This is a genomic window from Bosea sp. (in: a-proteobacteria), from assembly GCA_023910605.1.
Classification (GTDB): Bacteria; Pseudomonadota; Alphaproteobacteria; order Rhizobiales; family Beijerinckiaceae; genus Allobosea.
The window spans coordinates 1,355,626-1,584,418 of sequence record JAAVVV010000001.1 but is presented as its reverse complement, the minus strand read 5'-3'; the positions used below and the strand labels follow the sequence as shown (position 1 = coordinate 1,584,418).

Annotated in this window: 197 protein-coding genes, 2 tRNA genes, 3 pseudogenes and 1 riboswitch (2 of these 203 running past the window's edge); of the genes and pseudogenes, 100 read left to right on the top strand and 102 right to left on the bottom strand. The window is 67.3% G+C overall.

The features are described from left to right. The 3 genes in view from HEQ16_07695 to HEQ16_07685 are tightly spaced (at most 27 nt apart) and all read left to right on the top strand, a layout consistent with a single transcriptional unit that may run on beyond the window. On the top strand, positions 1–697 hold the 3' portion of the coding sequence (locus HEQ16_07695; protein ID MCO4053924.1) for an insulinase family protein. Its footprint begins 650 nt before the window's first position; 697 of the gene's 1,347 nt are visible here — the last part of the coding sequence; its start codon lies off the left edge, out of view; its stop codon occupies positions 695–697. A 27-nt stretch (positions 698–724) separates the two neighbouring features. Continuing rightward, positions 725–1,312, top strand: coding sequence for a GNAT family N-acetyltransferase (locus tag HEQ16_07690; protein MCO4053923.1), 588 nt, complete (start codon positions 725–727; stop codon positions 1,310–1,312). Next, complete coding sequence (locus HEQ16_07685; GenBank protein MCO4053922.1) at positions 1,281–4,340, top strand: EAL domain-containing protein; 3,060 nt, start codon at positions 1,281–1,283, stop codon at positions 4,338–4,340. The genes HEQ16_07690 and HEQ16_07685 overlap by 32 nt, the downstream gene beginning before the upstream one ends. 3 nt (positions 4,341–4,343) lie before the next feature. On the opposite strand, the gene HEQ16_07680 is transcribed toward HEQ16_07685, so the two are convergent. Next, complete coding sequence (locus HEQ16_07680) at positions 4,344–4,955, bottom strand: YqgE/AlgH family protein (GenBank protein MCO4053921.1); 612 nt, start codon at positions 4,953–4,955, stop codon at positions 4,344–4,346. A 193-nt stretch (positions 4,956–5,148) separates the two neighbouring features. On the opposite strand from HEQ16_07680, the gene HEQ16_07675 reads away from it, so the two are divergent. The 6 genes from HEQ16_07675 to HEQ16_07650 all read left to right on the top strand — a co-directional run bounded on the left by HEQ16_07675 (position 5,149) and on the right by HEQ16_07650 (position 11,328). Then, positions 5,149–6,000 (top strand): hypothetical protein, encoded by an 852-nt coding sequence (locus HEQ16_07675; GenBank protein MCO4053920.1) that lies wholly within the window; start codon positions 5,149–5,151, stop codon positions 5,998–6,000. A 144-nt stretch (positions 6,001–6,144) separates the two neighbouring features. Then, positions 6,145–6,639: a peroxiredoxin gene (locus HEQ16_07670; protein ID MCO4053919.1), complete on the top strand. Its 495-nt coding sequence runs from the start codon at positions 6,145–6,147 to the stop codon at positions 6,637–6,639. 35 nt (positions 6,640–6,674) lie between these two features. Continuing rightward, a complete protein-coding gene (locus HEQ16_07665) occupies positions 6,675–7,118 on the top strand; it encodes a GNAT family N-acetyltransferase (GenBank protein ID MCO4053918.1) in 444 nt (147 codons plus the stop codon). A gap of 105 nt (positions 7,119–7,223) precedes the next feature. Then, complete coding sequence (locus tag HEQ16_07660) at positions 7,224–8,474, top strand: hypothetical protein (protein ID MCO4053917.1); 1,251 nt, start codon at positions 7,224–7,226, stop codon at positions 8,472–8,474. Then, on the top strand, positions 8,471–9,796 hold the full coding sequence (locus tag HEQ16_07655) for an O-antigen ligase family protein (protein ID MCO4053916.1): 1,326 nt from the start codon (positions 8,471–8,473) through the stop codon (positions 9,794–9,796). The genes HEQ16_07660 and HEQ16_07655 overlap by 4 nt, the downstream gene beginning before the upstream one ends. A 98-nt stretch (positions 9,797–9,894) precedes the next feature. Further along, positions 9,895–11,328 (top strand): GGDEF domain-containing protein, encoded by a 1,434-nt coding sequence (locus tag HEQ16_07650; GenBank protein ID MCO4053915.1) that lies wholly within the window; start codon positions 9,895–9,897, stop codon positions 11,326–11,328. A 21-nt stretch (positions 11,329–11,349) separates the two neighbouring features. Here HEQ16_07650 and rnhA read toward each other — a convergent pair whose 3' ends face one another. The 3 genes from rnhA to ispH are packed head-to-tail and all read right to left on the bottom strand — an operon-like array spanning position 11,350 to position 13,769. Beyond that, positions 11,350–11,811 (bottom strand): ribonuclease HI, encoded by a 462-nt coding sequence (gene rnhA, locus HEQ16_07645; protein ID MCO4053914.1) that lies wholly within the window; start codon positions 11,809–11,811, stop codon positions 11,350–11,352. After that, positions 11,808–12,773, bottom strand: a complete 966-nt coding sequence (locus tag HEQ16_07640) for a homoserine kinase (protein ID MCO4053913.1) — start codon at positions 12,771–12,773, stop codon at positions 11,808–11,810. Before HEQ16_07640 ends, rnhA begins: the two co-directional genes overlap by 4 nt. 3 nt (positions 12,774–12,776) lie before the next feature. Then, positions 12,777–13,769 carry a 4-hydroxy-3-methylbut-2-enyl diphosphate reductase gene (gene ispH / locus HEQ16_07635; protein MCO4053912.1) on the bottom strand — a complete coding sequence of 331 codons (993 nt, stop codon included), beginning with the start codon at positions 13,767–13,769 and terminating at the stop codon, positions 12,777–12,779. 94 nt (positions 13,770–13,863) lie between these two features. Here ispH and HEQ16_07630 point away from each other — a divergent pair, with 94 nt between their 5' ends. The 5 genes from HEQ16_07630 (at position 13,864) to HEQ16_07610 (ending at position 17,471) form a co-directional block, all read left to right on the top strand. Continuing rightward, positions 13,864–14,484: an HAD family phosphatase gene (locus HEQ16_07630; GenBank protein ID MCO4053911.1), complete on the top strand. Its 621-nt coding sequence runs from the start codon at positions 13,864–13,866 to the stop codon at positions 14,482–14,484. 125 nt (positions 14,485–14,609) lie between these two features. Further along, a complete protein-coding gene (locus HEQ16_07625) occupies positions 14,610–14,990 on the top strand; it encodes a hypothetical protein (protein MCO4053910.1) in 381 nt (126 codons plus the stop codon). Next, complete coding sequence (locus HEQ16_07620; protein MCO4053909.1) at positions 14,972–15,154, top strand: hypothetical protein; 183 nt, start codon at positions 14,972–14,974, stop codon at positions 15,152–15,154. Before HEQ16_07625 ends, HEQ16_07620 begins: the two co-directional genes overlap by 19 nt. 17 nt (positions 15,155–15,171) lie before the next feature. After that, complete coding sequence (locus HEQ16_07615; protein ID MCO4053908.1) at positions 15,172–16,551, top strand: MATE family efflux transporter; 1,380 nt, start codon at positions 15,172–15,174, stop codon at positions 16,549–16,551. A gap of 128 nt (positions 16,552–16,679) precedes the next feature. Beyond that, positions 16,680–17,471 carry a DUF937 domain-containing protein gene (locus HEQ16_07610; protein MCO4053907.1) on the top strand — a complete coding sequence of 264 codons (792 nt, stop codon included), beginning with the start codon at positions 16,680–16,682 and terminating at the stop codon, positions 17,469–17,471. An 18-nt stretch (positions 17,472–17,489) separates the two neighbouring features. On the opposite strand, the gene HEQ16_07605 is transcribed toward HEQ16_07610, so the two are convergent. Next, a complete protein-coding gene (locus tag HEQ16_07605; protein ID MCO4053906.1) occupies positions 17,490–17,855 on the bottom strand; it encodes a DUF1127 domain-containing protein in 366 nt (121 codons plus the stop codon). A 130-nt stretch (positions 17,856–17,985) separates the two neighbouring features. On the opposite strand from HEQ16_07605, the gene HEQ16_07600 reads away from it, so the two are divergent. Then, on the top strand, positions 17,986–18,873 hold the full coding sequence (locus HEQ16_07600; protein MCO4053905.1) for a LysR family transcriptional regulator: 888 nt from the start codon (positions 17,986–17,988) through the stop codon (positions 18,871–18,873). Between the two features lie 239 nt (positions 18,874–19,112). On the opposite strand, the gene HEQ16_07595 is transcribed toward HEQ16_07600, so the two are convergent. Continuing rightward, on the bottom strand, positions 19,113–20,486 hold the full coding sequence (locus HEQ16_07595) for a glutamate--cysteine ligase (GenBank protein ID MCO4053904.1): 1,374 nt from the start codon (positions 20,484–20,486) through the stop codon (positions 19,113–19,115). 588 nt (positions 20,487–21,074) lie between these two features. Beyond that, positions 21,075–21,860, bottom strand: coding sequence for a 16S rRNA (uracil(1498)-N(3))-methyltransferase (locus tag HEQ16_07590; GenBank protein MCO4053903.1), 786 nt, complete (start codon positions 21,858–21,860; stop codon positions 21,075–21,077). 157 nt (positions 21,861–22,017) lie between these two features. On the opposite strand from HEQ16_07590, the gene HEQ16_07585 reads away from it, so the two are divergent. After that, entirely contained in the window at positions 22,018–22,605 is a 588-nt protein-coding gene (locus HEQ16_07585) for a hypothetical protein (protein ID MCO4053902.1), read from the top strand. Then, positions 22,578–23,555, top strand: a complete 978-nt coding sequence (locus HEQ16_07580; GenBank protein ID MCO4053901.1) for a 4-hydroxybenzoate octaprenyltransferase — start codon at positions 22,578–22,580, stop codon at positions 23,553–23,555. Before HEQ16_07585 ends, HEQ16_07580 begins: the two co-directional genes overlap by 28 nt. A gap of 12 nt (positions 23,556–23,567) precedes the next feature. On the opposite strand, the gene HEQ16_07575 is transcribed toward HEQ16_07580, so the two are convergent. Beyond that, on the bottom strand, positions 23,568–24,116 hold the full coding sequence (locus tag HEQ16_07575) for a hypothetical protein (GenBank protein ID MCO4053900.1): 549 nt from the start codon (positions 24,114–24,116) through the stop codon (positions 23,568–23,570). Between the two features lie 199 nt (positions 24,117–24,315). On the opposite strand from HEQ16_07575, the gene HEQ16_07570 reads away from it, so the two are divergent. From HEQ16_07570 to HEQ16_07550, 5 genes are all read left to right on the top strand, one after another. After that, positions 24,316–25,143, top strand: coding sequence for a 3'(2'),5'-bisphosphate nucleotidase CysQ (locus tag HEQ16_07570; GenBank protein ID MCO4053899.1), 828 nt, complete (start codon positions 24,316–24,318; stop codon positions 25,141–25,143). Positions 25,144–25,258: 115 nt separating this feature from the next. Further along, positions 25,259–25,495: a DUF4170 domain-containing protein gene (locus HEQ16_07565; GenBank protein MCO4053898.1), complete on the top strand. Its 237-nt coding sequence runs from the start codon at positions 25,259–25,261 to the stop codon at positions 25,493–25,495. Further along, a complete protein-coding gene (locus HEQ16_07560) occupies positions 25,431–26,276 on the top strand; it encodes a lysophospholipid acyltransferase family protein (GenBank protein ID MCO4053897.1) in 846 nt (281 codons plus the stop codon). Before HEQ16_07565 ends, HEQ16_07560 begins: the two co-directional genes overlap by 65 nt. Positions 26,277–26,286: 10 nt before the next feature. After that, positions 26,287–27,579: a 3-deoxy-D-manno-octulosonic acid transferase gene (locus HEQ16_07555; GenBank protein MCO4053896.1), complete on the top strand. Its 1,293-nt coding sequence runs from the start codon at positions 26,287–26,289 to the stop codon at positions 27,577–27,579. Further along, a complete protein-coding gene (locus HEQ16_07550) occupies positions 27,579–28,604 on the top strand; it encodes a tetraacyldisaccharide 4'-kinase (GenBank protein ID MCO4053895.1) in 1,026 nt (341 codons plus the stop codon). Before HEQ16_07555 ends, HEQ16_07550 begins: the two co-directional genes overlap by 1 nt. 10 nt (positions 28,605–28,614) lie before the next feature. Here HEQ16_07550 and HEQ16_07545 read toward each other — a convergent pair whose 3' ends face one another. Continuing rightward, complete coding sequence (locus HEQ16_07545; GenBank protein MCO4053894.1) at positions 28,615–28,839, bottom strand: DUF2093 domain-containing protein; 225 nt, start codon at positions 28,837–28,839, stop codon at positions 28,615–28,617. A gap of 318 nt (positions 28,840–29,157) precedes the next feature. Here HEQ16_07545 and HEQ16_07540 point away from each other — a divergent pair, with 318 nt between their 5' ends. Continuing rightward, positions 29,158–29,979: a dienelactone hydrolase family protein gene (locus HEQ16_07540; protein MCO4053893.1), complete on the top strand. Its 822-nt coding sequence runs from the start codon at positions 29,158–29,160 to the stop codon at positions 29,977–29,979. Between the two features lie 24 nt (positions 29,980–30,003). Here HEQ16_07540 and HEQ16_07535 read toward each other — a convergent pair whose 3' ends face one another. Then, positions 30,004–30,435 (bottom strand): nucleoside deaminase, encoded by a 432-nt coding sequence (locus HEQ16_07535; GenBank protein ID MCO4053892.1) that lies wholly within the window; start codon positions 30,433–30,435, stop codon positions 30,004–30,006. 426 nt (positions 30,436–30,861) lie between these two features. Between HEQ16_07535 and HEQ16_07530 the strand changes: the two genes are divergently transcribed. From HEQ16_07530 to HEQ16_07520, 3 genes are read left to right on the top strand one after another with little or no spacing between them, the layout of a single operon-like run. Continuing rightward, on the top strand, positions 30,862–33,093 hold the full coding sequence (locus tag HEQ16_07530) for a pseudouridine synthase (GenBank protein ID MCO4053891.1): 2,232 nt from the start codon (positions 30,862–30,864) through the stop codon (positions 33,091–33,093). Positions 33,094–33,104: 11 nt separating this feature from the next. Continuing rightward, complete coding sequence (gene rsmD / locus HEQ16_07525) at positions 33,105–33,665, top strand: 16S rRNA (guanine(966)-N(2))-methyltransferase RsmD (GenBank protein ID MCO4053890.1); 561 nt, start codon at positions 33,105–33,107, stop codon at positions 33,663–33,665. Between the two features lie 11 nt (positions 33,666–33,676). Further along, positions 33,677–33,928, top strand: a complete 252-nt coding sequence (locus HEQ16_07520; protein MCO4053889.1) for a hypothetical protein — start codon at positions 33,677–33,679, stop codon at positions 33,926–33,928. A 12-nt stretch (positions 33,929–33,940) separates the two neighbouring features. Here HEQ16_07520 and mutL read toward each other — a convergent pair whose 3' ends face one another. The 8 genes from mutL to HEQ16_07480 form a co-directional block, all read right to left on the bottom strand. Beyond that, positions 33,941–35,785: a DNA mismatch repair endonuclease MutL gene (mutL, locus tag HEQ16_07515; protein MCO4053888.1), complete on the bottom strand. Its 1,845-nt coding sequence runs from the start codon at positions 35,783–35,785 to the stop codon at positions 33,941–33,943. 8 nt (positions 35,786–35,793) lie between these two features. Next, the gene (locus tag HEQ16_07510) at positions 35,794–37,062 is read right to left on the bottom strand and encodes an insulinase family protein (GenBank protein MCO4053887.1); all 1,269 of its coding nucleotides are present in this window, start codon (positions 37,060–37,062) and stop codon (positions 35,794–35,796) included. 55 nt (positions 37,063–37,117) lie between these two features. Continuing rightward, the gene (locus HEQ16_07505; protein ID MCO4053886.1) at positions 37,118–38,293 is read right to left on the bottom strand and encodes an insulinase family protein; all 1,176 of its coding nucleotides are present in this window, start codon (positions 38,291–38,293) and stop codon (positions 37,118–37,120) included. Between the two features lie 389 nt (positions 38,294–38,682). After that, complete coding sequence (locus tag HEQ16_07500) at positions 38,683–39,276, bottom strand: hypothetical protein (GenBank protein ID MCO4053885.1); 594 nt, start codon at positions 39,274–39,276, stop codon at positions 38,683–38,685. A gap of 122 nt (positions 39,277–39,398) precedes the next feature. Beyond that, entirely contained in the window at positions 39,399–39,887 is a 489-nt protein-coding gene (locus HEQ16_07495; protein MCO4053884.1) for a signal peptidase II, read from the bottom strand. Beyond that, positions 39,887–42,940, bottom strand: a complete 3,054-nt coding sequence (locus HEQ16_07490; GenBank protein ID MCO4053883.1) for an isoleucine--tRNA ligase — start codon at positions 42,938–42,940, stop codon at positions 39,887–39,889. Before HEQ16_07490 ends, HEQ16_07495 begins: the two co-directional genes overlap by 1 nt. Positions 42,941–43,270: 330 nt before the next feature. Beyond that, complete coding sequence (locus HEQ16_07485) at positions 43,271–44,989, bottom strand: methyl-accepting chemotaxis protein (protein MCO4053882.1); 1,719 nt, start codon at positions 44,987–44,989, stop codon at positions 43,271–43,273. 98 nt (positions 44,990–45,087) lie between these two features. Next, positions 45,088–46,077 carry a bifunctional riboflavin kinase/FAD synthetase gene (locus HEQ16_07480; GenBank protein ID MCO4053881.1) on the bottom strand — a complete coding sequence of 330 codons (990 nt, stop codon included), beginning with the start codon at positions 46,075–46,077 and terminating at the stop codon, positions 45,088–45,090. Positions 46,078–46,294: 217 nt separating this feature from the next. Here HEQ16_07480 and HEQ16_07475 point away from each other — a divergent pair, with 217 nt between their 5' ends. After that, complete coding sequence (locus HEQ16_07475; protein ID MCO4053880.1) at positions 46,295–46,678, top strand: response regulator; 384 nt, start codon at positions 46,295–46,297, stop codon at positions 46,676–46,678. Positions 46,679–46,690: 12 nt separating this feature from the next. Here the strand turns inward: HEQ16_07475 and HEQ16_07470 are convergent, their stop codons facing one another. Beyond that, positions 46,691–47,584: a TIGR01459 family HAD-type hydrolase gene (locus tag HEQ16_07470; protein MCO4053879.1), complete on the bottom strand. Its 894-nt coding sequence runs from the start codon at positions 47,582–47,584 to the stop codon at positions 46,691–46,693. Between the two features lie 98 nt (positions 47,585–47,682). Next, complete coding sequence (locus tag HEQ16_07465; protein MCO4053878.1) at positions 47,683–49,305, bottom strand: EAL domain-containing protein; 1,623 nt, start codon at positions 49,303–49,305, stop codon at positions 47,683–47,685. A gap of 287 nt (positions 49,306–49,592) precedes the next feature. Here HEQ16_07465 and HEQ16_07460 point away from each other — a divergent pair, with 287 nt between their 5' ends. The 4 genes from HEQ16_07460 to HEQ16_07445 all read left to right on the top strand — a co-directional run bounded on the left by HEQ16_07460 (position 49,593) and on the right by HEQ16_07445 (position 53,103). Next, a complete protein-coding gene (locus HEQ16_07460; GenBank protein MCO4053877.1) occupies positions 49,593–50,933 on the top strand; it encodes an aspartate aminotransferase family protein in 1,341 nt (446 codons plus the stop codon). A gap of 103 nt (positions 50,934–51,036) precedes the next feature. Next, positions 51,037–51,840: a 4-hydroxy-tetrahydrodipicolinate reductase gene (locus tag HEQ16_07455; GenBank protein MCO4053876.1), complete on the top strand. Its 804-nt coding sequence runs from the start codon at positions 51,037–51,039 to the stop codon at positions 51,838–51,840. Positions 51,841–51,859: 19 nt separating this feature from the next. Next, positions 51,860–52,483, top strand: a complete 624-nt coding sequence (locus HEQ16_07450; GenBank protein MCO4053875.1) for a 2,3-bisphosphoglycerate-dependent phosphoglycerate mutase — start codon at positions 51,860–51,862, stop codon at positions 52,481–52,483. Continuing rightward, positions 52,480–53,103, top strand: a complete 624-nt coding sequence (locus HEQ16_07445) for an alpha-ketoglutarate-dependent dioxygenase AlkB (protein MCO4053874.1) — start codon at positions 52,480–52,482, stop codon at positions 53,101–53,103. Before HEQ16_07450 ends, HEQ16_07445 begins: the two co-directional genes overlap by 4 nt. Positions 53,104–53,184: 81 nt before the next feature. On the opposite strand, the gene polA is transcribed toward HEQ16_07445, so the two are convergent. From polA to HEQ16_07425, 4 genes are all read right to left on the bottom strand, one after another. After that, positions 53,185–56,196: a DNA polymerase I gene (gene polA / locus HEQ16_07440; protein MCO4053873.1), complete on the bottom strand. Its 3,012-nt coding sequence runs from the start codon at positions 56,194–56,196 to the stop codon at positions 53,185–53,187. 64 nt (positions 56,197–56,260) lie between these two features. Beyond that, the gene (locus HEQ16_07435; GenBank protein ID MCO4053872.1) at positions 56,261–57,919 is read right to left on the bottom strand and encodes a urocanate hydratase; all 1,659 of its coding nucleotides are present in this window, start codon (positions 57,917–57,919) and stop codon (positions 56,261–56,263) included. Positions 57,920–57,953: 34 nt separating this feature from the next. Continuing rightward, a complete protein-coding gene (gene hutH / locus HEQ16_07430; protein MCO4053871.1) occupies positions 57,954–59,489 on the bottom strand; it encodes a histidine ammonia-lyase in 1,536 nt (511 codons plus the stop codon). After that, entirely contained in the window at positions 59,486–60,718 is a 1,233-nt protein-coding gene (locus HEQ16_07425; GenBank protein MCO4053870.1) for an imidazolonepropionase, read from the bottom strand. The genes hutH and HEQ16_07425 overlap by 4 nt, the downstream gene beginning before the upstream one ends. Before the next feature lie 116 nt (positions 60,719–60,834). Here HEQ16_07425 and HEQ16_07420 point away from each other — a divergent pair, with 116 nt between their 5' ends. Further along, the gene (locus tag HEQ16_07420) at positions 60,835–62,193 is read left to right on the top strand and encodes a formimidoylglutamate deiminase (protein ID MCO4053869.1); all 1,359 of its coding nucleotides are present in this window, start codon (positions 60,835–60,837) and stop codon (positions 62,191–62,193) included. Between the two features lie 6 nt (positions 62,194–62,199). On the opposite strand, the gene HEQ16_07415 is transcribed toward HEQ16_07420, so the two are convergent. Both HEQ16_07415 and HEQ16_07410 read right to left on the bottom strand, forming a co-directional pair. Further along, a complete protein-coding gene (locus HEQ16_07415; protein ID MCO4053868.1) occupies positions 62,200–62,868 on the bottom strand; it encodes a nitroreductase family protein in 669 nt (222 codons plus the stop codon). Between the two features lie 68 nt (positions 62,869–62,936). After that, complete coding sequence (locus HEQ16_07410) at positions 62,937–64,172, bottom strand: cytochrome P450 (protein MCO4053867.1); 1,236 nt, start codon at positions 64,170–64,172, stop codon at positions 62,937–62,939. Positions 64,173–64,309: 137 nt separating this feature from the next. Between HEQ16_07410 and HEQ16_07405 the strand changes: the two genes are divergently transcribed. Continuing rightward, positions 64,310–64,897 carry a HutD family protein gene (locus HEQ16_07405; protein MCO4053866.1) on the top strand — a complete coding sequence of 196 codons (588 nt, stop codon included), beginning with the start codon at positions 64,310–64,312 and terminating at the stop codon, positions 64,895–64,897. Between the two features lie 2 nt (positions 64,898–64,899). On the opposite strand, the gene HEQ16_07400 is transcribed toward HEQ16_07405, so the two are convergent. Next, a complete protein-coding gene (locus tag HEQ16_07400) occupies positions 64,900–66,897 on the bottom strand; it encodes a TonB-dependent receptor (GenBank protein ID MCO4053865.1) in 1,998 nt (665 codons plus the stop codon). Between the two features lie 32 nt (positions 66,898–66,929). Continuing rightward, a riboswitch (cobalamin riboswitch) is annotated at positions 66,930–67,147 on the bottom strand. Between the two features lie 143 nt (positions 67,148–67,290). On the opposite strand from HEQ16_07400, the gene HEQ16_07395 reads away from it, so the two are divergent. From HEQ16_07395 to HEQ16_07385, 3 genes are read left to right on the top strand one after another with little or no spacing between them, the layout of a single operon-like run. Continuing rightward, positions 67,291–68,853 carry a YdiU family protein gene (locus tag HEQ16_07395; protein MCO4053864.1) on the top strand — a complete coding sequence of 521 codons (1,563 nt, stop codon included), beginning with the start codon at positions 67,291–67,293 and terminating at the stop codon, positions 68,851–68,853. After that, positions 68,841–69,242 carry a hypothetical protein gene (locus HEQ16_07390; protein ID MCO4053863.1) on the top strand — a complete coding sequence of 134 codons (402 nt, stop codon included), beginning with the start codon at positions 68,841–68,843 and terminating at the stop codon, positions 69,240–69,242. Before HEQ16_07395 ends, HEQ16_07390 begins: the two co-directional genes overlap by 13 nt. Continuing rightward, positions 69,239–70,165 carry a sugar kinase gene (locus HEQ16_07385; GenBank protein MCO4053862.1) on the top strand — a complete coding sequence of 309 codons (927 nt, stop codon included), beginning with the start codon at positions 69,239–69,241 and terminating at the stop codon, positions 70,163–70,165. Before HEQ16_07390 ends, HEQ16_07385 begins: the two co-directional genes overlap by 4 nt. Positions 70,166–70,172: 7 nt before the next feature. Here HEQ16_07385 and HEQ16_07380 read toward each other — a convergent pair whose 3' ends face one another. The 4 genes from HEQ16_07380 to HEQ16_07365 all read right to left on the bottom strand — a co-directional run bounded on the left by HEQ16_07380 (position 70,173) and on the right by HEQ16_07365 (position 74,403). Further along, on the bottom strand, positions 70,173–70,901 hold the full coding sequence (locus HEQ16_07380; GenBank protein ID MCO4053861.1) for a TlyA family RNA methyltransferase: 729 nt from the start codon (positions 70,899–70,901) through the stop codon (positions 70,173–70,175). An 8-nt stretch (positions 70,902–70,909) separates the two neighbouring features. Beyond that, the gene (dxs, locus tag HEQ16_07375; protein MCO4053860.1) at positions 70,910–72,829 is read right to left on the bottom strand and encodes a 1-deoxy-D-xylulose-5-phosphate synthase; all 1,920 of its coding nucleotides are present in this window, start codon (positions 72,827–72,829) and stop codon (positions 70,910–70,912) included. 188 nt (positions 72,830–73,017) lie between these two features. Further along, complete coding sequence (locus HEQ16_07370) at positions 73,018–73,284, bottom strand: general stress protein (protein MCO4053859.1); 267 nt, start codon at positions 73,282–73,284, stop codon at positions 73,018–73,020. A 189-nt stretch (positions 73,285–73,473) separates the two neighbouring features. After that, entirely contained in the window at positions 73,474–74,403 is a 930-nt protein-coding gene (locus HEQ16_07365) for a histone deacetylase family protein (protein ID MCO4053858.1), read from the bottom strand. Positions 74,404–74,521: 118 nt separating this feature from the next. On the opposite strand from HEQ16_07365, the gene HEQ16_07360 reads away from it, so the two are divergent. After that, positions 74,522–75,127 (top strand): L,D-transpeptidase, encoded by a 606-nt coding sequence (locus HEQ16_07360; protein ID MCO4053857.1) that lies wholly within the window; start codon positions 74,522–74,524, stop codon positions 75,125–75,127. A 24-nt stretch (positions 75,128–75,151) separates the two neighbouring features. Here HEQ16_07360 and HEQ16_07355 read toward each other — a convergent pair whose 3' ends face one another. From HEQ16_07355 to dnaK, 9 genes are all read right to left on the bottom strand, one after another. Next, positions 75,152–76,078 carry a metallophosphoesterase gene (locus HEQ16_07355; protein ID MCO4053856.1) on the bottom strand — a complete coding sequence of 309 codons (927 nt, stop codon included), beginning with the start codon at positions 76,076–76,078 and terminating at the stop codon, positions 75,152–75,154. Positions 76,079–76,108: 30 nt separating this feature from the next. Then, the gene (locus HEQ16_07350; protein MCO4053855.1) at positions 76,109–76,312 is read right to left on the bottom strand and encodes a hypothetical protein; all 204 of its coding nucleotides are present in this window, start codon (positions 76,310–76,312) and stop codon (positions 76,109–76,111) included. Positions 76,313–76,491: 179 nt separating this feature from the next. Then, positions 76,492–76,803 carry a DUF1330 domain-containing protein gene (locus HEQ16_07345; protein MCO4053854.1) on the bottom strand — a complete coding sequence of 104 codons (312 nt, stop codon included), beginning with the start codon at positions 76,801–76,803 and terminating at the stop codon, positions 76,492–76,494. Between the two features lie 11 nt (positions 76,804–76,814). Then, entirely contained in the window at positions 76,815–77,102 is a 288-nt protein-coding gene (locus tag HEQ16_07340; protein ID MCO4053853.1) for a DUF1330 domain-containing protein, read from the bottom strand. Positions 77,103–77,135: 33 nt separating this feature from the next. Continuing rightward, positions 77,136–77,840 (bottom strand): orotidine-5'-phosphate decarboxylase, encoded by a 705-nt coding sequence (gene pyrF / locus HEQ16_07335; protein ID MCO4053852.1) that lies wholly within the window; start codon positions 77,838–77,840, stop codon positions 77,136–77,138. 105 nt (positions 77,841–77,945) lie between these two features. Beyond that, entirely contained in the window at positions 77,946–78,506 is a 561-nt protein-coding gene (locus tag HEQ16_07330; protein MCO4053851.1) for an NAD(P)H-dependent oxidoreductase, read from the bottom strand. 188 nt (positions 78,507–78,694) lie between these two features. Further along, a complete protein-coding gene (locus tag HEQ16_07325; GenBank protein ID MCO4053850.1) occupies positions 78,695–79,189 on the bottom strand; it encodes a methyltransferase domain-containing protein in 495 nt (164 codons plus the stop codon). A gap of 238 nt (positions 79,190–79,427) precedes the next feature. Continuing rightward, positions 79,428–80,570 (bottom strand): molecular chaperone DnaJ, encoded by a 1,143-nt coding sequence (gene dnaJ / locus HEQ16_07320; protein MCO4053849.1) that lies wholly within the window; start codon positions 80,568–80,570, stop codon positions 79,428–79,430. 93 nt (positions 80,571–80,663) lie between these two features. Beyond that, entirely contained in the window at positions 80,664–82,586 is a 1,923-nt protein-coding gene (dnaK, locus tag HEQ16_07315) for a molecular chaperone DnaK (GenBank protein MCO4053848.1), read from the bottom strand. A gap of 360 nt (positions 82,587–82,946) precedes the next feature. On the opposite strand from dnaK, the gene HEQ16_07310 reads away from it, so the two are divergent. Together HEQ16_07310 and HEQ16_07305 are read left to right on the top strand one after the other, a co-directional pair. Continuing rightward, complete coding sequence (locus tag HEQ16_07310) at positions 82,947–84,089, top strand: ISAs1 family transposase (GenBank protein ID MCO4053847.1); 1,143 nt, start codon at positions 82,947–82,949, stop codon at positions 84,087–84,089. 156 nt (positions 84,090–84,245) lie between these two features. Beyond that, the gene (locus tag HEQ16_07305; protein ID MCO4053846.1) at positions 84,246–85,139 is read left to right on the top strand and encodes a hypothetical protein; all 894 of its coding nucleotides are present in this window, start codon (positions 84,246–84,248) and stop codon (positions 85,137–85,139) included. 28 nt (positions 85,140–85,167) lie between these two features. Here HEQ16_07305 and HEQ16_07300 read toward each other — a convergent pair whose 3' ends face one another. Further along, on the bottom strand, positions 85,168–86,109 hold the full coding sequence (locus HEQ16_07300; protein ID MCO4053845.1) for a methylated-DNA--[protein]-cysteine S-methyltransferase: 942 nt from the start codon (positions 86,107–86,109) through the stop codon (positions 85,168–85,170). Positions 86,110–86,190: 81 nt separating this feature from the next. Beyond that, positions 86,191–86,586: a DUF2244 domain-containing protein gene (locus HEQ16_07295; GenBank protein ID MCO4053844.1), complete on the bottom strand. Its 396-nt coding sequence runs from the start codon at positions 86,584–86,586 to the stop codon at positions 86,191–86,193. Here HEQ16_07295 and nth point away from each other — a divergent pair. Next, complete coding sequence (gene nth / locus HEQ16_07290; protein MCO4053843.1) at positions 86,570–87,451, top strand: endonuclease III; 882 nt, start codon at positions 86,570–86,572, stop codon at positions 87,449–87,451. The two genes, HEQ16_07295 and nth, sit on opposite strands and share 17 nt — an antisense overlap. Positions 87,452–87,455: 4 nt before the next feature. Here the strand turns inward: nth and HEQ16_07285 are convergent, their stop codons facing one another. Next, positions 87,456–88,262, bottom strand: a complete 807-nt coding sequence (locus HEQ16_07285) for an undecaprenyl-diphosphate phosphatase (GenBank protein MCO4053842.1) — start codon at positions 88,260–88,262, stop codon at positions 87,456–87,458. Between the two features lie 248 nt (positions 88,263–88,510). Between HEQ16_07285 and HEQ16_07280 the strand changes: the two genes are divergently transcribed. Genes HEQ16_07280 through HEQ16_07270 form a run of 3 tightly spaced genes read left to right on the top strand, consistent with a single transcriptional unit; the run spans position 88,511 to position 91,217 of the window. Continuing rightward, entirely contained in the window at positions 88,511–89,203 is a 693-nt protein-coding gene (locus HEQ16_07280; GenBank protein ID MCO4053841.1) for a glutathione S-transferase family protein, read from the top strand. Next, positions 89,101–90,348 carry a tRNA epoxyqueuosine(34) reductase QueG gene (queG, locus tag HEQ16_07275; GenBank protein MCO4053840.1) on the top strand — a complete coding sequence of 416 codons (1,248 nt, stop codon included), beginning with the start codon at positions 89,101–89,103 and terminating at the stop codon, positions 90,346–90,348. The genes HEQ16_07280 and queG overlap by 103 nt, the downstream gene beginning before the upstream one ends. Then, positions 90,345–91,217: an SDR family oxidoreductase gene (locus HEQ16_07270; GenBank protein ID MCO4053839.1), complete on the top strand. Its 873-nt coding sequence runs from the start codon at positions 90,345–90,347 to the stop codon at positions 91,215–91,217. Before queG ends, HEQ16_07270 begins: the two co-directional genes overlap by 4 nt. A gap of 21 nt (positions 91,218–91,238) precedes the next feature. Here HEQ16_07270 and HEQ16_07265 read toward each other — a convergent pair whose 3' ends face one another. From HEQ16_07265 to HEQ16_07255, 3 genes are read right to left on the bottom strand one after another with little or no spacing between them, the layout of a single operon-like run. Continuing rightward, complete coding sequence (locus HEQ16_07265; protein MCO4053838.1) at positions 91,239–91,799, bottom strand: HD family hydrolase; 561 nt, start codon at positions 91,797–91,799, stop codon at positions 91,239–91,241. Between the two features lie 29 nt (positions 91,800–91,828). Continuing rightward, positions 91,829–92,455 (bottom strand): DNA-3-methyladenine glycosylase I, encoded by a 627-nt coding sequence (locus tag HEQ16_07260; protein MCO4053837.1) that lies wholly within the window; start codon positions 92,453–92,455, stop codon positions 91,829–91,831. Continuing rightward, the gene (locus HEQ16_07255) at positions 92,452–93,360 is read right to left on the bottom strand and encodes a folate-binding protein YgfZ (protein MCO4053836.1); all 909 of its coding nucleotides are present in this window, start codon (positions 93,358–93,360) and stop codon (positions 92,452–92,454) included. The genes HEQ16_07260 and HEQ16_07255 overlap by 4 nt, the downstream gene beginning before the upstream one ends. Before the next feature lie 90 nt (positions 93,361–93,450). Here HEQ16_07255 and HEQ16_07250 point away from each other — a divergent pair, with 90 nt between their 5' ends. Further along, entirely contained in the window at positions 93,451–94,470 is a 1,020-nt protein-coding gene (locus HEQ16_07250; GenBank protein ID MCO4053835.1) for an alpha/beta fold hydrolase, read from the top strand. Here the strand turns inward: HEQ16_07250 and murA are convergent, their stop codons facing one another. Further along, entirely contained in the window at positions 94,471–95,760 is a 1,290-nt protein-coding gene (gene murA / locus HEQ16_07245; protein ID MCO4053834.1) for a UDP-N-acetylglucosamine 1-carboxyvinyltransferase, read from the bottom strand. It lies immediately after the preceding gene. Between the two features lie 53 nt (positions 95,761–95,813). Further along, positions 95,814–95,978: a hypothetical protein gene (locus tag HEQ16_07240; GenBank protein ID MCO4053833.1), complete on the bottom strand. Its 165-nt coding sequence runs from the start codon at positions 95,976–95,978 to the stop codon at positions 95,814–95,816. A 335-nt stretch (positions 95,979–96,313) separates the two neighbouring features. Here HEQ16_07240 and HEQ16_07235 point away from each other — a divergent pair, with 335 nt between their 5' ends. From HEQ16_07235 to HEQ16_07225, 3 genes are all read left to right on the top strand, one after another. Continuing rightward, positions 96,314–97,435 (top strand): ATP phosphoribosyltransferase regulatory subunit, encoded by a 1,122-nt coding sequence (locus HEQ16_07235; GenBank protein ID MCO4053832.1) that lies wholly within the window; start codon positions 96,314–96,316, stop codon positions 97,433–97,435. Between the two features lie 5 nt (positions 97,436–97,440). After that, the gene (locus tag HEQ16_07230; GenBank protein ID MCO4053831.1) at positions 97,441–98,466 is read left to right on the top strand and encodes an ATP phosphoribosyltransferase; all 1,026 of its coding nucleotides are present in this window, start codon (positions 97,441–97,443) and stop codon (positions 98,464–98,466) included. Between the two features lie 419 nt (positions 98,467–98,885). Next, on the top strand, positions 98,886–99,365 hold the full coding sequence (locus tag HEQ16_07225) for an META domain-containing protein (protein MCO4053830.1): 480 nt from the start codon (positions 98,886–98,888) through the stop codon (positions 99,363–99,365). Between the two features lie 43 nt (positions 99,366–99,408). Here HEQ16_07225 and HEQ16_07220 read toward each other — a convergent pair whose 3' ends face one another. The 4 genes from HEQ16_07220 to HEQ16_07205 form a co-directional block, all read right to left on the bottom strand. Next, the gene (locus HEQ16_07220; protein MCO4053829.1) at positions 99,409–101,199 is read right to left on the bottom strand and encodes an ABC transporter ATP-binding protein/permease; all 1,791 of its coding nucleotides are present in this window, start codon (positions 101,197–101,199) and stop codon (positions 99,409–99,411) included. Between the two features lie 409 nt (positions 101,200–101,608). Beyond that, complete coding sequence (locus HEQ16_07215) at positions 101,609–102,466, bottom strand: tryptophan 2,3-dioxygenase (protein ID MCO4053828.1); 858 nt, start codon at positions 102,464–102,466, stop codon at positions 101,609–101,611. Positions 102,467–102,630: 164 nt separating this feature from the next. After that, positions 102,631–103,233 (bottom strand): translation initiation factor IF-3, encoded by a 603-nt coding sequence (locus tag HEQ16_07210; protein ID MCO4053827.1) that lies wholly within the window; start codon positions 103,231–103,233, stop codon positions 102,631–102,633. A gap of 37 nt (positions 103,234–103,270) precedes the next feature. Further along, the gene (locus HEQ16_07205; protein MCO4053826.1) at positions 103,271–104,545 is read right to left on the bottom strand and encodes a glycosyltransferase family 4 protein; all 1,275 of its coding nucleotides are present in this window, start codon (positions 104,543–104,545) and stop codon (positions 103,271–103,273) included. 129 nt (positions 104,546–104,674) lie between these two features. On the opposite strand from HEQ16_07205, the gene HEQ16_07200 reads away from it, so the two are divergent. Further along, the gene (locus HEQ16_07200; GenBank protein ID MCO4053825.1) at positions 104,675–105,460 is read left to right on the top strand and encodes an alpha/beta hydrolase; all 786 of its coding nucleotides are present in this window, start codon (positions 104,675–104,677) and stop codon (positions 105,458–105,460) included. A 54-nt stretch (positions 105,461–105,514) separates the two neighbouring features. Here HEQ16_07200 and HEQ16_07195 read toward each other — a convergent pair whose 3' ends face one another. The 5 genes from HEQ16_07195 to HEQ16_07175 form a co-directional block, all read right to left on the bottom strand. Continuing rightward, on the bottom strand, positions 105,515–105,805 hold the full coding sequence (locus tag HEQ16_07195) for a DUF1150 domain-containing protein (protein MCO4053824.1): 291 nt from the start codon (positions 105,803–105,805) through the stop codon (positions 105,515–105,517). A 113-nt stretch (positions 105,806–105,918) separates the two neighbouring features. After that, positions 105,919–106,347: an Hsp20 family protein gene (locus HEQ16_07190; GenBank protein ID MCO4053823.1), complete on the bottom strand. Its 429-nt coding sequence runs from the start codon at positions 106,345–106,347 to the stop codon at positions 105,919–105,921. A 191-nt stretch (positions 106,348–106,538) separates the two neighbouring features. Continuing rightward, positions 106,539–106,615 (bottom strand) — tRNA-His (locus HEQ16_07185). Positions 106,616–106,739: 124 nt separating this feature from the next. Continuing rightward, complete coding sequence (locus HEQ16_07180) at positions 106,740–107,744, bottom strand: hypothetical protein (protein ID MCO4053822.1); 1,005 nt, start codon at positions 107,742–107,744, stop codon at positions 106,740–106,742. Between the two features lie 78 nt (positions 107,745–107,822). Beyond that, positions 107,823–108,197, bottom strand: a complete 375-nt coding sequence (locus HEQ16_07175) for a phasin (GenBank protein MCO4053821.1) — start codon at positions 108,195–108,197, stop codon at positions 107,823–107,825. A gap of 284 nt (positions 108,198–108,481) precedes the next feature. Between HEQ16_07175 and HEQ16_07170 the strand changes: the two genes are divergently transcribed. Further along, positions 108,482–111,520, top strand: a complete 3,039-nt coding sequence (locus HEQ16_07170; protein ID MCO4053820.1) for a PAS domain S-box protein — start codon at positions 108,482–108,484, stop codon at positions 111,518–111,520. A gap of 253 nt (positions 111,521–111,773) precedes the next feature. Here the strand turns inward: HEQ16_07170 and HEQ16_07165 are convergent, their stop codons facing one another. Then, complete coding sequence (locus HEQ16_07165) at positions 111,774–113,492, bottom strand: hypothetical protein (GenBank protein MCO4053819.1); 1,719 nt, start codon at positions 113,490–113,492, stop codon at positions 111,774–111,776. Positions 113,493–113,724: 232 nt separating this feature from the next. Here HEQ16_07165 and HEQ16_07160 point away from each other — a divergent pair, with 232 nt between their 5' ends. Together HEQ16_07160 and HEQ16_07155 are read left to right on the top strand one after the other, a co-directional pair. Beyond that, entirely contained in the window at positions 113,725–114,882 is a 1,158-nt protein-coding gene (locus tag HEQ16_07160; protein ID MCO4053818.1) for an acyl-CoA dehydrogenase, read from the top strand. Positions 114,883–115,100: 218 nt separating this feature from the next. After that, positions 115,101–115,760, top strand: a complete 660-nt coding sequence (locus HEQ16_07155) for a glutathione S-transferase family protein (GenBank protein MCO4053817.1) — start codon at positions 115,101–115,103, stop codon at positions 115,758–115,760. On the opposite strand, the gene HEQ16_07150 is transcribed toward HEQ16_07155, so the two are convergent. Further along, the gene (locus tag HEQ16_07150; GenBank protein MCO4053816.1) at positions 115,720–116,385 is read right to left on the bottom strand and encodes a hypothetical protein; all 666 of its coding nucleotides are present in this window, start codon (positions 116,383–116,385) and stop codon (positions 115,720–115,722) included. The two genes, HEQ16_07155 and HEQ16_07150, sit on opposite strands and share 41 nt — an antisense overlap. Positions 116,386–116,402: 17 nt before the next feature. Here HEQ16_07150 and HEQ16_07145 point away from each other — a divergent pair, with 17 nt between their 5' ends. Continuing rightward, positions 116,403–117,053 (top strand): 4-phosphopantetheinyl transferase family protein, encoded by a 651-nt coding sequence (locus HEQ16_07145; GenBank protein ID MCO4053815.1) that lies wholly within the window; start codon positions 116,403–116,405, stop codon positions 117,051–117,053. A gap of 33 nt (positions 117,054–117,086) precedes the next feature. Here the strand turns inward: HEQ16_07145 and HEQ16_07140 are convergent, their stop codons facing one another. Beyond that, positions 117,087–117,824, bottom strand: coding sequence for a TerC family protein (locus HEQ16_07140; protein ID MCO4053814.1), 738 nt, complete (start codon positions 117,822–117,824; stop codon positions 117,087–117,089). Positions 117,825–118,255: 431 nt separating this feature from the next. After that, a pseudogene (locus HEQ16_07135) lies at positions 118,256–118,381 on the bottom strand (pyridoxal kinase). 373 nt (positions 118,382–118,754) lie between these two features. On the opposite strand from HEQ16_07135, the gene HEQ16_07130 reads away from it, so the two are divergent. The 4 genes from HEQ16_07130 to HEQ16_07115 all read left to right on the top strand — a co-directional run bounded on the left by HEQ16_07130 (position 118,755) and on the right by HEQ16_07115 (position 122,542). After that, the gene (locus tag HEQ16_07130; protein MCO4053813.1) at positions 118,755–119,252 is read left to right on the top strand and encodes a tripartite tricarboxylate transporter TctB family protein; all 498 of its coding nucleotides are present in this window, start codon (positions 118,755–118,757) and stop codon (positions 119,250–119,252) included. Between the two features lie 3 nt (positions 119,253–119,255). After that, a complete protein-coding gene (locus HEQ16_07125) occupies positions 119,256–120,803 on the top strand; it encodes a tripartite tricarboxylate transporter permease (protein ID MCO4053812.1) in 1,548 nt (515 codons plus the stop codon). 174 nt (positions 120,804–120,977) lie between these two features. Beyond that, positions 120,978–121,967 (top strand): tripartite tricarboxylate transporter substrate binding protein BugD, encoded by a 990-nt coding sequence (locus HEQ16_07120; protein MCO4053811.1) that lies wholly within the window; start codon positions 120,978–120,980, stop codon positions 121,965–121,967. A gap of 59 nt (positions 121,968–122,026) precedes the next feature. Then, positions 122,027–122,542 (top strand): hypothetical protein, encoded by a 516-nt coding sequence (locus tag HEQ16_07115; protein MCO4053810.1) that lies wholly within the window; start codon positions 122,027–122,029, stop codon positions 122,540–122,542. Positions 122,543–122,545: 3 nt separating this feature from the next. On the opposite strand, the gene upp is transcribed toward HEQ16_07115, so the two are convergent. The 3 genes from upp to HEQ16_07100 all read right to left on the bottom strand — a co-directional run bounded on the left by upp (position 122,546) and on the right by HEQ16_07100 (position 125,760). Continuing rightward, on the bottom strand, positions 122,546–123,187 hold the full coding sequence (gene upp / locus HEQ16_07110) for a uracil phosphoribosyltransferase (GenBank protein MCO4053809.1): 642 nt from the start codon (positions 123,185–123,187) through the stop codon (positions 122,546–122,548). A 71-nt stretch (positions 123,188–123,258) separates the two neighbouring features. After that, on the bottom strand, positions 123,259–124,497 hold the full coding sequence (locus HEQ16_07105) for a URC4/urg3 family protein (protein ID MCO4053808.1): 1,239 nt from the start codon (positions 124,495–124,497) through the stop codon (positions 123,259–123,261). A 3-nt stretch (positions 124,498–124,500) separates the two neighbouring features. After that, positions 124,501–125,760 carry a GTP cyclohydrolase II gene (locus HEQ16_07100; GenBank protein MCO4053807.1) on the bottom strand — a complete coding sequence of 420 codons (1,260 nt, stop codon included), beginning with the start codon at positions 125,758–125,760 and terminating at the stop codon, positions 124,501–124,503. A 230-nt stretch (positions 125,761–125,990) separates the two neighbouring features. Here HEQ16_07100 and HEQ16_07095 point away from each other — a divergent pair, with 230 nt between their 5' ends. From HEQ16_07095 to nudC, 3 genes are all read left to right on the top strand, one after another. Further along, positions 125,991–127,133 (top strand): ISAs1 family transposase, encoded by a 1,143-nt coding sequence (locus HEQ16_07095; GenBank protein ID MCO4053806.1) that lies wholly within the window; start codon positions 125,991–125,993, stop codon positions 127,131–127,133. Positions 127,134–127,202: 69 nt separating this feature from the next. Further along, complete coding sequence (locus HEQ16_07090) at positions 127,203–127,619, top strand: HIT domain-containing protein (GenBank protein ID MCO4053805.1); 417 nt, start codon at positions 127,203–127,205, stop codon at positions 127,617–127,619. Positions 127,620–127,665: 46 nt separating this feature from the next. Next, complete coding sequence (gene nudC / locus HEQ16_07085; protein ID MCO4053804.1) at positions 127,666–128,598, top strand: NAD(+) diphosphatase; 933 nt, start codon at positions 127,666–127,668, stop codon at positions 128,596–128,598. 162 nt (positions 128,599–128,760) lie between these two features. Here nudC and HEQ16_07080 read toward each other — a convergent pair whose 3' ends face one another. Next, positions 128,761–129,609 carry a prephenate dehydratase gene (locus tag HEQ16_07080; GenBank protein ID MCO4053803.1) on the bottom strand — a complete coding sequence of 283 codons (849 nt, stop codon included), beginning with the start codon at positions 129,607–129,609 and terminating at the stop codon, positions 128,761–128,763. A 12-nt stretch (positions 129,610–129,621) separates the two neighbouring features. Next, positions 129,622–130,356, bottom strand: coding sequence for a 3-deoxy-manno-octulosonate cytidylyltransferase (locus tag HEQ16_07075; GenBank protein ID MCO4053802.1), 735 nt, complete (start codon positions 130,354–130,356; stop codon positions 129,622–129,624). Between the two features lie 165 nt (positions 130,357–130,521). On the opposite strand from HEQ16_07075, the gene HEQ16_07070 reads away from it, so the two are divergent. From HEQ16_07070 to HEQ16_07035, 8 genes are all read left to right on the top strand, one after another. After that, complete coding sequence (locus HEQ16_07070; GenBank protein ID MCO4053801.1) at positions 130,522–131,049, top strand: cytochrome c family protein; 528 nt, start codon at positions 130,522–130,524, stop codon at positions 131,047–131,049. Between the two features lie 169 nt (positions 131,050–131,218). After that, on the top strand, positions 131,219–133,084 hold the full coding sequence (locus tag HEQ16_07065) for an ABC transporter substrate-binding protein (GenBank protein ID MCO4053800.1): 1,866 nt from the start codon (positions 131,219–131,221) through the stop codon (positions 133,082–133,084). Continuing rightward, on the top strand, positions 133,084–134,193 hold the full coding sequence (locus HEQ16_07060; protein ID MCO4053799.1) for a microcin C ABC transporter permease YejB: 1,110 nt from the start codon (positions 133,084–133,086) through the stop codon (positions 134,191–134,193). The genes HEQ16_07065 and HEQ16_07060 overlap by 1 nt, the downstream gene beginning before the upstream one ends. 1 nt (position 134,194) lies before the next feature. After that, the gene (locus HEQ16_07055) at positions 134,195–135,346 is read left to right on the top strand and encodes an ABC transporter permease (GenBank protein MCO4053798.1); all 1,152 of its coding nucleotides are present in this window, start codon (positions 134,195–134,197) and stop codon (positions 135,344–135,346) included. A gap of 10 nt (positions 135,347–135,356) precedes the next feature. Further along, positions 135,357–136,988 carry an ABC transporter ATP-binding protein gene (locus tag HEQ16_07050; protein ID MCO4053797.1) on the top strand — a complete coding sequence of 544 codons (1,632 nt, stop codon included), beginning with the start codon at positions 135,357–135,359 and terminating at the stop codon, positions 136,986–136,988. A 2-nt stretch (positions 136,989–136,990) separates the two neighbouring features. Beyond that, positions 136,991–138,211 carry a phosphopentomutase gene (locus HEQ16_07045; GenBank protein ID MCO4053796.1) on the top strand — a complete coding sequence of 407 codons (1,221 nt, stop codon included), beginning with the start codon at positions 136,991–136,993 and terminating at the stop codon, positions 138,209–138,211. Positions 138,212–138,340: 129 nt separating this feature from the next. Continuing rightward, a tRNA-Thr gene (locus HEQ16_07040) sits at positions 138,341–138,415 on the top strand. Positions 138,416–138,552: 137 nt separating this feature from the next. Next, positions 138,553–139,710, top strand: a complete 1,158-nt coding sequence (locus tag HEQ16_07035; GenBank protein MCO4053795.1) for an IS630 family transposase — start codon at positions 138,553–138,555, stop codon at positions 139,708–139,710. Between the two features lie 381 nt (positions 139,711–140,091). Here HEQ16_07035 and HEQ16_07030 read toward each other — a convergent pair whose 3' ends face one another. After that, complete coding sequence (locus tag HEQ16_07030; protein ID MCO4053794.1) at positions 140,092–141,210, bottom strand: Fic family protein; 1,119 nt, start codon at positions 141,208–141,210, stop codon at positions 140,092–140,094. Positions 141,211–141,275: 65 nt separating this feature from the next. Continuing rightward, positions 141,276–142,295, bottom strand: a complete 1,020-nt coding sequence (locus tag HEQ16_07025) for an IS30 family transposase (GenBank protein ID MCO4053793.1) — start codon at positions 142,293–142,295, stop codon at positions 141,276–141,278. A gap of 289 nt (positions 142,296–142,584) precedes the next feature. Between HEQ16_07025 and HEQ16_07020 the strand changes: the two genes are divergently transcribed. The 11 genes and pseudogenes from HEQ16_07020 (at position 142,585) to HEQ16_06970 (ending at position 153,661) form a co-directional block, all read left to right on the top strand. Next, a complete protein-coding gene (locus HEQ16_07020) occupies positions 142,585–143,796 on the top strand; it encodes a hypothetical protein (protein MCO4053792.1) in 1,212 nt (403 codons plus the stop codon). 2 nt (positions 143,797–143,798) lie between these two features. After that, positions 143,799–145,352 (top strand): GTPase domain-containing protein, encoded by a 1,554-nt coding sequence (locus HEQ16_07015; protein MCO4053791.1) that lies wholly within the window; start codon positions 143,799–143,801, stop codon positions 145,350–145,352. A gap of 102 nt (positions 145,353–145,454) precedes the next feature. After that, positions 145,455–145,664, top strand: a complete 210-nt coding sequence (locus HEQ16_07010; protein MCO4053790.1) for a hypothetical protein — start codon at positions 145,455–145,457, stop codon at positions 145,662–145,664. Positions 145,665–145,887: 223 nt separating this feature from the next. Beyond that, entirely contained in the window at positions 145,888–146,343 is a 456-nt protein-coding gene (locus tag HEQ16_07005) for a ribose ABC transporter (GenBank protein MCO4053789.1), read from the top strand. A gap of 99 nt (positions 146,344–146,442) precedes the next feature. Then, positions 146,443–148,071: a restriction endonuclease gene (locus HEQ16_07000; protein ID MCO4053788.1), complete on the top strand. Its 1,629-nt coding sequence runs from the start codon at positions 146,443–146,445 to the stop codon at positions 148,069–148,071. A 111-nt stretch (positions 148,072–148,182) separates the two neighbouring features. Further along, the gene (locus tag HEQ16_06995) at positions 148,183–148,320 is read left to right on the top strand and encodes a helix-turn-helix domain-containing protein (GenBank protein MCO4053787.1); all 138 of its coding nucleotides are present in this window, start codon (positions 148,183–148,185) and stop codon (positions 148,318–148,320) included. Between the two features lie 45 nt (positions 148,321–148,365). Continuing rightward, a complete protein-coding gene (locus tag HEQ16_06990) occupies positions 148,366–148,695 on the top strand; it encodes a hypothetical protein (GenBank protein ID MCO4053786.1) in 330 nt (109 codons plus the stop codon). A 27-nt stretch (positions 148,696–148,722) separates the two neighbouring features. Further along, on the top strand, positions 148,723–149,838 hold the full coding sequence (locus HEQ16_06985) for an endonuclease (protein MCO4053785.1): 1,116 nt from the start codon (positions 148,723–148,725) through the stop codon (positions 149,836–149,838). Between the two features lie 98 nt (positions 149,839–149,936). Then, positions 149,937–150,854 carry a PhzF family phenazine biosynthesis protein gene (locus HEQ16_06980; protein ID MCO4053784.1) on the top strand — a complete coding sequence of 306 codons (918 nt, stop codon included), beginning with the start codon at positions 149,937–149,939 and terminating at the stop codon, positions 150,852–150,854. A gap of 32 nt (positions 150,855–150,886) precedes the next feature. Next, positions 150,887–151,528: pseudogene (locus HEQ16_06975) on the top strand (NUDIX hydrolase). Positions 151,529–151,606: 78 nt separating this feature from the next. Beyond that, on the top strand, positions 151,607–153,661 hold the full coding sequence (locus HEQ16_06970) for a M3 family metallopeptidase (protein MCO4053783.1): 2,055 nt from the start codon (positions 151,607–151,609) through the stop codon (positions 153,659–153,661). Between the two features lie 27 nt (positions 153,662–153,688). Here the strand turns inward: HEQ16_06970 and HEQ16_06965 are convergent, their stop codons facing one another. The 3 genes from HEQ16_06965 to aceB all read right to left on the bottom strand — a co-directional run bounded on the left by HEQ16_06965 (position 153,689) and on the right by aceB (position 158,737). Beyond that, entirely contained in the window at positions 153,689–154,669 is a 981-nt protein-coding gene (locus HEQ16_06965) for a GNAT family N-acetyltransferase (protein ID MCO4053782.1), read from the bottom strand. A 156-nt stretch (positions 154,670–154,825) separates the two neighbouring features. Then, complete coding sequence (locus HEQ16_06960) at positions 154,826–156,913, bottom strand: response regulator (protein MCO4053781.1); 2,088 nt, start codon at positions 156,911–156,913, stop codon at positions 154,826–154,828. A gap of 207 nt (positions 156,914–157,120) precedes the next feature. Next, complete coding sequence (gene aceB / locus HEQ16_06955) at positions 157,121–158,737, bottom strand: malate synthase A (GenBank protein MCO4053780.1); 1,617 nt, start codon at positions 158,735–158,737, stop codon at positions 157,121–157,123. Positions 158,738–159,161: 424 nt separating this feature from the next. Between aceB and HEQ16_06950 the strand changes: the two genes are divergently transcribed. Next, positions 159,162–160,958, top strand: a complete 1,797-nt coding sequence (locus tag HEQ16_06950) for a DEAD/DEAH box helicase (protein MCO4053779.1) — start codon at positions 159,162–159,164, stop codon at positions 160,956–160,958. Between the two features lie 81 nt (positions 160,959–161,039). Here HEQ16_06950 and HEQ16_06945 read toward each other — a convergent pair whose 3' ends face one another. Then, a complete protein-coding gene (locus tag HEQ16_06945) occupies positions 161,040–162,419 on the bottom strand; it encodes an aspartate aminotransferase family protein (GenBank protein MCO4053778.1) in 1,380 nt (459 codons plus the stop codon). Between the two features lie 209 nt (positions 162,420–162,628). On the opposite strand from HEQ16_06945, the gene HEQ16_06940 reads away from it, so the two are divergent. Further along, the gene (locus HEQ16_06940) at positions 162,629–164,056 is read left to right on the top strand and encodes an amidase (GenBank protein MCO4053777.1); all 1,428 of its coding nucleotides are present in this window, start codon (positions 162,629–162,631) and stop codon (positions 164,054–164,056) included. 54 nt (positions 164,057–164,110) lie between these two features. On the opposite strand, the gene HEQ16_06935 is transcribed toward HEQ16_06940, so the two are convergent. The 5 genes from HEQ16_06935 to pdxH form a co-directional block, all read right to left on the bottom strand. Next, on the bottom strand, positions 164,111–164,380 hold the full coding sequence (locus HEQ16_06935; GenBank protein MCO4053776.1) for a hypothetical protein: 270 nt from the start codon (positions 164,378–164,380) through the stop codon (positions 164,111–164,113). Between the two features lie 118 nt (positions 164,381–164,498). Continuing rightward, a complete protein-coding gene (locus HEQ16_06930; GenBank protein ID MCO4053775.1) occupies positions 164,499–164,876 on the bottom strand; it encodes a TIGR02301 family protein in 378 nt (125 codons plus the stop codon). 53 nt (positions 164,877–164,929) lie between these two features. Next, positions 164,930–165,403 (bottom strand): NUDIX domain-containing protein, encoded by a 474-nt coding sequence (locus HEQ16_06925; protein ID MCO4053774.1) that lies wholly within the window; start codon positions 165,401–165,403, stop codon positions 164,930–164,932. A 40-nt stretch (positions 165,404–165,443) separates the two neighbouring features. Next, complete coding sequence (locus HEQ16_06920) at positions 165,444–166,214, bottom strand: SDR family oxidoreductase (protein MCO4053773.1); 771 nt, start codon at positions 166,212–166,214, stop codon at positions 165,444–165,446. A 95-nt stretch (positions 166,215–166,309) separates the two neighbouring features. Continuing rightward, positions 166,310–166,912: a pyridoxamine 5'-phosphate oxidase gene (gene pdxH, locus HEQ16_06915; protein MCO4053772.1), complete on the bottom strand. Its 603-nt coding sequence runs from the start codon at positions 166,910–166,912 to the stop codon at positions 166,310–166,312. 132 nt (positions 166,913–167,044) lie between these two features. Here pdxH and HEQ16_06910 point away from each other — a divergent pair, with 132 nt between their 5' ends. The 7 genes from HEQ16_06910 (at position 167,045) to ribB (ending at position 177,086) form a co-directional block, all read left to right on the top strand. Next, positions 167,045–167,545 carry a hypothetical protein gene (locus tag HEQ16_06910; protein MCO4053771.1) on the top strand — a complete coding sequence of 167 codons (501 nt, stop codon included), beginning with the start codon at positions 167,045–167,047 and terminating at the stop codon, positions 167,543–167,545. A 122-nt stretch (positions 167,546–167,667) separates the two neighbouring features. Beyond that, positions 167,668–168,597, top strand: coding sequence for a J domain-containing protein (locus tag HEQ16_06905; GenBank protein MCO4053770.1), 930 nt, complete (start codon positions 167,668–167,670; stop codon positions 168,595–168,597). A gap of 145 nt (positions 168,598–168,742) precedes the next feature. Further along, on the top strand, positions 168,743–169,564 hold the full coding sequence (gene fabI / locus HEQ16_06900) for an enoyl-ACP reductase FabI (protein ID MCO4053769.1): 822 nt from the start codon (positions 168,743–168,745) through the stop codon (positions 169,562–169,564). A 34-nt stretch (positions 169,565–169,598) separates the two neighbouring features. After that, a complete protein-coding gene (locus HEQ16_06895; GenBank protein MCO4053768.1) occupies positions 169,599–170,438 on the top strand; it encodes a histidine phosphatase family protein in 840 nt (279 codons plus the stop codon). 38 nt (positions 170,439–170,476) lie between these two features. Then, positions 170,477–174,520: an amino acid adenylation domain-containing protein gene (locus tag HEQ16_06890; GenBank protein ID MCO4053767.1), complete on the top strand. Its 4,044-nt coding sequence runs from the start codon at positions 170,477–170,479 to the stop codon at positions 174,518–174,520. Positions 174,521–174,586: 66 nt separating this feature from the next. After that, positions 174,587–175,708: a chorismate synthase gene (gene aroC, locus HEQ16_06885; GenBank protein ID MCO4053766.1), complete on the top strand. Its 1,122-nt coding sequence runs from the start codon at positions 174,587–174,589 to the stop codon at positions 175,706–175,708. 88 nt (positions 175,709–175,796) lie between these two features. Beyond that, a complete protein-coding gene (gene ribB / locus HEQ16_06880) occupies positions 175,797–177,086 on the top strand; it encodes a 3,4-dihydroxy-2-butanone-4-phosphate synthase (protein ID MCO4053765.1) in 1,290 nt (429 codons plus the stop codon). Between the two features lie 157 nt (positions 177,087–177,243). Here the strand turns inward: ribB and HEQ16_06875 are convergent, their stop codons facing one another. From HEQ16_06875 to rpmI, 4 genes are all read right to left on the bottom strand, one after another. Further along, positions 177,244–179,667 (bottom strand): phenylalanine--tRNA ligase subunit beta, encoded by a 2,424-nt coding sequence (locus HEQ16_06875; GenBank protein MCO4053764.1) that lies wholly within the window; start codon positions 179,665–179,667, stop codon positions 177,244–177,246. Between the two features lie 84 nt (positions 179,668–179,751). Then, on the bottom strand, positions 179,752–180,834 hold the full coding sequence (gene pheS, locus HEQ16_06870; protein ID MCO4053763.1) for a phenylalanine--tRNA ligase subunit alpha: 1,083 nt from the start codon (positions 180,832–180,834) through the stop codon (positions 179,752–179,754). A gap of 131 nt (positions 180,835–180,965) precedes the next feature. Then, a complete protein-coding gene (gene rplT / locus HEQ16_06865) occupies positions 180,966–181,331 on the bottom strand; it encodes a 50S ribosomal protein L20 (GenBank protein ID MCO4053762.1) in 366 nt (121 codons plus the stop codon). Positions 181,332–181,376: 45 nt separating this feature from the next. Then, the gene (rpmI, locus tag HEQ16_06860; protein ID MCO4053761.1) at positions 181,377–181,577 is read right to left on the bottom strand and encodes a 50S ribosomal protein L35; all 201 of its coding nucleotides are present in this window, start codon (positions 181,575–181,577) and stop codon (positions 181,377–181,379) included. Between the two features lie 246 nt (positions 181,578–181,823). Here rpmI and HEQ16_06855 point away from each other — a divergent pair, with 246 nt between their 5' ends. Together HEQ16_06855 and HEQ16_06850 are read left to right on the top strand one after the other, a co-directional pair. Next, positions 181,824–182,966: an ISAs1 family transposase gene (locus HEQ16_06855; protein MCO4053760.1), complete on the top strand. Its 1,143-nt coding sequence runs from the start codon at positions 181,824–181,826 to the stop codon at positions 182,964–182,966. Positions 182,967–183,137: 171 nt separating this feature from the next. Continuing rightward, complete coding sequence (locus tag HEQ16_06850; GenBank protein MCO4053759.1) at positions 183,138–184,481, top strand: dihydroorotase; 1,344 nt, start codon at positions 183,138–183,140, stop codon at positions 184,479–184,481. Here HEQ16_06850 and pobA read toward each other — a convergent pair. After that, positions 184,475–185,650 (bottom strand): 4-hydroxybenzoate 3-monooxygenase, encoded by a 1,176-nt coding sequence (pobA, locus tag HEQ16_06845; GenBank protein MCO4053758.1) that lies wholly within the window; start codon positions 185,648–185,650, stop codon positions 184,475–184,477. The genes HEQ16_06850 and pobA overlap by 7 nt on opposite strands. 1,330 nt (positions 185,651–186,980) lie before the next feature. Next, a pseudogene (locus HEQ16_06840) lies at positions 186,981–187,067 on the bottom strand (cytochrome c family protein). A gap of 215 nt (positions 187,068–187,282) precedes the next feature. On the opposite strand from HEQ16_06840, the gene HEQ16_06835 reads away from it, so the two are divergent. Next, positions 187,283–192,526 carry an alpha-2-macroglobulin family protein gene (locus tag HEQ16_06835; protein MCO4053757.1) on the top strand — a complete coding sequence of 1,748 codons (5,244 nt, stop codon included), beginning with the start codon at positions 187,283–187,285 and terminating at the stop codon, positions 192,524–192,526. Positions 192,527–192,549: 23 nt separating this feature from the next. Beyond that, complete coding sequence (gene pbpC, locus HEQ16_06830) at positions 192,550–194,607, top strand: penicillin-binding protein 1C (protein MCO4053756.1); 2,058 nt, start codon at positions 192,550–192,552, stop codon at positions 194,605–194,607. Positions 194,608–194,669: 62 nt separating this feature from the next. Here pbpC and HEQ16_06825 read toward each other — a convergent pair whose 3' ends face one another. The 3 genes from HEQ16_06825 to HEQ16_06815 form a co-directional block, all read right to left on the bottom strand. Next, entirely contained in the window at positions 194,670–195,446 is a 777-nt protein-coding gene (locus tag HEQ16_06825) for an ABC transporter ATP-binding protein (protein MCO4053755.1), read from the bottom strand. Positions 195,447–195,486: 40 nt separating this feature from the next. Further along, positions 195,487–196,260: an ABC transporter permease gene (locus HEQ16_06820; protein ID MCO4053754.1), complete on the bottom strand. Its 774-nt coding sequence runs from the start codon at positions 196,258–196,260 to the stop codon at positions 195,487–195,489. A gap of 157 nt (positions 196,261–196,417) precedes the next feature. Further along, entirely contained in the window at positions 196,418–197,377 is a 960-nt protein-coding gene (locus tag HEQ16_06815; GenBank protein MCO4053753.1) for an ABC transporter substrate-binding protein, read from the bottom strand. 240 nt (positions 197,378–197,617) lie between these two features. Between HEQ16_06815 and HEQ16_06810 the strand changes: the two genes are divergently transcribed. The 3 genes from HEQ16_06810 to HEQ16_06800 all read left to right on the top strand — a co-directional run bounded on the left by HEQ16_06810 (position 197,618) and on the right by HEQ16_06800 (position 201,281). Next, positions 197,618–199,291: a formate--tetrahydrofolate ligase gene (locus HEQ16_06810; protein ID MCO4053752.1), complete on the top strand. Its 1,674-nt coding sequence runs from the start codon at positions 197,618–197,620 to the stop codon at positions 199,289–199,291. A gap of 117 nt (positions 199,292–199,408) precedes the next feature. Beyond that, complete coding sequence (locus HEQ16_06805; protein ID MCO4053751.1) at positions 199,409–200,068, top strand: DsbA family oxidoreductase; 660 nt, start codon at positions 199,409–199,411, stop codon at positions 200,066–200,068. A gap of 85 nt (positions 200,069–200,153) precedes the next feature. Continuing rightward, the gene (locus tag HEQ16_06800; GenBank protein ID MCO4053750.1) at positions 200,154–201,281 is read left to right on the top strand and encodes a polyamine ABC transporter substrate-binding protein; all 1,128 of its coding nucleotides are present in this window, start codon (positions 200,154–200,156) and stop codon (positions 201,279–201,281) included. 234 nt (positions 201,282–201,515) lie between these two features. Here the strand turns inward: HEQ16_06800 and HEQ16_06795 are convergent, their stop codons facing one another. The 5 genes from HEQ16_06795 to HEQ16_06775 all read right to left on the bottom strand — a co-directional run bounded on the left by HEQ16_06795 (position 201,516) and on the right by HEQ16_06775 (position 207,399). Next, positions 201,516–202,634, bottom strand: coding sequence for a DNA polymerase III subunit beta (locus tag HEQ16_06795; protein MCO4053749.1), 1,119 nt, complete (start codon positions 202,632–202,634; stop codon positions 201,516–201,518). Between the two features lie 173 nt (positions 202,635–202,807). Continuing rightward, positions 202,808–204,271, bottom strand: coding sequence for a chromosomal replication initiator protein DnaA (gene dnaA, locus HEQ16_06790; GenBank protein MCO4053748.1), 1,464 nt, complete (start codon positions 204,269–204,271; stop codon positions 202,808–202,810). A gap of 768 nt (positions 204,272–205,039) precedes the next feature. Continuing rightward, positions 205,040–205,306 carry a 30S ribosomal protein S20 gene (gene rpsT, locus HEQ16_06785; protein MCO4053747.1) on the bottom strand — a complete coding sequence of 89 codons (267 nt, stop codon included), beginning with the start codon at positions 205,304–205,306 and terminating at the stop codon, positions 205,040–205,042. 170 nt (positions 205,307–205,476) lie between these two features. Beyond that, the gene (locus HEQ16_06780; GenBank protein ID MCO4053746.1) at positions 205,477–206,481 is read right to left on the bottom strand and encodes a threo-3-hydroxy-L-aspartate ammonia-lyase; all 1,005 of its coding nucleotides are present in this window, start codon (positions 206,479–206,481) and stop codon (positions 205,477–205,479) included. A gap of 144 nt (positions 206,482–206,625) precedes the next feature. Continuing rightward, positions 206,626–207,399, bottom strand: coding sequence for an enoyl-CoA hydratase (locus HEQ16_06775; protein MCO4053745.1), 774 nt, complete (start codon positions 207,397–207,399; stop codon positions 206,626–206,628). A 170-nt stretch (positions 207,400–207,569) separates the two neighbouring features. On the opposite strand from HEQ16_06775, the gene recF reads away from it, so the two are divergent. From recF to HEQ16_06750, 5 genes are all read left to right on the top strand, one after another. Continuing rightward, positions 207,570–208,694, top strand: a complete 1,125-nt coding sequence (recF, locus tag HEQ16_06770; GenBank protein MCO4053744.1) for a DNA replication/repair protein RecF — start codon at positions 207,570–207,572, stop codon at positions 208,692–208,694. Between the two features lie 60 nt (positions 208,695–208,754). After that, a complete protein-coding gene (locus HEQ16_06765) occupies positions 208,755–209,120 on the top strand; it encodes a cytochrome c (protein ID MCO4053743.1) in 366 nt (121 codons plus the stop codon). A gap of 76 nt (positions 209,121–209,196) precedes the next feature. Further along, complete coding sequence (gene recQ / locus HEQ16_06760) at positions 209,197–211,005, top strand: DNA helicase RecQ (GenBank protein ID MCO4053742.1); 1,809 nt, start codon at positions 209,197–209,199, stop codon at positions 211,003–211,005. Between the two features lie 190 nt (positions 211,006–211,195). Further along, positions 211,196–213,622 (top strand): DNA topoisomerase (ATP-hydrolyzing) subunit B, encoded by a 2,427-nt coding sequence (gene gyrB / locus HEQ16_06755; protein ID MCO4053741.1) that lies wholly within the window; start codon positions 211,196–211,198, stop codon positions 213,620–213,622. A 340-nt stretch (positions 213,623–213,962) separates the two neighbouring features. Continuing rightward, positions 213,963–214,652 carry an FkbM family methyltransferase gene (locus HEQ16_06750; GenBank protein ID MCO4053740.1) on the top strand — a complete coding sequence of 230 codons (690 nt, stop codon included), beginning with the start codon at positions 213,963–213,965 and terminating at the stop codon, positions 214,650–214,652. Between the two features lie 123 nt (positions 214,653–214,775). On the opposite strand, the gene HEQ16_06745 is transcribed toward HEQ16_06750, so the two are convergent. Next, positions 214,776–214,985 (bottom strand): hypothetical protein, encoded by a 210-nt coding sequence (locus tag HEQ16_06745; GenBank protein MCO4053739.1) that lies wholly within the window; start codon positions 214,983–214,985, stop codon positions 214,776–214,778. A 78-nt stretch (positions 214,986–215,063) separates the two neighbouring features. Continuing rightward, entirely contained in the window at positions 215,064–216,071 is a 1,008-nt protein-coding gene (locus HEQ16_06740) for an aldo/keto reductase (GenBank protein ID MCO4053738.1), read from the bottom strand. 337 nt (positions 216,072–216,408) lie between these two features. Here HEQ16_06740 and HEQ16_06735 point away from each other — a divergent pair, with 337 nt between their 5' ends. Continuing rightward, entirely contained in the window at positions 216,409–217,311 is a 903-nt protein-coding gene (locus tag HEQ16_06735) for an amino acid ABC transporter substrate-binding protein (protein MCO4053737.1), read from the top strand. A gap of 530 nt (positions 217,312–217,841) precedes the next feature. Here the strand turns inward: HEQ16_06735 and HEQ16_06730 are convergent. From HEQ16_06730 to HEQ16_06690, 9 genes are all read right to left on the bottom strand, one after another. Beyond that, the gene (locus tag HEQ16_06730) at positions 217,842–219,644 is read right to left on the bottom strand and encodes an NAD(P)/FAD-dependent oxidoreductase (GenBank protein MCO4053736.1); all 1,803 of its coding nucleotides are present in this window, start codon (positions 219,642–219,644) and stop codon (positions 217,842–217,844) included. 72 nt (positions 219,645–219,716) lie between these two features. Further along, positions 219,717–220,826, bottom strand: coding sequence for an S-methyl-5-thioribose-1-phosphate isomerase (gene mtnA / locus HEQ16_06725; GenBank protein MCO4053735.1), 1,110 nt, complete (start codon positions 220,824–220,826; stop codon positions 219,717–219,719). Positions 220,827–220,839: 13 nt separating this feature from the next. Next, complete coding sequence (gene mtnK / locus HEQ16_06720) at positions 220,840–222,123, bottom strand: S-methyl-5-thioribose kinase (GenBank protein MCO4053734.1); 1,284 nt, start codon at positions 222,121–222,123, stop codon at positions 220,840–220,842. Between the two features lie 26 nt (positions 222,124–222,149). Next, complete coding sequence (locus HEQ16_06715; protein MCO4053733.1) at positions 222,150–222,863, bottom strand: class II aldolase; 714 nt, start codon at positions 222,861–222,863, stop codon at positions 222,150–222,152. Continuing rightward, complete coding sequence (locus tag HEQ16_06710; protein MCO4053732.1) at positions 222,860–224,281, bottom strand: carbohydrate kinase; 1,422 nt, start codon at positions 224,279–224,281, stop codon at positions 222,860–222,862. The genes HEQ16_06715 and HEQ16_06710 overlap by 4 nt, the downstream gene beginning before the upstream one ends. 6 nt (positions 224,282–224,287) lie before the next feature. Continuing rightward, the gene (locus HEQ16_06705) at positions 224,288–225,319 is read right to left on the bottom strand and encodes an ABC transporter permease (protein MCO4053731.1); all 1,032 of its coding nucleotides are present in this window, start codon (positions 225,317–225,319) and stop codon (positions 224,288–224,290) included. After that, positions 225,316–226,320: an ABC transporter permease gene (locus tag HEQ16_06700; protein MCO4053730.1), complete on the bottom strand. Its 1,005-nt coding sequence runs from the start codon at positions 226,318–226,320 to the stop codon at positions 225,316–225,318. Before HEQ16_06700 ends, HEQ16_06705 begins: the two co-directional genes overlap by 4 nt. Then, complete coding sequence (locus HEQ16_06695; GenBank protein MCO4053729.1) at positions 226,313–227,797, bottom strand: sugar ABC transporter ATP-binding protein; 1,485 nt, start codon at positions 227,795–227,797, stop codon at positions 226,313–226,315. Before HEQ16_06695 ends, HEQ16_06700 begins: the two co-directional genes overlap by 8 nt. A 140-nt stretch (positions 227,798–227,937) precedes the next feature. After that, on the bottom strand, positions 227,938–228,793 hold the 3' portion of the coding sequence (locus HEQ16_06690) for an autoinducer 2 ABC transporter substrate-binding protein (GenBank protein ID MCO4053728.1). 146 nt of this gene lie beyond the right edge of the window; only the last 856 of its 1,002 coding nucleotides appear in the window; its start codon lies off the right edge, out of view; the stop codon is at positions 227,938–227,940.

The following is a 228,793-nucleotide window of genomic DNA, read 5'->3' as shown; positions in this document are numbered from 1 at the left end:
CGTGGCGCTGGCCAGCGCCGCCTTTGCGCCCCTGCCTGCCGGGCTCCTTGCTCCGGCGGGCGCATCGGCCTCGGACCAGGCCCATCGCGCGCTCTACACGGGCGGGGAGGTGCGGCGCGTGGCGCGCACCGACCAGAGCCATCTCGTGCTCGGATTCAGGGGGCAGCCCTTCACCGGCGGCGAGCATCATGCGCTCCAGGTTTTGGCGACCGTGATGGGCGGCGGCCTTTCGTCGCGGCTGTTTCAGGAGGTGCGCGAGACGCGCGGCCTCGCCTATGCCATCGACGCGTTCCATTGGGCCTTCACCGATGCCGGGGTCTTCGGCATCGGCGCCGGCACGGCGCCCAAGGACATTCCGGAACTGGTGCGGGTGTGCATGCACTGCCTGCGCGATGCGGGCCAGAGCGTGAGCGAGGCCGAGGTGCAGCGCGCGCGGGCGCAGATGAAGGTGGGCCTGCTCGGCGCGCTGGAAACGCCGGGCGGCCGCGTGGAGCAGCTGGCGCGCCAGGTGCTGACCTTCGGGCGCGTCATCCCGCGCGACGAGATCGCGGCGCGCATCGACGCGGTGACGGCGCAGGATGTGCGCGCGGCCGCGCTCGACGTGCTCGCCTCGCCGCCAACGCTTGCCATGGTCGGGCCGAAGATCAAGGCCGCAGACTTGAAACTTGCGGATCTGACGGCTTCTGGCGCACATTGAATCGACCACGAGGACGCTACCCAGCGCATGGCCCTGTTCCGCTTCACCGCCGACACCACACCGAGAGCAGTCCTCAAGGGCGACGGAGTGATGCTGCGCCATCCCATCATGGACGATTTCGAGGAATGGGCGGCGCTGAGGGCGCGCAGCCGGGCCTTCCTCGAGCCGTGGGAGCCGATCTGGAGCGAGGACGACCTGACGCGCCGCGCCTTCCGCCAGCGGGTGAAGCGCGCGGCCGCCGAAGGTGATGCGGACGAGGCCTATGCCTTCCTCATCTTCCGCATGCAGGACCAGGCGCTGGTGGGCGGCCTCACGCTCGGGCTGGTGAGGCGGGGCGTGGCCCAGGCCTGCACCATGGGCTACTGGATCGGCGAGCCCCATGCCGGGCAAGGCTACATGACCCGCGCGGTGAAGGCCGTGACGCGCCATGCCTTCGAGGATCTGCACCTGCGGCGCATCGAGGCCGCCTGCCTGCCGTCAAATGACCGCTCGCGCACCCTGCTCGAACGGGTCGGCTTCCAGCGCGAGGGCTTCGCGCGGCAGTATCTGTGCATCGCCGGCCGATGGGAGGATCACCTGCTCTATGCGCTGCTGGCCTCGGACCCGCGCCGGTGAGAGCGGTGATCGCCGTCGCGGCTTATCCACCGGGCTCGGCGGCCCTGCCTTGCCCTCGCCACTGGCGCTGATTAGCAGTTGTCGCCACCATCATCCAGACAGGACGCCGCGCCGTCCCCCCAAGATAGCAGGTTCCAACCCGCCCGTGCCCCTCTTGAGCCTCCTCAGGACGTGTCTGCTGAGCCTGCTGGCGCTGGTCGCCTTCGTGCAGGGCGCGGCCGCCGTGGAGGCGGTGCGGGTGCCGGTGGACGTGCCGGCGCTGGACCTGACGGAGACGGTGACGCGCAACCGCTCCGATGGCGACGTGATCCAGATCTCGACCGCCCCCGGCGCAGACGGCATCGTGCGCCGCATCGCCGTGCGCGCCCGCGAGGCCGGATCGCGGCCGGACTGGATCGTGTTCGCGCTCAAGAACGACAGCGACGAGCAGATCGACCGGCTTCTGGTCGCGCCTTTCCACCGGCTGATCGGCTCTGGCGTGATCTGGCCCGACCTCGGCTCCTCGCGCATCGAGGCGGTGACCGCGAGCCAGGGCCTCAGGCCCGAGCGGGAGGACAGCACGGAGGCCGATGTCTTCCTCATCACGCTTGATCCGGGGGCCACCATCACCTTCGTGGCCGAGCTCAATTCCAACCGTCTGCCGCAGCTCTACCTCTGGGAACCCGACGCCTATCGCGAAAAGCTGAACGGCCTGACGCTCTACAAGGGCATCATCATCGGCATCGCCGGGCTGGTGGCGCTGTTCCTCACGATCACCTTCGTGGTCAAGGGCGCAGTGATCTTTCCGGCTTCGGCGGCGCTGGCCTGGGCGGTTCTCGCCTATGCAGGGCTCGACTTCGGCTTTTTCCAGCGCATATTCCCGCTGTCGCCCTCGGCGGAGCGCATCTATCGGGCTGGCGCGGAGGCCGTGCTGGCGGCGACCTTGCTGGTCTTCCTCTTCGCCTATCTCAACCTCGCGCGCTGGCATGTGCGCTATGGGCACATCACCGCCGCCTGGCTGATCGGGCTGGCTGGGCTGATCGCGCTCGCGGTGGTCGATCCGCCAGTGGCGTCCGGCGTGGCCCGCATGTCGATCGCGGCGGTCGCGGCGATCGGCTTTGTGCTGGTGCTGCATCTGGCCAGCCATGGCTATGACCGGGCCATCATGCTGATCCCCACCTGGTTCGTGCTGAGCGTCTGGGTGGCTGCGGCCGGCTTCACCGTGGCGGGGCAACTGACGCGCGATCTCGTGCCTGCTGCCCTCATCGGCGGGCTGGTGCTCATTGTCATCCTGATCGGCTTCACCGTGCTGCAGCATGCCATCGCCGGCGGCGGCATGGCGGCCGGGGTCATCACCGATTCCGAGCGCAAGGCGCTGGCGCTGACCGGCTCGGGCGACGTCGTGTTCGACTGGGACGTGGTCTCCGACAAGGTGCATGTCTCCCCGGAGCTGGAAGCCTCGCTCGGGCTCTCGCGCGGGACGCTCGAAGGCCAGGCGGGGCGCTGGCTGGACCACCTGCATCCCGCCGACCGCGATTCCTGGCGGATGACGCTGGCCGGGCTGATCGAGCACCGGCGCGGCAAGATCAATCTCGACATCCGCCTGCGCGCCGCCAATGGCCCCTATCAGTGGCATCAGGTGAAAGCCCGCCCCATCACGGGCTCGGATGGCGAGGTGATCCGCATCGTCGGCACCATCTGCGACGTGACCGACGATCGGATGGCGCAGGAGCGCCTGATGCATGACGCCGTGCATGACAAGCTCACCGGCCTGCCAAACCGGCAGCTCTTCCAGGACCGGCTGGACGCGGCGCTGGCGCTGGCGCGGCAGGATGAGGGCATCCAGCCCACCGTCATCTTCATCGACATGGACCGCTTCAAGGCGGTCAATGAATCGGTGGGCATGTCGGCGGGCGATTCCATCCTGCTGACGGTGGCGCGCCGGCTCGCGCGGATCCTGAGGCCCCAGGATACGCTGGCGCGGGTGGCGAGCGACGAATTCGCGATGATCATCCTCTCCGAGCGCGAGCATGAGCGGCTGAACCAGCTGACTGAACTGATCCGCCGCGCGGTCAATACGCCGATCACCCAGTCCGAGCGGGAGATCTTCCTCACTGCCTCGATCGGCGTCGCCTTCTATGACGGGGCGGTGGCCATCAAGCGCGACGACGTCATGAAGAATGCCGAGCTCGCCATGGTCCACGCCAAGCGCCAGGGCGGGGACCGCATCGAGATCTTCCGGCCGACCATGCGCACCGACCGCAATGACAGGCTGGCTCTGGAGAGCGACCTGCGCCGCGCCATCGAGCGGGGCGAGATGAAGGTGTTTTTCCAGCCCATCGTCCGGCTGGAGGACCGCACCATCGCAGGGTTCGAGGCGCTGCTGCGCTGGGACCACCCCAAGGAAGGACGCATCAACCCGCAGGTGTTCATCCCCGTGGCGGAGGAGACCGGGCTTATCGTGGAGCTGGGCGCCTTCGTGCTGGAGCGCACCGCACGGGAGCTTTCCGCCTGGCAGGCGGCGCTGGATGTGGACCCGCCGATTTTCGCCAGCGTCAACATCTCCAGCCGCCAGCTTCTGCGCCATGACCTTCTGCATGACGTGAAGCAGGCGCTGGGGCGCCACCGCGTGCTGCCTCAGACGCTGAAGCTGGAACTCACCGAAAGCCTGGTGATGGAGAACCCCGAATATGCCGCGCAGATGCTCACACGCATCAGGGCGCTGGGCGCGGGGCTGTCGCTCGATGATTTCGGCACGGGCTATTCGTCCCTCGCCTATCTCGAGCGCTTCCCCTTCGACACGATCAAGATCGACCAGAGCTTCGTGCGCCAGATGGCCCAGGGCAAGCAGCCCGTGATCCTGCGCTCGATCATGGCGCTGGCGGCGGACCTCGGCATGGACGTGGTGGCCGAGGGGGTGGAGAGCGAGTCCGACGCGATCGAACTTTACCAGATCGGGGCCCAGTATGCGCAAGGTTTCGCCTTTGGCGAGGCGATGAGCGGCGAAGAGGCGCGCCGTCTGGTCGGTGCGGTCGAAAAGGCCGCCTGAGCCTCAGCCATGGCCGGCGGCGCTGGAGAGCCGCCCCGGATCAATGCCGAGCTTGGACAAGGCGCGCTGGTACTTGGTGTCGTGGCTGATGTCGAAGAGCAGCCCGGCATCGGCATCGCAGTGCAGCCAGCCATTGGCCTGAATCTCGTGTTCGAGCTGTCCAGCCCCCCAGCCCGCATAACCAAGGGCCAGCACCGCCTGGCGTGGCCCGTCGCCCACCGCGATGGCGCGCAGCACGTCGATGGTGTGGGTCAGGCACACGCCGTCGTCGATGGGCAGGGTCGAGGCATCGGTGAAGTAATCCGACGAGTGCAGGACGAAGCCGCGCCCGGTTTCGACGGGGCCGCCGCGCAGCACCTGAACTTCAGCCTCGGAGGGACGGAGCCGGATCGCCTGCTCGTTCTCGACGATGCCGAGCTGGAGCAGAAGCTCGGACAGCTGCACATCCGGCGCGCGACGATTGATGACAAGGCCCATCGCCCCTTCATCGGAATGGGCGCAGACATAGACAACCGTGCGCTTGAAGCGCTCGTCGCGCATGCCGGGCATGGCGATCAGGCACTGGCCGTCGAGATAGCTGCGGCCAGACGATTTTGAAACGTCCGCGATCCTCATCTGCCCATGCTATCCCAGTTGCGCGGAAAATAAACAGGATCGAAACAGCTGGCGAGCGATTATTCTTTCCGGTCCTGCGGGGCATCACAAAGCTGCGGCTTCGCGCGCCTGACGATCACGGCAGGATCACTGTTTCGAAATGCCTGGTCTGGCGTCTCGCCTTTGCCATCAAATGCAACTAAACAGATCGTCCATGCGTCTGACTTTTTTCTGCCTAGCCTTGGGCTTCATGATGGCCGCGCCTGCGCTGGCGCAGCCGGAGGCCGTGTCCTCGCAATGGTCACGGGCCAGTCACTCCTCGGTCCGGCTCATCGCCGGTGGGCGCAATCCTGATGGCGCCTATCGCGTCGGGGTCGAGATAACCATGGCGAGCGGCTTCAAGACATACTGGCGCCAGCCCGGCGATTCAGGCGTGCCACCGATCTTCGACTGGAGCGGCTCGGAGAACCTCGGATCGGTCTCGGTGCGCTGGCCGGCGCCGAAACGCTTCGTAGATCATGGCCTTACCACCATTGGCTACAAGGGCCACGTGATCTTTCCCGCGCTGATCCGGCCTGCCGAAGCCGGCAAGGCCGTCACCGCGCTGCTGAAGCTCGATTATGCCGTGTGCGACGCCATCTGCATCCCGGTCAAGGCCGAGGTCATGCTCAAGCTGCCGGAAGCGAACGAGACGGCGCTCACCGGCGAACTCAACCGCTTCCGCGCGCAGGCGCCGCGCGCCAAGGAACCGGGCAAGCTCGACGACCTCGTCGGGCTCGTCTCCGCGGTCACCCGCAAGGAGAATGGCCGCCAGATGGTCGAAGTGACGATCGCCACGCCGAACGGCGCCGCCTTGCAGGATGTCTTCCTCGAAGGGCCGGAGGGCTGGCTGTTCGGAACCCCGTCCGTGGTCACCACCGAGGAGACGCAGAGCGTGCTGCGCGTGCCGGTGGACGACAAGCCCAAGAACGTGGTGGGCATGGTGCCGGTCGTGCTGACGATCACAGGGCTGCCGGAGTCGACCGAAGTCAGGTTCGATCTCGACATGTCGCCGACGAAGCCATAGGTATCGGCTCGCGGCGTTCCGCGGCCGCGTCAATCCGAGATGATGCGGGCAGAGGGATGAGGCGGGCGCGGCCGGGCTGGTTCAGCCTCGGGCTCCAGCTTCGCCCCTGCGACACACCTTTTTCACTGCCTCAAGGAGAGTTCCATGACGATCAAGGTTGGCGACCGGCTGCCGCAGAGCACGTTCCGGGTCATGACCGCCGATGGCCCCGCTGCCCGCACGACCGACGAGATCTTCGCGGGCCGCAGCGTCGTCCTGTTCGCGGTGCCGGGCGCCTTCACGCCCACATGCCACCGCAACCATCTGCCCGGTTTCCTCGCCAAGGCCGACGAGATCAAGGCCAGGGGCATCGACGCCATCGCGGTCGTGGCGGTGAACGACGTGTTCGTGATGAACGCCTGGTCCAGGGACACGGGCGCCGGCGACAAGATCGAGTTCCTTTCCGACGGCAACGCCGATTTCGCCAAGGCGACAGGACTTGAGCTAGACGGCTCGGGCTTTGGCCTGGGCACCCGCTTCCAGCGCTTCTCGATGGTGGTGCGCGACGGCGTGGTGGCCTCTCTCAACATCGAGGACGCGCCCGGCAAGGCCGAGATTTCCGGCGCGGAAGCCTTGATGAAGGACCTCGCCGGCGCCTGAGCCGGACAGAGTTTCACGAAACCGGACCTGCCGCGATGCAGACAACGATCACTGTCCTCAAGCCGGCCGACCAGGCCGCCTGGGAACCGCTCTGGCAGGGCTATCTGGCGTTCTACAACGCGGTCGTCGCGGCTGACACGACGGCAAGAAGCTTCGCGCGCCTGACGGGCGGCAACACGGCGATGGGCGGCTTTCTCGCCCGTCGCGACGGGCGCGCGGTCGGCCTCGTGCACTGGATCTGCCATCCCAGCACCTGGACCGTGGGCGATTACTGCTACCTTCAGGATCTTTATGTTGACCCCGATCTGCGCGGCGGCGGCGTGGGCCGCGCGCTGATCGAGGCGGTCTATGTGCGCGCGCGCCAGCGTGACTGCTCGCGCGTGTACTGGCTGACGCACGAGTCCAATGCCGAGGCGATGAAACTTTACGACCGCATAGCAGACCGCAGCGGCTTCGTGCAGTATCGCAAGGTGCTCTGAGGCAGCATAACCCTTCTGATTAACGGTCTTGGGCTTTGTTGCTTGGCCCGCCCCCCCGACCGCTGTATTCTTGTCGCTCATATGGGCATTCCGGTGGGAGGGGCCGTGGCCGATACCACGCATACGGCATCTTCGCTCCACGCACGCTCGGGAGCGCCGGCCCGGCTCGGCTTTGCCGGTCAGGTCTCGGTCCTGCTTTATCTCGCCTTCTGCGGGCTGGTGACGCTGATGGCGCTGACCCGGCCGATCGCGAACTGGGACGCCCTGCCCTATGCGGCCTCGGTCATGGTGCATCAGGGCGAAACCGACCCGGCAGCGCTGCACCGGCGCGCCTATGCGCTGGTCCAGGCCCATGTGTCGCCCACGCAGTTCCATGAGCTGACATCCTCCCTGCCCTACCGCGCCGCACAGGCCGCCAGCGCCGAGAACTTCGTCTCGATGCTGCCCATGTATCAGGTGAAGGGCGGCTACATCGCCACATTGTCCGTGCTGTCGCGGTTTGGCGACATTGTCACGGCCGGGCGCGCGCTCAGTCTTGCGGCCATCCTGGTCATGCTGGGGATGCTGCTTTGGAGCTTCCATGCGCTCGGGGCCCTGCATCTCATCGGCTTCACGGTGCCCATGCTGGCTGCGCTGCGTGTGATCGACCTGGCGACAACGGTTACGCCCGATGCCGTCGTCGCGGCGCTTGGCGTCTCTGCCATGGCGCTGATCGCGGTCGCCGGAAGACTGGCCGTGCCAGCACCGGCGCTGGCCCTGCTGGTGCTGGCGGTGCTCTTCCGCCCAGACATGGCGGTGGTCACGAGCGGCCTGCCGATTGCGCTGGTCTCGGGGGGGGCGCTGGCGGCCTTCCTCGCCGGCCAGCCGATCCACCGGGCGCTGACAGGCGCGGTCCGGACCGTCGGCGCGGGGCCGTGGCTTGCGGCGCTGGGCGGGGCGGTCGCCTACATGCTGGCCAAGGCGGGCATTGCCCATCCCGGCTGGTGGACACATTTCAACTTCTCCTTCGTGGCCCAGCCAGACAACCTGTCAGGCCCGGCCCTCGTCTATGACTGGCGGGTGCACGCCTCGGCGATCGCGCGGTCGAGCCTTCGGATGCTGCGTGAGGAAAACTGGGGCTGGATGATGCTGGCCATGCTGCTGGCCACGCTGATGTGGGCGAAGGCCCGCGCCATCCCGCCGGTGCTGCTGGGGCTGGCGCTTGCCGCCATCGGAAGCGTGGCCGCCCGCACGCTCGCCTTCCCCTTGACGGATGCGCGCATCGCGGTGCTGCCGGTGCTGACGCTCGCCATCGTCGCTGCTGGCATCATCGGCGCCGGCCGCCCCGCCCGGGACGGGCCTGGCGCGCAGGCATGAGCTGGCAGGCGGCAGCACGCTCGCCGCAAGGCGCCTTGCCGGCCCTCGTGGCCGACCGCTTTCGCGAGGCGATCTTCGTGCTCATCCTGCTGGCGGTGTGGGTCACCACGCGCCCCTATGATCCACCGCAGCCGGGTGTGGTCGGCGCAGCGACGTCCGATCTGGTCAACCAGATCACCTTCTCGGCCCTGGCTGTCGCCAGCGTGATCGGGCTGGCGCTGGGCGATCTGCGCCGGATCAGGCCGCTGCTGCAACTGTCCTATGCCGCCATGCTCGGCTGGCTTCTGGTCAGCATCATGCCCGCGCTCGACATTGGCTCGTCCTTCCGGGCGCTGGCCTTCACGCTCATCGCGATGATCCTGGCGGCGTCGCTGCTGGCCCTGCCGCGCGACTACGCCCGTTTCCAGAGGCTGTTCTACGGCACGGTGCTCCTCACGCTGGCCGTGGCCTGGGCGGGGGTGCTGCTGCTGCCCGATATCGCCATCCACACCGATGTGGACACGTTCGAGCCAGAGCATGCCGGCTCCTGGCGCGGCCAATTCTCCCACAAGAACATAGCCGGGGCGATGATGGCGGCGTTCGCCATCATCGGCGTCTATGCGCTGCGCTCGGGGCGTCGTGCGGTGGGCCTTGTGCTGCTGATCGGGGCGGTCACGTTCCTGTATCTCACGCGCTCCAAGACCTCGCTTGGCCTGCTGCCGATCGCGCTGGTCCTCGCCTATCTCGCTGAGCGCATTCCGTTCCTTGTGGTGCGCGCCGGGCTGCTGCTCGGGCCGATCCTGACGCTCAACGTGCTGACGCTCGGCTCGGCGCTCTTCCCCGGCATCGCCGAGCTCAACCGCGCCCTGCTCAAGGACCCGAGCTTCACCGGGCGCTTCGACATCTGGCGCTTCGGCTTCGAGAAGCTGGCGGAGCGGCCATGGACCGGATTCGGCTTTGAATCCTTCTGGCTGACCGACCACACCATGCGCGGGGAATCCAAGCTCGAGCTGGCCTGGGAGGTGCAGAACATCATCCATGGCCATAACGGCTATCTCGACGTGCTGCTGACCCTGGGCATTCCGGGGCTGGTTCTGGTGGTCTACATCTTCCTGCTCAAGCCGGTGTGGGATTATCACAACCACCGGCCGGGCGATGCCAACCGGCGCTTCGCGGGGGCGTGCCTCGCCATCTGGCTGTTCATCTCGCTGGGGATGTGTCTCGAGGTGTTCTATTTCCGGCGCGCGGATCCGATATGGTTCCTGCTGCTGATCGCCGTCTTCGGGCTAAGGATGGCCTCCCGGCTCAGACTTGAGGATCGTGACCAGCCGCGCCGCAGCTAAACGAAACGCAACATGATGTATTTGTTATTTCTATTTAAGTTTTCTTCAACCGGGCCAAGCCTACACCATGAGACCCGTTCTTTACAGTGGTCAGGTCCGTGCCGCACAACATGTTCGCCGAAGTGCACCGTCAGGATTTCCGGTTGCGCGCCCAATCGCGTGACATTCCCGAATTACATGACCTTTACCTTACGGTCGGACGTGGCCGGGCGCCGCACATCGCGGCCTTCGATGTGCCGCTCCTCGAGCGTTATGCCCGCAACCTGATGCGGCTGGAGCCTCTCGCCGACGGCAGCTACCGCTACACCCATTACGGCCAGGACATCGCGGAGATCGCGGCCTTCGACATGACCGGGCACACCACCGCCGATTTCGAGGGGCCGCAGCAGGGCTTCTTCGAGGCGGTGTACCGCGAGTCTGCGCAGACGCAGGCGCCGCTCTTCACCATCCACCGCGCCGTCAAGGCGTCGATGATCCACACCTGGGAGGGCCTGGTGCTGCCGGTGCTCATGGATGACGGCGCGACGGCCTTCATCGTCTACAATCGCCCGCGCGAGTTCGCGCAGGATTTCCTGCAATCCATGCTCAACGTCCTGCCTGACGGCATCGTGGCGCTCAGGGCCATGCGGCAGGCAGACGGCATGCTCACCGATGCGCAGATCATCTCGCTCAATCCGGCCGCCATCGCGCTGATGGACGAGGCCGGCGAGGGCTCCCTGTTGCGCTCGACGCCGCTGCTGTCAGGCGCCGAAGTCTGGACCGCGCTGCAGAACGTGATCCTGTGGCGCGACACCGCCAATGTCGATCTCTCCAGAGAGGTGGGCGGCGAGACCCGGCACATCCGTGCGCAGATCACGCCGCTCTTCGACGGCGCGCTGGTTCACCTTGCCGACATCACCGCCCTCAAGTTCGCCAACCTGGTGCTTGAGCGCGAACACCAGCAACTGCGCTCGGAAATCAGCCGGCAGCAGGATGAGGGCGACGTGCTGCGCGGCCTCGCCCATTCCGATCCGCTGACGGGCGCGCTCAACCGCCGCGGCCTCTTCGCCGCAGCCGACGAATGGAGCCGCAGGGGCTGTGAGCGCACGGTGATCGCGGTCGACATCGACCAGTTCAAGCACATCAACGACCGCCATGGCCACGGCGCGGGCGACGATGTGCTGCGCCAGGTGGCCGCGATCCTGCTCGATGTGACAGGCGATGCCGACGGCTTCCTGGGCCGGCCGGGCGGCGACGAATTCGTCTGCGTGCTGCCATACGGGCTGGACGAAGCCATGCAGTTCGCCGAGCGCGCACGGGTGCGTGTCCAGGTCAGCCCGGTGGCCACATCCGTCGGCCCTGCCATGATAACCTGCAGTTTCGGCGTGGCCGGCTGGGGCGCGGGCCTGAGCATCGACGCGGCGCTGCAGGCCGCCGACGGGGCTCTTTACCGGGCCAAGAAGTCGGGGCGCAACTGCGTGGTCGCGGGCAGCAGCGACGCGCTGGCGCTGATGCAGGGCGCGGGCCTCGCCACCCGCGCGGGCCGCCGCTGAAGCGCGGGCCGTTCGCCCCGCTCAGCCTGCCTCCAGGCCGTTCTTGAGGCCGGCGCGCGCCAGGGCATCGGCGCGCTCATTCATGTCATGGCCGGCATGCCCCTTCACCCAGCGCCAATCCACCGCATGGATGGCCAGCGCCTGATCGAGCCGGCGCCAGAGATCCTCGTTCTTGACGGGCTTCCTGTCGGCGGTGCGCCAGCCATTGCGCTTCCAGTTGTGGATCCAGCCGGTTATGCCGTTCTTCACATACTGGCTGTCGGTGTGCAGCTCCACCCGGCACGGGCGCTTCATGGCCTCCAGCGCGCTGATCGCGGCCATCAGCTCCATGCGGTTGTTGGTGGTGAGCCGCTCCCCGCCCATCAGTTCCTTCTCGACCCCGCCATAGGTCAGGATCGCGCCCCATCCACCGGGGCCAGGATTGCCCGAGCAGGCGCCGTCGGTGAAGACGACGACCTTGCCGGAAGCTGCGCCATCGCTCATCGCGTCAATCCATATTCGGAGGCCGAGCCGATGCGGCGATGAAAGGCGAGGCGCCGGTCGTAGGGCATGGGGTCGTGCGGCTTGACCAGCGCGCCCGCCGGCACATCGAGCAGGTCGACGGTGCGCGTCAGCAGAAAGCGCAGCGCTGCCCCGCGCGCCAGCATCGGCAGCGCCGCGACCTCAGCATCCGTCAGCCGGCGGACTTCCTCATAGCCCGCAAGCAGGGCGCGGCCCTTGGTGAGGTTGAACGAGGCGTCGGGCTCGAAGCACCAGGCGTTGAGGCCGATGGCGAGATCGAAGGCGAGCGCGTCATCGGCCGCGAAGTAGAAGTCGATCACGCCCGAGCAGCGGCCGAGCAGGAAGAACACGTTGTCGGGAAACATGTCGGCATGGATCACGCCGATGGGCAGGCCGCTGGGCCAGTTGGCCTCATGGAAGGCCACCTCCCCGGCGATGCGCTGGCTGAGCCCCGGCGAGATGCGCTCGGCGCGCGCGCCGCTCGCCTCGGCCAGCGGCCGCCAGCCCGACACCGAGAGCGGATTGGGCCGGCGCAGGCCAAAGCCGCGCCCTGCCTCATGCAGCGCCGCCATGGCATGGCCCGCGGCGCGGCAATGCTGGGCGCTGGGCTTGCGCACGGACATGCCGTCCAGATAGCTCACCAGCGCCGCCGGCTTGCCGGCGATGTCGGCCAGCGCCCCGCCATCGCGCATCCGGATCGGGCGCGGGCAATCGAAGCCATGCGCCGCGAGATGGTCCATCAGGCCGATGAAGAAGGGCAGGTCCTCACGCGGGGCCCGCGCCTCATAGACAGTGAGGATGAAGCGGTCCTTCGTCGTTTGCAGGAAGAAATTGGAGTTGGAGACGCCCTCGGCTATGCCCTTGAAGGCGATCGGCTCGCCGATGTCGTAGCGCGCGACGAAGGCTGCCAGATCCTCGTCGGAAACATCCGTGTAGACGGCCATGGATCAATCCGCCGCCACGGGTCGCAGCTCGCGCGGCAGGGGAAAGAACACGCTCTCGTCGGCGGTCGAGACCTGCTCGACATTGACGTCATAGCGCGCGGCGAAAGCGTCGATGATCTCCTCGACCAGAACCTCGGGCGCAGAGGCGCCGGCGGTGATGCCGAGCGAGGCGACCGAGCCGAACACGGCCCAGTCGATGTCCCCGGCGCGCAGCACGAGATGGGCGACGCGCGCGCCGGCGCGTTCGGCCACCTCGCGCAGGCGCTGGGAATTGGATGAGTTGGGCGAGCCCACCACGATCATGCCGTCCACGCGCGGGGCCACGGCCTTCACCGCTTCCTGCCGGTTGGTGGTGGCGTAACAGATATCCTCCCTGTGGGGGGCGACCATGGCCGGGAAACGGGCCTGCAGCGCTGCCACGATCTCGGCCGTGTCATCCACCGAAAGCGTCGTCTGCGTCACGAAGGCGAGCGCGGCCGGATCGGGCGGGGAAAGCCTCGCCACATCCTCGACCGTCTCGACAAGGGTGATCGCGCCGGGCGGCAGCTGGCCCATCGTGCCCACCACTTCCGGGTGGCCGGCATGGCCGACCATGATGATGTGCCGGCCGCGGCGGTGATGGATCTCGGCTTCACGGTGCACCTTGGTGACCAGCGGGCAGGTGGCGTCGATGGCGTGGAGCTGCCGTTCCCTTGCGTCGGCCGGCACGGATTTCGGCACGCCATGCGCCGAGAAGATGACGGGGCGCGAGGTGTCGGCGACTTCCGAGAGTTCCCTGACGAAGACGGCGCCCTTCTTGCGCAGCCCGTCCACGACATATTTGTTGTGCACGATCTCGTGGCGCACATAGACCGGCGCGCCGTGCAGCTTCAGCGCCTGCTCGACGGCGTCGATCGCGCGGACCACGCCGGCGCAGAAGCCGCGCGGCGCGCATAGCAGGATGTCGAGGCGAGGTTTCATGTTGGCTGTCGGCGGTCCCGCCCCCGGCTTCGTCATCTGCGATGTAGGAGGACGCTTCTTTCGGCGCAATCGCGATTGTGTCAAGCACGGCCGCATCGCCTCAAGCCCTCACCTGCCCGGACTGTCCCAGATGCCCTCCCCCATCCGCCTCGTGCTCTTCGACATGGACGACGTGCTCTGCGCCTATGACTGGCCGGGCCGCGTGGCGGAGCTGGCGCGGCTGAGCGGCCGGCCGGCCGACGCCATCGCGGATGCGATCTGGCACTCGGGCTTCGAGGACGAGGCAGACGCCGGCCACATCGATGCTGACGCTTACCTGACGGGTTTCGCGGCGCGGCTGGGGATGCCCTTCACGCGTGCCGACTGGACGGCAAACCGGCGCGCCGCCATGACGCCATGGCCCGACATGCTGTCGCTGGCGGCGCGGATCGGGCAGCAGGCGCGGATCGGCATCCTCACCAATAATGGCCACCTTACCGGGGCGGCGCTCGATGAGCTCTTCCCTGAGCTTCGGCCGATCTTCGGCGACGACATCCTCACCTCCGCCGCGATGGGCGTACAGAAGCCTGACCCGGAGATCTTCCGCCGCGCACTCGGCCGGTTCGGCGTGGATCCGGGCCGAGCCTTGTTCACGGACGACAGGCCGGAGAATGTGGAGGGCGCCATCGCAGCCGGCCTGCATGGCCATGTCCATGCTGGAGCCGCATCGCTCCGCCAGAGGCTCAACGGGCTCGGGCTTTGCCTCGACTGAGCAGCCGTTCTGCGCGGCCATCATAATTCACGACGAGGACTCGCGGTTTGGCGCGGCGGGGGTTATCTCATGCGGGCCCCCGGCATATGGTTGTCGGGGCCCACCCCAGCAAGCAAGCCCCGCCAATGGCCGACGCATCCCATGCCAGCTTCCTGCCGCCCATCGTGACCTTCTGCGCCGGTGCGGTGATCGCGGCGCCGCTGTTCCGACGCTTCGGTCTCTCCGCGGTGCTGGGCTATCTCGCTGCCGGCATCGTCATCGGGCCCTTCGTGCCGGGCATGGTCACCGATGCAGCCGCGATCCGGGGTGTGGCGGAAATCGGCGTGGTCCTGCTGCTGTTCATCGTCGGGTTCGAGTTGCAGCCATCGCGGCTGATCGCGGTCTGTGTCAAGGATCGGCAGGCGGCGCGGCATATCGCCGAGATCGCACCGCCGATGTGCGCAAGCGCGACCTGCAGCGGCTGGAGGTCCAGGCCACGGATGGCATCATGGCGCGGCCCGATCTGATGTGCGGCACGACGCTGGTCTTGACGCCCGAGCCGCTGGCGCAGCCGAAAAAGGCCGGCGCTGCGCTCAACGAGGAGACACGCGCGGCCGTCGGGCATTCAGCGCCGGACCGCAACGACACCAGCGGGCCCGCCGCGCGGGACTCCGCAGGAGCGCCCGTTTGAGAATCGACCGGACCGATATGCTGCCAGGGCAGGCCGCGCAGGCGAGCCCGCCCAAGGCCAGGCCCCAGGCCGTGTTCGTCAGCGGCTCGACCATGCGCCATGTCATCGTCATGACCGCCACCGGATCGGTGGGGCTGATGGCGGTCTTCCTCGTGGATTTTCTGTCGCTGCTCTATGTCTCGTGGCTCGGGCGGCCGGCCGCGACAGCGGGCGTGGGCTTCGCCACGTTGATCCTGTTCCTGTCCACCTCGGTCAATATCGGCTTCCTGATCGCGGTGAGCGCGCTCGCCTCCCGCGAGATCGGCGCCGGCAAGCGGCAGCGGGCGCGGGAGATCGCGGGCTCCACCATCGCGCTGATGGTGGCCACGGCGGTGGTCGTGAGCGCGATGATGCTGGCCGCCATGCCCTGGCTGCTGGAGGGCCTTGGCGCCACGGGCGAGGCGCGGGATGTCGCCGAACGCTTCCTGATCATCGCCATTCCCTCCAATGTGCTGATGGCGCTGGGCATGGGCTTTTCCGGCGCGCTGCGCGCCGTGGGGGATGCCAAAAAGGCAATGTATGTGACGCTCTCGGGCGGGATCGTCATCGCCGGGCTGGACCCGTTGCTGATCTTCTGGGCCGGGCTCGGCACCGATGGCGCGGCCTGGGCGACCGTTGTCTCGCGCGTCGTCTTCGTGGTGGTGGGCTGGTGGGGAGCGGTGCACGTCCATGACATCGTGGCCTGGCCGAGGCGTTCGCATCTGTTCAGCGACATGCGGCTGGGCAGCTTCATCGCCTTGCCCGCCGTGCTGACCAACCTCGCGACGCCGATGGCCAATATCTTCGTGGCCTCCACCATGGCGCAATATGGCGACAAGGCGGTCGCTGCCTTCGCGATCATCGACCGCATCGTGCCGCTGGCCTTCGGGGTGCTGTTCGCGCTCTCCGGGGCGGTGGGCCCCATCCTCGGCCAGAACTGGGGCGCGGGGCGCTTCGACCGGATGCGGCAGGTGATGCGCGACGCCACGCTGTTCTGCGCGCTCTATGTCGTGCCGGTCTGGTTCATCCTGATGCTGGCGCAGAACCAGCTCGTCGCGCTGTTCCAGGTCACCGGCCTCACCGCGGAACTGCTGAGCCTGTTCACCATCGTCTCGGGTCCGATGTGGCTGACGCTGGGCGGCCTGTTCGTGGCCAACGCCGCCTTCAACAATCTCGGCTTCCCGCTCTACTCCACGGCCTTCAACTGGGGGCGGGCCACGTTCGGCACCCTGCCGCTGGTCTGGCTCGGCGCCTGGTGGGGCGGACCTCACGGGGCGCTGATCGGCATGGCCGCAGGCGGCGCCGTGTTCGGCATCGGCGCGCTCATCGTAGCCTTCCGCACCGTGGCGGCGCTCGAGAAGCGATCGAGAGGCGATTGAGACGTGATTGAGACGTGAGATTGAGACCTGATTGAGACTTGGGCCAAACTCCCCTAAGCTCGGGCGCATGTGCGGTGCAACGGCCGATGCCGCCATCAGGGCGGCGCACATCGCGAGGGGACACGTCCATGATGAACCTTTTCGAGATCATGCAGGCGGCCCAGGGTGGCCGGGCTGTCGGCAACCTGTCCAGCCAGTTCGGCATTTCGCCCCAGCAGACGCAGAGCGCGCTGGAAGCCTTGCTTCCGGCTTTCTCCATGGGGCTTCGGAACAAGACCCAGTCGCCGGACATGTTCTCCCAGCTGGCAGGCATGATGACCGGCGCGCAGGCGGGACAGCAGGCCTATGAGGACGCCAATGGGGACGGCATCCCCGACCACCTGCAGCAGGAGGGCAACCAGGTGCTCGGACAGCTCTTCGGATCGAAGGAGATGAGCCGCGCCCTGGCCGATCAGGCCTCCATGGCGAGCGGCGTGTCCTCCGCGGTGCTGAAGGCGATGCTGCCGGTGGTGGCTTCCATGATCATGGGCGGGTTGTTCAAATCCGCCAGCAACCAGGGGCTTGGGGGCATCCTCGGCCAGCTCGCGCAAGGCATGGGCGGCCAGCAGGGCGGCGGCTTTGGCCAGAATCAGGCCTCCAGCAACCCGATCGGCGACCTGATCGGCTCCATGATGGGCGGCGGGCAGGCGCAGCCCCAGAGCGGCGGCGGCATGGGCGACATGCTGGGCGGGCTGATGGGCGCCATGATGGGCGGGACGCAAGGGCAGCCCCAGCCTCAGCCGCAGACCCGGCAGGCCGGGTTCGACCCCGCAGCCATGGGCCTCGAGGCCCTGACGGGCATGTTCAACACAGGGCGGCAGGTGCAGGAGCAGCACCAGACCAACCTTCAGACCATCTTCGACGCCTTCCTCAAGCGCTGAACGCGCAGCGCCTCACCCTCAGCAGCACATACGGGCGGGCATCGCGCCAGCCTTCGCATCGGCGCGGGCGACCTTGGCCCCGACAGGGCCAAAAGCCTTGCCGTCGCCAGCCTGGCCGCGAGGGGCCTGCATGGCGCGGCCATGCCCGCTGCCGGCGATGTCCGCCAGCACGCTGGATGGATCGGACAGCATCGACACGCCGAGCGCGCCATTCACATCGCTGCGGGTAAGGCCGATGTCCTTCAGGGCATGATCGTCGAGATGCGCCAGTTCGCGAACCGCCATGCGGTTGCTGAGGGCGCGGCGCAAAGACGCCAGCCCGACGAGAAGCCGGCGCGCGCCGCGCAGCGGCGCAGCGGACAGGACCGATGACAGGATGAGCATGGCAATCCTCTGAAGGCTTGGGGCGGCAGCCAACCCCCATGGGCGGCGATCCGAACATTAAGGCCGAGTCTTGCATCAGGATAACGAATAGATATGATGTTAAAGTTCACACGTTCTGATGGAACCTGCAATGGCCCACCTGCTTGATTCCGATCAGCTCCGCACCTTCGTAGCCATCGTCGACGCCGGCTCATTCACCCGCGCCGCCGATGTGGTGCACAAGACGCAATCGGCCGTGTCGATGCAGATAAAGCGGCTCGAGGAGCGGATCGGGCGGCCTTTGTTCGAACGCGACGGACGCCATGCGCGGCTCACCGAGGATGGCGAGCGGGTGCTTGACTATGCCCGCCGCATCGTGCGGCTGAACCTCGAATGCGTGACGAGCTTCACCGATGCCGAACTCAAGGGCAGGGTGCATCTGGGCGTGCCGGATGACTACGCCGACCGCTATCTGCCCGAGATTCTGGCGCGTTTCTCGCGCTCCAATCCGCAGGCCGAGGTGACGGTGGTGTGCGAGCCGACGCCCAATCTCGTGGAGAAGTTGCAGGCCGGGGAGCTCGACCTGGCCATCATCACCCATGTCGACCGGCGCGGGCCTGCCGAGATCGTGCGGGTGGAGCAACTGCTCTGGGTCACCTCCGCGCGCCATCAGGTGCATGAGGAGGTGGTGGTGCCGCTGGCGCTCGGGCGGCCGACCTGCAACTGGCGGCAATCCGCCACCGGGGCGCTGGAGCGCAGCGGCCGCCCCTTCCGCGTTCTTTATGCCAGCTGGAACTCGACAGCCGTGGGCGCGGCGGTGATGGCGGGGCTGGCCGTCTCTGTGCTGCCCGAGAGCGCGGTGCGGACGGGGATGCGCATCCTGGGCCAGAGCGACGGCTATCCGCCGCTGCCGACCTGCCGGATCGGATTGCTGAGGGCGGTGGGCGATGTCTCGCCGCTGGTCGACGCGCTGGCCGACCACATCGTGCAGAGCCTCGACAACCTCGCCAGCCTCAAACCGGCCATGGCTGCGGAATAAGCTGCTCCCGTGCCGCCCGGTGCAGCCTGTTGCAGGCCCGGAAGGATGCCGGAAGCGGCGCAGCGCGCTGACGTGCCCGGCATCACGTGGCTGGGGTGGCTGCCTTGTCCATGAACTGAACCTGTCATGGCGCCCTTCTTCAAGGGCTGGCGGAAGGCGCGGCGGACCAGGGCCGGCTCATGTGCCTTGCAAGTCGTGAAGGCTTTGGCTCGATCTTTCCCGGACAAAGTCTTGCGCATTCAAAGAGCCGTCGCCTCGAAGACTGGATCTATGGAACCCTGCCATGGGCCCTTGTAGGCGGCGATGAGGTCATCGGCCACCGTGCGGCCGCGCTCCACGATCCCATCCAGCGGATCGAGATAGCGGGTTTCATCTCCTGCGGCTGGGTCAAGCCGGGCGCGGCGCGCCAGCCCCTGCCGAGACAGGGCCAGCACGTCGCGCGCGATGTCGCGGACGGAGCGGCCGGCGATGCGCGCTTCCAGCGCCTGCGCGGGCACGTCGTCACGCAGCGCCTGGCGCTCTGCGGCGCTCCAGCCCCTGACCAGCTGCCAGGCCTGATCGAGCGCGGCCTCGTCATAGAGCAGACCAACCCAGAAGGCCGGCAGCGCCACAAGCATGGCAGCGGAGCCAGCATCGGCGCCGCGCATCTCGAGATAGCGCTTGAGGCGCACCTCGGGGAAGAGGGTGCCCATGTGGTTGGCCCAATCGGCGATGGTGGCGCGCTCGCCCGGGGCGCGGTCGAGCCGTCCGGCCATCAGATCGCGGAAGGAGCCGCCCGACACGTCGTGATAGACCGGGCCGCGCTTGACGAAATACATCGGCACGTCGAGCGCCCAGTCGACATAGCGCTCATAGCCCATGCCATCCTCGAAGGCGAAGGCGAGCATTCCAGAACGGGCGTTGTCGGTGTCGCGCCAGATCTCGGAGCGCATCGAGCGCAGGCCGTTGAGCCGGCCTTCCGTGAAGGGCGAAGCCGCGAAGAGCGCAGTCGCGACCGGCTGAAGCGCCAGGCTGACGCGCAGCTTCTTCACCATGTCCGCCTCATCGGCAAAGTCGAGATTGACCTGCACGGTCGAGGTTCGGAACATCATGTCCCGGCCGCGCGTGCCGACTTTCGGCATGTATTCGCGCATGATTCGGTAGCGCGCCTTGGGCATCACGGGCGTCTCGGCCAGGGTCCAGCCAGGGCTATGGCCGAGCCCGAGAAAGCCTATGCCCAGGGGGTCGGCCAGCGCCTTCATGTCGGCGAGATGAGCCTCGAGTTCCGCGCGGGTCTGGTGAAGCGTCTCGACCGCCGCGCCGGACAGCTCGAACTGCCCGCCCGGCTCCAGTGAGATCGCGGCGCCGCCGACCGGATCGACAAGCCCGATCGGGTGGTCGCCCTCCATGATCGGCTCCCAGCCCAGACGCCAGGACAGCCCATCGAGCAGGCGACGGATGCCGCCTTTGGGGCCGCCATAGGCGACAGGCGACAGATCGGCCCGGAAGAAAGGGAATTTCTCATGCTCGGTGCCAAGCCGGAAGGCCGAACGCGGCTTCTCGCCGGCAGCGATCCACGCCACCAGCGCATCGCGCGAACCGAGCGGAGTGGGATCGGACTGATCGCGGGCCATGGACATCTCGGGCTGGAGGTCATGCCCGTGCCGAGCGTACCGGCACCGCGGTAGCGGCCCCGATCCGCCCCGATCCCGGGACTCATTGAGGCAGATATGGGGCAATTGGCGACAATGCAATGATCCTGCCCATTGCTCGGCATTAAGATCTTGCACGGATGCAATAGTTGCCCGATGGCTCCGGGCGGATCATCGCGCGCGAAGCCTGAACCCTTCCGTCGAAAGCCACGATCCGCGTGCAGATTGGCTGCTCGCAGGCCGTGCTTTTGCATGAGCGGCGCAGGGAGGCGAGCGCGGCCCGCATCTGGCGTCGGCGCAAGACCGGAGCGCGGAACGGCGCCTGCGCGGCGCACGCGCCCGGTCAGTGCAGCACGGGATGGCGGCCGCCCGCGCGGCCTTCGGGGAGCGGCCTTCGGGGAGCGGCCCGGCGAGCGTTTCGCTGGCCAGAATGGCGCCCTGCACGGGTTAGGCTCCGGTCCGACGCAGAATGCATTCCGGCCGCCACCTAACAATGCCTATCAACAAGGCTCAGTTACGGCGCTGGCGTCGAATGCGCAAAAGGCTGATATCGCCTCGCTTTCGAAGAGTTCAGCCTCGGGGCGGCCCGCGCCAGTCACCCAATGTGGACTGAACGATGGCGAGCGCCGCGACGGCGGCGGTGTCGGCACGCAGGATGCGTGGGCCGAGCGAGATGCGCACGGTGTTCGGCCTGGCCGCGAGCCGGCGGCGTTCATCCGGGTCGAAGCCGCCTTCCGGGCCGATCAGCAGCGCCAGCGGCGCCGGCGGCAGCCCGGCGAGCGCCTCGACCGGATTGGCCAGCGGCGCCTCCTCGTCGCAGAAGATCAGCCGGCGCTCCGGCTCGAGCGCCGCGATGGCGCGATCAAGCTTCTGCTCCGCCGCAATGGTGGGAACGGCGAGGACGCCGCACTGTTCGGCGGCCTCGATGGCGTTGGCGTGCAGCCGCTCCAGATTGATGCGAGAGACCTGGGTGCGGCGCGTCAGCACGGGCGCAAGCAGGCTTGCGCCCATTTCCACCGCCTTCTGCGCCATGTAATCAAGGCGGGCCGATTTCAGCGGCGCGAACAGATAGTGCAGATCGCCCGCAGCCGGCTGCGGCCGGAGCTGACGCGCCGGCTCCAGCGCAAGCTCCTTGCGGCTCACCGCGACAAGGTGGCAGAGCCATTCCCCGTGACGACCGTTGAAGGCCAGAACCGTCCCGCCGCTCGCCAGCCGCAGCACATTGCCCAGATAGTTGGCCTGGGCGCGGTCGAGCGCCACGCCAAGGCCCTGCGCCAGATCGCCGGTCACGAACAGGCGCGGGCCGGCCGCGCCGGCTTCGGCGTCACGGTCGGGTGGTGCGCTGGTGCGGCCCATGGCAGGCTCTCCGGGTTGGGGCGCGCCGGGCCATCCTCACGCGAGGGTGATCGGCCGCGCTCCGGTGATGCCATAGTTGCGGCTGATTCTGAACGGATCGAAAAAGGGATGCCGCGCGCCATCGGCGCAGTTGTCCCGAGGCGCGCGGAGAAGGCGGGTGGAACTGCGCCTTGCGCGCTGCTATAGACAGCGCCAGGCGGAACCGGCGCCGGCGGATGCGACGGCCTGCCTGCCGCAGCGCTCGGTCGGCGCGGTCAGATTTTCGGAGGAGTTGACGATGTTGAAGCGCCTTGTACTGGCCGCTGGCATGTGCAGCGCGATGATGCTGGCGGCTGCGCCGGCCCAGGCCCAATCCGGCGTCTGCGCCAATCTGGGCAAGCTGCTTCAGGAGCGCGAGGGCATCCTCAAGCGCATCAACGGGCTGGGCAAAAAGAACGTCAACCCGGCCAATGCCTGCAACCTGTTCACGACGCTGGTGAACAACGGCAACAGGACCATCGCCTTCGCGACCGAGAACAAGGACTGGTGCCAGATCCCGGACGAGTTCATGACCAATCTCACCTCCGGCCAGAGGCAGGTCCAGGGCGTCCGCGGACAGGCCTGCCGCGCAGCCCAGCAGCAGGCGGCGCTTCAGCAGCGCGCGCGCCAGCAGCAGCAGCAGGTGCAGCAGAACGGCGCCGGCGCATTCGGCGGCCCTGACGGCTTCTCCTCGCAGCCATGGCGGGTGCCCCAGGGCGCCCTGTGAGCGAGGCGTCCAGCGGGGCGAACGCGCCCCTTCCGGACGCGGCGCGCGGCAACTGGGTCGACACCGCCGCTCCGGCGTGGCTGCGGCCCCATCTCAAGCTTGCACGCCTTGATCGGCCGATCGGCTCCTGGCTTCTGCTCCTGCCCTGCTGGTGGGCGGCCGGGCTTGCGGCCATCGCGGGAGGGCCAGCCTGGCCGCAAGCCTGGCACATGCTGCTGTTCGCCATCGGGGCGGTGGCGATGCGCGGCGCAGGCTGCACCTTCAACGACATCATCGATCGCGACCTCGACAGGCATGTGGCGCGCACGCGCAACCGGCCGCTGCCGGCCGGGGACGTCACGGTTTTCCAGGCCGTGGTCCTGCTTGGGCTCCTTTGCTTCACGGGCCTGGCCGTTTTGCTCCAGTTCAACGGCTTCACGATCATGCTTGGCGCATCCTCTTTGCTCGTGGTCGCCATCTATCCCTTCATGAAGCGCGTCACGGGCATGCCGCAGGCCGTGCTGGGGCTCGCCTTCTCCTGGGGGGCGCTGGTTGGCTGGAGCGCTGCGTTCGGCTCGCTGGCCTGGGCGCCGGTGCTGCTCTATGGCGCGGCCGTTTTCTGGACGATCGGCTATGACACGATCTACGCGCTTCAAGACATCGAGGATGACGCGGTGGTGGGGATCCGCTCATCGGCCCGCACGTTTGGCGACCACACGCGGCTCGCCATATGCGCGTGCTACGCGCTTGCATCCGGGCTGACGCTGCTCGCCATACTGGGGGTGGGCGGGGGCTTCATCGCCTTGGTGGGCTGGGCTGCGTTCTCACTGCATCTCGCCATGCAGGTGAAGCCCTTGCCCAGGGTGGCCCCGGCGAAGGCGCTGGCGCTGTTCAAGTCGAACCGCGATGCCGGCCTTCTGCTGGCGGCGGGGCTTTGCCTCGATCCGGCGGTCAGGCTGCTGTTCGGCTGAGGCGCGGACCGTTCAGCGGCCGCCGCCCGACATTTCGACGCCATTGACCGCGACCGGGCCGATGCCGAAGCGCGCCGCCTTGCGCCGCGCCAGAAAGCGCGGACGGCGGTGGCGCAGGAAGGAGTGCTGCCGGCGCATGTGGAACGGCCCCAGCGCCACGGCGCCAAGCTGCGGATAAGGCTCACAGACCGAGCCGTCGGCGGCCATCAGCAGCAGCGGCAACCCGGTCGAGCGGCCGATGGAGCGCCAGACGGCCACAGCCTCGTCCTCGTCGATGACGGCGACCACCAGGTTGCGCCCGCCGCCTGCGGTGAGAAACACCTCGAAAAGCATCGATGCAGGATCATGGCTCTGAAGCCGGAGCCCGACGCCCTGCCAGGCTGCGCCCTCGCGGATGATCCGGACGCCTTCCAGGCGCTTCAGCGGAGCGGACCAGTCGATCAGGGCGGCCGGAGCCGCCGCAACCGGGTCGCGCTCATTCTCGCGGGCCGGGCCGATCTGGATGAGCGGGTCTGGCCGCGTGTGGCGGCCAGACCCGTATGCCGGCGCATTGTTCGCCATTTGAAGCCTCGTTTTCCCTGAAGGCGGGCCGCTTTTTTTGAGGTGCGGCCTCGCTCTTGCAGGCAAACCATGCGCGCAGCAGGTGGCCATGGGCTTAAGGCATTGCGTTAAGGGGGCGTTGCGCCGGGGCTTTCCCCGCACATGCTTGACGGATGCTTATCGGCTTGCCGGAAAGCGCGTTCCAGCCGTAAAGAGGCCGATGACCTGTTCCGTGCTCGAACGCCTGCCCGAACTTGCCGCCATGGCGCACCGATCGGCGGTGGCGGCAGGGGAGATGGCGATGCGCCATTTCAACCCCGGCGCCGCCACTTCGGCCCGTGTCTGGACAAAGCAGGGCGGCTCGCCCGTCACCGAGGCGGACACCAGCGTCGATGCCTTCCTCAAGGTGAGCTGCGCCATGGCGCTGCCCGAGGCGGGCTGGCTTTCGGAAGAGACGGCCGATGATCCGGCGCGCCTGACGCGGAGCCTGGTCTGGGTGGTGGACCCGATCGACGGCACGCGCGCCTTCATGGCCGGCGTGCCGGATTGGTGCGTCTGCGTGGCGCTGCTGCTCGACAACGAGCCCGTCCTTGGCGTCGTCCACGCGCCGGCCATCGGCATGACCTACCAGGCCATCGCCGGACAGGGCGCCACTGGCAATGGCATGAAAATCATCGCCTCCGTTCCCGGAAAAGGCGCCGCGCCCAGGCTTGCGGGCCCCAAGCCCATGCTGGACGCTCTGGCGCCAGGCTATCCGCTGGAGCCGCAGCCCAGGGTTCCATCGCTGGCGCTGCGCATCGCCCGCATCGCTGATGGCTCGCTCCACGGCGGGCTTGTCTCGGCCGACAGCCGTGACTGGGACCTCGCCGCCGCCGATCTCATCTTGCGCGAGGCGGGCGGCCTGCTGACCAGCCTCGATGGCGCGAAGCTGCGCTACAACCGCGAGCGGCCCGTGCACGCCACACTCGTTGCGGCGGGCCAGGCGCTGCATCCGGGCCTGCTCGAGGCCGCCGCCGCCATGCGGGAGGCCAGCTTCGGGCGGCGCTGAGGCGCGCCCGCTTGGCCACCTGAACCTTGGCCTGAAGCATCGCAAATCCCCCTCGCAAGCGCAGGCGGGATAGGCTATCTCGCAGGCGTCCGCCCTTCGACCGCACGGAACGCCCATGACCGAAGCCGCCGCCAGGCAATTGCCCCACCTCGTCTTCGGCGGGGAACTCACCCATCTCGACGGCGTCGAGTTCAAGGACCTGTCAAAGCTCGACATCGTCGGGGTGTTCCCCAACTATGCCAGCGCCCACGCCGCCTGGAAGGCCAAGGCGCAGGCCACCGTGGACAATGCCCATATGCGCTACTTCGTGGTGCACCTGCACCGGCTGCTTGATCCCTCCAGGGCCGGCTGAGGGCTGGGGCCCCGTGGCGCTCGCGATCCTCAAGAAGCCCCTGTTGCAGGAGGCGCTCGGCCGCCTGCTCGCGGGCTATCTCAAGCTCGTGCGCCGCACCAACCGCATCATCATCGAGCCCGAGGGCGTCTATGAGCGATGCGTCAGGCCAGACCTGCCGGTGATCGTGGCCATGTGGCATGGCCAGCATCTGATGGTGCCCTTCGGGCGGCCCGAGTGGATGCCTGCCAGCTCTCTGGTCTCGCGCCATGGCGATGGCGAGTTCAACGCGATCGCGCTGCGCGAACTGGGCATCGGCACCATCCGCGGCTCCGGCGCACATGGCCGCAAGGTGCGCGAGAAGGGCGGGGCCAGCGCCTTCTTCGCGATGGTCAGGGCGATCATGCAGGGGCAGACCATGGTGCTCACAGCCGATGTGCCAAAGGTGGCCCGCGTGGCCGGGACGGGCATCGTCAAGCTGGCGCAGGTCACGGGGCGGCCGATCTATCCGGTGGCCGTGGTCACCAGCCGGCGCTACAGCGCGTCGAACTGGGACGCGACGACGATTGGCCTGCCCTTCGGCCGATGCGGCATCGTGGTGGGAGACGCTATCCATATCGCGCGCGAGGCCGATGCCGGCATGATCGAAGCGGCGCGGCGGGCGGTCGAACTTGGACTGGATGCCGTTCATGAACGGGCCTTCGCCCTTGTCGGCCGCGAAGACCCCGCCGCGCACCTCATCGCGCCCAACCGGCAGCGCGCCGGCGCCACGGCCGGGCGCGCCGCAGCCATGCCATCATGATGGCGCCCGCATGAGAAGCCCCTGGCAACTCAAGGCCTACCGGATGGCGACGCGCCTGGCCCAGCCGGCCGCAGGCCTCATCCTCGGCCACAGGCTCAAGAAGGGCAAGGAAGACCCAGCGCGCCTCGGCGAGCGCAAGGGCGTGCCCGGCCGCAAGCGCCCCGATGGCAGGCTGGTCTGGATCCACGGCGCAAGCGTGGGCGAAACCATCTCCATGACGCCGATCGTCGAGCGGCTGATGGCGCGTGGCTACACGGTGCTTGTCACATCGGGCACGCTGACCTCGGCCCGCGTGATGGCGGAGCGGCTGCCCGCCGCCTCGATCCACCAGTTCATTCCGCTCGATGCACCCGGCTTCATGCGCAGTTTCCTCCGCTACTGGCGGCCCGATGTGGGCCTGATCGCCGAGTCCGAGCTTTGGCCCAACATGCTGATCGAGGCGGGCGAGGCCGGCATTCCGCTGATGCTGCTCAACGGAAGGATGTCCGAGCGCTCTTATGAACGGTGGTCGCGCCAGCCGGCGATGGCGCGGGCCCTGCTCGCGCGTTTCGATGTGGTGATGGCGCAGTCGCGGCTGGACGGCGAGCGCTACTCGCGCCTCGGCGCGCCGCGCATCGCGCTTGGCGGCAACCTCAAGTATGACGTCTCGCCCCCGCCCGCAGACCCGGCCATGCTCGCGCTGCTCGAGGGCGCCACCGGCGGCCGGCCGATCTGGATCGCGGCGAGCACGCATCCGGGCGAGGACCAGTTCATCATCAACGCGCACCGGCGGGTGGCGGAGCGCCTGCCGAAGCTGCTCACCATCCTCGCGCCCCGACATCCGCAGCGCGGCGCTGACATCGAGGCTCTGGCGCGCTCCATGGGCGTCGCCACCGGTCGCCGCTCGCTCGGCGACGTGCCGGACAGCGCGGTGGACCTTTATGTCGCCGACACGGTGGGCGAGCTGGGCCTGTTCTACAGGCTGGCGCCGATTGCCTATCTCGGCGGCTCGCTCGTGCCCCATGGCGGGCAGAACCCTATTGAGCCGGCCAAGCTGGGCGCGGCCATCCTGCATGGGCCGCATGTGCACAACTTCACCGATGTCTATGCCTCGCTCAACGAAAAGGGCGGCGCGGTGAAGACGCCGGACGCCGGCGCCCTTGCCGGGCAGTTGCTGCACTGGCTCAGCCATCCGTCCGAGGCGCGGGGCGCGGGGCGGCAGGCGGGGCAGATCGTGGGCGAGTTCACCGGCGCCGCCGACCGCGTGATGACAGCGCTCGACCCGCTGCTGGCGCGCGCCGCACTCGCCCGGGCGGAGGCCTGATGAAGCCGCCCGGCTTCTGGTGGCGGGCCGATGTCACCGCAGCCGCGCTCGCCCTGTCGGCGATCGGCGCGCTCTATGGCCGGATCACTGCGGCCCGGATGCGGCGGCAGGGCGCGTCCCCGCCCTGCCCTCTGATCTGCATAGGCAACTTCACGACCGGCGGCTCGGGCAAGACCCCGGCCGCGATCCATGTCGCCCAGCGGCTCATGGCGCGGGGGGAGCGGCCTGTCTTCCTCACGCGCGGCTATGGCGCGCGGGTCAATGCCGCAATGCGTGTCGAGCCCGGGCGCCACGGCGCTGGGCAGGCCGGCGACGAGCCGTTGCTGCTCGCGCGCGTGGCGCCCACGATCGTCTCGCCCGACCGCGTGGCGGGCGCCCGTATGGCGGCCGAGGCCGGCGCAAGCGTCATCATCATGGATGACGGGCTGCAGAACCCAGCCCTTTCCAAGTCGCTCTCCATCGCGGTCATCGACGCCGCAACCGGCTTCGGCAACGGGCTCTGCTTTCCGGCCGGGCCGCTGCGCGCGCCTGTGGCGGCCCAGCAGCCGTTCATTGCAGCGGCTCTGATCATCGGCGATGGCGAGGCCGGGACGCGCGCGGCGGCTGCCCTCGGCCGCAACCCCGGCGCGACGCCGCTCCTGCGGGGACGGCTTGAACCGGCGCCGGAGGCCGCTTCACGGCTTGCTGGCCGGCGCGTGATCGCCATGGCGGGGATCGGGCTGCCCGCCAAGTTCATCGCCACGCTCGAGGCTTGCGGCGCCGAGGTGGCGGAGCGGCATCTGGTGGCGGACCATGCGCCCTATGGCGCGGATGAACTCGCGGCGCTGGCGAGCCGCGCCGCGACGCGCGGGCTGATGGTGGCCACAACCGAGAAGGACGAGGCCCGCATCGGCGCCGCCATGCCGCAGGCGCTGCGCGAGCGGCTGATCGTGGTGCCGGTGAGCCTTGCGCTGACGGATGGAGCGGATGTGCTCGAAGCGCTGCTTGACGAGGCGCTGATGGACCCGGCGCGTCTGCGGGATTGAAGCCCGCCGCTCAGCCGGCCTTGCCCTGCTGGCGCACGCGCTGCAGCACCGCCTCGGGCGAGGCGTAAGGCTCGTTGAGGTCCACCGACCAGTAGCGCAGATCCTCGAGCAGTATGCGCACGCCGGTGACGGCGCAGCGCACGAACTGCCCCTGGCGGATCACGACGAATTCCCCGTCGCCGTAATCAAGCACCGCTTCCTGGCCGCCAAGCAGAGGGGGTTCATGCCGGTTCATGCCTGTATCCTTGCGAGCTGCCGCTCCGTTTCAGCCGTCGATTGCTCGGCCCCAAACCCTGCCATCTGGCCGCGCATGGGTTTTTTGACGGGCCAGACGCTCTCCATCACGCCAAAATGGGAAAACACGCTTGCCCTTCTCATGGCAAGGATGAAAATGGGGCATGAGACTGGAAAAGCTCCAGCCCGCAGGTCCCTCGATGACGTCGCCATGCTCCTGACCCTGCTTCGCCGTCCCGAACGGGGCGGAACGATCGCTGATCGGGCTCCTGAAAGCCGCAAGGCCCGTGGCGCGGGCGCTCGCCTCGTGGCGCAGGCAATGGCGGCCCTGTTCGTGATGCTTCCCCTTGGCGCGCTTCCCCTTGCGGCCTCGGCGCAGACGCTGGTGCGCGTGCCCGGCGAGGATGTGGAGCTGACAGCGGTTTTGTATCAGCCGGACGGGCCGGGGCCGCATCCGGGCGTGATCGCGCTGCATGGCTGCGGCGGCCTGTTCAATTCATCCGGCGCGCCCTCCGCGCGCCATGCCGACTGGGGCCAGATGCTGGCCAGGGCCGGCTTCATGGTGCTGATGCCCGACAGCTTCCGTTCGCGCGGGCTGGGCGCGCAATGCGGCATCGTCAGCCGCACGGTGCGCGCCAGCCGCGAGCGCGTGGCCGACGTGCTGGCCGCGAAGGCCTGGCTGCAAGCGCGCAGCGACGTGAAGAGCAGCGCGATCTCGCTGATCGGCTGGTCCAATGGCGGCGCCACCGTGCTCGCCGCCGTCCGGCGCGACCGCAGGCCGGCCGATGGCCGCCCGGACATCGCCCGCGCCGTCGCCTTCTATCCCGGTTGCCGCTCGCAGGTGGAGTCGCCCCAGTTCAGCGCGCGGCTGCCGCTGCTGATCCTGATCGGCGAGGCCGATGACTGGACGCCGGCGGCGCCCTGCCAGGCGCTGGCGAAGGCGGCCGTCGCGCGCGGCGAGGCGGTGGAGATCAAGCTCTACAAGAACGCCTTTCACGATTTCGACCACCCGCAGCGGCGGCTGACCGAGCGCACCGATCTTGCATTCTCAGCCCGGGGCGACGGCAGGGCCACCGCCGGCACCAACCCCGAAGCGCGGGCGGACGCGCTGGTGCGCGTGCCGGCCTTCCTCGCGCGCTAGGCGGCATGCGCCGCACCACCCGGCTCAACCCCGCCGATCCTTGAAGAAATCGCGCAGCAGCGCCGCAGCCTCGGCTTCGGCAAGGCCGCCATAGACCTCCGGCGCGTGGTGGCAGGTCGGCGCCGCATAGAGCCTGACGCCGCTTTCGACCGCGCCGCCCTTGGGGTCAGCCGCGCCGAAATAGAGCCGGCGGATGCGGGCAAACGAGATCGCCCCCGCGCACATCGGGCAGGGCTCGAGCGTGACGTGAAGATCGCAGCCGTTGAGCCGCTCCTCGCCCAGCGCCTCGCAGGCCATGCGGATGGCCAGCATCTCGGCATGGGCCGTGGGGTCGCCCAGCTCGCGCGTGCGGTTGCCGGCCGCGGCGATGACGATGCCCGCCCGCGTGATGACTGCCCCGACGGGCACTTCGCCGCGGCCCGCGGCGGCCTGGGCCTCGGCTAGCGCCTGCTGCATCGGCGAGGGGGTGGCTGGCGCTGGCATGGGCGGTTTCGGGATTTTTCTCGCAGGACGGGGAAAAGCCTGATACCACGCGCGACCTGCACAGATAAGCCGAAGACGCCGCCATGATGGCTGCGGGGCCTCGGCGACAGCGCCTCAACCGCCAGTGATCCAGCCATGAGCGACGACGACAACAGACGTGGACCGCGCGGACCGCGCAAACCCGGCGGCGGCGGCGGGCGCGACAAGGGCGGGCGTGATGGCGGCGGCTTCAAGGGCGGCGGCTTCAAGGCCGGGCCACGTGGCCCGGGCGGCTTCAAGGGCACCGGCGCTCGCGGCGAGTTTCGCAGCGAGTTTCGCGGCGAAGGCCGGGACGCACCGCGCGGCGAAGGCCGGGCCGCACCGCGTGGCGAGAGCTACAGGCCGTCAGGCTTCAGGCCCGTGGGCGCGCAGGATGCCTCGGGCTTCCGCGACGCGCCGGGGGCAGCGGAGCGTCCGCCGCGCGAGCGCCGCGAGGATGGCGAGCGCCAGCCCCGCCGCGCGCGCGAGGACCGGCCCGGGCGCGCCGCGTCAGAGCGTCCGCGCTCATCCTCGCGCCCTGAGCGGCGGCCTTTCCTGCCGCGCGAAGGCCGGCCCGAGCGGCTGGCCTCGCCCGAGAAGGAGGGCGGCGTCGAGCGCATCGCCAAGGTGATCGCACGCGCCGGCGTCGCCTCGCGCCGCGAGGCCGAGGAGATGATCGAACAGGGCCGCGTCACGGTGAATGGCGAGCGCATCGCTTCGCCCGCGCTGGATGTGGCGCCGGATGCGCGCATCACGGTGGACGGGGAGGCGCTGCCGGCGCGCGAGCGCACACGGCTGTGGCTCTATCACAAACCGTCGGGCCTCGTATCGACCAACCATGATCCCGAGGGCCGCACCACGCTGTTCGAGACGCTGCCGGAGGATCTGCCGCGCGTCATCACGGTCGGCCGGCTCGACATCAACACCGAGGGCCTGCTGCTGCTGACCAATGATGGCGGCCTCGCCCGCGTCATCGGGCACCCCGAAACCGGCTGGCTGCGCCGCTACCGCGTGCGCGCCTATGGCGAGATCACGCAGGACAAGCTCGATGCCGTGCGCGGCGGCGTGACCATCGACGGCGAGAACTTCGGGGCTGTCATCGCCACCCGCGACCGGCAGGTGGGCGACAACACCTGGCTCACGGTGGATCTGCGCGAGGGCAAGAACCGCGAGGTCAAGCGCGTGCTCGAGCATCTCGGGCTTGTGGTGAACCGGCTCATCCGCATTTCGTTCGGGCCGTTCCAGCTCGGCGACCTTGCAGAAGGCGAGGTCGAGGAGGTGCGCACCCGCGTGCTCCGCGACCAGCTCGGCGACCAGCTCGCCAGCATTGCAGGCGTGGATTTCGACGCGCCGGTGCGCAACGAGAACCGGCTCGACCGGCCCCATCCGCATGAGGAGCCGCGCCAGGACGCGCGCGGCGGCCGTGGCCGCCCCGCGGCAGCAGGGCGCGAGGAGCGCGGCCCGCGCCAGCGCTTCGACCGCGAACGCACGCCGGAGGGTCGCACGCCCGAAAAGCCCGCCCGTCCCCGCCGCGAAGGCGCCTATCATCGCGCCCGGGAGGAAGGCGGCGACGCGCCGCGCGACATCCTGCTGCGCGCCGAGGAAGGGCGTGGCGCTATCTGGCGCGACGAGGAGACGACCGGCCTCAAACCACGCCGGACCGGCCCGCGTCGCGGCGCTGATCCGCGCGAGGAACGCAGCGAACGCGCCGCGCGCGATGCGGCCGGCGGACGCGAGCGCGTCCGCGCCAGGCCCATCGAGGACCCCAAAGGGCGCCGCATCACGGTCGAGCGCGTCAGCGGGCCCTCCCCCGACCTGCCGCGCAAGCCGCGCTACACCCGCGCCGATTTCGCTGCGCCATCCGGCGAGGAGCGCCCCTTCCGGCGGCCCCGCACCGAGGAGGGCGGCGAGGACCGCAGGCCCGCCCGCGCCCCAAGGGGCGATGTCCAGTCGCGTCCGCCAAGAGCGAATCCCGAGGGGCGTTCGCCAAGAGCGAATCCCGAGGGGCGTCCGCCCCGTGGACCCAGCGACCGGCCAGAGCGCGCCGGTGGCGACAGGCCCTTCAAGCCGCGCTACGACGGCGGCGCACGCGGCGCGGGCGAGGGCTTCAAGCCGCGTGGGCCACGCCAGGATTTCGGCGACAGGCCGCCCCGCAAGAGCTTCGACGACCGCGCTCCACGCAAGAGCTTCGACGACCGCGCTCCGCGCAAGGCGTTTGAAGACCGCGCTCCGCGCAAGGCGTTTGAAGACCGCGCTCCGCGCAAGGCGTTTGAAGACCGCGCTCCGCGCAAGGCGTTTGAAGACCGCGCTCCGCGCAAGGCGTTTGAAGACCGCGCTCCGCGCAAGGCGTTTGAAGACCGCGCTCCGCGCAAGGCGTTTGAAGACCGCGCTCCGCGCTCTGGGGAGGAACGCAGCTTCCGGCCGCGTCCAGACGGCGACAGGCCGCAGCGCGGCTTCCGCGAGGGCGGGCGCAAGGAGGGCGGCGGCTTTGGCGCCAAGCCCTTCGGCAAGGATGGCGCATCGCGCGGCGGGCCGGGTCGCTCCGGTCCCGCGCGCAGCCCCGCTCGCGGCGGTGACGACAAGCCGCGCGGGCCGCGCAAGCCGCGCTCCTGACGGTGTGAGCGGTGCGGATTGTCGGCGGCACCTTGCGCGGACGCAGCCTGGCCGGGCCCAGGCCCGGCACGCTCGGCATTCGTCCGACCTCGGACAGGATGCGCGAGAGCCTGTTCAACATCCTTGCGCACAGGCCGGGCATCGCGTTCGAGGGCGCGCGGGTGCTCGATCTTTTCGCGGGAACCGGCGCCCTCTCCTTCGAGGCGATATCGCGCGGCGCAGCCTTTGCGCTGCTGGTCGATGACGGCACGGAGGCGCGCGGATTGATCCGGGCCAACCAGGAAGCGCTCGGGCTGGGTGGCTCAACGCGCGTCTATCGCCGCGACGCTACGCGCCTGGGAGCCATTTCCGGCATGGAGCCGTTCGATCTCGCATTCTGCGATCCGCCCTACCGCAAGGGCCTTGGCGAACTGGCGCTGGCCTCGGCCCGCGAGGGAGGCTGGTTGCGGCCCGGCGCTCTCGTTCTCTGGGAAGAGGCGGCCGATGCAACGCCCACCCTCCCTGCCGGTTTTTCCATGACGGAAGAGCGCGCCTATGGCGAAAGCTGCGTGCGCTTTCTTTCCCCCGTCTGAAAGCGCGCGCCATGCTTGCAACCATCCTCGATGTCGTCGCCCTCGTCAGCGCGCTCGCTGCGGCGGTGCTGTGGTGGCGCGCCTCGGGCGCGATGGTGCGCCGCATCAGCATCAAGGAACAGCTCGACGCGCAGGACTTCAACCGCATCGTCACGGCGATGAAGCGCTCGCAGATCCTCAACCGGCGCGCGGCCCTGGCGACAGCGCTCTCGGCGCTGGCGATCGCGGCGAAATACGCGCATGACCTGTTTCTCGCCGGCTAGCTGGGGACGGCATCAGCGTCGCCCGAACAGCCGCTCGATGTCGTCGAGCTTCAGCTCCACATAGGTCGGCCGGCCATGGTTGCACTGGCCGGAGCCCGCGGTCGCCTCCATCTCGCGCAGCAGCGCGTCCATCTCCTCGGGGCGCAGGCGGCGGCCGGCGCGGATGGAATGATGGCACGCCATGGTGGCCAGCACATGGTCGCGCCGCTGCTCGATGGCGCCGGTCCCGCCTTCCGCCAGAGCGGCGGCGACATCCTCGACAAGGCGGCGCAGGTTGCCGCCCGCCAGTTCAGCCGGCGCCTCGCGCAGCAGGATTGCGCCGGGCCCAAAGGCCTCGATGACGAGGCCGAGCCCGGCAAGCTCCTCGGCTGAAGCGGTCAGGCGGTCAGCCTCGACCGGGTCAAGCTCCACCACCTCAGGCACCAGCAGCAACTGCCGCGCGATGCCGCGCCCGGCCCGCGCAGCCTTGAGCCGCTCATAGACAAGTCGCTCATGGGCAGCGTGCTGATCGACCAGGATCACGCCATCGCGCGTCTGCGCCACGATGTAGGTCTCGTGCAGCTGCGCCCGCGCCGCGCCCAGCGGCCGGTCGATGCGCCCGGCCATGGCCTCTCCATCGGCCCGCACATCGGCGGAGGGCTGGCCAAGCTGGCCCAGATCAGGCAAGCGCGGCGCTGCGCCATAAGCGCCGCCCTCGCCGAAGCCGGCTGCCGGCTGGCCCGGCTGCGCGGGAACCGGGAGTGGCTGCGGCGGCATGCCGTTCCAGCCGAAGCCGGGAGCCGGCCTGTGGGGCTGGAAGAGGCCGCGCATGGCGGCGAGCGTGCGCGCGCCGCCCGTGGTGGCGGCGCGATGGCCTGCCCTCGCGATGGCTTCACGCAGCGCGCCGATGATGAGGCCACGCACCAGCGCCGGATCACGGAAGCGCACCTCGGTCTTGGCCGGATGGACGTTGACATCCACCAGCCGCGGCTCGCAGGCGATGTCGAGCGCAAGAACCGGCCAGCGGTCGGAAGCCAGCACATCGGCATAGGCGCCGCGCACTGCGCCTGTGAGCAGGCGATCGCGCACCGGTCGGCCGTTGACCGACAGGTGGATGGCCTGCGCACTGGCGCGGTGGAAGGTGGGCAGGCCCGCAGCGCCATGGATGCGGAAGCCCTCGCGGGCGGCATCCACCGCGATGCAATTGTCGGGGAAGTCGCGACCGAGGATGCGCGCGAGGCGAGACAGGCGGCCCGCTTCGCCGGGCTGCTCCGCCGGGCACTGGAAGGGGGTCAGGCCATCGCCCGACAGCGTGAAGCGGACATGCGGATGGCACAGCGCCAGCCGGCGCACCATCTCGGCGACGGCGAGGGCCTCGGAGCGGTCCGATTTGAGGAACTTCAACCGCGCGGGCGTCGCAAAGAACAGGTCGGTGACCTCGATGCGCGTGCCTTGCGCGGCGGCGGCCGGGCGCACCTCGCCCTTGGCGCCCGCCTCCACGGTGATGGCCGAGCCCATCGCCGCGCCCGCCCGCCGCGTCACGATGTCGAGCCGCGCCACCGAGCCGATCGAGGGCAGGGCCTCGCCCCTGAAGCCCAGCGTGGCGATGGCGAAGAGATCGCCGCTGGGGAGCTTGGAGGTGGCGTGGCGCTCGACCGCGAGCACAAGATCATCGGGCGACATGCCCGCGCCGTCATCCACGACGCGGATCAGCCGGCGGCCGCCCGCTTCGATGACGATGTCGATGGAGCGCGCCCCGGCGTCCAGCGCGTTCTCCACCAGTTCCTTGACGGCTGCGGCAGGCCGCTCGATGACCTCGCCGGCGGCGATCTGATCGACGAGGACCGGCTCGAGGCGACGGACGGCCAGGGCGGCCATGGCCGGGATCAACCCAGGCCCACTGGCTGCCCGACTGCGATCACCAGCTGGCGGTCCTCGCCATAGAGGCGCCCGGCGACGCGGCGCGCATCCTCCATCGTCACGGCGCGGAACAGGTCGTTGCGCTTGACGGTATAGTCGATCTCGAGGCCGTTGACCGCGAAGGAGAGGAGCTGACTGGCGATCTTGCTGGAGGTGTCGAAGCGCAGCGGGAAGGAGCCGATCAGGTAATCCTTCGCGGCGGCCAGCTCCTCGGCCGTCGGGCCATGGGCGGCGAGCGAGCGCATCTCGGCGCGCATCACCTCAAGCGACTCGGCCACCCGGTCATTCTTGGTGGCGGTCCCGCCGGCATGGAAGGCGGCGTGGCGCATCGGCACCAGCGCGCTCGACACGCCATAGGCAAGGCCGCGCTTCTCACGAACCTCCATGAACAGGCGCGAGGTGAAGGCCGAGCCGCCAAGGATGTGATTGACGATTTCGGCGGCAATGAAGTCGGGGTCCTCGCGGAACAGGCCGGGCGCGCCATAGCGCAGCGCGGTCTGCGGCACATCCATCGGCACGATCTCGACATGGCCGAGCCGGCCGAGGCTGGTCATGGCCACGGGCGCAAGCTGCGAGGCCGCCGGCAGAGGCCCGAATGCGGCATCGAGGGCGGCCGCCAGCTCGGCGGGGCCGATGTCGCCCACCGCGACGATGCGCAGGGCCTGGCGGTTGAACAGCCGGCCGGTCAACGCGCGCAGGTCCGCGCCCGTGACCGCAGCCACGCTGTCGAGCGAGCCGCGGGCCTGGTTGCCATAGGGGTGGCCGGCGAAGCCAAGCTGCGAGAACATGCGCCGCGCGATCGCGTCAGGGTCCTGCTGCTCGCGGCGCAGCCCGGCGCTGACCTGAGCCTTGACGCGCGCCACCGCGTCATCGTCGAAGCGTGGCTTCTGCAGGGCGAGGCCCAGGAGGCGGAACGCCTCGCCGCGATGCTGCGAAAGGGTCTTGAGGAAACCCCGGAAATCATCGCGGTCGGTGGAGAAGCTGAGTTCGATGGCATGATCGGCGAGCGCGTTCTGGAAGGCCTCGGCGTCCATGTCGCCTGCGCCCTCGTCAAGCAGCCCAGAGACGAGATTCAGCGCGCCGGCCTTGCCTTCGGGATCATGGACGGCGCCGTTGACGAAGGCGAAATCCAGCGCGATCAGAGGCAGGTTGCGGTCCTCGACCAGCCAGGCGGTGACCCCGCAATCGGCAGTCACAGTCGAGATGCGAGGGCCTGTCTTCACATGCGCGTTCATGACGGACTTCCAGAATGATGGCTTTGAGGGTGGCGCTGCCGTGCCCCCGTGGGCATCAGGCGTTCATCAGGCGCCCGGTGACGCCGCGCCTGAGATCGACATGGGCGCGCGCCGCAGCGACGACCTGCCCGGCGGTGACGGCTTCGAGCCGCTCGGGCCAGCGCTCGATATCCTCGATGCTGTCGCCGACCGCGAGGGAGGAGCCGTAGAGCCGCGCAAGGCTCGACTGGCTATCGCGCGCATAGATGGTGTCGGCCACAAGCCGCGTGCGCGAGCGGCGCAATTCGGCCTCCGTCGGGCCGCTGGCGAGGAAACGCTCGACGGCAAGGTTCAGCGCGGCCTCGAGCGCCTCCAGCGTGACGCCAGGGCTGGGCACTGCCGAGAGCGATATGCGGCCTGAATCCAGCATCGAGCCCCAGTAGGAGCCGCTGACATTGGAGGCCACGCCCCCTTCCACGACCAGATCGCGGTAGAGCCGGGAGGTCGCGCCGCCGCCCATGATGTCGAGGGCCAGATCCAGCGCGAAGGCTTCATCGCCGGTTGCCCTGCCATAGCTCGGCGCGGCGAACTGGCGATAAAGGATCGGCTGGCGCACGCGGGCATCGGCCACGGTGACGGTGCGGGCGGCGCGCGCCGGGGGCTCGACGAGGCGTCGGCCCACGGGCGCTGCGCCCGTGGGCGCGATCGGCCCGTAGATGCGCTCCGCGAGGGGCCGCACCTCATCGACGTCGGTGTCGCCCGCCACCACGAGGATGGCGTTGTCGGGCGTGTAGAAGCGCCGGTAATAGGCGAAGGCATCGGCGTGCTGGAGATCGGAAATCTCATGCTCCCAGCCGATGATCGGCAGGCCATAGGGATGGTGCGTGAACAGCGCGGCGGTCATTTCCTCGGAAAGCTGCGCGCCAGGGTCGGCGTCGACGCGCATCCGCCGTTCTTCGAGCACGACATCGCGCTCGGGCGCCACCACATCCTCGTCGAAGGCGAGGCCGGTCATGCGGTCCGCCTCATAGTCCATCACGGCGGCGAGATGCTCGCGGGCCACGCGCTGGAAATAGGCGGTGTAGTCATAGGAGGTGAACGCGTTCTCCTGCCCGCCAAGGGCCGCGAGCGTCTTCGAGAAGACGCCGGCCGGATAGCGCGCCGTGCCCTTGAACATCAGATGCTCAAGGAAGTGCGCGATCCCCGACTTGCCGACCGGATCGTCGGCCGAGCCGTTGCAATACCAGACCATGTGCGTGACGACCGGCGCGCGCCGGTCAGGAATGACCACGACCTGAAGGCCGTTGGCGAGGTGGAAGGCGGTGGCGGTGGCTGGCTTGTCCAAGGACTTTCACATCTGTTGAGCGCGGCGCATGAGCCGCAAGGCAATGGGATCGATTGCAGGAGCGCCAGGTGCAAGGGCGAAGGTGGTCAGGAATGCGTGAGCGCGGCATGGACCCAGGAAAAACCCACGCCCTCCGGCAGGCTCGTCTTGCCTAACCAGAGCTTAACAACTGCATTTCAACCCAAACGGGCATGGCTGGCAAGCCCCTGCAAGGGATCGCCAGACGCAGCCAGGCCAAAAAATGTGCACAAACTGCTGCCCACGGCCGCGCCATCGCGGCCGCCTGTCGAACCGTCTCAGCGTCCGCGCGTGGCGAAATCGCGGGCGCCGCCGTCGCGCTTGTCGGCGATGCTGTCGGCCGGGGCCTCCCGCTCGGCACGCACACGCTGGGTGGCGGCGCGCAGCCCTGTCGGCGGATCGGTGAGCGAGCGGCGCGGCGGCTCGACGCCCAGAGGCATCTCGGCCTGGGCGGCGCGGCGGGTGTCGGCCTCGCGCATCATCTGCATCGGGGTGTAGTGGATCGAGCCTGCCTGCTGGTCATAGGCGTCGAAGCTGGCGCGGTTGCCGCGGGCGCGGATGCGGGTGAGTTCCTCGCCGCTCAGGCGAGCCTGCGTGTCGCCGCGGCGGATCTTTTCCTCGGCGAGCGCGGCCTGCGTCGCGGCGCGCGACTCCCGGCTGCGCGTGCTGTTGGGATCATTGGGCCAGTTTACGCTGTTGCGGCGCGTCTCCGCGTCCTGGGGCGCGGGCAGCGTGGACCGGGGCGGCACCACCAGCGGCGGACGATCACGATACTCGATGGCGGGGCGCTCGGGCGCGGTCAGGCCAATCGCCGAGAACAGCGCGCCGCCGAAGCCATCGGCCTGGGCAATGGCCGGAGCCGAAAAGCCCATCGAAAGAGCCATAGCCACCATGCAAACAGAAGACCCGCCAAGACGCATCGCGATCCATCCTCGTTCAATCGATCCGGACCGGCGGATGCCTCGCAGCCAAACATGGCGCCGTCAAGGCTTGCTCAACCGCCGGGCGCCGCACGATCCAATATCAGCGTGTCATACAGCAAGAGGATCACCCCGACAACAATGGCGGCATCGGCGATGTTGAAGACATACCAGCTCCACGCTCCCCAGTGCAGATGCACGAAATCCGCCACGGCTCCATATGCGATCCGGTCGATGACATTGCCCAGCGCTCCGCCCACGATGAGGCCCAGCGCCAGCGCCTCGCTGCGCCGTGCCGAGCGCCGCAGCCAGAGCGAAAGCCAGATCGAGGCCGCGATCGAAAGCCCAACCAGCGCCCAGCGACCCAGATCGTTCGACTGCTGGAACAGCCCGTAAGAAATGCCCCGGTTCCAGACCATCACGAATTCGAGGAAGGGCGCGAGCACCCAGGGCCCGGTGTCCTCCAGCCGGACCCAGAACAGGATCCAGAGCTTGGAGAGCTGATCGGCGAGGAAGACGCAGGCCGCCACCACCGAACCGAAGCGTGCGGGCGAGGCAGCCATCACGCCGTCGTCACGCCAAGCTCGCGCAGCGCCATGGCGTCGCGCGGGGTGATGTCGGGATAGGAGGGGTCAGCCGTGGCGGGGTCGAAATACCGCCAGGAGCGGGCGCATTTGATGCCGCCCGCCGGCTGGAAACGCACGGCCACGCCCCTGACGTCCTCGACGCGGAAGGCGTCGGCCGGCCCCTCGCCGGCAGTCAGGGTGATGCCGGAGGTGATGGCGATCTCGGCGAGGTCGACCCCCGCCAGCGCGCTCGCCAGCCCGGGATCGGCGATGAACAGCTCCGGAGCGGCCTCCAACGAAGAACCGATCACCTTGGCCGCGCGCTGGAGTTCGAGCGCGCCGGTGATGACGCGCCGCACGCGGCGGATCGCCTCCCAGCGCGAATCGAGCGCCTCGTCGCGCCACGAGGCCGGCACGTCGGGGAAGGTTTCCAGATGCACAGAGCCGCCGGCTTCCTTCACGGCGGGATAGCGCTCGAGCCAGGCTTCCTCGGCGGTGAAGACGAGGATGGGCGCAAGCCAGACCGCGATGCAGCGGAAGATATGATCGACCACGGTGAGCGACGAGCGGCGGACATGGCTGGATGCGGGATCGCAATAAAGAGCGTCCTTGCGCACGTCGAAATAGAAGGCCGAGAGATCGGCCGTCATGAACTGCGCCAGCAGCGCCACCACGCGCTTGTAGTCATAGGCGGCGTAGGCGGCGCGCACCTGGACGTCGAGTTCAGCCAGCCGGTGCAGCATCAGCCGCTCCATTTCGGGCATGGAGGCGGCATCCGTGACGCGGGCCGCCTCGTCGAAATGGGCGAGCGTGCCCAGCATCCAGCGGATGGTGTTGCGCAGCTTGCGGTAGGTTTCCTGCATGGTCTTGAGGATTTCGGGCCCGATGCGCTGATCGTCCGAGTAATCCACCGAGGCGACCCACAGGCGCAGGATGTCGGCGCCTGATTCCGCGATGATCTTCTGCGGCGCGACGACGTTGCCCAGCGATTTCGACATCTTCTGGCCCTTCTCGTCCATGGTGAAGCCATGGGTGAGGACCACATCGAAAGGCGGGCGGCCGCGCGTGCCGCAGCTCTCGATCAGAGATGAGTGGAACCAGCCGCGATGCTGGTCCGAGCCTTCGAGATACATCACCGTGTCGCGCCCGCCATCGACCTTGCGGCGCGTGCCGGCCAGATCAGGAAAATGCGCGGCATCCTCCAGCACATAGGCGTGGGTCGAGCCTGAATCGAACCAGACATCGAGCACGTCATTGACCTTCTCGAAGTCGGCGGCGGCAAAGCCGAACGGTGCGAGGAAGCGGCTGCCGTCGGCGCTGGCGAACCAGGCGTCGCCGCCTTCGGCCTCGAAAGCCTCGCCGATGGCATGGTTCACCCGCTCGTCGCGAAGGATCTCGCCTTCGCCAAGGCCGTGGGCCGGCAGGTCCCGCCTCGCCACGAAGACGGTGATGGGCACGCCCCAGGCGCGCTGGCGCGAGACGACCCAATCAGGCTTGGCCTCGATCATGCCGCGGATGCGGTTCTCGCCCGAGGCCGGCACCCATTGCGTGGCTCGGATGCCGGCGAGCGAGGCGTCGCGGAGGGTCTGGCCTGCCATGAACGGCTTGTCCATGGCGATGAACCATTGCGGCGTGTTGCGGAAGATCACGGGCTTCTTCGAGCGCCAGCTGTGCGGATACTGGTGCTTGAGGCGGCCGCGGGCAAAGAGGTTTCCGGCCTCGATCAGGGCCTTGATGACGGCCTCGTTGGCGTCGCCCTTCTCGCCCTTGCCGGTTATGACGGCGCTGCCCGCAAAGCCGGGGGCGTCCTTCGTGTAGGTGCCATCGGCGTCCACCGTGTAGGGGATGGCCGTGTCGATGCCCTTGGCGCGGAGCATCTGTTGCGTATCCGCCCGCATCCAGATGTCGAAGTCCTCGCGGCCATGGCCGGGGGCGGTGTGGACGAAGCCGGTGCCGGCATCATCGGTCACATGGTCGCCGTCGAGCAGGGGCACGTCGAAATCGTAGCCTTCGCCGGCGAGCGGGTGGGCGCAGGTGATGCCGCCAAGCAGGTCGGCAGGAACGTCCATCAGCCGGGTCGCAACGGCTTTCGCCTTGCCGAACACCTCGTCTGCTAGCTTGTCGGCGACGATGTAGCGCTTGCCGAGCGTGGCGAAGCTGCCATCAAGCAGCCCGGTCAATTCATAAAGACCATAGCCGATCCTGTTATTGAACGAGATCGCGCGATTGCCGGGGATGGTCCAGGGGGTGGTGGTCCAGATGAGGATGGAGGCGCTTTCAAGCGCTTGACGCGCGTTGGATGCATCCAGCACCGATTCCCCAATTCCGAGAATACCAGTTACGCCCACCGCAGAGCCATACTTGCGCACCGGAAACGCCACCCAGACCATGTCGCTCTGGTAGTCGTGGTATTCGATCTCGGCCTCGGCCAGCGCGGTGCGCTCGACGACGCTCCACATCACCGGCTTGGAGCCGCGATAGAGCAGGCCGTTGGTGGCAAACTTCATGATCTCGCGCGCGATCTGCGCTTCGGCGGGGTAGCTCATGGTCAGGTAGGGCTTGTCCCAGTCGCCCTCGACGCCGAGGCGCTTGAACTGCTCGCGCTGCACGCCGACCCAGTGCTCGGCGAAGGCGCGGCACTCCTTGCGGAACTCGATGATCGGCACCTCGTCCTTGTTCTTGCCCCTGGCGCGATACTGCTCCTCGATCTTCCATTCGATGGGCAGGCCGTGGCAGTCCCAGCCGGGCACGTAGTTGCTGTCATGGCCCGCCATCTGCGCGCCGCGCACCACGAGGTCCTTGAGGATCTTGTTGAGCGCATGGCCGATGTGGATGTCGCCATTGGCGTAGGGCGGTCCGTCATGCAGCACGAAGCGGTCGCGGCCCCTGGCGGCCTTGCGCAGGCGGGCATAGAGCCCCGTCTCCTGCCAGCGGGCAAGCAGGCGCGGTTCGAGATTGGGCAGGCCCGCGCGCATGGGGAACCCGGTCTGCGGCAGGTTCAGCGTCTGCGAGTAGTCGCGCGTGGCGGGTGTGTCAGGAACGTCCGTCATGGTCTTTTCGCTTGTCTGCCGCGCTCATGGACCAGAGGCGGCCCGTAACGCCGGGCTGCGCCGGGATCAGCGCTCTCATGGGCCATTGGGGCGGCTGTTGCAAGAATCGGCTGTTGCAAGAATCGGCTGGATGGAAAGGGCTGGATGGAAAGTGCTGCGTGCATGGACTTGCGGGGCCGAGCCGGCGCCGTCGATCATCCCGGCCCGTCGGCGCCGTTCAGGCGCGAGGGGCCGGGCGCATAATTCGCGAAGCGAGGCGAAAGGCGCTTTCCATGGCGCGCCTGTAGCAGCTTCGCGCCGGCCTTGCCAAGGCGAAGCGCCGTCTCGACCTCAGGCCGCCTTGATGGTGGAGATGTGCTGGCCGACAGCCTGGCGCAGCATGTCGGCATTGCGCATCACCGTTTCGGCTGCGCTATCCAGCTCGCCCGCCGCGCTCAAGGCGCTGCGCTTGGAGGCCTGGTCCACGGCGACGATGGCGTTGGTCATCTCGGCGCTGGAGCTTGCGGCGTCCGAGATCGAGCGCGCGATTTCCAGTGTGGCGGCGCCCTGCTGCTCGACCGCGCCGGCTATGGAGATCGTGATTCGGTCGATCATGGCGATGGTCTCGCCGATGCCGCCGATGGCGCCGACGGCCTGGTGGGTGGCGCCCTGCATTTCCGCGACCTGGCGGCGGATCTCGTCCGTGGCGCGCGCGGTCTGGCTGGCGAGTTGCTTGACCTCCTGCGCCACCACGGCGAAGCCGCGCCCCGCCTCGCCGGCGCGGGCGGCCTCGATGGTGGCGTTGAGCGCGAGCAGGTTTGTCTGCTCGGCGATGGAGGTGATGAGCTTCACCACCTCGCCGATGCGGGTGGATGAGGCGGCGAGGATGCCGACAAGTTCGCGCGTTGTGTCCATGGCAGCGACGGCCTCGGCGGTGACCGAGGAGCCCTGGCTGATCTGGTGGGAAATGTCGGCGATCACGGAATTGAGCTGGTCTGCGGCGGCGGCCGCAATCCGCACGCTGTCGGCGGACCCGGCCGAGGCCGCCGAGGCCGCGCCGAGCTGCGAGGCTGTCATGTCGGCGGCCTGCCGGAGCTGCTCGGCATTGGCGCGCAGCAGCGTGGTGGTCTCGAGCACGCTGCACACCGACTGCTCCACGGACTGGTTGAGATGGCGCGCGGCATCCGCGATGTGCTCGGCGCGCTGCATGCGCTCGCTGGTTTGGCGGGCCTCTTCCTCCGTCATCATTTCCTTCTCGACCAGCGAGGCGCGAAGCAGCTCGATGGAGCGGGCCATGTCGCCGAAGACATCCTTGCGGTCGCGATAACCCACCATACTGGAGAGCTTGCCGCGCGCCAGCTCGCGGATCGACCCGGCCAGCGGGCCGAGCGGGTTCAGGCTCCGGCTCATCATGATGAAGCCGACCGCGCCGCCAAGCAAAGCCAGGAAGGCCGAGCCGATCATGATGGCGCTGTCGATGCCGTTGGCCATCGCCTGCAACTCGTACTTGCGGGCGCCGACATTGAGGATGCCGCTCACCGCGCCGTTGGGCGTGACGATGGGCACATACTGATCGAGATAGGCGACGCCATGCAGACTGGTCTCGCCCAGATACAGCAGGCCGGAACGCACCGCCGCGAAGGCCGGAGCCGCCGTGCCGAGATGGCCGCCGACCGCGCGCCCGCCATCGGGCCTGCGCACGGAGGTGCTGATGCGCTCGTAATCGCCGCGCTCGGGGTCCCAGCGGAAGATCGTGGCCTTCCCGCCAAGGATCTGGGCCACGGTGTCGACAAGGCGATGATCGGAGAAGCCCTCGACAGCGGGCATCCGGATGCGGTCCACGCCAAGCGGAGAATGCAGAACCTCGATGCCGGGCTGGGAGGTGCGCATCAGGTGCGCAGCCAGCTTCATAGCGTTGTTCTGGGCCTGGAAGCCGCTGCTCATGATGCTGGAATTGACGATCGACACGGAAAGCGCGCCAAGGCACGCCGCGCTGGCCATGATCAGCAGGATCACGCCGAGCGCCATCCTGACGTGCAGCGACATACCCGAGACAACAGGCCGCTTCATGAACCGACAGTCTCCACAGTGACGCGGAGCATGGGGCGATTACAGTTAACGTTCTGCAAACGAGTCGGCGGCAGGCCGCCCGGCGCGCAGGTCAGGGCTTAGCCGAGCATGCCGCGGGCGACCAGCGAATCGGCATCCATGCGGGCGATCAACGCATCCACCGAATCGAACTTCAGCTCGCCCCTGATCCAGCCGGCGAACTCGACCTCCACGGTGCGTCCATAAAGATCGCCGGCGTAATCGAATACATGGCTCTCGAGCCGCGGCGCGCCATCGTCGAAGGTCGGGCGGCGGCCGAAGCTGGCCACGCCGCCGCGCCAGGCGCCGTCGATCCGCAGGCGCACCGCATAGATGCCGTGCCGCAGCCGATTGTCGGGCGGCAGCGCCATGTTGGCGGTGGGATAGCCAAGGAGCCGGCCGCGCTTGTCGCCGTGCACGACCTCGGCCGCGATGCGCCAGCGGTGGCCGAGCAGCGCATTGGCCCGGGCCACATCGCCCTGCCCGAGCGCATCGCGGATGCGCGAGGAGGAGACGACGCCACCCTCCCCGTCCAGCACCGGCGCGGCCACCGAAACGAAGCGGCCCGCCGCCCGCAGCCGATCCCGCAGCATGTCGGCATCGCCTTCGCGGCTGCGGCCAAAGGCGAAGTCCCCGCCGATGACGACGCCGGCGACATCGATCTGTCCAAGCAGCAGCTCATCGATGAAGGAGGCGGCGCTGCGGGCGGCGAAGGGCTTGTCAAACGGCAGCTCGGCGATGGCCTCGCACCCATTCTCCGCCGCAAGGATGCGCCGCATCAGCGGCGTGGTGAGCCGGAATACGGGCTGATCCGGCCTGAAGACGCTGCGCGGATGCGGCTCGAAGGTGATCAGCCCCACCGCAAGGCGTTCAGCCCCGCCAGATTTCGTCCCACGGCCCTGAGCCGCCGCAAGCCTCGCCGCCTCGACCAGAAGCGCCTTGTGGCCGAGGTGGACGCCGTCGAAGTTGCCGATCGCCACCACCGCGCCGCGCAGGGGCGCGGGCGCTGCGCCCTCCCCGGTCCAGGCCGTGAGCGCACTTGCTGCAAGGGGGGAGAGTTCGCTCGACACGCTGTTGTCTTCCGGTTGGCGCTGAGGGCTGGTGACGCGATCAGGGCGCGGCGTCAAGCGCGGGGCGCGCGGCGGAACCTGCCCGGAGCCGCGCCGCGACAGGCACTTAACCCGATATCAACCGCGGGGGCGTATCTGCACAGGGAAGGCCTGCCTGGTGGGGCGAGTTGGGCCGATGGTCCGAGAACGTAGGGTCATGCACTGCACGGAGTGAGCCATGGCTCTTGACACATCGATGCCGATCCTGATCGTGGACGATTACCAGACCATGGTGCGCATCATCAAGAACCTGCTCAGGCAGCTCGGCTTCGAGAATGTCGACGACGCTGCGGACGGCGGCGCCGCGCTCGACAAGCTCAAGCAGAAGAAGTACGGCCTCGTGATCTCCGACTGGAACATGGAGCCGATGACGGGCTACGAGCTGCTGCGCCAGGTGCGCGCCGATGACGGCCTGCGCAACACGCCCTTCATCATGGTCACGGCTGAATCCAAGACCGAGAACGTCATCGCCGCCAAGAAGGCCGGCGTGAGCAATTACATCGTCAAGCCGTTCAACGCGCACACGCTGAAGTCGAAGATCGATGCGGTCTGCGGCGTCTGAGAAGGGCCGGTCTCACCAGCTCAGGCGCGGCATGACATAGGTCGGCTGGAAAGGCTGGGCCCTGAGCCAGTCGCCATGGTGGTCGCGCCAGTCCTGGCGGCCGACATCACCCCAGTGAATGCCATCGAGCAGCAGGATCGAGCGCACGCCGATGCCATGCGCTCCCGCGACATCGGTGCGGATCGCGTCGCCGATTCCCAAGACGCGCGCCAGATCGACGGGGCCGCCGCGCAGTTCGCCGGCGATGGCAAGCGCCTGCTCATAGACGGGGCGGTGCGGCTTGCCGGCGTAGATGGTCTCCCCGCCCAGCTTCTCGTAAACCTGCGCCATGGCCCCCGCGCAGGGGATCAGCCGATGGCCGCGCTCGACGATGAGATCAGGATTGGCGCAGATCATCGTCAGCCCGCGCGCGGCCATTGCGGCGAGAATGGCGGCATAGTCGTCCGGCGTCTCGCTCTCGTCGTCGGCGAACCCGGTGCAGACGCAGTATTCTGCATCCTCCACGCCGGCGCGCGGGGCATCAAGGCCAGCGAACAGCGTGTGGTCGCGCCCGGGGCCCAGATGCAGCAGCGGCTGGCCGGCGCGGGCTGTGATCATCTGGCGGGTCAGATCGCCGGAGGTTATGATGCGGTCGAAGGAGGACCGGGTCACGCCATAGCCAAGCAGCTGGGGGATGACATCGGGCGAGGGCCGCGGAGAATTCGACACCATGACGACGAGCCCGCCGCCCGCGCGATAGGTCTCCAGCGCCGCGCAGGCCGCAGGGTGCGCGCTCTGGCCATTGTGCACCACGCCCCAGACATCGCACAGCAGCACGTCGATGCCGCCAGCCAGTTCGCGCAAGCCGTCAACCAGCCGGGGCGCTGCGGCAACGCCATGTGCGGTGGCAGCGGACAAGTCAGGCATGGCAGGCTCCAGCGGCAGGATGCGGCTCGCGGTCAGTGGCCGAGCGGGCCGCCGCCGTCAAGCCGGCCAGGCCATGCTGCAACTTGAGCCGCGCGGCCTCAGCCGTTGGCCCGGCGCAGCACGGCACGGAAGGGCACGCGCACCGGCAGATCCGGCTGCGCGCCCGCAGGCGCGCTCTGGACGGTTGCTTTCGCGCCCGAAGGCGCGCTCTGGACAGTTGCTTGCGCGCTCGAAGGCGCGCTCTGGACAGTTGCTTGCGCGCCCCCCCTGCCCTGCATGGTCCGCTCGCCCTGAGCCAGGGTCACGGGCTGGGCCGCGACGCGGGGCGGCGCGGGACGCGCGTTCATGGGCAGGTTGTCGACCAGCGCCTCGGCCGAACCCGTGGCGACCGCCGGCGTCGTGGCCGGCTGGAACGCTTCGGGCTTGACCGCGCGCGGCTGCGAAATGGCGAAGCCCTGCGCGAAGCGGATGTCGAGATCGATGAGGTCGGCCACCATCCGGTCGGTCTCGGCGCGCTCGCCAATGAACTCGACGCCCGCCCGGCGCAGCAGCTGGGCAAGGTCGCCGGCGTCGATGTCGAGGCCCGAGGAGCCCTGCGTCAGGCCGGCGAGGACCGGCGCGCTCGCCTTGACGAAGCGCACGCCGCGATCCGACAGGGCTGCTGGGTCGAGGCGAAGATCTGTGACCTGATCGAGGGCGAAGCGCAGCCCGCCGGCCGCCATGCCGCCGATGATGCCGAGGCGCGTGGGATCGAGCGAGCGCCAGACGCGCTGCGGGATCTCGATCACGACCCGCGCCGACTGCGCGCGGTAGGTGTCCAGCACCCGCGCGATGGAGCCAAGGGCGCGGGACTCCGCCCAGGTGCCCCGGGAGAGGTTGAGCGAGATGAAGTGGTCGAGCCCCTTGCCGTTGAGATGGCCGGCAATGGCGAGGACCTGGGTCAGCACCTGCGCATCGAGATTGGCGCCCTGACCGGCCCGCTCCAGCGCCGCCAGGAATTCGGCCGGCTGCAGAAGGGCGCCATCAGGCATGCGCAGCCGCGCCAGCGCCTCGTAGCCCACCGTGCGGCGCTGCGGTAGCGAGGCGACCGGCTGCAGATGAATCTCGAGCCCGCCGGCCGCGAAGGCCTCCTTCAGCGCGGCGAGGCGGACCTCGTCACGCTTGCGCAGGTCGGCATCGACCTGCGCGGCGGGCTGCGCGACAAGTTGTCCAGCGGCGGGGCTCTCGCGGGTGGCGGCGAGGGAAGCCCCGTCTCGCGGCGATGGCGCCTTCTCCTCCTCCGCCGGCAAGCCGCTGAGCTTCTCCTCATGCTCGGAGACGGCGGTGGCGACATCGCGCAGCACCCCGCCCAGCAGCCCGACCTCGGCCGTGAGTTCGGAGAGGGCGGCGCGGGTGGGCGCGAAATCCGCCTGGCGCAGGGGCTCTGAATCGGTGCGGGCCTGCAGCGAGTCGAGCTTGATGCGGGCCGCCGCCAGACGCACGTTGAGCTCGCCGACATTCCGGGCCAGCGCATCGGCCTGCTCACGGCGACGCGCATCGAGCGCCAGAAGCGCGGACAGCGAGGCAAGCCCCATGGTCGCGACCGAGGCCGCCGCCGCATAGGAAGGAGGAAGCGCGATGGCGAGGCCGACGGCAGCGGCGATGCCGGTCAGCGTGCTCAAAAGCGGCGCGCGCAGGGCTGCCTCGTTGTGGAGCGCGCTGAGCTTTGGCAGGGCGGCCATGCGGGACCTCGTCTTCACTGGAAGGCCGGGCCCTGTGCCCATGCCCCGAATCATCTGCATAAGGATTTACGCGAATGCGCCTGTTGTCGACAGGCCGGCTGATGGCTCCGCTGACCTGGAACAGGCTGAATGGCCTCCCATCCTGCCCGATTGCCCCAAGCGCAACGTTGGGGGGGCTGCATGTGCGGCCCGCGAGTTTACTTGGGCGCGGGTGCTGCTAGGCTGCCATGAGATCGACGCCGGACACATGCGCGCCCGGCCTTTGACGCGCCGACAAGGAGCCCACCATGCCCCCCACGATCCCGAGCGCCGCCGAACAGCCCAATGATCTTGACTCGTTCTGGATGCCGTTCACGGCTAACCGCTCGTTCAAGAAAAACCCGCGGATGATCTCGCGGGCGGAGGGCATGCATTACTACACCGCCGAGGGCAAGCCGATCATGGACGGGACGGCCGGGCTCTGGTGCTGCAATGCCGGCCATGCGCGCAAGCCGATCATCCGCGCCATCCAGGCCCAGGCCGAGGAACTGGACTACGCGCCGTCCTTCCAGTTCGGCCATCCCAAGGTCTTCGCCGCCGCAGCCCGCATCGCGGCGCTGGCGCCGGGCGATCTCGACCATGTCTTCTTCGCCGGATCGGGCTCCGAGGCTGCCGACACGGCGCTGAAGATCGCGATCGCCTACTGGAACGTCACCGGAAAGGGCTCCAAGACGCGGCTGATCGGGCGCGAGCGCGGCTATCACGGGGTCGGCTTCGGCGGCATCTCGGTTGGCGGCATCGTCAACAACCGCAAGTTCTTCGGCTCGCTGCTGGCCGGCGCCGACCACATGCCGCACACCTACAACCGCGAGAAGCAGGCCTTCACCAAGGGCGAGCCCGCATGGGGCGCGCACATCGCCGACGAGCTGGAGCGCATCGTCACCCTGCATGACGCCTCCACCATCGCAGCCGTCATGATCGAGCCCATGGCCGGCTCGACCGGGGTGCTTCCCCCGCCGGTGGGCTACCTGCAGAAGCTGCGCGAGATCTGCACGAAGCACGGCATCCTGCTGATCTTCGACGAGGTCATCACCGGCTTCGGCCGGCTGGGCCATGCCTTCGCCGCCGAGCGCTATGGCGTCATCCCCGACATGATAACCTTCGCAAAGGGCGTGACCTCCGGCACCGTGCCGATGGGCGGCGTTCTGGTGCGCAAGGGCATTTATGATGCCTTCATGAACGGGCCGGACCACGCCATCGAGCTCTTCCACGGCTACACCTATTCGGGCCATCCGCTCGCTGCGGCCGCTGCGCTCGCCGCACTCGACATCTACCGCGAGGAAGGCCTGTTCGAGCGCGCGCGCGATCTCGAGCCCGTCTGGGCCGACGCGCTGATGACGCTGAAGGGCGAGCCGAACGTGGTCGACATCCGCACGCTCGGGCTCGTCGCGGGCATCGACCTCGAGCCCCATGCGGACGGCCCGACCAAGCGCGGCTTCGCGGCGATGGACCACGCCTTCCACAGCGAAGGGCTGATGCTGCGCTACACCGGCGACACGCTGGCCCTGACCCCGCCGCTGATCATCACCGATAGCCAGATCGACGAAGTGGTGGAGAAAGTGCGCAGGACGATCCGGGCGGTGGCTTGATCGGCGCCGCCCGCCCCTCACCCCCTGCCCGCCGCTTGCCCCTGCCGCTCCTGCACACTAGACACAGGCGTCGTCACCGGCAGGAGCTTGCATGACCACATCGATGAGACTTGTCGTCGTCGGCGCCGGCGGGCGAATGGGCCGGACTCTGGTGCGGGCGGTGCAGGAGTCGAAGGGTGTGGTGCTGCATGCCGCGCTGGAGCGCGCCGACTCGCCCCTGCTGGGGCAGGATTCGGGCGTGATGGCGGACATCAAGCCCAATGGCGTACCCATAACCGAGGACGCGCTGGGCGCCATCGCCGAGGCGGACGGCATCCTTGACTTCACCACGCCGAACGTCTCGTGCACCATCGCGGCCTTCGCGGCGCAGGCGCGGATCGCGCACATCATCGGCACCACAGGCTTCGAGGACAGGCATCTGCACCGGCTCGATGCCGCGGCGCGCCATGCCACCATCGTCAAGTCCGGCAACATGAGCCTTGGCGTCAACCTGCTGGCCGGGCTCGTGCGGCGGGCCGCCGCGACGCTGGGCGACGACTGGGACATCGAGGTGCTGGAGATGCACCACCGGCTCAAGGTCGACGCGCCATCAGGCACCGCGCTGCTGCTCGGCCAGGCCGCCGCCGCAGGGCGCAACGTGGCGCTCATGGACAAGAAGGTGGCCGTGCGCGACGGGCTGACCGGGCCGCGCGAGAAGGGCACGATCGGCTTCGCCACCTTGCGGGGCGGCTCGGTGATCGGCGAGCACAACGTGATCCTTGCGGGTGATGGCGAACGCATCGAACTGATGCACAAGGCCGAGGACCGCAGCCTGTTCGGGCGCGGGGCCATCCGCGCCGCGCTGTGGGCGCGCGGGCGCAAGCCCGGGCTCTACGGCATGGACGACGTGCTCGGCCTCAACGACTAATTGTTTTCCGGAGACAGCCATGACCGAACGCCTGCTCGTGCTCTGCCGCCACGGCCAGAGCGAATGGAACCTCAAGAACCTGTTCACCGGCTGGAAGGACCCTGACCTCACCGCGCTCGGCGTGGAGGAGGCCAGGGCCGGCGGGAGGCGGCTCAAGGCGCAGGGGCTGGGCTTCGACCTCGCCTTCACCTCCGAATTGAGCCGCGCGCAGAAGACCTGCGCGCTGATCCTCGATGAACTCGGCCAGCCGGGGCTCCAGACCATCCGCGACATCGCGCTCAACGAGCGTGACTATGGCGACCTCTCCGGCCTCGACAAGGCCGAGACGGCGGCGAAGTATGGCGACGAACAGGTTCACATCTGGCGGCGCAGCTATGACGTGCAGCCCCCGGGCGGCGAGTCGCTCAAGGACACGGTGGCCCGCACACTGCCCTATTTCGTGACCGACATCCTGCCGCGGGTGATGGGCGGGCAGCGCGTCCTGGTCTCGGCCCATGGCAACTCGCTGCGCGCGCTGATCATGGTGCTCGACCGGCTGACGCCGCAGCAGATCGTCCATGTCGAACTCGCGACCGGCGAGCCCATCGTCTATCGGCTCAACGCCGACACATCGGTGGCGTCCAAGGCCATCCTCAAGGGGTGAGCGCCCGCGTCGAGATCGCGCCGGGCGTCGTCCACTACCCCGGCTGGCTCGACAGGCCGGCGCAGGAGGCGCTGGTGGAGGCGTTGCGCGGCGTGGCGCGGCTGGCGCCCTTCTTCACCCCGCGCATGCCGCGCACCGGCAAGCCGTTCTCGGTGAAGATGACCAATTGCGGGGCGCTGGGCTGGGTCTCGGACGAGGCGGGCTACCGCTATCAGCCGCGCCATCCCGAAACTGGCGAACCCTGGCCGCCCATGCCGCAGGTTCTGCTCGATGCCTGGCAGGCGCTGGCCGGCTTCCCGCATCCGCCGGAGGCCTGCCTCGTCAACTATTACGAGAGCGCCGCGAAGATGGGGCTGCACCAGGATCGCGACGAGGAGGAATTCGCCGCACCCGTGCTGTCGGTTTCGCTGGGCGACACGGGCGTTTTCCGCGTGGGGGGAACCACCCGCGGGGGCAGGGCCGCCTCGGTGAAGCTGCAATCGGGCGATCTGCTCAGCTTCGGCGGGCCTGCGCGCCTCGCCTTCCATGGCATCGACCGCATCGTGCCCGGCACCTCGACGCTGCTGCCGCAAGGCGGACGGATCAACCTGACCATGCGCCGCGTGACGAAGGTCGGTTGACGGCAGCGCCTCCACCTCTGCCGGCCTCGCGCCGCCCGGGTTTCAGGATCGGCTGCGCCGCCCCGGAATGACGGGGCCTTCTCAATGTGCCTCGTCCCAGTTGGCAGCGGCGCGCGCATCGACCTGCAGGGGCACCTTCAGGCTCACGGCCGGGAACGGCGCCTCGACCATGACCTTGCGGATCACGGGAATGGCACGCTCCACCTCGCTCTCGGGCGCCTCGAAGACGAGTTCATCATGCACCTGGAGCAGCATGCGCAGGTTGAGCCGCGCTGCCGCGAGCGCAGGCTCCATGCGGATCATGGCGCGGCGGATGATGTCGGAAGCCGAGCCCTGGATCGGCGCGTTGATCGCCTGTCGCTCCACCGCCGCGCGCTGTTGCGGGTTGGGCGAGGCGGCGTCCGGATAATGGCAGACGCGGCCGAAGATGGTGGTGACATAGCCGTTCTTGCGCGCGAACTGCTTGGTCTCGTCCATGTAGGCGCGGATGCCGGGGAAGCGCTCGAAATACTTCTTGATGTAGGCGCCCGCCTCCTCCCGGCCGATGCCAAGCTGGTTGGCGAGGCCGAAGGCCGAGATGCCGTAGATGATGCCGAAGTTGATGGCCTTGGCACGGCGGCGGATCTCGCCGGGCATGTCCTTCACAGGCACGCCGAACATTTCAGAAGCGGTCATGGCATGGATGTCCACCCCATCGGCGAAGGCCTGGGTGAGCTGGGGAATGTCCGCGATGTGGGCCAGCAGCCTCAGCTCGATCTGGCTGTAGTCCGCGGAGATCAGCTTCATGCCGCGCTCGGGCACGAAGGCGGTGCGGATCTGCCGGCCTTCCGCATTGCGCACCGGAATGTTCTGGAGGTTTGGCTCGGAGGAGGAGAGCCGTCCTGTGGTGGTGGCGGCGAGCGAGAAGGAGGTGTGGATTCGCCCCGTCCCGGGGTTGAGGAAGGTCGGCAGCGCATCGGTGTAGGTCGATTTCAGCTTGGTGAGCTGGCGCCAGTCCAGGATGCGCGCGGGCAGCGGGTGGCCCTGCTCGGCAAGCTCCTCCAGCGCGCCGGCGCCGGTGGCCCACTGGCCGGTCGTGGTCTTCTTGCCGCCGGGCAGGCCCATCTTGCCGAAGAGGATGTCGCCCAGCTGCCTGGGGCTGCCGACGTTGAAGCGCTCTTCCGCAAGTTCCTGGATCTCGTCCTCGAGGGCCGTGGCCTTCTGCGCGAAATCGCCCGAAAGCCGCGACAGGATCTGCCGGTCGATGGCGACGCCGTGGCGCTCCATGCGGCCCAGCACCGGGATCAGCGGCCGCTCCAGCGTCTCATAGACCGACTGGCGGCCGCTCGCCGCCAGCCGCGCCCTGAAGACCTGCCAGAGGCGATAGGTCACGTCGGCATCCTCGGCGGCATAGGCGGTGGCCTTGTCGATCGGCACCTTGTCGAAGGTGACCATGGCCTTGCCGGCGCCGGCAACCTCAGCGAAGGTTATCGGCGTGTGGCCGAGGTGGATTTCCGAGAGCCGATCCATGCCATGCGGGTTGAGCCCGGCATCCAGCACATAGGACATCAGCATCGTGTCATCGAAAGGCGCGACCTCGATGCCGCGCCGCGCGAAGATCAGCCAGTCATACTTCATGTTCTGGCCGATCTTGAGCACGCCGGGGTCTTCCAGCAGCGGCTTGAGGATGGCCAGCGCCTCGTCGACCGGGATCTGGTCCGGCGTGAGCCCGCTGCCGAAAAGGTCGGTGCCGCCCCGGTGAATCAGCGGGACGTAGCAGGCGCGATTCGGCGCCACAGCGAGCGAGACGCCAACGAGATCGGCCTTCATGCGGTCGATGTCGGTCGTCTCGGTGTCCACAGCGAAGACGCCGGCCTCGCGCGCGGCGGCGACCCAGGCGCGCAGCCGGTCGGCCGTGCGGACGCATTCATAGGCATCGCGGTCGAAGGGCATCGCCTTGACCTTGGCCGAAACCAGCTCGGCATGGCGCTCGGCAAGGAATCCTGGCAGGCCGGGGCGCTGGGCGGGGGGCTCCTGCGTCGCCTCCGCTGCATGGGCGGCTCGCGCGCCGGTGGCCGCTCCGGCGGGCCCGGCAGCTCCGGCAACGCCTGAGCCCCAGCTCGTGCCCGCTCCGGGGCGCGCATAATCGGCCGCCGCATCGATGGCGGAGGCATCCGCGTCATAGGCTTCCGCGACGCGGCGCGTGACGGCGTTGAACTCCATCGCTTTCAGGAAGGCGATGAGGTTGCGCGGGTCTGGGTCGATGACGCGCAAGTCTCCGATCGGCACCGCGACCGGCACATGGGCATCGAGCTGCACCAGCCGTTTCGAGATGCGCGCCTTGTCGGCATGTTCCACCAACGCCTCGCGCCGCCTGGGCTGGGCGATGCGGCCCTCCGCTGCGGCGGCAAGGATGCCTTCGAGATCGCCATATTCGGCCACAAGCTGGGCGGCGGTCTTGATGCCGATGCCGGGCACGCCCGGCACATTGTCGATGCTGTCGCCGGCGAGCGATTGCACGTCCACCACCTTGTCGGGCAGGACGCCGAACTTCTCCACCACCTCGGGGGCGGTGAATTTCTTGTCCTTCATCGTGTCGAACATCGAGACGTTGTCGTCGATGAGCTGCATCAGGTCCTTGTCTGAGGAGATGATCGTGACGCTCGCGCCAGCCCCGGAAGCGACACGGGCATAGGTGGCGATCAGGTCGTCCGCCTCGAAGCCGTGCATCTCGATGGAGGGCAGGTCGAAGGCGCGGGTGGCGGCGCGGATCAGCTCGAACTGGGGCCGCAGATCCTCCGGCGGCTCGGTGCGGTTGGCCTTGTAGGCGTCATAGATCTGGTTGCGGAAGGTCTCCGACGAGGCATCGAAAATGACCGCTATGTGGGTCGCCTTCTCGCCGTCGATCTTGTCGCGCAGCAGGCGCCAGAGCATGTTGCAGAAGCCCGCCACCGCGCCGACGGGCAGCCCGTCCGACTTGCGCGTCAGCGGCGGCAGCGCATGATAGGCGCGGAAGATGTAGCCCGAGCCATCGACCAGAACGACATGATCGCCGGCGGCGACGGGAGCAAGGCTGGCAGAGGTCTGGACAGGCGCGTTCATGGTCCGGACCATAAGGCGGCCGGCGCGCCCGGTCCACGGGATTTGCCGCTGAAGCCGCGGCGACGAGCGCCGCGACTCACAGGCTCGGCAGGTTCAGCCCCTTCTCGCGGGCGCAATCGCGCGCGATCTCGTAGCCGGCATCGGCGTGGCGCATGACGCCGGTGGCGGGGTCGTTCCAGAGAACCCGTTCGAGCCGGCGCGCGGCCTCCGGCGTTCCATCCGCGAGGATGACCACGCCCGAATGCTGCGAATAGCCCATGCCGACGCCGCCGCCATGGTGCAGCGAGACCCAGGTCGCGCCGGACGCCGTGTTCAGCAGCGCATTGAGCAAGGGCCAGTCCGACACAGCGTCGGAGCCGTCCTTCATGGCTTCGGTCTCGCGGTTGGGCGAGGCGACGGAGCCTGAATCGAGATGGTCGCGGCCGATCACCACCGGGCCGATCTCGCCGCAGGCCACCATCTCGTTGAAGGCGAGGCCGAGGCGGTGCCGGTCGCCAAGGCCGACCCAGCAGATGCGCGCCGGCAGGCCCTGGAAGGCGATGCGCTCCTTCGCCATGTCCAGCCAGTTGTGCAGGTGGGCGTCGTTCGGCATCAGCTCCTTCACCTTGGCGTCGGTGCGGGCGATGTCCTCCGGATCGCCCGAGAGCGCCGCCCAGCGGAAGGGCCCGATGCCGCGGCAGAAGAGCGGGCGGATGTAGGCCGGCACGAAGCCCGGAAAGTCGAAGGCGTCGGCCACGCCCATGTCCTTGGCCATCTGCCGGATGTTGTTGCCGTAATCGAGCGTGGGCACGCCCATGCGGTGGAAATCCAGCATGGCGCGGACATGGATGGCCATGGACTGCTTGGCGGCGAGCGTCGTGCCGGCCGGGTCGCTGAGCTTGCGCTCCTCCCATTGCTCCAGTGTCCAGCCGGTGGGCAGGTAGCCGTTGAGCGGATCATGGGCGGAGGTCTGGTCGGTCACGACATCGGGACGGATGCCGCGCCTGACAAGCTCGGGAAAGATCTCGGCCGCGTTGCCGAGCACTCCGATGGACACGGCCTTGCCCTGCGCGTGGTGGCGCTCGACGATCTCGAGCGCCTCGTCGATGTTCCCCGCCTTCATGTCGAGATAGCGGGTGCGCAGCCGGAACTCGATCGATGAGGGCTTGCACTCCACCGCGATCATCGAGGCGCCGGCCATGGTGGCGGCCAGGGGCTGCGCGCCGCCCATGCCGCCGAGGCCTCCGGTGAGTATCCATCTGCCCTTGAGCGAGCCGCCGAAATGCTGCCGGCCGACTTCTGCGAAGGTCTCGTAGGTGCCCTGCACGATGCCTTGCGTGCCGATGTAGATCCAGGACCCGGCCGTCATCTGGCCATACATCATCAGCCCGAGCTTATCGAGGTGGTGGAAATGCTCCCAGTTGGCGTAGGCAGGCACGAGGTTGGAGTTGGCGATCAGCACGCGGGGGGCATCGGCATGGGTGCGGAAGACGCCGACCGGCTTGCCCGACTGCACCAGCAGCGTCTCGTCGCTTTCGAGGTTCTTCAGCGCCGCCACGATGCGGTCAAAGCTCTCCCAATCGCGAGCGGCCCGGCCTATGCCGCCATAGACCACAAGCTCCTCTGGCTTCTCGGCCACGTCCGGGTCGAGGTTGTTCATCAACATGCGCAAGGGAGCCTCGGTGGCCCAGCTCTTGGCATTGAGGGTCAGGCCGCGCGGGGCGCGGATGACGCGGGAATTGTCGAGGCGGATCATGGAAGGCTTCCCTGTGGCGGTCGCGTGTCGTCGTTCATTCAACGCTCAGCGCGTCGAGCACGTCGGCGTGGGGCGCGCCGAGCGCCCCGACCCTGACCAGCGCGGCGCAGGCTTCCATCTCCTTCGAGATGGCGCGGTCGCTGTCGAGGAAGGGCGAGACGCGGCGGATGGTGGCCAGCGCCTGGCGCAGGCGCGGCGATGTCTGAAGCGGCGCGCGCATCTCCACGCCTTGCGCCGCCATCATGGCCTCGATGCCGATGATGCGGGAGAGGTTGTCGCACATCGGTCCAAGCCGCCGCGCGCCATGAGTGGCCATCGAGACGTGATCCTCCTGGTTGGCGGAGGTCGGAATCGTGTCGATGACGGCGGGCGCGGCCCTCTGGCGGTTTTCGGATGCGAGCGCGGCGGAGGCGACCTCCGCGATCATGAAGCCCGAATTGAGGCCCGGCTCCTGGACAAGGAAGGCCGGCAGCCCCGAGAGTGCCGGGTCAACCAGCATGGCGCAGCGGCGCTGGGCGATGTTGCCAACCTCCGTGGCGGCCAGCGCCAGCATGTCCGCGGCGAAGGCGACGGGCTCGGCGTGGAAGTTGCCGCCCGAGACGATCTCGCCTGTCTCGATCAGCACAAGCGGGTTGTCGGTGACGGCATTGGCCTCGTCCGCCAGCATGTTGGCGGCATCGGTGATGACCTGCAGCGCTGCGCCCATGACCTGGGGCTGGCAGCGGATCGAATACGGGTCCTGCACGCGCGGATCATCGGCAAGATGCGAGCGGCGGATGACGCTGTCCGCCATCAGGGCGCGCAGCGCACCGGCGACAGCGATCTGGCCGCGATGCTGGCGCAGCGCGTGGATGCCGGGATGGAAGGGCGTGTCCGAGCCCATGATCGCATCGGTGGAGAGCGCGCCGGTGACCAGCGCCGCGCCGAAGCAGCGCTCGAGCGCGAACAGTCCGTGCAGCGCCAGCGCGGTGGAGACCTGGGTGCCGTTGAGCAGGGCCAGCCCCTCCTTGGGGCCAAGCTCGACAGGATGAAGCCCCGCCCTCCCGAGCGCGGCAGCCCCGGTCATGATCTCGCCGTCGATCACGGCCTCGCCCTCGCCGATGAGCACGGCGGCGAGATGCGCGAGCGGGGCAAGATCGCCCGAAGCGCCGACCGAACCCTGCGAGGGAATGACAGGCAGCACGCCGCGCCGCAGCATCGCAGCCAGCAACCCGATGGTGGCCGGATGCACGCCGGATGCCCCCTGCGCCAGGCTGGCGAGCTTGAGGCCGATCACGAGGCGCACAACCGCCTCAGGGAGGGGGTCGCCCACGCCGGCGCAGTGGGAGCGCACGATGTTGACCTGAAGCTGACTGAGCCTGTCCACGGGAATGCGCACCGAGGCGAGCTTGCCGAAGCCGGTGTTGACGCCATAGACGGCATCATTGCCCCGCGCGGCCCGCAGCAGCAGCTCATGGCCCTGCCGGATCAGCGGCCAGCACCCGTCGTGCAGATCGAGCGCAGCGCCGCCATGGACGGCGCGCCAGAGGCCGAGGCGGCTTTTGCCGGGATTGAGCGTCAGGCTGGTCAACGACCCCTCCGGATGCGCGCGTGAAGCGGGTTGAAGCCGATGCGATAGGCCAGTTCGGCCGGGCGCTCGATATCCCAGATGGCGAGATCGCACCACTTGCCCGCCTCCAGCGTGCCCACCTCGCCCAGCAGCCCAAGCGCATGGGCGGCGTTGCGCGTGACGCCGAGCAAGGCCTCATCCGGCGTCAGCCGGAACAGCGTGCAGCCCATGTTGAGCGCCAGCAGCAGCGAGGTCATGGGCGATGAGCCCGGATTGCAATCGGTGGCGAGGGCCATCGTCGCGCCCGCGCTGCGCAGGGCCGCGATGGGCGGCAGCCTGGTCTCCCGGATGAAGTAGAACGCACCGGGCAAAAGCACGGCCACGGTGCCGGACCTGGCCAGCGCGGCGGCGCCATCAGCGTCGAGATGCTCGAGATGATCGGCCGACAGAGCGCCGAAGCTTGCGGCCAGGGCCGCGCCGTGGAGATTGGAGAGCTGCTCGGCGTGGAGCTTGACCGGCAGGCCATGGCGACGCGCCGCCGCGAAGATGCGGGCCGTCTGCTCTGGCGAGAACCCGATGCCCTCGCAGAAGGCGTCCACCGCGTCGGCCACCCCCTCCCCAGCCACCGCGTCCAGCATCGGCCCGGCGACCAGATCGACATAGGCATCGGCACGCCCCGCGAACTCCGGCGGCACGGCATGGGCGCCGAGGAAGGTGGTGCGCACGGTGACGGGGTGGGCGGCGCCGAGCCGGCGCGCGGCGCGCAGCTGGCGAAGCTCGGTCCTGATGTCGAGCCCGTAGCCCGACTTGATCTCGATGGTGGTGACGCCTTCAGCCATCAGCGCGGCGAGCCTGCGGCTGGCCGAGGCCACAAGCGCATCGTCGCTCGCGGCGCGGGTCGCCTTCACCGTCGAGATGATGCCGCCGCCGGCGCGCGCGATCTGTTCATAGCTCGCGCCTTCGAGACGCATCTCGAACTCGTGGGCGCGATCGCCGCCGAAGACGAGGTGCGTGTGGCAATCGATCAGCCCCGGCGTGATCCAGCGGCGCTCGCAATCGATGATCTCGGCGCCTGAGCACGCAGGCAGATCGCCGTCAGCACCGGCAAAGACGATTCGGCCCGAGGCATCCGCCGCGACAGCGCCGCGTTCGACGATGCCGAGGCCGGGCAAGGCCGGGTCCATGGTCGCAAGCCGGGCGTTGCGCCAAACCCTGCCGGATTCTGCGGATGTCTTCCCTTGGCTCGCCATGCGCCAACATTATGCTATCGAGTAAGGCGTGCAAGGGCCGCCGGCCGCCATCGCCACATGTCTGCCGCGAAGGCCCCGCCAAAGGGTCGCCCCCCCCCTCTTCACGGAATGTCATCATGCCGACGCTGCACCTGGAGAAAGCCCTGATCGGCGACGACATCGCCAGCGACGTGGCCGTCGCCATCGAAGGCGGCCGGATCGCCAGCGTGACGCCGGGCGTGGCGCGCAAGCGGGCCTGGAGCCGGATAAAGGGCCTCACCCTGCCCGGCCTGCCGAACCTCCACAGCCACGCTTTCCAGCGCGGCATGGCGGGGCTGGGCGAAATGCGCGGGGCGTCGGATGATTCGTTCTGGACCTGGCGGGAGGTGATGTACCGATTCCTCGACCGGCTGAACCCGAACGATGTCGCCGCCATCGCGGCGCAGGCCTATGTGGAGATGCTGGAGACCGGCTTCACCGCCGTGTGCGAGTTCCACTACCTGCATCATGATGTGGACGGCCGGCCCTATGGCGAACTTGGCGCCATGGCCGGCGCGATCGCGCAGGCTGCCAGCGAGACGGGCATCGGCCTCACCCTGCTGCCGGTGCTCTACCGGTTCGGCGGCTTCGGACAGGTCGAGGCCAGCCATGGGCAGCGGCGCTTCCTGTGCACGCCCGACCGCTTCGCCGCACTGGTCGAGGCGTCCCGCGAGATGGTGGCCGGGGTGGAGGATGCCGCGCTCGGAGTCGCGCCGCACTCGCTGCGCGCGGTGGGGGGCGAAGACCTGTCAATGGCGCTGGCGCTGGCCAATGGCGGGCCGGTCCACATTCACATCGCCGAACAGGAGAAGGAGGTGGCCGACTGCCTCGCCTGGTCGGGACAGCGGCCGGTGGAATGGCTCTTCGACCATGCCGAGCCCGGCGCGCGCTGGTGCCTGATCCACGCCACCCACCTGAACCCTGCCGAACGCGACGCCATCGCCCGCTCCGGCGCGGTGGCGGGGCTGTGCCCCATCACCGAGGCGAGCCTTGGCGACGGCATCTTTGACGGCGTCGCCTTCGCCGAAGCCGGCGGGCGCTATGGCGTCGGCAGCGATTCCAACATCCAGATCGGCGCGGCGGCCGAACTCAGGCAGCTCGAATACTCGCAGCGCCTGCGCGATCGCCGGAGGGCGCGGCTTGCGCCGCCGCTCGGCTCGGTGGGAGCGTCCCTGTGCCGGGCGGCTCTGGCTGGCGGCGCGCAGGCCAGCGGACGGGCGCTCGGCGCCATCGCGCCGGGGCTGCGGGGCGACCTGGTGACGCTCGACATCGACCATCCCTCCATGGTGGGGCGCGAAGGCCACGCGCTGCTGGACAGCGCCATCTTCGCCGCGCCGGAATGGCCCGTGGCGGAGGTGCGCGTGGGCGGCCGGCTGATGGTCGAAGGCGGGCGGCATGTCCATGCCCAGTCCATCCGCCAGCGCTATGTCTCGGTCATGCGCCGCGTCCTGGCCTGATGCGCCTCACAGGAAGCTGGCGATCTCGTCCAGCCGCTTGCGGCCGATGGCAGGCACATGGGCGCCCTCGGCCGGATAACCCACGACCAGCAGGATGAGCGCCTTCTCGTTGTCGGGGCGCCCGCAGATCTCGTTGAGGAAGTTCATCGGCGCGGGCGTGTGCGTCAGCGTGGCGAGGCCGGCCTGATGCAGCGAGACGATGAGCAGGCCCGTGGCGATGCCGACCGATTCGGGCACGTAGTAATGCTTGACCTTGCGCCCTTCCGCATCGACCCCCCAGCGCTGGGCGAAGATCACGATGAGCCAGGGCGCTGTCTCGAGGAAGGGCTTGCGGTCATCGGTGCCGAGATGGGCGAGCGCGCCCAGCCATTCCTCGCCCGCCCGCCCGGCATAGAAGGCCCGTTCCTCCTCCTCGGCGCCCTCGCGGATGCGGGCCTTCAGCGCGCGGCTTTCGACGCATGCGAAGCTCCAGGGCTGCTGGTTGGCCCCTGACGGCGCGGTGCCGGCCGTGAGCAGCGCCTCCTCGATCACGGCGCGCGGCACCGGCCTGTCCGAGAAGTCGCGGACGGTCCGCCGGCGCTGCATGACAGCGCGGAAGGCCTGCGCCCGCGCGAGCATCTCCGGCTCGGGCAGCAGCTGGAAATCGAGCGGAATGGTGGCGTGGGGCTGGGACATGGCGTGATCGGGTCTGCGAGGCTTGCGCGCGGTTGGGAGGCCGAGGCTACAACGCGGCGGCGGCGCGGTCACCAGCGCGCGTCGAGCCGCTCCAGCCCGTGGAAGTGGTAGCTGTCGCGGTAGCGCGGAGGCCCATCGAGCACGAGCCCAGGCAGGCGCGAGAACAGGATCGGCAGCGCCACCTCGAGTTCAAGCCGCGCGAGCGGCGCGCCGATGCAGAAATGGATGCCCGAGCCGAAGCTGGCATGCGCATTTGCAGGCCGCATCGGGTCGAAACGGTGGGGGGCGTCGAAGCGGGCCGGGTCGCGGTTCGCAGCGCCGAGCAGCAGGCCGATCTGCTCACCCTGCCGGAGCGTGACACCGAAGGCCTCGCAATCCTCCAGCGCATAGCGGGTGAACATGTGCAGCGGCGCATCGAAGCGCAGCACCTCCTCGACAAGGCCGGCGCCGCCATCGTCTCCCGCCATGGCGCCACGCACATCAATGCCGTGTTCCAGCAGGGCCCGGACGCCGTTGCCGATGGCGTGGACCGTGGCCTCGTGCCCGGCGTTGAGGATGAGGATCGCGGTGGAGATGAGCTCATCCCCGGAGAGCCGGTCATCCGCCTCCCGCGCCGCAATCAGCGTGCTGATGAGATCATCGGTCTGGCTGAGGCGCCGCTCGGCCACCTGATCGCGCAGGAAGGCCACGAAGGCCTGCGTCGCCAGCACGGCCTCGTCCTCGATCGCACGGCTGCGACGGAATTGATACATCGCCACCATGGCGTGGGACCAGCGCAGCAGATCGGGCGCACGGGCGGGCGAGACGCCCAGAAGTTCTGCAATGATGATGACGGGAATCGGCGTGGCGAAGCGTTCGAGCAGATCGGCCGCGCCCTCGCCCGCAAAGCCGTCGATCAGCTCATGGGCGAGCGCGGCGATGCGCGGACGCAGCCGCTGCACGTGCCGGGAGACGAAGGCGCGGTTGACGAGGCCGCGCAGCCGGGTGTGGTCGGGCGGCTCCAGCTCCAGCAGGGAGTGGCGCTCAACGGCGAGGAAAGGCGCCAGATGCGGCGCCGGCTCTGGCCAGCCCAGCGCCTCGCGGCTCGTGACATGGAGGATCTGGCGACCGAAACGCCGGTCCTTGAGGAGCGCGGTGACATGATCATGCCGCGCGAAGCACCAGTGGCCATACTGCTCCCACCAGAAGGCAGGGCTCGCCTGCCGGATGGCGTCGTAGGCGCGATAGGGTTCCTGCACGAAGACATCATCGCGCGGATCGAGGCTGACGCGCGCGGCGTCGATGCGGAGCGAGGGCGGGAGCATGGCGGGAGATCCGTGAACGGAGCCCAGTCTTTCCGCATTGCTCCATGGCCGGCAAGAGGCGGCGCGCAGGCGCGGCAATGCTGCGACACCCCACGGCGCCGCGTGACATCAGGCCATGCGCGGTTCATGCTGGGGGCATGCACGTGACCTTTCCCGACCCGGCCTCCTACCGTCGCAGCCCGTGGAAGAATGGAGGCGGCGTCACCATCGACATCGCCGAGGAACGCCTGCAGGCGGGCGCCGAGGGCTGGACCGGCGTGATCTGGCGGCTTGGACGCACCGCGATCCCCTCCCCGGCGGCCTTCTCGGATTTCGCGGGCTACGACCGGCTGCAGGTGGTCGTCAGCGGATCGGGCCTCGTGCTCGACACGGCGCAGGGCGAGGTCGATCTGCGCCAGCCCTTCAAGCCCGCCCGCTACCCTGGCGAAGCGCCCATTCAGTCACGGCTGGAGAGCGGCCCGGTCGAGGTCGTGAACCTGATCGCAGACCGCAGGCGCGCCTTGATCGACCTCATCGTGGTCGAGGCCGGCGAAACGGCCAGCCTCGATGCCGAGACGATTCTGATCCTTGCGGCGTCAGGCCCGGCAATCGTCACGCTGGAAGGCGCTGACCACAGGCTGGCGCCCGATGCGGCCATCCGCATCGATGCGCCCGCCGGCGCCAGCGCCACCTGCCGGGAGGGCCGCGTTCTGGTGGCCAGCATCAGCAGGCTGGCCGCCGCATAGGCTCACCAGGTGGCGTTGAGCCCCGCATAGATGGCGCGCCCGGTGACGCCGTAATTGGCCACCTCCTGATAGCGCACATCGGTCAGGTTCTCGGCGCGGACATAGAAGCCCAGATTGTCGTTGAGCTGATAGCTCACGCGCATGTCGAGCCTGGCATAGGGCGAAAGCCGGCTGCCCTGGCGCGGCGCGGAGTAGCGTTCCCCGACCACCACCAGCGTCGGCTCGATGCTGAGCTTCGGCAGCGGTGTGAAGGCGAGGCTCAGGCGCGCCTGATGGGCTGGCCGCCGGGCGAGCCTGAGCCCGGTGCGCTCGTCGATGGCGTCGAGCCGGGTGTAGCTGGCGCGCGCGCTCAAGTAGTTTTCGATCAGCACGGCATTGGCGGACAGTTCGAGCCCCTGGGTGCGGGCGCGGGCCACATTGATGTACTGTCCCTGCGGCCCGAACAGCCCCGGCACGCCGCGCGCGAAGTCGAAGTCGATCAGGTTGCGCAGCCGGTTGTGGAACAGCGTGGCCGAGAGGTTGAGGCGACCATCCAGGAACTGCTGGTCGATGCCGATGTCGACGCCGACGGATTCCTCGGGCTTCAGCGCCGGATCGCCATTGCGGGTCGGGCCGAAGATGGAAAAGTTCTGGTAGAGCGAGGGCGCCTTGGCGCCGGTGCCCACCGAGGCGCGCAGCCGCGTGCCGCTTTCCGGAATGCGGTAAGCCGCCGTGGCGCGCCCGGTCACGAAAGTCTTCACGCCCTCGACCTGATCGAGTCGCACGCCGAAAGACAGATCCAGCCTGTCGCCCAGCGCGATCTGATGCAGCGCGAAGGCGTTGTAGGCCGCACGCTGGAAGGAGGCGCGTTCGTTGACCACGAATGCCGAAGCCGGATCGGCCGTGGTGACCGAGCGAAGGCTCTCGCGCTCGAGACCGCCGCCAAAGGTCAGCGAGCCCAGCGCGCCGAGGCGCAGCAGGCCCTGGTATTCGGCGCCGACGCGCTCGCCGAGATAGGCATAGCGATTCTTCTCGCGCGTCAGTCCGAAGCCGAAATCATAGAGCTGCACATCATCGAGCACGCGCCGCGTCTGGCTGCCGAAGACGGTGAGCTGATGGCGCCAGATGGAGCCGGCCGGATCGACCACGCCGCGCAGGAAGCCGCTGGCGATGTCCGCCTTTGCCGTCGATGGCGTGTCGGGGAGATAGCCAAAGCCGGCGAAGGCCGCGTCATAGCCGGACCGGTTGCGGCCGCCATAAAAGCCGGCCTCGATCTCGACGCCGTCAGCGACGCGCCAGGACAGGCGCGCATTGCCGGCCAGCCTCTCGAAGCCGTCCTTGTCGAAGGGGCCGAAAGAAGCCAGCCCCGGTATGCGGTAGCCATAGGCGGAGAAGCCCTGCGAGCGGACGCCGAGCAGCCCGAAGGCATAGGACAGGTCGCGCGTGCCGCCCGAGACGCTGGCGCGGGCGCCGAAGGTGCCATAGCTGCCCGCTTCCATGGTGAGGCTGGCGCGGGGCGCGCCGCGCCCCTTGCGCGTGATGATGTTGATCACGCCGCCGATGGCATCGGAGCCATAAAGCGCCGATTGCGGGCCGCGCAGGATCTCGATGCGCTCGACATCGGCCAGCGCGAGGTTCGAGAAGTCGAACTCCCCGCCGGTGCTGGATGTGTCGTTGATGCGGAAGCCATCCACCAGGACCAGCGTGTGGCGGCTTTCGGCCCCGCGCAGCTGGATGTTGGTGAGCTTGCCCGGCCCGCCATTCTCGACGAGGGCGAGGCCAGGCTGGGCCCTCAGCAGGTCCGACACGGTGGAAAGGGATGATCTGTCGATCTCGTCGGCCCGGATCACCTCGATGGCGGAGCCGGCGCGCTGGATAGCCTGCGGCTGCCGCGCCGCCGTCACCACCACGTCGAGCGGCGTGTCGGGCGGCCTTCCGGACTGGGCGAAGGCTCTATCGGGATTGAGGATGCAGGTCAGGGTTGCCGCGCACAGCGCAGCCTTCAGGAGGGAAGCCGTCATACAGTCTCCGAGCCCCGGCCCACCGCCGGGAACGTGTTGCACAAGCTTCCGGCCGGTCTCCTGGCTCGCGGGTCACTGCATCGTCCTCGCCTTCCCAGCCACGCATTGCACGTGAGGCCAGTGGTGCGATTGAGGCGACGCTCGCCGCTTACAGTTGCGGGGGCAGCTGCGGCTTGGGCCCTTGTGAGGCCGCACCGCATTCCCGTTTCACCTCCCCTTCAAGGGAGGCACCGAAAGCCGCTTCAACAAACACATGGCATGCGGCTTGGCAATCGACCGGGACCATCCGCATCATTGCTTATGGGGACAGCAGGATGGCTGCGATCAGCACGCTTCGGCCGGAAACGCCCGCCTGGCGCTTGCATCCGGGCCGCATGACGCCACATCTGGCGGATGGACAGCGCCCTTCGGACCCATACGCCCCGCCCTGACGCAAGCCCCGCGCCGGACGCAAGCCCCGCGCCGGACGCCAGCCCCGCGCATGGCCCCTTCCATCTGGCGATGGAGGCCGCCTATCAGCGGCTCGGTCCCGCCTTCTACACGACGATGAGGCCCGAGAAGGTGACCTCTCAGCCGGTGGCGATCCATGCCAGCGCCTCGGCGGCCAGCCTCATAGGCCTCGATAGCGCCGCCTTCGCCCACCCCTCCTTCGCCGCGATCTTCAGCGGGCTTGAGCCGCTGGCCGGCTTCGAGCCGCTGGCCATGGTCTATTCGGGGCACCAGTTCGGCCAGTGGGCCGGGCAGCTCGGCGATGGCCGGGCGCTGACCATCGGCCAGGTGCGCAACGCCGAGCGCGCGCTGTGGGACATCCAGCTCAAGGGCGCCGGGCGCACGCCCTATTCGCGTTTCGGCGATGGCCGAGCCGTGCTGCGCTCATCGATCCGCGAGTATCTGTGCAGCGAAGCCATGGCCGCGCTGGGCGTGCCCACCACGCGGGCGCTGGCGCTGGTGGCGACCCGCGCCCGGGTGATGCGCGAGGACATGGAGCCGGGGGCCGTGGTGACGCGGCTGATGCGCAGCAACATCCGCTTCGGGCATTTCGAGCATTTCTTCCACAATGGCCGCGGCGATGATCTGGCCAGGCTGATCGACTTCGTGATCGGGACCTACCATCCCGATCTCGCCAACGCGCAAGAGAGCGTTGCGCCATGGTTCGACCTTGTGGTGACGCGCACCGCGCATCTGATGGCGCATTGGCAGGCGCTCGGCTTCTGCCATGGGGTGATGAACACCGACAACATGTCGATCCTGGGCGATACGATCGATTATGGCCCGTTCGGCTTCCTCGACGCCTTCGATCCCGGCTTCATCTGCAACCATTCGGATCATGGTGGCCGCTACGCCTATGACCAGCAGCCCGGCATCGGGCTGTGGAATCTGCAGGCGCTTGCGGTGACCCTGCAAAAGAAGGTCGGGTGGGAGGCCATCAAGGCGAGTCTTGGCCAGTATGCGCCACGCTTCATGGCGCGCTACGATGCGTTGATGCGCGGAAAGATCGGCCTCGCAGGACATGATGGCGACGCCGGATCGACGCTGGCGACGGATCTGCTTGGCCTGATGAAGCGCTCGGGCGCGGATTACACGCTGAGCTTCCGCCTGCTCTCGCGCACAGACGACAATCCCGGCCGGATGGCATGGACGGCGCTGTTCGATGAGGCGACCCGGCCCGAGGCCTTCGCCTGGCTCGACCGCTGGCATGCGCAGCTCGGCGAGAACGGGGCCGATTTCGCGGCGACGCGGCAGGCGATGGATCAGCTCAACCCGCGCTTCGTGCTGCGTAACTGGGTGGCGGAGACCGCCATCCGCGCCGTGGAGGATGATGGCGACGTGGCCACGCTCGACCGCATCTTCCGCCTCGTGACGCGCCCCTTCGCGGAGCATGGCGAGGCCGACCAGCGTTTCGCCGCGCCTCCGGCCGGGGAGATGCGCGATCTTGAGGTGTCATGCTCGTCCTGAAGCGTGACAGCAAACGGGCACTCGGCCTATACCGGGGCATGATCGCGATTCAACGCTTTCGGCCCGGCTGGACGGGCCTTCGGCTTGCAGCGCTTGCGCTGGGAGCAAGTGTTGCGCTGGGCGGCGGGGAAGCCCGGTCGCGCACGCTGGCCGATTGCGAAGCCATCAAAGACACTCACGCCTACAATCTGTGCCTGGCATCCTTCGGGCCCCGCCGTGGCCAGCGCGCGCTCACCGGACAGCCCCGCGCCGAGGGTCCCGGGGGCCGCGTCCATGGCCGCAAGGCCACCGCGACACGCCCCGTGCAGGGCCTTGCTGTGCAGCACATCAGCGGGGGGCGGGTCCGCGCCAGCGTCGATGTGGGCGCGCCGCGCCGGGCGCCGCGATGAGCCTTGACGCCATCTGCATCGGCGAATGCATGGTGGAACTCTGCCGCGACGGCGCGGGCTACCGGCTCGGCTATGGCGGGGACACGTTCAACACGGCAGCCTACATGGCGCGGGCAGGCGCGAAGCCTGGCTATGCCACCGCGCTGGGCGACGATCCCTACAGCGATGGCATCGCCGCCCTGATAGCGTCCGAGGGCGTGGATGGCGCGAGCATCCCCAGGCTCAAGGGGCGCAATCCGGGTCTTTACATCATCGAGACGGATGGCGCCGGGGAGCGCACCTTCCATTACTGGCGCGACTGCTCTCCAGCTCGCGAGTTGTTCGAACTGCCGGAAGCCGCCCGCATCATCGCCGGGATGCTGCATGCGCGGATCGTCTATTTTTCCGGCATCACGCTTTCGCTCTACAGCGCTGCGGGGCTCGACGGCTTCGAGGCGGCCCTTGTGGGCGCGCGCAAGGCGGGGGCGCGGATCGCCTTCGACGGCAATTTCCGGCCACGCGGCTGGGGCCATGATCTGTCGCGGGCACGGGCCACCTTCGCCCGCTTCCTGCCGCACTGCGACATCGCGCTGCCGACTTTCGACGACGAGCAGATGCTCTGGGGCGACGCGGCGCCCGAGGACGCGCTGGCGCGGCTGAAGGCCCATGGCATCGGCGAGATCGGCATCAAGCTCGGCCCCGGCGGCGTCATGGTGGCGTCAGGCGGCGAAGTGAGGCTCGTGCCCATACCTGCGCCCGTCACGCCTGTCGACACCACCGCGGCCGGCGACAGCTTCAATGGCGGCTATCTGGCGGCCCGTCTTGCCGGCGCTTCGGTGGAGCGCGCCGCGTTGACCGGACACGCCATGGCGGGCGCGGTGATCCAGCATCGCGGCGCCATCGTGCCGGAGGATGCGACGGCCAGGGCGCTCGCCGCGATCTGACCACGCCTCAGCGCACGGCGGCGAGCAGATATTCGAGGTTGCCTTCACCGCCCGTGATGGGGCTTTCGATCACGCCTGTCACGGTCCAGCCTTCAGCCCGCGCCGCCTCAGCGACCCGAGCGACAGCCGCCAGCCGGGCGGTGGCATCCTTCACCACGCCGTTCTTGCCGATGCGAGCCTGGCCAACCTCGAATTGCGGCTTGACGAGGGCCACCAGGCGGGCGCGCGGCGCAAGCAGCGCGGACAGCGCCGGCAGCACCAGCATGAAGGATATGAAGCTGACATCCGCCACCGCCAGCGCGGCAGGGAATGGCATGGCGGCGGGGCCAAAAGCCCGCACATCCACACCCTCGAAGAGGCTGATGCGCGAATCCGCCCGCAGCGAGGGATGAAGCTGGTCACGGCCTGAATCGATGGCGACGACATGGCTTGCCCCGCGCCTGAGCAGCACATCGGTGAAGCCGCCGGTGGACGAGCCGACATCGAGCGCGACCAGACCTGCCGGATCGATGGCGAAGTGATCGAGCGCGGCGGCGAGCTTGATCCCGCCGCGCGAGACATAAGGATGCGCCGCCTCGGCTGTCATGAGCGCATCAGGTTCGATCAGCGCCGAGGGCTTGAGCACGGGCGTGCCATTGGCGCTGACAAGGCCGGCCTCGATGGCGGCGCGGGCCCGGGCGCGGCTCTCGAAGAAGCCCCGCGCCACCAGAAGCACATCGGCGCGGCTGGCGGCCATGTTCGCGCTCAGGCGCGGCGGGGACGGGCCGCGACAGCGCCCGCAAGCGCCGCCTCGACCTCACGCACGATCCCGCCGGCGTCCAGCCCGGCCGCGGCATACATGCGCTCGGGCTTGTCGTGATCCTGATAGATGTCGGGCAGCGTCATCGTCCGCACGATCAGGCCACGGTCCAGCGCGCCGCCCTTCGCCAGGGCATGGAGCACCTGCGCGCCGAAGCCGCCGATCGAGCCTTCCTCGACGGTGAGCAGCGCCTCGTGATGGCGGGCAAGCCGCAGCACCAGGTCGGAATCGAGCGGTCTGGCGAAACGGGCGTCGGCCACGGTGCAGGACACGCCGCGCTGGGCCAGAAGATCAGCAGCCGCAAGACATTCGGCCAGGCGCGTGCCGAAGGAGAGCAGCGCGACACGGCTGCCCTCGCGCACCACCCTGCCCTTGCCAATGAGAAGCGGCGTGCCACGCTCCGGCACCTCGACGCCGACGCCCTCGCCCCGGGGGAAGCGGAACGCGATGGGACCGTCCTCATAGGCCGCGGCCGTGGCCACCATGTGCGACAGCTCGGCCTCGTCGGCGGCGGCCATCACCACCATGCCCGGCAGGCAGCCCAGATAGGCGACATCGAAGGCGCCGGCATGGGTCGCGCCGTCAGCGCCCACCAGCCCCGCCCGATCGAGCGCGAAGCGCACCGGCAGATGCTGGAGCGCGACATCATGCACGACCTGATCATAGGCGCGCTGGAGGAAGGTCGAATAGATCGCGACGAAAGGCTTGAAGCCCTCGGCGGCGAGGCCGGCGGCGAAGGTGACGGCGTGCTGCTCGGCGATGCCGACATCAAAGGTCCGCGCCGGAAACGCGCGCGCGAAGCGGTCGAGCCCCGTGCCGGCAGGCATGGCGGCGGTGATGGCCACCACCTTGTCGTCGGCGCGCGCCTCCGCGATCAGCGACTGGGCGAAGACATTGGTGTAGCTCGGCGCGTTGGGCGACGCCTTTGCCTGCTCGCCCGTGACGGGATCGAAGCGCACCACGCCATGATACTTGTCGGAGGCAGCCTCGGCGGGGGCATAGCCCTTGCCCTTTTGCGTCACGACATGGACCAGGATCGGCCCGGTCCCGGCATCGCGCACATTGCGCAGCACCGGCAGCAGATGGTCGAAATTGTGGCCATCGATGGGGCCGACATAGTAAAAGCCGAGCTCCTCGAACAAGGTGCCCGCCGTGAAGAAGTTGCGCGACCATTCCTCGGTCTTGCGGGCCTTGTCGTAGAAGAACTTCGGCAGCTTGCACGCCAGTTGCTTGGCGGTCTCGCGCAGCTTGCGGTAGGTGCGGCCCGAGGCGAGGCGCGCCAGATAGGCGCTCATTGCGCCCACTGGCGGGGCGATCGACATGTCATTGTCGTTCAGGATGACGATCAGGCGCGAGTGCATCGCGCCGGCATTGTTCATCGCCTCATAGGCCATGCCGGCGGACATCGCGCCGTCGCCGATCACCGCGATGACGTTGTTGGCGCCGCCGGCGAGATCCCGCGCCACGGCCATGCCGAGGCCGGCCGAGATCGATGTGGAGGAATGGGCCGCGCCGAAAGGATCGTATTCGCTTTCCGACCGCCTGGTGAAGCCGGAGAGCCCGCCGCCCTGACGCAGCGTCCGGATGCGATCGCGACGGCCCGTCAGGATCTTGTGGGGATACGCCTGGTGGCCGACATCCCAGATCAGGCGGTCGCGGGGCGTATCGAAGACATGATGCAGCGCCACCGTGAGCTCGATCACGCCGAGGCCGGCGCCGAGATGGCCGCCCGTGACCGAGACGGCATCGATGGTCTCGCGGCGCAGCTCATGAGCCAGTTGCGGCAGTTCGGCATCCGTGAGGGCGCGCAGATCGGCGGGGGTTCGGATACGGTCCAGCAAGGGCGTCGTGATGCGCGCGGTCAAGTTTCGGTTCCTGTGTCGACCTGGCCTATAGTCGAGATCGGAAACGAAGGGAACGGACTAAAGCGGCGCAGGCTCAACGGCACACTCCCACGGGCTGGCGGCCCCACGTACAGGCGAAGGCCCCGTGGCGGCTGCCCCGGGGCGTTCGCATCCTCTCAACGGCAATCGGAGCGGTTGGTTGCAGGCGCTCAGCGCCCGCGGCCACCCTGGGAAGATTCGCCGCCCTTGCGGCCGGCCTCGGCCGCCAGTTCGGGATCCTTCGAGAAGGACCGCTTCTCGTCCGGCACGCGTTCGCCGCCCTTGCGGCCTGCTTCAGCCGCCAGCGCAGGGTCCTTGGAGAAGGACCGCTTTTCGGCAGGCACGCTCTGGCCGCCCTTGGAAGCGATGTCGCGCTGCTTTGCCTGGTCCATCGAGGCGAAACCCCGATTGCTCGTACCCTTGGTGGAGTTCGGCATTTCTTTCTCCTGTCCTGCTCGTCGACAGCAAAGCCATCGTGGAGAAAAAAACGCGTCAAGGCGGCCCCGGTTCCTGTTTACCATTTTTTGTCATGAGCTTGATGGCGCGCATTCCCGGCGCGGCAGATCACGGCGAAGGGCGCCATGATCCGGTCATGCCAAGCTGAGGCCGCCCGTGGCGCTGGTGCGTCAGGCGCGCATCAGTTCGGCCACATGGACCGCGACCGAGGCGGAAAGCCCTTGCAGGTCATAGCCGCCCTCGAGCAGCGAGACGACGCGGCCACCGCAGCGCCGGTCCGCAATATCCATGACATCGCGCGTGGCCTGGGCGAAATCGCCTTCCGTCAGGTTGAGGCTGGCCAGAGGATCACGCCAGTGGGCGTCGAAGCCGGCGGAAATGATGATGAGATCGGGCTGGAAAGCGTTCAGCCGCGGCAGGATCACGCTGTCGAGCACGGCGCGGAAGGCCTCGCCGCCATCGCCGGCCGCCAGCGCCACATTGAGGATGGTGCCATGCTCGCCGGCTTCGGATGGTGCGCCCGTGCCGGGATAGAGCGGCATCTCGTGCGAGGATATGTAGAGCGTGGAGGGATCGGCCCACAGGATGTCCTGCGTGCCATTGCCGTGATGCACATCCCAATCGAACACCGCGACCCGCTCCGCGCCATGGACAATGCGGGCATGACGCGCCGCAATGGCGGCGTTGTTGAAAAAGCAGAAGCCCATCGCCCTGGCATGCTCGGCATGATGTCCCGGCGGGCGCGTGGCGACGAAGGCGTTGGCGGCGCGGCCCTGCATCACCGCATCGACGGCCGCGACCGCGCCGCCGGCGGCGCGAAGAGCCGCCTCGATGGTGCCGGGCGACATCACCGTGTCGGCATCGATGGCAGCGTGGCCTTCCCCAGGGGCTGCGGCGAGCATCGCGGCAAGATGCCGCTCGGAGTGGCAGCGCAGGATGGGCTCATGCCCGGCCATGGGCGCATCCTCGCGCAGCAGGGGCTGGAAGGCCTCGGCCGACAGCGCGAGCGCGATGGCGCGCATCCGGTCCGCCCGTTCGGGATGGCCCAACGGCGTCTCGTGGGCAAGGCAGGCGGCATGGCTCAACAGCAGCGTCGTCACAACAGCGTCTCCCGCGTTGCACAATGGCCACGCTTCATCTCGAAATGGCTTGTTGACCAGATGATTCGTGGCCGCAGTCAAAAGACTTGGTTAACCCTAAATCATGCATTTTTCAGGGATGTCATACCAGATTCGCAAGCCCGCTTCGCTCGCCCTCATCGCCCTTGCGCTCGGCGCGTGCAGTTTTCGTGGCGTGCCGGATCCTTCTTTCAGCGCGCGTGACACGCAGTACATGTCGCTGGTGCCGACAGCGCCCCTCGACCCGCAGTTCGAGCGCTACGAGGTTGACTACCAGACCAGCGAGAAGCCGGGCACCGTCGTTGTCTACACGGCGGACCGCCTGCTCTACTTCGTGTTGCCGGGAGGCAAGGCCATCCGCTACGGCGTGGGCGTCGGCGACGAGGCTTTCGGCTGGAAGGGCAAGACCGACATCGCGCGCAAGGCGGAATGGCCGAGCTGGACGCCTCCGACCGAAATGCTGCTGCGCTGGCCGCATCTGCGCCATCGCGCCGGCGGAATGGCGGGAGGGCCGGAGAATCCGCTCGGCGCGCGGGCGCTCTACCTCTACCAGGACGGCCGCGACACGCTGTATCGCATCCATGGGACGAACGAGCCTGAATCCATCGGCCGTGCCTCCTCCTCGGGCTGCATCAGGATGCGCAACGTCGATGCCATCGACCTGTTCAACCGGGTCAGCATCGGGGCCAGGGTGATCGTGCTCTAGGGCGCTGGCCCGGCCGGGGAAGCCTCACCCCAGTTCGAGCACGACAATCTCGGGCGGCGCGCCGAAGCGGATCGGGATGCCGCTGGTGCCAAGGCCCGCCGAGACCACGAGATCGCGGCCCTCTTCGCGGATATGCCCGTATGCAAAGCGGCCGCCATACGCCGAAGGCACGTGCGGCGACCAGCCGAGCAGGCGCACCTGTCCGCCATGGGTATGGCCCGACAGGGTGAGCGCCGGCCGCAGCGCCTCCGGCAACTCCGGCATTCGGGCGAAGACATCGGGCTCATGGGCCAGCAGGATGACTGGCGCGCCATCGGCCGCCCGCCCCAGCGTGGCCGGAAGGTCATCGAGGCCGCGATACATGAAGCGGCCGGTTGAGCGGTCATGGCCGAGGCGGAAGGCGAGTTGGTCGCCCAGCCCTGCGATCCAGAACGCATGCCCATCCTTGACGAGGCGCCGGGCCGTGTTCTGCATCACGGAAAGGCCGACATCGTGCAAGGCGCGCTGGGCTTCGGGCTCGCCATGGCCGCGCCGCTGCACCTGCGGATCGTCCCAGAATTCGTGATTGCCCAGCACGGCATGCACGCCGAGCGGTGCGCGCAGCCGCGCCAGCTCCTGGCTCCATTGCGCCATGGAGACGCCATGGACGTTGCGCTGAAGGCGCGTGATGTAATCGCCCAGCAGCACAACCGCATCGGGCTCCAGCGCGTGCGTGGTGTCGACAATCTCTGCAATACGGGCCAGCGGCATGTGCACGCCGCCACTATGCAGGTCGGTGAGCGCGACGAGCCGCAGCCGCAGGCCGGGCGTCCAGCCCGGCGGCGTCAGGCGATGACGGGTGATGGCGAAGGCGCCGCCCGGCTCCATGTAGCGCGCATAGGCGGCGCCACTTGCACCGGTCAAAAAAAGGCCGGCGCCGATCTTGAGGATCGAGCGCCGGGTGACAGTCATGGGTCTCGAATCCAGTGTGCTGTCAGGACATCATTCCGCTTCGGGTCCGAAGCGGAGAATGGCAGGAATATCGCGGGCTGCCGGCGTGGCGCGCACCGATTTGTGCTGGTTGGCGCCGGCCAGGACGGCTGCGATGCCGATGGACCTGAACTGGCGCGCATAAAGATCGCGGGCGGTCACATCGTGGAAGTTCGCGCTCTTGCGCGCGTCGCGGCGTTGAACGGCGCTGGACATGGAAGTCTGACATCCTCTGGTCACGCGCCGGATTGACGCGGGCGATTCCCTAACGGCAGAAGCGGCCAACGGCGCGGCATGAAAATGGCTGAATCGTGGCAGAAGCTGCTTTGAGGCAACGTTCCGGGCACCATGGACCGATGTCCTGAAGGCCCGGTTAACGCTGGGGCATTTGCGCTTCAGGCGTCGCCAGGCTGCGGACCGTCATAACCATCGATGACCAGCATGTCGGTGGCGCAGGCCTTGAGCAGGTGGCGCAGCGCCTCCTGATATTCGGGCGATTCATAGCAGGCCCGCGCCGCCCCCCCGCTGGGAAACTCGATCACCACATTATGCTGGCGGCCCTCGCCCCTGGCGAGGAGATAGGGCCCGCCACGCACGAGGAAGCGGCCGCCAAATCTGGCGAAGGCCGCTGCATTCAGCGAGCGGTAGCGCGCATAGGCGTCCTGATCATGCACATCGAGGCGGGCGATCCAGTAACCCTTGGCCATGGGAGCCTCCCTCAGGCGCCTTCGACGCAGACGATGTCGATATGGCCCGCGCCCTCGCGCAGCTTGCGGGCGGCGGCATATTCAGGCGAGAACGCATAGGCCCTGGCAGCTTCCAGGCTCTCGAACTCCAGCACGACATTGCGGGCGCGGCCCTCGCCTTCGGCGATGGTCATCTGCCCGCCGCGCACGAGCGGCCTGCCGCCATATTGCTGGATGACCTTGCCCGCCTCTGCGGAATACAGCGCCCACTGGCTGGCGTTGGTGACGATGGCGCGCGCGATGACATAGCCCTTGGGCATGGGAAGCTCCGGTGGATCGTGGTGGGGACAGTCTTACGAGACGGCGGCGATCTCGTCCATGATGGCGCTGGCGGCGGCGCGCGGATCTGCAGCGCGGATGATGGGCCGGCCGATCACCATGTGATCGACGCCAGCGCGCAGGGCCTCGGTTGGGGTCAGCGTGCGCTTCTGGTCGCCACTATCGGCGCCCGCAGGCCGGATGCCGGGCGTGACAATGACCATCTGCGGCCTGATGGCCTCGCGCACGATCTGCGCCTCGGCGGCGGAGCAGACGATGCCGTCGATTCCCGTGATCGCGGCCTGCTGCGCGCGCACGCGCACCAGATCGCGCACCGCCATGCGATAGCCCGCATCGTGCAGGTCGCCATCATCATAGGAGGTGAGCGCCGTGACTGCGAGCAGGCGCAGCGCCTTGTCCTGACGCCCTTCAACCGCGCCGCGCATGGTCTGCGGATAGGCATGGACTGTGAGGAAGCTGAGGTTGAGCCGCGACAGCGATTCCACCCCTTCCCGCACCGTGTTGCCGATGTCGTGGAGCTTGAGGTCGAGGAAGACCTTCTTGCCCTCGCGCACCAGTTCTTCGGCCAGGCCGAAGCCGCCGGCGAAGGCGAGGCGATAGCCGATCTTGTAGAAGCTCGCCACATCGCCCAGCCTGTCGACGATGTCATGGGCCTCGCGAAGCGTCGGCACGTCGAGCGCGACGATCATCCGGTCGCGCAGATCTTTCACCACGGCCATGGCGGGCTCTCCCGGCTCATCAAGAACCCCGATGCGTGGAGCACGATTCGGGACCGGTCGTCGAAACAATCCGGCGCGGCAGGGCCGCAGTTACGGAGCGAAGGCTCAGGCCCTGGCCGCCTCCTTCACGAGGCGGGCGATGGTGGCCTGGAAGAAGGCGGCGGTGCGCTCATCCTTGAGATTGCCCGCAGCGTCGAAGGCTTCGCCGGCATTGCCGACGGAGGCCATCTCGGGAATGACCAGCGCGCCCATGCCCAGCTCCAGCACGGTGCGCAGCTGAGTCAGGCCGCGATAGCCGCCAAGGCCGCCCGGAGAGGCTGCGCCCAGACCCACCACCTTGCCGGCGAGGCCGGTGCCCGGGGCGCCCGGCCTGGCCACCGTGGCCCAGTCCAGCGCGTTCTTGAGCTCGGCGGCGTAGCCCGCATTGTACTCGGGCGAGGTGATGAAGAGGCCGGCATGGCCATCGATCAGGTCACGCAGCTTGTGGGCGGGTTCGGGCGCATTGCCGAAGCCGGCGGCGGTGACCATGGGCAGCGGGAAATCGGCGAGCGAGATCAGCGTCGCGGCGCCGCCGGAGGCATTGATGCTGCGCGCGGCCAGCTCCGCCAGCTTGTGGTTGAGAGAGCCGGGACGGGAGGAGCCCGAGAAGACGAGAATCTTGGTCATGAGGAACAGATCCGGTCAGAGGAGGAAAGCGGCGGCCCGGACGGGAGCGCCGAGGCCAGATGGCGGCGGGCCCTGCGGAGGTCAGCCGGAACGTCTTTTTCAACATAGAGAACTGCGGGCCGCCATAAAGACCGGCCAGTGCGAAGCGTTGCTTGCACCGCCGCAAGATCGTATGCGGCAGGAGCGGATCAGCTCTTGCGATAGACCCAGACCCGCGCCGGCGGGATGTTGAGCAGTATCCAGTTCGAGGCGCGAGAGGAGTAGCCGGGACCGCGCTCGGGGATGGGCGGGACAACCGCATAGGTGAACTGGATGAAGGGCGCGCGCCGCGCCATCACGGTGAAGGCCTGATGGAGGAAGCTGCGGCGCTGCTCGGGCGGCTTGGTGAAGAGCGGCAGGCTGGACACGACAGCCGCAGCCGGCGCGGACAGCTTGTCGTGCAGCAGATCCGCAAGCTTGTAGGCATCGCCCTGGATCACGGTGGCGAGCGGAAAGCGCTTCTTCAGGAGTTCGACGAAATCGGGGTTGAACTCCACCAGGACAAGGCGCTCCTGTGCGACGCCGCGGGCGATCAGCGCTTCGGTGACGGGGCCCGTGCCGGGGCCGATCTCGACGATGGGGCCGGGCTCGCGCGGATCAACCTCCCTGGCCATCGCCTTGGCGAGGAACTTGCCCGACGGCATCACCGCGCCGGTGAGCAGGGGCCTTTCAAGCCAGGATTTGAGAAACCTCGTCTCGTCATCGGCCACACGCTTCTTGCGGGGCGGGCGACGATCGACGTTATGGCGCGTGGGTTCGAACACGAAAAACAGCCGCAAAAGATGATCGATCAAAGGCTAGGCATACTCGCTCTGGCGCGCGCGTCAAGCTTGCGCACGGGCGGCGGGAGGGCAGGCTGGCCAGATCAGGCAAGGGTCGGGTTCAGCTCTTGGCGCCGGCGCCGCCGAAACCGTCAAAGAATCCCTTCATCCTGTCGAAGAATCCGGCCGTTTCAGGGTGGGTGTCACCTGAGGATTCCTTCTCGAACTCTGTGAGCAGCTCGCGCTGGCGCCTGTTGAGATTCTGCGGCGTCTCGACCTGGACCTGGATGTACAGATCGCCCATGTCGCTCGAACGCAGCACGGGCATGCCCTTGCGCTTGAGCCTGAACTGCATGGCCGTCTGCGTGCCTTCGGAGATCTTGACCACGGCCTTGGCGCCGTCGAGCGTCACCACCTCGACCTCGCCGCCGAGCGCCGCCTTCGTCATGGAAATGGGAACGCGGCAGAACAGATCCGAGCCGTCGCGCTGGAAGATCTGGTGCGGCTTGACCGAAAGGAAGATGTAAAGGTCCCCCGCAGGCCCGCCCTTGGCGCCGCCCTCACCCTCGCCCGCAAGGCGGATGCGCGTGCCGTCCTCGACGCCGGCGGGAACATTGACCGACAAGGTGCGCTCGCGCACCACGCGGCCTGCGCCGCTGCACGCCTTGCACGGATCGTCGATGATGTCCCCGCGCCCGTTGCAGGTCGGGCAGGTGCGTTCGATCGAGAAGAAGCCCTGGCTGGCGCGCACGCGGCCGTAGCCGCCGCAGGTGGGGCATTGCCGCGGCTTGGTGCCCGGCCTGGCGCCGGTGCCGGAGCAGACCTCGCAGCTGATGGCGGTCGGCACGCGGATCGAGGCGGCCTTGCCCTGATAGGCTTCCTCAAGCGTGATCTCGAGATTGTAGCGCATGTCCGCGCCGCGCTCGCGCCCGCCCTGGCCACGCTGGCGTCCGCCGCCCTGGCCGAAGAACTGGTCGAAGATGTCCGACATGAAGTCGCCGAACTCGGCCCCGCCCGGCCCTGCGCCGCCCCCGCCATTCTCGAAGGCGCGGTGGCCATACTGGTTGTAGGCGGCGCGCTTGTTGGGGTCGGAGAGGACCTGATAAGCCTCGTTGAGCTCCTTGAACTTGAGCTCCGCCTCCTTGTTGCCCGGATTCTTGTCCGGATGGTGCTGCATGGCCAGCTTGCGGAAGGCCGACTTCAGGGCGGAATCGTCCGCGTTGCGCTGCACGCCGAGGACTTCGTAGTAATCACGCTTGGACATCTGGATGGGTGGCCCCCTTCAACGTCATGGCCGGGCTTGAACCGGCCATGACGGTGGCGCGGCATGTAGGCGGAAAGGCTGCCGCGCCCGAACTCAAGCGCTCTTCTTGTGTTCGCCCTTGTCGTCGGTCACGTCCTTGAAGTCGGCGTCGATGACGTCTTCCTTGGCCTTGGCATCGCCGTCGCCCGCGCCGGGTTCGGCGTCCGCAGCGGCCTGCGCGGCATACATGGCCTCGCCCAGCTTCATCGAAGCCTGCATCAGGTCGGTGGTGCGGCTCTTGATGACTTCGAGGTCATCGCCCTGGAGAGCGGCCTTCACCGCGTCGAGAGCTGTTTCGATGCCGGTCTTGTCGGCGGCCGAGACCTTGTCCCCATACTCCTTGAGCGACTTCTCGGTGGAATGGACCAGCGCCTCGCCCTGGTTTCTGGCTTCAACCAGCTCGCGGCGGGTCTTGTCGGTGGCGGCGTTCTCCTCCGCCTCCTTGACCATGCGCTGGATGTCGGCGTCCGAAAGGCCGCCCGAGGCCTGGATGCGGATCTGGTGCTCCTTGCCGGTAGCCTTGTCCTTGGCCGTGACCGAGACGATGCCATTGGCGTCGATGTCGAAGGTGACCTCGACCTGCGGCACGCCGCGCGGCGCGGGCGGAATGCCGACCAGATCGAACTGGCCCAGCAGCTTGTTGTCGGCCGCCATCTCGCGCTCGCCCTGGAAGACGCGGATGGTGACCGCATTCTGGTTGTCTTCGGCGGTGGAGAAGACCTGGCTCTTCTTGGTCGGGATCGTGGTGTTGCGGTCGATGAGGCGCGTGAACACGCCGCCAAGCGTCTCGATGCCGAGCGAGAGCGGGGTCACGTCCAGCAGCAGCACGTCCTTGACGTCGCCCTGGAGCACGCCGGCCTGGACGGCCGCGCCGATCGCCACGACCTCGTCGGGGTTCACGCCCTTGTGGGGCTCCTTGCCGAAGAAGTTCTTCACGATCTCCTGGACCTTGGGCATGCGGGTCATGCCGCCGACCAGAACCACCTCGTCGATGTCTGCGGCCGAGAGGCCCGCATCCTTGAGCGCCTTCTTGCAGGGCTCGACGGTGCGCTGGATGAGATCGTCCACAAGGCTCTCGAACTTGGCGCGAGAGAGCTTCATCGTCATGTGCTTGGGCCCGGAGGCGTCGGCGGTGATGTAGGGCAGGTTGATCTCGGTCTGCGCGGTCGAGGACAGCTCGATCTTCGCCTTTTCGGCCGCTTCCTTCAGGCGCTGGAGGGCGAGCTTGTCCTTCTTGAGGTCAATGCCCTGCTCCTTCCTGAACTCGTCCACCAGATACTCGACGAGACGCATGTCGAAGTCCTCGCCGCCGAGGAAGGTGTCGCCATTGGTGGACTTCACCTCGAACACGCCATCGCCGATCTCGAGGATCGAGACGTCGAAGGTGCCGCCGCCAAGGTCATAGACCGCGATCGTGCCGCTCGACTTCTTGTCGAGGCCGTAAGCCAGCGCAGCCGCGGTGGGCTCGTTGATGATGCGCAGCACTTCAAGGCCTGCGATGCGGCCGGCATCCTTGGTGGCCTGGCGCTGGGCATCGTTGAAATAGGCGGGAACCGTGATGACGGCCTGCGTCACAGACTGGCCGAGATAGGCCTCGGCCGTTTCCTTCATCTTGATGAGGGTGAAGGCGGAAATCTGGCTGGGCGAATAGTCCTGCCCGTCAGCGGTGACCCAGGCGTCGCCATTGCCGGCCTTCTTGATCTTGTAGGGGACGAGCTTGAGATCCTTCTGGGTCATCGGATCGTCATAGGTGCGGCCGATGAGGCGCTTGATCGCGAAGAAGGTCCGCTCGGGATTGGTCACGCCCTGGCGCTTGGCGGGCTGGCCGACGAGGCGCTCGCCATCATCGGTGAAGGCCACGATCGAGGGCGTGGTGCGCGCGCCTTCGGCGTTCTCGATGACCTTCGGCGTCGTGCCTTCCATGACGGCCACGCAGGAGTTGGTGGTGCCGAGGTCGATGCCGATAACTTTTGCCATGGGATGATCCCTTTCGAAGCATGATCCCGGCCGGACCCGAAGCATCCGGCCTGATGGTGTTGCAGTTGAGCGGCGGGAAACGGACTTCAAGCTCCGAGGATCCGTCGCGGCGATGGGCCGGTCCGGCTTCGGATCATGTCGTTGCAGCGCCCCTGCGCGCGATGACCGGCATATGGGGGGAAGCCATTCTGAGCGCAAGATAATCGGCGAACAAACCGCGTCGAAAAAATGGTGGATGGGTGTTGAAGGCCCATTGGCGCTCCGCAGACACGGCAACTTTGTCAGGTTAACGGCGGAGCGCACGGGATAGCTTTGGAGTATGGCTTCTGATTCAACGGGCTCGGATCAGGAGCCCGAACGATGGATCAGATTTTCGTCAAGGACCGGTTGCGCCTTCTGCTGGATCACTTCGGACGCGTCGGGGACCCGCGCGAGAGCTGCAAGGTCAAGTATCCGCTTGCGGAAGTGCTTTTTCTGGTGACCTGCGCGTCTGTCGCGGGTTGCGACGACTATGACGAGATCGCCGATTGGGGCGATGCGCATCTGCCTTTCCTGCGCGAGCATGCCGAGTATTTCTTCGGCACTCCCAAGGAGGATTGGCTGCGGGTGGTGCTGAACCGGATCGATCCGGCGCTGTTTGCGGCCTGCTTCACGGCCTGGGCGACGCAGCTGCGACCGGACGCGGCGGACCTGATCGCGCTGGACGGCAAGACAGCGCGCCGCAGCGGCGAGGCTGGCCGCAGTCTGCCCCCCATCCATCTGGTCAGCGCCTGGGCCTCGACCCAGCGCCTCGTGCTGGCGCAGGAGGCCGTGGACGCCAAGGACAACGAATGCGCCGCCATGCTGGCAATCCTGGAGCGGCTGACGCTCAAGGGCGCGCTCGTCACCATCGACGCCATCGCCACCAACCCGTCCATGGCCAAGGCGATCACGGACAAGGAAGGCGACTATCTTCTGGCCCTCAAGCGCAACCAGCCGACCCTGCACGACGAGGTCGCGGCCTATTTCGACGATCCGGCCACGACAGGGCTCGCCACCAGCATCAGCGTCGACAAGGATCATGGACGCATCGAGACCCGTACCACCACGGTCAGCCATGAGATCGGCTGGCTGGAAGGCGGGCGACGCCATCCCGGCGAGCATCGCTTCCACCGTCTCAGAAGCATCGTGCGAGCCACCACACAAGTCGAACGGCAGGGCAAGACCTCCCGGGAGACGCGGTTCTTCATCTCCTCCGCCCTTCTCACACCCGAACGCGCTGCAACCGCCATTCGCAGCCATTGGGGCATCGAAAGCCTCCACTGGGTGCTCGATGTCGTCTTCAAGGAGGATCAATCACGCCTCAGGCGCGGTCATGGAGCGCAGAACATGGCCCTCGTGCGAAGGCTCGCCTTCAACCTCGTCCGCGCAGGAAAGGGAAACCGCTCCATCAAAACAGCCCGAAAAGCCGCTGGATGGAACACAAACACCCTCGCCCAGATCATCCATGCCTCACCGCGTTAACCTGGACTCGTTGCCCTGGCTCCGCAGAGCCAGCGATTGACGCAAGGCTTTCGCCGTGTCTGAAATCGGTCAGAATGCGGATTCGCTGTTCGCGCGGGCGCTTGCTGCGTGCCGGGCCAAGCGGCCTGCCACCCACCGCAAACCCGGGAAGCTGACGTGTCCCAGACAGAGCCGCAAAGCCCTATCCCGCCCTCGCAAGGCGGCCGTGCGCCGCGCAAGGCGGCCGCGATCCTTGCGCTGGCGCTGGCCATGGGCGTCGCGGGGCTCTCCTCGCCGCTCGCGCAGCCGATGCGCCTGCCCGGCTCGGTGGGCTCGTCTCCGGCAGGAACGCCCGTGGCGCCCCCGGCCGCCGGCGGCCCCGGCGAGCGCCCGCCCGCAGGTTTCCCCACGCCGGCGCGGCCGGCCGCCCCCAGCGCCAAATCCGTCGCCGAAGATTCGGTGGTGGGCCAGGTCCTGCTGCATGAGGGCCGTGCCGGGCGTTTCGTGATGGAGCGCGCAGGGCGCGGCTACGGGCTCCGGTTCCAGGCGGAGGGCTTCCAGCCCGGCAACCTGCTGGAGCCCTGCGGGGTGTCCTTCGGCGAGCAGCCGGTGCCGCTGGAGCCGATGGGCCGGCCCGATGGGCTGCCGCGCTTCCGGCTGCAGTCGAGCGCCTGCCCCATCGTCTTCGACGTGCTGGACAATGCGCTGCTGGTGATCGCGCCGCAGGCGCCCTGCGTGATCGAGGCCGCGCAGTGCCGCATCAACCCGCGTGGGCTCTGGGCGCCTGACGCGCGCGGCCTCACGGCGCTGGCGAAGGAGATCGAGCGCGACCGCGGCCGCGCCGAGTCCCAGGTGCACGAAGGCTTCCGGCTACTGGGCGCCCGCGCCAAAGCAGGCGAGCAGCGTGCCATCGCGCGCGAGCAGGCAGGCTTTTCATCCGAGCGCGAGCAGATCTGCCGTGAGTTCGCGCGTGAGTCCAATCACGGGTTCTGCGCTGCCAAGGTCACCGAGGCGCGGGCCGCCTCGCTGCGCGCGCGCATCCTCGCCACCGAGCCGAAGGCCCGGCGCTGAGACGGCCGCCCGCCGCCATCGGCGCGCCTCAGGCGCCCGACAGGCCTGTCTCCCAGCCCAGTATGGCGCGCTTGCGCGTCAGCCCCCAATGATACCCGGTCAGCCCCCCCGTCGAGCCGAGCACGCGGTGGCAGGGCACCACGAAGGAGACGGGATTGCGCCCCACCGCCGCGCCGACGGGACGGGCAGCGCGCGGCGAGCCCAGTTGCCCGGCTATGGCGCCATAGGTCGTGGCCTGTCCCAGCGGGATCGACAGCAGCGCCTCCCAGACCCTGACCTCGAAATCGGAGCCGATCATCACGACGCGCAGGGGCTGGTCCGCCCGCCATTGCGCGGGATCGAAGATGCGCGCGGCCAGCGGCGCCGTGCCCGGCCCATCCTCGACATAGGCCGCGTTGGGCCAGCGCCGCTGCATGTCGGCCAGAGCGCCGGCGCGTCCGCCGGCCGGCTTGCCGGTATCGGCCGCGCGGCCCGCAGCCGCCTTGTCATCGACCCAGCCGAGCCCCGCAAGCCCCCGCTCCGTCGCCACGATGATGGCCTCGCCGAACGGCGAGGGGTGGTAGCCATAGCGCAAGGCAAGCCCCCGGCCCCCGGTCTTCCATTCGCCGGGGCTCATGGCCTCGTGCGTGACGAACAGGTCATGCAGGCGGCCCGGGCCGGAGAGTCCGAGATCAAGCGAGGCATCCAGCAGGCTGGCGTCCTGCCTGAGCAGCCGCTTGGCCTGATCGAGCGTAACGGCCTGAAGGAAGGCCTTGGGCGTGAGCCCGCACCAGCGGCGGAAGATCAGATGCGTCTCTTCAGTGGTCAGCCCCACCTGCGCGGCGATGGCCTCGATGCCGGGCTGGCGGCGCCATTCCTCGGTGATGAGGGCAAGGATGCGCCGCACGACTTCATAATCGGCCTGGGCTGTGGTGAGGGCCGTGGATGGTGCGAGGTCGGCCAAGCGGGAAAGGGACAGCGACACGGTCATGATCGGGCTCCGCCAGGAAACAACGAGCCTTGTGATAGGCGCTGCGCGCGCTCCGCGACACCCGATTTGCGAGACGGACGCTCAGCCGCCCCTGGCCGTGCGCAGCGCGCCCGAGAAAGCGTCGTGAAAGCTTTCCCGCTCGCCGGGGGACAGGGCGCCCGCGATCGGAACCATCTGCCCGCGCGAAACGACGTTAAGCTTCATCAGCCCGTAATCCTCATCATCCTGGCGCTCGATGCGGGTGAAGAGCGTGTCAAAACGCCACTCCGCGCGCTCGCCCCGGGGCGTGACCTTCGCGAGCATGACCTTGAGCGGGGTCACGGCCACCTCCTCGAAGCCGCGGGCGTCGCGGAAATTCACGCGGAAGGCGATGTAAAGCGCGATGATGTCGAGGCCGAAGAACCCTGCCACGGGCCAGGCCCCGGCGATCATGAACGGAATCGACGAGACGATGCTGGCGATGCAGACAAGCGTCATCACCAGCCGGAAGCCCTGCCGGCCAAGCGACCGGTGCGGCGTGATCACGGCGCTGAAGATCGGCGCCTCGGGGCCGTGCTCAACTGCGGAATTCGGGTGGCGCGCCTGCATCGTCACAGCTTATAGACAAGCCATGCCGCCACGCCAGCCTGCCGCTCCTCAAGCCTCCGTGAACACGCCCAGGGCCGTGCCGTCCAAGGCCGCGCGCCGCCGCGCCGGCCCCGGACCACGGCCCGCAGCCGAGGTGCGCATGCTGTTCGAGCGCTTCCGCGCCCGGAACCCCGAACCCAAGGGTGAGCTCGAATCGGTCAACCCCTTCACGTTGCTGGTGGCGGTGGTGCTGTCGGCGCAGGCCACGGATGCAGGCGTGAACAAGGCGACGCGGCCGCTCTTCGCCATCGCCGACACGCCCGAAAAGATGCTGGCGCTCGGCGAGGACACGGTCCGCGACTACGTGAAGTCCATCGGCCTCTTCCGGACCAAGGCGAAGAACGTGATCGCCCTGTGCGAGAAGCTCATCACCGAGCATGGCGGCGTGGTGCCGCAGACGCGCGAGGCGCTTCAGGCCCTGCCCGGCGTCGGGCGCAAGACGGCCAATGTCGTGCTCAACATGGCCTTCGGCCAGATCACCCATGCGGTCGACACCCATGTCTTCCGCGTCGCCAACCGGCTGCGCATCGCGCCGGGCAAGAACCCTGTCATCGTCGAGATGGGGCTGGAGCGCGTGGTGCCGGACGAGTTCGGCCATCATGCGCACCACTGGCTGATCCTGCACGGGCGTTACACCTGCAAGGCGCTCAAGCCGCTGTGCGGCGCCTGCGTGGTGGCGGATCTGTGCGACAGCCCCGACAAGCGCGCCGGCTGAGGCGTCACCCCATCGCGACCAGAAGCGCGAGGCCGACACCGCCCACGATGATCCGCCAGTAGGCGAAGGGCCTGAAGCCGTAATTCGACACCACATCGAGCAGCTTCTTGACCACGATGAGCCCCGCGAAGAAGGCGGCCACGAAGCCAATCGCGACCAGCACAACGTCATCCACGCTCAACTGCCCGCGGTTCTTGTAAAGATCATAGGCGAAGGCGCCGGCCATGGTCGGCATCGCGAGGAAGAAGGAGAACTCCGCCGCCGCGCGCTTGGAGGCGCCGAGCAGCATGGCGCCCACGATCGAGGAGCCCGAGCGCGAGACGCCGGGCACCATGGCGAGGCACTGGATCAGCCCGATCTTGAGATACATCATCGTCGGAAAGCGCATGGCGTCGTCATGGCGCACCTCAAGCTCGAGGTCGTCGACGACGAGCAGGATGAGCCCGCCCGCAATCAGGGTGCAGCAGACCAGGAACGGGTTGAACAGCACGCCCTTGATGAAGCCATGGAGCAGCGCGCCGATCACCGCCGCAGGCAGGAAGGCAAGGAGGACGCCCGCCACGAAGCGGCGGGAATCCTCGCGCGTCGGCAAGGTCACCGCCACCTTCCACAGCCGGCCGGAATACACGGACAGGATGGCGAGTATGGCGCCGAGCTGGATCAGGACGGCGAAGGTCTTGCCGAAATCATCGTCCCCGATGCCGAGGAAATGGTCGATCAGCAGCAGATGGCCCGTGCTCGAGACGGGGATGAACTCGGTGAGGCCCTCGACAATGCCGAGAAGGAGCGCCTTCAGGTAATCCATGTCCAATCCTTGCAACCCGCCCCTTGACCCGATTCTGTGCAATCGATTCGGATTGTAGGCAAGCCTGCGCGCCTTTATAGCCCTGCCTCGGCCCGCCGATGCGTGCGGGCACAACCCGGGATGGTTCACGCCCCGACTTTATGAACACCGTGTTAACCCGGACAGGGTTTCATGCCGCTCCGCACATCGCCGCCGTCAGGCCAGCCTGATGCGCTCCTCCACACGACCAGACCGCCCATTAAGCGCCCGGACCCATGCCTCGTCTGATCCACGCCCCGTTCTGTCCCCATTCGCGGTTCATCCGCCTCGTCATGGCCGAAATGGGCATGGAGGCCGAACTCACCACGGAACAGATATGGGAGCGCCGCACCGAATTCCTCGCGATGAACCCGGCCGGCACGACGCCCGTGCTCATCGAGGAAGGCACGCTCGTCGTGCCCGAGGCGGACATCATCGCCGAATATCTCGACGAGACCCGCGGGCTGGCGCTGGGCGAGCGGCGCCTGCTGCCCGATCCGCCGGCCGAGCGGGTGGAGGTGCGGCGGCTGACCCATTGGTTCAACCACAAGTTCCACGCCGAGGTTTCAGGGCCGCTGACCCTCGAAAAGATCTCCAAGCGCTTCATGCGCAACGAAGAGGGCGGCGGGCCGCCCGACACGGTGTCGATCCGCGCGGCGCGGAGCAATGTGCGCTACCATCTGCACTATATCGGCTGGCTGATGGCGCGCCGGAACTGGCTGGCTGGGGACCAGATGAGCTATGCCGACCTGGCCGCGGCGGCGCACCTGTCCTGCGTCGACTATCTGGGCGACGTGGCATGGGATGAAAGCGAGGGCGCGCGCGGATGGTATGCGAAGATGAAGTCCCGTCCGAGCTTCCGCGCCCTGCTGTCCGACCGCGTGGCAGGCATGGCGCCGGCCGCCACATACGAGAACCTCGACTTCTGACGCCCGCAGCGCTCAAGCAGGCCGTTCTGGCGAGGGCGAAGCGCGAGGGCTTCGCGGTGATGCGCGTGACCCGGCCCGATGCGATCCCGGAGGCTGCCGGGCGGCTGGCCCGCTGGCTCGACGCAGGCCACCACGGCAGCATGGACTGGATGCATGACCGCGCGGACTGGCGGGGCGATCCGGCGAAGCTCTGGCCGGAGGCGCGCTCCGTCATCATGCTCGGCATGTCCTACGCGCCGGATCATGATCCGCTGGCGGCGCTGGAGAGGCGCGATCGCGCGGCGCTGTCGGTCTATGCCGCGCGGCGCGATTATCACGACATCATCAAGGGCAAGCTCAAGACCGTGGCCGGAGCGCTGGCGCCTGCCGATGCAGGCGTCAAGGTGTTCGTGGACACCGCGCCGGTGATGGAGAAGGCGCTGGCCCAGGCGGCCGGCATCGGCTGGCAGGGCAAGCACAGCGTTCTCGTCTCGCGCGAGCACGGCTCGTGGCTGTTCCTGGGCGCGATCTTCACCACTGCGGAGCTGCCGGCTGACGAGGCCGGGGCGGACCATTGCGGCTCCTGCCGCCGCTGCCTCGACATCTGCCCGACCCACGCCTTTCCCGAGCCTTACGTGCTCGATGCCCGGCGCTGCATCGCCTATCTCACCATCGAGCATGCCGGCCCGATCGCCCGCGAGCTGCGCGAGGGCATCGGCAACCGGGTCTTCGGCTGCGATGACTGCCTCGCCGTGTGCCCCTGGAACAAGTTCGCCGCAGCCTCGCGCGAGGCGCGGCTGGCGCTGCGGGCGGATCTGCTCACCCGGCCGCTGCGGGAGCTGGCGGCGCTCGACGACGCCGCCTTCCGCGCGCTGTTCGCGGGCACGCCGATCAAGCGCACCGGGCGAGACCGGTTCGTGCGCAATGTGATGATCGCGCTGGGCAATTCAGGCAGGCTTGACCTGACCGATTGCGCGCGGGACGGCCTTGGCGATGCGTCGCCTCTGGTGCGCGGCATGGCGGTCTGGGCGCTGGCCCGCCTTGCGCCCCATGAGGCGCGCCGCCTCGCCACCGATGCGATGGCGCGGGAGGCCGACAGCGACGTGCGGGCCGAGTGGCAGGCCGCGCTCGAAGGCGGCGCCCCGATGCAGGAGACGATTCGATGAGGCTGATGGTGCTCGGGCTGGGCTATTCGGCCGAGGCGTTCGTGCGGCAGGGCGGGCCGCTGTTCAGCCATGTGGCGGCGACCGTGCGTTCACCGCAGAAGGCCGAGGCGCTGCGGCGGCGCGGCATCGAGGCCCATGCCTTCGATGGCGGCGCCGCCGACAACGCGCTTGTGGCGGCGATCGACAGGGCCGGGGCGCTGCTTGTTTCGATTCCCGCCGAGGATGGGGGCGACCCTGCGCTGGCGGTCCTGAGTGAGGCCATCGCCGCGGCGCGACAGCTTCGCTGGATCGGCTATCTCTCCACGGTCGGGGTCTATGGCGACCATCAGGGCGCCTGGGTCGATGAAGGCTCCGCCCTCAGGGCCGCCAGCCGGCGCGGGCTGAACCGGATCGCGGCAGAGCAAGGCTGGCTCGACCTGGGCGCGGCCGCAGGCAAGCCAACGCAGATCTTCAGGCTGGCAGGCATCTACGGGCCGGGCCGCAACCAGCTTGTCGGGCTGCGCGGCGGCACGGCGCGGCGCATCGTCAAGCCGGGTCAGCTGTTCAGCCGCATCCATGTCGAGGACATCGCCGGCGCCTGCCTTGCAGGGCTCGCACGGCCGGACCGGGGGCGGATCTGGAATGTGGCCGATGACGAGCCGGCTCCGCCGCAGGATGTCGTCGCCCACGCCGCAGCGCTCCTGGGCATCGCCCCGCCTCCCGAGGAGCCGTTCGAGACGGCGGAGCTATCGCCAATGGCGCGCTCCTTCTATCTCGACTCGCGCCGCGTCTCGAATGAGCGGCTCAGGACGGCGCTGGGCTACCGGTTCCGGTTCCCGACCTATCGCGAGGGGCTCAAGGCCCTGTTCGAGGCCGGCGAAGGGCGTTGAGAGGCCCGGCGGCCTCGCGCATCACTCCGTGAGGGCAAGGAAACGGGCGTGGAAGAGCGCCTGCGCGTCGCCTGCGCCCACTGGCTCGACAAGCGCGAGCACCTCCCGCGGCAGCGGCTCGGGGCGGCCGAAGAACCGGAGCGCCTCCTCGCGGGAGAAGCCGGCCAGCAGCGTGGCTTCCAGGAAGGCGGCGATGCGGTCGGCCCGCTTGATCTTGCGGTAGAGCCCGGCCGGGGTTTCAGGCGGCAGGCCGAAGCGGATGTGGATGGCCGCCAGCAGGCGATGCTCGACGCTCTTGTAGCTCTCGCCGACCGCCGCCTTGAAGGGCGAGATGATGTCGCCGATGACATATTCGGGCGCATCATGGAGCAGCGCCATCAGCCGCTCGCGGCCCGCCATCCGAGGTTCGAGATGGGCGTTGATCGCCTCCACCAGCAGCGAATGCTGGGCCACCGAGAAGATGAAGGGTCCGCGCGTCTGCCCGTTCCAGCGCGCCATGCGGGCGAGTCCATGGGCGATGTCCTCGATCTCCACGTCGAGCGGCGAGGGATCAAGGATGTCCAGCCTGCGGCCCGACAACATGCGCTGCCAGGCGCGTGAAAGCTGCGTCTTCACCATTGAAGCTCGCGGCCGAGCGCGGCGCACTCCTCATGACGGAAGCAATCGATGAGGTGATCGTTGACCATGCCCACCGCCTGCATGAAGGCATAAACGATCGTCGGCCCGACAAAGGCGAAGCCGCGCCGCTTGAGATCTTTCGACAGCTTCTCGGCGGCGGCCGTCTGCGTCGGCACCTCATCGTGGAAGCGCCAGGCGCCTTGCACCGCCCGGCCATCCACGAAGCCCCAGAGGTGGCGGCTGAAGGAGCCTCGCTCCATCATGGCGAGCCAGATGCGCGCGGAGCGGATCGCGCCCTCGATCTTGGCGCGGTTGCGGATGATGCCGGCATCCTGCATCAGCGCCTCGATCTTGCCGGGGCCGTAATGCACGATCTTGCCGGGATCGAAGCCGTCGAAGGCGGCGCGGAAGTTCTCGCGCTTGCGCAGGATGGTGATCCAGCTCAACCCAGCCTGGAAGCCGTCGAGGATCAGCTTCTCGAACAGGGCGCGGTCATCCAGTTCGGGCACGCCCCAATCGGTGTCGTGATAGGCCACGTAGAACGGGTCTGTGCCGGGCCAGGGGCAGCGCCTAAGGCCGTCGGGATGCTCGATGACGGAGCGTGGGGCCGCGCCGTTCATGCCGCGCCCTCGCCCGCCCCGGCGTCGCCGAAGCCGGGCTGGCCGGGCAAGGGAAAGCGGATGAAGGGCGCGGGCTCGATCGCGATGTCGAGGCCGCCGGCCAGCACGGGGATGCCGGCCGCCATCGCATCGGCCACCTTGTCGAGGCGCAGCGTGGCGATGCCGCGCACTCCGGCGGTGGAGCCGACCGAGCCGATGATGCGGTCGCCGGCGGTGACGTCGACGCCCCATTCGGAGCGGAAGCCGCCGGTGAAGCGCACCGGCACGATGCGGGTGCGTGCCGTGCCGCGATGCTCCATGCGCGAGACGACCTCCTGGCCGACATAGCAGCCCTTGGTGAAGGAGACCCCGCCCAGCTGGTCGAACAGCGCCTCATGCGGGAAGCTGGCATGGCCGCCCAGGCTGAAGTCCTTGCCGCTATCGGGCATGCCGAGGTTGATGCGGTGGGCGTGGTAGTCATCGGCGGAGGCGTTCGCGAGATCCGCGGCGTCCTCGCGCGCCACGATGGCCCGCTCTCCCATGGCGGCGAAGCGCGGATCGGTGAACACCACGCCGCAATCCGCCGGCAGCGCCCCGCCTTCGGCGGAAGCGATCACGGTCGCCTGCTCGGAGATGTCCTCGATCGCCACCTTGGCGCGGAGCCTGTAGATCGTGAGCCGGCGCGCGAGATCAGGCGCCATCGCCGCGGGCACATCGATCACGAAGCCGCCGCCATCCTCATCGGGCAGTTCGATGATGAGGAAATCGGTGATGATCTTGCCCTGCGGCGTGAGCAGCCCGCCATAGCCGGCACGCTCAGGCGTCACGAGGTCGAGATCATTGGTGAACAGCCCGTCAAGCAGCTTGCGCGCGTCCTCGCCCGAAACCTTGAGCACGCTGCGTTCCGGCAAATGGGCGATGCGCATGGGGGGAGCCTGTCTGAGCTGTCGGAAAAGGATCGATGCGCTAGTTAGGATGGCTGCGCCCGATCCTCAACCCGTTTCACGACACGCGACATGCAAGTCCCAGCCGCACCGTCCTTCGACACCTTCATGATCGCCGACTTCGCGCTTGAATGCGGCGCGGTCTTGCCCGAGGCAAGGCTGGCCTGGCGCCAGCGTGGCCGCATCGGCCATGGCGAGCCTGTTCTGCTGTGCACCGCATTCGCCTCGAACCCGCTTGGCCTTGGCTATCTGGGCGCCGATGACGGGCCGCTGGCGGAGAGCCGGCGCTGGATCATTGATGTCGAGCTGATGGGCAATGGCCGGTCCAGTTCGCCCTCCAACACGCCGGCGCCCCATGCAGGGGCCGATTTTCCGCCGCTGGCGATCCGCGACAATGTCGCCTTGCAGGCGGCGCTTCTCGCGTCGCTCGGCATCGGGCGCGTGCGGGCGGTTATCGGGGCCAGCATGGGCGGCCAGCAGGCCGTGCAGTGGGCGGTCAGCCATCCCGAGCGGGTCGGCTCCGCGATCTGCATCGCCGGCAATGCGCGGACGACGCTTTATGGCCAGATGTTCCTGAACGTCGTGGCCTCGGCGCTGAAGAGCGACCCGGCCTTCGCGGACGGACGCTACGCCAGCCCGCCCATGGAAGGGCTGTCGCGCCTGTCGGAAGCCTGGGCGCCGTTCGCGCTCTCGCCGCGCTACTTCTCCGAAGGGCTCCATCAGGCCCATGCCGACATGGCCGCTGAAGACCTTGAGGGCTTCCTCGCCAAATGGCGCACGCGCTATCACGCCCGCGACGCCAACGATCTGCTGAGCCATCTTGGCATGTGGGCGCGCCATGACATCGCCGGAACGCCAGGCTGCGGCGGCTGTCTCGCCACGGCTGCCAAGCGGGCAATGATGCCGGTGGTCTTCGCGCCGATCGCCACGGACATCTATTTCCATCCGCAGGATGCGGCGGACCATGCGCGGCTGTTTCCCCATGCGGCAGTCAAGGTGGTGGACAGCCTCTCTGGCCACGGCGCCGCCTTCGGCCGCGAGGCGGGCGACCGGGCGGCGCTCAGGGCGATCGTGGAAGAAGCGCTGGCCTGATCAGCCGCTGAGCCGCTCCACCGTTGCGCCGCAACGGGAGAGCTTTGTCTCGAGCGCCTCGAAGCCGCGATCGAGATGATAGACGCGGTTGATCGTCGTCTCGCCTTCGGCCGCCAGCGCGCCGATGACCAGCGAGACCGAGGCGCGCAGGTCAGTCGCCATCACCGGGGCGCCCGTCAGCTTCTCGACGCCGTCCACATAGGCGGTGTCGCCGTCGAGACGCACCCTGGCGCCAAGCCGGGCCAGTTCCTGCACATGCATGAAGCGGTTCTCGAAGATCGTCTCGCGAATGCGCGAGGTGCCCTTCGCCATGCTCATCAGACCCATGAGCTGGGCCTGAAGATCTGTGGGGAATCCAGGGAAGGGCTCGGTCGTGACATCGACCGGCATCAGCGCATGGCCATTGCGGCGGATGCGCACCCCGGCGCGCTCGTTCACCACATCGACGCCGGCCTGCTCCAGCACGGAGAGCGCGGCCTGAAGGTCGCCGGCATGGGCGCCTTCCAGCAGCACGTCGCCGCCGGTCATCGCCACTGCCATGGCATAGGTGCCTGTCTCGATGCGGTCGGGCACCACGGCATGGCGCGCGCCATTGAGGCGGGCCACGCCCTCGACATGCAGCGTCGAGGTGCCGATGCCCTCGATCTTCGCGCCCATCTTGATGAGGCACTGGGCGAGGTCGACCACCTCGGGCTCGCGCGCGGCATTCTCGATGACGGAAGCGCCGCGGGCCAGGACGGCGCCCATCAGCGCGGTGTGGGTGCCGCCCACGGTGACCTTCGGAAACTGGATGCGGCCGCCCTGCAGCCCCTTGGGCGCGGTGACGATGGCGTAACCTGCCTCGATGCGGATGGTCGCGCCGAGCTTCTCCAGCGCCATCAGCAGGAAATCGACCGGCCGCGTGCCGATGGCGCAGCCACCGGGCAGCGAGACGCGGGCCTCGCCCATGCGGGCCACCAGCGGCGCGACCACCCAGAACGAGGCGCGCATCGTGGAGACGAGCTCATAGGGCGCGCAGGTGTCGACGATGGTCCGGGCGCAGAGCGACAGGGTCTGGCCGGTCTCGACGGTCTGGCCGACGCGCTTGCCCGGAACCGTGCGGTCAACGCCGTGATTGGAGAGGATGCGCGAGAGATTCGCGACATCCGACAGGCGCGGCACGTTCTCGAGCGTGAGCGTGTCGTCGGTGAGCAGGCTGGCGATCATCAGAGGCAAGGCGGCGTTCTTGGCCCCAGAGATCGGGATCGAGCCGTTGAGGCGGGCGCCGCCCACGATGCGAATGCGGTCCATCTTGCTCTTTCATCGGATGCGGCACGGCGCGACGGGCGCGGGCCTGATCGAAGTCACTCAACGCGGTCGGCGTCATCCCGTGGCGCGGCAGGACCGTCAGCGGGGGCAGGCCGGTCCGCGGCCCGTCCCCTCGCCTGCGCCTTGCGGCGCCTGAGGTTCTCGCGCAGCGCAGCGGCCAGCCGCTTTGCCTTCGGGTCCTCAGCGGGCTCCTTCGCCATCAGCACTCTTCTTTCGCCCGGCCGGCCGCACCGGGCCGCACCGGGCGCAGCCAGGGCCTGCGAAAACAGGCCGCGACGCCGCTCTGGCAGTCCGGATGCTGCGGAGATACTGCGGAGCGCGCGATTTCTCAAGCTTTCATGCACGCCGCGATCTCGCCGAGCGATACTGCGGGCGGGGCATGGACGCAAACGGTCCGGGCCAACACGCGCGGCGGCCGCGCTGGCGCTTGCGGCCATAACCGTTCACCCTGCGCGGCAAAAACCGTCGCCTCGCACGAGAAGGGCTGTTAGAGAGCCCCTCGGACAGGTGGGACATTCTCGGGGACGCATGCATGATGATCGGCGCGGCTGATCAGGCTCTGGCGGTGGCGCTGCTCGGCACGTTCGGACGCGCGGGCTATCAGCGCGCGGAGCCGGACATCCTGCAGCCGGCCGATATCTTCCTCGATGTCTCGGGCGAGGACATGCGAAAGCGCATGTTCATGACCCAGGACGGCGATGGCCGGGAATGGTGCCTCAGGCCCGAATTCACCATACCCGTGTGCCGCGCGCACCTCGCCTCCGCCGCCACCGGCGAGGCCGGCGCCTATGCGTATCTCGGACCGGTCTTCCGCATGCGCAGCGGCGAGAGCGGCGAGTTCCTGCAGGCAGGAATCGAATCCATCGGCCGGACCGATGCCGAAGCCGCCGACGCCGAAGTGCTGGCCCTGACATGCGAGGCCGCAGCCGCGGCCGGGCTGGCCAGCCCGCAGATCCGCCTCGGCGACGTGGCCGTGCTCAGGGCCGCGCTCGGCGCGCTCAACCTACCCGCCAGCGCCCAGCGCCGGCTGATGCGGGCGGTTGGCGCTGGCGAGGGCGTGGCGGCGGCGGCAACCCTCGAGACGCCGGCCGATTCAGCCTTCGCGCAGCATTCCGGCCTGTTCGCCGCGCTACAGGGCCAGGACCCCAGGGCCGCGCGCGATTTCGTGGAAAACGTGCTGTCCATCGCGGGCATCTCGACTGTCGGCGGGCGGACGGCCGGTGACATCGCCAGCCGCTTCCTGGCCAGAGCCAGCGAGCGCGACCTGAGCGTATCATCCGAGGCGCGGCGGATCATCGAGCGCCTGCTCGGCGTCTCCGGCGATCCAGACAGCTGCGCCGCCGCGCTGCGCGCGCTCGCGGCCGATGCCGGGCTCGGGCTGGCGTCGGAGCTCGACGCGCTCGAGGCCCGCACCGGCTTCATCGCGGCCCGTGGGCTTGACATCGGCGCCATGCGCTTTGACGCCAGCTTCGCGCGCAATCTCGACTACTATACCAGCTTCATCTTCGAGCTGCACGACCCCTCCCCTGGCTCGCCGAAGCCGGTCGCCGGCGGGGGACGCTACGACACCCTGCTCGGCAAGCTCGGCGCGGCGGAGCCGACGCCGGCTGTCGGCGCCTCGATCTGGCTCGGCCGGCTGGTGGGGAGGCCCGCATGAGCGCCATGAATTCCTCCGCCGACAGCGCCGCCGCCGGCCCTTCGCTTGATCCGCCGCTGGTGCTGGCCGTGCCCTCCAAGGGCCGGCTGCAGGAAAACGCCTCGGCCTTCTTCGCCCGCGCAGGCCTCGCCTTCGCCCAGCAGAAGGGCGAGCGGAACTATCGCGGCGTCATCGCCGGGCTCGCGGATGTCGAGGTCGCGTTCCTGTCGGCATCGGAAATCGTGGCGCAGCTGGCCAGCGGCACAGCGCATCTGGGCATCACGGGCGAGGACCTGGTGCGCGAGCAGGTGGCCGACGTGGCGGGGACGATGGAACTGATCACGCCGCTCGGCTTCGGCTCGGCCAATGTGGTGGTGGCCGTGCCGCAGGCCTGGATCGATGTCGCGACCATGGCCGATCTCGATGACATCGCCGAGGACATGCGCCTGCGCCATGGCCGCAAGCTGCGTGTCGCCACGAAATACGTGAACCTCACCCGGCGCTTCTTCGCCGGGCATGGCGTGACCGATTACCGGATCGTCGAGAGTCTCGGCGCCACGGAAGGCGCGCCGGCCGCAGGCACGGCCGAGATCATCGTGGACATCACCACAACCGGGTCCACCCTGGCGGCGAACGCGCTGAAGGTGCTGGATGACGGGGTGATGCTGGCCTCGGAAGCTAACCTCGTCGCCTCGATGAAGGCTTCGTGGGGCGCACGCGCCCGTCGCGCCGCCCGGTCCATCCTGTTGCGCATCGCAGCCGAGGAAGAAGGCCGCCGCATGAGCGAGGTGCGCGCCCGGCCTGGCGAGCTGGAGGAAGCCGCGCTTTGGGATCTGATCGGCCGCCATCAGGCCAGACTGCCATTCGGCGCGCCCAACGGGGCCGGCGCCGGCATCCTGACCGCGCATTGCCCGGCAGACTCGGTCTTCGCACTGGCGGATGCGCTCCAGGAGGCGGGCGCCAGCGACGTGACGGTGCGCTCGCTCGATTACGTCTTCCGGCAGGACAACCCGCTGCTGGAAAGGCTGCTGGGCCGCATCGGCCAGGCATGAACCGCAAGCTCTGGCGCTGGAGCCAGCACGCGCCCAAAAAAGAGGCCACCCCGGGGGAGAGGTGGCCTCACAGAAAACAGCCCATCCGGGGAGGGGTGGGCTGACCTTGGGGAAGGAAGTCCAAAAGGAGCTTCGTGGTGGCATACGTAGTTTGCCCGAGGCCGGATCAGCGAAGCTGGCGAGTTTTTCCGGAACCTGAGCGCGCCTCGCAATCTTGCGCCGGAAAGGCGGGCGAAACCGACTGTCGTGCAATGAGCCTCGCTTGCACCGGTGGCGATGAAGTGGCCGAGGCCGGGCGCTGGGGCGCGCTTGCGAAGTTGACTATGCGGCGCAGCTTTCTATGGTCCGCAACCGGTTTCCTGAGTTTTCGGCCTTGGGCATGGACCGCCGGCCATGCCGCACCTGATCGGGTTGTTTCGATGTCGCGCAGACTGCTTTCTTCCAGACGTATCGCCCTTGTGGGCATGGTCGCCGCAGCTGGCCTTGTCGCGGCGGGCGCGCTGGCCCAGACCCGGCCCGATCCGCGCTATTCGGACACCAACCCCGTGCCGCAGCCGCGCACCGAGAAGCAGTTCCCTCTGGGCGCCTCGTGGTCGGCGATCAGCCTCAACGGGCGCCCGCTCGATGGCGAGCGCCCCACGCTGGTCATCGACGACCAGCTGCGCGCCAAGGGCTTCGCGGGCTGCAACACCTTCTCGGCCGCGGCCTATCCGCTTCGCGACCAGGGCTTCGCCGTGGGGCCGGTGGCCGTGACGCGGCGCGCCTGCCCTGCCCCGGCCATGGCGGCAGAGCGCAGCTTCCTTGTGTCGCTGCGCGGGGCACGCAAATGGGACATCGTCAATGGCCAGCTCGTGCTGCAGGGCGTGGGCGGCGAACTGCGTTTCGAGCGCGCGCTCTGAGGACGGGGCGCGGCGGGCGAGCCCCGCCGCCCGGGCGGTTTCGTCAGCCAGCCTTCCCGGCCGCGAAGTCAGTCGGCGTGAAGAGCCGTTCCGAATCACCCACGGGCTTCATCGCTATGATGCGGTCATGCATGGCCCTCAGCGTCGAGCGGTGCCCGATCGAGACGATGGTCGTGCCCGACAGGTGCTCAAGCAGCACGCCATAGATCGCCGCCTCCAGCGGCTCGTCGAGCGCAGCCGTGGCTTCATCGAGGAACAGCCAGTCCGGCCGCGACAGAAGCGCGCGGGCGATGGCGAGGCGCTGCTGCTCGCCGAGCGAAAGCACCTGCACCCAGAAGGCCTCCTCGTTCAGCCGGCCGGTGAGGTGCGGCAGGCGCGCCACCTCCAGCGCAGCGATGATCGCCTCGTCCGAATAGGCGCCCGCCACGCCCGGATAGCTGACCGCATCGCGCAAGGAGCCGAGCGGCAGATAGGGACGCTGCGGCAGCAGCATCACGGACTTGCCCCCCGGGGCCGCGATCACGCCCTCGCCGAAAGGCCAGATGCCGGCCACGGCCCGGAACAGGGTCGATTTGCCCGAGCCTGACGGCCCGACCAGCAAGGTGCGCTCGCCCTGGCGCATGCTCAGTTCGCCCACCTTCACGATGGGCTGGCCATTGGGCAGGCTCAAGGTGAGCCCCGAGACATGGAGCCGGTCATCCGGCGAAGAAGACAGCGCGATGCGGCTCTCGGCCTTGATCGTCTCCGCCTTGAGCAAGGAGGCATCGAAGCTGGAAAGGCGATCCACCACTGCCTTGAAGTCGGCCAGCACGGAATAGCGGTCGATGAAGAAGGACAGGGCGGCATCCACCCGCGCGAAGGCCTGGCTGGTCTGGGTGAGCACGCCCAGCGTGATTTGCCCGGCAAAGAAGAAGGGCGCGGTGATGACGATGGGCACGATGGAATTGGACGAGCCATAAAGCTGGATGAAGGCGGACAGCCATTTCTGCACCCGCACGATGCCGAAGAAGTTGCGGATCACCTCGCCGAACTGGCGGCCCAGACGCCGCGTCTCGGCCCGTTCGCCAGCCAGCAGCGCGATGGGCTCGCCATATTCGCGCAGCCGCGCCAGGCCAAAGCGGAAATCCGCCTCATAGACCTCCTGCTGGAAGTTGAGCCGGATAAGCCGCTTGCCGATCATGTGCGTGATGAGCGTGCCGATGGCGGCATAGGCCAACGCGATCCAGAACAGCAGGCCCGGCACCTTGGCATCAAGGCCGGGCAAGGTGAGGTTGGCGGACAGGCCCCAGAGAATGACCGAAAAGGACACCAGCCCCGAGATCTGCTGGATCATCGAGATGGTGAGCGAATAGGTCGTCTCGATGTATTTGCGGATGTCTTCGGAAATGCGCTGGTCGGGGTTGTCGACGCGGGCATCGCCGAACTGGAGCCGGTAATGCGTGCCATCCTCCAGCCACCGGCCGAACAGCTTCTCCGTGAGCCAGGAGCGCCAGCGGATCTTGAAGGCCGAGACGATGAGAAATTCGATGAAGTTCGAGGCGATCAGAACGCCCACCAGCGGCAGCCACACCTTCCACAACAGACGCCAGAACTCGCCCGCATTCTTGGCCTGGATGGCGTCGAACCAGTCGCGGTTGAAGAAGGAAAGGCTGACCGACACCCAGACCTGGCCCAGATTGATCAGGATGATGATGGCCAGAAGCGCCATCGCCATCCAGCGCACGGGGAAGGTGAAGGGCCGGCCCGGAATCAGCTCATAGGTGGCGCGCTCGTCGGTGGAGAAATACTTGTCGGTGATCTCGGTGATCTGGCGCATGACCGGCACGCGGCTCATGACGAACGCCAGCAGCGCGAAGGCGGCGGCGGTGAAGGCCGTCAGCGGCGGCGGCACGAAGGGGCGCCAGGAGGCGGGGAACTGGCCCTGCAGGGCCAGCATGGCGATCAGCGCCACATAGCCCATCGCATAGAACGCGATGAAGAAGCGCAGGAACGGCCCTACCCCGCGGCTGAGCACCAGCGCGCCGGTCATGAGCACCCCGGCCACCGCCACATAGAGCGGCACGTCTGCGAACCAGCCGCCCCACAGTGCGCCGGAAAGGCCGGCGGCGGAGGCAAGGCCGGAAAGCGCGATCAGCAGATTCATGAAGGGAGTCCCGGTCTGAGTCGCCATGTCTCATAGCGCAGTTGGCACCTTTTGGATGGGCCATTCGTGACCCGGCGCAGCGGCCGGCGTCAATGGCCGGTCAAATCTCCTCGATCTCAGGCCGCGCGCGGAGCATCGGAAAGAGCGGGGCCAGTTCCGCCTCGTAACGGGCGAGATAATCCTTGAAGGAGGTGCCGCCCGTGCCGACCTCGACGCCGACGCGGGCGAGCTGCACCGCCGCAAGCTGGAGATGCGAGCGGTGGAACACGAGCTGCGCGCGGTCGAACACGGCCATCAGGCGTGTGAGCGGCCCGGCCACGGGATGTTCGTCGAGCCAGGCCGCAGGATCTTGGGCGCCTGCGGTCTTCGCGATCGCGACAAGCTCATCGGCATAATGGCGCAGGGAATGGCTGCGGTGGCGCTCGAACCATTGCTGCACCTCGGCGCCGAAATGCCGGTCGAACTCGCTCTCCGCGACATGGACCTTACCGGTCTCGTCCGCAGTTCCGCCCTGCCAGTAGCGGCGAGCGACTCCGCTCATGATCTCGATGCGGCGGAACTGCCAGGACTGGAAGCCGGAGGTGGGTCCCAGCGCGGTGCGGAACTCGGCGAAGCCGCGCATGCCGGCCAGGATGGGCATGGTGGCGTTGACGGTGCGCCACAGCTGCACCACGCGCTTCAGGAAATAGGCAGGCTCGGAGAGATCGCCGATGCGCCCGCCGGGCACATCGACACCCTGCTTCAGACCCTCAAGCGTGCGCTCAAGGTCCAGAATCATCTGGTGGAAGGCGATCTCGCAGACCTGATGGACGGCGATGAAGAGATCCTCGTCCTTCGAGGCGGTGACGGGCCGCTTGCAGGCCAGCAGCGTCGGCAGGTCGTGGTAGGTCCAGTAATGATTGCTGGACGTGTCCACCGTGGGGTCCATCGGCGGCATCGGGGTCGCGACGTAGGTCATCATGGCGGTCTCATCAAGGCGGGCGCGGGAATGGCCGCGCACATGCAAGCGATTGTCGTGCCGCCCTCGCCTGTTGACCAGCACCAGAAGCCAAAAAACAAGGCATCCGGAAACGAAAAAGCCCGGCCTGGAGCCGGGCTTGCCTCAAGCGTGCGGCGCAGGCCTCACTTCGGGGCCAACACCATCACCACCTGGCGGCCTTCCATGGAAGGCTCCGACTCGACCTTCACGAAGGACGCGGTCTCGGCCTTGACGCGATTGAGCACTTCCATGCCGAGATGCTGGTGCGCCATCTCGCGGCCGCGGAAGCGCAAGGTGATCTTGACCTTGTCGCCTTCCTCGATGAACCCCTTGAGGGAGCGCATCTTGACCTCGTAATCGTGCTTGTCGATGCCGGGGCGAAGCTTGAGCTCCTTGATCTCGATGATCTTCTGGTTCTTGCGCGCTTCGGCGGCCTTCTTCTGCTCGGCGAAGCGAAAGCGGCCGTAATCAAGGATCTTGCAGACGGGCGGCACAGAATTGGGCGCAATCTCGACGAGATCGAGGCCCGCATCCTCCGCCATCTTCAGCGCATCGGCGGACAGCACGACGCCCTTGTTCTCGCCATTCTGATCGATCAGTTGCACCTCGCGGATGCGGATGTCGCGATTGATCCGGGGGCCGTCCTTCTGGGGCACGGGAAGGGCACGAAACGGTCTGCGAATGGGAGTCTCTCCTGCGTGATCGCGCCTTGCGCGCTGGCCGACCACATTTTGCACAATGAACATCGAGTTTCAACGCCTGCGTGGCCCATGAGGGCCAGATTCAGCCGCCAAGCAGGGCGCTGTAGACGTCGAGGGTCTCGCCCACCATGTGTTGCAGCGAAAATCTGGCTTCGACATGGCTGCGGGCGCGCCGCGCCAGTGCATCGCGCGCGCTCGGCCTCAAGGCCAGTGCCTCCTCGAGCGCCCGCGCCAGCGCGGAGGCGTCGCCTGCGGGCACGCGCCAGCCCGTGCGCTCCTGCGCCGTGCATTGCGGCGGAGCCAGGACCGTCTCGGGCACGGCGCCGAGGTCGGACACCACGACCGGAGCGCCCATGGCCTGCGCCTCGACCGCGACGCGGCCGAAGGCCTCGGGCTCGGTCGAGGGAGCCGCCACCACGGCGCTTGCGAGGAAAGCCGCCGGCATGTCGGCGCAGTGCCCGACGCGGCGCACGACGCGCTCCAGCCCGCCCGCCGCGATCAGCCCGTCAAGCTCGGCCACATAATCATTGCGGCCCTGCGCGTCCCCGGCCAGCACGACAACGGCATCGCCGAGGGCGCCGGACTGCTTCATCAGCCGCGCGGCCTCGATCAGCACGCGCTGGCCCTTCCAGCCTGTGAGGCGGCCAGCCAGCAGGATGATCCGCTGGTCCGGCTCCACGCCCCAGGCCCTGCGCAGCGCGCTGATTCGTTCGGGCTCGACCGCGTCTGGCCTGTAGGACGAGAAATCCGTGCCGCGGTGGATGACGCGCGTGCGATGCTTGGCGAAGGGATGCATCGACGCGATCAGGCCGGCGGTGTAATGGGAGTTTGCGATCACCACATCGCCCCGCGCCATCACCGAATTGTAGAGCACCTTGATGGCCGAGCTGCCTGAATAGGAGCCGTGATAGGTGGTCACGAAAGGCAGCTTCATCGCCCGCGTCGCAGCCAGCGCCACCCAGGCGGGGGCGCGGGAGCGCGCATGCACGAGATCGACCTTCTCCGCCGCGCACAGCCGTGACAGGACCCTGATGTTCCGCAGCATCTTGAACGGGTTCTTCTCGGCCGCCGGAAAGGGCAGCCAGACGCCGCCCTTGGCCTGAAGCTCAGCCACGAGCCGGCCGCCCGCTGTGGCGACCAGCGAGCGAGCGCCCAGCGAGGCCAGCGCCTCGGCGATGTCCACGGTGGTGCGCTCGGCCCCGCCGGCCTGCAGCTCGGGCACGATCTGCAGGATGGTGCGCCCGGCAAGGGCATGAGCGCCGCGGGCGCTCACGGCGTCCTGCCCGCCAGCGCGCAGGGTCGGCAGCATCGCAAGGTCTGGAGCATCAGGAGGCCTGGGGATCAATGAGCTGGACATCAAAAGGCTTGGGCATCACCACATAAGGCCGCTGCCGAGACCGGGTCTCCAAAGGCTGGCCGCGACATTGTCGCGGCATCCTGGCACGAATCACGGCATCAGGTCCAAGCACCATGACAGGGAGATGCCATGCTCATGCGCCCGCACCCACAGTTTTTGACACGGCATGACGCGCCGGGCCGCCGCGAGCTCGCCTATCTGGCGCAGCAGGGCGCCGGGCCTGCCGTGATCTGGCTCGGCGGCTTCCGTTCGGACATGCGCGCCACGAAAGCGGAGGCGCTGGCGAACTGGGCCGCGCAGGAGGGCCGCGCGCTGCTGCGCTTCGACTATACCGGTCATGGCGAGAGCGGCGGGTCCTTCGATGAAGCCACGATCGCGGTCTGGCTGGCGGATGTCCTCGCCATGATCGCCCATGCTGGCGGCGAGAAGCCCATCCTCGTGGGCTCGTCCATGGGCGGGTGGCTCGCGTTGCTGGCGGCGCGGGCGCTCAGGGCGAAGGGTCGGTCTCCGGGCGGGCTGGTGCTGATCGCGCCGGCCGTCGACTTCACCGAAGCGCTGATGTGGGCGCAGTTCGGCCCGGCGATCCGCGAGGAGATCATGAGCCAGGGCCGCTGGCTGCGCGCGTCGGCCTATGCGCCCGAGCCCTACCCGATCACGCGGGCGCTGATCGAGGATGGCCGCAACCATCTGATGCTGGGCAAGCCGATCGAGCCGGGCTGTCCCATCGCGATCCTGCAGGGCATGCAGGACCCCGACGTGCCGTGGCAGCATGCCATGACGCTTGTCGAACACCTGCCCGCCGATGACGTGACGTTGACGCTGGTGAAGGATGGCGACCACAGGCTGTCGCGCGACAGCGACATAGCCTTGCTGATCCGGGCCGTGGCGGCGATGACGGGCGCCCCGGAGGCGTGAACGGAAACCGGCGCAGGCCACAGCCCGCGCCAGCAGGTTCGGCTCATCAGGCCTTCAGTGCACTGACACCGTGGTAAGCTCGTTCTCGATGGCGTTCGCCGTCAATTCATCGCGCGAGTCCGCGATCATGATCGGCGTGCCGTCCGCGTCCAGCAGGGCGAAGAGGTCCAGCCCGCCGGGGATGTCGCGCGCCTGGGGCACCAGCTTGCGCACCTCCTCGGAGCGCATGGGCCGGACATAGGCGACCTGCCCCGTGCCAAGCGCGGCGAGGTCGGCGAGGGAGAACAGTTGGTCACGGGGGACCGTCTTGCGCTTGTCAGTCTTGCGCTTGTCAGTGCTTCTCATCGCATCCTCCTGCACAGCGAGGCCATGGGTGAAACTGCGCGGCTGCGCGAAAAGGTCCACGCCGGCACCGCCTGCGGCCTGGCAGGCAAATCCGGCGCCGTATGCCGAAAGGGTCAGTCGCGGGCGAGAATGTCGATCCGGCGCACGATGCGCTCGGGCTCCGGCCGTGCGAGATCGACCGCGAGGAGGCCGTTGGACAGGTCCGCGCCCAGCACCTCCATGCCATCGGCGAGGAGGAAGGTGCGCTGGAACTGGCGAGCGGCGATCCCGCGGTGGAGATAGGCCCGGCTCTTGTCCTCGACCTGGCGGCCCCGGATCAGGAGCTGGTTCTCCTCGAGCGTGATCTCGAGCTGCTCGCGGGTGAAGCCTGCCACCGCGAGCGTGATGCGGAGCCTCTCCGGTTCTGTTTCGGTGCGGCTGACGCGCTCGATATTGTAGGGCGGATAGCCGTCATTGGTCGCCTTGGCGACCCGGTCGAGCGCTCGCTCGATATCGTCGAACCCAAGCATGAACGGGTGCGACAGCGAAGGAAATCGTGTCATCGATCGAAGCCCTGCTAGGCACTTCGTGAAAATCCGCAAGCCCGCCTCATGCGGCGCAAGCGACGGCCCGTTGATCTGGCCGCAACGATGATATGGGGTCGAGATGCGGCGGCGCAAGGGCGGAAAAGCCGCCGGTTGAGCGCCAGGCGCGGCGCCACCGCGCTGTGCCGAGCCAGGCCGGACGGGAAGAATGGTACCGCCACCCCGGCTTGAACGGGGGACCTCTAGATCCACAATCTAGCGCTCTAACCAACTGAGCTATGGCGGCACGTCGGGAGGCTCAATACCCCTGCGCGGCGCGAACGTCTAGGCTTTGCCGGCCGGAAAAGCAAGGCCGGCCCCGGTGAGGAACGCGCCCACCCGAAGCCCCCCTCAAATCCGGGCCGCGACGCTCAGCGCGGCGCGGCAGCCTTGCGCGCAGTGTCCGACACGGCCTTGATCGTGTCGGTGAGGTCATCGCTGCTGCGGCGAAGCGCCCGGGCCTGGATCACCACCAATTCAGACGGATGCGACGAGCGGGCGCAGGCCTCGAACTCGGCCATGCCGGCCTTGAGTTGCCTCACGCCATGATCGAGCAGCCGTGCCTGGACCGTCCCGAGCGTGCGGGCGGCATCAAGCCAGCGCGAGGCGAACTCGGCCATCATGTCCGCGCTGAAAGCGGGAACTGGAAACTCGGTGGCCGCGAGAGCAGGCGGCACGAAGCCGGGCGAAAGGCCGGGCATGGAGAACAGGGAGCCTAACGCCGACAGTGGATTGGCAGGCGCCGCGTCAGCAATCTTGCCAGCCGCCTTGGGCGCAGGCCCGGACTTGGCAGCGGCAGACTTGGCAGCGGCAGGCTTGGCAGGCCCGGACTTGGCAGCGGCAGACTTGGCAGGCCCGGACTTGGCAGCGGCAGACTTGGCAGCGGCAGGCCTGGCAGGCCCGGACTTGGCAGCGGCAGGCTTGGCAGCGGCAGGCCTGGCAACAATTTCCCTGGGGGCAGGCATCTGGACTGCGGCCTTTTCTGCCGGCTTCGCTGGAGCCGAGGCAGGCGTGATGGCCACGACACTGGGCGGGGCCGGTGCGGCGACGGTGCCAGCAGCTGGCCTCTCTTCGAGCTTGCCAGCCTCGGGCATGCCAGCAGCGGGCTTGTAAGCCTGCGGCCTGTCAGCTTGGGGCCTGGGCGATTCAGCCTTCGGGACTTCCGGCCTGGTGGCCTCGACCGTCGCGGCCTCGGGCTTCGGCGCTTCAACCCTGGGCGCTGCAACCGCTTGCGGCTGCGCGCTCTCGGCCTGCGCGGCGAAAGGCTTCTCGACGGGCGTCTCGGCAACTTTTGCGAGCGCGGGCTGGGCCACCGGAGCAGGCGTCGAAAGCGCCTTCACGGGGGCGAGGGAGACGGGCTTTGCGGGCTTGTTCATGGCTTTTGCATCCGGTTGGCGGCTGTTGGGTAACCCGTCCCGGTCGGGACCCGAAGGTCCCGGCCGGGACGGCGTGGATCATTTCGTCTTGGTGGCGTTGCTCGCTGCCTTCTGCACGGCAGCGCCAAGCTCATTCATCTGGCGCTGGAAGGAAGCCATCTGCACCTTCACGAATTCGTTCTGGTGCTGCAGCACCTCAGCCGGATCCTTGGCGCGGACAAGCTTCTGAGCGAGGTCAAAGGCGGCGGCCACGTTCTGCTCGGCATAGGCCATCGCCTTCTGGGCGGACTGCTCGGCATTGGCGCGGGCGGACTCGGTCGAGCCGCTCACCGTTTCGACCGCCTTATGGGCAGCGCCCATGAAGCCGTCAAAAGCCTTGCGTGCCTGGTCAACGCTCTTCTCGGCGAACTCACGCATTTCAGGGGGAACGTCGTAGGGGGGCTTGGCAACCATGGCAGCTTCCTTCCTCGGGTTGGGCATGGGGAACGGGCCGAGGGAAGGCCGCCCTCTCCGATGCCTTTTATTGTGCAGCGCAATATCATGTTGCGACGCACAAATCAAGGCATGGCCCCGACGCCGCAGACGACCGCGCAAACCCGCGAACCAGCAGGCCGGACAGCGGACGCAGCGTCATTAACCGTCACATCATGCAGGCGGGACCAAGGCCATTTGATGAATGGATTCTGACCCCGGCGCCGTTATATTAAGGGTTCATTAAGCAAGTGGACGGCCCCACGTTGAGCATTGCCCCAAACGAATGCTGGAAGGACCTGGTTTCGCGCCTTGAGCGCGACGCCGGCCTTGCGCCGTTCCTCCGGCAGGATGCCGCTGTGATGCTGCTCGACAAGCTGGGCGCAAACCCCGTCAACGGCAACGCCGCCGGGCTCGCGCTGGCGAAGCGCGGCTTTGCGCCGCAGACGGCCGCGCGGCTCGCCAGACTCGCCGGCGGGCTCGCGCCCTTGGGCGGCGTGCGCCTCGAGCGGCTTGAACTGCCCCTTGCGGCTGGTCCAGTGATCCTGACCTGCGCCTGCAGGCGCCTGATGGGCGCGGATGGAGACTTGACGCTGCTCGTCGCCGCGCAGGGCGTGGCGGAGCTTGAGGCGGCTGCGGCGCCAATCGCGAACATGCCCGTCCTGGATAAGCCCGTCCTGGAGACGCCGGTCGTGGATACGCCGGTCCTGGATACGCCGGTCCTGGAGACGCCGGTCCTGGAGTCGTCCGAGACTGCGGCGGCTGCCAACGCCCTCGGGCTGGCGGCCTGGCCTGCCGCGACGCCGGCCGCGACCTTGCCGGCCAAGCTGCGCTTTCTTTGGGAGCTGGCGCCAGATGGCCTGATCCGCTCATTTTCGCCTGAGGCTGTCTCCATATTCGGGCAGGAACTGGCCGATGCCATGACGGGCCGGCACTGGAGCGAGCTGTGCGGCGATGTGGTGCACGACCCTGACGGCGCGGTCGGGCGCGCCTTGTCAGCAGACCGGACCTGGAGCGGCAAGCAGAGCCTGTGGCGCATCCATCGCAGCGACCGGGCTTATCGGGTCACGCTGTCGGGACTGCCGGTGACGGACAGCGCGCGCAGCCTGCTGGGCTGGCGCGGCTTCGGCATCGTCCAGACCGATGCGACCGAGCCTTTCCCGCCGGCGCTGGCCGAGGCGGAGCCCGCCCCGCCGGTGATTGACGCATCCGCCGTCGCACCTGTCGTTGCATCTGCAGCTGTCACGCCGGAAGTTGCCGCTGCGGCGGCGGACGAAAGCGAGTCCGGGGCGCAGCAGCCGGATGAGACCGAGATCGCTGCCGAAATCGCTGCCGAACCGGAGCCGGCCAGCCTCGAACCTGGAGCAGCCGACGCCATTGCGGATGAAGAGCCAGCCAACCAGCCTGATGCGCTGCCGCCGGCTCCACCGGCCGATTCTCAGGTCAGCGCACCCGTCATCGCCCTGCCGCCCCCCAGCAATGTGGTCCGGATCAGGCCGCTCGACGTGCAGATCCCGCGGCTGACGAGTTCCGAGCGCAATGCCTTCCGGGAAATCGCCAAGGCGCTCGGCGCGCGGATCGATGGCGAGGACGAGCCGGCCTCGGCTCTCGCCGCCTCGCCGACGCCATCCGCCCTCCGCGGCGCGGCGGACCAACCGGAGCCGGAGGAGCACGCCGACACGAACAGGCACGACCCTGGACGGCTCGATGCGGCTCGGCTCGAGCTCGCCAAGCTCGAAGTGGCCCGCCTCGAGGCAGCGCGGCTTGACGCGGTGAACCGCGAGGCACGGCGCATCTTCGACGCCGAGCCGCCCGCCCCAGCGCCGGACGATCTCTTCGCAAGCCTGCTCGACAAGCTGCCCATCGGCGTGCTGGTCATGCAGGGGGGGCGGATGATCTATGCCAACCGCACCCTGCTCGACCTGCTCGACCATGACGATTTCGATGCCCTCGCTGCCGTGGGCGAGCAAAGGCTGTTCCGTGGCGGCGCGCCAACCGAGGGCGGCGGCATGCTGGCCCTGCTGCGGCGCGACGGCGAGTTCGAGCCGGTCGACGCGCGGCTCTCGGCCATCTCCTGGCAGGGCGAGGCGGCGACGCTGATGTCGTTCCGCCGCGCGCTCGACAATGTCGACGCGCAGCGGGTTGAGGCGCTGAAGCTCGAATTCGCCCGCGCCCAGGCGGAAAAGCGCGAGCTGACCGCGATCCTCGACACGGCCACCGACGGGGTGGCGACGCTGGACGAGCGCGGGCGAATCCTTTCGCTCAACCGCTCGGCGGAGGCGCTGTTCGGCTATGACCAGCGCGAGGTCACCGGCGAGAACTTCACGCTGCTGCTGGCGCCGGAAAGCCACATCACGGCGCTCGACTATCTTGAGGGGTTGAAGGGCGGCGGCGTCGCGGCGCTGCTCAACGACGGGCGCGAGGTCACCGGCCGCGTGCGGCAGGGCGGGCGCATCCCGCTCTACATGACCATGGGCCGCGTCGCCGACGATCCGGAGCGCAAGTACTCGGTGGTGCTGCGCGACATCACCGCCTGGAAGCGCGCCGAAGCCGACCTTGTGGAGGCTCGCCGCAGCGCCGAGCAGGCCAGCGCGCAGAAATCGGATGTGCTCGCCAAAATCAGCCACGAGATTCGCACGCCGCTCAACGCCATCCTGGGCTTCACCGAGGTGATGAGCGAGGAGCGCTTCGGCCCGATCGGGAACGAGCGCTACAAGGAATATCTCAGCGACATCCACCAGTCGGGCGGCTATCTCATCAGCCTCATCAACGATCTGCTCGACCTCGCCAAGATCGAGGCCGGCAAGATGGACCTCACCTTCACCGGGGTGAACCTCAACGACATCGCCTCGACCGCCGTCGGGCTGCTCCAGCCGGAGGCCAACCGCCAGCGCGTGGTGCTGCGCACGGGCCTGCAGCCCAAGCTGCCTTCGGTGGTGGCCGATGAGCGCAGCCTGCTTCAGATCGTCATCAACATCCTGTCCAATGCGGTGAAGTTCACCGATGCGGGCGGCCAGGTCATCCTGTCGACCGCGCTGGGCGACCGGGGCGAGGTGATCCTGCGCGTGCGCGACACCGGCATCGGCATGACCGAGAAGGAACTCGGCATGGCGATGGAGCCCTTCCGACAGGTCGCCTCCACGCGCCGCGCCAGCTCCGCCGGCACGGGCGGCACCGGCCTGGGCCTGCCGATCACCAAGGCGCTTGTCGAAGCCAACAAGGGCGCGATCCAGATCACCAGCGCCAAGAACGAAGGCACGCTCGTCGAGGTCACCTTCCCGCCGCAGCGCGTTCTGGCAAGCTGAGAGCCGTCGCGCCCTGCAACGGTGGCGACAGTCATGGCGGCATGCTTGCGCGACTCCCCAGCACCGTCACGAAAAGGACGAGGGTCGTCATCCTTCAGCCGGGCGGGAACGACGCTTTACTCAATACAGGCGCCGACCGCGATGATCGACCCATGATTGGCCGGTGCGAGGATGCATGGCGCGCGCTGCTGGAGCCGACCTCCCTGCCCCAGCGCGTTCTGGCGAGCCGAGCGGACCCCCCTCCCGGTGGTTCCTAGGGCATCGCCCGGACGTAACGGCTGATCTGCAGGCGGAGCTTTCCGTCCACCCAGCTGACCTGGCGCCAGCCTCCCTGCGGATCAAGCGTCAGCCCGTTGACCGCCCTGTCGGCATGCGTCCGGACATCATCCCGAGACCAGGAATCCTTGCAGCGCCCATCGAAGCGCCAGACCGCCGCGCCGGGCGCAAGGCTCTGCCAGACGGAGCCGGGCGTCAGCAGGGACGGCGCAGGAGCCTCTCCCAACCGCGCGCCAAGCCTTGCTTCCAGCTCAGGCACCAGAACCAGGCGGTGGAAGCTCTCGTCCCAGCGCAAATCCGAGCCGAGAGCGGCCTCCAGCTGAAGGATCTTGTCGTCGCCCATCACAGCCAGGACAGGGGCGGGAATGACCGCCTGCGTGGCGTGGCGCAGACCCGGATAATCGTAGGACGGGCAGACCAGTATCACGTCGCCGGCCCGCAAATGGGCGGCCAGATGATCAGCCGCGCCCCGGTAATCATCCTTCTCGCGTCTCGGGATCTCGATGATCGTCGAGGCGAGATAGATGCCGAGGATCGCGAGCGGCGCCCGAAGCGCCCATTTGCCCTCAGCCGGCAGCAGGATCGCCAGCAGAAGGATGAAGCCCGGCAGACTGTACAGCACGGTCCGCGCCAGCAGGACAGGAAGGGAGACGAAGCCCACGATCCAGATCACGACTGGCGCCGCCAGATAGGACAACACCAGCAGCAAGGCCAATCTGTGCCGCGGAAACCTGGCCTTCAGCACGGGCAGCGCCCTTACCACCGCAGCGATCAAGCCGAGCCCCCCGGCGGCCGCGACGACGGACTTGATCACCAGACGCTCCTCCGGCCCGCTGATCCAGGGGAGATTCCAGAAGCCCCTGGGCAGATAGATCTCGGCGACGCGGCTCATGAACTGGACAGGCCCGGGCTGCTGCAGCCATTCGACATGTTCGTGGCCATAGCGGTAGCCGGCAAGGATCCACAGAAGGCCCGGAACGGCGCAGATGGCCATGATTCCGTAGGCCAGCGCCACCTCCGTCAGGCGAGCCTTCCGATCGGGGGCGGCGAGCGCCGCGCCGAGAAGCATGATGCTGGTCAGCGCGATCCAGATGGCGGCGGTCGCGTGGGAATACCAGCTCAGCACATTGCCGAGGCAGAACAGCGAAAGCCCCAGCCGCCTCGCCCACGCCCTTCCCGCTTCAGTTTCGGCGGCATCATCGAGCGAGCGCGCGTACAGCACAAGGCCGATGCTGCTCAGAAGCGTCAGCGAGAAGAGCAAGCTGTATTGCCGCGCCTCCTGGCTGAAGGCGATGTGGGAGCCCGACACCGCCAGCAAGGCAGCCGCGAACAGCGCGATCCGTCGATTGAAGCTCAGCCGCGCGAGGACATAGATCAGCGCGACGGACAGCACCCCTGCCCCGACCGAGAGGCTGCGCATCCGGGCGGCCGAATCGAGCGGCGAGAACAGCAGGCCATGCAGCCAGTAATACAGAAAAGGCGTCGGATCGGTTGGGTAGCGCAGCATCTCGCCGACCGACCATTTCGCCAGGACGATCGTCAGCGCCTCGTCGGTCCAGAGCGCGAGATCGCCGAGCCCGACAAACCGGAGGATTGCCGCCAGGACCAGGATGCACGTCAGAGCCGCAGCTTCCGCCAGCGACTTGTTGCCGTAGCGTCCGGGATTGAATCTCGTGAACGAGTTGTACAGGACCATAGGCCGATAGACCCGCTTTCAGGATGTGACTTGGAGCCAGTTGACGTTTTTGTCATGCAAAGGCGTCTAAAGCTGTGATTGGTGCTGAGTTTTTATAATCAATGACCTTTCGTCAAGCTGCGGGAGACATACCCTGGCGCTGCGCCGTGCATGGAACAAAATTGCGATGCGGCGCGATGCGCATTGCCCCATGCCCCTCGGCCGTCCAAAATGCCGCCCAACGAGGCTCGACATGCACTTTGCCCTGACTGACGAAGAAATCATGATCCGCGACGCGGCGCGCAAGCTGGCGGCGGACCGGCTGGCGCCCTTCGCCGAGACGCTGGACCGTGGCGAGGGCCGTGCCGACCTGCTCGCAAACCTCGCGCTGCTGGCGCAGAACGGCTTCATGACGCTGAACGTCAAGGCGGCGCATGGCGGCACGGAAGCGGGCACGGCCGCCTTCGCGCTGGCGATCGAGGAACTCGCCTATGCCTGCGCCTCCACCGCTGTCACCGTCTCTGTGACAAACATGGTGGGCGAGGTCATCCAGGCTTGCGGCACCGAGGCGCAGCGAGCCGAGCATCTGCCGAAGCTGGCGGACGGCACCTATCCGGCCGGGGCCTTCTGCCTGACCGAAAGCGGCGCCGGCTCCGACCCGGCCGGCATGAGGATGCGGGCACGCAAGGATGGCGACAGCTATGTGCTCGACGGCGCCAAGATCTACATCACCAGCGCCGAATATGCCGGCGTCTTCGTGGTCTGGGCGGTGACTGACCCCGACGCGCCGAAGGGCAAGGGCATCTCGGTCTTTCTCGTGCCGGCCGGCACGCCGGGCCTCGCGATCGGCAAGGCGGAGCACAAGATGGGCCAGCACGGCTCGGCGACCAACATCGTGCATTTCGACGGCTGCCGCGTGCCGGCCTCCTGCCTGATGGGGCGGGAGAATGATGGTTTTCGCATCGCGGTGGGCGAATTGGCGGGCGGGCGCATCGGCGTCGCGGCGCTCTCGCTCGGCATCGCGCGCGCGGCCATGGACGCGGCCAAGAGCTACGCCAGGGAGCGCAAGCAGTTCGGCAGCGCCATCGCCGATTTCCAGGGCCTGCAATGGATGATCGCCGACCGCGAGGTCGATCTCGCCGCCTCGCGACTGCTCATCATGGATGCGGCGGCGAAGAAGGACCGCGGCGAGCCCTTCGCCAAGGAAGCCTCCATGGCCAAGCTCTTCGCATCGGAGGCGGCGCACCGCGCCACCGACACCGCCATCCAGATCCATGGCGGCGCGGGCTACTGCCGCGACTATCCGGTCGAGCGCCTTGCGCGGGATGCGCGCATCACACGGATCTATGAAGGGACTTCGGAAGTGCAGCGCCTGGTCATCGCCCGCGAGACCCTGCGGCAAGTGAGTTGAGCAGCGCGGCGTTCGAGGCAAGAGCGCTCCTGCGCGCGCTGAGGGCCGCCACTGGCGGACCCCAGCGTTGGCATTCGTTCTTGGATTGCGTTCTTGGATTGCGTTCGAGGCATTCGTTCATGGCATTCGTTCATGGGTCTCGTGCGCCAGGGCCATGGCCCGCCGGTTGAGGCGGGGCTATAGCTTGGGAGCCCTTTCGCTCACGAGGAACCAGCGCAATGACCTTCACCCTTTACGGCGTCCACCGCTCGCGCGCCTCGCGCAACATCTGGCTGGCCAAGGAGATGGGCCTGGCCTTCGAGCAGGTGCCCGTGATCCAGGCCTATCGCCTGCCCGGCGGCGGAGCAGGCCACCCCGGCCCCCACACCGCGAGCGCGGACTTCCTCGCCATCAATCCCAACGGGCAGATCCCCTGCATCGTCGATGACGGGCTGGTGCTGACCGAATCGCTGGCGATCAACCTCTACCTCGCCAGGAAGCATGGCGGCCCGCTCGCGCCAAAGGACATCGCCGAGGACGGGCTGATGACGATGTGGACGCTCTGGGCCGCGACATCGGCCGAGCCGCACACGATCGAGATTCTCTACAACCGCATGGCGAAGCCGCCTGAGGAGCGCGACGCCGCCAGGGCCGACACCGCAGTGGCCGCGCTGCGCAAGCCCTTCGCCGTGCTGGACAAGGCGCTGTCGGCCACCGGTTTCGTGGTCGGCGGTCGCTTTACCGTGGCCGACATCAATCTCGCCGAGGTGATGCGCTATGCGAGGCCTGCGCCCGAGTTGTTCGCCGCCGCGCCGCATGTCGACGCCTGGCTGACGGCCTGCCATGCGCGGCCGGCCTTCAAGGCGATGATGGCGGAGCGCGATCGCGAGCCGGCGTGACATCGGCCAGAGCCGCGCTGGGGTGCCAGAGCGGCCGATAGCCTGCGGCGAGGGCGGCCAGCGTCACCGGCGGGGTCAGGACCTCCGCCTCGCCATCCGGCAACGGCAGGCTCGCCCGCGCATAACCGGCTTGCGACCACAGCAGCAGCCGGCCGGCCTTCACCGCGAAGGCCTGCCCGCCACGCCCGAGCATGGCCCCGTCGGGCAGGCCGGCGCAGGCGCGCGCATGGCGGCGATGGGCGCGGCCGATGCGCCGTTCCGCGTCGAGGCGACGGTCGAGGTCGGGGCAGGAGGGCATATGGTCGAACGCCCCGCCGATCATGGTCGCGCTGCGAAAAGCCATGGCGTCGGCCCGGCGGCATTCCATGCAGGGCCGGTGCCCCGAAGCCAGCGCTGTCACCTCGTCGCAGAAGAAGAGTTCGGTGTAGCCCGCGCCCCAGACGGCGCGCTGGCGGCCCTTGAACGACAGCACGCAGCAGATCCACTGGCGGCTGCACCAGGGGCGGCCCGGAACCGCCCGCGTGGCGGGATCATGGAAGCGCCCGCCGCGATTGCCCATCAGCAAGCCGCGCGCGGGCGCCGCCTCGAGGCTCATGAAGGGGGTGACCCGGTTCGGCAGCGTCATGGCCTGAAGGCTACAGCATGCCGCCTTGCCCGGCCAGCCACCGCGCGCACATTGACGCGGCGCAGGCCTGCGGCCCATCGTGGCCCATGCTCTGGTTCGAGACGATCCGCCGCGCCGACGCCCTGCCCGCCGCCTGGCTGATCGCGACCGGCGAGAAGCCGCGCACGCGGCTGGAGCGCAGCGCGTTGCGCCATGCCATCAGCCGCGCCGTGATCGCGGCCCAGGCCGGTGTGGCGGTTGACGCCGTGACGCTGGACCACGAGCCAGCCGGACGGCTGCTGGTTCGCGCGCCTTCGGCACAAGGGCTTCACGCCAGCCACGCCACGCGCGACGGGCTCGTGCTCACAGCGCTCGCCATGCAGCCGGTGGGCGCCGACATCGAGGCGGTGGGGGAAGGCTCCATCCCGCTCGCGGCGCTGCATCCGGATGAACAGGCCTGGCTTGGCAGCTTGAGCCTGGACGCGCTCTGGCCGGGCTTCGCCTGCCTGTGGGCCGCCAAGGAGGCCCACGGCAAATGGGCCGGCGCCGGCCTTCCGCAGACGGATCTGAACCCGGTTCTGCCGTCGCAAGAAGGCGGCTGGATGGTGGCGGGCCGGCTTGCGCCTGCCATCACCACGCGCCTCATCGAGAGGGATGGACGGCGCTACGCGCTGGCGATCGCGCTGTGACGCACCCGCCGGGGCGGGTGCGTCAGTTCAGGATCAGGCGGCGCTGGCGCGCCTGCTCTTGATGACATAGCCCGCCGCCGCCACGATGAGCGCGCCGAGGACAGCCGCGCCGTAATGGGGCAGCGGCGTGGGCCCAAGCCCTGTCGGGCTGACATCGAGCGGCACGGGGCCGACCCAGGACGGCATGGCGGTCTTGAGCCAGTTGAGCACGGCGACGTCGCTCAGGATCATTTCGCCCGCGATCCAGCCCAGCAGCGCGGCGCCCATCCAGATCAGGATCGGGAAACGGGTGAGCAGGCCGAGGATCACCTGCGAGCCGTAGATGATGAGCGGGATCGACAGCAGCAGCCCGAAGATGAACAGCTCCGGGTGGCCGCGCGAGGCCGCCGCGATGGCGATGACGTTGTCGAGGCTCATCACGGCGTCGGCGATGGCGATGGTGCGGACGGCGCGCCAGAGATTGTCGGAGCTTTCGATGCTCTCGTGCCCCTCCTCCTCGCCGACGACGAGCTTCACCGCGATCCAGAACAGGAGCAGGCCGCCGATCACCTTCAGGAAGGGCAGCCCCATCAGGTAGGACACGATCAGCGCGAAGATGATGCGCAGCGCGATGGCGGCACCAGCGCCGAGCCAGATGCCAAGCTTGCGCTGCTTCTCGGGCAGAGAGCGGCAGGCCAGCGCGATCACGACCGCATTGTCGCCCGACAGGAGAAGGTCGATCCAGACGATCTGGAGGACCGAGAGCCAGAACTGGCCAGAGGTGATATCCATGACGGAGACGCGCTTTCGTCGATTTTACGCTAGGCAGGTGCGATTAAGGCTTATCCTGCTGAAACGACCTGACCGTCAAGACGGGCTGGCCCTTATTGCAGCGCCGCCTCGCGCTCGTCGAGGCGCTCGAGCATCATGGCGCCCGACCCTATCTGGCCCACCGGGTTGGCGATGCCGAGCCCGGCCGAGCCGGAGCCGCACTTTTGCAGCCAGTAGCCATCCGTGTCCGCGCCGATCAGGCGTTCCGTGAAGGGCGCAGCCCGGATCAGGAAGAACCAGTGCCAGCAGGTGCGGGGTGAGTCACATCGTCATTGCGAGCGCAGCGAAGCAATCCAGCCCTTTGTGCGCCGTAGCCCTTTGTGCGCCGCCGTCTTTTCTGCGCCGCAGCCTGGATTGCTTCGCTGCGCTCGCAATGACGGCGTATCGGTACGCTACACCGTCTCCACCGCAAACTGGCGCGAGGGGCTCACGAACTCGTCCTGAGCCGCAACGGTGACGATCTCGCGCGATCCGGCTTCCAGCGTGCGCCTGAGCAGCCCGTGGATCGAGGCGGCGGCTTCCTGCTCCTGACGGCGAGCCCGACCTATGCGCTCACCGGCGGCACGGCTCTGGGCGCGGCGCTGCTGATGCACTGGCTGCGCGTGCGCGGGCAGACGGGTGAGCCGGCAGGTGCGGGGTGAGTCACATCGTCATTGCGAGCGCAGCGAAGCAATCCAGCCCTTTGTACGCCGCAGCCCTTTGTACGCCGCCGTCTTTTCTGCGCCGCAGTATGGATTGCTTCGCTGCGCTCGCAATGACGGCGTATCGGTACGCATTCTGGCCTTTCCCCCGGAAGACGGACCCTTGCAGCCCTGCGCCATGGACAAAGGTCGTCAAACTTGCTTATTCGACGGAAAACAACAGCACAATCCAGGGACGGGTGAACGACGTATGGGCAAGGTGCGAATCGCTGCTCCGCAGGATTTTGCGGGCGGCCTGTTTCTGATCGTGCTGGGACTTGGGGCCTTCTGGGCCTCTTCCAATCTTTCAATGGGCACGTTGCGCGCCATGGGCCCCGGGATGCTGCCCCGCTCGCTCGGGCTGATCGTGGCGGGCCTTGGGCTCCTGCTGACGCTCGGCTCGCTGCGCACGCAAGGTCCGAGCCTTGATCGCTGGACCGTGCGCGGGCTGTTCTTCGTGCTGCTTGGCGCCTGCCTCTTCGCCCTGACCATCCGTGGCAGCACCCTGCCGGGCGGGTTCACGCTGCCGCCCATCGGGCTCATCGTGGCCGGGCCGCTGGTGGCGATCGTCTCCGCCTTCGCCTCGCCCGAGACGCGCTGGAAGGAGGTGCTGATCTTCGGCGCCGTGATGACGGCGCTGTGCGCCGCCCTGTTCAAATATGCTCTGGGCCTGCCGATTCCGCTCGCCCCCTGGCTCCTCGGGTACTGATCGATGGATGTCATCGCCAATCTCGCGCTCGGCTTCGAAGTTGTCTGGAGAATCATCTGGTGGAGCCCAAGCCTGCTGCCCGGGCTCTCCATCCCGGTGCCGATCAACCTTCTGCTGTGCTTCATCGGCTGCCTCGTCGGCACGCTGATCGGGGTGCTGCCGGGCGTTGGCCCGATCGCGACCATCGCGATGCTGCTGCCGATCACCTTCGGGCTCGACCCGACCGGCGCGCTCATCATGCTGGCCGGCATCTATTACGGGGCGCAATATGGCGGCTCGACCACGGCGATCCTGGTCAACATTCCGGGCGAAGCCACCTCGGTGGTGACCACGCTCGACGGCCATGAGATGGCCAAGCAGGGGCGCGCGGGCGTGGCGCTCGGCATCGCCGCCATCGGCTCGTTCATCGCCGGCACCGTCGCCACCGTGCTGATCGCAGGCCTTGGGGCGCCGCTCACCCGGCTCGCGCTGCTGTTCGGGCCGGCCGAATACTTCTCATTGATGGTGATGGGCCTGTGCTTCGCGGTGGTGCTGGCGCGCGGCTCGATCCTCAAGGCGATCAGCATGATCCTGCTCGGCCTTCTGATGTCGACCATCGGAACCGACCTCGAGACCGGCCAGGAGCGCATGACCTTCGGCTTCGCGCCGCTGGCGGACGGGCTCGATTTCGCGATCCTCGCCATGGGCATCTTCGGCTTTGCAGAGGTCATCAGGAACCTCGATTATCCCGAGACGCGCGACGTGGTGCGCCAGAAGGTGGGCCGCCTGCTGCCGAGCGGGGCCGAAATGCGCCAGTCGGCGATGCCGATCGCGCGCGGCACGGTGCTGGGCTCGATGCTCGGCATCCTGCCGGGCAATGGCGCGGTGCTTGGCCCCTTCGCAAGCTACACGCTGGAAAAGAAGCTGGCCAAGGACCAGTCGCGCTTCGGCCGCGGCGCGATCGAAGGGGTTGCGGGGCCCGAGAGCGCCAACAATGCCGGCGCGCAGACCTCGTTCATCCCGCTGCTGACGCTCGGCATTCCGCCAAACGCCGTGATGGCGCTGATGGTGGGAGCGATGACCATTCACGGCATCATCCCCGGCCCGCAGGTGATGACCAAGAACCCCGACCTGTTCTGGGGCATGATCGCCTCGATGTGGGTGGGCAACCTGATGCTGCTGATCATCAACCTGCCGCTCATCGGGCTGTGGGTTAAGCTGCTCACCGTGCCCTACCGGCTGATGTTCCCGGCGATCCTTCTGTTCTGCTGCATCGGCATCTACTCGATCAACAATTCGCCGGTCGATGTCGCGATGACGGCCTTCTTCGGCATGTTCGGCTATGCGCTGATCAAGTTCGGCTTCGAGCCGGCGCCGCTGCTGCTGGGCTATGTGCTCGGCCGGCTGCTCGAGGAGAAGATGCGTCAGGCGCTGATCATCTCCCGCGGCTCGTTCATGACCTTCATCGAGCGGCCGATATCGGCGGGCTTGCTGATCGTGGCGGTCATCGTGCTGATCGTGGCGCTGTTGCCGTCGATCTCGAAGAAGCGGGACACGGTGTTCACGGAATAGGCCGGGCCGCCGCCCCTGCCCGATCCACCCTGCGACATGGCTTCGCGGCGCCGGGACTTCGATTCGACGCCGAAGCCGTCTACGCTGACGCGCCGTCGACAGGCTCCCGCGCTTGCCGCAGGAGCCTGAAGGCCAACAAAAGATTCCATACCCAGACACACCGGAGGACAATCCATGATCCATCTTACCCGCCGCGCCCTCATCGGCGCCGCCGCGCTTGCGGCCAGCCTCGGCCTGGCCGGCGCCGCTCAGGCGCAGGGCTACCCCAACAAGCCGATCAACATGATCGTGCCATTCGCCGCAGGCGGCCCCACCGACGTGATCGCGCGCATCGTCGCCGAGCACATGTCCAAGACGCTCGGCCAGCAGATCGTGATCGAGAACGTCGCCGGCGCCGGCGGCACCACGGGCATCACCCGCGCCGTGACGGCAGCGGCGGATGGCTACACCATCGCCATGGGGCACCTGGGCACGCTCTCGGCCGCGCCCTCGACCTACGCCAACCTGCGCTATGACCCCGTCAACGGCATCCAGCCCATCGGCCTGGCCGGCGGCACCCCGATCCTGATCGTGGCCCGGCCCGACTTTCCGGCCAAGGACCTCAAGGAGTTCGTGGCCCATCTCAAGGCCAACGCCGACAAGGTAAACGAGGCGCATGCGGGCCTGGGCTCGGTCTCCTGGACAACCTGCTCGATGCTCAAGGGCCAACTCGGCGTGCAGAAGATCAACTCGGTCGCCTATCGCGGCACCGGCCCGGCCCTCAACGACCTCGTGGGCAAGCAGGTCGATTTCATGTGCGACCAGATCGTCAGCGTCGCCACGCAGATCCGCGGCAATGCCATCAAGGCCTATGCCATCGCCTCAGAGCAGCGCTCCCCGGCCCTGCCCGACGTGCCGACCACGAAGGAAGCGGGCCTGCCCGAGTTCCAGATCGAGGCGTGGAACGGCATCCTCGGCCCCAAGGGCATGCCGGCCGACGTCGTGGCCCGCCTCGTCGACGCGCTCGACAAGGCGCTGAACGACGAAGCCACGAAGAAGCGTCTGCTCGATCTGGGCGCCGTCATCCCGAGCGCCGCCGAGCGCACGCCGGCGGGCTTCCAGGCGTTGATCAAGCGCGACATGGACAAGCTTGGCCCGATCCTTGCCGAGGTTCCGAAGGGCTGAGGCCCCGGCGGACGCCGTCCAACTTGAGGCGCCTCCCGGCCGGGAGGCGTTTTCGCATCATGACAAGCTCCATCACCTTGCCGATCACGCCCGTCACGGCCGAGGCCTTCGCGCCGTTCGGGCGGCTGCTGACGCCGTCAGGCCCGCGCAGCTTCGGGCGGGACGATTTCGATGCCTGGGTGCAGCCTTTCCAGGCCCAGGGCCCGGCGCGCCTGCAGATCGTGCGCTACCACCCCAAGCCGTTAAGCGTGCACATCATCGAGCGCCACCGCCATGTCACGGAAGCGCGCCAGCCGATCAATGGCGGACGATGCGTGCTCGTGGTCGCGCCCTCATCGGAGGAGGCGCCAGCGCCCGGGGCCATGACGGCCTTCGATCTCATGGGACACGGGCTGATGCTCCACCCCGGCACATGGCACTCGATCGACGCCTATCCTCTGGGCGAGGCGGCGTGCGAGTTCCTGTTCCTGTCTGAAGAGGCGACCGTGCGCGAACTGTTCGACGGCACTCCGAACCCGGTCCGCACACAGGTGCATGATTTCGGCGCGGCGGGAATCGATCTTCGCTTCGGCTGATGCTCAGCGCGTGCCGAACATGCGGTCGCCTGCATCGCCCAGCCCTGGCACGATGTAGCCGTGATCGTTGAGATGACTGTCGATGGAGGCGGTCCAGATTCTCACCTCAGGATGCGCGTCCCGCATCTTGGTGATGCCTTCGGGGGCGGCGAGCAGGCACACGAAGCGCAGGTCGCGCACGCCGCGCTCCTTCAGGCGGTCCACTGCGGCGATTGCTGAATTGCCGGTCGCCAGCATCGGGTCCATCACCACCACCGTGCGGTCGGCGATGTCGGAGGGCGCCTTGAAATAGTATTCCACCGCCTGCAGCGTCTCGGGGTCGCGGTAGAGCCCGATATGGGCCACGCGCGCGGCGGGCACCATCTCCAGCATGCCATCAAGGAAGCCCACCCCGGCCCGCAGGATCGGCGCGAACACGAGCTTCTTGCCGGCGATGACCGGGGCCTGCATCGTCACGAGCGGCGTCTGGATCTCGGTCATGGCGATGGGGAGGTCGCGCGTGACCTCATAGCACAGCAGCATGCCGATCTCGTTGAGCAGCTGCCGGAAGCTCTTGGTCGAGCGGTCCTTGTCGCGCATCAGGGTCAGCTTGTGCTGCACCAGGGGATGATCGACGACGGTGACGCCGGGGTCATGATGGGCCATGGAGGACAACTCCTTTGCTGTTATGGTGGATGCTGCCGCGCCGTTGCGGATAGCGCCGGCGCGGCTGTCGTCTAGAATACCGTGCCGTCGCTGACGATCGAGAGCGGGGGGCCGCCATCCACGCGCTTTTCGCGGGCGATGCGGCGGCCCGCCGCCCAGGTTCCACCCTCCAGCACCTTGGCGAGGGGCAGCTCTTCCCTGCTCATGCCGAGCTTCGCGCGTATGCGGTCGGCGATGATGGACAGGAGGGCCACGGTCAGCGAACGCCATTCGACGACGAGGGGCGAGCCCACCTCGTGCTTGCGCGCCCAATCAGCCTCGTCCTTCAGCCGCAACACCCCGAAATCCAGCAGGAGGCCGCCATTGCGGTATTCGGGAAGGCCGGTCAGCCCATCGATGCCGCCCACCGTGAAGCCGGCCCATTGCAGAGGCTCGATCAGTGAATAGGTGAGCCACTGCGAGAGCTTGTGAAAGGCGACCGCCTTGCCATGGCCGGCAAGCTCGATCCCGGAGGGATGGAACCAGCAATCGCCGCAGCCAGGCACGGCGCCGGGCCGATCAGGCCAGATGCCGGCGAACTCTTCGAGGACGCTGCTCAACATCATTGACGCAAGCAGGGGTTGGCCGGCTTCAAGCGTGTCGAGGAAGCCGTCAGCCACGACGGATGGGCGCTGCTTCTCCGGCTTGTCGGCGTGTCGATCAGCAAGCTCCTCGCCGAGCCGGCGCAGCAACTCCACCCGCCCCTCCAGCCCCACCAGCGGGTTCGAGGCGCTGACCTGGAAGCCGCTCCGGAGATCGCCGATGCTGATCGTCTGCAGACGCCCGGCGTCGACGCGCATTGGCCTGGCCGGATCGGCGGAGAACAGGCCCTCGCGGAACATCGTGAAGGAAGCGAGCCCCAGCCCCTCGGACTTCGACGCTTCGACGCCCGTGATGGGCTCGACGAAGCGCCAGCCCATGCCTGCGCCTGCATCGAGCAGCACCGACACGATCACGAGATCATAGGCCGCCTTGACCCGCTCGGTCCGGGTGGCCCAGGGCGTGGCCGCGTCGAGCTCGGCCCACAGGTCCCGTCCGCCGGCCCGGAAATGGCGCCAGCGCGCATGGAACGGGATATCGAGCGTGGGATAGTTGAGGCGCGTCGTCTCGATGACGTAGTCGACGACGGCATCGATCCTCGTCTCGTCGAGCGCAATCGCGGAGAGGGCGTCGGCGCGGGCGGCGGCCAGCATCATGTCGGCGCTGATGCTGACCGCGGACACGTTCATCATGCGCTGGGCCATGCCCCGGGCGTTCAACACGGGCGACATGGATCAGAACTTGTCGAGGGCGCGGCCGACAGTGGCCTTGAGCGCATTGTCGCCGGGCGTGCCATCGGGCGCATAGTAGCCGGCGGCCTTCTTCGCCTCCATCTCCACCGAGGCATCAGGCGGGATCATCTCGGGCGGGATCGGCACCCTTTCGCCAATCTCGATGCCCGAGGCGACCATGGCGTCATACTTCATGTTCGACATCGACATGAGCCGGTCGATCCGCGTCACGCCCAGCCAGTGCAGTATATCGGGCATGAGCTGCTGGAAGCGCGCATCCTGCACGCCGGCCACGCATTCGGTGCGCTCGAAATAGGTGGCGGCCGAGTCCCCGCCCTCCTGGCGCTTGCGCGCGTTGTAGACGAGGAACTTGGTGACCTCGCCCAGCGCCCGGCCCTCCTTGCGGTTGTAGACGATGAGGCCGACTCCGCCACGTTGCGCCTCGATCGTGGCCTCCTCGATGCCATGCGTGAGGTAGGGCCGGCAGGTGCAGATGTCGGAACCGAACACGTCGGAGCCGTTGCATTCGTCATGCACGCGGCAGGCGATGCGCTTCTTCGGGTTGGCGAGATCGGCCACCTCGCCGATCACATAAGCCGTCATCGAGCCGATGGGCGGCAGGAACACCTTCATGTCCGGCCGCGTGACGAGCTCGGTGAACATGCCGCCGGTCTGCTCGAAAAGGGTGCGGCGCAGCTCGTTCTCGGTGGAGCCGAAGCGCTCCGCGATTCCCGGCAGCCACCAGACGGAATCGACCGCGATCTTGGTGACGGAGATGTCGCCATTGGCATGGAGGATGCGCCCATCCGGGGCGAGGCGATGGGCCGCCATCGCGGCGATGATCTCGGGCAGGTTGAGCCTTGCCCTGGTGACGGCAATGGTGGGGCGGATGTCGACACCCTCCGCGATCAGCGTCTGGAAGTCGCGCGCGACGCGGTGGCCCCACGGATCGAGAGACACGATCTTGCCCGGCATCGACCATTGGGGATAGGGACCAATCTCGGCGGTCGGATAGGTGTTGGTGAGGTCAGGCCGGGCCGAAGGATTCATGGCGCGGGCCGAAATGGCGAGGGCGCGGTAAAGCGAATAGGCGCCGCCATAGGCCCCGATCACGTTGCGGTCCGACGGGTTGGACGTGGCGCCGATGACGGGACCGCGCGCGATGGCGTCGGACCCTTCCCAGTTCAGCGGAAAGCGCGAGGCGGCGGTGCCCGGTTCGGGATGCGATGTGAGGCGGATATGGGTCGACCGGTTCGCGGTCATGGCTCAACTCCAAACAAAATGGCTCCAGCCGTATGAGCCGGAGCCGTTCCGCCGCGCGAGACGCGCATCGGTTCAGGTCAAGATAAACATCAAAGTGACCTTTCGGCACGAGACTGTCAACGGCCCTGCCCGCGCCGGCACGGCAACTTTGTCAGGTTAACGGCGGAGCGCACGGGATAGCTTTGGAGTATGGCTTCTGATTCAACGGGCTCGGATCAGGAGCCCGAACGATGGATCAGATTTTCGTCAAGGACCGGTTGCGCCTTCTGCTGGATCACTTCGGACGCGTCGGGGACCCGCGCGAGAGCTGCAAGGTCAAGTATCCGCTTGCGGAAGTGCTTTTTCTGGTGACCTGCGCGTCTGTCGCGGGTTGCGACGACTATGACGAGATCGCCGATTGGGGCGATGCGCATCTGCCTTTCCTGCGCGAGCATGCCGAGTATTTCTTCGGCACTCCCAAGGAGGATTGGCTGCGGGTGGTGCTGAACCGGATCGATCCGGCGCTGTTTGCGGCCTGCTTCACGGCCTGGGCGACGCAGCTGCGACCGGACGCGGCGGACCTGATCGCGCTGGACGGCAAGACAGCGCGCCGCAGCGGCGAGGCTGGCCGCAGTCTGCCCCCCATCCATCTGGTCAGCGCCTGGGCCTCGACCCAGCGCCTCGTGCTGGCGCAGGAGGCCGTGGACGCCAAGGACAACGAATGCGCCGCCATGCTGGCAATCCTGGAGCGGCTGACGCTCAAGGGCGCGCTCGTCACCATCGACGCCATCGCCACCAACCCGTCCATGGCCAAGGCGATCACGGACAAGGAAGGCGACTATCTTCTGGCCCTCAAGCGCAACCAGCCGACCCTGCACGACGAGGTCGCGGCCTATTTCGACGATCCGGCCACGACAGGGCTCGCCACCAGCATCAGCGTCGACAAGGATCATGGACGCATCGAGACCCGTACCACCACGGTCAGCCATGAGATCGGCTGGCTGGAAGGCGGGCGACGCCATCCCGGCGAGCATCGCTTCCACCGTCTCAGAAGCATCGTGCGAGCCACCACACAAGTCGAACGGCAGGGCAAGACCTCCCGGGAGACGCGGTTCTTCATCTCCTCCGCCCTTCTCACACCCGAACGCGCTGCAACCGCCATTCGCAGCCATTGGGGCATCGAAAGCCTCCACTGGGTGCTCGATGTCGTCTTCAAGGAGGATCAATCACGCCTCAGGCGCGGTCATGGAGCGCAGAACATGGCCCTCGTGCGAAGGCTCGCCTTCAACCTCGTCCGCGCAGGAAAGGGAAACCGCTCCATCAAAACAGCCCGAAAAGCCGCTGGATGGAACACAAACACCCTCGCCCAGATCATCCATGCCTCACCGCGTTAACCTGGACTCGTTGCCCTGCCCGCGCCGGGGCGGGTCGACGCGGCCCGGCGCGCGGCGTAAACAGGGAGAATGACCCAGTCTGACTTCACGCTCGATCCCCGCCTGCAAGCCGACACCCTTCACGTCGCGGACTGGCCCCTGTGCCGGGTGCTGCTCATCAACGACGCCCGCTTTTCATGGCTGGTGCTGGTGCCGAAACGGGCCGGGGTCAGCGAGATGCTCGACCTCGAGCCCGATGACAGGCGGCAGCTGAGCGCCGAAATCGACCGCGCCGCAGCGGCGCTGCGCCGCACGGTGGCCTGCGACAAGCTCAACATCGCAGCCCTGGGCAACATGGTGTCCCAACTTCATGTCCACGTCATCGCCAGACGCCGCTCGGATGCAGCCTGGCCCAGGCCTGTGTGGGGGCAAGGCCTTCCGGAGGCTTATGGCGACGAAGCCGCCCGCGATCTGATCCGGCGGCTCAACGCCGCCTTCCTTGGCTGAGGGTTTTGGCGTGAACGACATGCTCATCGTGCCCGCACGGGCGGAAATGTCGGCCCGCACGGGCTTTGCGGCCAACCTCTTCGACAGGGCGGCGGAACTGCGTGACGACGAGCCGACGCGGGCGGCCCTGTTGGCGGCGCCGGAAGCCCGGTTCGCGGTGGTGGCTGGCGACAGGCCGGTGCTGCGCCGCGACGGCGCATGCTTCGGCGTGTGGCATGACGCGGCGGCCTTGGCCAGTCTGGGAGAGCCCCGGCATGTCGTGTTCCTCGGAAGGGAACACGGGCAGGGACGTTTCGGCGTCCGCATCGATGCCGATCGCGTCGATGCGCTCAGGGAGCGGGCCGACCTGCTCACGCTGGACCTGCGCTCGCTGGCGATCCAGGGACTGGTCCCACCCGCCGAACTGGGCGCGATCGGCGAGGCGAAGGCGATGACCGACTGGCATGCGCGGCACATGTTCTGCGCCAATTGCGGCGCGACCACTGGCGCAGCCTCAGGGGGCTGGAAGCGCGAATGCGCCGCCTGCGGGGCGCAGCATTTTCCCCGCACCGATCCGGTCACCATCATGCTCGTGGTGCGGACCGACCCCACGCTGGGACCGCAATGCCTTCTGGCGCGGCAGTCACGTTTTCCGCCCGGCATGCATTCGTGCATCGCGGGCTTCGTGGAGCCGGGCGAAACCATCGAGGATGCGGTGCGCCGCGAGACGCTGGAGGAGACGGGGCTGGTTGCCGGGCCGGTGCGTTATCTCGCCTCCCAGCCATGGCCCTTCCCCTCCTCGCTGATGATCGGCTGCATCGCCGAAAGCCTCACGGCCGACATCACGCTCGACCATACCGAACTGGAAAGCGGGCGCTGGTTCGGGCGCGACGAGGTGGTGCTGATGCTGGAGGGCCGTCACCCGGAAGGCTTCACCGCCCCGGTTCGGATCGCGATCGCCAACACGCTGCTCGCCGCCTGGGTGAACGGCGAGGGCTGAGCCAATGCTGCGGCAGGCATCGAGGCCCCGATGAGAAGCCAGCGGCCGGCGGTTTTCATGGCAGCCTATCCTGTCAGACGACGGAAGCCGCATCGTGGCAGCCACCGGAAAGCGCCTGCGCCATGGTCGGGTTCCGGCTGCCGCCTGCGGTGGCGGCCGGGGTCAGCCCTCCTTGAAGCTCTCGCGGAACGGATGGGCAGGATAGACGCCGAGCACCTTCACTTCGCGCGAGAAGTATTCGAGCTCCTCCAGGGCGCGCTTGAGCGACGGATCGTCGGGATGGCCCTCGACATCAAGGTAGAACATCGTCGCGAAGAAATGGCCGTCGAGCATGTAGCTTTCGAGCTTGGTCATGTTGACGCCGTTGGTGGCGAAGCCACCCATGGCCTTGTACAGCGCGGCCGGGATGTTACGCACACGGAAAACGATGGTCGTGACGATATTGGCGGTGCCGGCGCGGGCATATTCCGGATATTTCGAGAGCACGACGAAGCGCGTGGTGTTATACTTCTCGTCCTCCACATCCTCCATCAGGATGTCGAGATTGTAGATCTCCGCAGACAGGCGCGAGGCAAGCGCGGCGCGGGTCGGGTCACCGGCCTCGGAGACCAGCCTCGCCGAGCCAGCCGTGTCGGCGCCGACCACGGCCCTGAGCTTCAGGTTCTTCATGATCTTGCGGTTCTGCCCCAGCGCGACGACATGGCTCTCGGCCGTCTTGATCGTGGCGAGGCTGGCGCCCTTGACGGCCATCAGCTGGAAGCGGATGGGCAGGAAGAACTCGCCGATGATGTGCAGTCCCGAGCGCGGCAGGAGGTGGTGGATGTCGCCCACGCGTCCGGCCAGCGAATTCTCAATGGGGATCATGCCATACCGCGCGGTGCCCTCGCTGACGGCGGCGAGAGCATCCTCGAAGGTGGCGCAGGGCAGCGCCTCGCAACCGGGAAAGACCTTCAGCGCCGCCTCCTGCGAGAAGGCTCCGGGCTCGCCCTGATAGGATACGACGACGGACATGGGGGCGGCTCCTCAGCGGCCGGCCAGAATGGCGCGGGCGCGGTCAAGATCGGCGGGCGTGTCGACGCCGCGCGGCACATGGTCGATGATGCGCACGTCGATGCGCATGCCGTCCTCCAGCGCGCGCAGCTGCTCGAGCTTCTCGCGCAGTTCCAGCGGGGATTGCGGGAGGGACACGAAGCGCTCCAGCGCCTTCCTGCGATAGGCATAGACGCCGACATGATGATGCAGCGGCCCCTCTCCCGTCGGCGCGGTGGCCCGGGTGAAATAGAGCGCGCGCATGCGGCCCGGCGCGACGACGGAGCCGATGAGCTTCACCACGCCGGGCGCGGTCTTCTCTTCCTCCTCGACGATTTCGGCGGCGAGCGTGGCTATCATGACCGCCGGATCGGCCAGCGGCTCGATCGAGATGGCGATGGCGGCGGGGTCGATGGTGGGGAAGTCGCCCTGCAGGTTGACGATGACGTCGTGGCGGCCTTCCGGATCGAGGGTGTCGGCCGCCTCCTTGATGCGGTCGGAGCCAGACTGGTGATCGGACCGCGTCATGACCGCGCGCCCGCCGGCCGCCTCCACCGCGGCGATGATCGCCGGCGAGTCGGTCGCCACCGCCACCGGGCCGATGCCGGCTTCCATCGCGCGCTTCCAGACATGCACGATCATGGGTTGGCCGTGGATGTCGGCCAGAGGCTTGTCGGGCAGGCGCGTCGCCGCGAGGCGCGCGGGGATCAGGATCAGGGGGTCTGACATGGAGGGTGCCGAACTTTCGCTGGCGTCAAAAAGTCTCAAAGAGGAACGTGCTTATATGAGTTGCAAACTCAAGCGCAAAGCGGGTAATCAGCAGCACAGTCGGTCGGGGGGCGCCCTGCCCTGAACATCAGGCCGTTTTGTCGGCTGCGGGAGACGAGACGGACGATGGACTCGTTTGAACTGAACAAGATTGCGGGCGCGGTGCTCGGCGTGGCGCTGCTGGTGATGGGCCTCAACATGCTGGACAGCATCGTGGCCAGCCCCGCCAAGCCCACCATTACAGGCTATGCCCTGCCAGGCGGCGAGGCCGCGACCGCGACTGCCGCCGCAGCGGCGCCGGCTGCGGCCGAGGCTCCGATCGAGGAACGCATGAAGATGGCCGATGCCGGCCGTGGCGAGCGCGCCGTCGCATCCTGCCGCGCCTGCCACACCTTCGACAATGGCGGCGCCAACCGCGTCGGCCCCAACCTGTGGAAGGTGGTGGACGGCCCGAAGGCCCATATCGACGGCTTCGCCTATTCGGCAGCGCTGCGCGACCGCAAGGCCAAGAGCGAGAAATGGGGCGCCGCCGAGCTCGATGGCTTCCTGAAGAACCCCAAGGCCTATCTGCCCGGCACGACCATGGGCTTCGCCGGCGTGGCCCGGCCCGACCAGCGCGCCGACATCATCGCCTATCTTGCATCGCTGAAGTGACGGCACCGCGCCGGCGCGGCGCACAACGCACGATCGTGACAACAAAGCCGGGCCGCAAGCCCGGCCTTTTCGTCTTTCGGCATCGAAACGTCTGGCAAGAGCCGCGTCCGGCGGCCTATTGTGCTGGCGAATCCGAGACGGCTGGCGCGGCGACCCCGGGAGGTGCGGCATGACCCTGAAATGGACACGGCGAGATGCGCTCGCGGGCGCCGCCGCCACGCTCGCAGCCCCCGCGCTGCTCAGACCCGCCTTCGCCGAGGCCGGCTGGTCGGAAGTCCACGGCCTCTCCACCTTTGGCGAACTGGGCCTGCCGGCCGATTTCAGGCACTTCGCCTATGTGAACCCGGCAGCGGCAAAAGGCGGCAATCTCGTCATCCAGCTCAAGTCGGGCGGCGGCAACCAGAGCTTCGACACTTTCAACACGCTCAACTCCTTTGTGGACAAGGGCGACGGCGTTGGCGGAACCGAGCTGATCTTCGACAGCCTGGTGACAAGCCATGCCGACGAGCCGCTGACAGCCTACGGCCTGCTTGCCCGTTCGATCCTGATCTCGCCCGACAAGCTGAAATACCGCTTCAACCTGCGCCCCGAGGCCCGCTTCCACAATGGAACGCCGGTCACGGCCGATGACGTCGCCTTCTCGCTGAACATCATCAAGACCAAGGGCCACTCCTCGTATCGGCTGCTGCTGCGCGAACTGGAAAGCGCGGTCGCCGACGACCGGCACACCGTGACAGTGACGCTGAGCCCGGCCAAGAGCCGCGACCTGCACCTGCTGGTGGGCTCGCTGAACGTCTTCTCGCGCGCCTTCTGGGAAGGGCGCGACTTCGAGGCCGCCATCCTCGAGCCCATCCTTGGGTCGGGGCCCTACCGCATGGGCCGCTTCGAGCAGGGCCGCTACATGGAATATGATCGCGTGCCCGACTACTGGGCCAGGGACCTGCCCGTGAATGTGGGGCTGAACAATTTCGACCGCGTCCGCTACGAGTATTTCCGTGATCGGAATGTGGCGTTCGAGGCCTTCAAGGCCGGGACCATCACCTTCGAGGAAGAATACACAGCCCGGCAGTGGGCCACCGGCTACGACTTCCCCGCGCTGCGGGAAGGCCGGGTCAAGCGCGAGGAGCTGCCGCGAACCGCGCCGATGGCGAGCCAGGGCTGGTACTTCAACACGCGGCGCGAGATGTTCAGGGACAAGCGCATCCGCGAGGCGCTGAACCTGTGCTTCGACTTCGAGTGGACCAACCGCAACATCATGTTCGGCCTGCGCGCCCGCACGGCCTCCTTCTTCGAGAAATCCGACAAGAAGGCCGAGGGCCTGCCCTCTCCGGAGGAACTGGCTCTGCTGGAGCCGTTCCGCGCCACTCTCGACCCCGAGGTCTTCGGCGAGCCGTGGACGCCGCCTGTCTCGGACGGTTCAGGCAATGACCGCGCCCTGCTGCGCCGCGCCAATGACCTGCTGCTCGCGGCGGGCTGCAAGCGCGAGGGCGCGGCGCTGAAGCTGCCGGGCGGCAAGCCTTTCGAGATCGAGTTCCTTGATTCCAATCCCGCGCTTCACCCGCACACACAGCCCTTCATCGCCAACCTCAAGCGGCTGGGCATCGAGGGCCGCCTGCGTACGGTGGACCCCGCGCAATACCAGCGGCGCACCAACGAGTTCGACTTCGACATGGTGAGCCTGGCTCTCGGCGGCTCGCAGATACCCGGCGATACGATGCGGCTCGTGATGAGCTCCGAAGCGGCCCGCACGCCGGGCAGCCGCAACTATGCCGGCATCGCGAACCCGGCCATCGACGCGCTGCTGACGCGAATCGCCAATGCGACCTCCTACAAGGACGTGGTCGTGGCGTGCCGGGCACTTGACCGTGTGTTCCGCGCCGGGCGCTACTGGGTGCCGATGTGGCACGCGCCCACCGTCTGGCTCGCCTACTGGGACATGTATGACCGGCCGGCCGTGCAGCCGAAGTTCGGCGAAGGCGCGCCCGGCACATGGTGGTTCAATCCGGAAAAGGCCCGCCGGGTCGGGCGCGCCTGATGCTGGCCTACATCGCGCGCCGCCTGCTGCTGATGATCCCGACGCTGTTCGGGATCATGCTGATTTCCTTCGTGCTGGTGCAGTTCGCGCCGGGTGGGCCGGTGGAGCGCATGATCGCGCAGCTGCAGGGGCAGGACAGCGGCGTAGCGGGGCGGCTCGGTGGCGGCGGCGGAGACGTGGCAGGCGGCGCGCCGGCGGCTGGCGGGGCCGGCGGCGACGTGACATCCGCCTATCGCGGGGCGCAGGGACTCGACCCGCAGTTCATCAAGGAGCTGGAGAAGCAGTTCGGCTTCGACAAGCCGGCGCATGAGCGCTTCTTCAAGATGCTGGTGGACTACTCCACCTTGAATTTCGGAAAGAGCTACTTCCGCGACGCGCCGGTGCTCGCGCTCATCGCCGAGAAGCTGCCGGTCTCGATCACGCTCGGCCTGTGGATGACGCTGCTCTCGTACCTCATCTCCATTCCGCTCGGCATCCGCAAGGCCGTCTCGGACGGCTCGCGCTTCGATGTCTGGACCTCGGGCATCGTGATCGTCGGCTATGCCATTCCGGGCTTCCTGTTCGCCATCCTGCTCATCGTGCTGTTCGCCGGGGGATCCTTCTGGCAGATCTTCCCGCTGCGCGGCCTCACATCCGATGGCTGGGCCGACATGCCCTGGCCCATGAAGATCGTGGACTATCTCTGGCACATCACCTTGCCGGTCTTCGCGATGGCCATCGGCGCCTTCGCCACCTCGACCCTGCTGACCAAGAACTCCTTCCTCGACGAGATCCGCAAGCAATACGTGCTGACCGCCCGCATGAAGGGGCTGAGCGAAACGCGCGTGCTCTATGGCCATGTCTTCCGCAATGCGATGCTGATCGTCGTGGCCGGCTTTCCGGGCGCCTTCGTGGGCGCGCTGTTCACCGGCTCGCTGCTGATAGAGACTATCTTCAGCCTTGACGGGCTGGGGCTGCTCTCCTTCGAGGCGATCGTGAACCGCGATTATCCGGTCGTGTTCGCGACGCTCTTCATCTTCTCGCTGGTGGGGCTGGTGGTGCAGCTCATATCGGACCTCATGTACACCTGGATCGATCCACGCATCGATTTCGACAGCCGGGAGACCTGAGATGGACACCGCCGTCTCCGCCCCCGATGGCGCGCTCGTGCCGCCACCGCCATCACGCGGGCCGTTTCTGAGCCCGATCAACCAGCGCCGGCTCGCCAATTTCAAGGCCAACAGGCGCGGCTACTGGTCGTTCTGGGCCTTCATGATCCTGTTCGTGCTCTGCCTGTTCGCCGAACTGATCGCCAATGACCGCCCGATCCTCGTGCAATACAAGGGTGAGTGGCTGGCGCCCATCGCGGTCGATTATCCGGAGGAGAAGTTCGGCGGCTTCCTGGCCCGGACGGATTATCGCGACCCCGTGATCCAGAAGGAAATCGCCGCCAACGGCTTCGCCATCTGGCCGCCGATCCGCTTCAGCTATTCCACGCACAATCTCGACCTGCCGGTGCCGGCGCCTGCCCCGCCGACCTGGCTGCTCGGCGACGCGCAATGCGCCGTGCAGGCCGCCAAGGCAGGGGGCAGCACCTGCCGGGACATCGAGTGGAACTGGCTGGGCACGGATGATCAGGGCCGCGACGTGGTGGCCCGCCTCATCTATGGCTTTCGCCTGTCGGTGCTGTTCGGGCTGGCCCTCGCCATCATCTCCTCGGCCATCGGCATCGCGGCCGGCGCCGTGCAGGGCTATTTCGGGGGGTGGACGGACCTGATCTTCCAGCGCTTCATAGAAGTGTGGACCTCGATCCCCTCGCTTTACCTGCTCATCATCATCTCCTCGGTGATCACGCCGAGCTTTTTCGTGCTGCTGGGCATTCTTCTGCTGTTCTCGTGGGTTTCGCTCGTTGGCGTCGTCAGGGCCGAGTTCCTGCGCGCGCGCAACTTCGAATATGTGCGGGCGGCGCGGGCGCTGGGGCTGTCCAACGCCAAGATCATGGTCAAGCACCTGCTGCCCAATGCCATGGTGGCGACGCTGACCTTCATGCCTTTCGTGCTCAACGGCTCGATCACGACGCTCACCTCGCTCGATTTTCTCGGCTTCGGGCTGCCGCCGGGCTCGCCCTCGCTGGGCGAACTGCTGGCGCAGGGCAAGAACAACCTGCAGGCGCCATGGCTGGGCCTGGCCGGCTTCCTCGTCATCTCGGTGATGCTCTCGCTGCTGGTCTTCATCGGCGAGGCGGTGCGCGACGCCTTCGATCCGCGCAAGACCTTCGGGTGAGGCTGTGGCGATGACCCCTCCCCTGCTCCAGATCGAGAACCTTTCGACCGCCTTCACCCAGGGCGGCAGACGCACCCTCGCGGTGGACGATGTCTCGTTGACGCTGCGGGCCGGCGAGACGCTGGCGCTGGTGGGCGAGTCCGGTTCCGGCAAATCCGTGACCGCGCTCTCGATCCTGAAGCTGCTGCAATATCCGCCGGCCTCACATCCTGCCGGGCGCGTGCTGTTCGAGGGGAAGGACCTTCTTTCGGCCTCCGACGAGGAGCTGAGGCTGGTGCGCGGCAACGACATCACCATGGTCTTCCAGGAGCCGATGACCTCGCTGAACCCGCTCCACACCATCGAGCGGCAGATCGGCGAGATCCTGGCCCTGCACAAGGGGCTTGAGGGCGAGCGCGCGCGAGCGCGGACGCTGGAGCTGCTCGAACTCGTCGGCATCCGCAACGCGGCCGACCGGCTCGACGCCTATCCCCATCAGCTTTCGGGCGGGCAGCGCCAGCGCGTGATGATCGCCATGGCTCTCGCCAACGAGCCCAAGCTGCTGATCGCCGACGAGCCGACCACGGCGCTCGACGTCACCGTGCAGGCGCAGATCCTGATTCTGCTCAAGGAGTTGCAGGAACGGCTCGGCATGGCGATGCTGTTCATCACCCATGATCTGGGCATCGTAAGACGCATAGCCGCGCGCGTGTGCGTGATGCTCAAGGGCCGCATCGTGGAGGAAGGGCCGGTGGCGGAGGTGTTCGAGGCGCCGCGCCACGCCTACACCCAGCGCCTGCTGGCCGCCGAGCCCAAGGGCAAGCCGCGCCCCGTGCCCGCCGACGCGAAGACCATCCTGGATGCCGGCCCGCTGAAGATCTGGTTTCCGATCAGGAAAGGCTTCATGCGCCGCACGGTGGGGCATGTGAAGGCGGTGGACGGCGTGTCGATCCGCATCCGGCAGGGCGAGACAGTGGGCGTGGTCGGCGAATCGGGTTCGGGCAAGACGACGCTTGGCCTCGCCATCCTAAGGCTCATCGCGTCCGAAGGGCCGATCATCTTCCTGGGCGAGAACATTGACGGGCTGCAATCCGCAGCGATGCGGCCCAGGCGCCGCTCCATGCAGGTGGTGTTTCAGGACCCTTACGGCTCGCTGTCGCCGCGCCTGTCGGTGGCGGGGATCGTCGAGGAAGGGCTGCTCGTCCAGGACAAGGGGCTTGGCTATGATGAGCGCCGCGCGATCGTGGCGCGCGCCCTCATAGATGTGGGGCTCGATCCGGCTGCGATGGACCGCTATCCGCATGAGTTCTCGGGCGGCCAGCGCCAGCGCATCGCCATCGCCCGCGCCATGGCGCTGGACCCCGGCTTCGTGGTGCTGGACGAGCCCACCTCGGCGCTCGACATGTCGGTTCAGGCGCAGATCGTGGACCTGCTTCGCGAATTGCAGGACAAGCGCGGGCTGGCCTACATGTTCATCAGCCACGACCTCAAGGTGGTGCGGGCCCTGTCGCACCGGGTGCTGGTGATGCAGAACGGCAAGGTGGTCGAGGAGGGCGAGGGCGAGGCGATCTTCAGCGAACCCAGGACGGACTACACCAGGGCGCTCTTCGCAGCCGCATTCAACCTTCAGGCGCACCCGGCCGCCGATACGGTGAAGGAATGACCATGGCCCGCGCCATGATCATCGTGCTCGATTCGCTGGGCTGCGGCGCCTCCGCCGACGCCGCCGACTATGGCGACGCCGGCGCGAACACGCTCGGCCACATCGCGGCCCATTGCGCGCGGGGGCTGGCGGACAGGCCAGGCCTTCGCCAGGGGCCGCTGGCCATCCCGAAGCTTGCGGCGCTCGGGTTGCCGCAGGCGCACCGCGCCTCGACCGGCGAGCCGCTGGCCGGCGTGCCGGCGCCGGCCGCGCCATCGGGGCTGCACGGCTTCGGCGTAGAGGTCAGCCAGGGCAAGGACACGCCCTCCGGCCACTGGGAGATGGCCGGCTGCCCCGTGCCCTTCCAGTGGGGCTATTTCCGGGAGAAGCAGCACTCCTTCCCGCCTGCGCTCATCGCGGCCGTCATCCGCGAGGGCAAGCTTCCCGGCATCCTGGGCAACCGGCATGCGCCGGGCATCGCCATCATCGACGAACTTGGCGCCGAGCACATGCTGACCGGCAAGCCGATATGCTACACCTCGGTGGACAGCGTCTTCCAGATCGCCGCGCATGAGGAGAGCTTCGGGCTGGAACGGCTCTATGGGCTGTGCGCCACGGTGCGCCGCCTCGTCGATCCGTTCAACATCGGCCGGGTGATCGCGCGGCCCTTCACCGGCAGCATCGAGGCCGGCTTCGCGCGCACGGCCAACCGGAAGGACTTCGCGGTCATGCCGCCGGGCGCCACGCTGCTCGACCGCGCCGCCGAAGCTGGCCGCGCCGTCGTGAGCATCGGCAAGATCGGCGACATCTTCGCCCATCGCAACACAGGCCTTGAGCGCAAGGGCGCAAGCAACGACGTGCATGTCTCCATGGCGGTGGAAGCGCTGCAGACGCTGCCCGATGGCGGCTTCAGCTTCGTCAATCTCGTGGACTTCGACAGTGAGCATGGCCACCGCCGCGATGTGGCGGGCTATGCCGCCGCGATCGAGGCCTTCGACCGGCGGTTGCCGGAGCTGCACGCTGTGCTGCGGGCCGGCGATCTCGTCGTCATCACAGCCGATCACGGCAACGACCCCACCTGGCACGGCACGGACCACACGCGCGAGCATGTGCCGATCATCGGCTTTGGCCCCGGGCTGGCCGCGCGCGCGCTGGGCCGCCGCTCGAGCTTCGCCGACATCGGCCAGAGCGTTGCAAGCCATCTGGGGCTGAGCCCCCTGCCCCATGGCAAGAGCTGGTGGTGAGGCGCGGCCCCGCACGCGAGACAGACCCGCGCGAGACGGTGCGATTGCCGGTTGATTTGCGCAAGGCAACCGTCTATCCAGCGGCGGCTGACGGTTCGATGAGCACGCGCCCATCCACGACCTTGCGGCGCTGCGGTAGCTCAGTGGTAGAGCACTCCATTGGTAATGGAGAGGTCGAGAGTTCAATCCTCTCTCGCAGCACCAGCCTTCAGCCGATCACCCTCTTGATAACGTTGAAAATCCTTGCTTTTCCCGAGAAAAGCACATTCTTCCGGCCTTAGGTAGCAAATGCACCAAAGCCGACCGGGCGAAACCCGGCCCGGATCGGCTATCCTGGGGCCATGCCAGACACGATCAAGCGCAGCCGCACTGACACATTCGAGCACACCATTGCGGGGCTGCTCACCAAGCGCGCAGACCTGTTCAACGAAGCCGAGCGCATCAGGGACAGGCTGGCGGCCATCAAGAACGACGTGGACGCGATAGACCGGGTGCTGGGGACGTTGGGCTATACAGGAAACCTAGACGCGGAGATGCCCCGCCAGCGGCGGCAAGCCATCTTCGGCCCCGGCGAGCTGACGCGTGCCATCCTTGACGTCCTGAGGGATGCCAACGAGCCAATGGGAAGCCGCGATGTGGCGCGGCTGCGCGACAAGACGCGCCCCTCGCGCATCAAGCCGCTCGGCCCTCAAGTGGCGGAGCGTGTGGTGGCGCTGACGCTGGCCGATCCCCCCAGCGAGACCACGCACTGGACGGCGCAGGCCATGGCCCAAGCCTCCGGCATCAGCGCCAGCGCGGTGCGCCGCATCTGGAAGGCGCACGGCCTCCAGCCGCACCGGATGCGCCAGTTCAAGCTCTCCAACGACCCGAAGTTCACCGAGAAACTGCGCGACGTGGTCGGCCTCTATGTCAATCCGCCCGCGCACGCCATCGTTCTATCGCTGGATGAGAAATCCCAGATCCAGGCCCTCGACCGCACCCAGCCCGGACTGCCCATGAAAAAGGGGCGGCTGGGCACCATGACCCACGACTACAAGCGGAACGGCACGACCACGCTCTTTGCGGCCCTCAACGTGCTCGACGGAACCGTCATCGGCCAGAACATGCAGCGCCATCGCCATCAGGAGTTCATCCGCTTCCTCAACGCCATTAATGCGCAGGTTCCGGCAGGCAAGGCGGTCCATGTCATTCTCGACAATTATGCCGCCCACAAGCATCCCAAGGTCATGCAATGGCTCATGCGCAATCAGCGCTTCACCTTCCACTTCACGCCAACGTCCTGTTCATGGCTCAATGCGGTCGAGGGTTTCTTCGCCAAGCTCGCAAAACGCATCCTCAAGCGCGGCGTCTTTGTCTCAGTCGTCGATCTTCAGGCCGCCATCAACCGCTTCCTCAAAGAGCACAACGGGGAGCCAAAACCCTTCTCCTGGACCGCAGACCCCGACGCCATAATCGCAGCTGTCAAACGCGGGCACCAAGCGTTAGATTCTGTCCACTAGTGCCTTGAAAAACGGGTCAATAAAATCTCTGCGAACCTGAGTTTCATTATAACCACCTGACTTGTAAGATGATTTTTGTTCCTCAAACCGTGTCACGAGTTTTGCCACTTGTTCAGGTATGGGCATTTGCTCTTGATTCTCTTTAATGAGGGTATGAACCACCCCCGGTTTGCGGGAGGCGGATTGTGTCAAGTTATGCGGCCATGGCTGGTTCGTCCAGCATAGCGTAATAGCGTGCCTCGGCTTCGGCGGGTGCCCTTTGATGTGAGTGCGGTTTGCATCGTGTTTGTTTGCGTCTCACGCATTCACAACAACATGGCTTGCTGCTCACGAAACGGCTTTTCATGAAACGCAAACTGGCTTGATGTGATTTCGTGCAACTCAAAAAGCATCCTTGCCTTCTGCAATGTTCAACAGCTCGCTGAACGCGAAGATCGCAGGACGACGACCGCTGCCAGGGCGCAACTCACGCAACAAGCCGTTTTTGTGCACCTCACGCAGAATGCGTTGTGCAGTCGGTTTTGGAATGCCGCTGTTGCTAACAAAGTCCGTTGTCTTGAAGACAGGTCGACGAAACATCCAGTCCAGCGCTCGCATCGAATGTTGCGAACGTGTGATCTCCGCAATCCAGACTTTGCGCCCGTTATAAAGCGACAGAATTTTCTGGGCTTTGGTCTGGTTCTCTTCTGCCTGTGCAATCATCCCGCGCAGGAAGAACGCACACCATCCTGTCCAGTCACCATCGCGCGACACGGCCAGCAGATGGTCGTAATACTCGTCCCGGTGGCTTTCCAGATAAGCGCTCAGGTAGAAGTTTGGCCGCGCCAGCAGCTTGTGGCTGAACAGGAACAGCGGGATGATTAGCCTTCCCAGACGGCCATTGCCATCAAGGAACGGGTGTATCGCCTCGAATTCAGCATGGACGATGGCAAGCTGAACCAGCCGGTCTAGCGCATCGGAATGGATGTAGGTTTCCCAGTCATTCATCGCCTTTGGCAGCTGATCAGCCGATGTTGGCACAAACCGTGCGTTCTCAATCGTGCAGCCGATTGGTCCGATCCAGTTGGGAATCTTGCGATAGTCGCCCGGAGCCTTATTATGGCCGCGCACCCCTTGCATCAGGACAGCATGAACCTTCTTGATCAGCCTTTGCGAGAGTGGCAGCCCATCCAATAGGTGGATGGCCTCACGCAGCGCCTTCCGGTAATTCAGCACCTCGCGGATATCGGCTTTCTTGGGGGTGCTTTCGTCAAGGAGGTCACCCTCGGCTTCAAACTCCAGCACCTCGCCAAGAGTGGCCTGGGTGCCTTCGATCCGGCTGGAGAGCACGGCTTCCTGATCAGTCAGCGGCGACAGCAGCACATCCGGGTTAGGCACGCCTTGCAAGACGCCGTCATAACGAGCGATTGCTGCATTCGCAGGTCCGATCAAGGGCAACAAGCGTGGCCAATCAAGATCGACCGGAGGAAACTTGCCGAGATGATAGGGAACCGGGCTCATTCAGCAGCTTCCAGGAGTTGCTCGGCATCCGACAAATCGATCTCGCCTGAAATGAGTTGGCGGTCTCAAATCTGAAGTGCATCACCGAGTTTCGATAGCTCAATCATAAAGACTTCCTCGGGTATTTGGAAGCCGAGGACGGCGCGCGGTCTGGTGTTGAGGCTGTGGGCGATCCTGTCGAGATCGCGCTGGCTGTAGATCGACAGGTCGATGCCCTTGGGCAGGTACTGCCGGACGAGGCCATTGAGGTTCTCGCTGGACGGCCTCTGCCAGGGGCTGTGCGGATTGCAGAAGTAGACCGGCATGCCAAGGCGGCTGGTCAGTTCCTTGTGGCGGGCCATCTCCTTGCCCTGATCATAGGCGAGGCTGCGGCGCATCAATTTTGGCACCTTGGCAAAGGCTTTGGTGAACCCGTCCAGTGCCGCCTGCGCCCCGCAATCCTTCATCCTGGCGATCAGGGTGTAGCGGCTCTTGCGCTCGACCAGCGTGCCGATGGCGCTGGCATTGCCGGCACCCTTGACGAAGTCGCCCTCCCAGTCGCCGGGAATGAGCCGATTGAGCGCATCTCCAGGCCGTTCGTGGATCGAAACCATGTCCGGCAGACGCCCCTGCCGGTTTGTCCCCCGCCCGCGTGCGCCGCGCGTCTTGTGGGCCTGGCGCAGACAACCGATCAGATCCTTGCGCAGCTCTCCGCGCGGGATCACGTAGATCGCCCGGTAGATCGTCTCGTGGCTGACAACGGGCAAGAAAGGACCGTTCGCATCAGGATCGCTCATGGCCTTCAGCTTGCCGGAAATCTGCTGCGGTGACCATGCAAGGCGCAAGTGCTTCAGCACATACTCGCGCAGCATCGTCCCCTCGCGCAGCTTGACCAGTCCCCGCCGCCGTCTGGCCCGGCAAGAAGAGGCTGCCGAGGAAGCGTCATATCCTTGCGCCGTGCCAGAACTGCGTTTGATCTCGCGCGATATGGTCGGTCCAGAGCGCCCCAGATGCCCGGCTATCCAGCGACAGCTCCGACCTTCATTCAGATGCCGATGAATGAAATTGCGTTCCTCACCGCTGAGGTGATTGTAAACTTGGCCCATCAATCAACCGTCGGGTTCCACTGCCAGCAGCACCGGTTCCGGTTCACTCCGCGCATCCCGATCATTTAGCCGCGATCCGGCGCCTGCGCCCTTGGCCGTGCCGTGCCGTGACGCAACGCCATTGGCCTGCGCAGCGAGCCACTCCATATGAGGAGTGCGGCGGGTGGCGCCGTCGATGAGAGGGCGGGACTTGGCGAAGAGGTGGATGACCAGCCTTGGCGGCGCGATCAGCCGCGTCCGGGAGCGGCTCGGACGTGGCGGGCTCTCCCTGGCGGGGCTTGAACGCGCCATGCCGTCATGGCCGGACATCTGGCAGGCCGTGGCCGCGCCGCGCGCCGGGGCGGCTCTGGACGACGCCATCGCCCGCAAGGCGCTCGCCACTGCGCCCGTGGTCTGGCTGATCGGCAAGGTGCAGTCCGGCAAGAGCTCGATCGTGCGGCAGCTCACGGGCGCCGACGCCGCCGAGATCGGCTCAGGGTTCAGGGCCTGCACGCGCACGGCCCGCGTCTTCGATTTTCCCGCCGAGGCGCCGGTGATGCGCTTTCTCGATACGCGGGGGCTGGGCGAGGCCGCCTATGATCCCGCCGAGGACATCGCCTTCTGCGAGGGGCAGGCGCACCTGCTGCTGGTGGTGATGCGTGCGCTCGATCCGGCGCAGGGCGCGGTGCTGGAGGCGGTGCGCGCGGCGCGCCGGCGCCAGCCGGGCTGGCCTGTCGTGGTCGCTCAGACATGCCTTCACGAAGCCTATCGCGCCGGCGCAAACCACCCGCAGCCCTATCCCTTTCCTTCCGATCTCGCAGGCTTCACCAATCCGGGCGTGCCGCCCGACCTGGTGCGAGCCCTGCGCCACCAGCGCTCGCTTTTCGAGGCCATGCCCGGCGACGGGCCGATCATGTTCGCCGCCATCGACTTCACGCTCGATGAGGATGGCTTCGCGCCGGTCGATTTTGGCCGAACGGCGTTGATGGAGGCGCTGGCGGCGGCTGCGCCTGCGGCGCTCAGGGCAGCGCTCGACCAGCCGCGCGAGGCGCTGGAGCGGCAGGCGCAGCCGCACATCATGGGCTATGCGGCAGCCGCTGCGGCAGCCGACATCGTGCCGCTGGCGGGCGCCGTCGCCGTGCCGGGCATCCAGGCCAAGATGCTGCACAGCCTGGCCCTCATCCACGGCGCGGCCTGGGACCGCCAGATGCTGGGCGAGTTCGCGGCCTGCCTGGGGGCCGGCACGATCACCCGCATGGCGGCCAGCCTGGGCCTGAGGCAGCTTGCCAAGCTCATCCCGGTCTATGGCCAGACGGCCGGGGCGGCCGCCGCCGCAGCGACCAGCTTCGCCGCGACCGTGGCGCTGGGCAAGGCAGCGGAATACTTCCTCAACCGGCGTAAAATCGGCATCGACGATCCGGACGGCGTGGCGCGCGTCTACGCCCAGTCGCTGGCCGAGGCGTTCAGGATGCGCGCCTCCACAACGGGGCCGGGCACGCCTTCGTCAAAGGCCCAGCCATGAGGATGGCGCGCGGAACGCGGCTGTTGCTGCTCGGCGTCGGGCTCATCGTGCCGGCGCTGACGCTCATGCCGCTGGGTGTCGTCTGGCTCTGGCAGCAGGGCTATGCGCTGCATTGGGCCGCAGGGAGTTGCCTGTTGACGCTCGGGGTCTATCTCCTGCAGCGCTGGCTGCTGCGGGCGCCGGGGCCGCGCGCCGCGCCCGCTCCGGGGACTGCCGAGACGGCAGCCGGGCCGCCGCCCGGCGACGGCACGCCCGATCCGGGCTGGACGCCGGCCGAGCTGGCTGCCTGGGCGCGCGTGACCGAAATCGCGCTGGCCGTGAAGACAGAGGAACTCACCAGCCGTGAGGCCTTCATGGCGCTGGCGCAGCGCACCATCGAAGCGGTGGCGCACGAAATCCACCCCAGGCAGACAGAGCCGCTCTGGCATTTCACCGTGCCCGAGGCGCTGGCGCTGATCGAGCGGGTCAGCGGGCGGCTCAGGACAGGCATCGCGGATTCGGTGCCGCTCGGCGACAGGCTGACCGTGGCGCAGGCGCTCAAGCTCTATCGCTGGCGCTCGGCCATCGGCGTGGCGGAACGCGCCTACGACCTGTGGCGGCTGGTGCGCGTGGTCAATCCCATGGCGGCCGCGACGCAGGAACTGCGCGAGCAGGCCACCAGGCGCCTCTACGAATGGGGCCGCGAGGAGCTTGGCGCGCGGCTGGCCCGCAAGTTCGTGTTCGAGATCGGGCGCGGTGCGATCGACCTTTACGGGGGCAGGCTCCGGCTGTCCTCCGCCGAACTGGCGACGCATGTCTCGGCGCGCAGCAAGCGCGACCAGGCCAGCGCCGCCGAAGCTCTCGCGACCGCCGAGCCCTTGCGCATCCTGATCGCGGGCCAGATCAGCGCCGGCAAGTCGAGCCTCGTCAATGCGCTGATGCGGCAGGTTCGCGCCGCGGTCGACGTGTTGCCGACCACGCCGGGCGTCACCGCCCATGTGCTGACGCGCGAGGGCGAGCCGCCCACGCTGCTGCTCGACACGCGCGGGCTGGCCGGCGAGCCCGACGAGACGCAGCGGCTCGCCGGGGAGGCCGATGGCAGCGACTTCATCCTGTGGGTCACGAACGCGGCGCGCGCCGACCGGGAGGCGGACCGGGCGGCTCTCGCGGCGCTGCGGGCGGAATTCGCGCGCCGGCCGGACCGCCGAATGCCCCCCATGCTGCTGGTGCTGAGCCATGTGGATCGCCTGCGGCCGTTCGCGGAGTGGAAGCCGCCATACGATCTCGATGCCGTCAGCCCTGCGCCGAAGGCGGCCTCGATCCGCGCGGCAATCGAGGCGGCTTCGGCCGATCTTGGCTTTTCCACCGATGCTGTGGTGCCGGCCTGCCTCGACGAAGGCGCGGGCCTCTACAACGTCGAAGCCATCTGGGCAGGCATCATGGCGCGCCTGAGCGAGGCCAAGCGCACGCAACTGGTGCGCTGCATCGGCGAGCACAAGGCTTCGCTGGACTGGGGCAAGGTCTGGTCGCAGACGCTTGGCGCAGGGCGCGTGCTGACCAGCCTCGTGCGCCGCTGACAGGGGCAAGCCGCTCGAAGCGGGGCGCCCTTGCGCCGCTTGCGCTGCATGGCATCGGCAAGGCCAAGGTCCATCAGGCGTGCAAGGACGGCCCCGACAAGCGTGAGCGCGCCGGCGGACGGCACCGATGTGCCGATCAGCGAATGCGGTCCGCGCGACGGGCTGCGGAACATCGACCGTGTCATGGCGACCGAGGACAAGGGGACTGTCAGGATTTTCGTGCGCGGGCGGCGGGTTGAACATCAGGCCGCCATGGCCCTTGTGAAGCGCTCGCCAACAGGCGTTCAACATGAAGCGATGGGTTTTCCTTGATGCCCGGATTCTGCCTGCATGAGGCGAAAACAGGCGAAACGGCCATAATCGGGCCGTCAAAAACAGCCAAATCGGCAGCAGAAGCGCCCTATACTGCGCCGGCTCGGACGGGGACTGTCACAAAGCCCAAATTAGCGTATTTCCGGAGGCGTCCAATTGTGTTCGGCTTGCCGATTTTCGGATAATTGGCAGGGGAATCGAGATCATCAGGGGAGGCTTTGAGGTGCTGAAAAACATAAATCCACTACTGAATGCCGATGTGCTCCATGCACTCCGCGCCATGGGCCATGGCGATGACCTCGTGATCGCGGATGTGAACTTCCCGTCCGACTCGGTGGCGCGTGAAACCAAAATTGGTCGGCTCCTTCGGATCGACAATACAACAGCGGCGGAAGCGATCCGCGCGATCCTGTCCGTCATGCCGCTCGACAGCTTCGTCGACCATCCAGCGGAGCGCATGGAGGTTGTCGGTGCGCCCGGCGAGATTCCAAAGGTTCAGCAGGAAGTGCAGCGCGAGATCGACCGGGCCGAGAAAAAGAGCATGCCCATGGGCGCCATTGAGCGCATGGCCTTTTACGAACGCGCCAAAAAATCCTACTGCGTCATCCAGACCGGCGAGGCGCGTTTCTATGGCTGCTTCATCTTGAAGAAGGGAGTTATCCCACCCAGGCGGGGGTGAGGAGCGGTCCGCGCAGCAGGATAATCGCTGAGCAGCGGTTGCATTTGCGCGTTCCTTTATGAAATCAATGTGCTGATTGGTTGGCTAGGGAGGTAGCTGATGGGTCGGCGAGGCAGCATTCTGATGGCGATCGCACGCGATGTCTCGCGTGCGCAGAGACAGGCCGAGGCAGCACGTGTTAAGGCTGCACACGAACATGATCGATATGTACGGGCACAATTAAGAGACGAAGCGCGACAGGAGCGCGAGGCTCTTCGTTCGCTTAAAGAACAGGCCCGCTTCGAAAAGGAACAATATCTTCAAGATCGTGAACAGCAAGCCTCCGATCTAAAATATGATGTCGAAGACAAAATTGAAAAACTAAATTCTATTTTGACTGACACACTGTCGATTAATGATCAAATAGATTTTTCAACTCTTAGAATTATTAACAATTTTACTGGATTTTCTCCGCCTCGTTCGCTGATCACGCAAGCCCCTCCCCCTACTATAGATGGCTTTCTCCAAAAGGCCCCTCCGAGAACGTTCCTGAGCAAGCTGGTGCCAGGGGCCAAGGATCGGCATGAGCGGGAGATCGCGACCGCGAAAGCTGATTTCAAGAAACAACTTTCAGCTTGGAAGATTCGAGAGACCCAGCGGGTCGCGGCATTGCAGGCCGCCCAAGTTGAATATACACGCAATCAACATGATTTTGAAGCAAAGAAAGCACAACGCAACGCTGAGGTTGACCTGTTTGAAGCAGAATACAAGGCTGGTGAGCCAAATGCGATTATAGCCTATTCGACAATGGTGCTCGAACGGTCGTCATATCCTGAGGGATTTCCACAGATTTTCTCTGTCGCTTACACAAGCGAATCGAAACAGCTAGTCGTCGAGTATCAACTACCTACTAGCGAAGTAGTGCCTGAAAATTGCGATTATCGCTATGTCCGATCGCAGGACACGATTATCGAGAAGCCGCGCAAGGCGTCAGAGATAAAAGAGCTGTACCGGGATATCATCGCAGCAACAGCGTTGCGCACAATTCATGAGCTTTTTGAAGCAAATGTCTCCGGACATGTAGAGTTAATTTGCTTTAACGGCTACATTCATACTGTGGATCCCGCAACCGGCCAGGATATTCAGCCGCATCTGATCTCGGTGAGGACAACACGCGAAAAATTCCAACAGATTGATCTTCGACGGGTCGACAAGGCGGTTTGCCTTAGAAACCTTGGTGCCCAAGTCTCGAAACGGCCGGAAGAAGCGCAACCGGTAAAACCGATCATCGAGTTCAAGATGGCGGATGCGCGTTTCGTCGATCAAACCGATTTGGTGTCAGGCTTCGCATCAGCAAAGAACCTGATGGAACTGACGCCCTTCGAATTTGAACAACTTGTCGCAAATCTTTTTGGGCAGATGGGATTGGAGAGCAAACTGACACGCTCCTCCCGCGATGGTGGCGTTGATTGCGTAGCCTTCGACAGGCGCCCCGTACTAGGCGGGAAGGTCGTTATTCAGGCCAAGCGATACCGGCATACCGTTGGGGTGTCGGCGGTCCGTGATCTATATGGGACCATGATGAACGAGGGGGCCAACAAGGGGATTCTAGTGTCTACCAGCGGGTATGGACCGTGCGCTTTTGATTTTGCCAAAGACAAGCCGATTGAACTCATTGATGGTGGTAACTTGCTCTATCTTTTACAGGAAGTCGGCTTTGAGGCCCGCATTATCTTTCCAGAAGAATGAACGTATCTGAAGCAGTAATGGTTGATTTATTTTGTTCCGTACACTTGAATTAATTGCGCACTGGCCGTCTCACATTTGAAGTGCATCACCTGACGGATTATCAGGTGATTGATGGGCCAAGTTTACAATCACCTCAGCGGTGAGGAACGCAATTCCATTCATCGGCATCTGAATGAAGGTCGGAGCTGTCGCTGGATAGCCGGGCATCTGGGGCGCTCTGAGACACCACCGCTCGGCGGGCCAGCTTGACGCGTGGCCGCTTTGTACCAGAATCAGCACGGAATGGAGCCGATCATGACCCGCCTGATTCTCACCCTTGCCACGGCTGTGGCGCTGAGCGCCTGCACGACCAGCAGCCCACCGCCCGCTCCAGATGCAGCGAGCGCCCCGGCCGGCGTGACGCCCAGCAGCTTCGCGCTGCCCTCCGGCACGGGCTGCGCGGGGGAAGTGGCGCGCTTCCAGGCCGTGATGGACAACGACCTCGCAACCGGCCACACCACGGCCGGCGTGCATGCCCGCGTCTCGGCCGAGATCGCGACGGCGCGCGCCACCTGCGCGGCCGGCAATGAGGGCGCAGCGATCGCACAGGTCAACGGCACCAAGTCGCGCTTCGGCTATCGCTGACAGCCAGCCTCGGCTAGGCTCCCGCTCATGCGGCTGCGGGTTGGCACCTTCAACGTCGAGAACCTCGTCACGCGCCACCGCTTCGGCGCAGGGCCGCGTGGCGAGACGTCGGCGGCGATGTCTCTCTTCCATTTTCCGGTGGCGGACCAGCGCGCCGCGGTGGAGCAGTCGCTCGCCGTGGCGCTGGAGGATGACAAGCGGCAGATGACAGCGCTCGCCATGGCCGAAGGCGCCGCCGACATCTGGTGCCTGCAGGAAATCGACTCGCTCGCCAGCCTGCAAGCCTTCTTCGCCAATTACGTGCACCGGCTTTCGGACCATCGCTATGGCCATTTTGCCGTGCGCGACGGCAATGACCGGCGCGGGATAGAGGTGGCCTTCGCGGCGCGGCGCGATCTCATCGCCCCCTCCCAGATCACGGTGACGAGCCATGCCGAGGCGAGCTTCGCCGAGCTCGACGTGTTCGACCGCGCCTTGGCTGACCTTGACATCAAACCGCATGACAGGGTGTTCTCGCGCGATTGCCTGATGGCAGGGCTCGCCTGGCCGGACCGAAGCCTGGCCCTTTTCCTGTGCCACCTCAAATCCATGAATGACGGCTCCGATGACGGGCGGCGCAACACGCTGCCGATCCGTCGGGCGGAAGCCCTTGCCGTGACGCGCATCGTCAAGCGCCATTTCGGGCCGGCCTGGCGCGAGGCGAACTGGATCGTCGCGGGCGATCTCAACGGCTTTCGCCATGGCATCGGGCCACTGGGCAAGCTTCAGGATGAGGGCCCGAGCGGCATCGAGCCGCTGCTCGACCGGTTCGCGGTGGATCCGCTCGCGGCGCTGCCCGAGCATGAGCGCTGGACGCATTTCCGCCGCTGGTGGAGCGAGAGCGAAGGCGCGCTGCGCGAGCAGCACATGCCGCTCGATTATGTGCTGCTGTCGCCTGCGCTCGCAGCCGAGAACCCCAGCCCGCGCATCGACATCATCCGGCGAGGGCAGCCCTACCGCGTGCCGCTTGACCCGCGCGCCGGGGATCGCTCGATCGGGACGCTGTCCGGAACCGCCGACCGTTATCCGCGCGTGGGCTGGGACCGCCCCAAGGCGTCGGACCATTGCCCGGTGGTGGTGGAACTGACCATTCCCAAGGGCTGAGCTGCGGGCCGCAGCCGGCGGGAAGGCGCGTTTGCGCTGGCCATGGCGGGCCTGATCCTCTACCCGTGGTACGACAGCGCATCAGGGGAGTTGCCGCCATGAGCCGCCGTTTCGTCACACTCGATGTCTTCACCCGCACCGCGCTGGCCGGCAATCCGCTCGCGGTCGTGCTCGACAGCGAGGGCCTCAACGATCACGCCATGCAGACCATCGCGCGTGAGTTCAACCTGTCCGAGACGGTGTTCGTGCGCCCGCCGCAGGACGTGAAGTCGCGCGCGTCCTTGCGCATCTTCACGCCGGCGCGCGAACTGCCCTTCGCCGGCCATCCCACCGTCGGCACTGCGGTGCTGCTGGGCATCCGCGACCATGGCGGCCAGCACGGGCATGTCGCCTTCGATCTCGAGGAGAAGGTGGGGCTCGTGCCCTGCTCCGTGGAGATCGAAAGCGGCGCGCTGGGCAAGGCCGTGTTCTCGCTGCCGCGCCTGCCTTTCGAGGAGGGCGAGGCCGCCCATGACATCGCGCTGGCGCAGGCCATCTCGCTGAAGCCTGGCGACATCGGCTTCGAGAGGCCGGGCTTCGGCAAGCATCGCGCCACGGTTCAGTCCGCCGGTGTCGGCTTCACCTTCGTTCCGGTCAGCGGCCTGGATGCGCTGGCGCGCGCGGTGCCGGACCTGTCGCATTGGGTGGGCATCAGGCCCGATGGCCACCCCAACGCGTTCGTCTACACCGCACTGCCCGAGGGCTCGGCAGCGCGCTACCGCGGCCGCATGTTCGCGCCTTCGATGGGCCTGCACGAGGACCCGGCGACCGGCTCCGCCGTGGCGGCCTTTGCAGGCGTGGTCATGGCGTTCGATGCGCCCGAGGATGGCCAGCACAGCATGATCGTCGAGCAAGGCTTCGAGATGGGCCGGCCGAGCCAGATCGAGCTGCATCTCACGGTCGAGAAGGGCAAGCTCGTCAAAGCGGCGATCGGGGGCTCGGCCGTGCTGGTCAGCGAAGGCCTGTTGCGTCTGTGAGCCACGACGGCAAGGACAAGGAAACCTATACGATCCATGCCCTCGCCGGCATTGACGCGAGGCTTGCGGCCTATGACTGGCCTTTCGCCACCGAGCGCAAGCAGGAGATCGCGACGCATTGGGCAGCGCTGAAGGCGTCCAAGCCTGCCACGTTCAACGGGCAGGTTCTGCTCCAGCGCCGGGGTTTCGTCGATGGCGACATCTTTCGCGCGGACTACTTCCAGACCGATTACGCGAGCTTCATGGCGTGGGTCAGGGGCAGCCAGCCGGATGCGCCCGAGGCCGGAATCCGCAACGGCTTCGCGCTGAGCGCGCTGCGCTCCCGCGACGGCGCCTACTTGATGGGCGTCATGGCCGGACACACGGTGAATGCGGGGCGGATCTGGTTTCCGGGCGGCACGCCTGATCTCAACGATGTCACCGCCGATGGCCGCGTGGACCTGACCGGCTCGCTCCTGCGGGAACTCGAGGAGGAGACGGGTCTGGCACCGGGCGACGTGACGCTCGCCGATGGCTGGCACGCGCTGGTGAGCACGACCCGCGCTGCCTTTCTGCGCGAGGTCTTCATCGATCTGCCGGCAGACGAGGCCCGCGCGCTCATCCGTGACCGGCTGGCAGGCCAGGCCGAGGCCGAACTCAGCGACATTGCCGTCGCACGGCGCGCCTCCGACATCGATCTTGAGCGCATGCCGCCCTTCATGCAGATTTTCCTGAGATACATGCTTCCCGCGGATTGAGAGCCAAACGCCATGATGACGCTGCCTGCCGACAATCCCTTCTTTGCGCCCTGGACCACGCCGTTCGGACTGCCTCCCTTCGCCCAGATCAGGCCCGAACACCTTTCGCCCGCGCTTCATGCCGCGCTTGCAGCCCATGGCGCCGAGATCGACGCCATCGCGGCCGAGACGGCGCCGGTCAGTTTCGCCAACGTGATCGACGCTCTGGAGCGCGCGGGCGATGCGCTCGACCGTGTTTCGGGCGTCTTCTACAATCTGGCGGGCGCGGACACGAACGAGGCGCTACAGGCCATCGAGCGCGAAATGGCGCCGGTGATGGCGCGCCACTGGTCCTCGATCGGCATGAACGCGGCCCTGTTCGCCCGGCTGGATGCGCTGCACGCGCAGGCGCCCGGCCTCGATCTGTCGCCTGAGCAGGCCCGCGTGCTCGATCTCACATACAAGGGCTTCGTGCGCTCGGGCGCGCGCCTCGACGAGGCGGACAAGACCCGGCTGAAGGCCATCAACGAACGGCTTTCCACGCTCGGCACCACCTTCTCGCAGAATGTGCTGAAGGACGAGGCAAGCTATGCGCTGATCCTGGAGCACGAGGCCGACCTCGCTGGCCTGCCCGGTTTTCTCAAAGCCGCCATGGCCAAGGCCGCAACCGACCGCGGCCATCCGGGCAGGCACGCGGTGACGCTGCCACGCTCGATCATCGAGCCCTTCCTGACCTTCTCCTCGCGCCGCGACCTGCGCGAGAAGGCCCGTCGAGCCTGGGATGCGCGCGGCGCCAATGGCGGCGAGTCGGACAACCGCGCGGTCGTGGCCGAAATGGTGCGACTGCGCGCGGAGAAGGCACGGCTTCTTGGATATGAGAATTTCGCGGCGCTGAAGCTCGACAGCAGCATGGCCAGGACGCCCGTCGCGGTGCGCGGTCTGCTCGAACTGGTGTGGGCGCCGGCCCGGCGCCAAGCCGCGAAAGAGGCCGCCGACCTGGCGGCGCTGGCCCGCAGCGAAGGCCAGAGCGAGCCGATCGCGGCCTGGGACTGGCACTACTATGCCGAGAAGGTGCGCAGCGCGCGCTTCGCGCTCGATGAGGCCACGCTCAAGCCGTATCTGCAGCTGGACCGCATAATCGATGCCTCGTTCGATTGCGCGACGCGGCTCTTCGGCCTCGTCTTCACCGCGCGGCCCGACCTTGAGGGCTACCATCCCGACGTGCGGATCTGGGAGGTGAGCGAGACTGGCGGGCGGCACATCGGCCTGTTCGTCGGCGATTACTTCGCGCGGCCATCGAAGCGTTCCGGCGCCTGGATGAGCGCCTATCGCCGGCAGGACAAGCTCGATGGCGAGGTGCGGCCCATCATCGTCAACGTTTGCAACTTCGCCAAGCCGGCCGAAGGCCAGCCGGCGCTGCTCTCTCTCGACGATGCGCGCACCTTGTTCCACGAGTTCGGCCACGCGCTGCACGGGCTGCTCTCGGACGTGACCTACCCGTCGGTGTCGGGCACATCTGTCTCCCGTGATTTCGTCGAGTTGCCCTCGCAGCTCTATGAGCACTGGTTCTCGACGCCCGAGGTGATGGGCCGCTATTGCATCCATGCCGGGACGGGCGAGCCGATGCCGCAAGACCTGATGGACAAGATCAAGGCGGCGCAAACCTTCAACCAGGGCTTCGCGACGGTGGAGTACACCTCCTCCGCGCTCGTGGACCTTGCCTTCCACGAGCTGACGGATCAGGACACCATCGACCCTCTGGCCTTCCAGGCAGCTGAGCTGGCGCGCATCGGCATGCCGGCCGAGATCGGGATGCGCCACAAGACGCCGCATTTCACCCATGTGTTCTCGGGCGACGGCTATTCGGCCGGCTACTACTCGTATCTCTGGAGCGAGGTGATGGATGCGGATGCGTTCGACGCCTTTCGCGAGACGGGCGATGTCTTCGATGCCGGCATGGCCGAGCGGCTCAAGCGTTTCATCTATTCGGCAGGCAACAGCCGCGATCCTGCCGAGCTTTACACAGCCTTTCGCGGCCGCATGCCGACGCCCGACGCACTTCTGGAGAAACGCGGGCTGGCTGCGGCGTAACCGCAACACGGCCGGGGTCTGGCCCCGTCAGGCGGCGTAGCGCTCGCCGTCGGGCCCGTAATAGTGGACATAACGCGGATCGATGGCCGGGACGGGCAGGATCACCAGCACATCGGTGGTGCCAAACTGCGGATCGATCACCGCGCCCTCGCCGAAGCGCGCGCCAAGCCTGAGGTAGCCCTTCAACAGCGGCGGCAGGGCACGGAGCGCGGCCTTGCCATCGATCGCATCTGCGCTGACCGCATCCATCGCAACATAGGCCGCGGGATGGGCGCGCGCGTGCCACTCGCCTTCGGCGCGGGCGTGGTGATGGAGGAAGCCGAGGCTCTCGCGGAAGGCGGCAGGATCGGTGCCCTCAAGCGAGGCGCAGCCGAACATGACGTCGATGCCGTGGCGGCGGACATAGCTCCAGATCCCGTGCCAGAGCAGCTCGACTGTCTTGCGCGTGCGGTAATCGGCGAGGACGCAGGAGCGGCCCAGTTCGAGGAAGCGCTTGCCCGGATGGCGCGCGACAAGCGCCGCCACGTCGAACTCGCCCTGAGAATAGAAGCCTGCGGGCCCGGCCCGCTCCTGCCTTAGAAGCCTGTAGGTGCCCACCACCAGCGGGCGCGGCCTGCGGCCGGGCCTGTGGTCCAGCCGGGCGGTGTCCTCGACGAGCAGGTGATCGCACGGCGCATCGAAGCCATCGATGTCGCGGCGCAGGAACCGGCAGCGCGCGTCCGGAGCGGCGCCCATCTCCTCGTGAAAGACCTGATAGCGCAGGCGCTGGGCGCGGCGCACATCCTGCCGGCTCCGCGCAAGCCGGATGGTGAGCGTGCCGCTTCGGCCCAGCACAGGCCGCGCCATGCCCGCCAGGCCGGGGTGCGGCATGAAAGAAGCCAGGACGCGCGGATCAAGGAATGGCGGCACCGGCCGGAACAAGCGGTTGCCAATAGCCAATCCTTTTGGGGGTGGCGTGTCTGGAGAAGGAGAAAGAGCGCCGTCGAGCATGGGATTCGCAAGGTCCATTGGCAGGAGCCGACCAGAGGCGGGAGCTGATTCCCCCCATGAGCCGGACTGTCATGCACTCTACATAGGCCAGGATCAGCGCCATGACACAGATGCGACACTGCGATGACAGTGGATGGCCGTGGCCTGCACGCCACGCGCCGGCGGCTGCGCCGTTCAGGCCACCACGTTCTGCGCCGGGTCGACGGCGAGCTTGAGCCACAGCGCGAGCTGATCGCGCACAAGGGGCTTGGGCAGGCAATCATCGAAGCCTGCCGCCATCGCCGCCTGGCGATCCTCGGCCGAGACATTTGCGGTGACGGCGATCAGCGGCAGCCGGTGCATGGCCGCCATGGCGCTCTCTTCCTCGCGGATGGTGCGGGCCGCCTTGAGCCCGTCCATGATGGGCATGCGCACGTCGAACACGCCGAGCGCGAAGGGCGGCGCCTCGCCCGCCAGCGACTGCATCATCAGGGACACGGCTTCCTGACCGTTCTGCGCCCAGACGGGGTCTGCACCCAGTTTCTCGAGAGTCTGGCGCGCAAGAAGGGCGTTGATCTCGTTATCCTCCGCCAGCAGCACACGCGGGCGCAGCGGGGCCGGCGATGCCTCGGCCTCCTCGGCGTTGGCCGGGTCGACCGCCGCGCGCACGCGATCGCCCCGCAGCTGGGCGAGCAAGGAGCGCCCGCGCACGGGCTTGACGAGGAAGCCGTCGAAGCCGGCGGCGGCCGGGGCGCCGAAGCTGCGGCGCTCGAAAGGAGAAAGGATGATGATCCGCCGCGCCACGCCAGCAGCCCGCGCGAGAATCGCCAGTTCGCGCGCCCTCTCCGAGCCGATGGCGAGATCGACAAGCATGACGTCGAGATGCTGCTCGAGCAGCATGGCCTGCGCCCGCGCCGGATCGGGCGTGCGCAGGATGGTGGATCCGGCCGAGGCGATGATCCGCGACAGATAGTCCACCTCGAACGGCGCGGCCGACACGATGAGCGCCGTCAGCGGCGGACGATCGGCGGGCGGAGCGGGCCGCTCGCCGCCGCCATCCCTGAGCGCGAGCGTGACGGAGAAAACCGACCCTTCGCCGGGGCGGCTGTCAACCTCGATCGAGCCCGACATGAGCGGCAGCAGCCGCTTGACGATGGCAAGGCCGAGCCCCGAGCCGCCATGGGTTCGCGCCGTCGTCTCATCGGCCTGCTCGAATTCGTCGAAGATCGCCGAGAGCCGATCCGGCGCGATGCCGGGGCCGGTATCCTCGACGACGATGCGGATCATGCCCTCGTCGGCGCCGCTCAGACGCACGCCAACGCCGCCGCTTTCGGTGAACTTCACGGCGTTGCCGACGAGGTTGATGAGAATCTGGCGCACGCGGTCGGGATCGCCTAGCACGCGCGCGGGGATGGAGGGCTCCGCCAGCATGGCCAGGGACAGGCGCTTGTCATGCGCCTTGGGCGCGAGCAGCTCGACCACGCCTTCGGTGAGGGCGATCAGGTCGAAGGGCGTCTCCGATAGCGTGGTGCGCCCGGCTTCGACCTTGGCGAAGTCGAGAATTTCCTCGATCAGCGTCAGCAGGGCGTGGCCGGATGTGCGCAGGGCGCGGACATAGGTGGTCTGCTCCGGATCGAGCCGCGTATCGCTGAGCAGGTCCGCCATGCCGATGATGCCATTGAGCGGCGTCCGGAACTCGTGGCTGACGGTGGCGAGGAAGCGTGACTTGGCCTCGCTTGCGCTCTTGGCATGGGCCAGGGCCTCGTCGAGCTGCTGCTCGGAGGCGACGCGGCTGGTCACGTCGCGGCCAACCCGCTGCACCACGAGCCCGCCCGAAGCCATGAGCACGGTGGTCTCCGCCCAGGAGATCCAGCGCTCGCCATCCTGCGCCGCGAAGCGCTCGTCGACGAGGCGTGTGCCATCGCCGCGCTGCTCCACAAGCGCCGATGACAGCGGGTGGGGAGCCTGCTGGCTTCCGATCAGCGCCTCGACGGTCGAGCCCGCAAGCTGGGCATAGGCATGGTTGGCGTACACGATCTCGCCATCCGGCATCCGGCGCACGATCAGGTCGCCCTGCGCCTCGATCAGCGAGCGGTGGCGCTCCTCGCTCTCAGCCACGGCGAAGAGCCGGTCATTCAGCCGTTCGGAGGCGTCCGCCAGTTCCGCGGCATGCTGTTCGAGGCGCTTGTGGTCGCGCGTCAGCATGAAGGCCGCGATGGTCGCGATGCCGGCGGCGAGCGCGAAGACGACGCACAGCAGCGCGAGCAGAACCGTGCTGGTCAATGGCTTTCTCCTGCCTGGGGATCGACGAACACCGTCACTCTCCGCGCAGAATGCTTTACCTAAGGATAAGGGTCGACCGGATTCGAGCCAATTGGTTATGGCTATGTGAACCAGATCGTGGAAACAGCTTCCATGCCAAAAAGGCCGCCCCGGCGCTGACCGGTGCGGCCCTCATGCCTTGCGGCCGCAAACCAGGCCGGGCCTGCCTCAGCCCTTGATCATCTGGTAGGCGGGCAGGGTCAGGAAGTCGGCGAAATCGGGCGCGAGCGACATGTCCCTGAACAGACGCGATGCCTCGGGGAAGCGACCGCCGGCGAAGGCGGCTTCGCCGATCTCGCCCTTCACGCGGTCCATTTCCTCGGCATAGACCTGCTCGAACCAGGCCGGCGTGACCTTGACGCCGCCCTCCAGGGTGACGCCATACCTCACGAACTGCCAGATCTGAGCACGGGAGATCTCGGCCGTCGCGGCATCCTCCATCATGTTGTAGATGGGCACGGCTCCGCGGCCGCGCAGCCAGGCCTCCATGTACTGCACGCCGACGCGGATGTTCTCGCGGAAGCCGGCCTCGGTGCGCGTGCCTTCATGGGGCTTGAGCAGTTCGTCGCGCGTGACGGCCACGTCCTCGCGCAGCACGTGGAGTTGGTTGGGCGTCGGCATCATGCGGTTGAACACCTCCATCGCCACCGGTACGAGATCGGGGTGCGCGACCCAGGTGCCATCATGGCCATTGCCGGCCTCGCGCTCCTTGTCGGCCTTGACCTTGGCGAAGGCGGCGGCGTTGGCGTCCGGGTTGTTCTTGATCGGGATCTGCGCGGCCATGCCGCCCATGGCGAAGGCGCCGCGCTTGTGGCAGGTCTTGATCAGCAGCAGCGAATAGGCCTGAAGGAAGGCCTTGCTCATCACCACCTGCGAGCGATCCGGCAGGATGTAGTTGGCGTTCTTGGCCAGCTTCTTGATGTAGCTGAAGATGTAATCCCAGCGGCCGCAGTTGAGGCCGGCCATGTGATCCTTCAGCTCATAGATGATCTCGTCCATCTCGAAGGCGGCAGGCAGGGTCTCGATCAGGACCGTGGCCTTGATGCTGCCGAGCTTGAGGCCGAGCGTCGCCTGGGCATGGACCATCACGTCGTTCCAGAGGCGGGCCTCGAGATGGCTCTCCATCTTGGGCAGATAGAAATAGGGCCCGGAGCCCTGGGCGATCTGCTTCTTCGCGTTGTGGAAGAGATACATGCCGAAATCGAAGAGCGAGCCGGAAAGCTCCTCGCCATCGACCGTGACATGGGCCTCCATCAGGTGCCATCCGCGCGGGCGCACCACCAGCACGGCCGGGTTGGGCTTGAGCGCATAGGCCTTGCCGGACACTGGATCGGTGAAGTCGAGCTTGCCGTCCCAGCGATCCTTGAGGTTGATCTGACCTTCGATGCAGTTGGTCCATGTCGGGGAGTTGGCGTCCTCGAAATCGGTCATGAAGACCCTGGCGCCGCAGTTGAGGGCGTTGACCACCATCTTGCGGTCGGTCGGGCCGGTGATCTCGACGCGGCGATCCTGCAGGTCGGCCGGGATCGGGGCGACCTTCCAGGCGCCGTCGCGCACATGTCTGGTTTCTGAGAGGAAATCGGGCGTCTCGCCGGCGTCGAAGCGCTTCTGGCGTTCGGCGCGGAGGGCGAGCAGGCGCTTGCGGGTGGGGTCGAAGCGGCGATGCAGGTCCGCGACGAAGGCAAGAGCCTCGGGCGTCAGGATCTCGTCGAAGCGCGCGGCCATGGCTCCGTTGACGGCGACGCCCTGGGGCAGGCGGGCGGCGAAGGTTTGGGTGGCGGACATCGTCATTCTCCCTTTGCTTGTCGCCAGCGCGCGCTGGCCGCAGAACTGCTTTATCCTGCAGACGTACTTTATCCAGTAGCGGCTCAAAGGTCAGATCACTCTTTCCGAGATGGAAACAATGTTCCGCAGTGATGAAGAAGGCGTGATCCGCAGGGCCGGCGCGCAACGCCTGCGCCCTTCACCGCGAGATCAGCGCATCGGCGCAAAGGCCCCCATCGCCGATAATCCTTGACGCAGCGCAGCAAAGCGCCCATATGCCGTTCACGCCGCGCGGTTGTCGCGTGGCCTTGGCTCGCACTCAGACGCCCGGCGCTTCCCTTGTGAAGACGCTCAAGATGCGAGTTTCCCGGGGCGTGACCGTCTGATCCGCCCCCCGCCAGCAGACAAATCCCTGAACTGGCCGACACCGAAAGCACTCCTCCACATGACAGCGACCTTCGCGGAGTTCGGCCTTGCCGCTCCGCTCAACCGCGCGCTCGAATTCGCCGGTTTCCACACGCCCACGCCCATTCAGGCCCAGGCGATTCCCCACCTCATTCAGGGCCGCGACATGCTCGGCCTCGCCCAGACCGGAACCGGCAAGACAGCCGCCTTCGTGCTGCCGATCCTGCAGGCGCTGCGCTCGGCCGGCTCCAAGCCGGAAGCCCACACCACCCGCGCCCTGATTCTCGCGCCGACACGGGAACTGGCCATCCAGATCCACGAATCGGTGACGATCCTCGCCAAGGGCCAGCATTTCGCCCATGCCTGCGTCTTCGGCGGCGTCAGCATCAATCCGCAGATCGATGCGCTGCGCCGTGGCCTCGACATCCTGATCGCCACGCCCGGCCGCCTTGTCGACCTGATCCAGCAGAAGCAGTGCAAGCTCTCCGCGGTGCAGTATTTCGTGCTCGACGAGGCGGACCGCATGCTCGACATGGGCTTCATACGCGACATCAAGCGCATTCTGGCGCTGCTGCCGGCGAAGCGCCAGTCGATGCTGTTTTCGGCCACGATGCCCGAGACCATCGGCGACATCGCCTCCAAGCTCCTGCGTGATCCGATCACGGTCGAGGTCAGGCCCGAGGCCGTGCCGATGGAGCGCATCGCGCAGCACCTCGTGCACCTGCCCATGCAGGCCAAGAAGGACGCACTGCTCAAGATCCTGTCGGGCCTCGATGTCACGCGGGCCATGGTGTTCGCGCGCACCAAGCATGGCGCGAACCGGCTCACCGACTATCTCGACCAGTATGGCCTCAACGCCGTGGTGATCCATGGCAACAAGAGCCAGGGCGCCCGCCAGAAGGCGCTGGCGCAGTTCAAGGCCGGCGAAGCCAAGATCATGGTCGCCACCGACATCGCCGCCCGCGGCATCGACGTGCAGGATGTCAGCCATGTCATCAATGCCGAGCTTCCGGACGAGCCTGAATCCTACGTCCACCGCATCGGTCGCACCGCGCGCGCCGGCAAGGTCGGCGTGTCGATCACGCTGTGCTCGCCCGATGAGCGCGACAAGCTCAAGGCCGTCGAGAAGCTGATCAAGCGCGCCATCCCCGTGATGGTGATCGAGGGCCTCGACCTCACCAAGGCCGCAGCGGGCGGCCAGCGCATCTCCGACGAGCGCGAGGAGCGCGGCGCACGCCGTGGCCGCAGCGCTGGCGGACGACGCGAGGAACAGCGCGGCATCGGCCGGCGCGGCGAAGAGCGCGGGGGCCCCGCGCCGCGCGCCGATCGCTCTGCCCGCACGGCAGGATCTGCACGCACCGAAGGAACCGCCCGTTCGGCGCGCCCCGACCCGCGCCTTGACGACCGGCCCCGCAGCGCCCCGCGCAGCGATGCCCGCCCTCGGCATGACCGCGCCGAGGGCGTCACCAGCCATGACGCGCCGTGGAGCAACCAGCCGGCCGCCGCGGCCGGGCCGCGCCAGGAGCGCGCGCCACGTCGTGACGACAGGCCGCATGCAAACAGACCGCGCGGCGACCGGCCTTCGGGCGACCGCCCGGCACGCGGCCCTGATGACCGTCGTGACGAGCGGCCCCGCGCTGCCCCGGCGCAGGCCAAGGCGCCTGTGCGGGCGGGCGATGCCGCAGGCTTCCGGGATGCGCCGCGTGCGCCGCGCGGCGAGCGCAGCGATTTCCTGCCACGTTTTCTTGACAATGGCGGCGAAGGCGCGCCCCGCGCCGCAGCGCGGCCCCAGGGGCAGCGTCCCCGTTCGGGCGGCGGCGGCCGTCGCTTCGGCTGAGAGCAGGCCCCTGCGAAGAGACAAAATGAAGGCCCGGCTTCCCGCCGGGCCTTTTTCGTCTGGCCAGCCGTGTCGCGCGGTTCAGCCGAGCATGCCCTCGGACCTGACCCAGGCCAGCGTGCGGCCGAGCGCGCGCTCGTAGCGATCGAACAGGTCGTCGATCTCGTCGCCATTGATGATGAGCGGCGGGCAGAAGGCGACGCGGTCGCCTGCCAGCGGCCGCACGATCAGCCCTTCATCCTGCGCGAAGGCGCAGGACTTGGCCGCCACGGCCTTCTTGGCCTCGAACTGCTCCCTGGTGGCCTTGTCCTTCACGAACTCGATGCCGCCGATCAGGCCAAGGCCGCGCGCGTCGCCGATGAGCGGATGCTCGGCCAGCCGCTCCAGCCGCGCCAGGAAGCGCGGGCTGATGCGCCGAACATGGCCGATGATGTCGTCGCGCTGATAGATCTCCAGCGTCTTGAGCGCGACCGCGCAGCCCACCGGATGGCCCGAATAGGTGTTGCCATGGCCGAAGGTGCCAATCTTGCGGCTCTGGTCGACGAGGATCTCGTTGACATGCTCCGGGATGAAGATGGCGCTGAGCGGAAAATAGGCGGAGGTCAGCGCCTTGGCGCAGGAGAGCGTGTCAGGCTTGTAGCCGACGGCCGTGCAGCCGAACCACTCGCCCGTGCGGCCGAAGCCGGTGATGACCTCATCAGAGATCATCAGCACGTCATGGCGCGCGCACACCGTCTGGATCGCCTCGAAGTAGCCCTTCGGCGGGGTGATCGCGCCGCCCGCGCCCATCACCGGCTCGGCTATGAAGGCGGCCACCGTGTCAGGGCCCTCGCGCAGGATCATCTCCTCGAGCTCCGCAGCCATCCGCGCGGAAAACGCCTCCTCGGTCTCGCCCGGCTCGGCGAAGCGGTAGTGATGCGGGCAGGAGGTGTGCAGGACGCCCTGTATCGGCAGGTCGAAATCGACATGATTGTAGGGCAGACCCGTCAGCGAGGCTGAAGCCACCGTGACGCCGTGATAGCCCTTGAGCCTTGCGATGATCTTCTTCTTCTTCGGGCGGCCCAGCGCATTGTTCATATACCAGACGAGCTTGACCTGGGTGTCGTTGGCGTCCGAGCCCGATGAGCCGTAATAGATCTTGGAGGTCGGCATGGGCGCGATCTCCTTGAGCTTCTCGGCCAGCTCGATCGCCGGATCATGGCTGCGGCCCGAGAACAGGTGGGTGAAGGGCAGCTTCGACATCTGCTCGCGCGCCGCCTCGACCAGCTCGGCGTTGGAATAGCCGAGCGAGGTGCACCACAGCCCCGCCATGCCCTCGATGTAGTCGCGCCCGGCGCTGTCATAGACGCGCACGCCGCTGCCGCGATCCAGCACGAGCGGACCGACCTCCCGATGTGCGGCGAGGTTGGTGTAGGGATGGACGAGGGTCTCGATGTCCCGGACCTGTGCATTGGTGAGCATGATGGATGGCTTCCCTTGATTTTCCCTATTGTGGGCCGCAAGGCGCGCCGGGCACAACCCCGGCGAATGCGGAGCGGGCCGTAATTTCTTGCGTAGCGATCCCGCGTTCTGGCCGGAACATGCGCGGCCCTGCATATGCCCATGAGGACACGGCCCTTTGACGGCGCGGCGGGAAGCCCTAGGTTCGGCACATCGAACAGGGACTGCCCATGCCAGCCAACATGACGCTCATCAACCGCTCCGCCACCGACCTCGTCGAACTGCTGAAGATCGGGGCGATTTCTCCCCATGACCTGCTCGACGCGCTGGAGGCCCGCATCGCGGAGGTGGACGGCGCCGTCAACGCCCTGCCGACGCTGGCCTTCGACAGGGCGCGGGCCGCAGCCACGGCGCTTCTCGCGCAGCCGTGGCAGGACCGGGGCGCGCTGTGCGGCCTGCCCGTCGCCATCAAGGACCTCACCGAGGTCAAGGGCGTGCGCACCACCTATGGCTCGCCCATCTTCGCCGATTTCGTGCCGGAGACGTCCGATCCGCTGGTCGAGCGGCTCGAGGCCGAGGGCGGGCTGATCTACGCCAAGTCGAACACGCCCGAGTTCGGCGCGGGCGCGAACACCTTCAACGAGGTCTTCGGCGCCACGCGCAACCCTTGCGACACGCGGCTGTCGGCGGCGGGGTCTTCGGGCGGTGCGGCCGTCGCGCTCAAGACCGGCATGGCCTGGCTGGCGCATGGCTCGGATCTCGGCGGATCCCTGCGCAATCCCGCCAGCTTCAACGGCATCGTGGGCCTCAGGCCCTCATGGGGGCGCGTGGCCACCGATCCGGGTCAGGAAATCATGGGCCGGCTCTCTGTGGAGGGGCCTATGGCGCGCACTGTCGAGGATGTGGCGCTGTTCCTCGACGTGCTCGCAGGCGAGGATGTGCGCGACCCCATGGCGCTGCCCAAGCCCGAAACATCCTTCCTCACCCAGGCCCGCTCGGGCTGGAGGCCGAAGCGCGTGGCGTGGTCAACCGATCTCGGCATCACGCCGGTGGACCCCGAGGTCGCGGACGTGACGCGCCGCGCGGCGATGCGCTTTGCCGAACTCGGCGCCATCGTGGAGGAGGCGCACCCGGATTTCTCGGAGGCCCATGACGCCTTCCAGGTGCTGCGCGGACGCAGCTTCGCCATCTCCAAGAAGGCGCTGCTCGACAGCCACCGGGACAAGCTCAAGCCGGAGGTGATCTGGAACATCGAGCAGGGGCTGAAGCTCGGCTGCGCGGACATACTGAGGGCAGAGCATGCGCGCGCGGCGATGCACAGGCGGATGCTCGCCTTCTTCCAGACCTTCGACATCATCTGCACCCCGGCCACCATCGTCGGGGCCTATCCGGTCGAGAACCGCTATGTGGCGGAGTGCAACGGTGTGACCTTCGGCAATTATGTCGAGTGGCTGGCGATCGCCTATGCCTTCACGCTGGTCGGCTGCCCAGCCCTGTCGCTGCCGGCTGGCCAGCTCGCCGATGGCCGCCCGATCGGGCTGCAGATCGTGGCGCGCCCGCGCGACGAAGGGCGGCTGCTCGCGGCGTCGCTGGCGCTCGAGCAGATCCTCGGCCTTGGCACGGGCGCCGTGGTGGACCCCGTGGTCCGCCACCGCTGAGGCGAGGTCAGAGCCAGATGAGCGCTGGCGCAGCCCGGCCCGGCCCGGCCGGTGTCAGTGACGGGTGGAGATGGTGTAGGCGCCGGCCTTGATCTTGGCGGGCAGCGTCTCGGCGAAGACGGCGGTCGCATCCTCGCCATAGGTGGCAACGAGATCGCGAAAGGCCGCGAACAGCGCCGCATGGGCCAGGCTGTCGCTGTCGAGCCCCTCATGGCGCCCTGTGGCGAAGGCCTCGTCGACATAGGTAACCGCGATTCGCCGCAGGTCGGCGGCGTCGTCATCGGCGCGCGTGGATTCGGTTTCGTCGTTCGTCGCGTTTGACATGGGCGTTTCACTCGGCAGCGACAGGGTTAAGGCGTTAACGATGCGCGCGCCAGCAAACCCTTTAAGGAAGGTTAACGCCGGTGGTTAAACTGTGGACAAGGCTTTGTCCGCAGCCCCCTCACCCGCCGAAGCGCCCGGCAAGGCCGCGCGAGAGCCGGCGACCATCCGCCGAAAGGCGCTCCGACGCCTCGATCGCGGCAGGGGTGCAACTGCGATAGGTCAGCGCGAAAGCGCGGAACCCGCGGTTGAAGGCCCCGGCGAGTCGGTCGCGCCGGCCCTCGGTGACGCCTTCGGCATCGATCAGTTCGGCCATGCGTGCGCGCCATTCAGCGGCTTCGGAGCCGCCGCAAAGCTGACGCAGAAAGGCCAGAGAGCCCATGATCTCCGCCAACCTGAGCATGTCAGGCTCATAGACGGTGGGCAGCGGCTCTGCCTGCGCCGGCGGGGCTGGCGTCTGCGCCGGCGGTTGGGCTCGCTGCTGGGCCAGCGCGGGCATCGCAAGGGCCAGCGCTGCGGCCAGGGCGACCCGCCATGACAGGGCGCGGCGGATCACCCGCCGCGCTCCCAGATGGCATGGGCCGCGCGCAGCACCTCACCAAGCTGGCGGGTGGTGGCGAGACCGCCGAGGCTGAACGGATCGGCCCACATCACGGCGCCGGCTTCAGGCCCGGTCGCGGGCTCGCCGGAAAGCCAGTTCGCCACGAAGGAGGCGACGACGAAATGGTGGCTGACCGCGCCGTCGCCATCGCGATGAATGATCTCGACATGCCGGTTGAAGCCGATTATGCGGGCGCTGACCCCCACCTCCTCCGCAAGCTCGCGCAAGGCGGCCTCTTCGAGCGTCTCGCCGCTCTCCACCTTGCCGCCCGGCAGCGACCAGACATCGGCCGCAGGCGGGCTGGTGCGCGTGGCCAGGATGACGCGGCCATCCGCCCGGAACGCGGCGACGGATGCGGCGAGCACGGGCCTGGCCGCAGCGCGGGCCGTGTGGGGAAAGCGGATGAGGCGCAGACCCTCGGCCATGTTCTCGCCGCAGCGCTCGCGCGACTGCCGGCCCCCTCGCTCAGACGTGCTGGCCGCCGTTGATGTGCAGTTCCGCGCCCGTGACATAGGACGAGGCGTCGGTGCACAGGAAATAGATCGCCTTCGCCACTTCTTCGGTCTTGCCCAGACGCCTGAGCGGCAGCTTCTCGACGATCTTGTCGGTGCCGGGGGAGAGGATGGAGGTGTCGATCTCGCCCGGGGAGATGGAGTTGACCCGGATGCCGTGCGGCCCGAAATCGGACGCCATCTCGCGGGTCAGCGAGGCGAGCGCCGCCTTGGACGTGGCATAGGCCGCGCCCGCGAAGGGATGGACCTGCGTGCCGGCGATCGAGGTGACGTTGACAATGGCGCCGCCGCCGGCCTTGAGCTCGCTGAACAGGCCCCGCGCCAGCATGATGGGAGCGAAGAAATTGACCTGGAACACGCGGCTCCAGTCATTGAAGGAGGTGCCAGCTGCGCCCAGCCTCGCGCCACCCGGCCCCTTGGGCGAAATGCCGGCATTGTTCACGAGCGCATTGAGCTTGCCGCCCTCGGTCTCGAGCCGGCGCCGGATCTCGCCTATGCCCCGCTCGGTGTCCACCGGATCGGCCAGATCGATCTGGACATGATCGTCGGCGCCCGACGGCCAGGGGCACTTGTCCGAGAAGGCCTGGCGCGAGCACGAGAGGATGCGCCAGCCCGCCATGGCGAACTGCATCACCGTGGCGTGGCCGATCCCGCGCGAAGCGCCGGTCAGCAGCATCACCGGGCGCTTTCCGGCCTCGGTCTTGGGGAAGTCGAATTTCGGCATTGGCATCGCGGGGACCTGTCGCATGAGGCTGCGCCACCTCTGGTTCTGGGAGCTGGTCGGCGACGTGCGTGCACGGCGCCGAACCGGATTGGTATCTAGGGATAGAGCCGGGTCCGCGTCCAGTCCGCTCCAGGCGCGGCGCGGCGGAAGACGACGCGGTCATGCAGGCGGAAGGCGCCGTCCTTCCAGAACTCCAGGCATGTCGGCATGATGCGCAGGCCCGTCCAGTGCGCAGGACGCGGCACCTCGCCCACGGCATATCTCGCGGCATAGAAGGCTGCGGCTTTCTCCAGCGCGAAGCGGCTCTCGAGCGGGCGCGACTGCTGGCTGGCCCAGGCGCCGATGCGGCTGTCGCGCGGGCGCGACTGGAAATAGGCATCGGCCTCGGCGTCCGAAACCTGCTCGACCGGACCGCGCAGCCGGACCTGCCGGCGCAGCGATTTCCAGTGGAAGAGGCCGGCCGCCTTCATGCTCCCGAGGATTTCCTCGCCCTTCTGGCTCTGCGTGTTGGTGTAGAACACGAAGCCGCGCGGATCGAAGCCCTTGAGCAGGACCATGCGCACATTCGGCAGGCCATCGGCATCCGCCGTCGCCAGGGCCATCGCGTTGGGATCGTTGGGCTCGGACGCCTTCGCTTCCTCGAACCACGTCTCGAAAAGGCCGAACGGCTCGTCGGCTTCCGTGAAGTCACGCGTCATTAACGCTTCCGATGTCTAATCAAAACGGTTGGAACACTGTGTGTGTCGAGTGCTGGCGTGTCGGTCGAGAGCAGGCTTTCCGGATATAGACCCTCGCCGCAGGTTTGCACACGGGCGCAACGCCGATCGCGCATGATTTTCGTGGCGATGTCGACGACGCTGGCGGTGATCGCCGGCGGCTGCTCGGTGAGCCTGCCCATCGCCTCGCTGTCCCGCACCGAGCCGGCGCCGGCGCCTGTCGCCGCGGCCACAGCCGCGCCGGCGGCTGATCCCCTGGCCGTCACGGGTTCGGTCCGCGCCTTCGCCGCAGCCAGGCTGGAGCGCGAGCCGAGGCTGTCCTTGTCAGACCATCTCGGCCCCGAGGATCTCAGGCGCGCCAAAGGCGCCATGGCGCTGGCGCTCGACCCGCAGGGCAACGGCTCGCCCGTGAGTTGGGACAATGCCGAGAGCAAGGCCTCGGGCCGCTTCATGCCGGTGGGTGGGCCGTTTCTCCTTGATGACGAGGTGTGCCGCGCCTTCCGGAGCCAGATCAGCACGCAGATGGACAAGGTGGCGCTGCAGGGCACGGCCTGCCGCCCTTCCGGCGGGGCCTGGAGCATCCGGGACATGAAGCGATGGAAACAGCCGGCCTGAGCCGATTCCCGTCGTCACGACGGTTGCATTTTTGCAACATTGGCACCACCTAGGAAGCATGGGCGGCGGCTTGAGTGCCATCGCCGACCCGATCATCCGCTTCCAGGAGCCCGACAGCGCCCATGCGCGATCCTTACGCAGTTCTCGGCGTGGCCAAATCGGCGAGCGAAGCCGACATCAAGAAGGCCTATCGGCGCCTTGCCAAGCAGCATCACCCTGACCGCAACGCCGATGACCCGAAGGCCAAGGAACGCTTTTCGGAGCTGAACAGCGCCTACGAAATCGTCGGCGACGCCACCAAGCGGGCGCAGTTCGATCGCGGCGAGATCGGCGCGGACGGCAAGCCGCGCTTCCAGGGCTTCGACGGCTTCGGCCCCGGCGGCCCGCAGGGTGCGCGCCGCGGCGGCTTCGAGGCCGGCAGCGATCCGTTCGGACGGGGGGGCTTCAACCCGTCTGACCTGTTCGGCGACCTGTTCGCCGACGCCATGCGGCGCGGCGGGAGCGGCGGCATGGGCGGAGCCGGGATGGGAGGCGCGGGCGGAGGCGCGCGCAGCAACCCCAAGGGCGATGATGTCGAGGCTGAACTGAGCGTCACGCTGGCGGACATCGCCAATGGTGCGACGCGGCGGCTGAAGCTGCCCACCGGCCGCGAAGTCGAGGTCGGCATGCCCAAGAACGTCGTCGATGGCAAGGTGATCCGGCTCAAGGGCCTCGGCCGTCCCTCGCCCTTCTCGGGGCAGCCGGGCGACCTGTTGCTGACCGTCCGCATCGCGCCCGATCCGCGCTTCACGCTGGAAGGGCGGGACCTGCGCACGCGGGTGGCCGTGCCGCTTGCGGATGCGGTGCTGGGCGGGCTCGTCAGGGTGCCGACGCTTCAGGGCGAGGTGGAGATGCGTTTGCCGCCGATGACCAGCTCGGGCAAGGCCTTCCGCCTGCGCGGCAAGGGCCTGCCGGGAGATGCAGGCCAGGGCGATCTTTATGCGGTCATGGACATCGCGCTTCCGGCAGAGGATGAGGAGCTTACCGCCCTCATGCGCCGCCGACGCCCCTGAGGCACAGCGGGACAACCCAGCCCTGGCCGCACAATCCACCACCCTGTCCGGTCTTGCCGCCAGTTGTGCCTTGTGGTGCGCCGAGCCCTTGGCTATGAGCGCAGACACGCGGATTGTTTAGACATAAACAAATGGACGGCAGGCCATGAACGTCGGAACAGGTCTTCTCAAGGGCAAACGCGGCCTGATCATGGGCGTGGCCAACAATCGCTCCATCGCCTGGGGCATCGCCAAGGCCTGCGCCGAGCAGGGCGCCGAATTGGCGCTGACCTATCAGGGCGAGGCGCTCAGGAAGCGCGTGGAACCCCTTGCCAGGGAACTCGGCGCGATCGTGGTCGGCCATTGCGACGTCACCGACGAAGCCAGCATGGACGCCGTGTTCGAGCAGCTTGGCGCAAGCTGGGGCAAGTTCGACTTCCTGGTTCACTGCATCGCCTATGCCGACAAGAATGAGCTGACAGGCCGCTATGTCGACACAAAGGCCGAGAACTTCAGCCAGTCGCTGCTGATCTCCTGCTATTCCTTCACAGCCCTCGCACAGCGCGCCGAGAAGCTGATGACCGATGGCGGCTCGATGGTGACGCTGACCTATTACGGCGCCGAAAAATGGATGCCGCACTACAACATCATGGGCGTGGCCAAGGCCGCGCTGGAAGCCTCGGTGCGCTATCTGGCCGCCGATCTCGGTCCCTCAAGGATCCGCGTCAACGCGATCTCGGCAGGGCCGATCAAGACGCTGGCGGCCTCAGGGATCGGCGATTTCCGCTACATCCTGCGCTGGAACGAATACAACGCGCCGCTGCGCCGCACAGTGACGATCGAGGAGGTGGGCGAGACATGCGCCTATCTCGTCTCAGACTGGTCGCGCGGCATGACCGGCGAGATCCTGCATGTCGACTCCGGCTACCACATCGTGGGCATGAAGAACCCGGACGCGCCGGACATGAACCTCGACAAGGCCGACTGAACCGGGCGGCGCAGGCAGGACGGGGCACGCAAGCATGTCAGGAGCGACGGAAACGGGGAGGAGCGGCCCTGCGTCGAGCCTGACGCTGCCGCGGGGCGTGACGCTCTACCTCATACGCCATGGCGAGACTGACTGGAACGCCGAAGGGCGGCTGCAGGGCGGCAAGGACATCCCCCTCAACGATTTCGGGCGCGTGCAGGCCGAGGAGGTCGGCCAAAAGCTTCTCGCCTTGAAGGCCAATGCCGGGGATCTGGCCTATCTGTGCTCGCCGATGGCGCGGGCGCGGGAGACCATGGAGATCGCGCGGCAGGCCATCGGCCTGCATCCGCCCTCCTACCATGTCGATCAACGGCTGCGGGAACTGACCTTCGGCGCCTGGGAAGGGCTGACCTGGCGCGAGGTGCGCAAGCTCGATCCGGCGCGGGCGCAGCAGCGCGAGCAGCACAAATGGGCCTATGCCCCGCCCGGCGGCGAGAGCTACCAGATGCTGCTCGAGCGCGTGGCGCCGGTCTTCAGCGCGCTGGAGCGCGACACGGTGGTGGTCAGCCATGGCGGGGTGATGCGCGCCGTGCTCGCGGGGCTTGGCCTCGAGCCGACGCGCCGGGCCGAAAGCATCGATATCTGGCAGGGCCGCGTTCTCGTGATCAGCGGCGACCGGCAGGCCTGCACTAGGCGGCAGACTGTGAGCGCTGCGCGAGAGGCCGCAGCGTCAATCTTGATCCAGTTTCACTATGCCGCATTCACTGGCGGTTCAGCCCCATTCTTGCTAAGCCAGCCGCAAAGCGCGGCAGTCCATGCCGGGCCAGAGAAAGCATCGGATTCCGGTGTTTGGGTAGGCAGCAGCAGGCGACGCATACAGCAGCGCCAGACGTGAAAACGCGGCGACGCCTCCGTCGTGAGGTACTCATCGGCATGAACGAATTCGTGAAGTATCCGCCAGCCTCCGCCGAAGCCTGCGAAAGCGCGCGGCTGGCGGGCGATGTCCGCACCGACCTGCTGCGCGACGAGGTGCTCGGAGAGGTCTTCGCCGCCAGTGCCGCGCTGAGGTCCAGCCATCCGGCCCTGCGTGATTTCGAGCGCAGCGTGAGCTATGCCGACGTGTGGGACGCGGCCCGCGCCATGGCTCGCGGCCTCGCCGCCAAGGAGGTCGGGCCTGGCTGTGTGGTGGGCCTGTGGATGCCGCGCGGCATCGACCTGCTCATCGCGCAGATCGCCATCACCCTTTCGGGCGCGGCCTGGCTGCCCTTCGATGCGGACGCGCCCGTGGACCGCATCGCCACCTGCCTGAGCGATTGCAGCGCGAGCGGGCTCGTCACCACGCCGTCCCATGCCGACAAGGCTGCCGATACCGGCGTCGCAGTGTGGACGCAAGCGGCCCTGACGGCACTCGACGACGCCGCGCCCTGCGCGCCCCGCGCTCCCGGCCTCACGCCCGATCACCCGGCCTACATGATCTACACCTCGGGCTCGACCGGAAAGCCCAAGGGCATCGTGGTCAGCCACCGCAACATCTGCCATTTCCTGCGCGCGGCGAACGAGGTCTACGGCTTCACGGGCGAGGACGTGGTGTTCCAGGGCGCATCGGTGGCGTTCGACCTCTCCATGGAGGAGATCTGGGTCCCGTATCTCGCCGGCGCCACGCTGTTCGTTGCCAATCCGCAGGTGATGGGCGACATCGAGAACCTGCCCGAAGTGCTGGAGCGCGCGGGCATCACGATTCTCGACACCGTGCCGACGCTGCTCGGGGTGCTGCCGCGCGACGTTCCCGCCCTGCGGATCATCATCCTAGGCGGCGAGGCGCTGCCGCCGGCCATCGTGCAGAAATGGGCGCGGCCCGGCCGACGCCTGTTCAACACCTATGGCCCGACCGAAGCCACAGTGGTGGCGACTGTGGCCGAGTTGGTGGCGGGCCAGGCCGTCACCATCGGCAGGCCCATTCCCAACTACACCTGCTATGTCGTCAGCGAAGTGGGCGTGCTGTGCGCGCCGGGCGAGCAGGGCGAATTGTGGATCGGCGGCCCCGGCATCGCGACCGGCTATCTCGCGCGGCCCGATCTCACCGACGAGAAGTTCGTGCCCAACCCGTTCGGGGCCGGGCCTGACAGCCGGCTCTACCGCTCGGGCGATGCGGTCAGCATCGACGGCAAGGGCGACATCGCCTTCCATGGGCGCATCGACGACCAGGTGAAAATCCGCGGCTTCCGGGTGGAGCTTGGCGAGATCGAGGCCAGGCTCACCGATGAGCCGGGCATCGCGCAGGCGGCCGTGGTGCTGCGCCAGGATGACGGCATCGACAAGCTGGTCGCCTTCGTGGTGGGTGAGCCGGGCCAGGCCATCGACCGCAATGCGCTGCGCACATCGCTGCGCGCCAAGCTGCCGCCCTACATGCTGCCCGGCCACTGGGAGCAGGTGCAGGAACTGCCACGGCTCGCCGCCTCGGGCAAGGTCGACCGCAAGCTGCTCAAGGCCGCGCCGCTCACGGTGACGCCGGCATCCACCGTGCAGGCGCTGCCCGAAACGCCGACAGAGGCTGTGCTGCTCGAAGCCGCCAAGCCCCTGTTCAAGGGCCAGGCCATCGCGTTCGACGTGGATTTCTTCACCGAGATGGGCGGTCATTCACTGATCGCGGCACAGTTCATCTCGGCGGTGCGCCAGTCGCCCAACCACGCCATGATCACGCTGCAGGATGTCTACAGCCTGCGCACCCTGCGCAACATCGGCGCGGCGCTGGACGAGCGCATCGTGGCCTCCGGCGGCGACGGCCCGAAGGATCTGTCCTTCGAGCCGCCGCCCTTCCGCCGCCGCTTCCTGTGCGGGCTGGCGCAGGCCGTGGCCATGCCGTTCATCCTCGGGCTCGTCACCATCCAGTGGCTCGGACTGTTCCTGTCCTCGATGTTCCTGATCAAGGGCGATGCCGGCATCCTCCACGAGATGGCGGTGCTCTGCTCGATCTTCGTCGTGCTCAACCTCGGTGCCAAGGTCACGATCATTGCGCTCAAATGGCTCATCATCGGACGCACCAGGCCGGGCCGCTATCCGCTCTGGGGCGTCTATTACTTCCGGGTCTGGTTCGTGGCGCGCCTGATACAGGCCACCACGCCCAAGTTCCTCCAGATGTCACCCCTGATGCGCGTCTGGATCCGGCTGCTTGGCGGCAAGGTGGGCAAGGAAGCCATCATCGCCGAATTCGAGACCGGCGCCTGGGACCTGATCTCGATCGGGGAGCGGGCCTCGACCGGCTCGAAGATGAAGCTTGCCAATGTCGAGTACTCCGGCAACGAGATGATCATCGCGCCGGTCGAAATCGGCGCCTATGCCCATATCGGCAATGCCTGCGTGATTTCCGGCGGCTCGACCGTGTCTGAAGGCGCCGAACTGCGCGACCTCACTTGCGTGCTGCCCGGCCAGACCGTGCCGGCCTGGGAGGTGTGGGATGGCTCGCCGCCGCGCAAGACCGGCATGGTCGATCGGGCCAGCCTGCCCGTTCATCCGGAAGCCTCGCGGCCGAAGCGCGCCTTGCTCGGCATGGGCTACTTCGCGGTCTACACGCTGATGCTGATGATCGGCCTCGTGCCCATCTTCCCGGCCTTCTACGTGCTCTACAACCTCGACTATCTGATCGGCGGGGAGCTGGATTACTCCATCGAGTGGTCGCATCTGCTGTTCTACACCTGGCCGACAGCCATCATCCTGATCGTGGCCTCCATGGTGATCGTGGTGGCGCTGCGCTGGACGATCTTCCCGACACGGATCAAGCCGGGCAGCCATTCGATCTATTCGCTGTTCTACTTTCGCAAATGGTCGATGGCGCTGGCGACCGAGGTGCTGCTCGAGACGCTGAACTCGCTCTTCGCCACCATCTACATGCGCTACTGGTACCTGATGATGGGCACCCGGATCGGCAAAGGTTCGGAGCTGTCGACCAACCTTGCCGGGCGCTACGACCTTGTCGAGATCGGCAAGGGCAACTTCATAGGAGACGAGGCCATCTTCGGCGACGAGGATGTGCGCTCGGGCTACATGCGCCTCGACACGGTGAAGACCGGGGACCGCGTCTTCTTCGGCAACGCGGCCAATGTCGCGGCCGGCTCGGTGATCGAGGATGGCGCGCTGATCGGCGTGAAGTCGAAGCTGCCGGACAGCCTGCATGTCAGGAAGGACGAGACCTGGTTCGGCTCGCCCGCGATCAAGTTCCCGACCCGGCAGAAGGTGTCGCTCGGAGCGTCCGAAACCTATGAGCCGCCGCGCCGCATGTTCGCGCTGCGCGCCGTGTTCGAAGGCCTGCACACCTCCTTGCCGACGGCGGTGTTCCTGATCGTCGCCTACATGACGGCGGACACGCTCGAAGGCTTCATAAGCGCCGGAGCATACATCACGGCCGGGCTGGTGGTGCTGGCGGCCGGCGTGGTGAACGCTGTCGCCATGATCCTGATGTCGGTCGCCTTCAAGTGGACCTTCATGGGCATCTACAGGCCCGTGATGAAGCCGATGTGGTCCTGGTGGGCGATGCGTACAGAGGCCTGCGCCGTGATCTATGGCGGGCTGGCCGGCAAGGTGGGCCTCGAATACATGCGCGGCACGCCCTTCCTGCCCTTCATGCTGCGTCTTTACGGCACCAAGATCGGCAAGGGTGTGGTGATGGACTGGACCGACGTGACCGAGTTCGACTGCATCAGCATTGGCGATTTCTCGATCATCAACGCCCATTCCTGCCCGCAGACGCATCTTTACGAAGACCGCGTGATGAAGGTCGGCCGCATCGACATCGGCCGCGGCGTCACCATCGGCTCGGCCTGCACGATCCTCTATGACACCAAGATCGGTGATTTCGCGCGGATCGAGCCGCTGACGCTGGTGATGAAGGGCGAGCAGATCCCCGGCCACAGCCTCTGGCAGGGGGCGCCGGCTGTGCCGTACATCGAACACGTCGCGCATGCTCCGAAGGTGGCCGCCTGAGCCCGAACGCACGTCGCCGCCCCGCGATTTGACGGCGGCGCGCGCGGCGTCCTAAACGCTTGCATCATGTCCCACAACAGCTTCGGCCACCTGTTCCGCTTCACCACCTTCGGCGAGAGCCATGGCATCGCCATAGGCTGCGTGGTCGATGGCTGCCCGCCGCTGATCGAACTGACCGAGGCCGACATCCAGCGCGACCTCGACCGGCGGCGGCCAGGCCAGAGCAAGTTCACCACCCAGCGCCAGGAGGCCGACCAGGTGAAGATCCTGTCCGGCGTCTTCACCGATGAGCGGAGCGGGCGGCAGGTCACCACCGGCACCTCGATCGGCCTGCTGATCGAGAACACCGACCAGCGCTCAAGGGATTACGGGGAGATCAAGGACAGCTATCGCCCCGGCCATGCCGATTACACCTATGATGTCAAATACGGCATCCGCGACTATCGTGGCGGCGGCCGCTCGTCGGCGCGCGAAACTGCGATGCGGGTGGCCGCCGGCGCCATCGCCCGCAAGGTCGTGCCGGGCCTCAGCGTGCGCGGCGCGCTGGTGCAGATGGGGCCGCACAAGATCAATCGCGGCAACTGGGACTGGGACGAGATCGACCGCAACCCGTTCTTCTGCCCCGACGCCAGGGCCGCCGCCTTCTTCGAAGGCTATCTCGACGGCATCCGCAAGGCCGGCTCGTCCATCGGCGCGGTGATCGAGATCGTCGCGACGGGCGTGCCGGCAGGCCTTGGCGCGCCGATCTACGGCAAGCTCGACGCCGACCTCGCCAGCGCGATGATGAGCATCAATGCGGTCAAGGGCGTTGAGATCGGCGATGGCTTCGATGCGGCCACGCTTTCAGGCGAGGCGAATGCCGACGAGATGCGTGCGGGCAATGACGGCGCGCCCACCTTCCTGTCAAACCACGCCGGCGGCGTGCTGGGCGGCATCTCCACCGGCCAGCCCGTGATCTGCCGCTTCGCGGTGAAGCCCACCTCCTCGATCCTCGCCGAACGCGCCTCGGTGACGCGCTATGGCGCGGAGACCGATCTGCGGACCAGGGGCCGCCACGACCCCTGCGTCGGCATCCGCGCCGTGCCGGTGGGCGAAGCGATGATGGCCATCGTGCTGGCCGACCATTTCCTGCGCCATCGTGGCCAGATGGGCGCGGCGTTGACGTGGCCTTTCCCGGCGACGATCTGACGGCCGCTTCACGGCCGCACATTCAGTAAAACTGAATGATAGAACGATCTTCATTGCGGCCGAATTGGTCTTCGCGTAATCTGACACCATGAAGCTCGCTGCCTATCTCGAGCGGGAGAAACTCTCCCGCGCCGCTTTCGCCAAGCTCGTCGACATGTCGCCTGCCAGCATCACCGCGCTGTGCAACGACGACGAGGCCTGGCTCTCGCGCGACAGCGCCGAGCGCATCGCCCGCGCCACGGGCGGGGCCGTCAGTCCCAATGATTTCCTACACTTCAGCTTTCCCAGGGAGGCCGCCGTGCCCCATTCCGTTTCCGAGGCGATCGAGGCCTTCGCGCGCGGCGAGATCGTCGTGGTCACCGATGATGACGACCGCGAGAACGAGGGCGATCTCATCATCGCGGCGTCGCTGTGCACGCCCGAGAAGATGGCCTTCATCATCCGCAACACCTGCGGCATCGTCTGCACGCCCATGCCCGCGGATGAGGCGCGGCGGCTCAGGCTCGATCCCATGGTGTCGAGCAATGACTCAGCCCACACCACCGCCTTCACCGTGACGGTGGACTACAAGCACGGCACCACCACCGGCATCTCCGCCGAGGACCGCACCGCCACCGTGCGGGGGCTGGCGAACCCCAATGCCGGCGCGGCGGACTTCGCAAGGCCCGGCCACATCTTTCCGCTGATCGCGCGCGATGGCGGGGTGCTGATGCGTTCGGGCCATACCGAAGCTGCGGTGGACCTTTGCAGGCTTGCGGGCCTGCCCCCGGTCGGGGTCATCTGCGAACTCGTGAACGATGACGGCACGGTGATGAAGGGGCCGCAGATCACGGCGTTTTCGGCGAAGCACGGCTTCAAGCAGATCACCGTGGCGGACCTGATCGCCTGGCGGCAATCGCGCGAGAAGCTGGTGGAGCGCGTCGCGACCTTCCCCGTCAGGACCGAGCATGGGGAACTCACTGGCCATGCCTATGTGACGCCGTTCGACACGGTGCAGCACTTCGCCTTCGTCATGGGCAAGATCGGCGACGGGCGCGAGGTGCCCGCCCGCCTGCACCGGGCCGATGTGGTGGGCGACATCTTCGGCGGCGGCAGGACGATCAGCGCTGCCCTCGCCCGCTTCGCGCGCGAGGGGCGCGGCGTCCTTGTCTATCTCCGCGACGGCTCGGCCGGCGTGCCCGCCATGCGGCCGCAGGATGATCTGCCCGCATCCGAACACAAGCGCACGCAGGCCTGGCGCGAGGTCGGACTTGGCGCCCAGATCCTCAAGGATCTGGGGGTGGCCTCGATCCGCAACCTGGCTTCCAGCAACCGCGCCTTTGTCGGCCTGTCCGGCTTCGGGATCGAAATCGCCGCGACGGAGCCACTGGAGAAGTAGGCGCTGGATGTCAGTCCCTCCAGGTGCATCCCCTTGCCCGCCCTTTCGGGCCGCAGGGGATGATGCAGGGGTGATGACATCCCGCGGATGGCCACAGAAGAGCGCCAGCTCTGACGGGAGCCGCTGCACGCGCCAGCGAGCGCGGCGAAGCCCGCGCTCAGCCTCTCAGGGTCGCCCTGTAGCGCCTGGCCATCTCGGCCACGATGCGCGCGCCCACGGCCTCGATCTCGGCTTCGGTCAGCGTCTTCTCGGTGGGCTGGAGCGTGACGGCGAGCGCCACGGACTTCTTGCCCGGCTCCACCTTGTCGCCCTGGTAGATGTCGAAGACCGACACGTCGGCAATCAGCGCGCGGTCAGCGCCGGCGGCTGTGCGGGCCATATCCCCCGCCGGCGTAGCGGCATCGACCACGAAGGCGAAGTCGCGCGTCAAGGGCTGGAAGTCGGAGAGCCTGAGGCGCGGCTTCATGCGCGTGGGCCGCGCCTTGGGCAGGGGCAGCGCATCGAGGATGAGCTCGAAGCCGACGAGCGGCCCCTTCGCGTCAAGGAGCTTCAACGTCTTGGGGTGAATCTCGCCGAAAGCGCCGATCACGCCCTTGGGCCCGAACTGGAGCGTGGCGGAGCGGCCCGGATGCATCCAGGCCGGCCCGCCGGGCACGAGCTGGAGGCCGCCTGTCGCGATGCCGAGGCTGGCCAGCAGCGCCATGGCATCTTCCTTGGCGTCGAGCACATCGACGATGCGGGCCGCGCCATCCCAGTGGCGACCCACGCCGGCTGCGCGCCCCGTGCCGCTGCGGATGGAGGCGGCGGCGATGCGCTGGTCATCCTCGCCATCGCCGAGGAAGACCTGCCCCACCTCGAACAGCGCCACATCGCCGAAGCCGCGATCGGCATTGCGCTGTGCGGCGCGGATCAGCGCCGGCAGGAGCGAGGGGCGCATGTCCGACAGGTCTGCGGCGATCGGGTTGGCCAGCGCCAGCGCAGGCTGGCCGCCGCCGAAGTGCGCGGCCTGCTCGTGTGCGATGAAGGACCAGGTCACGGCCTCGACGAGGCCGCGCGAGGCCAGCGCGCGCCTGGCCGCGCGGGTGCGCTTTTGCAGCACGGTGAGCTGCGGCCTGGCCTCATCCCCCGCAAGGCGCGGGAACGGCACTGCCTGGACCCGGTCAAGCCCGGCGATGCGGACGATCTCCTCGACGAGATCGGCCTTTCCGTCGATGTCGCCGCGCCAGCTTGGCGGCGACACGCGCACGAGGTCGCCGGCGCCCGAGATGTGAAAGCCCAGATCGGTGAGCGCCAGCTTCATCTCGGGCAAGGGCAAGGTGAGGCCCGTGAGCCGGTGCACCTCCGCCCAGGGGAAGGCGATGAAGCGGCTGGTGTCGGGCGTCTCTCCTGCCAGGGTGACGGTCGAAGGCTCGCCGCCGCACAGGTCGAGAATCATCTGCGTGGCCATTTCGAGCCCTGGAACGCAGAAATCAGGATCGACGCCGCGCTCGAAGCGATAGCGCGCATCGGAATGGATGCCGAGCGAGCGGCCGGTGCGGGCCACGGTCAGCGGGTCCCACAGCGCGCTCTCGACCAGCACGTTGACGGTGGATTCGTCGCAGCCCGAAGCCTGCCCGCCCATCACGCCGGCCAGCGATTCGACGCCGTGGTCATCGGCGATGACGACGTGATCGCCGGTGAAGCTGTAGCTCTTGTTGTCGAGGGCTGCCATGCTCTCGCCGCTCCGCGCGCGGCGCACCACAAGGTCGCCCCTGACCTTGTCGGCGTCGAAGACATGCAGCGGGCGGTTGACCGCGATGGTCATGAAGTTGGTCACGTCCACCAGCGCGTTGATGGGACGCAGGCCGACCGAACGCAGACGCTGCTGAAGCCATTCGGGCGAAGGCCCGTTCCTGACGCCGCGGATGAGCCGGAGCGCGAAGGCGGGCGCCAGATGGCGCTCATGCTCGGCGACATCGAGCCTGACCGCGACCGGACAGGGGAAGGCGCCCTTCACCGGGCGCGGATTGAGAGGGCGCAAGCTGCCGAGGCCGGCCGCCGCGAGATCGCGCGCGATGCCGTGAATGCCCAGCGCGTCGGCGCGGTTGGGCGTGACCGCGATCTCGATCACCGGATCATCGACGCCGGCCCAGGCGGCGTAGGCCGCGCCGACGGGCGCGTCTTCCGGCAGGTCGATGATGCCGTCATGATCGTTGGAAAGCTCCAGTTCGGCCGCCGAACACAGCATGCCGTTCGACTCGACGCCGCGGATGACGCCCTTGCCGAGCGTGATGTCCTTGCCTGGAATGTAGGTCCCCGGGGGCGAGAACACGCTTTTCATGCCGGTGCGGGCATTGGGCGCGCCACACACCACCTGGACCGGCTCGCCCGCGCCAGTGTCCACCATGCATACCCGCAGCCGGTCGGCGTTCGGGTGCTGCCTGGCCTCGATGACGTAGGCGATGGTGAAGGCGGCCAGCGCCTTCGCCTTGTCCTCGACCGCCTCGACCTCAAGGCCGATCCGGTTCAGCACGCCGCAGATCTCGTCCACCGAAGCGCTGGTGTCGAGGTGATCCTTCAGCCAGGAGAGAGAGAATTTCATGATCCGTCCTTGGTCGTCAGACGCCGCGTCCCGATGGGTCCGGTCCAGACCCGGGCAGGCGATTGATCTAGGTGCAGCCGCCGCTCAGCTCGACAGGCCGCCGATGAGCGAGGGGAAATCAAGCGGCCTGAAGCCATAGTGCTGGAGCCAGCGCACATCGGCCTCGAAGAAGGGGCGCAGGTCGGGCATGCCGTATTTCAGCATGGCGATGCGGTCGATGCCCATGCCCCATGCGAAGCCCTGATACGCGTCGGGATCGAGCCCGACATTGCGCAGCACATTGGGGTGGACCATGCCGCAGCCGAGGATCTCGAGCCAGTCATCGCCCTCGCCGAAGCGGATCTCGCCGCCCTTGCGCGAGCACTGGATGTCCACCTCGACCGAGGGCTCGGTGAAGGGGAAGAAGCTGGGCCGGAAGCGCATCTTCACGTCAGGCACCTCGAAGAAGCTCTTGCAGAACTCCTGAAGGATCCATTTGAGATGGCCCATATGCGAGCCGCGGTCGATGACGAGGCCCTCGACCTGGTGGAACATCGGCGTGTGGGTCTGGTCGCTGTCGTTGCGATAGGTGCGGCCGGGGCAGATGACGCGGATCGGCGGCTTGTTCGCCAGCATGGTGCGCACCTGCACCGGCGAGGTGTGGGTGCGCAGGAGCTTGCGCTTGCCATCGCGGTCCGGGCCGAAGAAGAAGGTGTCGTGCATCTCCCGGGCCGGGTGGCCCTCGGGGAAGTTGAGCTTCGTGAAATTGAGGTCGTCGCTCTCCACATCCGGGCCTTCAGCGATGGAAAAGCCCATGTCTCCGAAGATCGCTGTGATCTCGTCGATGACCTGGCTGATCGGGTGGAGGCGGCCGCGCAGTTCCGCCCCCTCGCGCACGGGCAGCGACACGTCGATTCGCTCGGAGGCGAGGCGGGCGTTCAGCGCGGCATCGGCGAGGGCATCCTTGCGGGCGGCGAGCGCTGCGGAGACGGCGTCGCGCAGGCCGTTGATGAGCGGCCCTTTTTCCTTGCGCTCGTCGGGCGTCATCGCGCCAAGGGTCTTGAGCAGCCCCGAGATCGAGCCGGACTTGCCCAGCGCGGCGATGCGGACCTGCTCCAGCGCGGCCTCATCCGCAGCCGCAGCGATGGCGGCGAGGGTGTCGCGTTCCAGGGTGTTGATGTCAGTCATGAGCGCCAAAGCCGAGTGATAGGTGACGGGTCATGGCGGGAAGACGGGGGCGCCGCTCCCGCCCCGGGGCGGACACGCAAACGGCGGGCCTTTGCGGGCCCGCCGTGTGAACCTTGATCCCGAGCAGGGGCTCAGGCGGCGGCGGGCAGGTTCGCCTTGGCCTGTTCGACGATGGCCGCAAAGGCCGCCGGCTCGTTCATGGCGATGTCGGCCATGGCCTTGCGATCGATCTCGATGCCGGCGCTGATGAGCGCGCCCATGAACTTGGAATAGGTCAGGCCATGCTCGCGCACGGCAGCGTTGAGGCGCTGGATCCAGAGGGCGCGGAAGACGCGCTTCTTGTTCTTGCGGTCACGGGTGGCGTACTGCATCGCGCGATCGACGGCCGCCTTGGCGGTGCGGATCGTGTTCTTGCGGCGGCCGTAGAAGCCCTTGGCGGCCTTCAGCGTTTTCTTGTGCTTGGCGTGCGACGTGACGCCACGTTTGACGCGGGACATGGTGAAACTCCTTCAAGGATGGATGGCGACGACGGCGGCTTCGGCTCAGCCGTTGGGCAGACGGTACTTGATGATGTTGTCACCATCGGTCTTGAACAGCACGTTGGTGCCGCGCAGGTTCCGGATCTGCTTGGTCGTGCGCTTGATCATGCCATGGCGCTTGCCGGCCTGGGCATAGACAACCTTGCCGGTGCCCGTGATCTTGAAGCGTTTCTTTGATCCCGAATGGGTCTTCAGCTTGGGCATTTTCAGCTCCTTGTCGCGGTCTTGCGACCGTCTCTTGGTATTGGTCGAGCCAACAAAAGAACCGCCACGGCAGCCCTGAATGAGCCGGGCGGTTCAACGAAGCCGTGCCTATGGCAGAAAGGCGGCAAGGTGGCAAGGTGGCAAGGGGACGAAACACGGCAACTTTGTCAGGTTAACGGCGGAGCGCACGGGATAGCTTTGGAGTATGGCTTCTGATTCAACGGGCTCGGATCAGGAGCCCGAACGATGGATCAGATTTTCGTCAAGGACCGGTTGCGCCTTCTGCTGGATCACTTCGGACGCGTCGGGGACCCGCGCGAGAGCTGCAAGGTCAAGTATCCGCTTGCGGAAGTGCTTTTTCTGGTGACCTGCGCGTCTGTCGCGGGTTGCGACGACTATGACGAGATCGCCGATTGGGGCGATGCGCATCTGCCTTTCCTGCGCGAGCATGCCGAGTATTTCTTCGGCACTCCCAAGGAGGATTGGCTGCGGGTGGTGCTGAACCGGATCGATCCGGCGCTGTTTGCGGCCTGCTTCACGGCCTGGGCGACGCAGCTGCGACCGGACGCGGCGGACCTGATCGCGCTGGACGGCAAGACAGCGCGCCGCAGCGGCGAGGCTGGCCGCAGTCTGCCCCCCATCCATCTGGTCAGCGCCTGGGCCTCGACCCAGCGCCTCGTGCTGGCGCAGGAGGCCGTGGACGCCAAGGACAACGAATGCGCCGCCATGCTGGCAATCCTGGAGCGGCTGACGCTCAAGGGCGCGCTCGTCACCATCGACGCCATCGCCACCAACCCGTCCATGGCCAAGGCGATCACGGACAAGGAAGGCGACTATCTTCTGGCCCTCAAGCGCAACCAGCCGACCCTGCACGACGAGGTCGCGGCCTATTTCGACGATCCGGCCACGACAGGGCTCGCCACCAGCATCAGCGTCGACAAGGATCATGGACGCATCGAGACCCGTACCACCACGGTCAGCCATGAGATCGGCTGGCTGGAAGGCGGGCGACGCCATCCCGGCGAGCATCGCTTCCACCGTCTCAGAAGCATCGTGCGAGCCACCACACAAGTCGAACGGCAGGGCAAGACCTCCCGGGAGACGCGGTTCTTCATCTCCTCCGCCCTTCTCACACCCGAACGCGCTGCAACCGCCATTCGCAGCCATTGGGGCATCGAAAGCCTCCACTGGGTGCTCGATGTCGTCTTCAAGGAGGATCAATCACGCCTCAGGCGCGGTCATGGAGCGCAGAACATGGCCCTCGTGCGAAGGCTCGCCTTCAACCTCGTCCGCGCAGGAAAGGGAAACCGCTCCATCAAAACAGCCCGAAAAGCCGCTGGATGGAACACAAACACCCTCGCCCAGATCATCCATGCCTCACCGCGTTAACCTGGACTCGTTGCCCTGGGGGACGAAACCGCTTCGGCCCTCTCCGCTGGGCGCCGGGCAATGACGCCCGCACGGGGCTTGCAATTCCGCCATGACTTGGCAGTTATGCGCCAAACCCGCCAAACAGGCTAGGGCCAGGTCCAGCGACCGAACATTGTGGGGACCAGCGCCATGACCCAGACCTATGACCTCATCCTGCGTGGCGGCATCGTCGTCAACCATGACGGGCAGGACCTGCGCGACATCGGCGTGACGGAGGGCCGCATCTGCGCCATCGGCGAACTCACCCGCGCCTCGGCCGGCAAGGTCGTGGATTGCCGGGGGCTGCATGTGCTGCCGGGCGTCATCGACACCCAGGTGCATTTCCGCGAGCCGGGGCTCACCCACAAGGAGGATCTCGAAAGCGGCTCGCGCGCGGCCGTGATGGGCGGGGTGACGGGCGTGTTCGAGATGCCGAACACCAATCCGCTCACGGTCACGCCCGAGGCCCTGGCCGAGAAGGTCAAGGCCGCCCACCACCGGATGCACTGCGACTTCGCCTTCTATGTCGGCGGCACTCATGAGAACGCCCGCGACGTGGCCGAGCTGGAACGCCTGCCGGCGGCAGCAGGGATCAAGGTGTTCATGGGCTCGTCCACCGGCGCGCTGCTTGTCGAGGACGACCTCGGCGTGTCCGAGATCCTGCGGCGCACCTCGCGCCGCGCCGCCTTCCACTCCGAGGACGAGATGATGCTGCGCGAGCGCATGCATCTGCGCGTGCCGGGCGATCCGTCGTCGCACCCCGTCTGGCGCTCGCCAGAGGTGGCGCTGCGCTGCACGGAGCGGCTGGTCAGGATCGCCAGGGCCTGCGGGGCGCGCATCCATGTGCTGCACATCTCGACCGCCGACGAGATGCTGTTCCTCAAGGACCACAAGGATGTCGCCTCGGTGGAGGTGACCCCCCACCACCTCACGCTCAGCGCGCCCGATTGCTATGAGCGGCTGGGGGCCTACGCGCAGATGAACCCGCCCGTGCGCGACGAGAGCCACCGCAAGGGCATCTGGGCAGGCGTGGTCAACGGCGTCGCAGACATTCTGGGCTCCGACCACGCGCCGCACACGCGCGAGGAGAAGGAGCACGCATACCCTGCGACCCATTCAGGCATGACCGGCGTGCAGACGCTGGTGCCGACCATGCTGAACCATGTCAATGAGGGCCGCATGAGCCTCGAGCGCTTCGTCGACATGACAAGCCATGGCCCAAACCGCCTGTTCGGCATCGCGCGCAAGGGCCGCATCGCGGTCGGCTATGATGCGGACTTCACCGTGATCGACCTCAAACGCCAGCGCACCATCACGAATGATTGGATCGCGTCGAAATGCGGCTGGACGCCCTATGACGGCGTGACCGTCACCGGCTGGCCGATCGGCACCTTCGTGCGCGGCGCGCAGGTGATGTGGGAGGGCGATCTCGTCACGCCCTCGACCGGCGAGGCGATCCGCTTCCAGGAAACGCTGGCCCGCAAGGCTCAGTAGGGCAGGCCGACATAGTTCTCCGCCAGCGCGGTCTGCGCCGCGCGCGAGGAGAACAGGTAATCAAGCTCCGCGATCTGCATGCGCTGGCCGAACTCTCCCTGATCGGGGAAGCGGTGCATGATCGACGTCATCCACCAGGAGAAGCGCTCGGCCTTCCAGATGCGCGCCAGAGCCGTGGCGGAATAGGCGTCGATGCCGGCGTCGGACCCTTCGATGAAATGTTCGGCGAGCGCGCCGGCCAGATAGTGGACATCTCCCACGGCGAGGTTCAGGCCCTTGGCGCCCGTGGGCGGCACGATGTGCGCCGCGTCGCCCACCAGGAACAGCCGGCCGAAGCGCAGAGGCTCGGCCACGAAGCTGCGCAGTGGCGCGACGGACTTCTCGATCGACGGGCCGGTCACCAGCGCCTCGGCGGCGGCCGGGTCGAGCCGGCGGCGCAGCTCATCCCAGAAGCGCTCATCGGGCCAGCGGGCGATGTCCTCGTCGATGGCGCATTGCACATAGTAGCGGCTGCGCGTGGATGAGCGCATCGAGCACAGCGCAAAGCCGCGCTCGTGATTGGCGTAGATCAATTCATGACCGACCGGAGGCACATCGGCGAGAATGCCGAGCCAGCCGAAGGGATAGACCTTCTCGAAGGTGCGCAGGGAAGCGGCCGGCACGCTGGCGCGGCTCGCGCCATGGTAGCCGTCGCAGCCGGCGATGACGGCGCATGCCAGTTCACGGCGCACGCCATCAGCGATCCAGCTCACGCGCGGGGCGGAGCCGTCGAAATCATGCAGCGCCACAGCTTCCGCCTCGTAGATCGTGGCGAGGCCGGCAGCGACGCGGGCCTCCATCAGGTCCCGCGTCACCTCGGTCTGGCCATAGACCGTGACATGACGTCCGCCGAGCAGGCCGCTGAGGTCGACGCGGCGGCGGCGGCCATCGAAGGCCAGTTCGAAGCCGTGATGGACGAGGCCTTCGCGATGCAGGCGCGTCGCCACGCCCGCTCGCTCCAGCACATCGACCGTGCCCTGCTCCAGCACACCGGCGCGGATGCGCGAGAGCACATAATCGGCGCTCTTGCGCTCGATGATGACGTTGGCGATGCCCGCCCTGTGCAGCAACTGGCCCAGCAGCAGACCCGATGGGCCGGCCCCGATGATTGCGACCTGCGTGCTGTTCATGCTGTCACCTGACGCCGGGACGAAGAGGGCAAGGTCATGTGCGGCGCGCGCAGCGGATCTCGACCAGCGAGGCCGACGCCGCGCTCACCAGCCGGGCGGAAGGGCCGGCCTCGGCGCTGACGGGCAAGGGCGCAGGGGCAAGCGCAGCGCCTGAGCGCAGCGCGCCGAGCGCGATCACCCGATAGCTGGCCTGCGCCGCCACGCCGGCGATGAGCCGCTGCGCTTTCGGCGCGTCGCGGACGATGCCGACCAGCCTGCCCTGCCCGTCCAGAAGCGGCGCGCCGCCTGCGCCGCGCTGCAGCGCGGCTGTCACGAAGCCGCCTTCAGCCTCGCGCGTGGCGGGCGACACCATCACCGCCCGGGCCTGAGCCTCCTCGAAGGAGAGGGCGAAGACCGGCGCGCCGTCATCAAGGCCGAGCCTGAGCGCGGGCTGGTCCACCCACGGTGCGGTGATGATCGCGATCTCGCCGCTGGCCGCGACGGCTCCCGGCTCCATCGCCCTGCCCCCGATCATGGGCTCGGCGCAGGAGGCCAGCGCCGCCGCGCTGGTCAGCACGCGGCCCTGTCCGAGCGAGACGCCCGAGACGGCATGGCGCGGCGCAGGCGCAGCGGCGCGTTGGGCGGGCGTGGCCGGCGCAGCCGCGGGAGCTGCCGCCACGCGCGAAGGGTTGGCTGCGATCTCCGTGCCCGGAAAGGGCTCGAAGCTGTTGGCGATGGCGATCATCATGCGGTCGAAGGCAGCGGCCTGGGTCGCCGGATACCGGAAGGTGTAGCCGCGGATGCTGTCCGGCCCCTGCGCGAGCCGTGTGTAGAACTTGCGGCCGCCCTCCTCGCCCGACACCACGAACCAGTCGGGACGCTGGAGGCGATAGCTCACCTTGCGGCCAGGGCCGTCCTGGCGGAGCTGATCGAACAGATCTGTGAGGGACTGAGCCCTGGGCAGGCGGGTGAGTTGCAGCGAGACCTGCCCATCGGGCCGGCGATAGACCGTTCCGTTCTCGACCACGATCCGCTGGGTGAGCGAGGCCGCCGGCAGGCCGATGCGGATGCCGGTCGCGGCATCCGTCACCGGCTCGAAGCGCTGCGACGCCCGCGCGGCATCCGCCGCCTGCCTGAGCGCGGCGCGCTCGGGCGGCGCGAGGACGCCATCCGCGGACAGCTTCGCCCGGCGCTCGAAGGCCAGCATGGCGTCATAGGTGCGCTTGCCGAACTCGCCGCCGGCCACGCCGTTGAAATCCCCTGTCCAGATCAGGTCGTTCTGGATCGCCCTGCGCTCGGCTTCGGCCAGTTGTTCAAAGGCGGCCTTCGACGCGGCCTGTGCAGGATCGAGCGCAGGCGCGGCCGGAGCGGCATTCGCTGGCGCGGCGGGAGCAGCCGGGGCTGCGGGGCGCTGGGTCTGGGCCGAGGCCGGCACAGCCAGCATCAGGCCCGACAGGATGGCGCACCTCACTCTGGCGGACTTCATGCATTCCCCGACGCGACGCTGTGGATCACGGCCCGCAATGTTGCAGGGTCGAGGGTCGCTGTCGAGCCTTGCAAACTCTGCTGCGATCCCAGACATGCCTTGCAGCCACCCCATGCCCTGATACTCTCTGCATCTGGGTTGCGGGGCCTCCCGGGAGAGTGAGCGTCATGTTTGTCCGCCTTTGCGCCGTGCTGATCTGCGGCTTCAGTCTTCTCGTCATCGCCGCGCCGGCGACGCCCGCGCAGGCGCAGAGGGCGCTGGTGCGGGAGGACCTGCGCAACGAGGCCGTGCGGCTCGAGGCCGATCTGAGGCGCGCGGCTCCCGCCGGCAACCGCACCGCACAGGCCTGGCGGCAGGAGGCGCAAGCGGCGCTGCGCTCAGGCAACAACCAGGGCGCGATCGCCGCTGCCTCCGCCGCGATCCTTGTCGAGCCCGCCGACGGCACGAACTGGCTGGCCTTCGCAGCCACCTCGCTCGACATCGCCGACGTGACGCAGGACCCGAACGAACGCTACACCAACCGCGACCGCGCCACGGCCGCCGCCTATGCAGCCTATGACCGGGCGCGCGGGCGCGCCGACGAGGCGGCGGCGCTGGCCATGCTCGGCCGCGCCTTCGAGGCACGCGAGATGTGGCGGCCCGCCCTCGATACCTACCGGCTGAGCCTCGCCGCCGGCGACAATGCGCGGCTGCGCGCCAGCTATGCCGCCCTGCGCGAGAAGCGTGGCTTCCAGATCCGTGACTACAAGGTGGATTCGGACGCCGTGACGCCCCGCATTTGCTTCAACTTCTCCGATCCGCTGGCCCGCGGCCGCGTCGATTTCGCGCCCTTCGTCGTGGTGCAGGGCGCCCAGCAGCCCGCCATCACGGCCGAGGGCCAGCAGCTGTGCGTCGAAGGGCTGCGCCATGGCGAGCGCTACCGCATCGCGCTGCGGCAGGGCCTTCCCTCCGCGGTCGAGGAGCAGCTCTTGCGCACGGCCGACTATGACATCTACGTGCGCGACCGCTCCCCGCAGGTGCGCTTCACGGGGCGCAACTATGTGCTGCCCCGCAGCGGGCAGGAGGGCATCCCGGTCGTCACGGTCAACACCGACAAGGTCGAGATCGACGTCTACCGGATCGGGGACCGTTCGCTGGCGCCGACCGTCAGGTCCGACGAGTTCCTCAGGCAGCTGAGCGAATTTGCGGCGCGCGACATCGAGCGACAAAGGGGCGTGAAGCTCTGGAGCGGCCAGCTCGCCACAGGCAACGAGCTCAACCGCGATGTCATCACGGCCTTTCCCGTCACGGAGGCAGTGCCGAAGCTGGAGCCCGGCGTGCATGTGATGACGGCCCGCGTGCGGCGCGGAACGCCCGGCGCGCGCGGCGACGAGGAAGGCTTTTCCGGCGACGACCTCGTGACGCAATGGTTCGTCGTCTCGGATATGGGCCTCAGCGCCTTCACGGGCGCGGACGGGGTGCACGTGCTGGCCCGCTCGCTGGCGAAGGCGCTGCCGCTGGACGGGGTCGAGCTTCGGCTGATCGCGCGCAACAACGAGGTGCTGGCCACCGTGCGGACCAATGCGGCCGGCTATGCCCGCTTCGATGGCGGGCTGGCGCGCGGCGTGGACGGCATGGCGCCGGCGCTGGTGGCCGCCGCCGACGGCAAGGGTGATTACGGCTTCCTCGACATCGCGGCCTCCTCCTTCGATCTCGCTGACCGCGGCGTGAAGGGCCGCCCCGCCCCAAGGGGCCTTGATGCCTATCTCGCCACCGAGCGCGGCGTGTATCGCCCGGGCGAAACCGTCAACGTCACCACGCTGCTGCGCGACGCGGCCGGGCGGAGCGTGCCCAACCTGCCGCTGACGCTGGTCTACATGCGGCCCGATGGGGTGGAGCATCGGCGCGCCGTGGTGCAGGATCAGGGTGCGGGCGGGCGCGCCCATTCGCTGGCGCTGTTCTCGGGCGCGGCGCGCGGCACCTGGCGGGTCGAAGCCTACGCCGACGCCCGCGGCCGGCCGATCGGCGAGCTGAAATTCCTTGTCGAGGACTACGTGCCCGATCGGCTCGACGTGACGCTGGCCGCGCGCTCGGCCGCGATCGCCAAGGGTTCGGCCTCCACGATCGATGTCGCCGCTCGCTATCTCTATGGCGCACCCGGAGCTGGGCTTCCCGTCAGCGGGGAAATATCGCTCGCCCCCGCCGCGCGCACGCCGCTCAAGGGCTTCGAGGACTATCTCGTCGGCCTCACGGACGAGGCGTTCCAGCCCGTGACGCGCGAGATCGAGGAGGCGCCGGCCACCGATGCTGACGGCAAGGCCACAGTCGCCGTGGCGCTGCCCGAGACAGAGGCGAGCCGTCCGCTGGAAGCGACGATCAGGCTCAGGGTCGGCGAAGCCGGCGGTCGCGCCGTGGAGCGTGTGGTCAAGCTGCCGGTTGCGCTCGATGCGCCGGTCGTCGCGGTGAAGAAGCTGTTCGACGACGCCTCGCTTTCGGCCGGGGCCATGGCGAACTTCGCCGTGATCGCGGCCGCGCCGGACGGCACGCGCCTGGCCCGCGAGGGCGTCACCTGGACTGTATCGCGCATCGACCGGACCTGGCAGTGGTATCGCGCCGATGGCGTGTGGAGCTACGAGGCCACCCGCACCGCGCGGCGCGTGGCGGATGGCCGGCTGAACATCGGCGCGGCCGAGCCGGCCCGGCTCGGCATCCCGGCCGACTGGGGCACGTACCGTCTCGACGTGGCGATGGGCGGGGCGCAGACCTCGCTGACCTATTCGGTCGGATATGCAGGCGAGTTGACCGCCGATGCGCCGGATGTGCTGGAGGTCGCCCTCGACAAGGCCGACTATGCCGCCGGCGAGGCCATGACGCTCAACATCAGGCCGCGCTTCGCAGGGCGCGCCACGGTCGCGATCATCGGCGACAAGGCGCAGCTCTGGCGCGAGATCGACCTGCCAGCAGGCGGAACGCAGCTCCGGCTCCAGGCCAGCGGCGAATGGGGCCCTGGCGCCTACGCCGTCGTGATGGCGCACCGGCCGCTCGACCAGGCGGCGCGGCGCATGCCGGGGCGGGCGCTGGGCGTGGCGTGGTTTTCCGTCGAGAAGGCCGCGCGCGCCCTGCCCGTAAGTCTCGACCTGCCGGCGCGCATCCGCCCGCGCGCCACGCTCGACATCCCTGTCGCCATAGCCGGGCTCCGGCCGGGCGAAGAGGCCTTCGTCACCGTCTCGGCGGTGGATGCCGGCATCCTCAACCTGACCCGGCACGAGCCTCCAAAGCCGGGGGAACATTTCTTCGGCCAGCGCCAGCTCGCAGGCGAATTGCGCGACCTCTACGGCTATCTCATCGACGGGATGCAGGGCACGCGCGGGGCCATCCGCTCGGGCGGCGATGCGGGGGTGGACACCACCGTCTCCCCGCCGCGCGAGGCGCCGCTGGCCCGCTTTTCGGGCGTGGTGAAGGTGGGCGCGGACGGGCGCGCGCGTGTCGCCTTCGACATTCCGGCCTTTGACGGCGCGGTGCGGGTTGACGCCATGGCCTGGAGCGCGGGCCGCGTCGGCGCCGCCTCGCAGGAGGTCATCATCCGCGACGCGCTGGTGGCGCAGGCGACGCTGCCGCGCTTCCTGAGCCTGGGCGACCGCTCCCGATTCCATGTGCGGATCGACAATGTCGAGGGCCCCGCCGGCGACTATGCCGTCGAGATCGAACCCCAAGGCGGGCTCGTGATGCCGGCCGATGCGCTTGTCCAGCGGCTCTCGCTCCGGGTCGGGCAAGCGGCGCAACTGTCCATCCCCGTCACGGCCGCCGGGGTCGGACCCGCCGGCGTGATGCTGCGCCTGAGCGGGCCAGGCGGCGCCGGCGTCGAGCGCAGCCTGCCCATCGCGATCGCACCAGGCTCGGACGCGCTGCTGCGGCGGGTGGTGCGGCGGCTTGCCCCCGGCGAGAGCCTGACCATCTCGGGCGATCTGGCGCAGGACCTGATTCCTGGCTCGGGCACGGTCTCGACCTCGGTTGCGCTGCATGGCGGCATCGACGTGCCGGCGCTGCTCGGCGCGCTCGACCGCTATCCCTATGGCTGCACCGAACAGATCGTCAGCCGCGCCCTGCCGCTGCTTTACGTCAACCAGCTCGCCAGTCGCGAGCGTCTTGCGCTCGACACAGGGATCGAGGAGCGGGTGCGCGAGGCGGTGGACCGCGTGCTGGCCCGGCAGGATTCGTCCGGTTCCTTCGGCGTGTGGAGCGTCGGCGGGGATGATCTGTGGCTCGATGCCTATGCGCTCGATTTCCTGACGCGGGCGCGGGAGAAGGGCATCCCCGTGCCGCAACGGGCGCTGGAGATCGGGCTTGACCGGCTGCGCAACCAGATCGTCAACCAGCCCGAGTTCACCGCCGACGGCGGGGAGAAGATCACCTATGCGCTCTATGTGCTGGCCCGCAACGGCCGGCCGATGATGAGCGACCTGCGCTACATCCTCGACACGCGGCTGAACGAGGCGCCGACGCCGCTGGCCCGCGCGCAGATCGCCGCAGCGCTGGCGCTGCTGGGCGACCGCGCCCGCGCCGAACGCGGATTCCGCGACGCGATTCAGGCGCTCACCACGCTGCGCGACGCGCCGACCGACTCGCGTGCCGACTACGGCTCCCGCCTGCGCGACGCCGCCGCGATCCTGACGCTGGCGGCGGAAACCAATGCCAGCCAGGCCGATCTGGTCCAGACGGCCGGAATCGTGAACGAGGCGCGCGGAGCGGCGCGCTACACCTCGACACAGGAAAATGCCTGGCTGGTGATGGCGGCGCAGGCCAGCCTGCGTGACGCGGCCGCGATCAGCATGAGCGTCAATGGCGAGGCGCATCAGGGCCCGTTGCATCGCTCGGACCGGGCGGCGGCGCTTGAGGCGCGGCCGATGACCATCGCCAATCGCGGCCAGGGTCCCGTCGATGTGGTGATCACCGTGAGCGGCAATCCGGTCGAGCCGCAGCCGGCGGCTGTGCGCGGCTACCAGATCGAGCGCACCTTCTACCGGATGAACGGGCAGAAGGTGGACGGCGCATCGGTGGCGCAGAACGATCGGCTCGTGGTGGTGCTGACGGTGACCGAGCGCGAGGCGCGGCGCGGCTCGCTGATGCTGGTGGACCATCTTCCCGCCGGGCTCGAGATCGATAATCCGAGCCTCGTGGACTCCGGCAAGGTCGAGTCGCTGGGCTGGCTCCGGCGCGAGATCGAGCCCGTGACCACCGAATATCGCGACGACCGCTTCGTGGCCGTGTTCGACCGGCAGGCCGACCGGCAAGCGATCTATTCGGTCGCCTATCTTGTCCGCGCCGTGTCTCCAGGCCGCTATGTCCATCCGCCAGCCGTGATCGAGGACATGTATCGGCCGGAGAAGCATGGGCGCACCGCCTATGGGCAGATCGAGGTGACGGGCCGGTGAACGCGCGCAGGGCGCTGCGCGCCCTGGCGGGCGCGGGGCTTGCCGCCGCCCTGGTCGGCCTTGGCGGGGTGGCGGGCGCCTGGCGCGCGTTGCCGCCGGCTGATCTGTCTGCGCTCGACGACCGTTCCGTCACCGTGTCGGACCGCAACGGCAGGCTGCTGCGGGCCTTCACCACCGAGGAAGGCCGCTGGCGGCTGCCGCTTTCGCTCTCCGATGTGGACCCGCGCTTCATTGCGCTGCTCAAGACTTATGAGGACAGGCGCTTCGACAGCCATGGCGGAGTCGACCTGCGCGCGGCCTTGAGGGCAGCATGGCAGATGATCCGCAGCCGCCGCGTGATCTCCGGCGGCTCGACGCTGTCCATGCAGGCGGCGCGGCTGATCGAACCCCGCGGGGAGCGGTCCGCCGGGGTCAAGCTGCGGCAGGCGCTGCGCGCCATCGACCTCGAACGGCGCTTCAGCAAGCGCGAGATCCTCGAGATCTACCTGGCGCTGGCGCCCTATGGCGGGAACCTTGAAGGGCTGCGCGCCGCCACCTGGTCCTATTTCGGCAAGGAGCCACGCCGGCTTTCTCTCGCCGAGCGCGCGCTGCTGGTGGCGCTGCCCCAGAGCCCGGAGACGCGCCGGCCGGACCGCCATGCCGACAATCTCAGGCGCGTGCGCGACCGCATCATCGCGCGGGCGGAGGCAGCGGGCCTCGCCTCTGCCGATGAGGCGGCGCAGGCACGGGCCGAGCCTGTGCCGCGGGCGCGTCAGCTCTTCCCCACCCTGGCCGCCCACGCCGCCGAGCGCGCGCTGGGCGATCAGCCGGGCCGCAGCCAGCACAGGCTGAGCATCGACGCGCCCTGGCAGGCCGCGCTGGAGCAGCTTGCCCGCGAGCGCATCGAGCCGCTGGGGGCACGGCTGTCGGGCGCGATTCTGGTCGTCGAACATGCCAGCGGCAAGGTGCGCGCCCATGTGGGCGGGCTCGGCCTCAGCAACCGGGAGCGGGCCGGCGCGCTCGACCTTGCGCAGGGCGTCCGCTCCCCGGGATCGGCGCTGAAGCCCTTCATCTACGCGCTCGCCTTCGAGCAGGGGGTGGCCCACCCCGAGACGCTGCTGGAGGACAGACCGAACCGCTATGGCGCCTATGCCCCCGAGAATTTCGACCTCGGCTTCCAGGGCAATGTCAGCGCCAGGGCGGCCCTGCAGCAATCGCTCAACCTGCCAGCCATCGAATTGCTGGCCGCGATCGGCCCGCAGGCGCTGCTCAGCCGGCTTTCCGGCGCAGGCGGACGTCTGGTGCTGCCAAAGGATGGCTCACCGGGCCTTGCGCTCGGCCTCGGCGGCGTCGGCATCCGGCCCGTGGACCTCGCAAGGCTCTATGCGGGCCTCGCCCGAGGCGGTGAGACGCCCGCGCTGCGCTGGCGCGAGGACGAAGCCCCGTCAGGCAACTCCGAAGCGGATGAGCGCCGCCTCACCGACCCGCTCGCGGCCTGGTATGTTGGCGACATCCTGCGTGGCGCGCCGGCGCCTGCCAACGCCCTGAACGGGCGCATCGCCTACAAGACCGGCACATCCTATGGCTATCGCGACGCCTGGGCGGTCGGGTTCGACCGGACCCACACCATCGCGGTCTGGGTCGGGCGGCCGGACAATGCCTCCGTGCCCGGGCTGGTGGCGCGGCAGGTTGCGGCGCCGATCCTGTTCGACGCCTTTGCCCGGATCGGCCTCGAGCCTGACACACGCCCCGCCCCGCGCGACGCCATCACGGCCCGCAATGCCGCCCTTCCCGCTCCGCTGCGCCATCTCCGCCGCGACATCGCCAAGACGGCCAGCCCCTCGGCGCCCGGAGCGCTGCGCATTGCCTTCCCGCCCGAAGGCGCGGTGGTGGACCTCATATCGGGCGAGGCCGGGCGCGAACTCAGCGTGAAGGCGCTGGGCGGAACCGCGCCACTGACCTGGCTGATCGACGGCGCGCCGGTGGCGCAAGGCGTGGTGCGCCGCGACGCCACCTTGCCGGCAAGCGGCGCGGGCTTCGCGCGCGTGTCGGTCATCGACGCCAGCGGCGCCAGTGACAGCGTGACAGTCAGGTTGCAATAGCACCGACGGATGCGAGTCCAATCGGATGCGACGCCATGGCCGGGTGCGAATGGCGAAGACGGCTAGTGCGTGCCGATCACCTCGACGCGGATCTCCTCGACGAGCCGTTCCTTCAGGCCCACGAAGGCGGCGCTGGTCTTTATGGTGTAGGGGCGCGGATGGGGCAGATCGACCGGTATGTCGGCCTTGATGCGGCCGGGCCGCGCGCTCATCACCACCACGCGCGAGGCCATGAAGATGGCTTCCTCGACATCGTGGGTGACGAAGACAACTGTCTTCCGCTCGCGCTCCCAGATCCCCAGGAGCATCTCCTGCATCAGCGACCGGGTCTGGTTGTCCAGAGCGCCGAAAGGCTCGTCCAGCAGCAGGATCCTGGGATCGTTGGCGAGGGCGCGGGCGATGGCCGTGCGCTGCTGCATCCCGCCCGAGAGCTGCTTTGGATAATGGTTCTCGAAGCCCCTGAGGCCGACGCGCTCCGCCCATTTGCGGGCGATGTCCAGCCGCTCGCGCTCGGGCAACCCGCGCTCGCGCAGGCCGAAGGCGATGTTCTGGACGATGCTGAGCCAGGGGAACAGCGTGTAGCTCTGGAAGACCATGCCCCGGTCGGCGCCCGGCCCGGTCACCGGCTGGCCATCGAGCAGCACGCGGCCCTCGGTCGCCGTCTCAAGGCCCGCGACGATCCTGAGCAGGGTCGATTTTCCGCAGCCCGAGGGGCCGAGGATGGTGATGAAGTCATTGTCCGCGATGGCGAGCGTGGTCGGCGTCAGCGCGCGCGTGGGCTCGGACGCGCCCCGCGCCGGAAACAGCTTGCCCACGGCCTCGATGGAGAGCTTGCTCATGAGGCAGCGCCCGTCATCATGGCGCGAAGCGTCGATGCGTTCACGTCGTCGCCCATGGGAAGAGGCGCTGATTGGCCCATTTGAACAGGAAATCCGAGATCAGCCCGATCAATCCGATGATGATGATGCCGAAGATGATCTGCCCCGTGTTGAGCAGCGCCTGGCTGTCGGTGATCATGTGGCCGATGCCGGAGGACGAGCCGATCAGCTCGGCGACGATCACATAGGTCCAGGCCCAGCCCAGCACCATGCGCAGGATCTCGGCGATCTCGGGCGCGGCGTTCGGCAGGAGCACGCGCGCCACCACCGAGCGGTCCGACGAGCCCAGCGTGTAGGCGGCATCGACGAGATCGCGCCGCACGCCGCCCACCGCGACCGCGATCATCAGCACCAGCTGGAAGAAGGAGCCGATGAAGATGACCAGCAGCTTCTGCGTCTCACCGATGCCGGCCCAGAGGATGAGCAGCGGAATGAAGGCGGAGGCCGGCAGATAGCGCGCGAAGGACACGAAGGGCTCGAAGAAGGCCTCGACCGGCTTGTAGGCCCCCATCATGATGCCGAGCGGCAGGGCCAGCGCCGCAGCCAGCACGAAGCCGCCGACAACGCGCCAGATGGTGATGGCAATGTCGAAGGCGAAGCCGTGGACGGTCATCAGCGACCAGCCCTCCTCGACCATGGCGATGGGCGAGGCGAGGAAGAGCCTGGGCACGAAGCCGCCCAGCGTCGCCACGGCCCAGGCCGCGACGAACATGACGAAGAAGCCGATGCCGTAGGTGACGCGGGCTTGCGAGGTGACGGGCTGGAGCGGCTTCATGTCGCCCTGTGCGCCGTCATTCCGGGGCAGCAGATCGCGAAGCCCGGAGCGGCCTGAACAGCCGCCCATGACATGAAGGGCGCAAGCCGCCAGCGTCGAGGCTGGATTCCGGGCTCATCGCTTCGCGATGCCCCGGAATGACGGCGGGCGCGGCCCATCAGCTGCCAGACCCCATCACGAAGCGGGTGTCGACCAGCGTGGCGAGGTCAGGCCTGGCCTTGATAAGGCCGATTTCCATCAGCAGGTCGGCAGCTTTGGCCGAAAATTCCTGCCAGGGGCCGGCGAAGAACTTGCGGTTGTCCTCGGGACCCTGCCAGCGCAGGAACTTCGCCGAGGCGCCGAACTGCTCGGCGCTCTGCTTCACGTCCGCGCCCATGATGCCGTAAGCCTTGGCCTCGTCGGCCTTGATCATCTCCAGCGCCTCGAAATAGCTCCTGGTGAGCGCGCGCACGGCCGCCTCATTGCCAGCGATGAAGGCCGGCGTGCAGCCGAAGGTATCCATCACCATCGGGTAATCGAGCGTGGTGGCGATGATCTTGCCGCTCTGGGGGGCGTTGCGCACGGCCGAGAGGAAGGGCTCATAGGTCATGGCGGCGTCGTTCTGGCCGGCGATGAAGGCCTGCGCGGCGGCGGCAGGCTCCATGTTGACGATGTTCACGTCCTTGAGGGTCATGCCGTTCTCGCGCAGGAACCAGGCCAGCGTGAAGTAAGGCGCGGTCCCGGGAGCCGAGGCGGCGACCGTCTTGCCCTTCAGGTCCTTGATCGAGGTGATGCTCCCGCGCACGGCCATGCCGTCGGCGCCATAGCTCTTGTCGAGCTGGAAGAGCTGCTTGGTGGCGACGCCCGCCGCGTTCCAGACGATCCAGGTCTCGACCGTGGTGGCGGCGCACTGGATGGCGCCCGAGGCGATGGCGAGGTGGCGCGAGGCCTGCGGGATCTTCTGGATGGTCACGTCCAGACCGTTCTTTGCGAAGATGCCGGCTTCCTTGGCGAGCGTCAGCGGCGCGAAGCCGGTCCAGCCGGAGATGCCGATGGCGACCTTGGTCTGCGCCTCGGCGGCGGAGGCCAAACCCAATCCGACCGCCAGCGCGGCGGCCCAGGCGAGTGTCTTCTTCATGGTGGACCCTTCCCCTATTGCTGGGCGCCGGCGGCGGCGTGGCTTTCGCGGGAGCCGCTCATGCAACCCTCCAGGCCAGCAAGATTAGCGGTGGCGGCAGGGCGGTCAAGGAATGCTTGAGGATGGCGGGCCGGCCGTTCCGCGCCGGCAGGGCGCTGTCCACCGCTAACGTGACTGGCGCGCTTGCACATTCAGCGATCCGGTCTAGCTAGGAAAGAAAAGCACAGGAAACGCTCGGCCATGTCCACCGACATCGAGATCGCACGCGCCGCCAAGCTAAGGCCCATCCAGAGCATCGCCGACCGGCTCGCCATCCCATCCGAAGCGCTGAGCCCTCACGGGCGGCACATCGGCAAGATCGATCTCGACTGGCTCGGAGCGCAGCCCGAGCGACCCGCTTCCAGGCTCGTGCTCGTCACCGCCATCAACCCGACCCCGGCCGGCGAAGGCAAGACCACCACCACGGTAGGGCTCGGCGACGGGCTAAACCGCATCGGCAAATCGACGATGATCTGCCTGCGCGAGCCATCGCTCGGCCCCTGCTTCGGCGTGAAGGGCGGCGCGGCGGGAGGCGGCCATGCCCAGATCGTGCCCATGGAGCAGATCAACCTGCACTTCACGGGCGATTTCCACGCCATCACCTCGGCGCACAACCTGCTCTCGGCACTGATCGACAACCACATCTACTGGGGCAACGCGCTCGGCCTCGACAGCCGGCGTGTGGCCTGGCGGCGCGCGCTCGACATGAACGACCGCTCGCTGAGGGCGATTGCCTCTTCGCTCGGCGGCGTCAAGAACGGCTTTCCGCGCGAGGACGGCTTCGACATCACGGTGGCCTCCGAGGTGATGGCGGTGTTCTGCCTCGCCGAGAACCTCGCCGACCTGGAGGAGCGGCTGGGGCGCATGGTGATCGGGCAGCGCCATGACCGCAGCGCCGTGACAGCGGCGGAACTCAAGGCGCACGGCGCCATGGCGGTGCTGCTCAAGGAAGCGCTGGCGCCCAACCTTGTGCAGACGCTGGAGGGCAACCCCGCCTTCGTCCATGGCGGGCCCTTCGCCAACATCGCCCATGGCTGCAATTCGGTGATCGCCACCAAGGCGGCGCTCAAGCTCGCTGACTATGTGGTGACCGAGGCCGGCTTCGGGGCGGATCTCGGAGCGGAGAAGTTCTTCAACATCAAGTGCCGCAAATCGGGCCTCGCGCCTGCAGCGGCCGTGGTCGTCGCCACGGTGCGGGCGCTGAAGATGCATGGCGGAGCCGCCAGGGATGCGCTCAGCAGGGAGGATCTGGCGGCGCTGGACGGCGGCCTCGTCAATCTCGATCGGCATGTGCGCAACGTGAAGGGCTTCGGCGTTCCGGTGGTTGTGGCGATCAACCGCTTCACCTCCGACACGGCGGCCGAGCACGCGGCCATAAAGGCCTACTGCGCGGAGCGGCTTGGCGTTCAGGCGGTGATCTGCCGGCACTGGGCCGATGGCTCGGCCGGCACGGAGGAACTCGCCCATGCCGTGGTGGCGCTTGCCGAGGGCGGCGCGGCGCGCTTCGCTCCGCTCTATCCCGACGCCATGGGCCTCGCCGACAAGATCCGCACCATCGCGACCCGGATCTATGGCGCGGCCGGGATCGCGCTCGAGGCGAAGGCTGCGGAGAAGCTGGCGGAGCTGGAGGCCGGGGGCCACGGCCACCTGCCGATCTGCGTGGCGAAGACGCAGTATTCCTTCTCGTCCGACCCGTCCCTGCGCGGCGCGCCGTCAGGGCATGTGGTGGCCGTGAGGGATGTCACGCTGTCCGCAGGGGCGGGTTTCGTCGTTGCGCTGTGCGGCGACATCATGCGGATGCCTGGCCTGCCGCGCAGTCCTGCGGCCGAGCGCATCCACATCGATGCGGCGGGCCGGATCGAGGGCCTGTTCTGACGCGCCATGGCAGCACGCAGCCGCGCGAACCTTGCCGCCGGGCCATCGCGAACTCGCCGCAAAGGCGCTTTAGGTCTTGCCGTCATCATCAGGGGAGCCGCGCCAAGCGGGAGCGTCATGCCACCACCGGTCCGCAGCGTCACCATCGCCATCTATTCGGACGTGATCTGTCCATGGTGCTATCTGGGCAAGAAACGGCTTGAGGAAGGGCTCCGGCTGGCGGGCGTCGCGGAGGCGCAGATCGCCTGGCTGCCCTTCGAGCTGAACCCCTCCATGCCTGCGGCCGGCATGGACCGGAATTCCTACCTCGACGCCAAGTTCGGGCCGGGCAAGCGACAGGAGATCGAGGGGCGCCTGTCAGCCGCCGCGCGGGAGGACGGGCTGGCCTTCAACTGGCCCGGCGTCAGGCGCACCCCCAACACGCGCAAGGCCCATATCCTGATCGCGCTCGCGGCTGGGCAGGGAAAAGGCCACATGGCGGCCGGCGCCCTGATGAAAGCCTATTTCGAGCAGGGCCGCGACATCGGACAAATCGAGGTGCTGACCGATATCGCCGTCGGCCTTGGGCTGTCAGGCGCCGAATTGCAGGCCGCGGCGCGCGACGAGGCTCTCAATCGCGAAATCGAGCGACTGGAGCAGCAATCGCAGGAGGTCGGCGTGCAGGGCGTGCCGTTCTTCATCGTCAACAACCGCTATGGCGTGTCCGGCGCCCAGCCAGCCGCAAAGTGGGCCGAGTCGCTGCCGCAGATGATGCCGGAGCCGGCCGAAGCGCTGTGAAGCCCTGCCGCCACGGCGTTGCACGGCAGGGCGCGGCGCACTAAGTGACGAAGGCCCCGCCACGAGCCTTCAGGAGCCGCCGCGCATGCCAGCCTGCCTCGCCGCCCGTTTCCTCGCCAGCCTGACCCTGCTCGCCGCATCCGTGGGCTTCATCGCGCTCGGCCCGGCCGCCACCGCGCAGGCCCAGGACCGCGTGGTCAATGTCTACAACTGGACGGACTACATCGACCCGACCGTGCTCGATGACTTCACCAGGGAGACGGGCATCCGGGTTGTCTACGACATGTATGACAACAACGAGATCGTCGAGACCAAGCTTCTGGCCGGCCGCTCGGGCTATGACGTGGTGGCGCCATCGGGGCCCTTCCTCGCGCGGCTCATCAGGGCCGGCGTGTTCCTCAAGCTCGAAAAGAGCAAGCTCACAAATGCCGGCAACATCTGGCCGGAGATCGCGGCGCGCCTGGCGACGCATGATCCGGGCAACCTGCACGCCGTGAACTACATGTGGGGCACCACCGGGATCGGCATCAATGTCGCCAGGGTCCGCGAGCGGCTGGGGCCCAACGCCCCGCTCAATTCCTGGGACCTGCTGATGAAGCCGGAGTTCTCCAGCAAGCTCAAGGATTGCGGCATCAACGTCCTCGACGCGCCGGAGGACATCTTTCCGGGCGTGATGAAATATCTGGGCCTCAACCCCGACTCCAAGGCGGAGGCCGACCTGCGCAAGGCGGCGGACGCGCTGGTGAAGGTGCGCGGCAATGTCCGCAAGTTCCACTCATCGGAGTACATCAACGCGCTGGCCAATGGCGAGATCTGCCTGGCAGTAGGCTATTCGGGCGATGTGCTACAGGCGCGAAAGCGCGCCGAGGAAGCCAGGAACGGCGTCGAGATCGCCTACATCATCCCGAAGGAAGGGGCGCTGATGTGGTTCGACAGTTTCGCCATTCCAGCGGACGCCAGAAACGTGGCCGAGGCGCACGCCTTCATCGATTTCATGCTGCGGCCTGCGATTGCCGCCCGCAACAGCAATGTGGTCTCCTATGCCAGCGGCAATTTGCCGGCGCGGGAGCTGGTGAAGCCGGAGATCCGCAACAATCCGGGCGTCTATCCCGACGCGGCGACATTCCAGCTGCTCTCCACGAACACCGCCTACGACGACCGCACGCAGAGAACGGTGACCCGGCTATGGACGCGCGTCAAGACCGGGCGCTGATCCGGCCATCACCGCGAGGACGCCCATATAAGCCGGGGCCTGCATGATCCGCAGGCGGTTACCGGAGGATGTCCAGGGGATCGCGATGAGCGGCAGCAGAACCGCCCATGTGCCAGGGATCACGATGAGCGGCGCCTGGGCCGCGCGGGGGTGGATCAGGAAAGCAAGCGCGAAGCCAAGGCCCCACCCCTCCCGGCATCCATCAGCAGCAGGGGCCAGACGATGCTGGCGCGCTCAGACACGCATGGGCATCAGCACATAGAGCGCGTTTGCGCCCTCCCGGTCCATGATCACCGTGGGCGAGCCGGGATCGGCCAGCTTGAACAGGGCGGTGTCGCTGTCGAGCTGGGCGGTGATGTCGAGCAGATAGCGGGCGTTGAAGCCGATCTCGAGGGGCCCGGAGTCATAGTCCACCTCGATCTCCTCGGTGGCTGACCCTGAATCAGGGTTGGTGACGGACAACACCATGCGCGAATCGGCCATGGCGAGCTTCACGGCGCGGCCGCGCTCGGAGGAGATGGTGGCGACCAGATCGACCGCCTTGGCGAAATCGGCCCGATTGACGTGAAGCCGCTTGTCATTGCCGGACGGGATGACGCGCCCGTAATCGGGGAAGGTGCCGTCGATCAGCTTGGAGGTCAGCACGACGTCGCCGATGCTGACGCGGATCTTCGTGGTGGACAGCTCCACCACGACCTCGGCCTCGCCGCCTTCCAGCAGCTTCTGGATCTCGGCAACGGCCTTGCGCGGCACGATCACGCCCGGCATGCCGGCCGCGCCCGAAGGCGCCGGCGTCTCGACGCGGGCGAGCCGGTGGCCATCGGTGGCGACGGCGCGCAGCAGGGCGCGGCCCTCGACCTCCAGCGCGTGGAAATAGATGCCGTTGAGGTAGTAGCGCGTCTCCTCGGTCGAGACCGCGAACTGGGTCTTGTCGATGAGCCGCTTGAGATCGGCGGCGGCCAGCGCGAAACGATGCGGCATCTCGCCGGAGGTGATGTCCGGGAAATCGGCTTCCGGCAGCGTCTGCAGCGTGAAGCGCGAGCGCCCGGAGCGCAGCGTCATCTGGCCTGTCTCGCCAGTGGTCTCCAGCGAGACCTGGGCGCCCTCGGGCAGCTTGCGCACGATGTCGTAGATGACATGGGCCGGAACGGTGATGGCGCCCTCCAGCGCGGCATCGGCCGGAATCGTCTCCACCACCTCGATGTCGAGGTCGGTCGCCTTGAGCCTGAGGCCCATCACGCCCGCGCTCATGAGCACGTTGGACAGGATGGGAATCGTGTTGCGGCGTTCGACCACGCGATGAACGTGGCCAAGGGCCTTGAGGAGTTGCGACCGTTCGACGGTGACCTTCATGTCCAACCTGGGCTTGTTCAGCAAAACGGGGGCGAGCAGGCGGCGTCAGAATGCCGCGCGGCCGATTCACCGACCATGCCCAAGCTGGCGCGTCGGCGCAAGCCTCACAGCCGGCGGCAGGCCAAGGCCGCATGGGTCATGCTGGATTATCAACAGTATAGCGCGGACCAGGCTCAGCCGGTGAGCATGCGCCGCAGCAGCTCGACCTCCTCGGTCAGCGCCCGGTCATCGCTCAGCGCCTTCTCGATCTTGCGGACGGCATGGAGCACCGTGGTGTGATCGCGCCCGCCGAAGCGCCGGCCGATCTCGGGGAGCGAGCGCAAGGTCAGGGATTTGGACAGATACATCGCGATCTGCCGCGGCTTGACCACCGCCGCGGTGCGCCGCTCCGAGAGGATGTCGGCGCGGCTGACATTGTAGCGCGCGGCGACGAGCTTCTGGATGTCCTCGATCCGCACGCGCCTGGGCTCGCGCAGGCGCACCAGATCGCGGATCGCGATCTCGGCCGTCTCGATGGTGAGGGCCGCGCCCGACAAGGTGGAATGCGCCAGCAGGCGGTTGGCGGCGCCGTCGAGATCGCGGCCATTGGTTTCGATGGCGTTCGCGACATAGGCGGCGACGTCGGGCGCGACGTGGAAGCTGGTGTGCAGCGCCGAGAGCGCGCTCAGCCGCGCCGAGAGGATCTTGAGGCGCAGCTCTTCGTCCAGCGAGCCGATCTCGACGACGAGGCCGCCGGCGAGACGCGAGCGCACCCGCTCGTCAAGGCTTTCGAGCTCGCCGGGCAGGCGATCGGCGGCGACGACGACCTGCTTGCCGGCGTCAATCAGCGCGTTGATGGTGTGGCCGAACTCCTGTTGCACAGAACGGCCCTGGATGAACTGGGCATCGTCGATCACGAGCAGATCGATGCCGCGCAGCTGCTCCTTGAAGGTAAGGGCCGTCTGGGCCTTCAGCGCCGACACGAAGCCGTACATGAACTTGTCGGCGGTGAAGTAGGCCACCTTCTTGCCGAGGCGGATGGCTTCCTGCGCCACAGCCTGGACAAGGTGGGTCTTGCCGAGGCCAACGCCGGCATGAAGGTAAAGCGGGTTGTAGGGCGAGGGCTGGCCCACCAGCGCCGCGATCCGCTCCGCCGAGGCGAAGGCGAGGGCGTTGGAGCGGCCGACCACGAAACTGGACAGCGACAGGCGCCGGTCAAGCGGCGAGCCGAGGTGGTCCGCCAGCATGGTGGAGACCGGAGCCAGCGGCGCCGCGCTGCGAGGGGCGGCCGCCGGCGCGGCGGCCGCCGCAACGGAGCGGATCTGCGTCTGGGCGGCGCGGCTCTGGTCGCGGTTTACGGTGCGGACCTCGACGACGAAGCCGCCTTCCGCGCCAAGCTCGGCCGCGACAAGCATCCGGAGGCGCTCGACATAGTGAGTCTCGATCCAGCTCTTCAGGAACCGCGTGGGAACGGACACGACAGCGGCTTCAGCCTCGATGCGCTCGAACTCCATGCGGGCGAACCAGCTCGAGAAGACATCCTCGCCAAGCTCCGCGCGCAGGCGCTGGCGCAGCCGGTCCCAGGCTTCGCCAGCCGAGGGGGACGCAGCACGGGCTGGCGCTGTGTGATCATTGCGGAGGTCGGCGTCGAGATACATAGCAATACCCTTCACGCGCAACCGGGTCCCGGCGACGCGAGTTTCATGTCTTCAGCGATAAAGGTTTGGCCGGCGCTTTCAGCCCCTAACGCCGACGGGGTTTGACGTTCGGCCCATGCAGACGTCACAGCCGATCAGCCATCCCGAAAACGGGATCGATGATCGCGCGATGGCGTCAAGATATAAGGCGTCAGTCCCCCGTCGCCACTCGAATGGTGTTCCAGTCAGTCCGTCTTTTGTTGATCGGCGGCGGGGTGCTCCCGCCTCCGTTAAAGAAACCTTAACGGGTCGTTTCGGACGAGGGCAAGACCCTGTTCGCCGGCTCCACGACGGCTGGCGCGGCGCATGTCGGCTTATCCTGTGCAAATGCCGGTGAGGGCTCGACGAATCCGGGTGTTTACGGGTCCGAAAAAATTTTGGACGGGTGTTCAAGTCAGACAAGGAGCCCCGCAGCAGGCTCGGCAACGGCGCCGTTCAGCGCCTGCCTTCTCTTTCAAGATTCTGTTTTCATTAATCTAATTTTGCGCGATCCGGATTTTTCCGCCGCTTGGCGCAAGCTGATTCCCGGTTCAATGAGTCAAGTCCCTTCGCCACCTAAATTTGACAAAATCGTAACCCGCGCACCCTTCCCAAGGGCATTCAAATGCTACTGCGACAAAGCCGCAACAGCACCGTCGCCGGGGCCGCTGCAAGCATGTGATGACATGAAAAACCCCGGGCCTCACAGCCCGGGGTTTGACGAATGCTTGCCTTGAAATTGCGGCTTCATCAGCTCGCGAGAGACTTCACGCGCTTGGCCAGGCGCGAGACCTTTCGGGACGCCGTGTTCTTGTGGGCGACACCCTTCTGCACGGCGCGCATCATGATCGGCTCGGCGGCCTTCAGCGCGGCGGCGGCGGCGGCCTGATCGCCGGAGGCCAGCGCCTCCTCGACCTTGCGGACATAGGTGCGCATCTGGCTGCGACGGGCCTTGTTCACTTCCGTGCGGCGAATGGTCTGGCGTGCAGCCTTCTTCGCGGATTTCGTATTCGCCATCGGCGTCCTCGCTTGTGTCCAGTTTCCACGCCGATAAGCCGGATGACGCACATCCGCGTGGAAACGGCATCATTCATGAAATGGGGTCTCCGGCCGCCCTGCGGCTTCCGGAAGATGGCTGGCGTATAATCCGAAGCTCAGGCAGCGTCAACGCGAAAGCTTGGCTGGGGTCACGGAGCGCCCTGGCGGACCAGACGCGCGAAGCTGGCAAGATCGACATTGCCGCCCGAGATGATGACGCCGACCCGCAGCCCCGCCACCGGCGCCCTGGCATTCAGCGCCGCAGCGGCCGCGAGGCAGCCTGTGGGCTCGACGACAAGCTTCATGCGCTCGGCGAAGAAGCGCATCGCCTCGACCAGCTCTGCATCGCTGACGGTGACGATATCGGCCACGTCGCGCTGGATGAGCGGGAAGGTGATGGCGCCGAGCGCTGCGGTCTGCGCGCCGTCGGCGATGGTCTTGGGCACGTCGATCCTGATGATGCGCCCGGCCCGCAGCGATTGCTGGGCATCATTGCCTGCCTCGGGCTCGACGCCAACGACCCTGATTCCCGGCGACAGGGCATGGGCGGCCAGCGCGCAGCCGCTCACGAGCCCGCCACCGCCGAGGCACACCAGCAGCAAGTCGAGAGGTCCGGTTTCCTCGATCAATTCGAGCGCGGCGGTGCCCTGCCCTGCGATCACGTCCGGATGGTCGAAGGGCGGAATGAGGCTCAGCCCGCGCGCGCCGGCCACCTCACGGCCGAGAGCTTCGCGATCCTGGGTGTAGCGGTCGAAGAGGATGACCTCGGCGCCATAACCGCGCGTGGCCTCGATCTTGGCGGCGGGAGCGTCGGCGGGCATGAGGATCGTGACAGGCACGCCGAGCAGCTTGCCCGCCAGGGCCATGCCCTGGGCGTGATTGCCGGAGGAAAAGGCGATGACGCCCCGCTGGCGCACGCCGTCGGGCAGGCTGGCGATGGCGTTGTAGGCGCCGCGGAACTTGAAGGCGCCCATGCGCTGCAAATTCTCGCATTTGAAGAAGATCTGCGCGCCGGTGCGCTCATCCGCCGTGCGCGAGGTCATGACCGGGGTGCGCCGGGCCACGCCCGCGAGACGGGCGGCCGCAGCCTTCACATCCGCGAAACCCGGCAGCTCCGGTGCAGCGGCCCCGGCCCTTGCATTGACGCTGTTCATGTCGCCCTCCCCTTCTGGCGCGATCACCCATGCGAAGCCCAGCGATCCAGCCTGTCACCGAAGCCGCGCGCGGTCACATCATTGTTGCTGATGCGCCGGCCGGGCCCCGACGATGGATAGGCCCAGGCCAAGCCGGGCCCCTCATCACTTGTTGCGGAATTGCGCCTTGCGCTTCCCGGCAAAGGCGGCCATGCCTTCCTTCTGATCGGCCGTGGCGAACATCGAGGCGAACAGGCGCCGCTCGAAGCGCAGCCCTTCGGCCAGCGTGGTCTCGAAGGCGCGGTTGACCGTCTCCTTGGTCATGACCAGAGCGACAAGGGATTTCTCGGCGATCACGGACGCGGCTTTCAGCGTCTCCGTCATGAGGTCGGCCAGCGGCACGACCCGCGCCACCAGCCCCGAGCGCTCGGCCTCGGCTGCATCCATGAAGCGGCCGGTAAGGCACAGATCCATGGTCTTGGCCTTGCCGATGGCCCTGGCCATGCGCTGCGTGCCGCCGGCGCCCGGCATGACGCCGAGGTTGATCTCCGGCTGGCCGAAGCGGGCATTATCGGCGGCGATGATGAAATCGCACATCATGGCGAGCTCGCAGCCGCCACCCAGCGCAAAGCCCGCCACCGCGGCGATGATCGGCTTGCGGCGCTGCCCGATGCGGTCCCAGTCCGCGAACTTGTCATCCATGTAGGTGGCCGGGAACCTGCGGCTCTGCATCTCCTTGATGTCGGCGCCGGCCGCGAAGGCCTTCTCCGAACCGGTGATGACGATGCAGCCGATGGCCTTGTCCTTCTCGAAGGCGTCGAGCGCCTTGTTGACCTCGGCGATCAGTTTGCCGTTGAGCGCGTTGAGCGCCTGGGGCCGGTTGAGCGTGATGACGCCGACAGAGCCCTTCGTCTCGACGAGGATGGTTTCGTAAGCCATGGCTGCCTCCCTTGCGCCGTTGCGCGCGATCATCTCCATCCGCTAGCGCAGGCGGCGCTTTGCGTCCACGGGCAAAGCCGCAAACGGCGCTACGCCCGCCCGCCGCGCCCGGCCTGGCCCCGTTTGGCGCTATCGCTGCCCTGCCCCGATGCTCTAGACAGCACTCATCCATGCCAGCGCTCGATCGCCTCACGCTTCTGAACTTCCGCTCCTATGCCGAGCTCGATCTCGTCATCGGCGAGCGGCTGGTCGCGCTCACCGGCGAGAACGGCGCGGGCAAGACCAATGTGCTGGAAGCCATCTCGCTGCTCGCCCCGGGGCGCGGGCTGCGCCGGGCGGAGTTCGCGGCGATGGCGCGCGAGGGCGCGGGCGGGGGCTTCACCGTCTCCGCACGGCTGGATGACGGAACCCAGATCGGCGTCGGGCTGGGCGAGCCGGATGAGGCCGGGCGGCGATCCCGCATCCAGCGCATCAACGGCGCGCCCTCGCCAACGCTCACCGCCGCGGCCGAGCATGTGCGCGTGGTCTGGCTGACGCCCGAGCAGGACGGGCTCTTCCGCGGCGCGGCGGGGGAGCGTCGCCGCTTCCTCGACCGCCTCGTGCTGGCGATCGACGCCGATCATGGCGCCCGGGTGAGCGGGCTGGAGCGCGCCTTGCGCGACCGCAACCGCATCCTCGAGGAGCAGGCCCACGACCATGGCTGGCTCGACGCCCTCGAGCGACAGGCTGCGGAGCTGGGCGTGGCGGTGGCGGCGGCCCGCTCGGAGGCTGTCGGCCGGCTCGACGCACTGGTGGCGGAATCCCGCGACGAGGCCTCGCCCTTCCCCTGGGCGGAACTGGCCATGGAGGGCGAGATCGATGCGCTGGTGGCCTCGCTGCCGGCCCTCGACGCGGAGGATGCCTACCGGAACCTGCTGCGTGAGGGGCGCGCACGCGACAAGGCCGCCGGCCGCACGCTGGTTGGCCCGCAGGCCTCAGACCTCATGGTGCGCCACGGCCCCAAGGGCATTCCCGCCGAACAGGGCTCGACCGGGGAGCAGAAGGCGCTGCTGGTCGGCCTCGTGCTCGCCCATGCGCGGCTGGTGCGGGCCATGAGCGGCATCGCGCCCGTCGTGCTGCTCGACGAGATCGCCGCGCATTTCGACCCGCGCCGCCGCGCGGCGCTCTATTCCGCGCTCGGAGAGCTCGGCGCGCAGGTCTGGATGACGGGAGCCGACCAGGCGCTGTTCAGCGACCTGCCGGCGGATGCCGCGCGGCTTTCGGTGAGCCCGGGCCGCATCGCGCGCGGGGGGTGACGGCCGGCGCTTGATCTGGCGCAATCGCAAAAGCGGCAGATGCGCGACACTGGCACCATGATGTCGACGCTCCTCCCGCTGACCCGGCGCGCCTTCGCCTTGCCTTCATCCGTTCTGGCCGCGAGCCTCATCCTTGCCGCCAGCATGCCGGCGGGCCCCGCCGCCGCCGCGCAGGATATCCGCGCCGGGCGCGCCCTCGCCCGCGAGAACTGCGCCGGATGCCACGCCATCGGACGGAGCGGCCGCAGCCCACGGCCCTTCGCGACGCCGTTCCGGCTGATCCCGCAGCGTTATCCCGTCGAGGCGCTTGAGGAAGCCTTTGGCGAGGGCATCACGGGCAGCCACCGCGGCATGCCCGACTTCCAGTTCTCGCCGCGCCAGGTGGATGACCTGCTGGGCTATATCCGCAGCCTCGCGCGCCGCTGAGGCCGGCTTCGCTGCATTGCCCGTCGGTTGCGCCGCCCGTGCTTGCATCCCGCGCCCGCGCACCTAAACCAGTGCCATGCCCGATTCTCTCCAGGCAGCGCGCAGCACGCTCAAGACCACCTTCGGCTATGACGACTTCCGCTCCGGCCAGCGTGAGGTGATCGAGGCCGTTCTGGCGCGCCGCGACGTGCTGGCGGTGATGCCCACAGGCTCCGGCAAGTCCATGTGCTACCAGCTGCCCGCGCTGGTCGAGGGCGGGCTGACCGTGGTCGTTTCGCCGCTGATCGCGCTGATGCGCGATCAGGTGAAGCAGATGGCCGCCGCCGGCGTGGGCGCCGTCACGCTCAACTCGCAGAACACGGACGACGACAATGCCGCCGCCTGGCGCGCGCTGCGCCATGGCGACACGCATCTGCTCTATGTATCGCCCGAGCGGCTGGCGGTTGATGGCCTTGCCGCGCGGCTGGCGGAGCTGGGCGTGTGCCGCCTCGCCATCGACGAGGCGCATTGCGTGAGCCAGTGGGGCCATGATTTCAGGCCCGAGTACCGCGATCTGCGGCGCCTGCGCCTGGCGCTGGGCTCGCCGCCCGTGCTGGCGCTGACCGCCACGGCCGACGAGAACACAAGGGGCGACATCATCGCCCAGCTCTTCGACGCCGACCCGACGATCTTCGTGCATGGCTTCGACCGGCCGAACATCTCGCTGCGGTTCGAGCCCAAGGACCAGCCGCGCCGGCAGATCGAGGCTTTCCTCGCCACGCGGAAGGGGCAGTCGGGCATCATCTATTGCTCATCGCGCAAGCGCACGGAGGCGCTGGCCGAATGGCTTGGCGGCAAGGGCTGGCGCGCGGTGAGCTACCATGCCGGCATGGAGCAGGAGAGCCGCAACCGCAACCAGGACATCTTCCAGCAGGAGGATGGCGTCATCGTCTGCGCCACGATCGCCTTCGGCATGGGCGTCAACAAGCCCGATGTGCGCTTCGTGATCCACGCCGACATGCCCGGCTCGATCGAGAGCTATTATCAGGAGATCGGACGCGCCGGGCGCGACGGGCTGCCCGCCGCCACGCTGACGCTTCATGGCATGGACGACATCGCCCTGCGCCGCCGCCAGATCGACGAAAAGGACATGGGCGAGGACAGAAAGCGAGTGGAGCACCGCAAGCTCGACGCGCTGACCGCCCTTTGCGAAGCCTCGCAGTGCCGGCGCGGCGCACTGCTGAGCTATTTCGGCGAGACAAGCGTGAACTGCCAGGGCTGCGACCTGTGCGACGCTCCGGCCAAGGCACTGTATGACGGGCTGATCGACGCGCAGAAGGCGCTCTCGGCCATGCTGCGCACCGGCCAGCGCTTCGGTGCGGCGCACATCGCGGATGTGCTGGTGGGCAAGCGCACCGACGCCATCGCCCAGCAGAAGCATGACGAGATCAAGACCTTCGGGGTCGGCAAGGACAAGGCGCCGAAAAGCTGGATGAGCATCATCCGCCAGCTCTTCGCAGCCGGCGCCGTGGCGCATCGCGACGAGTTCGGCGGGCTCGTGGTCACCGAGAAGGGCGAGGCCCTGCTCAAGGGCCAGAACAGCATCAGGCTGAGGGCCGAGACGGCGGGCGAACGGCTGGCGCGCATCAGGAGCCCGTCCGGCCCCTATGGCACCGCGCTCGACGATGCCGACGACGCCGTGTTCCAGCGCCTGCGCAAGCTGCGCGCCGCCATCTCCCGCGAGGAAGGCATCGCCGCCTACATGGTGTTCCCCGACCGCACGCTGATGGACATGGCGCGCGAGAAGCCGGCCGACATCGACGCCATGGCGCGCATCAACGGCGTCGGCTCGCGCAAGCTCAAGGCCTATGGCGACGCGTTTCTGGGGGCGCTGTGGGAGGGATGAGGCGGACGCGGATGATCGGCCTGGGCTGTGCAAATCGCCCCGCTTCGGCGAGGATGGGACACCCTATCCACACTTAATCTCTAACCATCTGATTCCAATCCGGTTTTATCGAGCTTCCGGGGGTGAAATAACGGCCTGCGACGCCTATATTCCAAACTCGAATCAATCGACTTGGATTTGAGTGACGATCATGGCCGAACCCGACCCGAAGCCGGACCCTGCGGATGACTACGGCGCGGATTCCATCAAGGTCCTCAAGGGCCTCGATGCCGTGCGCAAGCGTCCGGGAATGTACATCGGCGACACCGATGACGGATCGGGCCTTCACCACATGGTCTACGAGGTGGTGGACAACGCCATCGACGAGGCGCTGGCGGGCCACGCCAACCTCGTCACCGTCACGCTCAATGCCGATGGCTCCGTCACCGTCGCGGACAATGGCCGCGGCATTCCCACCGACATCCACACCGAGGAGGGCATTTCCGCCGCCGAGGTGATCATGACCCAGCTTCATGCGGGCGGGAAGTTCGACCAGAACTCCTACAAGGTCTCGGGCGGCCTGCACGGCGTGGGTGTCTCGGTGGTGAACGCGCTCTCGGTGTCGCTGAAGCTGCGAATCTGGCGCAGCGGCTTCGAGCATTTCATGGAGTTCGCCCATGGCAACGCCGTCGCGCCGCTTGTGGTGGTCGGCCCCGCCGGCGACAGGCGCGGCACGGAGGTGACGTTCACGCCCTCGCAGCAGACCTTCACCATGGTGGAGTTCGACTACAAGACGCTTGAGCACCGCCTGAGGGAGCTTGCCTTCCTCAATTCGGGCGTTCGCATCGTGCTCACCGATGCGCGGCATACGGAGGTGGTGCGCGAGGAACTGATGTATGAGGGCGGCGTGGAGGCGTTCGTGCGCTATCTCGACCGCGCCAAGTCGCCCATCGGGCCCGGCCCGATCATGCTGAAAGCCGACAAGGACGGCATCGGCGTCGAGATCGCCCTGGAGTGGAACGACAGCTACCACGAGAACGTGCTGTGCTTCACCAACAACATCCCGCAGCGCGACGGCGGCACGCATCTGGCCGGCTTCCGGGCCTCGCTGACGCGCCAGCTCGTGGGCTATGCGGAAAGCTCCGGCATCGCCAGGAAGGAAAAGGTCACGCTCACCGGGGAGGATTGCCGTGAAGGCCTGACGGCGGTCGTCTCGGTGAAGGTGCCCGACCCGAAATTCTCCTCGCAGACCAAGGACAAGCTGGTTTCCTCCGAGGTGCGGCCCGTGGTCGAGAATGTCTGCAACGAGACGCTCGGCGCCTGGCTCGAGGAACACCCGGCCGAAGCCAGGGCCATCATCGGCAAGGTGGTGGAAGCCGCCGCCGCGCGCGAGGCGGCCAAGAAGGCGCGCGAGCTGACCCGGCGCAAGGGCGCGCTGGACATCGCCTCACTGCCTGGAAAGCTGGCGGATTGCCAGGAGCGCGACCCGGCCAAGTCCGAGCTGTTCATCGTCGAGGGGGACTCCGCCGGCGGCTCCGCCAAGCAGGGGCGCAACCGCGAGTTCCAGGCCATCCTGCCCCTGCGCGGCAAGATCCTCAATGTCGAGCGCGCGCGCTTCGACAAGATGCTGTCCTCGGACCAGATCGGCACGCTGATCACGGCGCTCGGCGCCGGGATCGGCCGCGAGGAGTTCAACGCCGACAAGCTGCGCTACCACAAGATCATCATCATGACCGACGCGGACGTGGACGGCAGCCACATCCGCACGCTGCTGCTGACCTTCTTCTTCCGCCAGATGCCGGAGCTGATCGACCGCGGCTATCTCTACATCGCCCAGCCGCCGCTCTACAAGGCGCAGCGCGGCAAAAGCCAGACCTACCTGAAGGACGAGCGCGCCTTCGAGGACTATCTGATCGACGCCGGCATCGACGGCTCGATCTACCGCATGAAATCGGGTGAGGAGCGCGCCGGCTCGGACCTCAAGGCGCTGATCGAGGACGCACGCTCCGTGCGCGCGCTGATCAACTCGATGCATTCGCGCTATGACCGGGCCGTGGTGGAGCAGGCCGCCATCTGCGGCGCGCTGAGGCCGCTCGTCTCCGAAACGGACGAGCAGGCCAGCGCCAGGGCCACCGAGATCGCGCACCGGCTCGACGCCATCTCCGACGAGATCGAGCGCGGCTGGGAGGGCGTCGCCAAGGATGGCGGCTACACCTTCAGCCGGATGCTGCGCGGGGTGAAGACGGTGTCCGTGCTCGACCCGGCGCTGCTGGCCTCGGCGGAGGCACGCAAGATCGACGAGCGCGCCGCCTCGCTGCACGAGGCCTATGCGCAGCCCGGCATGCTCAGCCGCAAGGGCGAGGAGGTGCTGGTCGCCGGCCCGAGCACGCTGTTCAACGCCGTCATCGCCATCGGCAAGAAGGGCGTGCAGATGCAGCGCTACAAGGGCCTTGGCGAGATGAATGCCGAGCAGCTCTGGGAAACCACGCTCGACCGCAACGCCCGCACGCTGCTCCAGGTGAAGATCAAGGAAGTGGACGAGGCCGACGATCTGTTCGTCAAGCTGATGGGCGACGTGGTGGAGCCCCGCAAGGAGTTCATCCAGACCAACGCGCTGAACGCCACCGTGGACGCGTAAGGGCGCAAGTGCAACGATGCAAGGCGAGACCGACGGCCTGATCTCGCTGTTGGTCGTTGGCGTGGGTGCTCTTGCAGCCGGTGAAGCCCTGTTGGCCCGATGCGGGAAGCTGGCTGCTGGCCCTGTGGGGTAGACGGAAGCCATTGAACATTTATGCCTGGCGTCACATACGTGACGATCAGGATTTGCATGGGCTCGCCGTCTGCCACGCGCGGGTTTGCTTGGGCGGAGTTGGCGCAGCGTGGGAAGAGCATCTCCAGGTCGTTTTCAAAGCCGACTGCTTCGCCTGTTTCACAAGGTTGCGTCGCCCGCCGCTCTGATCGAGCGGTCGGTGGTGAGCATGCAGGGCAGCCTCGAAAATCTGGCAGCTGTGGGCTTCGCCCCACGGACCGTGCTGGATGTAGGAGCGCATGAAGGGCATTGGGCGAGCATGGCGTCGAAAGCGTTTCCAGACGCGGCGTTCCATCTGTTCGAGGCACAACCGACGCAGAAGCCCGCGCTGAATGCAGCACTCGCGAAGACAGGCAATGGAGGCTCGGTCAACATCGCCCTCCTCGGACCTGACAACCGTGACAACGTGGTGTTCCATGTCATGGGCACGGGCTCGTCGGTGCTGCCGGAAGTCACCCCCTTCGATCGGACGCAAGTGGCATTGCCAATGCGCAGGATGGACGACGTTGTGGCTGGGCTTGCCCTGACCGGGCCCCTGCTGATCAAGCTCGACACGCAAGGCTTTGAACTCGAAATTCTGAAGGGGGCGACGAAGACCCTCGGCCTGGCTGAAGTGGTGATCCTTGAAGTCTCGCTGCTGACTTACAACGAGGGGGCCCCCCTGTTTCATGAGGTCGTCGGGTTCATGGCCGCAGCAGGCTTCCTTGCCTATGATGTGTGCGGGATGGAGCGACGGCGGACGGACCATGTGCTGTTCCAGTGCGATATGATCTTCGTGCGTCATGACAGCGAGTTGCGTGCAAGGCGCAAATTCTTCGCCCGGGAGCCAGAGCGCGGCCCGAACAACCCGACAAGCTGATCCGCTCCACCCCTGAGCGCGCGGGAACCATCAGCCCAAGCCGACAGCCCTGCGCCGTGGCGGCTGGCCCCGGTTTGAGCCGCTCATTCAGGTGGGCGCTTGCGTCGATGAGCGTCCTGAGCATCACCAGCAGCACGAGCAGCGCAAGGCCCTGCACCGCGCAGAAGCCGAAACAGAGCACCGTGAAGAAGGGCATGCAGACCATCGCCTCGCGCCGCGCAGCCGCACGCCCTTGCGCAGCAGATTGGCCGCGCCAATCATGACATTCGCGAACCGGAACAGGAAGCGGCCGTCGGCCAGCGGCACCAGATTGACGAGGATGAGCGTCGCCACGGACATGGCCACGGGAATGCGCATGCGCCCGGAATCAGCCCTTCAAGGACAGATCGCGACGGCAATGACATCTGCCGGTCAGCCGGCCACGGGCCGCCCCTCCAGCGGATAGGCCGGATCGCTGTAGCCCGGCGTCGAGGGATGGCCAGGCGCGACGAGGCCATCGATGAAGGCCTCGTCCGCCGGGTTCCAGGCATGGGCGAAGGCGCCGAGATAGTCGCTCCACTGCTCCATGGTGCGCGGGCCGGCGATCACCGAACTCACGAACGGGTTGGCGAGCACCCACAGAAACGCGAACTGGCCTGCGCTCATGCCGCGCTTTTCAGCCCTGGCCTTGACCTTCTGGGCGAGGCGCAGCGATTCAGGCCGCCATTCGGTCTGCAGCACGCGCTTGTCGCCGCGGGCCACGCGCGTGCCCTCTGGCGCGTCTTGCCCCGGCAGGTATTTCCCGGTGAGGATGCCGCGCGCCAGCGGCGAATAGGGCACGACGCCGAGGCCATAAAATCCGCAGGCCGGCAGGTGCTCGACTTCCGGCATGCGGTTGAACGCGTTGTAATATGGCTGGCTGACCACGGGCCGGTCCAGCCCCATCCGGTCGCAGAGATTGCAGATCTCCGCCACGCGCCAGGAGCGGTGATTGGAGACGCCGAAATAGCGGATCTTGCCCGCGCGCACCAGATCGCCCAGCGCCCGAACGGTCTCATCCAGCGGGGTGCCGTGATCTTCCTTGTGGATGTAGAGGATGTCGATGTAGTCGGCGCCGAGGCGCTTCAGGCTCGCATCCGCAGCCTGCATCAGCCATTTGCGCGAGAGGCCTTTCTCGTTCGGCCCCTCGCCCATCGCGTTGGCCGCCTTGGTGGCCACAACCCAGCGGTCGCGGTCAGCCTTGATGGCGCGGCCGACAACCTCCTCGGAGCGGCCTTCATTGTAGGCGTCGGCCGTGTCGATGAAATTCACCCCCGCATCGCGCGCCGAGGCGATGATGCGCACCGAAGCCGCCTCGTCCGTCGCGCCGCCGAACATCATGGTGCCGAGCGTGATGGGCGAGACCTGAAGGCCTGAGCGGCCAAGCTTGCGCGTTTGCATGGGGGGTGTCCTTGGGGGTGTCCTTGGGGGGGGGGGCTGGCTTGGGGGTGGGCCTGGCTTGGGGGGGGCCTGGCTTGATCGCAAGGGTGTCTTGCAGCGGCTGGAATTGCAAGCCGGACGCCACCCCTGTCCGACATGCGAAAGCGGTCAGTGGTGAGAAGCTACACCACGCGTGGGGACATCACCTTGAACAGGGTCAGTTTCGCTTCGGCACGCGCGATGCCGATTGTGCAGAAAATGACCCGAACCAATCTTCTGATGCGCGAATACTTGATTTGGATCAATAGAATTGTTGCAGCCAGAGCTATCGTTCATCCCTGAAAAAGGGGACGTGACCATGAAAAACGTTACCGCTCAAAATCCGAAAGATTGCTTTCTGGCAGCATGCATCGTCGCCTCGTTGTCGATAGTCAGCGTGCCAGGAAAAGTCGAGGCACAAGAAATCTATGGAACATTAAAAAAGATAAATGATAGCAATAAGATTACAGTCGGCCACCGCGAGTCCTCCATCCCATTTTCATATTATGATGAGAAGAAGCAGCCGGTCGGCTATGCCATGGATCTATGTAATCGCGTAGTTGATGAAGTCAAAATTGTCCTAAAGAAACCGGGAATTCAAGTCGATTATCTGATGGTCACCGCGCAGACACGAATTCCGATGGTCGTAGATCAATCCATCGACATGGAATGTGGTTCCACCACGAATACGCTCAGCAGACAACAGCAAGTGGATTTTTCTGCTGTTTATTTTACAACGGGCACCCGGATGCTAGCCAGAAAGGCATTAAAGGCTAGGGAGATTGAGGACTTGCAGTCCCGGTCCATTGGCGTAGTTGGCGGGTCAACCAATGAGCGCGCCATCAAGGCGATGATCGATTCTGGCAAACTGCAGAACATCCGGTTGACCGTTCTTAAGGATTATGCAGACGGATTGGCAGCAGTTGAAACAAATAGCGTAGACGCTTTCGCAACTGACGACATCGTATTGTACGGATTGCTTTCTAAATCGCGGGTGAAGGACGAGCTGGAAGTGATAGGCCGTCTGCTTACTTACGACCCCTATGGCATAATGGTGCGTCGTGATGATTCCGCATTCCGCCTGGTCGTCAACAGAGCTCTCGCCAACGCTTTTCGATCTGGCGAGGCTGAAAAGATATACGCCAAGTGGTTTGATCCGATAGGCGTTCCGATCAGCCCATTTATGAAGGCGGCGTTCGCCCTCCAGGCATTGCCTGAATGATCTGGACACCTCCGATCGTTTCCGTCCGCGTGGTGTAGCTCGACGTTTGCCATCGTCCCGGCTGCTCGCCCTCAACAGCGCTGTAGCGGCCGGGCTGATGGCGGCGGCCATTGATCGATCTTCGGGTGATGCTCGGGCTTGCGAGAACCAGGCGAACCTGAGGACGGCCAATGACCGACCGGTTCTCGAAGCCCATGTCTGACGCCATCTCGAAGAACTCAGCGGAATCGGCCCAGAACTCCAACACACGCTTCGATGAAGGCTTCGAAGGACGCGCGGAGATCATCACCGACTGGAGCTGAGGCCTTGCGCCCGATCCAGCCCTGGCGGTTTCGGCCTGGGCGGATCGGTATCGGCGCTCGCATCCGTCAGATGCGTCAGCGCGCCGGGGCGGCTCTGGCGCCCCGGCATACGAACACAATGTTGTTCCTCCGCCAGCATATCCGCTCAACGGCGGACCTCCCGCCGTGCGTCAGTTGCCTTGTCTGCCGCTTGAAAGCACCCGGAACGGCGCCCTGCGGGGCTTTGCGTCAGGACAGGTGGTGGACCGGCCCCATGCCATAGACCGGCGTGGGGATGCCTTCCATCCGCGCCTTCAGTTGCAGCGAAAGAAACAGCGAGTAATGCCGCGATTGGTGCAGGTTACCGCCATGGAACCAGAGATTTGGCTGGTGGGTAGGCTTCCACATGTTCCGAAGCTCGCCCTCCCAGGGGCCGGGGTCCTTGGTCGTGCCGGACCCAAGTCCCCAGCATTTGCCGACCTTGTCCGCGACTTCCTTCGAGATGAGTTGCGCTGCCCAGCCATTCATTGAGCCGTATCCGGTTGCATAGACGATCAGGTCCGCCGGCAGTTCGGCGCCGTCCGCGAAGACAATCGAATGCGGCCTGATCTCTTTCACCGCCGCGCCCGGCCCGCTCTTGAGCTTGATCTTGCCGTCCGCGACCAGATCGGATGCGCCGACATCGATGTAGTAGCCCGAGCCGCGCCGGAGATACTTCATGAACAGGCCGGATCCGTCATCGCCGAAATCAAGCATGAACCCCGCCTTCTTCAGCCGCGCATACAGATCGGCATCGCGCCGTTCCATCTCTTCGTAAACCGGGATCTGGAAGCTGTGCATGATCTTGTAGGGAATCGAGGCAAAGATCAGGTCCGCCATGTTATGGTCGATGCCATTTTCGAGCGCCTTTTCCGAATAGAGTCCGCCCAGAGCAAGATCCATCAGCGTATCGGACCTGGCGATATGCGTCGATGAACGCTGGATCATCGTAACGTCCGCACCATGTTCCCAGAGATCGGCGCAGATATCGTGCGACGAATTGTTCGAACCGATGACAACGCATTTCTTGCCGCTATAGGCATCGCCACCCGGATGCCTTGACGAATGGTGCTGCTCACCCTTGAAGGTCTCGGCGCCAAGAAATTTCGGGATGTTCGGCACGGCGGACATGCCGGTGGCAAGCACGAGTTGCCTGGGCCGCAGCGTCACCTTCTGCCCGTTGCGTGTGACGTTGACCGTCCATTCGCCACTGTCTTCATCGAAGCTGGCGCCCTCGCAGGTGGTGCTGGCCCAGTAGTTCAACTCCATGATCTTTGTATACATTTCCAGCCAGTCGCCGATCTTGTCCTTCGGCGAGAAGACTGGCCAGTCATCCGGGAATGGCAGATAGGGGAGATGGTCGTACCAGACCGGATCATGCAGACAGAGCGACTTGTAGCGCTTGCGCCAGGAATCGCCGGGGCGCTCGTTCTTCTCGATGATGATGGTCGGAACGCCGAGGCGCCGCAGGCGTGCGCCAAGCGCTATGCCCCCCTGTCCGCCGCCGATGATCACGCAGTAGGGCTGCGTGGAATAGCCAAGCTCGGCGGCCTCCTGCTGCTTCTTCTCGAGCCAGTTCTTCCGATCCCTGACGACACCATGCTCGGTGCCGAGCGCCCGCGTCGGCCCTTTCTTCTCCTCGTGACCCTTGAGTTCGGTCATGGTGGTCAGCAGTGTCCAGCATTTGTCGCCCTTGAGGCGGATCTGGCCGCGCCCTCGCGCCGTTGCGGTCTCGAAGGTGAACCACGCGGAGGTGACGCCGCCGTCAACACTGGCCTCGCCCTCGATTCGCCAGTTTGACGGGCGAGTTTCCTCCAGCCTGTGGGAGAGCATGTCCCTGATGCCGGCATGGCCTTCAACCGTGCAGATGTTCCAGCTGAAGGCGACGAGATCGCGCCAATAGCTGTCGGCGTCGAACATGGCGGCAGCGGCGACGATATCCTGGCGGTCAAGCGCAGATTGGAAGCTTGAAAGCCATGCAGTGACGCTTTGCGTCGGGTTCTTCTCGGCCATCCTGAATTCCTCCTTCTTTTTTCCGGGTTTGCTGTTCTTGTGGTTCCTACGCGTCGCGGAAGCGCGTTCCTGTCACCGTTGGGCCTCTCCCCGCTGTCGGCGTGCTCCGAAGAGATCCTGCAACCCTTCCGCGGAAGCCGTGCAGACGCCCCGATCCGTGATCAGCGCGGTCACGAGCGCGGCCGGGGTCACGTCGAAGGCGAAATTCGAGACCGGGGAGCCGGGCGCTATGATCTCGACCGTAGCGATGCCGCCGCCATCAAGACGGCCGGTCATATGCGTGACCTCGCGGCCATCCCGCTCCTCGATGGGAATGTCGCGGATGCCATCCGTGATCGTCCAGTCGATCGTGGTTTCCGGCAGTGCGACATAGAAGGGAACGTCATTCGCCTTCGCCGCCAGCGCCTTCAGGTAGGTGCCGATCTTGTTGCAGACATCGCCGCGCGCGGTCGTCCGGTCGGTTCCGACAATGCAGAGATCCACCATCCCGTGCTGCATCAGATGCCCGCCGGCATTGTCGACGATGATCGTGTGCGGAACGCCGTGATGCCCAAGCTCATAGGCCGTGAGCGACGCGCCCTGGTTGCGTGGCCGCGTTTCGTCCACAAAGACATGCACGGGAATGCCGGCATCATGCGCCATGTAGATCGGGGCGGTCGCGGTGCCCCAATCCACCGTGGCCAGCCACCCGGCATTGCAATGCGTGAGGATATTGACCCTGCGGCCCGTTCTCGCATGGATCTCCGCGATCAGCGGCAGGCCCGCCTCGCCGATGCGACGGGAGATCGCGACATCCGCCTCGGCAATCGCGCCAGCATGTGCCCAGGCGGCGGCGAACCGCGCGACAGGTGGCAGCGGCGCGAGCGCCTGGCGCATCGCGTCTATTGCCCAGCGCAGGTTGACGGCGGTCGGCCGGGTCGCAAGCAGGATATGGCAGGCATGGGCAAGCCCGGCATCCGACGCGTCCTCATGCATGGCGATGGCGACGCCATAGGCCGCCGCAACACCGATCAGTGGCGCGCCGCGAACAACCATGCTGCGGATTGCATGCGCAGCATCCGCCAGTGTTGCAAGGCGCGCGATGTCGAACGCATGCGGCAGCCGCGTCTGGTCGATGACCTCGACCGACCGGCCATCCGCGTGTGGCCAGATTGTGCGATACGGCATCCCGTCGATCTTCATGGCACCATGCGCCTCATGGATCGCCCTCCGCCGCCGCAACGAGCATGCCGGCGAGTTGCGAAATCGTCCGGATGGATTGGCGCTCCAGCATCATGACACGCGCAAGGCGCAGCACCCGCGTTTCGCAGGCTGCGCGACGATCAGGATCCGTGATCGTTTCAAGATCCTCGACATGCGCGAGCCCGAGGACCCGCCGCACCATCTTCGCACCCGCGAACCCGACGCTGTCCGCGAAAATCCGCTCGATCACCGCTTTACGATGCGCATCCAATGCGCTCGCGCTTGCGGGATCGGTGAAGAGGTCGGCGGCAAAGGCATCGCCGGTCGCCGCCTCCTGCCAGAGCGCACGGAATTTGGTGTCAAACCCGGTCCAGACCGCTTCGATCACCCGGACAAGCCAGACGCGATACTCTGCGATCGCCTCCGCCGTGCCGGGATGCTCCCCCTGGGCAAGATAGTTCAGCATCAGGTTGGCGAGCACCGCGCCGATGTCGTAGCCCATCGGCCCGAAAAAGGCGAATTCCGGATCGATGACGCGCGTATCCGCCGGGGTCACCATCACGGATCCCGTATGCAGATCGCCATGCAGCAGCGCTTCCCCGTGCGACAGAAACGCCCATTTCAGCTCCTGAACCGCGATCTTGAGAGGCCCATCGGAACGGAATTCAGCAGCAATGCCATCCAGTTGCGGGCTGGTCCATCGGTTGAGCGGTGCAACGCGGTAAGGATCGGTGAAGACGAGGTCCTCGGTGATCTTGCACAGGGCCGTGTTCTGACAGAACAGCGATTGCAGCAGTTTCTTGTCATGGGCCGGCAGCGCAAGATCTGAGGTGCGGAACAGCATTTCGGCCAGGAAGGTCGAGAGATGGTCCGCCAGTTGTGGATAGATCACCCGTCGGATCAGCCCCTTGCGCAGGATAGCATGCTCCGAAAGATACTCCATGACGATAGCGGCCTGCCCGGCCTCGAAATGGTGGATCGCCGGGACCAGAAACGGGACATGCGCGGCCTGCTGCTTGAGTGCTTCATGCTCGAAATGCGAACGGTCGAGCGGCAAAGGCCAGCTTTCGCCAACAAGGCGCACATAGGGCAGCGCCTGCTTGATGACGACGCCACCCGTGCCGCTTTCCACGATGAACACGAGATTGAGATTGCCGTCCCCCACCTCGCGGATGGACCATGTCGCAGCATCGTCCCCAAGAATCGTCCGGCAGGCCGGAATATCATGGACAAGCATGCGCAACCGTCCATCATCCAGCGGCGCATAGGTCACGCCACCGACGAAACGCCCTCTCACGGGCAGGGCCTCGGCACCTGCGCCCATCAATGCGTTTCTCCGACCGCGGACGCCCTGGGTCGCGGGATATCGCCGACACCGTCAAGGTCGGGGGCCTGCCCGTACCCCATCCGCCGGATCTGCTCATGCACCTGCGCCATCTCGGCCTCGCTGAGGCGCGGCGGTTCGCCGATCGCCAGCGCGTGGACATACATCTTCGCCAGCGTCTCAACCTCGACGGCGAGCCAGAGCGCCTTTTCGAAGGTCTGCGCGGTAACGATCAGCCCGTGATGGCCGAGCAGACACGCATTCCGCCCTTCGAGCGCGCGCAGCGCGTGATCAGAAAGCGCTTGTGTGCCAAAACAGGCATAGGGCGCGCAGCGGATGTCGTTCCCGCCAGCGACGGCGACCATGTAGTGGAAACAGGGAATGGCGCGCTCATGCACAGCAAGAATGGTCGAGTAGGTTGAATGCGTGTGGAGCACGACATTCACATCCGCGCGCGCCCTCAGGATATCGCGGTGGAACCGCCATTCGGAAGATGGGCGATGATTGCCCTCGTATTCCGCTGAGAAGGCCATTGCGACAATGTCATCCGCTTCCATGCGCTCATAGGGAAGCGATGTCGGCGTAATCAGCATGCCGTCGGGGGTCCGATGCGAGAGATTGCCGGATGTTCCCTGGTTGAGACCGTTGCGGTTCATCTCCCGACAGGTATCGACAATCCCCTGTCGCAGGGCGATGTGGTTGAAACTGGTCATGATGCATGCTCCGAATGTGCGGTCCAGGATGAATAGGCGGAATGGAGCGCAGCCCGAACCCCGCCATTTCCATCCAGCGGCAGACATTCCTCGATAACGACGCTGGAGACGGGGGCTGTCCGGGAAAAGCGTTTCCAGAGGAGCGCCGCGCCAAGGGCCGTTCCGTCTCGTGAGGCGCTGGAATAGACTGGCTGATGCGCTCTGAGTGCTGCAAGCGTTCGCGCGAAGGGCAGATTCGTCGCAAAACCGCCATCGATGACGATCTGGCTGCCGCTCCTGAGCAAATCGAGGCAGCGATTGGCAGAAAAGGCGGCATAGAGCACCGCGAGGCCCTGCCATTCGGCCGGCGTTCTTGGCATCGGTCCGGTGATGCGGCCCTGGCGGGACGAGCCGGGAAACAGTCCGTGATCGCCGACAAACGATGGCAAAGCCAGCGTGCCCTGGGTGGCCAGTTGCGGGATCGCCGCCAGAACCTGCCCGTCATCGGCGTCATGATCGCGCCGGATCACGTCATATTCGCGGCCGGTCATCGTCAAGGTTGAGGGCACCGGCGCACCATCGACATCGATGTTCAGCACCATTGCCCGATCCGGGTCGAGCAGGCCCGGATCAAGCCCGCGCTTGAAGCCGATCATCCATGTGCCGGTCGAGAGGATCGAGGCCTCCGCCATGCCGGCGGCCTTGTAGCGGAAGAGATTGCCGTTTGAATCGTGCACGCCAGAGAGAATCTCGGTCGTGGGCGCGAGCCCCGTTCGCCTGGCCACGCGCTCCGACACCGTCCCCAACACCGCTCCGGCGGGCTGCGGCTCCGGCAGCAGCCTGTCCCAGCCCCGCGCGCGCATGATGGAGGACGGCCGGCCCCGCGCTGCATCCCAGATATGCCCCTGCGCGGCGAGCTGGGAAATCTCGCTCGCCTTTCGTCCGCCCAGCCGCATGGCGAAATACTGCGCCGTCGTCAGATAGGCGGTTGCGCGTGCGAATTCGGCCGGAAACGCCTGCTCCTGCCAGAGCAGCTGTTTGGCGAGCCGCATCGCCCCCGCGCCGTTCGAGCAGAACACTTCCGCATAGGGCGGGGCGCACGCCGCATAAGCCGCGTCGATCTCCGGCGGAGAGACGGCTTCGTAATCCATCATAGGGAGGACGGCGACGTCCCCCTCAACCAGCACCGCCCCGCAGCCATGCGCGGTCGCGATCAGCGCGCCAATGGCGTGTCTCTTCGTAACCTCCGCCAGCGCATCAAGGAACCAGCCTTCCAGCACCGCATGGTCATAGGCAAGGTAAGGACTTGCTGTACTTGCAGCATTCGGAACGGTGAGAGTTTCGATTGGCCAGCCGTCCTCGCTGGCAACCAGCAGCTTGAGATTGGTCTTGCCAATATCGAGAACGGCGATCCGTGAAGGTTCGACCGCGCGCGCCATCTCGCCCTACCGTTGAACCTTGCTGCGAAGATGCGGAACGGCTGCGACCGCGATCAGGATGCCGCCCCAGATCGCCAGCGTCAGAAACGGGCTGAAATTGAGCAGGTTGAAGGCCGAGGAAATGACCTGCAGGATGACCAGCGACAGGATCAGTCCGCCGACCTTGCCAAATCCGCCGAACGGATTGACCCCGCCGAGCACCGCCGCAAGGATCGTGACGAGCAGATAGCTCTCGCCGTAGGCGGCGTTGGCGGAGTTGAAGCGCGCCATCATCACGACGGCCGCAGCCCCGGCAAGCAGGCTGGAAAGCACATAAAGCCTGAGAATGATCGCGCGTGTATCGACCCCGGAATAACGAGTAGCCTTCTCGTTCGAGCCGATCATGTACACTTTCGCGCCGAAGGGCGTCGCATTGAGCAGGATCGCTACGGGAACCGCGCAGAGCCCAAAGACGATCATTGCAAAGGGAACGCCGAATACCGTGCCGTTGCCGATGAAGACGATCGGATCCGGAAAGCCGGAAATGACATTTCCCCGCGTCAGCCCGATGGCAATGCCCTTGCAGAGCGTCATCGTTCCAAGCGTCGCCAGGATGGGCGAAACGCCGAGATAGGCAATGACATACCCGTTCACGAGGCCGATCAGCCCCGCGACGGCGAAGCCCGCCAAAATTGCCGCAACTTGCCAGCCGACCCAGGCGACGCCCTCGCTTCCCGGCACAAACCGCGTCAGGACAAAGGCAATCGTCAACCCTGTCAGGTTGGCGGTGGCGATGATCGACAGGTTAAGTCCGCCGGCGAGCAGCGCCAGCATCATGGCCAGCGAGAGAATGCCAAGCTCTGGCATCTGGAATGCCATAGATTGCAAGGTGTTGACCGAGAAGAAGCGCTCGCCGATCGCTAGTCCGAACACCGCGATGAGCGCGAGCAACAGCAGCGCCAGCGTGCCGATTGTCCCTCTTCCAAGCACGCTGCCAAGCACGCTGCCAAATACGCTGCCAAGGCGTTGTCCGAGTGATGCGCCCGATGCCGGCGTCATGCCCGCACCTTTCGCAGGCGCTGCTCACGCTGGGACCATGCCGTCACCGAGACCGAGACCAGAATGACAAGCCCGACAAAGAGCGACGACCAATACGAGGAAACACCGAGCAGGATCAATCCGTTCTGAAGGATCGCGAGCAGCGCGAGGCCGAGGAACGTGCCGAGGACCGTCCCCACCCCACCCATCAGGCTCGCACCGCCGAGCACGACGGCGGCGACGACATCGAGCTCCTTGCCGACCAGGACTGTTGGCGCCACAGATTGAGCCAGCTGCGCGTGCACCAGCGAGGCAACGCCCGCCATCACGCCCATATAGCAGTAGACCAGCATATTGAGCCCAAAAACGTGAAAGCCGAGCCGCTGCGCCGCATCCGGGTTGCCGCCGAGCGCGTAGATCTGCCGGCCGATATTGGTGCGGTTCAGCAAAAGCCATGTCAGGAGGAAGCAGAGGCCAAGCGCCAGGATTTGCAGGTTGACGCCGTAGGTCCTATCCTTCTCCCATTCGAATTCGAACCAGAATATCCCGGTCGAGAACCAGTCTGGCAGCGAATAGAGGTATTTTCCGCCTGTGAAGAAGATCAGCAACCCGTAGAATATGTTTAGCGTCGCCACGGAGACGATGATCGATGGGATACGCAACTGCTGTACGAAAACAGCGTTGATGGCACCAAGTGCGACACCGACGCAGATCGCCATCGTGAAGACGCTGACCCAGTTGCCGCCATAGGCGATGGCAACGCCAAGCGCCACGTATTGCGCAACAGACGCCGTCGCGGTGAACGATATGTCGATGCCCCCCGCGATCAGCACAACCAGCAGCCCAAGGGCCAGAATGCCGACAAAGGCGTAGGAGGTCAAAAGGTCGAACAGGTTCTGCATCGTCAGAAACTGCCGGTTCGCGAGACCAAGCCCGACACACAGCACAAGAGTCACTATCAGCAGCCAGAATTCGTGGCTGCGCCGGAAGCGGAGGAAAGCGGCGGCTGTCATGTCAGGCATTGACCGCACGCCGCAAGGCGTCCTCGGACGTCTGGCTCGCCGGCACATCCGTCGTCACGCGCCCCTGCCGCATCACGAGGACGCGGTGACTATGATACAGCACCTCGGGAATCTCGTCTGAAATCAACAGGATCGCAACGCCCTCGCGCGCCAGTCGCTGGATGATGTCGTAGATGCCATCCTTCGCGCCGATATCGACACCGACGGTCGGGCTGTCGAGGATCAGCACGCGCGGCTTCGTCGCCATCCACTTGGCGAGAACGACCCGTTGCTGGTTGCCGCCCGAGAGCGTCTTGACCGGATTTTCGGGGTCGGAGACCTTGATCCCAAGCTCTTGCACCCACTCGGCAACGTGGTTTCGTCTGACCTGCCCCGTGATCAGGCCGAGCGCGCCCACGAGACGGTCCAGCACGGTGAGCGTGGCGTTGGAGGTGATCGACTGATCAAGAACCAGTCCCAGGGTAAGGCGATCCTCCGAGACATAGGCAATGCCGTGGCGGATGGCGTCCGCGTTGGTCTTCAGCGAAATCTGGCGGTTGTCGAGCGCGATCGTCCCGCTATCGGGCGGATTCATGCCGAACAGCGAGAGCGCAAGCTCCGTTCGCCCCGAGCCGAGCAGACCCGTCAGACCAACGATCTCCCCGGCGCGCAAGGCGAGGTTCACGTCAGCATAGTCGCCCTCGCGTTCAAGGCCGGCAACCTCGAGCACGACCGGATTCTCCGATCCGTCGTGCGCGCGGATCTCATAGTCGAACGCCTTGCCGGTCATCAGATGACTGAGCTTGCGGTCATCCATCTCGGAGGCGGCGAAGGTGCCGACCTTCACGCCATCGCGCAGCACGGTGACGCGCTCGGCAATTTCAAGAACCTCGTCCAGACGATGGCTGACAAAGACGATGCAGATTCCGTCGCGTTTCAGTTCGCTGACGAGACGGATCAGCGCATCGACCTCATGCCGTGTCAGCGACGCCGTCGGCTCGTCCATGATCAGGAGCTTCGCATCCGCTGCCAGCGCGCGGCAGATCGCCACAAGCTGCCGCCCTGCGATGCTGAGGTCGGAAACCCGGCTTTCAGGGTCGAGCGCAACGCCAACCCTTGCCATCGTCCGCAGCGCCGCCGCACGCATCGCCGCCCAGTCGATGGAACGAAAGCCGCCAAGATGATGCCCGAAGGCAATGTTTTCGGCGACGCTCAGGTTCGGAAACAGCGACAGATCCTGATAGATGACCTGGATACCGCAATGGGTCGACTGCACCGGATTGAGTTTTGGGTAGTGTTGCCCCTCGATCGTGATGCGTCCGCCAGTTTCGGGGGGCTGCACGCCGGAAATGATCTTGATCAGAGTGGATTTGCCTGAACCATTCTCGCCCACAAGGCAGTGCACCTCGCCAGCGTTCAGCGACAGATCGACATCGCGAAGCGCATGAACGCCGCCGAAGCGCTTCGATATCCCGGACATGTCCAGAAATGGCGCCAATTGTTCGTCTCGAAATCGCAAGGTTGAACAGATGCCGATCCGGGATGACGCCATCCCGGGCGACAGTCACGATGCCTCCACCCTGGCAAGATGGACGTGACCGCGCCTGGGATCCGCCTCGAAATGCAGTCTGACCGGGCTCAGAGACCGCCGGCAATCAGCCCGTCGACGGTTTGCTTGTTGATGCGCATGATCTTGTCGACCTTGATCTGCTTTCCTGCGACATCCACGGAGGCCTTGCCTAGACCGGGCACTTCCACGCCGTCGACAATCTGCTTGCCGTCGAGCACCAGTTTGGCCACTGCGACCATCGCATAGCCGGCATCGGTCGGGTTCCAGAGGAAGCCTTCACGGATGATGTCATCGTTGATCAGCGCCTTGGCCTGGCTTGGCAGCACGGTGCCGACAATCGCGATCTTCTTGCCGAGCCGCTGCTGCCGGACCGCGTTGCCGGCGCCGATCGGCCCGTTCGAGCCGAAGCCGAGAATGCCGGCAAGGTTCGGATAGGCCTTGATGACATCGAGCGTCGTACGCTGGCTGGTGTCGATCTCGTCCGCGCCGGGGAAGCGGTCCGCGACAAGTTTCATGTCGGGGAAATTCTTTTTCTGAAATGCAATCGCCGCGTCCGCCCATTTGTTGTGCAGCGGCGTGGTCAGCGTGCCGACATAGACCACGTATTCGCCCTTGCCGCCCATATCCTTGGCAAGACGCTCCATCTGCACCTCACCAAAGCGCACGGAATCGATCAGTTCGACGTTCCAGTCGCGCCCTTCCTGTTCGGGCCCTTCATGCGTGATCACCTTGATACCGGCGGCCTGGGCGCGTTTGAGAACCGGTTCGCACACCTTCACATCCAGCGGCACGAGGCCGATGACCGCCACCTTCTTGGCGATCAGATCTTCGAGCAGCTTGACCTGCTGCGCCGGATCGACGTTGGCCGGGCCGACCATGGTCGCGTTGATGCCGAAATCCTTCGCACCCTTCTGAATCCCCTTC

Coding starts and splice junctions, on each gene's coding strand:
- HEQ16_07690 (MCO4053923.1), top strand. CDS start 725: ATGGCCCTGTTCCGCTTCACCGCCGACACCACACCGAGAGCAGTCCTC.
- HEQ16_07685 (MCO4053922.1), top strand. CDS start 1,281: ATGCGCTGCTGGCCTCGGACCCGCGCCGGTGAGAGCGGTGATCGCCGT.
- HEQ16_07680 (MCO4053921.1), bottom strand. CDS start 4,955: ATGAGGATCGCGGACGTTTCAAAATCGTCTGGCCGCAGCTATCTCGAC.
- HEQ16_07675 (MCO4053920.1), top strand. CDS start 5,149: ATGCGTCTGACTTTTTTCTGCCTAGCCTTGGGCTTCATGATGGCCGCG.
- HEQ16_07670 (MCO4053919.1), top strand. CDS start 6,145: ATGACGATCAAGGTTGGCGACCGGCTGCCGCAGAGCACGTTCCGGGTC.
- HEQ16_07665 (MCO4053918.1), top strand. CDS start 6,675: ATGCAGACAACGATCACTGTCCTCAAGCCGGCCGACCAGGCCGCCTGG.
- HEQ16_07655 (MCO4053916.1), top strand. CDS start 8,471: ATGAGCTGGCAGGCGGCAGCACGCTCGCCGCAAGGCGCCTTGCCGGCC.
- rnhA (MCO4053914.1), bottom strand. CDS start 11,811: ATGAGCGATGGCGCAGCTTCCGGCAAGGTCGTCGTCTTCACCGACGGC.
- HEQ16_07640 (MCO4053913.1), bottom strand. CDS start 12,773: ATGGCCGTCTACACGGATGTTTCCGACGAGGATCTGGCAGCCTTCGTC.
- ispH (MCO4053912.1), bottom strand. CDS start 13,769: ATGACGAAGCCGGGGGCGGGACCGCCGACAGCCAACATGAAACCTCGC.
- HEQ16_07630 (MCO4053911.1), top strand. CDS start 13,864: ATGCCCTCCCCCATCCGCCTCGTGCTCTTCGACATGGACGACGTGCTC.
- HEQ16_07625 (MCO4053910.1), top strand. CDS start 14,610: ATGGCCGACGCATCCCATGCCAGCTTCCTGCCGCCCATCGTGACCTTC.
- HEQ16_07620 (MCO4053909.1), top strand. CDS start 14,972: ATGGCGCGGCCCGATCTGATGTGCGGCACGACGCTGGTCTTGACGCCC.
- HEQ16_07615 (MCO4053908.1), top strand. CDS start 15,172: ATGCTGCCAGGGCAGGCCGCGCAGGCGAGCCCGCCCAAGGCCAGGCCC.
- HEQ16_07610 (MCO4053907.1), top strand. CDS start 16,680: ATGATGAACCTTTTCGAGATCATGCAGGCGGCCCAGGGTGGCCGGGCT.
- HEQ16_07605 (MCO4053906.1), bottom strand. CDS start 17,855: ATGCTCATCCTGTCATCGGTCCTGTCCGCTGCGCCGCTGCGCGGCGCG.
- HEQ16_07600 (MCO4053905.1), top strand. CDS start 17,986: ATGGCCCACCTGCTTGATTCCGATCAGCTCCGCACCTTCGTAGCCATC.
- HEQ16_07595 (MCO4053904.1), bottom strand. CDS start 20,486: ATGGCCCGCGATCAGTCCGATCCCACTCCGCTCGGTTCGCGCGATGCG.
- HEQ16_07590 (MCO4053903.1), bottom strand. CDS start 21,860: ATGGGCCGCACCAGCGCACCACCCGACCGTGACGCCGAAGCCGGCGCG.
- HEQ16_07580 (MCO4053901.1), top strand. CDS start 22,578: ATGGCGGGTGCCCCAGGGCGCCCTGTGAGCGAGGCGTCCAGCGGGGCG.
- HEQ16_07575 (MCO4053900.1), bottom strand. CDS start 24,116: ATGGCGAACAATGCGCCGGCATACGGGTCTGGCCGCCACACGCGGCCA.
- HEQ16_07570 (MCO4053899.1), top strand. CDS start 24,316: ATGACCTGTTCCGTGCTCGAACGCCTGCCCGAACTTGCCGCCATGGCG.
- HEQ16_07565 (MCO4053898.1), top strand. CDS start 25,259: ATGACCGAAGCCGCCGCCAGGCAATTGCCCCACCTCGTCTTCGGCGGG.
- HEQ16_07560 (MCO4053897.1), top strand. CDS start 25,431: ATGCCCATATGCGCTACTTCGTGGTGCACCTGCACCGGCTGCTTGATC.
- HEQ16_07555 (MCO4053896.1), top strand. CDS start 26,287: ATGAGAAGCCCCTGGCAACTCAAGGCCTACCGGATGGCGACGCGCCTG.
- HEQ16_07550 (MCO4053895.1), top strand. CDS start 27,579: ATGAAGCCGCCCGGCTTCTGGTGGCGGGCCGATGTCACCGCAGCCGCG.
- HEQ16_07545 (MCO4053894.1), bottom strand. CDS start 28,839: ATGAACCGGCATGAACCCCCTCTGCTTGGCGGCCAGGAAGCGGTGCTT.
- HEQ16_07540 (MCO4053893.1), top strand. CDS start 29,158: ATGGCGGCCCTGTTCGTGATGCTTCCCCTTGGCGCGCTTCCCCTTGCG.
- HEQ16_07535 (MCO4053892.1), bottom strand. CDS start 30,435: ATGCAGCAGGCGCTAGCCGAGGCCCAGGCCGCCGCGGGCCGCGGCGAA.
- HEQ16_07520 (MCO4053889.1), top strand. CDS start 33,677: ATGCTTGCAACCATCCTCGATGTCGTCGCCCTCGTCAGCGCGCTCGCT.
- mutL (MCO4053888.1), bottom strand. CDS start 35,785: ATGGCCGCCCTGGCCGTCCGTCGCCTCGAGCCGGTCCTCGTCGATCAG.
- HEQ16_07510 (MCO4053887.1), bottom strand. CDS start 37,062: ATGAACGCGCATGTGAAGACAGGCCCTCGCATCTCGACTGTGACTGCC.
- HEQ16_07505 (MCO4053886.1), bottom strand. CDS start 38,293: ATGGTCTGGTATTGCAACGGCTCGGCCGACGATCCGGTCGGCAAGTCG.
- HEQ16_07500 (MCO4053885.1), bottom strand. CDS start 39,276: ATGGGCTTTTCGGCTCCGGCCATTGCCCAGGCCGATGGCTTCGGCGGC.
- HEQ16_07495 (MCO4053884.1), bottom strand. CDS start 39,887: ATGGCTGCCTCGCCCGCACGCTTCGGTTCGGTGGTGGCGGCCTGCGTC.
- HEQ16_07490 (MCO4053883.1), bottom strand. CDS start 42,940: ATGACGGACGTTCCTGACACACCCGCCACGCGCGACTACTCGCAGACG.
- HEQ16_07485 (MCO4053882.1), bottom strand. CDS start 44,989: ATGAAGCGGCCTGTTGTCTCGGGTATGTCGCTGCACGTCAGGATGGCG.
- HEQ16_07475 (MCO4053880.1), top strand. CDS start 46,295: ATGGCTCTTGACACATCGATGCCGATCCTGATCGTGGACGATTACCAG.
- HEQ16_07470 (MCO4053879.1), bottom strand. CDS start 47,584: ATGCCTGACTTGTCCGCTGCCACCGCACATGGCGTTGCCGCAGCGCCC.
- HEQ16_07465 (MCO4053878.1), bottom strand. CDS start 49,305: ATGGCCGCCCTGCCAAAGCTCAGCGCGCTCCACAACGAGGCAGCCCTG.
- HEQ16_07460 (MCO4053877.1), top strand. CDS start 49,593: ATGCCCCCCACGATCCCGAGCGCCGCCGAACAGCCCAATGATCTTGAC.
- HEQ16_07455 (MCO4053876.1), top strand. CDS start 51,037: ATGAGACTTGTCGTCGTCGGCGCCGGCGGGCGAATGGGCCGGACTCTG.
- HEQ16_07450 (MCO4053875.1), top strand. CDS start 51,860: ATGACCGAACGCCTGCTCGTGCTCTGCCGCCACGGCCAGAGCGAATGG.
- polA (MCO4053873.1), bottom strand. CDS start 56,196: ATGGTCCGGACCATGAACGCGCCTGTCCAGACCTCTGCCAGCCTTGCT.
- HEQ16_07435 (MCO4053872.1), bottom strand. CDS start 57,919: ATGATCCGCCTCGACAATTCCCGCGTCATCCGCGCCCCGCGCGGCCTG.
- HEQ16_07425 (MCO4053870.1), bottom strand. CDS start 60,718: ATGGCGAGCCAAGGGAAGACATCCGCAGAATCCGGCAGGGTTTGGCGC.
- HEQ16_07420 (MCO4053869.1), top strand. CDS start 60,835: ATGCCGACGCTGCACCTGGAGAAAGCCCTGATCGGCGACGACATCGCC.
- HEQ16_07415 (MCO4053868.1), bottom strand. CDS start 62,868: ATGTCCCAGCCCCACGCCACCATTCCGCTCGATTTCCAGCTGCTGCCC.
- HEQ16_07410 (MCO4053867.1), bottom strand. CDS start 64,172: ATGCTCCCGCCCTCGCTCCGCATCGACGCCGCGCGCGTCAGCCTCGAT.
- HEQ16_07405 (MCO4053866.1), top strand. CDS start 64,310: ATGCACGTGACCTTTCCCGACCCGGCCTCCTACCGTCGCAGCCCGTGG.
- HEQ16_07400 (MCO4053865.1), bottom strand. CDS start 66,897: ATGACGGCTTCCCTCCTGAAGGCTGCGCTGTGCGCGGCAACCCTGACC.
- HEQ16_07395 (MCO4053864.1), top strand. CDS start 67,291: ATGGACAGCGCCCTTCGGACCCATACGCCCCGCCCTGACGCAAGCCCC.
- HEQ16_07390 (MCO4053863.1), top strand. CDS start 68,841: ATGCTCGTCCTGAAGCGTGACAGCAAACGGGCACTCGGCCTATACCGG.
- HEQ16_07385 (MCO4053862.1), top strand. CDS start 69,239: ATGAGCCTTGACGCCATCTGCATCGGCGAATGCATGGTGGAACTCTGC.
- HEQ16_07380 (MCO4053861.1), bottom strand. CDS start 70,901: ATGGCCGCCAGCCGCGCCGATGTGCTTCTGGTGGCGCGGGGCTTCTTC.
- HEQ16_07370 (MCO4053859.1), bottom strand. CDS start 73,284: ATGCCGAACTCCACCAAGGGTACGAGCAATCGGGGTTTCGCCTCGATG.
- HEQ16_07360 (MCO4053857.1), top strand. CDS start 74,522: ATGTCATACCAGATTCGCAAGCCCGCTTCGCTCGCCCTCATCGCCCTT.
- HEQ16_07355 (MCO4053856.1), bottom strand. CDS start 76,078: ATGACTGTCACCCGGCGCTCGATCCTCAAGATCGGCGCCGGCCTTTTT.
- HEQ16_07350 (MCO4053855.1), bottom strand. CDS start 76,312: ATGTCCAGCGCCGTTCAACGCCGCGACGCGCGCAAGAGCGCGAACTTC.
- HEQ16_07345 (MCO4053854.1), bottom strand. CDS start 76,803: ATGGCCAAGGGTTACTGGATCGCCCGCCTCGATGTGCATGATCAGGAC.
- HEQ16_07340 (MCO4053853.1), bottom strand. CDS start 77,102: ATGCCCAAGGGCTATGTCATCGCGCGCGCCATCGTCACCAACGCCAGC.
- pyrF (MCO4053852.1), bottom strand. CDS start 77,840: ATGGCCGTGGTGAAAGATCTGCGCGACCGGATGATCGTCGCGCTCGAC.
- HEQ16_07330 (MCO4053851.1), bottom strand. CDS start 78,506: ATGACCAAGATTCTCGTCTTCTCGGGCTCCTCCCGTCCCGGCTCTCTC.
- HEQ16_07325 (MCO4053850.1), bottom strand. CDS start 79,189: ATGCCGTCGGGCAAGTTCCTCGCCAAGGCGATGGCCAGGGAGGTTGAT.
- dnaJ (MCO4053849.1), bottom strand. CDS start 80,570: ATGTCCAAGCGTGATTACTACGAAGTCCTCGGCGTGCAGCGCAACGCG.
- dnaK (MCO4053848.1), bottom strand. CDS start 82,586: ATGGCAAAAGTTATCGGCATCGACCTCGGCACCACCAACTCCTGCGTG.
- HEQ16_07310 (MCO4053847.1), top strand. CDS start 82,947: ATGGATCAGATTTTCGTCAAGGACCGGTTGCGCCTTCTGCTGGATCAC.
- HEQ16_07300 (MCO4053845.1), bottom strand. CDS start 86,109: ATGACCGTGTCGCTGTCCCTTTCCCGCTTGGCCGACCTCGCACCATCC.
- nth (MCO4053843.1), top strand. CDS start 86,570: ATGCAGACAAGCGTCATCACCAGCCGGAAGCCCTGCCGGCCAAGCGAC.
- HEQ16_07295 (MCO4053844.1), bottom strand. CDS start 86,586: ATGACGCTTGTCTGCATCGCCAGCATCGTCTCGTCGATTCCGTTCATG.
- HEQ16_07280 (MCO4053841.1), top strand. CDS start 88,511: ATGCCTCGTCTGATCCACGCCCCGTTCTGTCCCCATTCGCGGTTCATC.
- queG (MCO4053840.1), top strand. CDS start 89,101: ATGGTATGCGAAGATGAAGTCCCGTCCGAGCTTCCGCGCCCTGCTGTC.
- HEQ16_07270 (MCO4053839.1), top strand. CDS start 90,345: ATGAGGCTGATGGTGCTCGGGCTGGGCTATTCGGCCGAGGCGTTCGTG.
- HEQ16_07265 (MCO4053838.1), bottom strand. CDS start 91,799: ATGTTGTCGGGCCGCAGGCTGGACATCCTTGATCCCTCGCCGCTCGAC.
- HEQ16_07260 (MCO4053837.1), bottom strand. CDS start 92,455: ATGAACGGCGCGGCCCCACGCTCCGTCATCGAGCATCCCGACGGCCTT.
- HEQ16_07255 (MCO4053836.1), bottom strand. CDS start 93,360: ATGCGCATCGCCCATTTGCCGGAACGCAGCGTGCTCAAGGTTTCGGGC.
- HEQ16_07250 (MCO4053835.1), top strand. CDS start 93,451: ATGCAAGTCCCAGCCGCACCGTCCTTCGACACCTTCATGATCGCCGAC.
- murA (MCO4053834.1), bottom strand. CDS start 95,760: ATGGACCGCATTCGCATCGTGGGCGGCGCCCGCCTCAACGGCTCGATC.
- HEQ16_07240 (MCO4053833.1), bottom strand. CDS start 95,978: ATGGCGAAGGAGCCCGCTGAGGACCCGAAGGCAAAGCGGCTGGCCGCT.
- HEQ16_07235 (MCO4053832.1), top strand. CDS start 96,314: ATGATCGGCGCGGCTGATCAGGCTCTGGCGGTGGCGCTGCTCGGCACG.
- HEQ16_07230 (MCO4053831.1), top strand. CDS start 97,441: ATGAATTCCTCCGCCGACAGCGCCGCCGCCGGCCCTTCGCTTGATCCG.
- HEQ16_07225 (MCO4053830.1), top strand. CDS start 98,886: ATGTCGCGCAGACTGCTTTCTTCCAGACGTATCGCCCTTGTGGGCATG.
- HEQ16_07220 (MCO4053829.1), bottom strand. CDS start 101,199: ATGAGCCGCGTGCCGGTCATGCGCCAGATCACCGAGATCACCGACAAG.
- HEQ16_07215 (MCO4053828.1), bottom strand. CDS start 102,466: ATGACCTACGTCGCGACCCCGATGCCGCCGATGGACCCCACGGTGGAC.
- HEQ16_07210 (MCO4053827.1), bottom strand. CDS start 103,233: ATGTTCATTGTGCAAAATGTGGTCGGCCAGCGCGCAAGGCGCGATCAC.
- HEQ16_07205 (MCO4053826.1), bottom strand. CDS start 104,545: ATGTCCAGCTCATTGATCCCCAGGCCTCCTGATGCTCCAGACCTTGCG.
- HEQ16_07200 (MCO4053825.1), top strand. CDS start 104,675: ATGCTCATGCGCCCGCACCCACAGTTTTTGACACGGCATGACGCGCCG.
- HEQ16_07195 (MCO4053824.1), bottom strand. CDS start 105,805: ATGAGAAGCACTGACAAGCGCAAGACTGACAAGCGCAAGACGGTCCCC.
- HEQ16_07190 (MCO4053823.1), bottom strand. CDS start 106,347: ATGACACGATTTCCTTCGCTGTCGCACCCGTTCATGCTTGGGTTCGAC.
- HEQ16_07180 (MCO4053822.1), bottom strand. CDS start 107,744: ATGAACAAGCCCGCAAAGCCCGTCTCCCTCGCCCCCGTGAAGGCGCTT.
- HEQ16_07175 (MCO4053821.1), bottom strand. CDS start 108,197: ATGGTTGCCAAGCCCCCCTACGACGTTCCCCCTGAAATGCGTGAGTTC.
- HEQ16_07165 (MCO4053819.1), bottom strand. CDS start 113,492: ATGGTCCTGTACAACTCGTTCACGAGATTCAATCCCGGACGCTACGGC.
- HEQ16_07160 (MCO4053818.1), top strand. CDS start 113,725: ATGCACTTTGCCCTGACTGACGAAGAAATCATGATCCGCGACGCGGCG.
- HEQ16_07155 (MCO4053817.1), top strand. CDS start 115,101: ATGACCTTCACCCTTTACGGCGTCCACCGCTCGCGCGCCTCGCGCAAC.
- HEQ16_07150 (MCO4053816.1), bottom strand. CDS start 116,385: ATGACGCTGCCGAACCGGGTCACCCCCTTCATGAGCCTCGAGGCGGCG.
- HEQ16_07145 (MCO4053815.1), top strand. CDS start 116,403: ATGCCGCCTTGCCCGGCCAGCCACCGCGCGCACATTGACGCGGCGCAG.
- HEQ16_07140 (MCO4053814.1), bottom strand. CDS start 117,824: ATGGATATCACCTCTGGCCAGTTCTGGCTCTCGGTCCTCCAGATCGTC.
- HEQ16_07130 (MCO4053813.1), top strand. CDS start 118,755: ATGGGCAAGGTGCGAATCGCTGCTCCGCAGGATTTTGCGGGCGGCCTG.
- HEQ16_07125 (MCO4053812.1), top strand. CDS start 119,256: ATGGATGTCATCGCCAATCTCGCGCTCGGCTTCGAAGTTGTCTGGAGA.
- HEQ16_07120 (MCO4053811.1), top strand. CDS start 120,978: ATGATCCATCTTACCCGCCGCGCCCTCATCGGCGCCGCCGCGCTTGCG.
- HEQ16_07115 (MCO4053810.1), top strand. CDS start 122,027: ATGACAAGCTCCATCACCTTGCCGATCACGCCCGTCACGGCCGAGGCC.
- upp (MCO4053809.1), bottom strand. CDS start 123,187: ATGGCCCATCATGACCCCGGCGTCACCGTCGTCGATCATCCCCTGGTG.
- HEQ16_07105 (MCO4053808.1), bottom strand. CDS start 124,497: ATGTCGCCCGTGTTGAACGCCCGGGGCATGGCCCAGCGCATGATGAAC.
- HEQ16_07100 (MCO4053807.1), bottom strand. CDS start 125,760: ATGACCGCGAACCGGTCGACCCATATCCGCCTCACATCGCATCCCGAA.
- HEQ16_07095 (MCO4053806.1), top strand. CDS start 125,991: ATGGATCAGATTTTCGTCAAGGACCGGTTGCGCCTTCTGCTGGATCAC.
- HEQ16_07090 (MCO4053805.1), top strand. CDS start 127,203: ATGACCCAGTCTGACTTCACGCTCGATCCCCGCCTGCAAGCCGACACC.
- nudC (MCO4053804.1), top strand. CDS start 127,666: ATGTCGGCCCGCACGGGCTTTGCGGCCAACCTCTTCGACAGGGCGGCG.
- HEQ16_07080 (MCO4053803.1), bottom strand. CDS start 129,609: ATGTCCGTCGTCGTATCCTATCAGGGCGAGCCCGGAGCCTTCTCGCAG.
- HEQ16_07075 (MCO4053802.1), bottom strand. CDS start 130,356: ATGTCAGACCCCCTGATCCTGATCCCCGCGCGCCTCGCGGCGACGCGC.
- HEQ16_07070 (MCO4053801.1), top strand. CDS start 130,522: ATGGACTCGTTTGAACTGAACAAGATTGCGGGCGCGGTGCTCGGCGTG.
- HEQ16_07065 (MCO4053800.1), top strand. CDS start 131,219: ATGACCCTGAAATGGACACGGCGAGATGCGCTCGCGGGCGCCGCCGCC.
- HEQ16_07060 (MCO4053799.1), top strand. CDS start 133,084: ATGCTGGCCTACATCGCGCGCCGCCTGCTGCTGATGATCCCGACGCTG.
- HEQ16_07055 (MCO4053798.1), top strand. CDS start 134,195: ATGGACACCGCCGTCTCCGCCCCCGATGGCGCGCTCGTGCCGCCACCG.
- HEQ16_07050 (MCO4053797.1), top strand. CDS start 135,357: ATGACCCCTCCCCTGCTCCAGATCGAGAACCTTTCGACCGCCTTCACC.
- HEQ16_07045 (MCO4053796.1), top strand. CDS start 136,991: ATGGCCCGCGCCATGATCATCGTGCTCGATTCGCTGGGCTGCGGCGCC.
- HEQ16_07035 (MCO4053795.1), top strand. CDS start 138,553: ATGCCAGACACGATCAAGCGCAGCCGCACTGACACATTCGAGCACACC.
- HEQ16_07030 (MCO4053794.1), bottom strand. CDS start 141,210: ATGAGCCCGGTTCCCTATCATCTCGGCAAGTTTCCTCCGGTCGATCTT.
- HEQ16_07025 (MCO4053793.1), bottom strand. CDS start 142,295: ATGGGCCAAGTTTACAATCACCTCAGCGGTGAGGAACGCAATTTCATT.
- HEQ16_07020 (MCO4053792.1), top strand. CDS start 142,585: ATGCCGTCATGGCCGGACATCTGGCAGGCCGTGGCCGCGCCGCGCGCC.
- HEQ16_07015 (MCO4053791.1), top strand. CDS start 143,799: ATGGCGCGCGGAACGCGGCTGTTGCTGCTCGGCGTCGGGCTCATCGTG.
- HEQ16_07000 (MCO4053788.1), top strand. CDS start 146,443: ATGGGTCGGCGAGGCAGCATTCTGATGGCGATCGCACGCGATGTCTCG.
- HEQ16_06995 (MCO4053787.1), top strand. CDS start 148,183: ATGGGCCAAGTTTACAATCACCTCAGCGGTGAGGAACGCAATTCCATT.
- HEQ16_06990 (MCO4053786.1), top strand. CDS start 148,366: ATGACCCGCCTGATTCTCACCCTTGCCACGGCTGTGGCGCTGAGCGCC.
- HEQ16_06985 (MCO4053785.1), top strand. CDS start 148,723: ATGCGGCTGCGGGTTGGCACCTTCAACGTCGAGAACCTCGTCACGCGC.
- HEQ16_06980 (MCO4053784.1), top strand. CDS start 149,937: ATGAGCCGCCGTTTCGTCACACTCGATGTCTTCACCCGCACCGCGCTG.
- HEQ16_06970 (MCO4053783.1), top strand. CDS start 151,607: ATGACGCTGCCTGCCGACAATCCCTTCTTTGCGCCCTGGACCACGCCG.
- HEQ16_06965 (MCO4053782.1), bottom strand. CDS start 154,669: ATGGACCTTGCGAATCCCATGCTCGACGGCGCTCTTTCTCCTTCTCCA.
- aceB (MCO4053780.1), bottom strand. CDS start 158,737: ATGTCCGCCACCCAAACCTTCGCCGCCCGCCTGCCCCAGGGCGTCGCC.
- HEQ16_06950 (MCO4053779.1), top strand. CDS start 159,162: ATGACAGCGACCTTCGCGGAGTTCGGCCTTGCCGCTCCGCTCAACCGC.
- HEQ16_06945 (MCO4053778.1), bottom strand. CDS start 162,419: ATGCTCACCAATGCACAGGTCCGGGACATCGAGACCCTCGTCCATCCC.
- HEQ16_06940 (MCO4053777.1), top strand. CDS start 162,629: ATGCCAGCCAACATGACGCTCATCAACCGCTCCGCCACCGACCTCGTC.
- HEQ16_06935 (MCO4053776.1), bottom strand. CDS start 164,380: ATGTCAAACGCGACGAACGACGAAACCGAATCCACGCGCGCCGATGAC.
- HEQ16_06930 (MCO4053775.1), bottom strand. CDS start 164,876: ATGCCCGCGCTGGCCCAGCAGCGAGCCCAACCGCCGGCGCAGACGCCA.
- HEQ16_06925 (MCO4053774.1), bottom strand. CDS start 165,403: ATGGCCGAGGGTCTGCGCCTCATCCGCTTTCCCCACACGGCCCGCGCT.
- HEQ16_06920 (MCO4053773.1), bottom strand. CDS start 166,214: ATGCCGAAATTCGACTTCCCCAAGACCGAGGCCGGAAAGCGCCCGGTG.
- pdxH (MCO4053772.1), bottom strand. CDS start 166,912: ATGACGCGTGACTTCACGGAAGCCGACGAGCCGTTCGGCCTTTTCGAG.
- HEQ16_06910 (MCO4053771.1), top strand. CDS start 167,045: ATGATTTTCGTGGCGATGTCGACGACGCTGGCGGTGATCGCCGGCGGC.
- HEQ16_06905 (MCO4053770.1), top strand. CDS start 167,668: ATGCGCGATCCTTACGCAGTTCTCGGCGTGGCCAAATCGGCGAGCGAA.
- fabI (MCO4053769.1), top strand. CDS start 168,743: ATGAACGTCGGAACAGGTCTTCTCAAGGGCAAACGCGGCCTGATCATG.
- HEQ16_06895 (MCO4053768.1), top strand. CDS start 169,599: ATGTCAGGAGCGACGGAAACGGGGAGGAGCGGCCCTGCGTCGAGCCTG.
- HEQ16_06890 (MCO4053767.1), top strand. CDS start 170,477: ATGAACGAATTCGTGAAGTATCCGCCAGCCTCCGCCGAAGCCTGCGAA.
- aroC (MCO4053766.1), top strand. CDS start 174,587: ATGTCCCACAACAGCTTCGGCCACCTGTTCCGCTTCACCACCTTCGGC.
- ribB (MCO4053765.1), top strand. CDS start 175,797: ATGAAGCTCGCTGCCTATCTCGAGCGGGAGAAACTCTCCCGCGCCGCT.
- HEQ16_06875 (MCO4053764.1), bottom strand. CDS start 179,667: ATGAAATTCTCTCTCTCCTGGCTGAAGGATCACCTCGACACCAGCGCT.
- pheS (MCO4053763.1), bottom strand. CDS start 180,834: ATGACTGACATCAACACCCTGGAACGCGACACCCTCGCCGCCATCGCT.
- rplT (MCO4053762.1), bottom strand. CDS start 181,331: ATGTCCCGCGTCAAACGTGGCGTCACGTCGCACGCCAAGCACAAGAAA.
- rpmI (MCO4053761.1), bottom strand. CDS start 181,577: ATGCCCAAGCTGAAGACCCATTCGGGATCAAAGAAACGCTTCAAGATC.
- HEQ16_06855 (MCO4053760.1), top strand. CDS start 181,824: ATGGATCAGATTTTCGTCAAGGACCGGTTGCGCCTTCTGCTGGATCAC.
- HEQ16_06850 (MCO4053759.1), top strand. CDS start 183,138: ATGACCCAGACCTATGACCTCATCCTGCGTGGCGGCATCGTCGTCAAC.
- pobA (MCO4053758.1), bottom strand. CDS start 185,650: ATGAACAGCACGCAGGTCGCAATCATCGGGGCCGGCCCATCGGGTCTG.
- HEQ16_06835 (MCO4053757.1), top strand. CDS start 187,283: ATGTTTGTCCGCCTTTGCGCCGTGCTGATCTGCGGCTTCAGTCTTCTC.
- HEQ16_06825 (MCO4053755.1), bottom strand. CDS start 195,446: ATGAGCAAGCTCTCCATCGAGGCCGTGGGCAAGCTGTTTCCGGCGCGG.
- HEQ16_06820 (MCO4053754.1), bottom strand. CDS start 196,260: ATGAAGCCGCTCCAGCCCGTCACCTCGCAAGCCCGCGTCACCTACGGC.
- HEQ16_06815 (MCO4053753.1), bottom strand. CDS start 197,377: ATGAAGAAGACACTCGCCTGGGCCGCCGCGCTGGCGGTCGGATTGGGT.
- HEQ16_06810 (MCO4053752.1), top strand. CDS start 197,618: ATGTCCACCGACATCGAGATCGCACGCGCCGCCAAGCTAAGGCCCATC.
- HEQ16_06805 (MCO4053751.1), top strand. CDS start 199,409: ATGCCACCACCGGTCCGCAGCGTCACCATCGCCATCTATTCGGACGTG.
- HEQ16_06800 (MCO4053750.1), top strand. CDS start 200,154: ATGCCAGCCTGCCTCGCCGCCCGTTTCCTCGCCAGCCTGACCCTGCTC.
- HEQ16_06795 (MCO4053749.1), bottom strand. CDS start 202,634: ATGAAGGTCACCGTCGAACGGTCGCAACTCCTCAAGGCCCTTGGCCAC.
- dnaA (MCO4053748.1), bottom strand. CDS start 204,271: ATGTATCTCGACGCCGACCTCCGCAATGATCACACAGCGCCAGCCCGT.
- rpsT (MCO4053747.1), bottom strand. CDS start 205,306: ATGGCGAATACGAAATCCGCGAAGAAGGCTGCACGCCAGACCATTCGC.
- HEQ16_06780 (MCO4053746.1), bottom strand. CDS start 206,481: ATGAACAGCGTCAATGCAAGGGCCGGGGCCGCTGCACCGGAGCTGCCG.
- HEQ16_06775 (MCO4053745.1), bottom strand. CDS start 207,399: ATGGCTTACGAAACCATCCTCGTCGAGACGAAGGGCTCTGTCGGCGTC.
- recF (MCO4053744.1), top strand. CDS start 207,570: ATGCCAGCGCTCGATCGCCTCACGCTTCTGAACTTCCGCTCCTATGCC.
- HEQ16_06765 (MCO4053743.1), top strand. CDS start 208,755: ATGTCGACGCTCCTCCCGCTGACCCGGCGCGCCTTCGCCTTGCCTTCA.
- recQ (MCO4053742.1), top strand. CDS start 209,197: ATGCCCGATTCTCTCCAGGCAGCGCGCAGCACGCTCAAGACCACCTTC.
- gyrB (MCO4053741.1), top strand. CDS start 211,196: ATGGCCGAACCCGACCCGAAGCCGGACCCTGCGGATGACTACGGCGCG.
- HEQ16_06750 (MCO4053740.1), top strand. CDS start 213,963: ATGCAGGGCAGCCTCGAAAATCTGGCAGCTGTGGGCTTCGCCCCACGG.
- HEQ16_06740 (MCO4053738.1), bottom strand. CDS start 216,071: ATGCAAACGCGCAAGCTTGGCCGCTCAGGCCTTCAGGTCTCGCCCATC.
- HEQ16_06735 (MCO4053737.1), top strand. CDS start 216,409: ATGAAAAACGTTACCGCTCAAAATCCGAAAGATTGCTTTCTGGCAGCA.
- HEQ16_06730 (MCO4053736.1), bottom strand. CDS start 219,644: ATGGCCGAGAAGAACCCGACGCAAAGCGTCACTGCATGGCTTTCAAGC.
- mtnA (MCO4053735.1), bottom strand. CDS start 220,826: ATGAAGATCGACGGGATGCCGTATCGCACAATCTGGCCACACGCGGAT.
- HEQ16_06715 (MCO4053733.1), bottom strand. CDS start 222,863: ATGACCAGTTTCAACCACATCGCCCTGCGACAGGGGATTGTCGATACC.
- HEQ16_06710 (MCO4053732.1), bottom strand. CDS start 224,281: ATGGCGCGCGCGGTCGAACCTTCACGGATCGCCGTTCTCGATATTGGC.
- HEQ16_06705 (MCO4053731.1), bottom strand. CDS start 225,319: ATGACGCCGGCATCGGGCGCATCACTCGGACAACGCCTTGGCAGCGTA.
- HEQ16_06700 (MCO4053730.1), bottom strand. CDS start 226,320: ATGCCTGACATGACAGCCGCCGCTTTCCTCCGCTTCCGGCGCAGCCAC.